We start from the raw sequence: 230,686 nt of genomic DNA on the forward strand, positions 1-230,686 counted from the left end.
TCGATCCAGACATTGACCGACAACGTACAGGCCACCTCGACGCTGGTGCAAAACCTTGCCAATCAGTCGCAGGACATCGGCAAAGTGCTGGACGTGATCCGCTCGATTGCCGAGCAGACCAACCTGCTGGCACTCAACGCAGCCATCGAAGCGGCACGTGCAGGCGAGTCGGGCCGTGGTTTCGCGGTGGTGGCGGACGAAGTCCGGGCATTGGCGCATCGCACCCAGCAGTCGACCCTGGAAATCGATTCGATGGTCAGTGCCATGCGCAGTGGTTCGGCGCAGGCGCTTGACTCGATGAACACCAGCCGCGATCGGGCCGACTCGACGTTGGCACTGGCCAAGGGCGCGGGCGAGTCCTTGAGCGAAATCACCTCGTCGATCAACCAGATCTCTGAGCGCAATCTGGTGATTGCCAGCGCGGCGGAAGAGCAGGCGCAAGTGTCGCGTGAAGTCGACCGCAACATCGTCAACATTCGCGATCTGTCCATGCAGTCGACTCAGGGCGCCAACCAGATCAGTGCGTCTAGCCATGAATTGTCGCGCCTGGCGGCCGATCTGAATCAGGTGGTCTCACGCTTCAAGGTGTAAACCCCTGCATTGAGACAGGTTGTGCCTGCTTGCCGACGATCGACCGGACGCGCATTATGCCCTCGGTCGAAATGACCTCCGGTACAGTCTGTGCACAACCTTATCGAAGGGGGCGGCATCGCTTCATGAATAACAACAATCAAACCTTCAGCAGTTGGCTGCGCTCGCCAGCCCATCACCAGTGGCTGGCACTGGAAGGCAATCGTCTGTTGACCTTCGCCAAGGCCTCCAGACTGGACAACGGCTTTGGCAGTCTTGATGACTACGGTCGCCTGATGGTCGGGGCCACCGCAGAAACCATGAACACGGCGCGCATGACCCACTGCTTTGCCATGGCCCATGCGCAGGGCATTCCCGGTTGTGCTGCGCTGGTCGATCATGGTGTCGCCGCATTGCGCGGGCCGTTGCACGATGCCGAACACGGCGGCTGGTTCAGCGCTGCGCTCGAAGACCGCGGCAAGACTGACAAACAGGCTTATCTGCACGCGTTCGTTGCACTGGCGGCCAGTTCCGCCGTGGTGGCGGGGCGGCCTGGCGCGCAGGCGCTGCTGTCGGACGCCATCCAGATTATCCAGACTCATTTCTGGAGCGAGCAGGAAGGTGCCATGCGTGAGTCGTTCGCGCGCGACTGGAGCAACGAGGAGTCGTATCGCGGTGCCAACAGCAACATGCACAGCACCGAAGCCTTTCTCGCGCTCGCCGATGTGACCGGCGACGCGCAGTGGCTAGACCGGGCGCTGAGCATCGTCGAACGCGTGATCCACGAGCATGCCGGTGCCAACAACTTTCAGGTCATCGAGCACTTCACCCAGGACTGGCAGCCGCTGCCCGATTACAACCGGGAAAACCCGGCAGACGGCTTCCGGCCCTTCGGCACCACGCCGGGACATGCCTTCGAATGGGCGCGGCTGGTGTTGCATCTGGAGGCTGCGCGCCGTCAGGCCGGACGCGCCAACCCCGAATGGTTGCTGAACGACGCCCGCCAACTGTTTGCCAATGCCTGCCAGTACGGCTGGGATGTCGACGGTGCCCCGGGTATTGTCTACACCCTCGACTGGCAGAACCAGCCGGTGGTCCGTCATCGCCTGCACTGGACTCACTGCGAGGCGGCCGCTGCTGCTGCCGCATTGCTGCAACGTACCGGCGAGCAGCAGTATGAGGACTGGTATCGCTGTTTCTGGGAGTTCAACGAGACCCTGTTCATCGATCACGAGCATGGCAGCTGGCGCCATGAGCTGAACCAGCGCAACGAGCCCAGCGCAGACATATGGCCCGGCAAGCCGGACCTTTATCACGCTTATCAGGCCACGCTACTGCCGGTGTTGCCCCTGGCGCCAAGCCTGGCCAGCGCCCTGGCGGGGCTGGAGTGAACGGCTAGCGTCGGTCAGCCTGATATCGGCAACTCAAAGCGCAGGGATGCGTTTGTCGGTCAGGCGGATAATCTGACGGGCCAGGAAGCTGCCGGTCAGGATCACGCCGAACAGGCGCAGGGTCTGCATGGCCAGTACGAAACCGACGTCGGCATGCGTATCGATGGCAATGATGGCCATGGTGTCGAGGCCGCCCGGGCTGGTTGCCAGGTACACCGAGAGGTAATCCTTGCCCAGCATCACGGCAATCAGCCAGGCCGACACTGCGCAGAGCACGATCAACAGCAATGAGGCCAGAATCATCATCGGCAGCCGACGCCAGACGTACTGCACCGTCGGCCGATCGAAGCGCAGCCCGACGTAGCAGCCTATCGCACCGTACGCGATGGGCAGCAACCAGGTCGGAACGGTGATCTGCATCACGCCACTCAGTTGCAGCGCACCGCCCAGCATCAGCGGCACCAGCAGGGCACCTGCCGGGAGACGCGAGCCGAGTGTCACGCCTGCGGCAATGACTGCCAGGCTCAGCGCAAGATCGACAAGGTTCAGGGCGGGCAATGCCGCTGTAGTGCTGTGCAGGGTCGCACCGGAATCCGGTGCGCCGATGAAATGGCTGACCAGCGCGCCGATGGTGACCACGCAGACCACACGCACATATTGCATGGTGGCGACGATGCGCGAGTCGGCACCGTAATCCTCGGACATCGCGACCATTGCCGAGGCCGCGCCCGGCGACGTGCCCCAGGCTGCGGTGTTGCTCGGGATACCGGCAAAGCGCACCAGCACCAGCCCAACCGCCGCGCTCAGCACAACCGTGAGGATCGTCGCCAGCAGCATGACGTGCCATGAATGAAGGGCGGTGAGCAGCACGCTGACCGACATGGCATGCGCGATCAGCACGCCAACCGTGCCCTGACCAAGTTGGAATGCCCGCTTTGGCATGCGAATGCTAGCACCTGAAACGCCAAAGCCGATAGCGACCAGCATGGGGCCGAGGAACATCGCAGCAGGCATATCGAACAGTTTGAGCAGTTGACCGGCAATGCCGGCCATCAGGATCAGACCCGCCCATTGAGTCAGCGGGGAAAGAGAGGAAAGCGAAAAGCGTGAAGCGTTTGACAAGGACGTTCTCCTTGAGAGGGGTAAATCACATGCAAACAGTATCGACTTCGCAACCCATCAAGTCTATTTTCTAATAATCATGAATTGATAACTTTGGTTGATAGATATGGACCTGCGTGATCTCACTTATTTCGAAACCATTGCCGAGCTCGGTCACCTTGGACGAGCTGCAGAGAAGCTCAATCGCAGCCAGCCAGCGCTGACCAAAAGCATTCAGCGCCTCGAAGAATCATTCGGAACGCGACTGTTTCAACGTGACGGCCGACGCATCAAACTGACGCCCGTGGGCGAGCTGCTACAGGCGCGCGGCAAGGAGTTGCAGCAAAGCATCGCCCAGACCCAGCGCGAGATCCGGGATTTCGCCAGTGGCATGGTGGGCAATATTCGGGTCGGCTGCGCCGCGACGATGGCGGAGTACCTGATGCCGAAACTGACTTCGGCCTTGTTGCAGCGTACTCCTGACGTCACCTTGAAGCTGGTGATCGGCCAGGATGACTTGCTGCGCGAATCGTTGCGCTCCGGTCAGCTGGACATGATCATTTGCGCGCTGGCGCCCGACAGTGAAGACGTCACCAGCTTCGCCATACTGCAGGACGAGGCTGTGGTGGTGGCCAGCAAGAATCATCCGATCTTCAAGCCATCGTTGAAAATGAGTGACCTGTGCGCGTATCGCTGGGTACTGCCGCCCGTCAGCGTTTCGTCACGCAAATGGCTGGACGCGACCTTCGCCGCTCATGGCCTGCCACTGCCGACGGTGCAAATCGAAGCAAACTCGATCTCCCTGTTGCCGGGGCTGATTTCCCGCAGCAACCTGTTGAGCTTCATTGCCCGCGAGTCGCTGGAGTTCGGCAAGACCATGCAGCACCTGCGTGAGGTGCCGCTCGAGCAGACCACCCATAAACGCACCATCGGTGTCACGCTGCGCAAGGGCGGTTACCTGTCGCCCGCGGCAGAAGGCATGTTGCAGATGCTGCGCGACAACGGCGGGGACTTTCTGGGTTGGGCGTGACGGTGTGCGTTCAGCCGCTCGCCGGCAGGACCTGAAAGCCACTCAGGTACTTTGCCAGCGCTTCTGCACCCAGCTCCACGGTCGAGCTGGTACCCGCCCAACTGCAGGCGAGCATCAGGTTGCGCGGCAAGTCGAAGTCTTCAACCATAAAACCGTTGGTGTCGAGACCGTTTTCATCGTGGGGAACCAGCTCGCGTAGCGATGCCACCGGTTCAAAGTACGCCCACACCGGCTTGTTCAGTGCGACTGCCATACCGACTTCGAATGCCGTGCCCGAATCCGGTTCCAGGCCGCGGAACACGTTCAGGTTGACCAGCATGGCAGAGCAGCGGTGGATCATCGCGACATTCATCGAGTAAATCTGCTGCGCGGTTTCATGCGCTGTCCGTCCGTGTGTGACCTCATTGTCAAACGGGTACAAACCCTCAAGCCCGTGTGCCGCGCACAATGCCTTGAGATAGCGTCCATGTTCCACGGCGTCGGTCCTGAACACGTCGAAGCCTGCGAGATAAACCAGTGGCGCGTGCATATTCGTCTCTCGGGTGCAGATATTATCCCGCCGATTCTAAGGCTGACCGCGTGCCGGCGATACATGCCATTGATCGGCAGAAACACGATCAGCAGGCGTTTACGCTGGAATCTGTACGGATAACCAGTATCCTTGGTCGGTCTGCTCATTTGTCATGTGAACGCTGGCCTTGAATATTTCGCCCCTCGACAATCCGTTTTATTACCTGGAAAACTTCCGTCAGGTCCTTGACTGGATTGCCCGGCGCTACGATGACCTGCTCGATGCAACCGAGCGCCATTTCATCAGCGAGTTTGCCGAGCTGCCGGTGCCCGCCCAGGGTTTGCTGGTGCGCATGGTGATGCGCAAGGGTGTGTTGTTCCGGGCCAGCAAACTCGGTTATGTCGAGATTGGCGACCCTCATGACGCCGTGTTGCCGCTGCTGGCGCGGGAGTGGGTCGATACCGCTCCGCCATTGGGCTTGAGCGAGCTGTTCCAGTTGCTGCGTCGGGATGAGTTGAGCCATTGCTTCAAAGACCACGCAGTCAAGGGGCCCGAGCGCAAGCAGGATTGGTTCGAGCGCCTGCAGCCGATGTACCCTGCGCCACAGCCCCTGGAACAGTGGCACCCGACGTTGTCCGACGCCGTGTTCGGCTTGAAGATCATGCCGCTGTGTGACCGCCTGCGTTTGTTGTACTTCGGCAATCTGTACCAGGAATGGTCTGAATTCGTGCTGGCCGACCTGGGTATCTACCGCTACGAAAAAGTCGAATTCTCGCTGGAGTCGCGCGGCATCAACGAGCGTGCCGACATCGACGTGTGCCTGCAACTGCATGCCTGCCGGGAAGCACTGGAAGCCTGCCTGGAACTGCACACGCTGGCCGAGCGTGTCATTGCCATCGAGTGCGGCAATCCGTGGTTGCTCATGCGTCGCGGCAAACTGCTGTTTCGTATCGGGCAACAGGCCGAGCGCGTACAGGACTGGCCTCTGGCGATGGCGGTGTATCGTCAGTCCAGTTACCCCGGTGCGCGTTCAAGGCAAATCCGCGTGCTGGAGCGTAACGCCGAATACGCAGCGGCGCTGACGCTGGCGGAACAGGCCCGTCTTGCACCGGAAAGTGATGCAGAGGTCCAGCATCTTTCACGCGTCATGCCACGACTGCAACGCAAGCTCGGCCTGACGGCCGCGCGCAAGCGTACTGTGCGGGCCATTGCGCGGCTGGACGTACAGGTCACGCCGGTGTCGGGGATGAGTGTCGAGCGTCTGATACGCCTGCACCTTGAAGACCAGCAGGGCGGGGAGGTGCATTACGTCGAGAATGCGCTGATCAATTCACTGTTCGGGCTGCTGTGCTGGCGGGCCATTTTCGCTCCATTGCCGGGCGCATTCTTTCACCCGTTCCACAGTGCGCCGAGTGACCTTTACAGCCCTGACTTCTACCAGCGCAGAGCATCGTTGTTCGATGCCTGTCTGATGCAACTGGAGTCTGCTGAATACCTGGCGACCATTCGCGAGCATTTTGAAAGCAAGTACGGCCTGCAATCACCGTTTGTATTCTGGGGTGCGCTGACGCCGGAGCTACTGGAGCAGGCACTCTATTGCCTGCCGGCCGAACACTTGCTTCGCTGGTTTCGTCGACTATTGCAGGATATAAAAGCCAACCGGACCGGAATGCCTGACCTGATCCAGTTCTTTCCGGAACAGCGTCGTTATCGAATGATCGAGGTCAAGGGGCCGGGTGACCGCCTCCAGGACAACCAACTGCGCTGGCTGGACTTCTGCGCCGAGCATGGCATGCCGGTGGAGGTGTGTTACGTGCAGTGGGCGACTGACGACAGTGTCTGCGTCAGTAGCGACCTGTCAGATCATCAAGGAGCCTTGTGCCCGTCCTGACTGTCCTTGTGGTCTGCATCGTGGGGCTGTTTCGAATCATGAGATTTGTCATCCGCACTGCCGTTCTTTCCAGGCAACGGGTCCATGCCTTTGGTGCCGGGGCTTGTGCCTGGCGCGCCGGGGCTGGTGCCGTCGACATTCTTTTCGTTTCCAGTGCCGGGCACTTTTGGGCTGTCGCTGACCGGGTTGGTCGGGCCGGTCGAACCGGCAAACGCGCTGGTGCCGGACAGCACCAAAAATGCCGCGAGGCTTATTGCCCCCAATCTATTCCTGATCATGATGCAAACTCCGTAAGTACAGTGACTGAAACGGTGCCGCGAAAAGGGTGGACCCGCGGGCAGGGCTTGGCCCTGCCCACGTAAGACGCCTGATTACTGAGTCTTGGTCTTTTCAGTAGTGGTGCTCTTGTCGTGTGTGCCGTGTGTAGTCTTGTCGTGCTTCATCGAGCGTTCTGCTGCCGCTTCCTTGCTTTCATCCTGCGCGCCTGGGGTCTCGGACGAGGTGCGGTCCGTCGGCTGGGTGTTGGTGCCCGGCAGCTTGGTCGCATTCTTGTTGATCGGGGTTTCAGGGGTAGTGGTCGATTCGGCAAAGGCAGCGCCTGAAGCTACAGCCATCAGGCCAGCAAGAGTCAGGGCAGTCAGTTTGGTTTTGATCATGGTGCTTACTCCGTTGTTTTAAAGTACTCACGTTGGTCATTGGCCAGTGGCCATAGGTGCCGTCGAACCCGACGAACGGTAGATATCTTCGATGCATCAAGGCTTACGCCGTTGCTATCCACGTTGAGGGCGATCGCGCGCGCTTTTCGGTCATTCATGCACCCCTGAGCACCGTCGGCCGCGAATTTTTAAGTTGATTTAGCTATAACGTGACCGCTCGGTCATTTACAACGATTCTTAAAATCACACTTTCTTACATTTTTATAACGTGGCTGGCATTCCGCTATCTGATGAGTGGTGGCAGAACGCTATTTGGTCTGGCGCGACGCGAATGCCCCGTAAACATTGGGTTTTAAAGGGTTTTTCATTGTCAGTGACGTAGGAAATCACTTACAAAAAAGTTCCTCTCCCGACACGATTCGCTGGATTGTCATTAAACAGCAACATTTGAGGTTTTAAATCCGCCTCGGGCCTCCTTAAGTGGACCACCACACAATCTCCTGGACTGAGGTATTACCGTGATTCTGCTGACTAAAAAACGCTTGTCGCTTCTGATCGCATCGCTGTGCCTTAGCGGTGTGGCTCACGCGACTGATGTAACAGGCGCTGGTTCGAGTTTCGTCTACCCGGTTATTTCGGCGTGGTCCCAGGACTACAGCAAGAGCAAGGATAACCGTATCAACTATCAGTCCATCGGTTCGGGTGGTGGTATTGCCCAGATCAAGGCGGCGACCGTTGACTTCGGTGCATCCGACGCCCCGATGTCCGCAGAAGATCTGCAGGCCGGCGGCCTGGGTCAGTTCCCGAGCGTGATTGGCGGTATCGTGCCGATCGTCAACGTCGAAGGCGTTGAAAGCGGCGCACTGAAGCTGGACGGTCCAACCATCGCCAAGATCTTCATGGGCGACATCAAGAAGTGGAACGACCCTGCAATCGTCGCGCTGAACCCTGACTTGAAAGATCACCTGAAAGATGTGGCGATCACCGTCGTTCACCGTTCGGACGGTTCGGGTACCACTTACAACTTCACCAACTACCTGAGCAAAGTCAGCCCGGAGTGGAACGAGAAGCTGAAGTTCGGTTCGACCGTGCAGTGGCCAGCAGGTGTGGGCGGCAAGGGTAACGAAGGTGTTTCGGCCTACGTGAAGCAGATCAAGGGCTCGATCGGCTACGTCGAGTACTCCTACGCAACGACCAACAAACTGTCCTACACCCAGCTGAAAAACGCTGCCGGCAAATTCATCAAGCCTGATGCCAAGGCATTTGCTGCTGCCGCTGACACTGCCGACTGGGCAAGCGCCAAAGACTTCAACCTGATCATGACCAACGCGCCGGGTGAAACTGCATGGCCGATCACCGCGACCACCTGGATCATCATGTACAAGAAAGCCAAGAACGAAGAGAAAAGCACGGCTGCTTTCGACTTCTTCAAATGGTCCCTGGAAAACGGCCAGAAGCAGGCCGAGAAACTGGAATACGTAGCATTGCCGAAATCGCTGGTTGATCGCGTGGAAAGCTACTGGAAAACGGAATTCACCAAGTAAGTGATTCAACCCGTACCACCCCTGTCATCAGCCGCGATATCGGCTCGGTGACAGGGGCTTTTCCTTGCGAGTGGCCTCAACATGACTGAAAACACCCAATACCTGTCCGCTAACGTCTCCGCTGGTGAGTCCGAGGGCGAGAAGCGCGCCAAGCGGGATCATCGTCATGACCTTTGGTTCAAGCGTTCATTGCAGGCTGCAGCGATGCTGGTGCTTGCTTTGCTGGGTTGTATTGCCTTGTCGACCCTGTGGGGCGGCAGTCTGGCATTCCAGACTTTCGGGTTTGGCTTTCTGACCAGCACCGAGTGGGACGTGAACGCCGGCAAGTTCGGTGCTCTGGTTCCGATCTATGGCACCCTGGTTACCTCTTTTCTGGCTTTGCTGATCGCCGTACCGGTGAGTTTCGGCATTGCAATCTTTCTGACCGAAGTAGCGCCGCCCTGGTTGCGCATGCCGATCGCCTCGGCCATCGAGCTGTTGGCCGGTATCCCTTCGATCATCTACGGCATGTGGGGGCTGTTTGTCTTCGGCCCGTTCATGGCTGAACACCTGTCGCCGTGGATCACCGAAAACCTTGGCGCGCTGCCGCTGATCGGTCCGATGTTTCAGGGGCCGCCGCTGGGTATCGGCATGCTGACCGCCGGTATCGTGCTGGCGATCATGATCACGCCATTCATTACCTCGGTGATGCAGGAAGTCTTCCGTACCGTGCCCGTGGCTCTCAAGGAGTCGGCCTACGCACTGGGCGGCACCACTTGGGAAGTGGTCTGGGACATCGTGCTGCCTTACACCCGTTCGGCCGTGGTCGGTGGTGTGTTCCTGGGGCTGGGGCGCGCACTCGGCGAAACCATGGCGGTGACCTTCGTTCTGGGCAACGCTCACCAATTCTCTGCGTCGCTGATGATGCCAAGCAGCTCGATTGCCTCGGTGATCGCCAACGAGTTCAACGAGGCTTACACCGACTTGCACCGTTCCGCACTGATCGCCCTTGGCTTCCTGTTGTTCGTCGTCACCTTCATCGTGCTGGCCCTTGCACGCATGATGCTGTCGCGCCTTTCGCGTAAGGAGGGGTTATGAGTAAGGATGTGACCGGCAGCGAGCACCTGTATCGGGTTCGCAGCATCAAGAACAAGATTGCGATGGTGCTCAGCTGTGGTGCCACTGCCTTTGGCCTGCTGTGGCTGGTGTGGATTCTGCTGACCACCATCATCAAGGGTATCGACGCGCTCAACCTGCAGCTGTTCACCGGCATGACGCCGCCGCCCGGTACCGAGGGTGGCCTGGCCAACGCGTTCTACGGCAGCGTGCTGATGTCCGGCATCGGCCTGCTGATCGGCACGCCGATCGGTCTGATGGCGGGCATCTGGCTGGCCGAGTTTGCTCGCTATACCAAACTGGGCAACACGGTTCGCTTCATCAACGACATCCTGCTGTCGGCACCTTCGATCGTGCTCGGTCTGTTCGTTTACACCGTCGTGGTACTGCCCCTCAACGCGGTGACAGGCCATCAGGTGGGCTTTTCGGCGATTGCCGGTGCGCTGGCTCTGGCATTGCTGGTGATCCCGGTGGTGGTGCGTACCACGGACGAAATGATGCAACTGCAACCCTCGACCATGCGTGAAGCTGCGCTGGCGCTGGGTGTGCCGCAATGGAAGCTGACCCTGCAAATCGTCCTTCGCGCAGCCAAGGCTGGTGTGGTAACCGGCGTGTTGCTCGCATTGGCACGCATCACCGGCGAAACCGCGCCGCTGCTGTTCACCGCTTTCGGCAATCAGTTCTGGAGCAGCGATCTGCTCAAACCAATCGCCAGTGTTCCGGTGGTGGTTTTCCAGTACGCCATGAGCCCGTTCGATGATTGGCACTCCCTGGCATGGGCCGGTGCACTGGTCATGACCTTGTTCGTACTGATACTGAGTCTGCTGTCTCGCTTAATTCTTCTGCGCAATAGGGCGTCCTGATGAACAACCTTTCCCTGGCCAACGAAAAAACCAAGATCCAAGTACGCGGTCTGGAGTTTTTCTACAACAACCAGAAGTCGTTGAAGTCCATCGACATGACCATCCCCGAGAAGCGCATCACTGCGATCATCGGCCCGTCGGGTTGCGGTAAATCGACCCTGCTGCGCGTCTTCAACCGCATCTACGCGATGTACCCGAAGCAGGAAGCGCGCGGCGAAGTGCTGCTCAATGGCGAGAACATCCTGGCGCCAGGCTATTCGATGAACCGCCTGCGCAGTCATGTGGGCATGGTGTTTCAGAAGCCTGTGCCGTTCCCGATGTCGATCTACGACAACATTTCCTACGCCATCAAGCACCACGAAAAACTCTCGCGTCGTGAAATGGAAGATCGCGTCGAGCAGGCGCTGCGCGGTGCAGCGTTGTGGGATGAGGTCAAGGACAAGCTCAAGCAGAGTGCGACCGGTCTGTCCGGTGGTCAGCAGCAGCGTCTGTGCATCGCCCGTACCATCGCGTTGCGTCCTCAGGTATTGCTGCTCGACGAGCCGACTTCGGCTCTCGACCCGATTTCCACAGGACGTATCGAACAGCTGATCACCGAGCTTAAAGAGCAGTTCACCGTGATCATCGTGACCCACAACATGCAGCAAGCGGCGCGTTGCTCCGACTACACGGCCTTCATGTTCATGGGTGAACTGATCGAGCACGGCGACACCGACACCATCTTCACCAAGCCCTCCAAGACCCAGACCGAAGATTACATCACCGGTCGTTTCGGCTGATCATCCGGCCAGGGCGGGCGCTTCCTGGCGCTCGCCCATGAATGCCTCGATCCTGCTGCGCAGCCAACGCTCGGCAGGGTCGCTGTCCATCACACTCAGCCACGTCATCGACAGGTCCAGCCCCGGCGTGGGGAAGGGCAGTGGCTCGTCATACAGCAAACCCAATGCACTCATGGCCTTTGCCGCGTAGTCGGACAGCCCCGAAATCATGTCGGTGCCGGCCATCAATGCGGGCAGGGTGGCGAACTGCGGCACCGACAACACTACCTGACGCTTGCGCCCCAGCGCGGTCAGCCACTCATCGGCGAAACTGCTGACACTCGCGACGTGCGACACCACCACGTGCGGGCGCGAGCAGTATTCGTCCAGGCTCATGGGGCTGACAGGTTTGTCGGCGCGCACCAGCCTCGGCTGCACATTACGCAGGGTCTTGCGCTTGGCGTTGGCCGGCAATTCACGGGTCAGGCAGACGCCGACGGTAATGTCGCCGGACATCAGTACCTCGGAAATATTCAGGTAGCCGACGTGCTTGACCACAATCACCACGCCGGGCGCCTCCTCGCGGATAGCCTTGAGCATTGCCGGCAGCAGGCCGAATTCGACGTCGTCGGTCAGGCCTATGCGAAAAGTCATTTTGCTGACCGACGGGTCGAAGTCGGTGGTCAGGCTGAGCGCCGTGGACATGGCGTCCAGCGCGGGCGTCAGGTGCTTGAGGATCTCGTGGGCGCGAGCGGTGGGTTCCATGCGATGGCCGACGCGGATGAACAGCGGATCGTTGAGCAGACTGCGCAGGCGATTCAGGGCGGCGCTTATCGTGGGCTGGCCGAGAAACAGTTTTTCCGCTGCGCGGGTGACGTTACGCTCCTGCATCAATGTTTCGAAGACCACCATCAGGTTGATGTCGGCCTTGCGCAGTTCATTTCGATTCATTGCTGTTCCTTGGCATCAGACCCGGCTGGCCACGACGGCCGGTAGCGGATGGCCAAGTCTAGGCAGGCACTGCAGGAGGCGTCCAGCATTTTGCCGTTGCCCGAATACTGCATGACGAAACGTCTGCTAACGGTTCTGTTGGCAGGAAAAGTGCGAATCTGTTGTGGGAACAGGGTCTACTTGCAGGTCGGCCGCTTACGGTTAAGGCGGTTGAAGAATTTGATTCCATTTACAGGAGGTGCCCCTATGCGGGCTGCAAAGATTGCCGGTGTGTTGATGTCTTTGGCGCTATCAGGCACGGCTCTGGCTGAAACACCCGGCTATGGTCAGCAACTGGAAGGTTTCGCTTATCCTCACCCGCTGCTGAAATTTCCGTTCGATTCGCAGGGCCAATCCCTGGAAATGGGCTATATGGATGTCAAACCCACGGGCAAGGCCAATGGCCGCACCGCAGTGCTGCTGCATGGCAAGAATTTTTGCGCTGCGACCTGGGAAGACACCATCAAGGGCCTGAGTGCTGCGGGCTATCGCGTTGTCGCACCTGATCAGATCGGTTTCTGTACTTCGACCAAGCCGGAACACTACCAGTACAGCTTCCAGCAGTTGTCGATGAATACTCATGCGTTGCTGGAAAAACTGGGTATCGACAAGGTGTCGGTGGTCGGCCACTCCACTGGCGGAATGCTGGCCACGCGTTATGCGTTGATGTACCCGAAGCAGACCGAGAAGCTGGTGATGGTCAACCCGATCGGTCTGGAAGACTGGAAAGCCCTGGGCGTGCCTTACCGTAGCGTCGATCAGTGGTATGAGCGCGAGCTGAAGACCACCGCCGAAGGCATTCGCGCCTACGAGCAGAAGACCTACTACGATGGCCGCTGGAAGCCTGAATATGACAAGTGGGTCGACATGCTGGCCGGCCTGAACAAAGGGCCGGGTCACAAGATCGTGGCCTGGAACTCGGCACTGATCTACGACATGATTTTCACCCAGCCGGTGTTCTACGAGTTTCCCAGACTGCAGGTGCCGACGGTGCTGATGATTGGCGATGCCGATACCACTGCCATCGGCAGCGACATCGCACCGCCTGAGGTCAAGGCGAAGATCGGCAATTACAAGGTGCTGGGCAAGCAGGTGGCACAGATGATTCCTGGCGCCAGGCTGGTTGAGTTCAAGGGCAAGGGGCACGCCCCGCAGATGGAAGACCCGCAGGGTTTCAATAAGGCGCTGGTCTCCGAGCTTCAATAAGCCGCAAGTCATGCCACGTAGCAACCTGGTCTGCCCGCGACCAGGTTGCCTGCTCCCGGCATCGCCGATTAAACGGCGATCTCTACCTGATCGCCTTTGAATCTTACCGGCCAGATATCGAGTCGCTGTTCCGGGTATTCGATGCAACTGCCGTCGTGCAGGCGAAAGTGCTGCTTGTATAGCGGCGAAGCGATGACCAGCTCGCCAGCGATCTGACCGATCAGACCACGCCCGATCACGTTTGCCCCCGATTTGGGATCGCGGTTGTCGATGGCAAAGAGCTGTTCGCCCTCTGCAGTTTCGGGCAGGTAGAACAGCGCGACCTGTGCGCCGTCCAGCCACGCCACGACGCCTGAATTGGCGACCAGATCTTCGCGTCCGCACAGGGTTTGCCAGTGCAGGTGCGGTGCCTCGGGAGCATTGTCGCCGGCGAGTATTGTCTGAGACACATTCATCACACCACCTCCTTGAATAACGGAATAAGCGCCAGCTCTTCGGGTTTTGCCGGACGACGCTGGGCGCGTTCCTTGACGAACTGCACGTCGGGGTCAGCCCGCCCGTCGTTGACGAAGGTGCGGAAACGCTTGAGTTTTTCCGGGTCCTTGAGGGCGTTGGCCCATTCGCATTCGTAGCGGTCGACCACCAGTTGCATCTGCGACTCCAGCTCTGTCGCCAGGCCCAGGCTGTCGTCGATGATCACCGCCTTGAGATAGTCGAGGCCGCCTTCCAGCGATTCACGCCAGACCGAAGTGCGCTGCAGTTTGTCGGCGGTGCGGATGTAGAGCATCAGGAAGCGGTCGATGTAACGAATCAGGGTTTCGTCATCCAGGTCGGTGGCGAACAGCTCGGCGTGACGCGGACGCATGCCGCCGTTGCCGCACAGGTAAAGGTTCCAGCCGTTCTCGGTGGCAATCACGCCGACGTCCTTGCTCTGCGCTTCGGCGCATTCGCGGGTGCAGCCGGATACGGCGAACTTGAGCTTGTGCGGCGAGCGCAGGCCCTTGTAACGGTCCTCGATGCGCAGCGCCATGGCGACGCTGTCCTGCACGCCGTAGCGGCACCAGGTGCTGCCTACGCAGGATTTAACCGTACGGGTCGACTTGCCGTAGGCATGGCCGGTCTCGAAGCCTGCCTCGATCAGCTCGCTCCAGATATCCGGCAACTCGTGCAGTTGCGCGCCGAACAGGTCGATGCGCTGGCCGCCAGTGATCTTGGTGTACAAGTCGTATTTTTTCGCCACCGCGCCAATCGCAATCAGGCCGTCCGGGGTGATTTCGCCACCCGGAATACGTGGCACCACCGAGTAGGTGCCGTTTTTCTGCATGTTCGCCATGAAGGTGTCGTTGGTGTCCTGCAGTGGCACCAGCGAAGGTTCGGTGATGGGACGGTTCCAGCACGACGCGAGGATCGAGCCGACTGCGGGCTTGCAGATGTCGCAGCCATGCGCGCCCTTGCCATGGCGAGTCAGGAGTTCGTCAAAGGTCTCGATGCCTTCCACGCGGACCATCGAGTACAACTCCTGACGGGTGTAGGCGAAGTGTTCGCACAGGCTTTTGTCGACCGCCACACCGCGGGCCATCAACTCATGTTCGAAAACCTGTTTGAGCAGCGCGGTGCAGCCGCCACAGCCGGTGGCTGCCTTGGTGCAGGACTTGATTCCGGCCAGATCGGTGCACCCATTGTCGATGGCCGAGCAGACGGCGCCTTTGCTGACGTTATGGCAGGAGCAGATGGTCGCTGTGGCGGGCAGGGCGTCGGCGCCCAGCGTCGGTGCGCCTTCGCCACGCGGCAGAATCAGGCTCGATGGATCGGCCGGCAGGGGGATGCCGTTCTGCGCATATTGCAGCAGCGTGTCGTAATAGCTGTTATCGCCGACCAGTACAGCGCCGAGCACCTGTTTGCCATCGGCCGACACCACCAGGCGACGGTAGCTGGCGGTGGCTTCGTCAATGAAGCGATAACTGACGGCGCCGGCCAGCGCACCGTGCGCATCACCGATGGAGCCGACATCCACGCCCAGCAGCTTGAGTTTGGTCGACATGTCGGCGCCGAAGAAGGCGTCAGTATCCTGTTCGCACAACTGCGCTGCCACGCCACGGGCCATTTGATAACCGGGTGCGACCAGGCCGAACACGCTGCCGTTCCAGGCTGCGCATTCGCCGATTGCATAGATATCGGCGTCGCTGGTACGGCAGTGCTCGTCGATGGCGATGCCACCGCGCGGGCCAAGCGCCAGTTCACACTGACGTGCCAGGGCGTCTTGCGGGCGAATACCGGCGGAGAACACGATCAGGTCGGTTTCCAGAAACTCGTCATTGGCGAAGTTCATCCGATAGCGGTACTGCTTGCCGTCGCTGATCGACTGCGTGGCACGGGATAAATGCACGCCGACGCCCAGCGCTTCGATACGCGCCTTCAATGCAGCGCCACCGTGGTCGTCCAGTTGCACCGGCATGAGACGCGGCGCGAACTCGACGACATGGGCTTCCAGCCCCAGCGATTTAAGCGCATTGGCCGCTTCCAGCCCCAGCAGACCACCGCCGACTACTACGCCACGGCGGGCTTTCGACGCGGCATAGCGAATGGCGTCCAAGTCCTCCAGCGTGCGATAGACCAGCCGGGAATTGCCTCGCGCGCCCTCGATAGGCGGTACGAACGGGTATGAGCCGGTGGCCAGAATCAGCTTGTCGTAACCGAAGCAACCTTCGGCGGTAATGATTTCGTGACGATCACGATCAATCTCAAGCACCGGTACGCCGAGGTGCAGCGTCAGGCCAGGGTGCTCGTAGACGGACATCTCACTCATGGCCAGCGATTCGGCGTCGCGGCCGGTGAAGTATTCGGACAAGTGCACGCGGTCGTAGGCGCGCTGTGTTTCCTCGCCGAAGACATGGATGCGATAACGCTCGAGTGCGCCGCCTGCGATCAACTGCTCGACGCAATGATGCCCGACCATGCCATTACCGACGACGATCAGGTTTTTTACATCGTTGAGGGGGAAGACTGTGGTGTTCATAGCGAGTCCCGGCCGAGGCCAATCAGGTTTTTCAAAGCAAAAAAAAAGCGCCCGGAACCGTTCGGTTCCAGGCGCCTTTGCCTGTTGTCTTATTGGGTGTTCGGGGGTGCCATCGAGCCACGTTGCCGGAAGCACCCGAGTAGCCCTCTGATCTCTGCGAGACTGGCGATCCACGTCGATCAGCCGGGGCAGCCCGACCACATTCATGGTGGGGTTGTCGAGGAATATGCAGGGGCTGTGCCAGCTTGCGCCGACAGCGGTACAAACGCGCATTGGCAATGCCCGCGCGGCCGAGCAGCGTTTTCAGCCGCATCCGGCGCAGGATTTTTCCTGCCTTGCATTGGTGCGCATCGAAGGGTTTGCGCTGTAAAGCTGTGCGCGGCATTACCTGCTCGCTCCCACATAGAGGGCGATAGCCTGAACGTATCGTTCCTCACGCTCTGCGTGGGAATGCCTGTCGTAACGCTCCGCGTCACAAATCTGCGTCGCACCGCTTGCTCTATAGCCAAGCAGTGCGTCCAAAAGCCCAAGTCTGGCGTAACATTTGTATCACCCTGCAACTCCCCATAAAGTCAGTGCTCATGAACATCACCATCACTGAAGTACACCCCTCCGAGATCTCGCACACTGTTGATTTCGTCATGCGTGCCCGCGCCGGGATTTTCCCCCTGCTCGATACTGTCACCGTTCCGCCCGATCTGGCCGGCTTCGAGCAGGTGTATCTGGACGGTGAGGACGGCAAGTTTCTGATTGCCCGCTGTGAAGGGCAGATCATCGCGGCCGTGGGCTATCTGCCTTACGATCATCGTTTCCCGCAGTTCGATTACCGCGGGCGCAGAACCGTCGAGATAGTGCGTCTGTTTGTTACGCCGCAGTTTCGCGGCGACGGGCTGGCCAGCCGCTTGTGTCAGGCGCTCTGGGCGCATGCCGAGGCGGGTGGCGTAGAGGTTCTGTACCTGCACACCCATCCATTTCTGCCCGGCGCGATCCGTTTCTGGGAGAAACAGGGCTTTGCCGTGACCGATGTGGAAAGCGATCCGGTGTGGAACACCACCCATATGGAGCGTGTTTTTTAAGAGGACTTTGTCAGAAGACGGAAGGGGGCCGGCAGGACGCCAACCCCTTGTACCGATCAGTGCGGAGAACGCTGACGCACAGTCTTGAGCAGGTCTTCCGGAGTGATGTGCCCGACCACCGATTTGGCCGCCGCGCTGCCGGGTAGCGGCAAGTCGAGAATGTGACCTTTCATCTTGCCGATCACGTGCATTTCGCAAGGCTTGCAATCGAACTTGAGGGTCAGCACTTCATCGCCGTGCACCAGTTGCATCGGCGCGACCTTGGTGCGTACGCCCGTTACACCTTTGGCCTGTTTCGGGCACAGGTTGAACGAGAAGCGCAGGCAATGCTTGGTGATCATCACCGGCACTTCGCCGGTTTCTTCGTGGGCCTCATAGGCCGCGTCGATCAGCTGTACGCCGTGGCGATGATAGAAGTCGCGAGCCTTCTGGTTGTAGACGTTGGCCAGAAAAGACAAATGCGACTCCGGGTACACCGGTGGCGGAGTCGTCTCGGCCTTGCGACCACCACGCGGATGAGCCTTGATGCGCGCTTCGGTCAGTGCCTCGATGGCGTCGCGGCGCAGGGTTTTGAGCTGCGAGTTGGGCACGAAGAACGCCTGTGGCGCGTCAAGCCTGACGTCCTGGGCATGATAGATCGTGGTGCCCAGTTGAGTGAGCAGGTCACGCAACTGATCCAGCGCCTGCTCGGGTTTGTTGGCCGTGCCGAATGGCCCATCAAGGCCGACAGTGACGCTTACGCCTTCTTCGCTGGTGGCTTTCAGGCTCAAGCGATCTTCGCGCAGCGTGACCTGCCATTGAACACCGATACGACGCTCGGCCGAGGTCTTGAGCAGTGCCTGTTGCCAGTTGTGGTCCAGATTGCGGTTCAGCGGATGATTGGGGCGCAGGCCAGAAAGGGCCGCGGGCATCTCGTTGGGCTCTACGCGATAGCGCCAGCGCTTCTGGCCGTCCTCTTCGAACTCGCCCTTGAGCTCGGCGATGTTGGCACGGAAGCCGACCACTTCACGCTTGATCTGCACATTGAGGCCATCGCCGTTGGACAGCGGCTCATGTGTCACGGCGATCAGGTCGCGCTTGCCGAGCTTTTCAACAGTGCCCACCGCCAGGCCGGTGAAGGTCGGCGTATCGAACGCGCCGATGTCGATCTTGCGGTCGCTGACGAAATAATCGGTGCTGCCGCGATGAAAGGTCTTTTCCGGGTCCGGCACGAAAAAGTGCGCGGTACGGCCGCTTGAAGCACGTGCAAGGTCAGGGCGGTCCTCAAGAATCTCGTCCAGACGCTGGCGATAATAAGCGGTGATGTTTTTTACGTAGCCCGCATCCTTGTAGCGCCCTTCGATCTTGAACGAGCGCACGCCGGCGTCCACCAGAGCACGCAGGTTGGCGCTCTGGTTGTTGTCTTTCATCGACAACAGGTGCTTTTCGAAAGCCACAACGCGACCCTGATCATCCTTGAGGGTGTACGGCAGGCGGCAGGCCTGCGAGCAGTCGCCACGATTGGCGCTGCGGCCGTTTTGCGCGTGGGAAATATTGCACTGCCCGGAGAACGCCACACACAGCGCGCCGTGGATGAAGAATTCGATGGCCGCATCGGTTTCGTCGGCGATTGCACGGATTTCCTGCAGATTCAGCTCCCGGGCCAGCACCAGTTGCGAGAAACCGGCCTGATCGAGAAACTTCGCCCGGCTCAGGGTGCGGATATCGGTTTGCGTACTGGCGTGCAGTTCGATGGGCGGAATGTCCATCTCCATCACCCCGAGGTCCTGCACGATCAACGCGTCCACGCCGGCGTCGTAGAGCTGGTGAATCAGCTTGCGCGCGGGCTCCAGCTCGTCGTCATGGAGGATGGTGTTGATCGTGGTGAAGATTCGCGCGTGATAGCGGTGCGCGAATTTGACCAGCTCGGCAATGTCACTGACCTCGTTGCAGGCGTTGTGCCGCGCACCAAAGCTCGGCCCGCCAATATACACCGCATCGGCACCATGCAGGATGGCTTCACGGGCGATGGTCACATCCCGTGCAGGGCTGAGCAATTCCAGGTGGTGCTTGGGTAACGACATGGCAACGGGATCCGGCTGCGGGCAAAGCGCGCATTGTAGTGCCACAGACCGCGCGGTGCACCTGTTGCAGATTGCGGCAGGTGCCGGACTGACCATCGGCGTGGTTTCAGCGCGAGCGCAGGCGCAGAATCTTCGCCCCGTCACTGGGGTCGGTCAGCCAGTGCGCCACGACGCCGAAGGTGCTCAGCAAGCGTTCCGGGGTCAGCACCTCGAGCGGCGCACCCAGCGCGACCAGCCGACCCTTTTCCATGACGGCCACACGGTCGCAGTCCAGTGCCTGATTCAGATCATGCAGGGCAATCACGGTGGTCACCGGCAAGGCTCTGACCAGGCCGAGGATGGTCAGTTGGTGCTGGATGTCCAGATGATTGGTCGGTTCGTCCAACAGAAGGATCTGCGGCCGTTGCGCCAGCGCCCGGGCGATGTGAACGCGCTGCCGCTCGCCACCGGACAAGGTGTGCCAGGCGCGTTTTTGCATATGCAGCATGTCCACATCCTGCAACGCCTGGCGAACGATTGCATCGTCCTCTGCACTCCACGGCTCGAGTGCCGACAGCCAGGGCGTGCGGCCCAGTTCGACGGCGTCCAGTACGGTCACGGCGTCGCTGGTTTCAGCCTGCTGTTCGACCACCGCCAGCAGGCGCGCCACGTCCCTGCGACTCAACGCCTCAAGCGCTTGCCCGCCCAGGCTGACCGCGCCGCTGACCGGCTTCTGAATACCGGCCAGTAGCTTGAGCAGGGTGGATTTGCCCGAACCGTTGGGGCCGACCACGGCCAGGGTTTCACCCATGGCGATGCTCAGGTCGACATCGCGCAGCAGCGCCGCGCCACGTACCGAATAGCCCAGACCGGAACATCCGAGTACCGGTGCGCTGAGCTGATGGGGTAAGGCGTTCATCGCGTGCTGTTGCCCCGGATAAGAATCAAAGCGAAGACCGGTGCGCCGATCAGTGCGGTAATCACGCCGATCGGCAGCGCCTGCCCCTTGATCAGAGTGCGCGAGAGGATGTCGGCAGCGATCAGAAAAAGTGCGCCGCTCAAGGCACTCAGCGGCACCAGCCGGGCATGGCGGACACCGACCAGCATACGCACCGCATGGGGGATCACCAGCCCGACAAAACCGATGGAGCCGACAATCGAGACCATCACTGCGGTGACCAGCGCAGCACTGGCGATCAGGATGATCTGCACGCGCCGTACCGCGATTCCCAGTGACGCCGCCGAGTCGCTGCCGAAGGTGAATGCGTCCAGCGCTCGCCGGTGCCAGAGGCACACCAGCAGACCGAGCAGCACCGTCGGCACTGCCAGCCAGACCGAGTGCCAGCGCACGCCGCTGAGGTTGCCCAGCAGCCAGAACATGATGCCGCGTGCCTGCTCGGAGCTCGCGGATTTGGTGATCAGAAAAGAGGTCAGGGCATTGAACAGTTGCGAACCGGCGATCCCGGCCAGAATGATCTGCCCGGCTGCCGTGGTGCCGCGTGAAGAGTGCGCCAGCAGGGCAACCAGCGAAAACGCTGCCACAGCACCGGCAAAGGCGCCCGCAGACATCGAGATCGCGCCTGCACCGAAGCCCAGAATCGCGACCAGTACCGCGCCGGTCGAGGCCCCTGCGGAAATCCCCAGCAGATACGGGTCTGCCAGCGGGTTGCGCAATAACGATTGCAACACCACACCACAGATCGCCAGCCCGGCCCCGCAGGCGGCTGCGACAATGGCGCGGGTCAACCGGTAGTTCCAGACGATGCCTTCATCTATAGGGTCGAGCACATAGCCGGCGGCCCAGATTTTATTGGCCAGCACCTGAAAGACCACGCTCAGGCTGATCGAGGTTTCGCCGATCGCTGCGCCGATCATGATCGCCAGCACCAGCACTGCCGAGACCCAGAGCACATGAACCAACGCTATCGGCAATCTCATTTGGCAGCGTTGAAACGGTTGGCGGCGTCAGCCAGTTCCTCGAACCCGGTGAACAGACGCAGGCCAGCCTGCATGCCCTCGGCGTCGATGATCACGATCCGGTCATGCTTGACCGCATCCATGTTGCGGGTCACCGGATCGGACTTGAGGAATTCTATTTTTTTCAGGTAGTCGTCGGCCGGAAAGCGGCGGCGATCCATGCGGGCGATGACCAGAATGCTCGGGTTGGCCTTGGCGATGGTTTCCCAGCCCACGGTTGGCCACTCCTCGTCGGACTTAACGATATTGCGCATGCCCAGGCTGTTGAGCATGAAGTCCGGGATGCCTTTGCGGCCTGCCACGAAAGGGTCGCTGGCGAGGTCGGAACTGGAAAACCAGAACAGCGCCGAGACGTCGTTCGCCTTGTTCTGCCTGACGTTGGCAATCGCCGCGCTCAGGCGGGCCTTGAGGTCTGTGACCAGCGCGTCGCCGCGATCCTGCACATCGAAAATCTGCGCCAGTTGTTCGATGCTCTTGTAGATGGTCTCGATGCGGAACGGCTCCAGGCGTGTGCCATCGGCACCGACCAGATTGTCCTTGCCTTCGCAATCGGAAGGCAGGATGTAAGTAGGTATCTTCAGGTCATGGAACTGCTCGCGGGTGCCGACCACGCCCTGTTTACCGACCATCCATTCCAGTTGCACGGCCACCAGTTCCGGTCGCTTGCCAATCACCGCTTCGAAACTGGGGTCGTTGTCGGCCAGGCGTTCGACCTTGTCGTTCTGCGCCTTGAAGCGTGGCAACACGTTGTTGAACCACAGCGAGGTGCCGACCAGCCTGTCGCCCAGGCCCAGTTCATAAAGCATTTCGGTGCCGGCCTGGCCAATGGTCACAGCCCTGGCTGGCGCATGCGTGAAGGTCAGGGGCGTGCCACAGTTTTCGATGGTCAGCGGATACTGGGTGGGTGCGGCGAGGGCCAGGGTGGACAACGTAAGGCTGACAGCGAGTGCGGCGAGGCGGGGCAGCGACATGGAATGCGGTCTCCGTTGGAGCAGGTGCCAGGGCGCAATGCATATCAGGAAACACATCCCCGGATAATGTCCGGGCACGACAGGTAATGCCGACGCGTGCGGATGTCCTTCCCGGACACCCCGCCGGTTAGTTGGTTGAATCGGGTCGGCAGGTCTCCTGACTGGCATGTCATCGCCTTGCTCCGGCCTTCCCGGATCACGATCCAGTGGCAGTCATGGAGCAGGCTCGGTGCCTACAGTTGCGGGGGCAGTTTCGTTTTCGCCTGGTGGAAGAAGGCGTGCGAATTCCCTGTTAGTTCCTCTCGGAAACCGACGCGCGGCATGGTAAACGATAAGCGTTTTAGTGGCTAATCCTTTGCGCGCCGCAGCTGCAGCAGACGCATAGGTCAGGCCCAGACCGTCCCGATGGGCACGGTGCTTTCGGGGAAAACGCTTAAATTATCTTCATGTTCGCGTCCGGAAAATCGCAAACCCTCATTCCAGAGCGCTCGCGCGAAAAACATGGCGCTCGGCCACAACACGTTTTTCACATCTTCTTCACTGAGTCGGGACGATGCTGAACCTATCTTGCCTGCATGGGAGCGGCGAAGGCCTCGGGCACCGAGCGGGTCAACGCCACACATAGGTTCATGGCAGGAGTGGTCCCTTGACCGACACGATAATCAACAAAAATGTACTTCCCGGTTCGAGCATTCGCCAGCGCTACAAATTGCATCGGAACATCGTATCGATGTCCGTTGCCGTCGTGCTGACGGCTATCTGCGCTTGGTTCTACTCGGCGTTCTCGGGCGTGCATGTGGTGGACCTGGGGGTCGGCAGCAACCTGAGCGTTTCCGGTCTTCGCGAGCACTGGCGACAAGGCAATGTGGTCGTGATGATTCGCCACGCCGAGCGCTGTGATCGTTCAAGCAACCCGTGCATGAGTGACGCCGACGGCATCACCTTCAACGGCCGCGATGCCGCGCTGGCGGTAGGTGCCGGGTTGCAGAAAATGGGCATGGACCACGCGCGCATGATCGCCAGCCCCAAGACCCGCACGCAACAGACTGCGCAACTGCTGGCAGGGCACGCGGTGGCCGGCCAGGACTGGATCAACGACTGTGACAGCGGCTTCATGAAGGCTGTGCAGGCCCACAAGGTCAGTGGCGAGAACATGGTGCTGGTGACGCACAGTGGCTGCATCGACCAGTTCGAACGTAAGGTCGGCGTACCTGGCGGCGAGCGCTCCAGTGAGTACGCCCAGGCGTTTTTCGTGCAAATAGACGGCACCCACCAGCCGAAAATTCTTGGCGCCCTGAATGCCGGGCAATGGGCAAACCTCAACAGCGAGCAATTCAATTGACGACATCTTCCAGCGCCAGGCTGCGGTTTTACGGCATAAACCTGGGTGTGCCTGTGTTTTTCGCTCTACTGGTCTTCGTCACCTTCGACCTGACCACGATCGACCGGCAACTGAGTAACCTGTTTTTTGATTCGACGGCTGGGGTGTTTCCCATCGGCCAGAGCCATCTGTTCGAAAACATCACGCACAGATGGGCGCGAATCATCCCGAACTGGACCGGTGAGCTGGCAATCATTGGTGCGATGCTGTCCTTTGTCTGGCCATTGCTGGAAAAACATGATGATTCGCGCCTCGCGAGGCGGCTGACGGGCTCTCGGTTGGGCACCTTTCTGCGCTTTGCACGCAGGCACCGGCTGGATTTCTTCTTTGTCGTCGTTGCCTTTGCGCTGAGCACCGGCATGATCCATTACCTGAAAAGTCATACCAGCGTTTACTGCCCCGTCGAGACCACCTTGTACGGTGGCAGCCAGGCGCACATCGAGTGGTTCAGGAACTTCAACCTGCTGCACGAGGCAGGCGCCGGGCGATGCTGGCCGGGCGGTCATGCGTCAAGCGCATTCAGTTTGCTGGCCCTGTACTTCGTAGCTCGTCGTTACTGCTGGCGGCATTCGAACATTCTGCTGGCGGCCATTCTCCTGCTCGGGATGATTTACGGCACCACGCGGGTGCTGCAAGGCTGGCACTTCATGTCGCACACCTTCTGGGCGGGTATTGTGGTGTGGCTGAGCACGCTGCTGGTTGCCTTGTGCTTCTACGGTCGATCCAGGTTGCAACAGCCGATTCGCCAGGCAGTGTCCGTCGACAGGCAGGACGCATTCGTCACTGGGCCTGCAGACGCATTGGCAACAGGGTCCCGATCGGCCGGGTAGAAAAATGACAAGGCGCGCAATGAACATTCTGGTTATTGAAGACCACCGTGATATCCACGATAACCTTCTGGAATTCTTCGAGCTCAGGGGGCATGCGGTAGAAGGGGCGCTGGATGGCCTGAGCGGGCTGCATCTGGCCGCCTCGAAACGCTTCGATGCGATCATTCTCGACATCATGCTGCCAGGCATCGACGGCAATCAGATCTGTCACAGCCTGCGCCAGTACTCGAAGTCAGACGTCGCGATTGTGATGCTCAGCGCGCGCGATGAACTGGATGATCGGCTCACCGGTTTCAAGGTGGGGGCCGACGACTACATCACCAAGCCGTTTGCAATGTCCGAAGTGCTCGCCAGGGTAGACGCGATAGTCAGCCGGCGGCAGCGCAAGGACAACCGGATGATGGTGGTTGCCGACCTGCAGTTCGATCTGGACACCCTTGAGGTCACCCGCAAAGGCGTGCCTTTGAAGCTCAACCCGACCAACATGAAACTGCTGGAACTGTTGATGCGCAAAAGCCCGCATATCGTCAAGCGAGGCGAGCTGGAAGAGGCGCTGTGGGGCCGTGATACCCCGAACAGCAGCAGCTTGCGCAGCAACATTCATGTCCTCAGGCGGGTACTCGACGGTGGGCACGATACGCCGTTGCTGCATACGGCCCATGGCCTGGGCTACAAGCTGTGCGTGCAGCGCTGAGGCGTGCTTATTCGAAGTTGAACAGGCGCTGGATCAGGGTAGGCGTACTGCCAGTCCAGCGTTTGAACGAACGGCGGAAATTGGCCGGATCGCTGAAGTTCAGGTAGTCCGCCACGGCTTCGTTACTCATGCCCTTGATCTGATACAGGTGCAGCGCGACGTGCTTGCGCGCCAGATCGTGCTGCGCCTGAAAATGGGTACCGTGCTTGTGCAACTTGCGCTTCAGCGTGGCCGGGCTCATGGCAAAGGCGTGAGCGACCTGTTCCAGGCTGGTGGCCTGCCGCACATGGTCACGCAGGTGCTGGTGCAAGCGGTCCAGCAGGCTGAACGACATGCCCAGCACTGCGAGTTGCCCATCGGCTTCCTGTTGCGCAACCTGCACGGCGGTGGGGGAGGCGCCCGGCCAGGCATGGGTGAGGTAATGCCTGGGCAGGCGCATCATGTCCAACGGGCGGCCAAATGCCGTATTTTCGCCCAGATGAACCCAGTACTGTTCGATGTAGCGTGGCTCTTGGTGACAGAAACTGCACTCCCACGGCAAACGCTCACCGCTCAGCAACTGACTCATCGCGACCAGTGCGGTCATGCCGGCTTCGAGCAGGAAGCGTTGCTGTTCACCTGCGCCACAACTGTCCAGCCAGTAGAGGTAGGCGAACTGTTCGTCCAGCTCCAGACGCGGTATCAGCAGCGGGCTGAGCAGCGCTTGTTGGCGGATCAGTATCTCCAGCGCCTGATGCAGGTTTTGCGCATGACGCAGCGCGTGACTGGACGCGCCGTAGTGGCCGGGAAACAGTCGCTGGCCGAACAGGAAGCTGGTGTCGTCGGCTTCCATCTGACGTTGCGCGTTACCGATCAGGACGAAGAATTGCTGCGGACTGAGACGCGTCTTGCCCGCAACGATGTCCTCGTAGAACAGGCCGGTGCCTTTGAGCAGGCGATGGCTGTCAATGCCACGCGACAAGGCCAGGTCAATCAGCGTAGCCGGCTGGTAGTGGCCGGGGATGAAGCGGCTGTCGACTTCGTACCAGTCACTTTTAAGCGTCATGGCCGGCGCTCAGGCAGTGCAGGTCAGAGGGCGTCGGGCGCGGGCCAACGACAGATTGAGGCGGCGTAGCAGATTGTCCGGCGTTTCATTGAGTGCCATGACGACTGCCACACTGGCCGACAGATGAATGCGTTCGCCCTGTTGCCGGGTCTTGTGCGCCAGACTGGCAACCGCCTGCTGCAACTCCAGCGCCAGCAGCTTCGCCTGGCTTTCTCCGGTGTTGGGCAACAACACCACAAAGCGGTCGCCGGCCAGACGGCAGAGCAGGTCCTGGCGGCGCAGATTGAGCACCAGCAAGTGGCTGAGCGCTGATAGCACCTCATCGCCCTCGGCATGCCCGAAGGCATTGTTGATTGCGCTGAAACCATCCACGTCCAGTGCCAGCAGCGACAGCGGCTGCTGTTGGCAGACGCTCTGTTCCAGGCTGGCCACTAGTTGGCGCTTCAGGTAGTCGGCGCTGCCCAGCGGGGTGAGTTTGTCGTACAGCCGATGCTCGCGGAAGCCGCGCTCGCGCTTTTCCATTTGCGCACTGATTGCCAGTTGCTCGCGATGCCAGTGGTAGATGCCCAGGGTCAACAGGATCAGACCGACCGGCATAGGGCCGGATTCCAGCCAGTGATCCCATTCGATCTCGGCGGGCAGGCGGATGAATTCGTCGAGCGCGTCGATCCACCACGAAAAGAACACGCAGCTCAGGCCGATCGACAGGTAATTGGTCACCCGGCCGGCCGGTCTGCTCTTGAACACCAGAAACAGCCAGACCAGCGACAGCAGGGCAGAGCCACCTTCACCGACGATGTCCAGCCACTGCCATTCGCTGACATGTTTGACGGTGCCGAATGCCAGAAACGCCAGCAGGCCGAGATTGGAGGCGACCATCAGCACGGCGAGTTTCCAGCGATGAGGTTGGATGATCCTGAACATGAGCAGACGGCTTCCGAGGTGCTGATTATCGGCCAGCAGAACAGATGCACATGACACTTCGGTGACGGGTAACGCGGACCGCGAAAGGTCGAATCAGCTCACGTATGTTGCAGGTTTTTTCTACTCGACTGGCTTGTACGCCACCCCCGGATCAGTGACAGGGCGAAGGAATCCGACGAAGTCGGGCCGGAAACAGGAGCGGGGACTTTGCTCACTTTGGTCCTTCAAAGTGAGTCGCCGAGGGGCGAAAAGGTGACCTGAGTCGAACCCGAATCCACCTTATGTCGCAGAGCCGCTGTGTGACGCGTAGCGTCACGAACTGCATTCCCAAGCGGAGCGTGGGGACGAGATTCACATACGCATACCTAGACGTCGGCTTTTCATACGCCGCCTGAAAGTCAAATCAGCTCATTTATCTGCCCGGTACCCCCTGAACCTGCTGTTTTCACCCCCTACGCCCGTTACCTGTCACAGAACCGTCACTGCACGACTCTAGCTTGCGCCTCCAGTTGCCGGGCCATTTGCCTGGCCTGTCGGGATTATGGGGGAGGACTTACATGCACAGGCGTCGCAGCAGGGCCCAACTGGTCGGTTTCACACTCAGCGCGCTGGCGTTTGCCATCAGCAGCGAACGCTTGCAGGCCGCCGAAGCCGATACCACCGAGCACGTGCAAGTGGTCGGGCAGGCCGCGAGCATCGACAACGCGCTCAAGGAGCAACGCAGCTCCGACAGCATCAAGAGCGTGGTGCATGCCGACGGCGTTGCGCAGTTACCGGACCAGAACGTCGCCGAAGCGGTGCAGCGCCTGCCGGGTGTCAGCGTCGAGCGCGATCAGGGCGAGGGGCGCTTTGTCACCGTTCGTGGCCTGGCCCCCGACCTGAACAGCGTGACCATCAACGGCACGATGGTGCCCGCCCCGGAAAGTGATCGACGCGCCGTGGCACTGGATGTGCTGCCCGCCGAACTGGTGCAATCCCTGTCAGTGATCAAGACCCTGACCCCGGACATGGACGCCAATTCACTGGGGGGCACCATCGATGTCGAGAGCCTCTCGGCCTTCGACCACAAGGGCCTGTTCTACACCGGCAGCAGCGAAGCCAGCTACGACAAGAACACCCGTCAGACCAGCCCCAAGTTTTCCGGCGCGGCGAGCAACCGTTTCAGCCTCGGCGACGGCATCGACAACTTCGGTGTGGCGGCAGCGCTGAGCTGGCAAAAGCGTGACTTCGGCTCCGACAACGTCGAAACCGGCGGTGACTGGGATGGCGCGCGGCTGCAATCATTCGAACAGCGCGACTACGACATCAGCCGCGAGCGCGCCGGTGGCGGCCTGAACTTCGATTACCGGCCCGATGACGTCAGCAAGTATTACCTGCGCACCCTGTACAGCCGCTTCAAGGACGACGAAGTCCGTACCACCAACGGTTTCGAGTTCGCCGATGCGCAGAGCGCAGGGCAGACCGGCGATGCCGAGGGCACGCGCAAGCTCAAGGCGCGTACTGAAACCCAGGAAATCCAGTCCTACGTGTTCGGTGGCGAGCGCATGGTCGGCCTTTGGACCCTCAGCGGCCAGGCCGGTTACAGCCAATCCAGCGAAGACAGCCCAAGCCACATCGCAGGCGCCACGTTCGTCGGCAACGATGATTTTGCCGACAGCGGTTTCTATGACCGCGACAAGCCGCGGCCGATTGTCGGCTCCGCGTTCTACGACAACTCGAACTTCACCCTGGACAAGGTCGACCGGGAAAAACAGTACACCCAGGACACCGAGAAGAACCTGCGCCTCGACCTGGCCCGCGATTACGATTTCAAGGGCTATGCCTCGCAGTTCAAGTTTGGCGGCAAGGTCAGCCGCCGCGACAAGAGCAACGACCTGGACGTCTGGAAATACGAGGATTTCGATGACCTGGGTTTCAGCGACCAGCAACTGAACCTGACGCAGTTCCAGAAAGGCAACATCGACTATCGGCTGGGCAATTTCGGCAGCGGCATCAGCCCCGGTGCGATCAAGGGGCTGATCGGTGGCGTGAACGCTGCTGACGCCTACGACGAGGCCGAAAGCCGCGCCAATGACTTCAAGATCAACGAAGACATCAACGCCGGTTACTTCATGAATACCCTGGATGTCGACAAGTGGCGCTTCATTGCCGGCCTGCGCTACGAAGGCACGGAAATGGACGCCAAGGGCACCGGTGTGCGTGATGGCGCGTTCGAGTCCAATACCACCAACCGTCGCTATCACCACTGGCTGCCGGGCCTGCATGCCCGTTATCAGATCGACAAGAGTACCCAACTGCGCGCTGCGTGGACCAAAACCGTGGTACGTCCCACGTTCGGGCAACTGGCACCGGGTTTTGTGATCGACGATGACGAAGCGTCTTTCGGTAACCCGAATCTCAAACCGCTGGAGTCGAGCAACCTCGACCTGGGCATCGAACACTTCATGGGCCGCGCCGGCACGGTGTCGGCGTTCGTGTTCTACAAGGACATTCAGAATTTCGTCTACAACACTGACCTGGCGGGCACCGGACAGTGGGCGAACTTCTCCGAAGCCAACACCTTTGCCAATGGCGACAAGGCCAAGCTGTATGGCCTGGAGCTGGCCTACTCGCAGAAGCTCGACTGGCTGCCGTCACCGTGGAACGGTTTGCTGCTGGGCGCCAACGCCACGCTGAGCCGCTCCGACGCGAGCATCAACGGTTTCGACCAGAGCACCGGCACCCATCGCACGCGCGATATCGACCTGCCCAGCCAGTCGAAAACCGTCGGCAACGTCATGCTCGGCTGGGAGAACGACAAGCTCAGTCTGCGTCTGTCCGCCAACTACAAGTCGGCCTACCTCTACGAGCTGGCGGCGATCGGCGACAAGGACCATGACCAGTACGTGGACGCGCAGACCTTCGTGGATTTCAGCGCGCGCTATTCACTGACGAAGAACCTCAAGGTCAGCTTCGAGGCGCAGAACCTCACCGATCAGCCGTACTTCGTCTACAGCGGCCACCGTGCCTACAACGGCCAGTACGAAGAGTACGGCCCGACTTACAAGGTCGGGCTGACCTTCACCCATTTCTGATCGAACTGAAGCGCTCATTCAAAGGATTCAACCGTTCATGATGATTTCGTTATCACCCAAGCCAGTGTGCCTGGCGCTCTTGCTGTGCCTGGCGGCCGGGGCTGCGCAGGCTTCGTCGCCGATGGACCTGAACCTGACGCGCTGGGCCGAAAATGCCTCGTTCAAGGCTCAGTCCGTCGCCTTCGTGCCGGGCAGCGACGGCAGTCGTCGTCTGGCCGCGAGCGTCAAGACAGGGCTGTTGCTGCTGGATGAACAGGGCCGCGAACTGGCAAAAATGCCGGGTTCATTTCAAGGGCTCGACAGCCGCTCGACGGGCGACAGCGTTCTGGTCGCGACGCTGGACAACGCGCGTCAACAGGCACTGCTGACCCAGCTCGATCCGGCGACGAGGCAGTGGTCGAAGCCGGTCTACCTGCCAGCACGCGACTACTCAGTGGCCGGTCTGTGTCTGTACCGCGATGACGCCAGCAACCTGTTTGTGTTTCTGGTGGGCGAAGAGGGCAAGGGCGAGCAATGGCTGATTGGTGCGAACAACCGGCTCAATGGCGAGCCGCGCCTGGTGCGCAATCTGCCGCTGCCTCCCAACGCCGAGTTTTGTCAGGTCGACGATGCCGCGCACAGGTTGTTCGTCAATGAAGCGAACATTGGCTGGTGGGCCTACCCGGCGCATCCCGAGGCCGACGTCGCCCGGCAGCCGGTGGCATTGCGCGAGCCGTTTGGCGAGCTGAAACAGGCCGCCGGAGCAATGGCCGTCGTGCCTGGCGGTCTGCTGGCGCTGGACCCGAAAGGCAAGGCGTTGCATCTCTATCAGCAGGAGGGTGATGAGCAGCAGGCAGCCTGGACGCCGGTGGCCGATCTGTCATTGATGAACCTGAAAAAGCCCGAAGGTCTCTCGGTGCATGAGGACAAGGGCGGTTTGCAGGTGTTGGTCAACGACAAGGACGGCGAGCGCCTGTATCAGGGGGCGCTGAACTGGACGCCCAAACCGGTCGCCGTTGCTGCGCCGCTGCCGAGTGTCATGCCCGCCAGCCAGAGCCAGCCGGTCGGGCGTCAGGGTGACGCTGCCGACGACCCGGCGATCTGGGTCAACCCGAAAAACCCGGCACTCAGCCGGGTGCTGGGCACCAACAAGAAGCAGGGTCTGCTGGCTTACGACCTGAGCGGCAAGCAGTTGCAGGCGCTGCCGGTCGGGCGTTTGAACAATGTCGATGTACGCCCCGGCTTCATGCTGGGCAACAAGAACGTCGACCTGGCGGTGGCGAGTAATCGCGATCGCAACAGCCTCAGTCTGTTCAGCATCGACCGGACCAGCGGCACGCTTCGTGAGGCGGGGGAAATTGCCACGCCTTTGGCGGAAATCTACGGCGTCTGCCTGTTCAAGCCAGCCAGTGGCGAGCTGTATGCCTTCGCCAACGGCAAGGACGGCAGCTTTCTCCAGTACCGGCTCAGCGCGCCGGACGGCAAGGCGAAAGGCGAGCTGGTACGCCGCTTCAAGGTCGACACCCAGCCGGAAGGCTGCGTGGCCGATGACCAGCGTCAGCGCCTGTTTCTCGGCGAAGAAGACGTCGGCGTCTGGGAAGTCGATGCGCGGGCGGATCAGCCTGCGACGCTGTCCAGCGTGATCAAGGTGGGTGAAGTGGTGCACGCCGATGTCGAGGGGCTGGCGCTGTACCAGAGTGATGGTCACGACTATCTGCTGATCTCCAGTCAGGGCAACGACAGCTATGTGGTGGTGGATGCCGAGCCGCCCTATGCACTGCGCGGTGCTTTTCGGGTCGGCCTAAACGCGAAGGCGGGGATCGATGGCACCTCGGAAACCGACGGCATCGAAGTGACCGCCATGAACCTCGGCGGCCCCTGGAGCAAAGGCATGCTGGTGGTTCAGGACGGACGCAAGCGCATGCCCGAACAGGCACAGAATTTCAAGTTCGTGCCGTGGGCCGAGGTCATGAAGACCTTGAAGCTGCCGTAAGTCGTTTGTCATCAAACGGTGCTAATCATTCGTTCCATTACAGAGGACTACCCCGATGCACGCCACTCTCGAACACATGACCATCTGGGGTCTGATCAGCGATGCCAGCCTGCTGGTCAAGGCCGTGATGCTGATTTTGCTGCTCGCCTCGCTGGTCAGCTGGTTCCTGATCATCCAGCGCAGTCTCGCCCTGCGTCATTACGAGCGCTCAATGGATGCCTTTCAGCAACGCTTTCGCAGCGCCGCCGAGCTGGCGCCGCTGCAGGCCCAGGCATCCTCTGCGCAGCGCGACGCTGGCGGAATCGGAGAGGTCTTCGCGGCGGGTTACGCCGAATACCTGCAGCTCAAGCAGCAGCCGGGCATCGAGCCTGACGTGGTGCTTTCCGGCGTCGAACGCTCGCTGCAGGTCGCCATCAGTGAGCAAGAGCTGCAATTGGAAAAAGGCCTGCAGTTTCTCGCCACGGTAGGCTCGGTCAGTCCGTATATCGGCCTGTTCGGCACCGTCTGGGGGATCATGAACTCGTTCATCGGCCTGTCGCAGGTGCAGCAGGCCACGCTGTCGACGGTCGCGCCGGGGATTGCCGAAGCGCTGATCGCCACCGCCATCGGCCTGTTCGCGGCCATTCCGGCAGTAATCGCCTACAACCGCTTTGCCGCGCGTGGCCAGACCCTCACGGCGCGTTACTACAGCTTTGGCAACGAACTGCAGGTGCGCCTGAATCGCACCCTGCAGGGCCTGACACGCAACATGGCCGCTGCGGCCTGAGGACTTGTCATGCTGGTCAAACCGCAACGCAAACATGGCCCGAAGGCCGAAATGAATGTCGTGCCTTACATCGACGTGATGCTGGTGCTGCTGGTGATTTTCATGGTGACGGCGCCGATGCTCACCCAGGGCGTGAAAATCGAGTTGCCGAAAGTCGCCAGCGAAGCGCTCGTCACCGACACCCGGCAACGCATAGTGACCCTGTCCGTCAAGGCGCAGGGCGGCTACTACTGGAACCTGGGCGATACCGTCGACACTCAGGCGCAGACCGATCAGGCCGCGAGCCTGGAAGACATGCAGGCGCGCATTGCCCGACTGGTGGCCGAGCGCAACGACACGCAAGTGTTCATCCGCGCGGATGACAAGGCCGATTATGGTCGGGTGGTCGCGGCCATGGCGGCGCTGCAACGCGGTGGTGTGACGCAATTGGGGCTGGTGACCGAGGCGCCGCAATGAACACCCTGACCCTCGACTATGACCCGCCGCGCCGCGAATGGATGAACGGGCCCTGGCTGCGCAGCAATGGCCTCGCGGCAGCGGTCGCGCTGGCTTTGCATGGCGCGCTGTTGAGCGGTCTGATGCTCGGCTGGAGCGCCAGGGAAAAGCCGCCCGAACAGATCAGAACCCTGACCACCCAATTACTGATCCTGCCGCCAGCACCAGCACCCGCGCCTGAGCCGGTTCCAGTAGCGGCGGCACCGGTAACCGAGCCTGTTCAGATGCCGTCACCGCCACCTGCACAGGCATCGTTGCCGGTCAGCAAACCGGTTGAAGTCGCGCAACCGCAGGCAGCGCCGCAGCGTCAACCCGAACAGGTTGCATTGGCCCGCAAGCGCGTCGAAGAACAAAAGCGTGAGCGCGAGCAACTGCAGAATGCCCAACGCCTGCGCGAGGCCGAGCAGCGCAAGCAACAGGAACAGCAATTGGCCGAACAGCAACGTCAGCAGATCGAGCAGCAGCGTCAGGCTGAACAGGCGCGCCAGTCCGCCGAGCGTGCCCGCCTTGCGCAACAGTCAGCACAGCAACAGGCTGCCGCCGCCGACAGCAGTCAGTATCAGCCGTTAAGCAAGGAGGCCCCGGACTATCCCGAACGGGCACTGGACAAGGGCATCGAGGGTGATTGCACGGTGGTCTACGATGTGTCGCCGCAAGGCACAGTGGTCAACCCGCAAGTGCAGGGCGCCTGCCACCCGTTGTTCATGCGCCCGTCACTGGCCGCAGCGCAGACCTTTCGTTATCAGCCAAGGATTGTCGAGGGCAGGGCAGTGACAGTGTCCGGGGTGAAGAACACCTTTCACTACCGGATCAAGTAGGCAACCTTGTGTTGCAGGCAGTCTTCCGAACTGTGCCCTGCCTGGCCGGAAATGGTATACGGATGAACGAGCAGGATTTTTTTTCGCTCTGCTTGACTTCCTTTTCCGAATCAGTAACATAGCGCTCATTCCGCGATAGCTCAGTTGGTAGAGCAAGTGACTGTTAATCACTGGGTCCCTGGTTCGAGTCCAGGTCGTGGAGCCAGACGATACTTCAAAGGCGATGTGCAAGGCCTTTGAACAAGAAAAAACCCGCCTTATGGCGGGTTTTTTCGTTTTGGCGGTAAGGCGACGCGGGTTCAGCCTTCCTGGCTCGCGACACCTCAATACGGGGAAATAGTCCCCAGCAAGCCGACCGCGATTGCCAGCAATAAAAAACCTATCAAAGAAAGTCCGAGCTTGCCCATGAGCGTCTCCTGCTGATCAATCTGTCTGTAACGAGCCGCAGGGTTCGCTTCTGGCGGGTGACCTGCGCGTTTGAATACGCCGCCATTATCGTGCTCGAACAGATTCTGGTACAGATTCAGAAACGGCTTAAAAATACGGATCAGTTGCTGTTGTGCGAGGCATGAAAATGCTTAGAACGACGCGAGGATACGCCCCAGCATCGCCATGGCCTGCTCACTGCGTTCATCCCAGGGCGTGCCGTAGTTCAGGCGCGCGCAATTCTTGAAGCGCCGCGACGCGGAAAAGATCGGGCCGGGTGCCAGGCTGATGCCCTGTGCGAGCGCGAGTTGAAAGAGCTGCAGCGAATCAACCTGCTCGGGGAATTCGAACCACAGAAAGTAGCCGCCGACGGGGCGCGTGACGCGTGTCGCCGCCGGGAAATAGCGGGCAGCGGCGGCGAGCATCGCGCCTTGTTGCAGTTCGAGGGTGTCGCGCAGTTTACGCAGATGGCGGTCATAGCCGCCGTGCTTCAGGTAGTCGGCGAGCGCCGCCTGGGCAGGGACTGAAGGGGAGAGGGTGGTCATGAGCTTGAGGCGGTCAATCTGCTCGGTGTAACGCCCTCCTGCCACCCAGCCGACCCGATAGCCGGGCGCGAGGGTCTTGGAAAAAGAGCTGCAGTGCATCACAAGCCCGCCGCGGTCCAGGCTTTTCACCGGATGAGGCGCCTTGGCACCGTAATACAGTTCGGCGTACACATCGTCCTCGATCAACGGGATTTGGTGCTGCTCCAGCAGGTCGTAGAGCCTGGTCCTGTTCTCCTGAGTCATGCTCGCGCCCAGTGGGTTCTGGAAGCTGCTCATGAACCAGCAAGCCTTGATCGGCAGGCGCGTCAGGCTGTCCTGCAGCGAATCCAGATCCACCCCGTCACGCGGATGCACGGGAATTTCGACGGCTTTGAGCTTCAGGCGCTCCAGCACCTGAAGGCAGGCATAGAACGCCGGGGCCTCGATGGCGACCAGGTCGCCGGGCTCGGTGACGCACTGCAGGCACAGGTTCAGGGCTTCCATCGCGCCATTGGTAATGACCAGTTCGTCAGCCGGCAAGCGCACGCCACTGATCATGTAGCGCAGGGCGATCTGTCGGCGCAGTTCGGGGTTTCCGGTGGTCATGTCGCTGACGATGCCCGCGGGCGTCAGCGCACGCACAGCTGAAGCCATCGACTTCGCCAGGCTCGCCAGCGGATACAGATGCGGGCTGGGAAACGCCGAGCCAAACGGCACAGTGTCCGGGTCCTTGAGCGAGCCGAGTACTGAAAAGATCAGGTCGCTGACGCCCAGTTCGGTGCCTTCGCTGCTGTGTCTGATCAGTTCCGGTTCGGTCAGTGCATTGGCGGCATGCTCGCGCACGTAATACCCGGAGCGTGCGCGGGCCTGAATCAGCCCTTTGTCTTCCAGCAGGTAATAGGCCTTGAAGACCGTCGCAGGGCTGACTGACCAGGTGCGACTCGCGACCCTTACGGACGGGACTTTTTCCCCGGCGGGCAGGACGCCGCTGCGAATCATTTCCGAGATGTCGGCGGCGAATTTTTCGTAGCGTTTCATAAGCGGCATCGAATGAACAAGGCCTGCATCATGAGCGAAATCAGTGATGACGAACAGAGACAAGACAGCTGTAAAAAACAGTATCAGATCCTTTTTCAGATGTTTCGAAGTGTTGCGCCATCCGTCACTCAGGCCGTTCGGGGCGATGGCGTGCGCTTGAATCACTCAAACGGATAGGTCTATGATGCCAGCGCCTTGCGACCCATCGAAGGAAACAGACGTGTCCCGTTCCAACTGGCTGCCTACGCCGCCTTAGCGCTACGCCCCCCTCGCAACACCTGACTGCCATCTTGCTGCAGTCGCCCGTTGCTGCGCCCGTTTTTTGGTCGCCGCCACTCCCACTCTGACTCATTAATCTAAAACCGATGCTCCTGCTCGTCCGGCAATCGCTGCCGTGCGTCTTGCTGCGTCTGTCACAGGTATTCCCATGCTCGAAAAAATCAAAGCTACGTGGTTTTCCAACGTCCGTGCCGATGTACTGGCCGGGCTGGTTGTTGCATTGGCCCTGATTCCAGAGGCCATCGCGTTCTCCATCATCACCGGGGTAGACCCGAAAGTCGGGCTTTACGCGTCGTTCTGTATCTGCGTGGTCATCGCTTTCGTGGGCGGACGTCCGGCGATGATTTCTGCGGCCACAGGTGCGATGGCCCTGCTGATGGTGAATCTGGTCAAAGAGCACGGACTTCAGTATCTGCTGGCTGCCACCTTGCTCTGCGGCGTGTTGCAGATCATCGCCGGCTATCTGCGCCTGGGTGAGCTGATGCGCTTCGTTTCACGCTCGGTGGTTACCGGATTCGTGAATGCACTGGCGATTCTGATCTTCATGGCCCAGTTGCCGGAATTGACCCATGTGACCTGGCCGGTGTACGCCATGACCGCCGCGGGCCTGGCAATCATCTACCTGTTCCCGCGCGTGCCGGTGCTGGGCAAGCTGCTGCCGTCGCCGCTGGTGTGCATTCTGGTGCTCACCGCAATCTCCATTTACATGGGGCTTGATGTACGAACCGTGGGTGACATGGGCGCAATGCCCGACAGTCTGCCGACCTTCATGTGGCCGGATGTCGCGCTCAACCTCGACACGCTGTTGATCATTCTGCCGTATTCCGCTGCACTGGCCGTGGTGGGCCTGCTGGAGTCGATGATGACCGCCACCATCGTCGATGATCTGACCGATACCTCCAGTGACAGAAACCGTGAGTGCAAAGGGCAGGGCATTGCCAATATCGCCACGGGGCTGATCGGTGGCATGGCCGGTTGCGCCATGATCGGCCAGTCGATGATCAACGTGAAGTCTGGCGGCAGAACACGCCTCTCAACCCTCAGCGCGGGTTTGCTGCTGTTGATAATGATGCTGTTTCTGGGCGAATGGCTGGCGCGTATCCCCATGGCGGCGCTGGTGGCGGTGATGATCATGGTGTCGATCAGCACCTTCAGTTGGGGATCGATCCGCAACCTCAAGGAATACCCGCTCTCTACCAACATCGTGATGGTGGTCACCGTGGTGGTGGTCGTGGCTACCCACAACCTTGCCTATGGTGTGCTGGTCGGTTCTCTGCTGGCCTCGATGTTCTTTGCCAGCAAGATCGCTCACTTCCTTGACGTCACGTCGCATCGTGATCCCTTCCACAGCCATCGCACCTACTACGTGACCGGCCAGGTATTCTTCGCCTCCGCTGACCGTTTCATGGCCTCATTCGACCTGCGCGAAAGCCTCGAGACACTGGTCATCGATCTGCGCGAGGCGCATTTCTGGGACATCACCGCTGTTGCCGCACTGGACAAGGTGGTGTTGAAACTGAGAAAGGCGGGCATCAGCGTGGACGTTATCGGTATGAACCGGGCCACCGCCACACTGGTGGACCGGTTTGGTGTGCATGACAAGCCGGACGGCATCGATTCGTTGATGGGGCACTGATCTGCCGGGCCGGGCAGGCAGGCTCAGCCCGGAATCTCCAGGCGGATGACGGATCCTCCGCCTGGCCTGTTGCGTACCTCGATAGTGCCGTCATGCTCGAGGCAAATGGCTCTGGCGATGGACAGGCCCAGGCCGCTGCCTCCCGAATAGCGCGCCCGCGAACGTTCGGCACGCCAGAAACGGTCGAACACCTGTTCGAGGTTCTCCGGGCCGAAGCCGGGCCCGCGGTCCGAGACGGTCAGTTCCATGCGCCCTGCGCTGGCCCTGCCGACTATCAGCAGCTCACCACCCGTTGCCGAATAACGCAGTGCGTTATCGACGAGAATATTCACCACCTGGCCGATCCGGTCACGGTCGGCGTTGACGGTCAGTTTCCGCGGGATATCGATCGTCACGACGACACCGGCCTCATCGAGCGGCGTGGCAAACCAGCCCAGACGTTCGACCACCAGCTTCTCAAGGGAAAACTCCGTCTTGTCCAGGGTCAACTGACCTGCGCTGGCGAGCGAGAGCAGATGCAGATCACTTACCAGTTTGTTCAACTGGCCGAGCTGACGGTGGACCATTTCCAGTTGTGCCAGATCACGCGGGAACACTTCGTCGATCATGCCCTGTATGCGTCCCATCGCGGCGTTCAGTGGCGTGCGCAGCTCATGAGCGATCATTGCGCTGGATTCGCTGACTTCCAGTTCGTAGCGACCGAGCTGGGTGGTCATGGTGTTGAAGTCGCTGACCAGCGCCTGTAATTCGTCCGGGTCTTTGGCGCTCATTGGCAGGCGCGTCTTGAAGTCACCCTGGGCGACCTGACGTGCGCCTCTGGCAATCGAGGAGAACTGGCTGGAAAGCGGACGGGAAAACAGAAAGCCGAAGAATATGATGATCGGGATCGCGATCAACACCAGCGCTGCCAGCACCCACCATTCCTTGTTAGCAATGCCCGGCAGCAGGTTTTCGATCGGGTAATACGCGAAGAACAGTTCGCGCAGCTTGACCATGTCCAGGTTGGGTTCGGCCTGCAGTCGCAGGAACTCCATGCGCACCTCGGCCGGCATTGCCTGCAGGGTGAGCCAGTCAGATACCGTGACGTGCAGCCACATGCAAAACGCGATGACGATGACCGCACCGACGGCGAGCATGCTCATGCGCATGCCGACCCAGTGCCACAACGGTTTTTGTCTGTGCCTGAAAATATGTCGCATGGGGATCACCTGAATCGATAGCCGACCGAACGCACGGTGACCAGCACGTTTTCCACGCCATGGATCTCCAGTTTGCGCCGCAGGTTATGCACATGCGCATCGACAACCCTGGCCAGCGCCTCGCTGTCGGGAAGGCAGATTTCCAGCAGCTCTTCGCGAGTGAAAGCCTTGGACGGCGTTTTCAGCAGGGTTGAAAGGATCTTGAACTCGGTAGGTGTCAGGTCGAGCACGGTCTCTGCGCCATCCTCACCTTCAATGATCGCGGTGACTGCATCCAGATCCACCAGCAGGTTCTGGTAGCGCAGATGGCGCTCGTTGGTGCCGTTCTGCTGGGAGCGCCGCAGAACCGCATGCACGCGGGCCACCACTTCCCGCGGATTGTAGGGTTTGACCACATAGTCGTCGGCCCCATAGCGCAAGGCACCGAGTTTTTCCGGTTCGTCGCCCATGGCGGTGACCATGATCACCGGCGTGTCGCTGCAGCGCCGGACTGCCGAGAGCACGTCCGTGCCACTGACAAGCGGCAGCATGACGTCCAGCAGAATCAGGTCGGGTTTCCATTGGCGAAGCATATCGATACCGCGCTGACCGTTTTCGGCCAGCCCGACATTGAAACCGTCACGACGCAGGTAAGCCTCAAGAATGCTGGCACTGTCGGCATCGTCTTCAACGATAAGAATGCGTTTTCCTGACACGAGAGCGCCTCTTGATCAAATCTTGATAATTCACGAACGGTTTGTTGAAAGTCGACGTTCAGGATGGTGTCCAGAGCCCACTGTCGCGGACAGATCCTATGCCGATGAGTACACCGCTGTCCAAGCGTATCCGCAACCGCCGCTGGCGTTGCCTGGCCATGCTGGCCAGCCTGATTGTTTCGGGCTGCTCGTTGATACCGGCCTACCAGCGTCCAGTGTTGCCGGTCCCGGTCGATCAGGCGTCTGCTGTGGTCCCGGCCTCGAATACCTCCACCGCCCTGGTGCTCAGCGCCGACGAAGAAGCGCTGGCTGGCGAGTTGTCGCCAAAGGGCGAGCTGCGCCGGTTGCTGCAATCGGCCCTGGCGTTCAATCGCGACTTTCGTGTGGCGGTGCTGCGTGTGGAGGAGGCCAGGGCAATGCGCGGCATCACCCGTGCCGATCGCTTTCCGACCCTTGCTGCAGGTGTCGAGCGCGACCGTCAGCACTTCGATAATGCGGCGGCCGACGAGCGTTATGGTCAGGACATTTCCATAGCATCGGTGGGTGTCTCTGACTTTGAACTGGATTTCTTCGGACGCGTGCGCAGCCTGTCAGAAACAGCGCGGCACGATTATCTGGCCAGCACCTTCGGCCAGCAGGCGGCACGCAGTGCGCTGATTGCGGAAGTCGCCCGCGCCTGGCTGGCCGAGCGTCTGGCCGCTGCCGTGCAGCAGGACGCGCAGGCAGTTCACGAGGCCCGGCTGATGCTGGTCAAGGCGGCCGAAGAGCAGCAGCGTCAAGGTGCAATTTCGCAGGACGATCTGCTGGTTCAGCGCCTGGACACCCTGACTGCGCAACAGCAGGTACAGGATGCGGCAAGCGATCACGCCAACGCGTCGCAGGCCTTGTTGTTGCTCACCGGCTATTCGACAGCATTGCCCGCTACTACGCCAGAAGCTGCTACGCCGGACATGCCTGCGCTGACCGCCGCGCTGGTCGAGACGCCGGCCTGGCTGTCGAATCTGCCGTCTCGGCGTTTGCTGGAACGCTTTGACATCCGGCAGCGCGAAGAAGCCCTCAAGGCCAGTAATGCCAACATCGGTGCTGCCCGTGCGGCGTTCTTTCCGTCGATAAAACTCAGTACCGGCGTGGGCTTGCAGAGCGACAGCCTGCGCACTTTGTTCAGCAACGGCAGCGGTGCCTGGCTGTTCACCCCGCAATTGAATCTGCCGCTGTTCGACGGCGGGCGTAATCAGGCCAACCTGGATCTTGCCAAGGTGCGCCAGCAGATCGCGGTCGCCGAGTATGAAAAGGCTGTGCAGAACGCCTTCCGTGAAATGTCCGCTGTGCTGACCCGCCGTGAGCAGGCCCTGAACCATGTCCGCAACGAGGTCGAGCGGGTTGCGCTGGTCCAGGAAAAAGTGCGGCGCCTGTCCTTTGAGCTTAATGCGGGCGCCGCCGAGCGCACTGCACTGCTGGTTTCCACTGTCCGTATCGCCGAAGCCGACGCAGCCGCTCGCAAGTCCCTCGATGCGCTGCAGCAAAACCGCATCGATCTGTTTCGAGTACTGCGCGGAGCAGAACCGACAACCCCACCGCAATCCTGAATGAAACCGGAGTATTCCCATGAGCCCTGCAATCTCTCGTCCTCACCTTCGGTCCGCACTGCTTAAACCCGTGCTGACCGTTTTGATCACCTCTGCGGCCATGACCCTGGTCGGTCAGGCCTTTGCCCAGGACAGCACTGCTGCAAGCCAGTCGGTTCTGGGTGACAGGTTCAACGTCAATTTCGGGCTCGGCATGGCCGTGCTGCCGCGCTACATGGGGGCCGATGAATACCGCAGCCAGGTGGTGCCCATGCTGACGGTCCAGCGGGGCATCTTCTTCGCCGACACTACGCGCGGTCTGGGGCTGCAATGGCAGTCGGATTCCGGGTTCGGTGCCAGCGCTGCACTCAATTACGATTTCGGTCGGACCGAGAAAAACAGCACGAATCGGCTTGGGTCCAATGAGCTGAGAGGGATGGGGACGATCAAGGGCGCGACCGTTGGCGACTTCGTGGTTTCTCAGCAGCTCATGCCGTGGCTGTCCGTCAGTGCCGAGGCCGAACTGCGGGTGGCTGGCGAACAACGTGGCAATCGCTACCGGTTGGGTTTCGAGGGCATCGCTTACCACAGCCAGACCGATACGGTGACCCTCGACATCGATGCGCACGCCGGTGACGGTCGTTACAACCAGACCTATTTCGGCGTCAGCCCGATCCAGAGTCAGCGCACCGGCTTTTCCAGGTTCACCGCAGACAGCGGCATTTACGCGTACTCGGCGGCACTCGCCTGGCAGCATACCTTCGACGCCCACTGGTCGACCGTCGCAAGCGTCGGGGTGACGCACTACACCGACCAGACCCGTGGCAGCCCGCTGGTCGAGACTGATGCCGAAGGCAGTGGCCTGATTGCCTTGAGTTACGCTTTCTGAAGGGTTGAAGCCTGCCATGCGATTGAATCCTGATGCGTTTCCTGCTCTACGGCGGTATGTGTCACGCGCTTGCAGCGTCGTGCTGATCACTCTGATGATCGGTGGCTGCGGCGAAAAACAGACAGTCAGTGTTCCGCCTGTCCGGGCGGTCAAGGTTGAGGCAGTACGGGCAGGAGAGGGCGCTGCGTTGCGCTTCATCGGCACTGTTCGAGAGGAGGAGCGCGCCAGTCTGGCGTTTGAATCGGCAGGCACGCTGACAGAGTTGCGGGTCGACATTGGCGATAGCATCAAGCAGGGCCAGGTGCTCGCCCGTCTTGATCCGCAGCCTGCCCAACTGCGCCTGCAGGAAGCGCAGGCCGCTTTGCGTCTGGCCCGGGCTCAGGCGCTGGAGCGCCAGCGTAACGTCCAGCGTCAGCAAAACCTGCTCGCCGCGGGCAGTGTCGCCCAGAGCGTGGTCGAGTCGGCCCGGTCGTCCAGTGAACAAGCCAGCGCCGAGCTGATCCGCACGCAAGCCGAGTTGGACCTGGCCCGTCGTGAACTGGATCGCACCCGGTTGATCGCCCCCTTTGCCGGGCGCGTGGTGGCGCGTCATGCACAACCGCAGAGCCTGTTGCCTGCCGGGCAGGTGGTGCTGGATGTCGAATCCGCTGCAGAGCAACAAGTGGTGGCAGCTGTTCCACTGGCACTTGCCGAGTCGCTTCAGCCTGGCAACCTCGCCAGGGCCTCGAGTACCGCAGACGGAACGGCAGGGTTTGATCTCGCGCTGGAGGGCATTTCGCCCCGAGCCGATGACGGGCTGGTCAGAACGGCTGTGTTTCGAGTGCTGCGGCCTGCTGGCAGGCTGCCCAGTGGCGTCACGCTGATTGTCCAGATGCGTCCAGAGGCCGACGCACAGCCGCTATCGGTTCCGGTTCAAGCACTATGGATGGGGACCAGCAGTCACGTTGCCGACGTCTTCGTTTACCAGCCGGGAGGAACAGTCGCCGTCCGCTCCGTCACGCTGGGTCCGGTCAGGGAGGGCCGGGCACTGGTCGTCAGCGGGCTGGTCGCCGGTGAGCAGGTGGTCACTGCCGGCGCCGCCTTTCTGCAGGACGGTCAGCCCGTCAAATTGTTCCATTCGGACACTCGCCTGACCGGTGGCGCGCAATGAGCCTTACCTCCCGCGCCATGGGCGCAAGCCGTTTGACCCTGTTTGCCGCCTTGCTGATTTTGCTGGCCGGTGTCGCGACCTTTCTGAGCTTTCCTTCTCAGGAAGAGCCGTCGGTGACCGTTCGCGACGCACTGGTCAGTGTGTCTCTGGACGGGCTGTCCGCAGAGCGCACCGAGGAGCTGCTGGCCAGGCCGCTCGAAGAGCGTATCCGTGAACTGGCCGAGATCAAGAACGTGCTCACCACGGTCCAGCCTGGCCGAGTGATCGTGCAGGTCACGGCGTATGACAACGTCAAGGATCTTGGGCTGCTGTGGCAACGGCTCCGCGCGAAGGTGAACGAAACGAGCGGTGGTTTTCCGCCCGGCACCCAAGGGCCTTTTGTCGATGATGATTTCGGTCGTGTGGCCGTGGCTTCGGTCGCGCTGACCGCACCGGGGTTCACCATGGGCGAGATGCGCGGGCCGATCAAGCGCTTGCGCAATCAGCTCTATGCGCTCAAGGGGGTCGATCAGGTCCAGTTGTATGGCCTGCAGGATGAACGCATCTACCTTGACTTCGAGCACCAGACGCTGGCCGCAGCCGGGCTTTCCCCGCAACAGCTGCTTCAGCAACTGCAAGCCCGCAACCTGATCGCGACGGGAGGCAATCCGGTCATCGGACAGCAGAGCACCACGCTTTCGATCAGTGGCGAGGTGCTTTCGCTGGAGCAGCTTCGTCAGTTCCCGGTGCAGTTGCCCGATGGTCGGAAGGTCGCGCTGCAGGACCTGGCCAAGGTATCGGTGAGCCCTGCCGACCCTCCGCAAACCGAAGCGATCTACCAGGGACAGGATGCTGTGGTACTGGCCGTTTCGATGCAGCCAGGCCTCAATGTGCAAACCTTCGGTGCCGCCCTGCGCCAACGGCTCGGCGAGCTGGAACAGCAACTTCCGACGGGCTTTACCTTGCACGTTGTGACCTTCCAGTCCAGCGTGGTCGAGCACGAGATGAGCAAGATGTATCACGTCATGGCCGAGACGGTGGTGATCGTGATGTGCGTGGTCATGCTGTTTCTGGGCTGGCGCACTGGCCTGGTGGTCGGGGTGATTGTGCCCTTGACCATCCTCAGTACGCTGCTGGTCATGCGCGCGCTGGGAATCGAGCTGCAGACGGTGTCGATTGCCGCGATCATCCTCGCCCTGGGGTTACTGGTGGACAACGGCATTGTCATCGCCGAAGACATCGAGCGCCGCCTGCATGCCGGGGAGGATCGGCGGCGCGCCTGTGAGGAGGCAGGGCGCACCTTGATGATCCCGCTGCTGACCTCTTCACTGGTAATCGTGCTGGCGTTTTCGCCCTTCTTTCTGGGGCAGACCAGCACCAACGAATACCTGCGTTCGCTGGCGGTTGTGCTCGCCACAACGCTGATCAGCTCCTGGCTGCTCAGCGTCACGGTGACGCCGCTGTTGTGCTTTTACTTCGCCAGGGTGCCGGCCGTTACAGCGTCAGCGAATGATGCCGATGAGTATGCCTCGGTGTTCTACCGTGGCTACCGCAAGGTCATCGAGGGGTTGCTGAACCACTCGCTGATCTTCATTGCCTGCATGATGGGGTTGCTGGCGTTGGCGGTCGTAGTGCTGACCCGGGTGCCGTACGATTTTTTGCCGAAGTCGGACCGCATGCAGTTCCAGATCCCGCTGGTGCTGGAGCCCGGCAGCAGCTCGCGTGACACGTCGCGGGCGGTGCGCGATATCAGCCAGTGGCTGAGCAGCGATCAGGATGTAGAACACAGCATTGGTTATGTCGCCAGTGGCGGGCCGAGGATTGTGCTTGGCCTCAATCCGCCGTTGCCCGCGCCGAATATCGCGTACTTCACTGTCAGTGTCCGCGAAGGCGCGAATCTCGATGCGGTGATTGAGCGCGCACGGCAGTTTATTCTTACGCAGCACCCCGAAATCGAAGCGCAGCCCAAACGATTCTCGATGGGCACCACTGAGGCGGGAATTGCGGTCTACCGGATCATCGGTCCCGACGAGAACGTGCTGCGCGGTATTGCCCGGCAGATCGAGCAGGCTTTGTCGGCGTTGCCCGGAACCCTGGATGTCCACGATGACTGGCGCACCCGATTGCTGCGTTACGACGTTGTTGTCGATCCTTACAAGGCCCTGCAGGCCGGTGTTGCCACTCAGGACATTGCCCAGGCTCTGCAACTGCGAAACAGCGGGTTATCCGTGTCGTCGCTGCAGGATGGCGATACTGCTGTCGCGATTGTGGCTCGCGAGCAGAGTACGCTGAGCAAGCCGGGCAGTGATCTGGACAGCACTTTGATTTACCCGGCCTCCGGGGGCGCGCCGTTGATGTTGTCGGCCATTGCCACTGTCGAACCCAGGGCCGAGGCATCGACGCTGCAGCGGCGTAATCTGCAACGTGCGATTACGGTGGTTGGACACAATCCGTCAATGACGGCGACCTCAATCGTCGAGCAGTTGGCGCCGCAGATAGCGGCAATCAGCCTGCCGGCGGGTTACCACATCGAACCGGGTGGCGAAATAGAAGACTCGGCCGAAGCCAATCAGGCGCTTCTGCAGTACATGCCGCACGCACTGGTCGCGATGCTGTTGCTGTTCGTCTGGCAGTTCAATTCGTTCCGCAAGCTGCTGATCGTCGTCTCCAGCGTGCCCTTCGTGCTGATCGGCGTGGCGCTGGCATTGGTGCTGACGGGCTATCCGTTCGGCTTCATGGCCACCTTCGGGCTGCTGTCGCTGGCCGGCATCATCGTCAACAATGCCGTGCTGCTGCTCGAACGTATCGAGGTTGAACGCGAGCAAGGCCTGGTGGTGCGAGACGCCGTTGTCAATGCAGCGATCAAGCGCTTGCGGCCGATTGTGATGACCAAGCTGACCTGCATCATCGGGCTGGTGCCGCTGATGCTGTTTGCCGGTCCGCTCTGGGAGGGCATGGCGATCACCATCATGGGTGGTCTGGCGTTGGGTACGCTGGTGACCCTGGGCCTGATTCCGATCCTCTACGCGCTGCTGTTCGACCGCATCGAGCGCTGGCGCAAGGCGAGCTGAGCCATGACGGCCGGTACGTGTGTAAGGTATGGTCCTGAAAAACCTCGATGATCGAACACAAGGATGAAACACATGCGCTCATTTACCCGCTCGCCACTGGCTGCTCGTCTCGCCCTGGCGCTTGCGTTGACAGCCCTGGCTCCAGTGGCCATGGCCGAACCGCACAAGGCTATCCAGGCGGATGCCGAGCAATACAAGGACGACGCCTTGAAGCTGCTGGAGCGTCTGGTGAATATCGACTCGGGTTCCGGGTATGTCCCGGGCCTGACCAAGGTCAGCGACATCGCGATTGAAGAACTGAAAAAGCTCGGCGCCACCATCGAGCTCGTCCCGAATACGCCAGAAGCCAGCAACCATGTCCTCGCCACCCTGAAAGGCACCGGCAAGGCGAAGATTCTGCTGATGGCGCACATGGACACCGTGTTCAAGGAAGGCTCTGCGGCCGAGCGTCCGTTTCACATCAAGGACGGGCGTGCCTACGGCCCAGGCGTGATGGATGACAAGGGCGGCATCGTTGCGGCTATCTATGCGCTGAAGGTTTTGCACAACCTGAAGTTCACCGACTACGCGCAGATCACGGTATTGCTCGACGCCAGCGAGGAGACCGGCTCGGGCGTTGCTACCGAGCTGATCAAGAAAACCGCGAAGGAGCATGACGTCACGCTCAACCTGGAGCCGGGGCGTCCGGCCGACGGTCTGGTGGTATGGCGCAAAGGCTCGGCAACCGCGCTGGTCGAAGTCAAGGGCAAGGCCTCGCACGCAGGCGTTGCGCCTGAACTGGGACGTAACGCCGCTACCGAAGTTGCCCATCAGATTCTGCAACTCGGCAAGCTGGGTGACGAGGAGAAGAAAACCACCATCAACTTCACTGTGCTCAAGGCGGGGGATCGCACCAACGTGATTCCTGATCAGGCCAGTGCCAAGGCCGATGTGCGTGCTGCTGTACCGGAGGAGTTCGACCGCGTCGAGCAGGACTTGGCCAGAGTGTCGGCCAACAAGCTGGTGCCTGATACCGAGGTCAAGACCCGTCTGGTCCGTGGCCTGCCACCGATGCCGCAAACCGCGCAGTCCGATGCACTGGTCGCGATGGCGCAAGGCATCTACGGTGAACTGGGCCGCACCCTGACCATCGAGGGCAGTGGCGGGGCGGCTGATTCAAGCCTGTCTGCCAGTGTGGGCACACCGACGCTGGACGGCTTCGGGATTGTCGGCGGCAACATCCACACGCCCGAAGAGTATGCCGAAGTGGGCAGTGTGGCTCCGCGGATCTACTTGTTGTCGCGAATGATCATGAAGTTGTCCGGACAGCAGTAATTCGCCAAGCCTCCCGCGTAGAGTAACGAGAAGCGTTCTCCCTGAAGCTTCTCGTTCCTCACGCGGAGCATTGGCGCGATAAGCCAATAGCGGTTAATTGTCGGGGTACTACCGGCAATTAGTTGTTATCACCCCTGAATGGGGTGGTATCCAGGCACCAAAGGGCCTGGCAGGTTGAATCGATATCGCGTGATCTGACTGATAATCTGCCGCCTCTTTTTTACCCCTTCCGAGTACCGAGAGACGAGCGGGCAAGCGCCACCGTCGCGGCCCTTGCGAGCCCCTGGCCAAAGGGCCTGCCGGATTCTTGAGCCTTGCAGAAATGACCGTCGTTGCAGCTCCAGAACCTGACGTGCCAGCGCAGGCCTTCGCTTATTTCCTTTAAATCACAGTCATTTTATTAGTGTTTCCGCAGCCTTGATGCGAGTCCGTTTTCACGTACTGGCCGACTGGTGTTTCTGCATATATTTAATGACGACCTTAATACAATGTCGCAAAGGTCGGCGACCCCCTATCAATACTAAGCACATGATCCTTTGGTGCGGGCTAAAGGTCAGCGCTTGCACATTTAACTCCAAAAAAAGTTCAACAAATCGGATACAAGGTCGATACAAATAATTGACGCCGCCATGATGGCGTTCTAGTATCGCCCACCTTTTTGATATCAATATGCTACCGCAAGGACGCGCCGTGTATCTCCGTGCTCACAAACTGGCTTTGCTGCTCCTGCTCGCCATCGCGCCAGCTACTTCGCTTGCAGCCACTGCTCCCGCCAGCTTGCCAGGTGACCAGGATCTTATTCGTGACCGTCAGGATCGCCTGCTCGAAGAGCAGCGCCGCCGTCTTGAGGAGCTCAAGGACCTGCCGGGCAAACAAGCCGCACCTGCTGCCCCGAGTTCCCCGGCCGATACGCGCTGTTTCACCATCAATCGCATTGAACTCAAAGGCGCCGACTCGCTGTCGTCCGCCGAGCGCGATGCGCTGATCAAACCCTATATTGGCCAGTGTCTTGGTGTCGCCCAGCTCAATGAGCTGCTCAAAGTCATCACCGATCACTACCTCGAAAAAGGCCTGGTGACGACTCGCGCCTACCTGCCGCAACAGGACCTGTCCACCGGCGACCTGCAAGTGCTGGTCATCGAAGGCAAGCTGGAGCATCTGCGTGGCGATGCTGCCAGCGGTCTGTCGGCACGTGAGCTGGCCATGACGTTTCCCGGCAGGGAAGGCCAGATGGTCAACCTGCGCGAAATCGAGCAGATGGTCGATCAGCTCAATCGTCTGCCATCCAATCAGGCACAGATGGAACTGACCCCCGGCCAGGTCGTCGGCGGCAGTGATGTAGTGGTCAAGAACACCCCGCAGAAACCATGGCGAGCCAACCTGTCACGTACCAACGAAGGTCAGCGCAGCACCGGTGAGCAACAATGGAACGCCGGCCTCGAGTGGGATAATCCGTTGGGGCTGGCCGACCAGTTCAGCCTGCGCGGCGGCCACGATGCGATCAGCGACCGGCAGAAGGCCTCCCGCAATGCCTCGCTTGCCTACAGCCTGCCGTGGGGCTGGTGGACGTTCAGCTATCTGTACAACACCAGCGAATACCGTTCGGTGGCGCAGGCCTCGAACATCAACTTCAAGCAGGACGGCGACAGCCAGAACCACCAGTTCAGGGCCGAGCGGGTGGTGTATCGCGACGCGCTGAGCAAGACCTCGCTCAATGCCGGTCTGTCCTACCTGCGCACCAACAACTACGTCGAAGACAGCAGGCTGGCGGTCAGCAGCAATCGTATCACCGAGGCGCAGTTCGGTATCAACCACGGGCGGCGAGTCGGCTCGGCGTTCGTCAACATCGATCTGGGCATGCAGCAAGGCATCGGTGCACTGGACGCGCAGGGCAACCACGATCCTCGCCCGGGTGAGGCCGATGCGCGGTATCGCAAATACACCGGCACCCTCAGCTACCTGCACCCCTTTCAACTGTGGGGCGAAAACCTGAGCTTCACCAGTCTGGCCACCGGGCAGCGCAGTGAGGATGTGTTGTTCAGTTCGCAACGCACCAGCCTGGGCGGATCGGCATCGGTGCGTGGTTACAAGGATGAGTTTCTGTCCGGCGACAGTGGCGGCTACTGGCGTAACGAGTTGCGCCTGACCCGTCCGGTGACGCTGGACTGGCTGCGCCCGGTGTTCGCCGAGTATGGCGCGGCTGCCGGTTACGACCAGGGTGTTATCCGCAACGATCGTTACAACGGCGATCAGCATGGGCGTTTGTCCAGTAACTCGTTCGAGTTGTTTACCCGAGGCCAGCACGTTGCTGCCTCAGTGACCTTCGCTCATTCCCTGGAACGTCCCGATGTGATCGAGCGCGAAGCGCCGATCTATTTCCGTATGGACTTTTTCCTCTAATCACACCGTATTCAACCTACCTGTTTCGAGGTCACTCACATGGACGTTCACCAACTGGCTCTGCTCGCTCGTCAGCCTTCTGCTGTGCTGGTCGAGCGCCGGTCTTTCTGGGGAATGTCCAAGCGCGGCCTTGCGCTGATTCTCGCCAATGCGATGTTCTGGCAGCCGCTGCTGGTTCAAGCCGAAGGCATCGTGGTCAGCGGCACGAATACCAGCCTGAACCAGGCCGGCAATGGCGTGCCTATCGTCAATATTGCCGCGCCCAATGCCAGCGGCCTGTCACACAACCAGTATCAGCAGTTCAACGTCGACAGCCAGGGCGTCATCCTCAACAACTCCACCAACCAGACCCAGAGCACCCAGCTGGGCGGCATCATCGTCGGCAACTCCAACCTGCGCGGCACAGCGGCCAGCACCATCCTCAACGAAGTGGTCGGGGCCAACGCCAGTCAGCTCAGGGGCTACACGGAAGTGGCCGGGCAGGCGGCGCGTGTCATCGTCGCCAACCCCTACGGCATCAGTTGTAACGGCTGCGGTTTCATCAATACCCCGCAGGTCACCCTGACCACCGGCAAACCCGTGCTGGATGCCAATGGTCAATTGCAGCGTTTCAATGTGCAGGGCGGCAGCATATCCATCGACGGCGTGGGGCTGAACGCAGACAACGTCGACCAGTTCGACATCATCACTCGCAGCGCGAAGATCAATGCCGAGCTGCACGCCAGGCGCCTCAACATCATTGCCGGTCGCAACGATGTCGACGCGCAGACGCTGAATCCCACGGCCCTGCCTGACGACGGCAGTGCCAAACCGGAACTGGCCGTCGACAGCTCGGCGCTGGGCGGCATGTATGCCGGTGCGATCCGTCTGGTGGGCACCGAGGCGGGTGTCGGCGTCAGGCTGGCCGGCGATCTGGCGGCCAGTGGTGGTGACATTCAGATTGATGCCAACGGCCACTTGAGCATGATGCAGACCGCCGCCAGTGGTGCTGTGGCGGTCAAGGCCAACAGTGCCGAGGTCAACGGGCCGGTTTATGCAGGGTCGTCACTGGGCATGACCACGGCAGGTGATCTCATCACCCGGCAGAACGTTGCCGCACGCGATGCACTGAGCCTTGCCGCTGGCGGTCAGCTCAATAACACGGCGGTGATTGAGGCGGGCGTCAATGCCGACAACAGCCGCAATGCATCGGGCGATGTGACGCTGTCTGCCAGCGGGCTGAACAACAGCGGCAGCATCACCGCCAGTCGCGCCCTGCAGGCCACCATTACCCAGACCCTGAATAATCAGGGGGCTACATTGAATGGGCAGTCCAGCACCCGCATCGTGGCCACTACGGTCGACAATCGCCAGTCAGGCCGGATTCTGAGCCAGGGCGGCACTGTCGATATCAATGCTTCTCAGGTACTCAACAGCCAGAGCGGGCTGATCAGCAGCAGCGGTAACCTGACCATCACTGCGGGTTCTCTGGACAACAGCCAGCAAGGCAAGCTGTCCAGCAGCAGCGGTTTATCGGCGCGTATTTCCGGGCAGTTGCTCAACCAGCTGGGGCTTGTCAGCGCCAACGGCGATCTGCTGCTCAACGCGGCAAGCGTGGACAACCGCAGCGCGGAAATCTCCAGTCTCGGCAGCCTGACCTCGACCGTCAGCCAGTTCGACAACCGCGAAAAAGGCCGTCTGCTGGCCAGCGGCGCGCTGCAACTGACCTCTGACCACCTGAACAACCAGAACGGTTCGGTCGCCGGGCAACAGGCTGTACAGCTGAACCTGGGGCAACTGACCAATATCGGCAACGGCAGTGTCTACGGCAAAAACGCGCTTGACCTGACCCTGAGCGGCGCGCTGAACAACGATCAGGGCGTGCTGCGCAGCGACGGCACACTGGCCGTGCGTGCGGCCTCTCTGAGCAACAATACCGGCAGCGTGACCAGTGCCGGCACGGCAACGGTCAGCACAACGGGCGCAGTCGCCAACCGCGGCGGGCAGATCATCAGCGATGCGGGTCTGACGCTTTCCAGCGCCAGCCTGGACAACAGCCAGAGCGGTCGCATTGCGGGCAATGGCGTGGTGCTCACCACCGGCGCTTTCGACAACCATCAGGACGGCCGCCTGACCAGTACCGGCGCGCTTCAACTAAACGCCGGGCAGGTCAACAACAGCGACGCCGGTCGTATCGCCAGCGCAATGGCCCTCAGCGCAGTAGTCACCGGTCTGAATCAGACCAACGACGGCCGGCTGTACAGCAACAGCGATCTCAGCCTGGACCTGAGCAACGGCGTGCTGACCAACCAGGGCGGCCTGATCAATGCCCCTGGCCAGTTGCTGCTGAAAAATCTGAACGTCGTCAACAACCAGAGCGGCGAAATATCCAGTGCCAATGGCTTCTCGCTGGCGGCCAACTCGCTGGATAACACCGACGGTTCGCTGCTCAGCGATAAAGCGCTTGTTGTGCGTATCAATCAGTTGCTGAACAACCTGCGCGGCAAGATTTCCGCCAATGGCCTCAACCTGGCTGCTGCAACGCTGGACAACCGCAGTGCGGAAGTTTCCAGCCTGAGCACCCTGACTGCCACCATCGGCCAGTTCGACAACAGCACGAAAGGACGTCTGCTGGCCAACGGCACGATGCTGCTGAGCGCCGATAACCTGAATAACCAGAACGGCGTGGTCTCCGGACAGCAGGGCGTCCAGTTGAATCTGGGACAACTGACCAACTCCGGCGCTGGCAGCATTTATGCAAAAAACACACTGGGTCTGACGCTGACCGGTGCCTTGAATAACAATCAAGGCGTACTGCGCAGTGACGGCACGCTGGACCTGAAAGCCGCTTCTCTGGCCAACACCGGCGGTCGGGTCACCAGTGCCGGTGCTGCCACGCTGAAAGTCGATGCTGCGGTCGTCAACCAGGGTGGGCAGATCATCAGCGATGCGGGCCTGACGCTTTCCAGCGCCAGCCTGGACAACAGCCAGAGCGGTCGCATTGCGGGCAATGGCGTGGTGCTCACCACCGGCGCTTTCGATAACCATCAGGACGGCCGCCTGACCAGTACCGGCGCACTCGCGCTGAATGCCGGGCTGGTCAACAACAGCGACGCCGGTCGTATCGCCAGCGCCATGGCCCTTAGCGCAGTAGTCACCGGGCTGAATCAGACCAATGATGGTCGTCTGTACAGCAACAGCGATGTCAGCCTGGACCTGAGCAACGGCGTGCTGACCAACCAGGGCGGTCTGATCAATGCACCTGGCCAGTTGCTGCTGAAAAACCTCACGGCGGTCAACAACCAGGACGGCGAAATCTCCAGTGCCAACGGTTTCTCGCTGGTGGCCACTTCGCTGGATAACACCGACGGTTCGGTCATCAGCGACAAGGCCTTGATCGTGCGCATCGACCGGTTGCTGACCAACCTGCGCGGTCTGATTTCCGCGACCGGTATCCAGTTGAGTGCCGCGACCCTGGACAACCGTAATGCGGAGCTCTCCAGCCTTGGAGAGCTGACCGCAACCGTCGGCCAGTTCGATAACAGTGGCAAGGGTCGTTTGCTGGCCAATGGTGCGTTGCTGCTCAACGCCGACAGCCTGAACAACCAAAGCGCAGGTGCCGTCTCCGGCCAGCAGAGTGTGCAGTTGAACGTCGGCCAACTGGTCAACACCGGCAGTGGCAGCGTCTACGCCAAAAACAGTCTGGGTCTGAACGTCACGGGCGCTCTGAACAACGATCAAGGGACATTGCGCAGCGATGGCACGTTGTCGTTGAGCGCTGCTTCTCTGGGCAATACTGCCGGTAGCGTCACCAGCTCCGGCGCCTCGTCCCTGACGGCCGATGGCTCGGTCGTGAACCACGGCGGGCAGATTCTCGGCGATTCAACCTTGATGCTCACCAGCGGCAGTCTCGACAACAGTCAGAACGGTCGTATTGCCGGCAAAGGGGTGAAACTCGTCACGGGCACCTTTGACAACCAGCAAGGCGGTCGCCTGACCAGTACCGCAACCCTCCAGCTCGATGCAGCGCTGGTGAACAACAGTGACGCCGGCCGTATCGCCAGCGCCATGGCCCTGACCGCAGTGGTCACCGGTCTTAATCAGACCAACGATGGCCGTCTGTACAGCAACAGCGATGTCAGCCTGGACCTGAGCAACGGTCGCCTGAACAACGACGGCGGTCTGATTACCGCGCCCGGTCAGTTGCTGCTGAAAAATCTCAATGCAGTCAGCAACCGCAACGGTGAAATTTCCAGCAGCAACGGCTTCACGCTGGCCGCTGCATCGCTGGACAACACCGGCGGCTCGGTACTCAGCGATAAAGCGCTGATCGTGCGTGTCGAGCAGTTGCTGACCAACCTGCGTGGCCTGGTCTCCGGCAACGGTATCGATCTGGCGGCTGGCGAACTGAATAACAACAGCGGCAGCCTGAGCAGCGATGCCGACCTGCTGGTAAACGTCACTGGCCAGCTTTCGAGCCGCAGCGGCGAGCTGACCAGCGCGGGTAACACGACCCTCAATGCGCTGAGTCTCGATAATGCCGCTGGCCAGGTCATGGCCGATCAGTTTCTGAAACTGGTGATCACCGAATCCATCGACAATCAGGCGGGAACCCTGGGTGCAGGGCAGGGCATCGACCTTCGTGCTGCGAGTCTGGACAACCGCCAGGCGGGTTCGCTGGTCACGGATGGCCAGCTGACTCTGAAGCTGAGCGGCGCGCTGGACAATCGCACCGCTGGCAGTCTGCAGGCCAAGGGCGTGATGGACGTGTCGAGCCTGACGCTGGATAACCGTGGCGGCCGTATTGCGGCACAGAATCTGCTGATCGTTCATAGCGACAGCGTGGACAACCGTGGCGGTTCGATTCGTGCCGAGAAAGGCCTGCAGCTGTTCGTCGATGCCCTCGACAATAGCCAGACAGGCCTGAGCGCCACGCAAAAAGGCCTGATCAACAGCAATGCCGATCTTGAACTGGTCGGCACGCGTCTGGACAACCAGAACGGTCTGCTCAACGCCGCTGGCCTGATGCAGTTGCAGGTCGACAGTGTTCTCAACGGCAACGGCCGTATTGCCAGTCAGGCTGACATGATTGCCAATATCGGCAGTCTGACCCAGCAGGGCGGCGAGCTGGTTGCGCAGGGCAATCTGACCCTGACCGGCAAAACCCTCGACAATCAGGCGGGCGGCCTGGTGGGCTCCACAAAAGCGCTGAAAATCGAGGTTGCCGACATCGACAACAAGGCCGGTGAACTGTCCAGTCAGGTCGGCGTGGACATCATTGGTCAGACGCTCGACAACAGCAACGGCGGCAAGGTCCTGGCCGGTACGGCGCTGGGGTTGAAAGTGGCGCGCGTGATCAACCTCAACAAGGGCCTGTTGTTCGGCAACACTCTGCGGCTCGACGGTACACGTCTGGATAACGCCGGCGGTACGCTGGCCAGCCAGCAGGACATGAATATTGATGTGTCCGGTGCGCTGGACAACAGCGCTGGTCTGCTCAGCAGTGAAGCGGCCTTGACGGTCAATGCCGCGTCGCTACAAAACGCAGCGGGCAGCTTGTCCAGTGCCGATGCCTTGAACGTCACCACCACGGGCGCTGTTGAGAACCAGGGTGGCTCCGTGACTACCGACGCCACGCTGACGCTGATCAGTGCAAGCCTGGACAACAGCAAGGCGGGCAAGCTGTCCGGCAAGGGTGCCACGCAGGTTAATACCGGCACCTTCGACAACAGTCAGGGCGGTCGCCTGACCAGCAGCGACACCCTGCAGTTGACGGCCGGCAAAGTCATCAACCAGAACGCCGGACGCATTGCCAGTGCGCTGGCGCTGACGGCCAGCGTCACCAGCCTCGACCAGCAGGCTGGTGAGCTGTTCAGCAACACCTCGCTGAGCCTTGATCTCAACAACGGCCAATTGAACAACCAGGGCGGTCTGATCAACGCGCCCGGCGTGTTGCTGCTGAAGAATCTCAACGGCGTGGCCAACCAGAACGGTGAAATCTCCAGCGCACAGGCCTTCACTCTGAACGTCGACAGCCTCGATAACAGTGGCGGCAAACTGCTCAGCAGTCAGGCCCTGACGCTGATCGTCAACAAGGCCCTGAGCAACATCAAAGGTACGATTTCCGCTGCCGCGCTGAACACCCGCAGCGAAAGCCTGGACAACACCGATGGTTTGATCAGCAGCCGCGCAGCTCTGGACCTGACGGTCAATACCGCCCTGACCAACGTCAAGGGCACGTTGATCGGCGACGCTGACATGACGCTGAATGCTGCGACCGTGGACAACCGCCTCGGCCAGATCGCCAGCAAACAGAACCTCAACGCACGGATCGGCAGCCTTCAGCAGCAGGGCGGTCAGATGCTTGCCCAGGGTGCATTGACCTTGCGCGGCGACGCGCTGGACAACCGCCAGAGCGGCTTCATCGGCGCTACCAAAGCCCTGGATATCAATGTCACCAGCATCGATAACCGTGGTGGCGAACTGTCCAGTCAGGATGAGATGACCCTGACCGGCCAGCAACTGAACAATAGCGACAACGGTCAGGTTCTGGCACAGAAAGCGCTGGCGCTGAACGTTGCACAGATCATCAACCGAGCGAACGGCCTGCTCTCCAGTCAAGGCGGCTTGACCCTGGTCGGTAGCACTCTGGACAACACCGGTGGTGCGCTCAGCGCTCTCAGAGCCCTGGGTATCGACCTGTCTGCGACGCTCGACAACACACAGGGCCTGATCAGCAACGAAGATGTCCTGACGGTGAAGACCAGCAGTCTGACCAATACCGCAGGCAGCATTTCCAGTGCCGCAACCCTGACCCTCGACAGCACCGGTGCAATCGGCAACCGTGGCGGCAAGCTGGTGACTGACGGCGCACTGGACCTGAAAAGTGCCAGCCTTGATAACAGCCAGAAAGGCACCATCAGCGGTAAAGGGCTGCTGACCCTGAGGACCGGGGATTTCGACAACAGCCAGAACGGTCGCGTCAGCAGCAGCAATCGCCTGGACCTGACGACCGCACGACTGACCAACAGCACTGGTGGCAGCATCGGCAGCAGCCAGGCGCTGACCGCCAGCGTCAGCCGTCTGGATCAGCAGGGCGGCAGCCTGTTCAGCAATACCTCCTTGAGCCTGGACCTGAACAACGGCCAGTTGAACAACCAGAACGGCCTGATCAACGCACCGGGCGCATTGCTGCTGAAAAACGTCAACGAGGTACTGAACCAGAACGGTGAAATCTCCAGCGCTCAGGCATTTACCGTCAACGCCCAGCAACTGGATAACAGCGGCGGCAAACTGCTCAGCAATCAACTGCTGACCCTGCGTATTGCTCGTGCGCTAACCAACGTCAAAGGCATGATCGCCGCAGCCGGTATCGACGCCACTGCCAATACCCTCGACAACAGCGGCGGTACGCTGACCAGCCGCAACAACCTTGACCTCACCGTGACAGGTGCGCTGACCAACCGCGACAAAGGCCTGATCAATGCTGCTCAGGCGCTCAAGGTGGGCGCGGCCAGCGTCGATAATCAGAGCGGTCAGCTGTTGGGCGGCACCAGCCTGAACCTCAATACAACATCGATCAACAACACCGCGAAGGGCCTGATCAACAGCACCGGCACCCTGAACCTGACTGCCGGGAGTCTTGATTCCGGCAACGGCGGCGAAGTGTCGGCTGCCCGCGACATGACCCTGGTCCTCAGCGCACTGTCGCTCAACGGCGGACGCGTGATGAGTGACGCCGGGCTGTCCATCGACATGCAAGGCAATGACCTTAACAACGTCGGCGGCCTGATTACCGCTGATGGGGCTTTGACCCTTAATCGTCTGCGCGACCTGAATAACCAGTCTGGCGAGGTCTCCAGCGCACAGAGTTTCAGAGTCGACGGCCGCACCCTCGACAACAGCAGCGGCAAGCTGATCAGCAGCAACGTACTGACCGTCAGTGCGACCAGCCTGCTCAATCAGAACGGCCTGATCTCCGGCTGGCAGGGCCTGAACGTCTCCGGTAACCGTCTCGACAACCGCAACAACGGCACCTTGTCCAGCCGCAGCGGCAACCTCGTCGCAACCCTGAGCGGTGAATTGCTTAACGGCGGCAACGGTGCGTTGGTCAGCCAGAACACACTGAACGTGACCGCTGACAGTCTCGACAACAGCGGCGGCATCCTCTCCAGCGGAACGGGCCATACCCTGACCGTAGCCGGCCTGCTGAACAACAGCCAGAACGGTCTGATCGACAGCGGTGCTGGCTTGACCATCAAAGCCAATGCCTTGAGCAATGCCGCCGGTAACCTGACGGCCCAGCAGGATTTCAGCTTCGAAGGCCGCAGCCTGGACAACAGCGCCGGCAGCCTGAGCAGCAAGGGCACAATGACACTTGACTTGCTCGACAGCCTGACCAACACCAGCGGCAAGCTGGCCAGCGGCGGTAACTTGCTGTTGCGGCGCAGCACGGCGATCAACAACCAGGCCGGGCAACTGATCAGTCAGAGCCTGATGACCCTCAACACGTCCGGCCAACTGGATAACCGCAATCGCGGCACAATCGCCGCCAACAACACGCTGACAGTCACCGCCAGCGGCAGTGTTCTCAACGACGCCGATGGCCTGATCTACAGCCAGAACGCCAATGCACAAGTACAGGCAGCGAGCCTGTCCAACGTGCGTGGCACAGTACAAAGCGCAGGCGTATTGCGCGTCGATGTCGCGGGTACCGTAGATAACCAGAACGGGCGGATCATCGCCCAGAACGGCGATCTGAACCTCAGCGCTGCCAACCTCTACAGTCAGGGCGGGGTGCTGTCCAGCCTGCAAGGTCTGTTCACCTCGAATGTGAGCGGCGTGCTGAAGAACGGCTATGACGCCAACCGCCAGGGCGGCGTCATTCAGGCGCAACGTCTCAACCTGACCGCGCTGGGCGGCTTCGACAACTACGGCGGGCGAGTCTCGGCGCGCGGCGGCGAAGCACTGATCAACACCCCGAACTTCGACAACCGCAACGGCGGCCTGTACGCCAAAGGACTGGTACGGGTCACCGGCGGCAACTTCGACAACAGCGGCGACAACGACGGCCAGATCGCCGGCGGCCAGGTCGAACTGAACCTGAGCGGCGCGCTGAACAACCGCTTCGGCATCATCGAAAGTGACAGCACCCTGGCCGTGACCGCTGCCAGTCTGGACAACCAGACCGGGCAACTGCGTGCGCTGGGCGGTGGCGGCGCGACAAACTTCCAGATTGGCAACCTGTTCGACAACCGCAACGGCACCCTGGAAAGCGCCAACAGCGACCTGATCCTCAATGCTGGCAGCTTTCTCAATGGCGGCGGGTCGCTGTTGCATACCGGTAATGGCACGTTTGATATTTCTACGGCCAATCTGACCAACGCTGGCGGCAGCATCGTCACCCGTGGTGGTTTGACACTGAGTGCTGATAGCTGGACCAACAGTAACGTCATCCAGGCTGGGCGCCTCACTGTCAACGTCAATAACTTCAGCCAGACCGCCAGTGGCCAGTTGCTGGCATCGACCAGCCTCGTCGGTAACGGTGGCAATTGGAATAACGATGGACTGATCGCCAGTGACGGCTCGCTAAGCCTCAATCTCGGCGGTACATACGGCGGCAATGGCCGTCTCAGCAGCCTAGGGACGCTCGGACTGAGTGCGGCGCAAGTTAACCTGAACGCCGCTTCGACCATATCCGGCGGTGGTGACACCTCGGTGACCATGGGGGGGCAACTGAGCAATGCCGGTCGGCTGACCTCGGCGACTAACCTGACCATCAACGCGGGGAGTATCAACAACCAAGGCACGCTGGGCAGCGGTCAAGCGCTGACCGTGAATACTGGCTCACTGGTCAATGATCGCGGGCTTATCTTCAGCGGGGGCGACATGAGCCTGCGGGTCAGTTCGCTGAACAACAGCTACGCCAACATCTACAGCCTGGGCAACCTCACGATTGACCGTAACGGGCAAGGTGCCCTTGCGGACAGTATCGTCAACAGTTCGGCGTCGATACAAAGCGACGGCAGCATGAGCCTGGCGGCGAGCACGATACAGAACATCCGTGCGATTCTGACTACCAGCAACGGCGGTATTTATAGCGCCAAGATTGTAGAAGGGGCGTGCAACCGTAAGTTCTACAACAATGATTGCAAAACTAGCACGCAAACACATACCTGGGACCTTACTCAGCGTGAAAAACTGGAAGTAACCGCGGCCAGTGCAGCGTCAAGCATCACCGCTGGCGGTAATCTGGGCATCAACGGCGGCGATCTGATTAACCAGAGCAGCACCATTGCCACCAGCGGCAATCTCACCGCTACGCTTAACAACCTGACCAATACTGGCGTAGAGACCAGCGATACAGAAACGGTGACTGTGTACCGCAGCATGCGCACCGACAACGCCAGCATGTGGACCAAAGCCGCTCGGGATTTCACTGATAAGTACTGGCTTGGCAGCAGTGGTTATGACGCCAGCCTTACGGGTCTTCAGGCAGCAGTGGCCGACTTCGTTCGCATCGTCGAAACCGACATGCCCGAGCTTTACACGGTCACACGGCTAAGCGGCGGTGATCAGAGCTACGCAGCCATTATCCAGGCTGCCGGTGCGGTCAACGTCAATGCTCAGAACAACATCAATAACAGCGTCGTACGGGCGGGTTACACCTACGTGAGCGGCGGTTCGCGCACTGACACCAGCGCTCCTGGCAGCCAATTCTCCACGCGCATTACCGTCAATCAGCAATTGCCGCCAGACCTGGCCCAACAACAAGTCAACCCGTTAAGCCTGCCAGGCTTCAGCCTGCCCACCGGCCAGAACGGACTGTTCCGGCTGAGTGGCCAGACCGGCACCGCAGCTACTGTCGCTCAACCAGTCGGCCTGCCGCAGAGCTGGACCATGGGCAGCGCAGCGGTATCCGTCGCGCAACGCGAGCACACCGTTTCGGACGCGCAGGCAAGCACCATCCAGATTGGCTCGGTCGGACAGATATCCAACGCCACCCGCCAGCTGGCTTCGGTGACACGACAAGGTGCCGGCGTTAGCGCCAATGCATCCTCCTTCGACGCCAGCGCGCCAGGTGCCGCATCCATAGGCGGATTTGTACTACCCGGTCATACCTCTGATTCCGCAGGTGTCACCAGCGTCGACAGTGTCACCGGTATCGCGACGGGCAATCAGGGAAGTGGTGCCTTGCTGCCTGTGCAAAATGCAGGTTCGACAGGCCTGCCGGTTATCACCGCCACAGGATCCGGCAGTTCTGCGGCCCAGAATATCGGGATGGTGCAGGGCACGCGGATCAACAGTGCCGGCCAGGTTGTAACCGACGCTCAGGGTCGTCCGGTAACTACAACGGTTAGTAGCCCGGTCGCTGCCGCAGCAGCACAGACCGTTACCCGAGTGGAAGGCCTGCCCAGCAGCAACTTCGTTTCCAAACCGCAAAAATACCTGATCGAAACCAACCCGGTCCTCACCGAACTCAAGCAGTTCATGAGTTCGGATTACCTGCTTGCAGGCCTGGGCTACGACCCGGAAGTCAGCGCCAAGCGCCTGGGCGATGGCTTGTATGAGCAACGCCTCGTCCAGCAAGCAGTCGTGGCCCGCACCGGTCAGGCGTTCATCGATGGACAAACCTCCAACGAGGCCCAGTTCAAGTACCTGATGAACAACGCCATCGCCAGCAAACAGCAGCTGAACCTGGCTGTGGGCGTTTCGCTCAGTTCACAACAAGTCGCAGCGCTGACCCACGACATCGTCTGGCTCGAAGAGCACGAAGTGAATGGCGAGAAAGTGCTGGTGCCGGTGCTTTACCTGGCACAAGCCGACAATCGCCTTGGCCCGACCGGGGCATTGATTGCGGGTAACGACGTCTCACTGATCGCGGGGCAAAACCTCGACAACGTCGGCACCTTGCGAGCGGCCAATAACCTGTCGGCTGCTGCTGGAAATGATCTGGTCAACTCCGGCCTGATAGAAGCTGGCAACCGACTGGACCTGCTGGCGGGTAATGACCTGGTCAACAAGTCCGGGGGCATTATCGCCGGGCGTGATGTGACATTGACCGCCCTGCGCGGCGATGTCATCAACGAACGCACGGTGACCAGCCATCAGAGCGCTGCGGATGATGCGACCTGGCGTAAGGACTTTGCTGACAGCGCGGCACGTATCGAAGCGGCTAACGACATGTCCCTGCAAGCGGGTCGTGACGTGAAAAACACCGGCAGCGTCTTGCAGGCCGGTCGTGACTTGAGCATCTCTGCGGGCCGCGATGTCGCTATCGACTCGGCCCAGACCGAGAAAGGCCAGACACGCGGTGCGAACTCCAGCAACTCGAGCATCACGCAACTGAGCTCCACGGTCAGCGCCGGCCGCGACCTGACGGCCCAGGCAGGCCGCGACATCAACGTCATCGCCAGCAGCATCGACGCCAAACGCGACATCGCCATGGCCGCAACCGAAAACCTGACCCTGTCCTCGGCGGCTGACGAGCAGCATTCCTACGGTAAGAGCAAGAAGGTGACCGAGCAGGAAGATCATGTCAGCCAGGTGTCTGCGGACCTGAAGGCGGGCGGCAGTGTGGCTTTGCAGGCTGGGCAGAATCTCGACGTCATCGCCAGCCGCATCAATGCAGGCAGCAACATTGCGCTTGATGCAGCGCAAGATTTGACCATTGCATCAGCTCAGGACGAAAGCTCGTACTTCTATGCCAAAAAGAGCAAAGGTTCCTTCGGGCGCAGCAGCAGCAAACAGCAGGAAAGCTACGACAGCACCAACGTTGCGTCGGTAATCAATGCAGGGCAAGACCTCACGATCAATGCCAGTAAAGCTGCCGATGGCAGTGTCAGCATCAACGGTGGGCATGATGTCAGTGTTATTGGCAGCCGGCTGTCGGCAGGCAATGACCTGATTCTCGGCGCCACCAATGACGTCACTGTGCTTTCGGGTGTCGATGAGCAGGGTTCTTACAGCAAGAAAAGCAAATCCGGCTCTTTTGGCCTGTCCAAAAGCGGAAAAAGCGAGCTGAAGACCAGCTCTACTCAAGTCGCCAGTGAAATGAGTGCTGGCAACGATGTGGTAGTGGCTTCAGGCAAGGACATCACGCTGCGGGCCAGCAACATCAATGCAGGCAATGATGTGGACCTCAGAGCCGGGCTGGTGGATAAAACCGGCGACATCAATCTGCTCTCGGCCAACGACCAAGCCTCCAACCAGAGCGATGAGTACAAGAAGAAAACCGGTCTCTCAGCTTCTGGCGGATTTCTGTCCATTTCGTCGGCTAGAGAAGCCGGCGGCCAAGCGCAGAGCAGCACCAGCGTAGGCAGCCAGATCAACGCTGTCGGCAATGTAAGCCTGCAGACCGAGCGCGACATCAATATTGTCGGCAGCGGCGTCAGCGCCGGTGCAAACGTCAGTCTGAACGCGGGTCAGGACGTCAACATTCTGGCCGCCCAGAACACCCAGTCCAATCAGGACTGGGAGAAGAACAGGCAGTCGGGTATCGGCGTGTCCTCTAACGCCAATGGCGTGACCTTCTTTGCAGGCGTTGATCGAACCAAGGAGAAGAACCGCCTTGAGCAACAGAGCGCTGCCGCCAGCCAGGTACGCGCAGGGGAAGATCTTACAGTCAATGCCAAGCGCGACATCAATCAGGTAGGTTCTGACCTTCAGGCGCTTAATAACATCAATCTGGCTGCCGGGCGCAACATCAAGATTGATGCCGAGCGTGAATCCCAGACCGTCGAGCAACAGCGCGAAAACTCGCGTAATGGTCTGAGTGCGAGCATCGATCACAACTATGGCAGCACCAAGGATGCCATTAGCGGTACAGGAAAGGGTGAGGACGCCACGAGCAAGGGATCGAGCGTGCTCAAGACGGTGGACAGCACCTCGCAGTTCCTGTCCGGCCCGACGGGCGATGGAAAGTTCGGCAACAGCAAACAGGGCACCAGCCAGCAAGTGGTCGAAACGACCAACCGCGCTTCGACACTGAACGCAGGCAATGACCTGAACATCTCTGCGAGCAATGATGTTCAGATCAGTGGCGGCCAGTTGCAGGCCGGCCGCGATATCAACATCAAAGGCCGGGACGTCACGCTTGATGCCGCCAAAGGAAGTTACAGCCAGGAAACCAGCGAACAGAAAAGCTGGAGTGGCATTCATGGCAGCAGCAGTGGCGGGTTCAAACTGGGCGTGGGCGGCAGTAGCGGTGTCGCCAACGGCGATCAGAGCCAGGAGTCTTCGACCGTTACAGGATTGCAGGCAGGCCGTGACGTCAACCTTAAGGCCAGCAATGACCTGAACCTGATCGGCACGCAGGCCCAGGCAGAGCGGAACATCAATCTGAATGCCGGCAACACCCTCAACATCAAAGCGGCCCAGAACGACAGCTCCACCGAGAACACCCGTAAAAATGGCGGCGGGGAAGCCGGTATCGCCATCGGTCCGGGAGGCATCGGTGTTTACGCCAGCGTCAACATCGGCAAAGGCGACTTGGAGCGCGAAGGCAAACAGCAGCAGGAAGCGTACCTGTACGCCGGTAATCACCTCGGTTTCACCAGCGGCCAGGACACCAACATTGCCGGTGCAACACTGCGCGGCAACGACGTGGTCGGACGCGTAGGCCGTGACCTCAATGTCACCTCCCTGCCCGATACCGGCAAGGTACAAGGTAAGGAATTCGATCTCAGCGCGACTGTTGTGGTCGGTTTTGGCGGCAGTGTCAGTGGCTCTGTCGGGTACGGTCAGACCAACGGCTCCAAGAACTGGATCGAGGAACAGACCCGCATCACGGCCAAAGACAAGGTCGACATCCGCACCGAGAACCACACCCAGCTCGACGGCGCATTGATCGCTTCCGATAGCGGCAACCTCAAGCTGGACACCAACACGCTGGGCTACAGCGACATCGCGGGCAAGGACAAGGAGCACGGTTACTACCTGAACGTCGGGGGTTCGTACGGCACTGGCAGCACCACCACGCAGGACTCAAGTCAGGTAGGCAAGGGCGACAACCAGAAAAACGGCTGGAGCGTCGAGGGCTGGAACTACAACAAGGATCGTGAGCAGATCGTCCGGGGCACGGTCGGTGCGGGCGATGTGGTGGTGCGCAGCGATACGGCGGGTAAGGACTCAACAGCGGGCTTGAATCGTGATGTCGACAAGGCTTACGAGATCACGCGTGATGACGAGCACCGGACTGATTTGTATGTGACGAAGAGTTCGGTGGAGGCGATTGCGGATCCTTCTGGGACTGTAAATGCCTGGAAAACTGCTATACAAAGTTATCCCGACAGAACTGTGGACTTATTAAATGCTGCGAGCACTCTCCTGGCTGGGACAGTGTCTTCCGCTGAGCAGGTCTGGAAAAATATCCAGGCGCAGAGCGTTTCTATAACCGACGTACCAGACTCCGTAAGGGAGCAGCTCGGAGACGAATTGGCGCTTAACCTGACCAAAGCTTTCGTGCAAAAAGGCAGGAACGTTGACGATATTAAAAAACTGTCACAGGACGACATTGCAGTCATACAAAGTTTTGGCAGCCGTTTTTCCGAGTTTAATGTTCAGCAGGCAGCTTGCAATTCTGCTGGCGCGTGCGGTAGTGGCTTTGACGCTCGGACGGACTCTGTCGATTACATCCATTACAAAGATAAGGATGGCGTTAATAGGATGGCAGGGCTGCAAGATGTAAATGCCGATACTCCAGGAGGGAAGTTGTTGGAGCAGGCCGAGCGTCTTCAGCGTTATCTGGATAAATTGCCTGCTGAGCAAGCCGAACTTCTTGGGTTAGGCGTTCAGGCGGTAATGGGGCCTGCAAAAATGGCAGTGGGGATGGCCGGCAGTATCGTCCTGAATAAGCTGTTTGGTGACAAGATTGCTGCTGCCAAAGACGCAATGGCGAAAACAGTGGCAAGCGATTTGAGTGGGAAAGATCGAGATGAGCTCGTAAGCAGTGATAACAAGCTCAAAGAGCTTTATGACGTTGATGCGAATGCTCAGAAAGGAGATGTTTACGTACGCGGTGCGACCACGCTGATTAATATTGCATTGGGCACTGCTGTTGCGTCTGCGGGTATCGCAGGCGCCGCAATAATCAAAGGCGTGGGAACGGGATCAAGCGTTGCTGCAAGCAGGCCAATTGATCCTGTGAAAGTGACCATTGATCCAAACTGGAACAAGGCATCCAAGCCAATCAAAACGCCCGACGCAGCACCGCAGGCAGTGGCAGGGACAATGAAGGCGGCAGACCAGACAGCACTTCCCTCGTACTACCGTGAGGACAGCTCGGCCGGTGCATCTTTCAACAAAACGGGTGGATTACCAGAAGGCTACCGTCGAGTGGTTAACTCCCGCACTGGGAACGTCGAGGTTGTTGGTCCTGATGGCTCGCTCTATTTTGAGGTAGCGGGGGGTGGACTCAAGCCCAAGGCAGGGGGTAATCTTGCCGCTTTGGTGAAGGCTGAGCGGGACATTGATGGTGCAAAAGGAATACTTACGCCTAAAGACTTTCCAGAGGTTTCCGCTCAAATTAGTCGCCAGAAGCAGCTAAGACATCTAGAGGGAACACCTCAGTTGGCGGAGCGAGGTAAAGGGGGGTATTTGAACGATATCTCTGATGCGCAGAAGGTTCTGGACGCATATCGTTCTGGTAATGCGGTTGTTCTAGGTAAGAATGCTCAAGGGTTTCCTATCGTTCGAGTTGATGGGGTCACTGGAACTAACGTAAATATTGGTGCGGGGATAAACAGTCAGCCAACGAACGTTTTCATTATTAAGGGAACGAAAAGTCCAAGTGTTGTCCCTACTAGTCCTACCCCCAAGCTGGTGGATTGATATGAATTTAATAGTTAGGAATAAAATAATTATTGCATTGATGCAGGCTTTGTTGGGGGCGATTTCCCCAAATTTCAGAGCCGTACTGATTGATTTTTCTCAAGGGGTGGATGTTAGGTTTTTCTTGGTGGAGGATTTGGCTGAGGATAGAGAGGAAATCGATGATGTGATTACTGAGTTTGACTCATTAGTTATGGGGGTTGAGTCAGTATCAATAACATATGGTGTTGCTGTGGGTGAAGCCTGGATAGATTTTTCTGGTGATAGTGTGGTTCCGGTTTATATTAGGCGCGAATAGTTGGTGCAAAAGGGGCTGGAGACACTCTGGCTACGCTGAGTCAAGGCCAAAAAAGAGCTGTCGGAAAAATTGACAATATTCTTAATAATTTCAAGGATAGTGATATTACGGGTACCTTAAAGGATATGGCTGGTAATCCTGTTCCGAAGCCTGGCGGTGGTTATTGGGATCACCTAAAAGAGATGAACGACACTCTTCGAGGTTTACGGAACCATGCGGACACCTTGAAGGGGGTGAATGAACCGTCAGCGCAAGCTGCACGTCAGCGAGCGGTCGATACTATCAATCGTATTGAGTCAGCTTTAAATGGTGCCGGGATATGACGTTTCGTGAATTGGAAAGACTTACTCAAATCAGTTGGTTACCAGAAGACAGCCCGTCGTCTTTGAGCGAATGGTATCTTTTGGTATGCGATACTCCACTAGATCACTTAAGTATAGGAGATGTATGCCGCGCAATTAGGCAAGATCTTTTTGTTAATGAGCTATTACCCTTTGCTGTGATATTACTACATGATGATGTGTTGGCAGGAGAGAGATACGACGGCGAGCTGCTTGCAGCTCTTGCAAGTGTGAGTGCAGAGTGTTGGCAGAGAAATACAAGTGCGGCGCAAAAGGCCGTTTGCGCTTTGGTCGAAGTGAAGAATTTAAGCCAAGATCCCGAACTGTTAAAGGATGCTTCGACTTTGTTGAGAGCGCTTGGCGTTTAAGTGGTTTGTAAGTTGGTGCAAAAGCAACAGTCAGCTCTCCGCTAAAACTTGGCGAAACCAAGGCAATCGACGATGTCAGCATGACTCGTGTAGGAAGGTGGATGTCTCCTGATGAGCTGGCGCAGATGCAAAATACAAATAAAGTGGTGCAAGGCGGTGGAGGACAAACCTTTATTTCGACTAATGGCATCGCTGACTTTAAAGGGGCTGCACCCAAAGGCTCTGTCTATGTTGAGTTTGATGTTCCAGCTAACAGCTTGCTGCAAGGCGGAAAAGATGGCTGGTTTAAAATGATTGGCCCTGATGCAGGTAAGTCTCAGCAGTTCTTGCTTAATAAGCAGGGTGGCGAGCATCTTCCGGCGATCAAGAACATTGAAATTCTAGATAAGAAGTGAGAAGTCTTATGGATGGATCTTGGTTTGATGAAAGTGTAAAGCCACTTTTGAAGGGGTTTTCTCTAGAGTACTCATCATTTGCTGATGGGGATTTTGGTGACCTTGAAAGGATAGAGTTGGAAGGTTTTAACAAGCTAGGTACTGTTGAATTCTGGTCTAAAGGTTGGGTGGGTATAGATATATATGACTGTGCCCTTGATGATCAGGTTATGAATGTGTTGCTCTCTCCAGAAGAGGGAGAATCTGTTTCTCAGGAGTTTGATAGGTTTATAAAGATATTGACGCAGGATAGTTGATGGTGCAAAAGCAAATGTGGGGTCCATTAGTCACATCTCTGGAGTGAATCTTCCTAAAAGTCAGTCTAAGATGATTGCTGATTTTGAAGCAGCAGGGTACCCAACAAAACCAGTAGTTTCCCCGACCAGCGGAAACGTGGTCGGAACTCAATACATCTTGCCTGATGGTTCGCGAGTTCGGGTGATGCAGGCGGATGGTCGAAGTCCCCAGCGCGCATCATTCGAGAACGCTAATGGCGGACCTGTTGATCCGACTACTGGAAAGCCGCCGCAGCCCCCGCAAGGTTTATCGAAGGCTGAACGGAAGCAGTGGATTAGAGAGCGTACGCATATTGAACAGGTGGACTAAATGATGAATACACTCTTGCAGGCTGTGGCTCTTTTGTTGCCTATGAAAATTGAAAGAGTATTTTGGGATGGCGATACTTTGATGCTTTTTTCGGCGGGTTGGAGCTTTCGGACTGAGAGTGCGTGGCGTGTGTCTAAGGGGGGGGAGCTGCTGTTCGCTTGTTGGGATGACGATGCCCTTGACCATGTTTCTGAGCTTTTAGGCTTATCCATTGTCGAGGTAGGTTGGCTTATTGATGCTCAGCCAATTGATCCATTTTTTAAATTATCTGACGGCCGCGTCTTGAATGCATTTTGTTCGTCATCAACTGAGCCTTGGCTTATGGAGTTCTCGGACGGGGTCGTTTATTTAGGTAACACTTAATTTCATAAGTTTTTCTTGGTGCAAAAGGCAAAACCGCATTAAATGAACCAAACTCTTGGCCTGTTGCGGAAAATAGCCGTGCGCCGTCAACACAAACTGAAACTTATTTCAGGGTTGAATCAGGTGGTTCAGGATTCCAGACTAGTCAAAATCGAATTGCGGTGAAATCTGATGGGACGGTATCGATTGATTCTGGATGCAGTGGTCAGTTATGTGTCAGTACAAATGGCCCCAGCCATGCTGCTTATTATCTGTCTAATAAAAGGCCTGAAGGTAACGTGGTTGTTTTTGAGGTTGATCAATCGTTGCACCAGAAAATTATGTCCGAAGCTATTGATCAACGACCTTTGCCCGGTCAGATAAGGAACCCTAACGCCCCCAAGATTGTGGATCCAAATCAAGGGAAGCCAAGTGTTTCACTAGAACTCCCGAAAGTATGGGATTCCTTGCTTGAGAAACACTCATCAAATGCACGAGTATTGACGCAGGAGGAGTTTTTTCATGAGTTCGGACGCTAAGCTTAGCTCATTAGAACGTGAGCTTTTTGAAGGGCGCAAATCAATTGCCCTGTTTGTTTTGAAAGAGCAGCATTATTACGTTGTGGATGATAAGTTCAATTACTGTATCGATGTTCGGCCGGATTATTTGTCGTATATTGAAACAGGCCGGCTAAAGCAGGAAGATTATGAAAAAGCTCTTGGGCTCTTTCGGGGTGGGATCTCAGTTCTAGGAGCTCATAATTTTTATCAGTACATCGATAGTGCCGAAACAGAAGTGATAAGTTTTACGATGATGCGCGATTTCTTTTTCAAAGGCTTAACTTTGGAAAGTGCCAAGAGTTTTTATAAGGATGTAGAGCGGTTCTTGTCTTATGGAGGAGAAATGGATTTGCGAAAATGGAATTTTTTGCGTATGAAATTGCCGAGCTTTTACGTAAATTTCGACCGTGGGATTTACCGACATACCGACTATGGTCGGTTGCATGAGGAATTGGCGTTGCCAAAAACACAGTGGAATGCTCGTTGTAGTAGCGATTTTGGATTGCTCATCCCTGACGATGTTCAATACTGGATCCTAGATAGAATGAATTTTTTTAAGCTTTATGGCGGTTGAAATATTGAAGTGGAAAGGGTTCGGTGTTATTTAATTAAGGTGTTTGCGTTCTAAATAAATCTGTCTCGCTTTCTCATTGGTTTTGAGGTTGATTTGATAGAGCAATTTCGGTAGGTGGTGCAAAAGCGACTGTCTCTAAAAATCCCAATGCAACTAGTGCGCTGACTGACTCAGAGGCAGGCACGCTGGTTGAAAGGAATGTTTTGGAGACGAGTCCCAAAGTAATAAATCAAGCCGAACCAGAAGTTCTTGCAAAGGTTAATAACGGACGCAGCACATATTCTGAGTTAAACGGTGCAATTGGGGAGGCTCGTGGCTGGAGTCAGGCTATTGAATCGGGGCAAACGCCAATTTCCGGACCTGGGAAAGCGTCACTCCCAGGTGCAGATTACATTAAGTATGATCCATCATCGCGATCTGTGATCGTCTGGGACGCCAAGTATCGCGCTCCTGGCGGAAGCTATCCGACTTCCTTGCCAGATTCAAAGTTACAGGCCTGGCAGTCAGAGATCATAAATTCCGTTAAAAATATGCCTGAGGGATCGGCCAAAGCAGCTGCAGAGAGTGCGCTTATGCCGGCCGCCGCCTGAATTGCTTCCAGTTGGGGCGGGGGGGACCTATAGTCAGATAAAAAACGCTCTTAGCTCTCTTGGTTCTGACAAGTTTATGGAGTACGCCTCTTATCGTGTCATGTCTGATGGTGCGTTTGTTCATAAGGGCTTAGAATGCTCAATGGCTGTTTATTATTTTCGCTTGCATTATATTGTTGATGATGAGCTGCCTTACGCGATACTGTGGAAGCTTTCTAGTGTGTGACTTAATGAGAAACAACGTCATGTAGCCGGGTTGAAACGGTGCAAAAGCGGCAGGGGTTGCGGACGAAACTGCCGGTTCAATAAAGAACGTCAATCCAGGTTATCCAGACGCTGGGCGAACTCATAACTGCGTTAATTGTTCAATTGCTACTGATACAACACTGGCAGGTAATCCAGTATCTGCATTGCCGATAAACTCCAGCAAGGGTGTTCCGTTGACCGTGCTGGAGAGGCAATATGGAGCTAAGTTTAGCGGTGTGTCTTCACCCGAAACCATCACCCAGCACATAAGTGGTGTGGGGACGGCGCACGTGGGATTGTGTTTGGCTCCTATGGTCCAGGTCAGCCAGGCCATGTATTCAACGTGGTTAATCAGAATGGGGCTATTCGTTATCTCGATGGGCAGACTGGAAAGCCGGCAAATATGAGGAATTTTAAGACATTGCAGTTACTGATAACTAACTAATGATTACCTACGAATACGCTTTGGAAAGAGCTGAAGAATATTTGAAAGATTCTGAGATTCCTTTGCAGCTAACGCATGAGGGCACGTTCTCTGAGGGATGGTTTTTTTTGCTATCAATCTAAAGAGTATTTGGAGACAGGGAGCCTGTCGGCCCTAACTGGCTGGAAACGGACCATTCCTGATTGATAAGGAAACTGGAGAGCTTCATGTTTTAGGGACCGCCAAGCCGCTGAAAGAATATCTTGATCACTATGTAATCAGTAAGTCAAAAAAATAAGATTGGTTTTTCGGTGCGAAAGGTGGCGGTTCTAGTGGTTTCAGTGGCGGTAAACCAATTATCGCTGATTATCCATACAGCCCGAATGCTGTTACTAAAAGGTCTAGCGTAAATAGAGATTATTATGTCGGGAAAATGCTGCCGATGAGTTTTCTGCTGGTCTTCCAGACTATGCAACTCATTCAACAGCAAAGAGCTATCAGTCAACGGCGCCAAGAGATCTGAACGAGCAGACTTTGTGGAACAGAGTGACAGAAAATCCCTCTTCGGGTCGTGATACAAAACTAGCGGGCGATAAAGACTTCCCGCGGAGTGAGGGATGGAGAGAAATGGAAGTAAGTCACCGTCTACCTAGCGGAGAAAATATAACCATCCACTACCAGTACAACTCCGTAACCGATAAAGCATACGATATGGAAATGACTACGCCGCAACGGCTGCCCCCTGTGCTGCAGCCCGGTAGAACTATTGAGTGATGTGGATATGATTATTCGAGAAATTGGGCGAGAAGAGCCTGTACAGGTGTTTGGGATTTACTGGATAGAGAACGAGCGTTTTTACTGGGTCATTCCTTATGATGGCTACGGTGGCCTGATGGCACTCAGCGATAGAGAAGTCAATGTTGTTGACTCTTCTTTGTCAAGTGATCTCATCCTCTGTAAGGATGGGGGGGGAGGGGACATGATTCTGCATTGGGCAGCGGAAGATTTGATTGAAGAACTTGTGGAGCGTGATCCACTAGCAATGGTCGAGTTCTTAGAGCGCATAAAAGGCTGATGGTCCAAAAGCGATAGACGACTCTGCGTCTTACGCTAAATGTTGGGATGATCTAGCACAGCCCAAAAACGTAACTGATAGAGAAGCTAGGGTTTGGTATTTATCTAAAGAATCAGAAATTCCAGCTCGAATTAACAGTAGCGCCTCCTTGGAAGAGCAAGCGAAGCAGGCTTTTGATATGAGAAATGATTTGAGGTCAACGGCGCGAGATTTAATGTCTAACAGGACATTGGCTGACTCCTTGAATAAGACTGACCCAAATAGAACTTGGAGTGAAATTGTGAATAAATATTCTGGGCAAGGTCTATCAGGAGATGAATTATGGTCGAAGATCATAGAAAAGTCCCAGTCTTCTCGAGCATCTGTTAATGATGGGTTGGGGATGTAGTCTTATGTTTCGATTCTCTGAGTCAAGTTCTGAGACCAATAATTTCATATTTTTTTATGACTATGAGGAGGAAAGGTTCGAAGAGTTTGTGAGTGTCGTGTTGAAAACTTTGAGTGTCAAAGAAGAAGCCCGTAAATTTGGCCCGTATTCAGTATTGGTTTCAGCTTGTTATGAGGGCAATACCTTAATTTTGACTAGTGGATCTTTTGAGGGGTGTTTTATTTCCATGGGGAAAAGTGCAAGCGCTTTACCTGGGAAAATAATCCGAAAATTCAATCTCGTAGATTGATTTGGTGCGAAAGCGACAGGTGGTGCAGTAGAGCTAACGTTTGACAAGGCAAAAGGGTATGTCATCTCGGGAGTGACGGCGGGTCTGACGGCTGCGTACTTTGATGGTTTGACGGGTACTCATAGTGATCCTAACACCGGCAAGATTGTTGGAGCCAAACTCTCTACTTGGGAAGGCGTGGGTCAGTTTGCTGGTAATCAGGTTCTGCAGAACGGGACGTCAGCGCTGCTGAGTAGTGCTCTTGGCAAGGGCGGCAGTGGCAGTGATGCACTCAAGACTGCGTTGTTCAATACCTTGGCGGCGGCGAGTTTCAATGCAGTGGGTGACTATACCTACGGCAATTTTGCGGAAGGTACACCTCCCAAGGTCATCATTCACGCGATGGTGGGAGGTCTGCTATCAAAGGCCACTGGCGGAGATTTCAGAACGGGAGCGTTGGCTGCAGGAGCTAACGAAGCTTTGGTTGGACACCTGAATAGTCTGGTCAACGGTAATAAAAACCTTCTGACCATGAGTTCTCAGATAGTCGGCGCTCTGGCTGCGGCCACTCAGAAAGACGCTGATGCCAGCTCGATTGAGAAGGGGAGTTGGGTAGCCAGGAACGCTACGCAATACAACAAGGGGTTACATGAACCGGCTGCGATGGAGCTTGAAAAAGCGCGTAATGAAAATCCGGATCGTGCTGAAAGGTTAGATGCCGCCGCGTGCGCCTTGGTCCATTGCAGCGCCTCTGTACCTACTTCGGATAAAAACTACGAAGGACTGAAAGCTCTGGAAGCCAAGGGAGCTGGCTATACCCGTGAGCTGGCTGATCTCAAGGCAACAGGTCAGTTTGACTACGGCTACATTGACAGCGCTGACGACTTTATCACTCGGCATGATGAGGCGGTTACGCGAACCGGTGCAGTCATTGATACCAGCGTGAACACCTACATTGGAGGGACTTCGGCGGTGGGAGCCGTCATAACCCTGCCAGGATGTGCTTCTATCATCGGCTGTCTGGCTCCTGCGGCCCTTGGCGGTCTTGCATCCTTGTCGTTTAACAACGCAGCAGAGTCTGCTGGCGCTATCACTCAGCCTTATGTTTCAACCGAGGGACAACGGGTACTCAGCTCGTTCAACCCGGCGAGCAAAACGCCAGATGAAAGTGCGTTGGCGGCGATGGGTATAAGCGCTGCTGCTTCGGTCGCAGAGGCGATTATTTTGCGAGGAGCTGGTAAACTTGTTCTGGATGCTTTCGGGGCAGGTGCAAAAGGTATAAGTGGCTCTGGGCAGAAAATGCCGTCTGCATTTCCGGATAATTTAACTGGATATGCTAATCCAAAAGATATTCGATTCACGCAGGATAGTGTTAAGAATAGCTTTTCGGATGGTAAGGTTCTTCAAACAACGATTGATGATTTGAAATCTGGAAAGATTTCTCCAGCTGACTTGCCAGCTGTTCGAGTATTTGAAAAGGATGGGCTAGTCTATAGTTTAGATAATCGTCGAGTTCTAGCTGCATCTGCAGCCGGCGTGCCCATCAAAATCGTTCCCGCCACCGAGGCCGAAATAGCCAAGGAAATTGGAAGGAAGATGACTACAGCAAACAACGGCTCTATAATTTGTGTTCGTGGGGTTTGTAAATAGGTGACTTATGGATTTAGATAAGATGATTGAGAGTATTAAAACAAGAGAGGAGTTTGCAGATTTTATTTGTGGGCTTAAGGAAGATTTGGAGCTGAATTCAGGCGAGTGGGAAAACCCTACGCTGGAAAGGTTTTTGGATGCAATGGAAGCTTGGGTTCGAGCAATGAATTTCTATGCAATGAACTCTGGAGATGAGGAAGCCCTCGTCCCTAGTTGGCAGACATTTGCAAAAATATTGTTTGCATCTAAGATTTACGAATAGTATTAGCGTTTTAATTGGTTCGTTGGTGCAAAAGAAGTAGCAGGTACAGCTGCGACGAGCGGGACGAAAGTTGCTGCAACGGAAGGAACGTTTCCAGACGAGGTATTTACCGGGAAGAAACCGCACCAGACGACTCCTGGAATAGGGAGTGTGACACAGGAGAGGTACAACCCCGCGACTGGAAAACTGGAAGAATCTGTGATCGAGTACGACCAGTATGGCCGGCAGGTTAAAAGAACGGATTACACTAGTCACGGATATGGAAACCAAGAAAAGCCTGCGGAATATCATTCCGACCCCCACACGCATAACTATGAATATGGTCCAGGCTATGGCTCCAATGGGAAAGAGACGAGGATCACTAATGATTAGTCTTCCAGAATTGAATGAATTGCTTGTTGCTCACAACTGCCTGCATGCGATTAGTATTCAGCTGAATGTTGACGGGATGGCTTATGATTTATCCTTATCGATCTCGGCCTCTGAAAAGGTAGGGGCTGATGTGGTGAGTATCAGGTTCATTGATATTAGCCAATTTACGTCCCGTGATTTTGGCGGCGGATTAACTCAGCTGATGCACATGAACGTTAATAAGCTGGATTCTGGCTTCGATAGGATGCGTTATCAACTGAGTGATCTTGAGGATAAAAAGTTGTCGTTTTACTTCTCATCATTCTCGCTTGATTAGCTGGTGCAAAAGTAACTCCACCAACGCCCCATGCATCAATCGGCGCTACTGCAGATAATGAATTCGGAGGGGTTTCTTACTGCGATCAGCTTAAGAAAGCTGATGGTAGTTGGGATTGGCCGGAAAACTGGGGTTTCTCTGGCGATCCTATTAAGAATACATTGCCAGTGGGTACTAAGTTGGACCGTTATGGTGGACCTCAAGGATCAAGAGTGCGAGGCCTCATGGTTTTTATACGAAGACATTGGGGTTAGGGCCTTTTTCGACTATGGGACTTATATGGAAAGTCTAGGGATGCTCCGATCAACTTGCTGCGCAGCGGCGGCGAGTCGCAATTTGCCCGGCACCCAGCGCTATTTGCTGAAAATGGCCTGATGCAGCGCGCGTTGAGGGCGTTTCCGCCCGGTTTTCCGTGTTAAACGCGCAACTCACCCATACCCATCAGCTGTTTTCGAGCCATCCACAGATTCGACAGGGCGAACAGCGTGGTCAGCTGAGCTGTGTTTTTCATCAGCCCACGAAAGCGCACTTTCACGTAGCCAAACTGACGCTTGATTACGCGAAACGGATGCTCGACCTTGGCCCGTGTCTGAGCTTTGCAGTACTCGATCTTGCGCTTGGCCTTGTAGAGCACGCTGCGTTTATTGAGCCTGGAATACGTGCTGCGCCGCGCAGCGATTTGCCAGATGACCTCACGATTTTCATGCTCTTCACGCTTCTCGACACCGGTGTATCCCGCGTCTGCATACACCGCGTTTTCTTCGCCGTGGAGCAGTTCGGCGACCTGCGTGACATCGGCCACATTGGCCGCAGTGCCATGAACATGATGAACCAGGCCCGACTCCGCATCGGCGCCGATATGCGCCTTCATCCCGAAGAAGTATTGGTTACCTTTCTTCGTCTGATGCATCTCGGGATCACGCTTTCCTTCCTCGTTCTTGGTCGAGCAAGGGGCATGAATGATGGTGGCATCGACGATGGTGCCCTGGCGCAGGGACAGGCCTTTCTCTTGCAGATAACCGTTGATGACCGCGAGGATCGCAGGGGCCAGTTGATGCTTTTCCAGCAGGTGCCGGAAGTTCATGATCGTGGTGTCTTCAGGTATCGGGGCGCTCAAGGTCAGGCGTGCAAACTGGCGCATGGGCGTGATTTCGTAGAGCGCTTCTTCCATGGCCGGGTCGCTCAGGGAGAACCAGTTCTGCAGCAGATGAATGCGCAGCATGGTTTCCAGAGGATAAGGTTTTCTGCCTCCGCCGGCCTTGGGGTAGAACGGTTCGATCAGGCCCAGTAGACCTGTCCAGGGCACGACCTGATCCATCTCGGCGAGGAAGCGTTCGCGGCGTGTCTGCTTGCGCTTACCGGCATATTCGAAATCGGAAAAGCTCATCTGGCTCATGGGCGGCTCGGATCAGGTGGTCAGGCGTATTTCAGCACATTTGAAGACTTGTTCGGAGATTCCCTAGGACTGAAACCACTATGGAGTGAGTTGAAAATTATTCCTGAGTAGGTGCAATAGGGCCAGGCCAGATCGTTATGCGCAGCTATAACGATTTCAGCGCAACGGTCAACGGAAACGGCAAACCCACGTTTGTAAAAAGCGTTGCAGGTATGGATAGAAAAAATGGTAGCGTACTGATTACCCGGTTGGAATAAAAATGGAAAAAAAGCACTCAGAAAAAGCTAAGATTCGACTGGATCACATTAGATGCCATCTGAATGAAGGATATGATGTTGATCAGATAGTTGGTTTAATAAAACCTGGTTCAGGTGATGTTCGCGCGTGCGTAAATGGTTTGTCATCACACGCTTTTGCAAGTGCAATGTGGTCATGGTTCGAAAATCGGGATATACAGAATTTTAAAAAATGGCTTTCCATTTCAGGGCAGCTCAGAAAATATTCATATGGCATTAAGACTGATTCTTTGGGAGCGCTTGGTAAAAAAGTACAATTAATGGCACCTCTGTTGTCCGATGACTACAGCTTGGTAAAATGGTTTTCTGAGAAGAATGATAGCGCTTTTAATCTTCGTAGGGCTGAAAGTCCGAAGCATATAGACTTTGTTGCCTATCAGTGATTTTAGCGATCAGAGGTGAGTGGGATATATTAAAAGAAAGATGTGAAATTTTTTTGAGCTCTCCGCCTGTTTCATTAAGAAAGTATGTGCCTGATTTGTAATTTTACTCTGCCCTTGCATCAGGGGAGGCAGATAAAATGTCAAAGGCAATTGAGGTAATAGTTTCTCCTAAGTTTCTCTCCTCGCGAGCTGGTAGCGAGAACGGTTGCACAGACGGACTGATTTCAACGCTTGCAGTCATTTATTCTAAAATCGCTTGGATGCATGGTTTTCAAGTAAATATCAAGTCGCCTTATGTTCCCGAGGAATGGCTGCCAGTTATTCCTTTGGAGAGCTATGACTCATATTATGGTTTTTTAAATGAATAAATTTTCTATGAGGTTTTAAGTGTGTGTATAGTGATCTCAAAGGCTAAGTGCGAAAGATAGAGTGCTCTTCGGAATGATGCTGAAGATGCTATAGCCCTCGGTAAAAGTTGCCTCCCAGTGTTGCATTGATGCAATGGTCAAAATCCCGCCCCGTAACTTGCCTGGATCAGGGATGCCGAGAAACGAGGGGCATCGACTGGTGTCAGGTCAAGGAAATCCACGAAAGCTTTAAATATGACAACTCGGGTCTGGGTCCTGCTGCGTAGATTGCCGTTGCCATATTGATGGCGAGTTTTGTACCTACCATCAATCCGGCGGCGCTGAGTCTTGACCTCGCTAGCATACAGTCGCTAATAAGGTGATCACTGAGGCATTGGTCAAAACCGAAATAATGGGCGGGAGCTTCAAGGATAACCTTGGTTCCTCAGCAGTGAGCACTGGCATCACTATCGGCGGTGCCTACGTCGGAGGCAAGATCGTCGACTTCACGTTATTCGATGGAGGCAAGCTCACCAAAGTCGGCATGCATACCGTGCTTGGCGGTTTGCTGTCCGAGGCCATGGGCGGCGATTTCCGAACGGGTGCCCTGGCTGCTTGTGCTAACGAAATGGTTGTCGATTATCTGGCTGAAAGGCTTTTGCCCTCGGATGTTGACAGAAACTCGCAAGCCCGGCTCCGTGATATTTCACAGTGCTGATGGCTCCAGGGAGTTCCGTATTGACTCAGGATCTATATCAGGAGCACACTCTCCGGGAGTTTTGCATCTACATCTCGGAGTTAAAGACCCTCTGACTGGAAAATATATTTCTAACAATCATATTCTCTATGCAGTCTAGAATATCAATATGTCTATGGTTCGGAAGGGTATTGTTGTCACTGGCGAATATTCTGGCTGGGAGATTGTTGTTGCGAACGACCGTGATGGCGATACTGGCGGGTATTATCTTTACTTGAAGAAAAGTGATGTTGAAGGGTTTGACTACTGGTTCGAGCATGATGCAGGGCTTCAGGCTCAGCTAGCTGATTTTGAGGTGGAGTGGATAGTTTAGTAAGTTAATTAGCATGGCCGTTATTTTGCCGTTGGTGCCAAAGCTACTGGTGCAGCTGAAGTGCCGGCTACTTCTGCAACTGCGCGTGCTGGGCTGAGAGACGATCTGACCGCTGAAGCAAGCGAGCGATTCAAAACGATGGCGGGCCATCCAACGGAACTGTCTACAGAGCAGATAATCAAGGTAATATCACAAGCTATGCCGTATATGATTCAGAGGGGCTGATCGTTAAGCGAGTAGATATAACTGGAGCAGCCCATGCAAATGTTCCTACTCCGCATGTAATAGAATACGGAAGAAATACATTGCCCAATGGAACTGTTAGAGTTCAGTCGCCCTCGACTAAATCCGCACCACGTCCCGCCAATTTGGATGAGATACCATGATAAAAGTTAATACACTTTCTCCTTTTGTTGGGCTGGCGCGATATGAGGCTTGGAAGGATGGATGGGTTGATAAAGATAAGATTGACGAGTCCTCATACATAAGCAATGTATGCAATCCTGAAGATTTATTATTGTCATGCAAGCTTCTATTCCCTGATTTTGTTGTTGTTGAAGAAGGGGTTTTCTTGGAGGGGAAATATAGTGCTGATATTTTTGCTTCTTGGTTGAAGCATTTTAATGGTGATCGTCAAGCAGTAGAGAGAATGTTAAACCATACTCATTTATACGATGTGTTCGATTCATGTTCAGATGACATTGATGATCGTATATTTGAACAATTGGCAAGCGTGCTTGCACTGTCTTGGAGGCTTGTCCTGAAAGATAAGTTTCCAGAAAGAGAATTTTCTGTAGATATTTCAAATACGGACCAAGATTATGGACCGATAGTTACTTTTTATCAATTATCTTGAATTTGATAATTATGCATCAGGTGTAGTCGGCGAGAGCCTGATAAGGTTTGCAAGGCAGCCCAGAACGACAGCTCCACCGAGAACACCCGTAAAAATGGCGGAGGGGAAGCCGGTATCGCCATCGGTCCGGGAGGCATCGCCGTTTACGCCAGCGTCAACATCGGCAAAGGCGACCTGGAACGCGAAGGCAAACAACAGCAGGAAGCGTACCTGTACGCCGGTAATCACCTCGGTTTCACCAGCGGCCAGGACACCAACATTGCCGGTGCAACACTGCGCGGCAACGACGTGGTCGGACGCGTAGGCCGCGACCTCAATGTCACCTCCCTGCCCGATATCGGCAAGGTACAAGGTAAGGAATTCGATCTCAGCGCGACTGTTGTGGTCGGTTTTGGCGGCAGTGTCAGCGGCTCGGTCGGGTACGGTCAGACCAACGGCTCCAAGAACTGGATCGAGGAGCAGACCCGCATCACGGCCAAAGACAAGGTCGACATCCGCACCGAGAACCACACCCAGCTCGACGGCGCATTGATCGCTTCCGACAGCGGTAATCTCAAGCTGGATACCAACACGCTGGGCTACAGCGACATCGCGGGCAAGGACAAGGAGCACGGTTACTACCTGAACGTCGGGGGTTCGTACGGCACTGGCAGCAGCACTACGCAGGACTCAAGTCAGGTAGGCAAGGGCGACAACCAGAAAAACGGCTGGAGCGTCGAGGGCTGGAACTACAACAAGGATCGTGAGCAGATCGTCCGGGGAACGGTCGGTGCGGGCGATGTAGTGGTGCGCAGTGATACGGGTGGCAAGGACTCTGCCGCTGGGTTGAATCGTGATGTCGACAAGGCTTACGAGATCACGCGTGATGACGAGCACCGGACTGATTTGTATGTGACGAAGAGTTCGTTGGAGGCAGTTGCCAGTCCGAAAGAAACACTCGATCAGTGGCAAAAGAGCGCTGCGCTTTACGGTGAAAACAGCCGTAACACACTGGATAAACTGGCCGACATGCTTGTGGTAACGGCGCTGTTGCCGTTAGGGGCTGCTATCGGCGCGGGGACAGAGCTCGCGCAATATCAAGTCAAGCGCACCGAGTTTTTGCAGCAACTCAACAGCCAGGATGAAAGCAAAAGATCGACAGCCGTCAGGGCGTTTTTAACTGGAGCCGCCAAAAAGGATCTGGGCTCAGATGCGGAAGCGCTCGTTACACGCATCACTGAGCTGGGGGTAGATCATCCAGACCAGGCGCTGCGAGCGATGGTCTTACTGGACAAGCTGACTAAGACCAGTGACGCATCGAATTTTGTTCCAGTCGTAGCGCTGGGTGCTGGCGCAATTGTGGCCCTGAGTGCTGCGTTGTCTACCACAGCAGCGACGCCGGAGGGTCAGGACAGGCTAAGGGAGGCTGCCAATGCGGTCGCGCGCTCTGTAGCTCAATCAGGCCAGTCAGCCGAACAGCAGGTCAGCGCCTCCATAGACATATGGAAATTCCTATTCAGCACCACATTCCCGATTCATCTGTTGGACGGTGAGAATACCAAGCTGGTGAACCCTATCGTTCAGGCCCAGGGTGCGAATCCGTCCAGTGGCGGGTATGCTGCTGGAGCAACGCCTGCCGGGATAGGTTCTACGGGTGGTAGTCAGATTGCTGATCAGACGCCTGTTGATTACTCGAGGCCTGTGGTTGAGCTTCCTGCGCCGGGGGTGATGAATCAGGGTGTAGAGGATCGTGAAAAAGATATAAGTAGCGTCGCCGATAAAATACTGTCTGCCAATCGTATAGGCAGCGGTTTAAAGGATGATATGTCACACATTGCAGCTAGCTATCTTACAAAGAAGCAGCTTGCTGCAGGTACAGTATTCACGCTAACAGGTAATGACGGGGTCAAGAGAACCTTATTGCAAACTTCGGGTGGTCTTAATGAGAAGTCAGGTATATATGAATACATTCTTGATCCTACAGGTAATGTGACTCATCAGAGATTTATTGAAAATGGGTTGATAAATGGTATTCCAAATCAACGTCCGCCTAAGGTGAAGTAATATGTATTTTCCTGCGGTTCCGAACGCTTTTATCTACAATTGCATTTGTTTAAATTGGCTGGATGCGCTCTGGGGTTATGAGCGAAAGCTAGTGGGCTGGAGCTTCGCCGTTGAGCTAGCAAATTTTAAAGTGTCTAATGGATCGGATAAGCCGTTGGAGTTGGATCTGGTTTTTCTGGGTGAATTTGATATTCAAGAAATTGAAAAAAACATGTACCTTCTCGCCGGGCAGGAAAATGAGTTGCTTGGTTTGAATTCGCAAAAAAAATGGTTGTTCATTGCTCTTAAATGGCTGTTCGAAAATAAGGATAGCATTGCCGATCCTCTTGGTGTGGTTGAGTTAATTTACGAAGATTTTGATTTCCCTTTTGAGATAGAGGGCTTTGTTCGCTATATGCCCTCTAGCGTTGGGTATAAGCCTGAAGAACACACTGATCAGCAGAACTTAGAAAGGATTTTTTCCAATTGGCAACGCTATTTAGAAAGTATGGGTGGCATTTAAAATTAAAGTCATGAAGGTGCAAAAGAGGGCTGGAACTACAACAAGGACCTTGAACAGATTGTCCGGGGAACGGTCGGTGCGGGCGATGTGGTGGTGCGCAGTGATACGGGTGGCAAGGACTCTGCCGCTGGGTTGAATCGTGATGTCGACAAGGCATACGAGATCACGCGTGATGACGAGCACCGTACTGATGTGTATGTGACGAAGAGTTCGTTGGAGGCGGTTAGTCAGCCGGTAGACACTGCCAAGCAGTGGGTAAACCAATTCCTTGCTTATAACGAAACCGCCAGACAGAACTATGAAGAGGCTTCCCGAGGTCTGACCCGCGCCGTCAACAAGATCGAGAGCACCCTCGGCCGCAAGATGGATGCGGGTACTGCCAGTCTGATGGGGGCTGATTTTGCTGAGAACACCCTGGACTCGTTGCTTCAAGGTGGGATGACGCGTAGTCAGGCGATGAAGACAATGGCCGACCCTGATTTTCAGGAAACGGTCGTGGCCGAAATTGCGCGTCTTGCCGGGATCGACCTTAACCCGGTTGAAGGCCTCGACAAGACGCTTCAGACGGACAACAAGCCTAATAGCCCAGGAGCTCTGGAGTTAGCATCAACGTCCGTCACTGCGAGCAATGCAGAAAAGCTTACTGTTGCTCAAGACACTCTACGATCGATGGCTTCGATCGAGCAATACATCCAGGAACATCCGGAACAGCAGGAGGCTGTGAGTGTGTTGGTGGCAGTGGCGCAGGGGCCTAAAGGTCTGGTGCAACTGGCGGTTTACAACGCGGTTTCCGAGACGCCGTTGGGTGAGGCGCTGAACCAGAAGATTGCGGAGTACAGCGGAGCGCTGGGCAAGCAGGTAGCGGATAGCATCGAAGGTATAGCTCTCAACGAAAAGGATAGCTTTGAAGGTTCGTTGATAGGCGGCGGACAATTTATGGCGGCCATCTTGACAGGGGTGGTTCAAGGCCGTAAATCTAAAGCTGATCGTAACTCTGTGTCGGTAAAGCAAAGTGAAAGCAGTTCCGGGCGCAATGAAAAGCCGTCGAAGGTTGAGGAGGGTGAGGTAGGTACTTATGGGGAAAACGCCCCAAGAAGCGTTGGAGACGGTTTGACTCCAGACCATATTCCGTCCTTTGCTGCGGTTAAAGATGCATTGCGCAGGCAGGGTGTAGAACTAAGCGATTCAGAGTTAAAAGCGCTTTGAAATAACAATAATTGTGTAGTTGTTAAGACTTGCAGTCACATTGCTGAATCTCGCACATTTGGTGATAGGAATAGCAAAGAAAAAATTGCTACCGATGGCTCTGATCTTTATAAAGCAGCTGAAGCGGATCTAGATACATGGATGCCTGGTTGGAAAAGAGAAGGGTGGTCTCAAGCGAAAATCGACGAGACTCGTAGTGGTGTTCATGATTTTAATAAGAAGTTATTTGATGGTATGGGAATAAAGTATGAACCCTGATATGCAATTGAATCGAAAAATCGAAGAGGTTTTTCTTGAGTTTAAGAGTATTTTTCCGATTGTGGAGTATTCAAAATTTGAAGGTGATCAATTTTTGAAAATTCCTGAAAGTGGAATATACTTTCAATCGTCTGATGATGGTTTTATAGAGGCTTATCGTGTTTACTGCGTGCAGTTTGATGGCTATTTTCCGGCTGATCCTGAGTTAAAAGGTAGGTACTTTAATATTAACTCAGGTGCGGATGCTCTTCGTGAGTTGGGTGAGCCTTTAAGGAATATACCCTCTATACGAATACCTGGAATAGCACCTACATCTCCAGGGTATCAGTTTATTGCTGATGTGGGTTTTGTTAGTTTTTATTATGATCCTGATACGGATATTATAAGATTTTTTCACGTGAGGATTGGTGGGTAGGTCGGTATAGATGGCTTGATTTCTCGGTTACTATTCGAAGTAATAGAAGGGCTCTCCTCCCAGCAAAGCTATAGGTTTTTCACTGACATTAATGTCAGGTGAGCAAAGTCGATAACGACACAAACGGCTGGAGCGTCCTTACCGAACTCAAGCAGTTCATGAGTTCGGATTACCTGCTCGCAGGCTTGGGCTACGACCCGGAAGTCAGCGCCAAGCGTCTGGGCGATGGTCTGTATGAGCAACGCCTCGTTCAGCAAGCCGTTGTGGCCAGAACCGGTCAGGCGTTCATCGACGGGCAGACCTCCAATGAGGCCCAGTTCAAGTACCTGATGAACAACGCCATCGCCAGCAAACAGCAGCTGAACCTGGCTGTGGGCGTTTCGCTCAGTTCACAACAAGTCGCAGCGCTGACCCACGACATCGTCTGGCTCGAAGAGCACGAAGTGAATGGCGAGAAAGTGCTGGTGCCGGTGCTTTACCTGGCACAAGCCGACAATCGCCTTGGCCCGACCGGGGCATTGATTGCGGGTAACGACGTATCACCGATCGCCGGCCAGAACCTCGACAACGTCGGTACCTTGCACGCCGCCAACAACCTCTCGGCAGTCGCAGGCAACAACCTGATCAACACCGGCCTGATAGAAGCCGGCAACCGACTAGATCTGCTGGCGGGCAATGATCTGATCAACACCGCTGGCGGCATCATCAAAGGTCGCGATGTTTCACTGACCGCGATCAACGGCGACGTGATCAACGAACGCAGCATCACCTCGATGGACAACAGTGCACGCGGTCAGCGCCATAACGAGTTCGCCGACAGTGCCGCGCGCATCGAAGCCGCCAACGACATGAGCATTTCGGCCGGTCGCGACTTCATCAACAAGGGCAGCGTGCTGGAAAGCGGTCGTGACATGACCATCCAGGCCGGACGCGATGTCACCATCGCCCCGACCGAAGTCACCAACAGCCTGTTCTTGGACAGCAAACACAACAGCAGCGACATCACCCAACTGGGCTCCACCGCCAGTTCCGGGCGCGACCTGACCGTTCAGGCCGGACGCGACATCTCCGTCATCGCCAGCCAGATCGACGCCAAACGCGACATCGCCATGGCCGCGACCGAAAACCTCACCATCGGCTCTGCGGCGGACGAAGAGCACTCCCTGTCCAAAAGCAAGAAACTGACCCGTCAGGAAGATCACGTCAGCCAGGTTTCCTCCGATCTTGATGCCGGAGGCAGCGTTGCCTTGCAGGCCGGGCAGAACCTCGCCGTGATCTCCAGCCGCATTACAGCGGGTAAAGAGGCCTATCTGGTTGCCGGTGAAAACCTCGACATTCTGGCTGCGCAGGACAGTGATTATTCGCTGTATGACAAAAAGAAGAAGGGGAGTTTTGGGACGAAAAACTTTAAGCGCGACGAAGTTACCGACACACGCAACATAAGCAGTGAGATCACCACCGGCGGTAACCTGACGCTGGCAAGTGGCGGCGACCAGCGTTATCAGGTTGCAAAACTGAACAGTGGCAACGACCTGTTGATCAACAGTGGCGGCGCAATCGATTTCGAGGGCGTGAAAGACCTGCACGACGAAAGCCACACCAAGAACAAAAGCAGTGCAGCGTGGTTCTCGACAAAAGGCAAAGGAACGACTGACGAGACCTTTCGCCAGAGCGAACTGGTGGCCAAAGGCGAAGTTGCCATTCAGGCCGTTAACGGTCTGCGCATTGATGTGAAACAGGTCAATCAGCAAAGCGTAAGCCAGAGCATCGACGCAATGGTCAAGGCAGATCCGCAACTGGCCTGGATCAAGGATGCCGAGAAACGAGGGGACATCGACTGGCGTCAGGTCAAGGAAATCCACGAAAGCTTCAAGTACGACAAATCGGGCCTTGGGCCTGCCGCGCAGATTGTTGTCGCCATTCTGATGGCTGCGGTGATGGGCCCAGCAGGCTTTGGTTTAAGCGCTGGCATCGGCGGCGCTGTAGCAACCAGCGTTGCGACGACGGCGGTGACGAGCACGATTAACAACAAGGGTGATCTTGGCGCTGTTTTCAAAGACGTGACGTCTTCCAATGCCATCAAGGGGTACGCCATGGCGGGTGTCATGGCGGGCTTCGTGCCCACCATTGACCCGACAAAACTGGGTTTTGACCTGGCGAGTGTTCAGATCGTAGCGGATAAGGTGATCACCGAATCTGTGATCAAGACCGCGATCATGGGCGGGAGCTTCAAGGATAACCTTGGCTCTTCCATCGTCAGTACGGGAATCGCTACGGGTGGCGCCATTGCCGCAGGCAAGATCGGCGATTTCACGCTGTTCGATGAGGGCAAGCTCACCAAAGTCGGCATGCATGCCGTGCTTGGCGGGTTGATGTCAGAAGCTATGGGCGGCGATTTCCGAACGGGTGCCCTGGCCGCTGGCGCGAATGAAATGGTTGTCGATTATCTGGCTGATAGGCTGCTGCCAAAAGGTGTTGACAGAGATTCCCAAGCTTATCAGGCAGGTGTCAGCAAGCTGATGACCGCCTCGCAGTTGATCGGTGCGCTGACTGCTGCTGCAACGGGCGGGGAAGCATCGGCAGCAGCGGCGGTGACGGCTAATAGTACGCAGTACAACTATCTTGCACATAACCAGTTGAAAGAGGCAGCCGAAAAGTTAAGGAAATGTGCCCCTGCCGAGTGCGATTCGATTGTGGCCGCTTATAAAAAAGTAAGCGAAGACCAAACGATTGAAGCGATCATCAATTGCAGGTTCGACGTTTCTCTGTGTAAACCGTCCTCAAGGGATGTTGCTAACACGGTAGCTGACCTTTCGAGTGTCTACGATGCTTTGGGTGATGGTTCTAAGTACGCCAAGGACTCGCTGCAGATCCTGATCAATGAGAACCTGGAATTTCAGGAGACCTTGGCAGTTGCGACGACCGGTGCTAGCGCGCAGGCCGTGGCAGAAACACTCCAGGCCACGCTCAAGCTCACGCCTGAAGAAACTGTTGCGTTGGCGGAGGCCATTGGGGGAGGATTAGCAGCCGCTGCTGGGGGGGCGGTCGCATTCCGCAAGGTGCTTGCGGCGGCGTCAAAGCGGCTTGAGAAAGATGGTGGCGCATGGGTAAGCAAGCCGATTGATGCTGATCCAAGAGCGCTAAATGATAATGTCGTCGTGCGAAGCGATAATGATTTTTCTTCGCCGATAGGCGGCAACGGTAAGCCCAAAGCACATATCGATGAAAATGGTGATTTAATACCTCCAAACCCAGAAGGTACTGGCAGCATTCAGACACATGTGCGGGGGGGGGGGAGCTCTGAAAACTCTCCATATATCTCTGTGACTGACCCGCGTGCTGCATCCAGTCCCAAAGACTACGGTTCAAATAAAATCGAAATCGACACGGATAGGTTGCAGAAGGACATTGACTCTGGTTTATTGCCTGACACGAGGTTCTTGACTAACCGTGAGGTCGTAGCCGAATTACAAGCGAGAGTAAATGCAGCACGTGATAGATATATTAATAATCCCTCTACTAAAAATCAGACTTCACTGGCTAGAGCAGAGTCTGACATGGGAAACACCGTTCGAGATGGTGAGTGCCTGATCAAAGGCTGTGTGCCCGCAACTTATATAAAATTTATTGATGATTAGGTGTTTTTATGGATCGAAAAACGAGCATGCTGCTTAATGATATTCCGGAAGGTGCTGATTATGCTGCTGAAGCAGGTGATTTGGATTCGGAGGATATTCCACAGGAAAGAATGGAATCAGTGATCGGATTGCTTAACACGTCAGATGACAAGGTCGTGCGATTCTTGGCGGCAAAGCTATTAACTAGTTGGGGTGTTTCTGAAGGATTAAAGGCGTTAGAAAAAATTATCGAAAAAGAGATTGGTACAATAGAAAGGGTTTATGTTCATAGGCTCCACGGGTATGATGATACTTTTCGTCATGTTGGTATGGCCATCACTATGTACTACGCTAATATGGCAGATAGGGGCGAAAGGGATGTGGCGAGAAGACAGATTTACTCTGTCTTGTCGAAAATAATAAGTCTAGCAGCCAGCGAGCCGTTTGAAATAGTTGATATTTTTAGCTTTGTTAGGCGTGAAGGTTTTTTTGAGTACTTGCCCCTCATTGAGAATTGTGTTTTGTTAATGATCGATTATCCTGAAATTCACCGTTGGAAAATATTTGACACGCTTGAATTTCTTATGGAGTTTGATTCTGGGTTCGTAGCTTCACTTTTGAGGGAGAGAAATAAGACTTTGTGTGATTTTAAATGCACAGCTCCGATTGAGCTCGGTTGAGCGAAAGATAAGGAGGCGTATAAAGGCGATAGATTGGGTTTTTAGTTCTTAGGGTTTTGTAACTAAGTGAGGAGTTTTGAGCTGATTTTGGTGGGGCTATGATGCGAGAGCGACTCCAATAAATGTGGATTAAGCTTTGAGGGATTATTTTTTTGGTTCACCTACTCTCCTATTTGTATGATCTTGATGAGATTTATTTGAATTGTATTCTTATAGACTTTTGTTGTGTTGGCACTGTTATGGCTTTATTGATGTGCGTTGTGCTTTTTTATGCAGCATCTAGTTGGTTTGATTTGGTTTCATGCTATAGATATACTGTATGCATGCTAAATAAATTTTGTGTTTTTATTATATAATTTTGCCAGTTTTACCCTCTGGGGCATGAGGCAATGAAGTTTTTAGTTTTAAATTCCACACTGATGCGGCTAGCTTTATCGCAAAAAATAATTCTTTCCATAAATAAGATTTTATTGTTTGGTTAGCCTCTAGCTAAGACTTGTAGCAGCTATCGTCAGCAATTAATAGCTGAATCGCTGAGTTCACAGCAAGTCGCAGCACTTACCCGCGACATCGCCAGGCTTCATGCAAACGCTGGTGAAAAATTCCTTAGCTCTAATTTAGGCTTTGGACAGACAGCATAAATAAGAATAGGAGGTAAGCTGTTGAGTCAAGAGGGTTTTCTATATAGAAAACCCTCTAGTTCAACACATGTGCCGGTGGATTTCTAGATATGAAAAATTTTACTTACTACTCTGCGCTGCCAGAGGGTATGGCTAATAATGAACTTGATTCTGAATTTCGAGAGTTGTTAGGCGGCCTTGAGTCTGGCAATGTGGAAAGGTCTGATTTTGTGAGGTCTTTATTAGAGCTGAGTGATAGGCAATGGCATACTTATAGTGTTATGAATGTTGGCTTCAAGGAGCGAATTGAGCAATGCTTAATATCGTTATGGGATGGGCATGATCTAGATATGACTGAAAATATGATTAATATTATGGTGAGATTAGGGCTCGAGGAAGTAAGTAGGTTTCTTGGCTCGCTGTCACCGAAAGAGGTGTCGTTAAAGGTTTTCAATGAGATCTCACTTGCCCTGTCTGAACTAGGAAGCTCGGTTTCAGATCCATACAGTGGCATGCGTTAGAGGGTTTGTGAGCGACAAGGAAAGCTGCTGCTAGCGTTGACTAAGTCCAGCCAAGTTTGAGCATTGCCACTGCTTTTATTCAAATGCCAATGCGAAGAAGTGAATGCCCTTGCTAAGGGGTTGGTTGGGGGGGCATTGCGAGTTCTGATCCACTGGCCCCGTGGAGGGGGGCAAGATAAATATCAGGGCTTGAACGATGCCATCAGCTGGATCAGCCTCCTTCGACGTTAATAACCCGTTCAGAAAACCCAATTTCTGTTCTGGCTGGGAGGACCCGCATTACTTCGTGATGTTTTCAACGGTCAGTTCCCTGAGTGATGCGGCAATGATGCTGGGAGTGGAGCACGCGACTGTTTCACGCCGTATCGCTTCGCTGGAAAGTCTCTGAATGTAAAGCTTGTCGACCGTCGCAAGCGTCTCCACAACTCACTGATGATGCGCGGCATCTGGCGGCGATCTCGCGACAGATCGAGGAGAAGACTCCGGCTGTTGGCCGGCTTGCGGTGGCGGCTCGGGTGGTGCAGGGTGTGAAGGTGACCATCAGAGCGCCGTGTCGGTGGCGGTCGAGAAGTTGGTGCCGTAATTAGGGCATTTCGGGCGATGCATCCCGGCATTGTGATGTTGCGCGGGCCGGGTTGGAAATTACCTGCCTGCCGGACTTCATGATTTCATAGACCATTCGCAACGGCGAGCTGATAGCTGTGCTAACTGATTACACGGCGCATACCGAAACGTTCAGATTGCTCTGCCGTCCAGCAAGCACCTTTTGCGTTGTTTGCGAGTCTTTATTGATTTCATGCACGCCCATCTGTTTGCGCCTCCGTCAGTTTGAATGCACGGGGCGAGTCTGAAGCAACTGGCAAGGAGCACCGGTATGTACACGCTTTTCGGCACGGAAGGTTCGGGTTCAGCGGCTATCGAGATCGCGCTTCAGCGCTGCTCTGTGCCGTTTACGCTGTGCGGAGCCAGCAGTTGGGAGGAGGGGCCTGGAAAGGAGGCGTTGAGGCGGGTTAACCCGTTGATGCAAGTCCCCACGCTGGTGCTGGCCGATGGCACTGTCCTCACTGAAAGTGCTGCAATCCTGATTCATCTGGGCCTGGAGCACCCCGAGTCCGGGCTGCTGCCTGATAAGTCCGCCCCGCGTGCTCAAGCGCTTCGTGCGCTGGTTTATATCGCCGCCAACTGCTACGCCGCCATCGGGATCATTGATTACCCGCAGCGCTGGCTGGCGAGTGCCGACGATGGTCTGGAGAGGCTGCTCGAAGCAGGTGCCCGGACGCGTTTGCATGAAAACTGGGAGACATTTGCCGACCTGTTTGGTGGTGCCGGGAGTTGGCGTTGCGATGCCCCCGGCGCAGTGGAGATTCTGGCTTCTGTGGTGACGCGATGGAGTGGCACGCGGGAGCACCTGCGTAGTACCCGGCCGGATTTTCATGCGCGGTTGTTGGAGGTTGACGCTGAGCCAGTGGTCAACGCGGTCATAAGACGCCATTGGCCTTGAGACACCCGGCTGCAGGATGACGCAGGCCATAAAATAAAAGGGCCGAACATAACGTGTTCGGCCCTTTTAATTTGAGGGCTGCCTGAAGCCACCACGCCTCGGCGGTGAGGCGCTGTTGTTAGTGTTCGGTTATGTGGGCTTGCGCATTCGTTGCACTGATCGGCCCCAATATTCTCAAGTAGAGGTGCACGGTAGTGCCACTTCCCGGTGCTGTTTCGACGCGTGCGCCTCCGCCGGCGTTTACCGCAAACTCCTGCACCTGAACAAGGCCAAGCCCGGCACCCGGGTCGGAACTTCTGGTTGTGAAGAACGGTTCGAAGATCTGCTCCTTGAGCTCGGCAGTCATGCCAGGGCCGTCATCCTTCACGCTGAGTACCAGATAATCGCCTTCCGGCAATTTCGGATCTTCCTTGACGGACTCCAGCCGCGTCGAGATATGCACCTTGCCGGGGCCTGAAATTGCATCACGCGCATTGCTCAGGAGATTCAACAAGGTGGTATGCAATTGTGCTTCGGCGCACAACACGCCCCAGCCTCGAGCGGATAGGTCGAATGACAGTTCCAGCGTGTCGCCCGCCGAACGCAACAGAAGATCACGCGCGGCATCGATCCGTTCGCTGACATCGATGCAGATCAGTTCGGGACCGTCCTGGCGAACGCTGTGGAGCAGGCGAGTCACCAGTTGACGACCGTGATCCACGGCTCGCAGTCCGGTATCGCTGAGCGTCTCGACGTCGGTCGGGCGGCGTGAGCGCATGCGGATCAGTTGCAGGCTGGCGCTCAGTGCCTGAAGCAGGTTGTTAAAGTCATGAGCGATGCTTGCCGTGAGCATGCCCAGCGATGATACCCGTTGTGACTGGCGCAAATTGCGCTCCAGCGCCAGGCTTTGACTCTGTGCGCTCTCGAGCCCCAGCGCCAGCTCGGCGGCGTGTTGATCACGCTGCTCCGAAACCAGGCGGTATTGCATCAGGGCTGCGGTTTGCCGCGCCAGTGCCAGTAGGGCACGACGTTGCTGTTCGCTAAGTACCCGCGGCCATATATCGATCACGCAGACGGTGCCCAGCGCATGACCGGACTCGGTACGAATTGGCGCACCTGCATAAAAGCGGATGTAAGGAGGCCCGAGCACCAGCGGGCTCTCTCTGAAGCGAGGATCGGTGGTCGCGTCTTCAACCACCAGCACATCTGAAGGCTCCAGGATGGCATGGGCGCAGAAGGCCAGATCGCGATGCGTTTCCTGCACGTCCAGGCCGATACAGGCCTTGAACCACTGGCGTTCTCGGTCGACCAGCGAGACCAGCGCGATGGGTGCGTCGCACAATGTGGTGGCGAGCAGCACAATGTCGTCGAAGTCTTGCTCGGGAGCACTGTCCAGTATCTTGAGATGCTCAAGGGACAGGACTCGTTCTTCCTCGCTGGCAGGGAGTGGCGCAGGGTGGTGGGTCATGGGGCGCACCGCGATCGGATGAAATTGGGTCTTATGATGCCTATGATCCATAGAGCGCAGCAAGGTATAAGCCGCATAAATCAGCTCGGCGTGCGTAGGTTTGCGCAATGTCCCCCTTACTCGGGCTACCCGCTCTACACGCAGCGAAGCAATCGTGCGCAGTTCGCAGGGTGTCATGATCGGGTTCGGACACCTTCGGGCCTATCACTCCAATATCGTCACCGGCTCTTGGAGATCTATATAAGACGCACTATTAAATTAAGTTTGTCATATTAATTGAAGTTCGATCGTCATAAGAAGTTGATAGGTGTCGAGAGTAATGGAGTGTCCTTTCTGGAAACTATATTTGTAACTTATTGTGTCCATATTATGCGTGCCGTGTAATAAACTGTCTTTCGCTTTTTGCCTTGGCAAAGATCGTAAGCCAATTAATAACGTCCGTATTCTTCAGGAGCAACGCCGATGCCCGGCCCAAATGAATCAAGCCCTGCCGAACTTCTGCCCGACGGGGCTACCGACGACCGAGTCACGAGTCTGTTATGGGGACCATTCTGGCTTGGGGATTCGTCCGGCACCCATCTGACTTACAGCTTCCATAGGTCCGACTCCGTCTACGCCACCGATTACAGTCGCTCTCAGGAGCCCGGCGATGCCTATTCGCTGACCGACGCCCAGGCGGCAGCCGCAAAAAGCGCACTGGATGCCTGGAGTGCGGTGGCGGATATCAAGTTTACCGAGGTTCAGGACACCGCCGATAACGTCGGAGACATACGTTTCGGCGGCTTCAAGGGGCTGCAAGGCACCGAGTTTGGCCAGGCTTATGCACCGGGTACGCTGGGCCGCTCTGGCGACGTCTGGATCGGGCCGAAAGTCAACGCGGCCGATCCTGCCAAAGGCACGGATGATTACCTGACGTTCATGCATGAAACCGGTCATGCACTGGGCTTGAAGCATTCGTTCGAAGCCTCGCAGTACAACGACGTGCTGCTCGATGCCAAATTCGAAGATGCGCGCTACACGATCATGAGCTACACCAACAATTACAGCTTCAAGCCGACCACGCCGATGCTGCTGGATGTCGCGGCCATGCAATTCATATACGGTGCCAACACCCACTATCACACCGGCGACGATGTCTATAAATGGGCACCTGGGCAGTCGGTATTCGAGACCATCTGGGACGCTGGCGGCAAAGACACCATCGACGCCAGCAATCAGCTTGCATCGGTGAAAATCAACCTCAACGAGGGTGAGTTCAGCACCATAGGCAAGGCGTTTCTCGATTACAACGCGAACCCTGACGCCCCCACGCTGATGAATTCCGGGTTGGCGATCGCCTACGGCGCGCACATCGAAAACGCCATAGGTTCTGCCTTCAATGACACACTGATCGGCAATGACCTGGATAACGTGCTCAATGGTCGCGGCGGTGTGGATACCATGATCGGCGGGCTGGGCAACGACACCTACGTCATCGATCAGGCAGGCGAACTGGATCTGGTTCAGGAAAAGGCCGATCAGGGCACCGATACGCTGAAGATCACCTACGACAATACCTCGCCTATCGCACAGGTCATCAACCTCAATGCCGGGACGTTGGTGAACTTCGAGAATGTCCATCTCAAGGGCGAGGGCGCGTTCACCTTGCTGGGCAATGATCGCAACAACACCTTGACCGGCAATGATGCAGACAATGTTCTGTTCGGCGGTGCCGGCAATGACAAACTGGTGGGCGGTCAGGGCGCCGATATCATGACTGGCGGTAGCGGCGCTGACCGTTTCGTGTTCAACGATCTGTCGGAAATGGGTAAAGGTCACAACAGCGACGTGATCACCGACTTCAATAGTCAGCAAGGCGACAAACTGAGCTTCCTGAAGATGGACGCCAACGTCGACACCAAGGCCCTTGATGCTTTCAGCTTCATCGGCAGCGGCGAGTTCACAGGCGCTGGTCAGTTGCGTTTCGCCGATCATGTGCTGTCCGGCAACGTCAACGGCGACCTGCACGCGGACTTTGAAATCCAGCTGGTTGGCGTCAACCAGTTCAATGCCCACGATCTGGCGGTCTGATCACTGATGTGAAAGACCGGTCTCAATGCCAGGACTGCGCCGCTGATAGGCGCAGTCTTGTCTGACCATCTCTCTTCCCCCCTCTTTACTCTTTTCTGGTTTTAAGCGCGCACCGTAATTGGGCGAGGCGGCGTTTTGCGCGTTTTTTGGCACCGTGACGGTGCTGTTACAAAATTTAAAACCACAAATTCAATATATCCAACAAAACCCACTTGACTCATCAGGGCCTGCTGAATGTAATGCCCCGACAGCCGTTGGTGCCGTGCATTGCGCATAAGTGTCCAAGAGGAATCAGCTTTGATTGAGTCCAAGCCATCTTCCATGCCTACCGTGATTGAAGCTGCCACGCTTGTCCGTGAAGGGGAGCTGACGCCGATACACTTGACCGAATTGTGCCTGGCAGCGATCGAAACCCACAATTCCACACTGAATGCATTCGGTGACGTTTATGCCGAGGCCGCGCTTGAACAGGCCGCAGGCATGACCGCCGAACTGCAGCGCGGTCAGGTACGCGGGCCGCTGCACGGCATCCCCTTTGGCATCAAGGATCTTTTTTCCACCGCAGGGTTGCGCACCACACGAGGGTCGTTGACCGCCCTGGAGTCGGTGCCAGTCCAGGATGCGCCCATCATTCGTCGCCTGAAGAACGCTGGCGCGATTATTCTCGGCAAGACAGCGACGACCGAATTCGGCTGGACGGGCGCCAGTACGTCACGGGTGTTCGGCAATGGGCGCAATCCCTGGGACCCGAGCCTCACCAGCGGCGGCTCCAGCTCCGGTTCGGCGATTGCCGTGGCGGCGCGTATGGTCCCTGCGGCACTGGGTTCCGATGGCGGTGGCTCGGTACGCATTCCGGGCTCGTTCTGTGGCGCATTTGCCCTCAAGGGCACGCTGGGGCGTATTCCCACCTGGCCCTGGTCGGCCACCGAAATGCTCAGCCACGCCGGGCCGATCACCCGAACCGTACGCGACAGCGCGTTGTTGTTCGACATTCTGTCGGGCCCCGATCCTCTGGATCATCAGGCGCTGCCAGCCCCTGACGAGTCCTTTCTGGCCCGTTGCGACCAGCCGCTGAAACCCTTGCGCATCGGTTTCTGCCCGACGCTGTTCGACACGCCGATCGATCCGCAGGTTGCCGCAGCGGTTGATGCCGCCGTGGGCAATATCGCCAGATCGCTGCCTGTCACGGTCAGCACACTCAAGCCGGATTGGCAGGACCCGCTGGCGACCTTCGAAACCCTGTGGGTCGCCGGGCGCGGTATTGCCTATGGCAAGGCGCTTGCGCAGAAGCTGGACCAGCTCGATCCGGGCTTTGCCGAGCTGATCAAGCGGTCTGCCCAATACAGCCTGAGTGATTATCTGCAGGCTCTGCAACAGCGTGCGGCGTTCGCCAATCAGGTGCACGCGCTGTTTGATGATTACGATCTGCTGCTCATGCCCACGCTGCCAATCCTGCCGTTTGCCGCAGACGATGTCGCCCCCGTGCGCTATGCCGGGCAGGACGGCGCTGTGCCGTGGGCGCGCTGGACGCCGTTCACTTACCCTTTCAACATCACCGGCAATCCGGCCGCCAATCTGCCCTGCGGGCGGAGCAGCGCAGGACTGCCGATCGGTCTGCAGGTCGTCGGTCCGCGCTTCGCCGACGCCCAGGTGCTGCAGTTCTGTGCTGCGGTAGAGGCCATTGCGCCCTGGGATCAGTACTTGCCACCGGTTTCGGGGCAATAGACATGTCGCTCACGCACGAGGATAAGCGGCCCAAGGGCCCGGACACTGGAGCCATCACTTTGCAACGGAATGTCACCCCCATGCTCAATCAGCCGCGTCTGGACGAAATCATGCGCCTGCTCGCTCAACAGCAGCGGGTCAAGGCGTCGGACCTTGCACAATTACTGTTCGTTTCCGAAGAGACCATCCGCCGTGACTTCAAGCATCTGGAGGAAGAGGGCAGGTTAAGGCGAATTCACGGCGGCGCCATTCTGCCCAGGTCCAGCGAAGAATTGCCGCTGCAGGAGCGCAGCAGGCTCAAGCCTCGCGCCAAGGCCGGAATCGCCGTGCGCGCTGCGCAACTGGTCAGCGAAGGCATGGCGATCTTCCTCGACACCGGCACCTCGACGCTGGCGCTGGCCCAGCAACTGACCCGGTTCAGTCAGTTGAAGATCATCACCAATTCGCTGGACATCGCTCAGTTGATATCGCACCAGAGCGACAATCAGGTTCTGGTTGCGCCCGGCGATGTGCGGCGCACCGACAACGCCTTGATCGGCCCCCATACGCTAGAGTTCGCCCGGCAGTTCCACTACGACATTGCTTTCATGGGCATCGGCGGTATTGATCCGGACTTCGGCCTGATGGACTACCAGGAGCCTGAAGCCATGTTGCGCAGGACGTTGGTCAGGCATTGCACGCGCAGCGTTGTGCTGGCCGACGATGGCAAGTTCGGTCATCGCACCTTCATCAACACCCTGCCATTTGCCGCGATCACCACCCTGGTCACCAATCGCGCGCTATCCGACGAGTTTGCGACACGCCTGGAGAAAGATAATGTCGATACCCTCTACTCCTGAACTGATAGAGCCGAGCGCAACGGATCTGGCAGCGTTCGAAGCATTGTTTCGGCAAAGCTCGGCCATCGGTGCAACACCGGCCGGTGGCCTGCACCGGTTGGCGGCATCGGCTGAAGACGGTCAGGTACGCGACCTGTTTCGGGACTGGCTCGAAGCGCACGGCTTCGAGGTCCGCATCGATGCGGTGGGCAACCTGTTCGGCCTCATGACCTTTGATCCCGACGCGCCTTATCTGCTCTGCGGTTCACACCTGGACAGCCAGCCGAGTGCCGGGCGTTTCGATGGCGTGTACGGCGTGCTGGCCGGTGCCGTGGCGGTGTCCAGCCTGGTGCGGCAATTGCTTGAGCGTGGCGAAGTTCCGCGCTGCAATCTGGCGGTCGTCAACTGGACCAACGAGGAGGGGGCGCGCTTTCAGCCGAGCCTGATCGGCAGCGGCGTGTTCACCGGTGCCCTGAGGCTGGACAGCGCCTGGGAAAGCTGCGATGGCGACGGTATCCGTCTCAAGGACGCCCTGCAGGCCATCGGTTATCTGGGCAACGATCACGTTGATTTGAACATTGCCGGGTATGTCGAAATTCATGTCGAGCAGGGCGCTGGGCTGGAAAGCAGCCAGACAGCCATCGGCGTAGTGCGCGAGACCTGGGCCGCGCTGAAAAGACGGGTGCGTTTCGATGGCGAGCAGAACCATACCGGCCCCACGCCCATGGCTGCCCGGCGGGATGCGTTGCTGGCCGCTGCGCACACCATCACTGCGGTGCATGACGAAGCGTTGCAGCACGGCGTGCAGATGCACAGTTCGGTAGGGCGTATCGAGGTCTACCCCAATTCGCCCAACGTGGTGCCTTCGCGGGTGTCGCTGCTGATCGAGTACCGCTCTCGCGACGTCGATCTGCTGAGCGCTGCCTCGGAACGCCTCGATGCAACACTGCACGCGATCGCCGACAAGACCATGACATCGTTTGAAGTGGAAAGCAGCGTGTTGCGCTCGCCAGCCAGGCTGCATGACGGGTTCGCTGCATTGGCGCACGGCGTAGGCGCCGAGCTGGGTTTGTCGACCACCGACAGCATGACCGTGGCCGGTCACGATGCGATCAGTCTGAACAGGCACTACCCCGTGTGCCTGCTGTTCATCCCCAGTAGCAACGGCGTTTCTCATAACGAGGCCGAATACACCAGCGATCAGGACATGCACAACGGTCTGCGCATGCTGACCGGTCTGTTGCATCGGGCTTGTACCTCGTCCGCGTCACTTGGTTGAGGGGCTGACCATGCCATATGCCGACGATTTGATCACACGCCTGCGCAGCGCATTGCCACCTTGCGGGTTCGTTGCAGACGCCGGGATCGAGAGCGTTACGCAGGGCGTGGCCTCGCCCTCGAGACTGTCGACCGAGTGGGCCGGCTTTCGGGTCAGCAGTGCGCAGGGCGGTTGCTACGCCAAGGTTCTGCATGCCGACATGGCGCAACTGATCGACTTCGACAAGGTAGCCCAGGCCAGCGAATGTGGCGGCCGTAGCGCGGCGGCACCGCGTCTGCTTGGCGCAGACCCGGCCAATGGCGTGCTGATCTTCGAGGACCTCGGTGTGGACTGGCGAGCGGCGCGGCTCGACGATCTGCTTGCACCCGGTCGGCTTGCGACGCTGTGGGCACTCAAACGGCAGGTGCATGCCGGACCTGTGCCTGATGCCGTGCGCTCACCGATGGCGGACATCGAGCGCCTTCGCACAGTGTGTAACCGCGATAACGTTGCGCTGCCTGCCGAGCATCAATGGATCGACCGTTGCGTCGACATGGCCTGGCAGGCGCTACAGAGCCGCGTCGTGCAAGCGGTTCCGCTGCACGGCGACGGTGTGTCCAGCAACGTCATGGTGTCCAGCGAAGGCCAGTTGCGTCTGGTGGATTTTGACTACGGTGGCTGCATGGACCCGTGGTACGACGTGGCGATTACCCTCAATGAGCTTTATTCGTTCGAGCGCCAGTGGCGCGAAGGGATCAGCGCGTGGGCCGGACAATGTCTGGAAGTCGACTACGCCGTATGCCGTCTGTATGCGCTGATCAACGACTGGTACTGGACGTTGTGGGGATTTTGGGCCGGTACCACGTCCGCGCGGCCACTGGAGTTTTCCAAGGTCGGGCAATGGACGCTGCTGCGCTGTCGGCAGTGCGTTCAGGACCCGCGGCTGGAAGGCTGGATGCGTCAGGTTCAGGAGGGTAAGGCATGAAAACGTTAGGGCAGTCGGTCAGTACCCAGGAACGACAACTGGAAGCCGCCGTGCGCAGCATCGACAGCTGGCAGGGGCGCCGCATTGACTACGAGCCTGTCAGTGGCGGTATCTCCAACACCAACTGGCGGGTCGAAGTCGAGGGCGCCGACACGGCGTACTTCTTCAAGGTGCCAGGCGTCGGTACAGAGATGTTCATCGACCGTCACACTGCCCACGAGGCCAGTGTGAAGGCGGCGCAAACCGGTTATGGCGCACCGGTTTTCGCTTTCCTCGAAGCCTTCGGTGTCGAGGTGTTCGAGTTCATGGAGGGCTGGCGGGCGTCGTCCAACCATGACTTCCTGCAACGCGACATACGCCACAGTGCCCTGCACGGGCTCAAGGCGTTCAACGATCAGCCGCTGCTGCAGCAGACCAAGACCGTGTTTGACATGATCGCCGAGCACCAGAGCCAGGTGGCCGAACTCAAGGGCATCAAGCCTCAGGATGACGACTGGCTGTGCCTGCAATACCAGCGCGCAAAAGCTGCGCTGCAAGCTTCCGGGATCGATCTGGCTCCGTGCATGAACGACACGCTGGCAGGCAACTTCATGCTCAACGCGGATCGCCAGATTCGTCTGGTGGATTTCGAGTACGCCTCCAACAACGACCGCCATTACGAATTGGCGCTGTGGTTCGGCGAGATGTTTTTCAGCGACGACATGGAGCTGGCGCTGATCGAGGACTACTTCGGCCAGGTCAGCGCGCAAACCGTCGCGCGGATCAAGCTCAACAAGGCCTTGGCCGACATCAAATGGTCGACCTGGGCGATGGTGCAGCACGCGGTGTCACAACTGGACTTCGACTTCTACAAGTACGGCACCTGGAAGCACATGCGGGCGCGCAGCATCATCAATGATTCGCAATGGGAAACCTGGCTGCGGCAGGTCTGAGTCGACCTCGTCCGGCGAGCCTTTGAACACGTAAGACAAGTACTTCAATAATAAAAAAGTAGCGGGCAACCGCGTGTTTCTTTCACTGCTTGAGTTTTATCCGATCACTTATCCATAGCCAGATCCTGAAATTCAAGGAGCACTCCATGAGTAACGTTCCGTCCCTTTCTACCCCCGGCCGCCTGAAGAATCTGGTGTTTGGCCTGTACTTCTTCGCGCTGTTGATGATGGCGCTGTTTCCGCCGTTTTACCTCAAGGTCAGCGGCAGTACCTTGCTGGTGCTGGGTATTCCGCTGCCGATCTTCTACTGGATTCTGATCGCGGTGCTCATGGGGCTGGGCCTGTGGATGCTCTACGTGGTCGAGTCGCTGCTGGGTGAAATTCCACAAGAGGGGGACGGGCAATGATCAGTACGACTACGGTTGCGGATCTTTACATCACCTTCGGCCTGATCGGTGTATTTCTGGCGGGCATGATTGCGGTGCTGTACGCGACGAACCGCAAGAGCGAGAGTTTTTCCGATTACGCGGTGGGCGGTCGCTCCTACGGGCCGTGGTTCATCGCCATGTGTTACACCAACTCCTGGTGGCCGGGCGCGACGTTCACGGCGTTTTTCGCCTTGTCGGTCGGTGGCGCGCTGGGCTTTTACGGCATGGTCTACGCCACGCTGGGCGTGACCGCCATGTACCTGATGGCCAATCGTGCCTGGACCTGGGGCAAGCGCTTCAACCTGACCACCCAGCCGGATTTGCTGGGCATGCGCTTCAACAGTCCTGTGGTCAAACGCATTGCTTCGATCATCGGCATCATTTCAGTGTTCCCCTGGGTGGTGATGGGAATTCAGGCCCTCGCGACGCTTTTTCAGTTCGCCAGCTTCGGTCGTTGGGGTGTGACCACCTGCCTGTTGGTGGGCGTGGTGGTGATCCTTATTCGTCAGTACTGGACGGTGAGCATGGGCATGCGCGGCCTGATCATGACCGACATGTATCAGGGCCTGATTGCCTATGTGCTGTGCGCCGCGCTGTGCATCTTCCTGCTGTTCGGCGCGCAGGCCTCGTTCAGCAATCTGTCGCAGTTGCCCGCCAGCATGCTGGTGATTCCTGGCGGAACTGGCAGTACCTACGGGCCGATGTACATGTTCAGCCTGATCTTTACCGGCGTGATCGGCTCGATGTGCTGGCCGATGAGCTTTCAGCGCATTTACACCGCCAGCGGCGTGCGCTCGGTGAAGAAGGGCACGCTGCTGACCATCCTGCTGGTCGGTGGCTTCTACGGCATTCTGATGCTCTTTGCGGCAGCAATCAGCCAGGACCCGAACGTCGCGGCTCATCCGCAACACGGCTGGTTCCTGTCGTTGTTCGACATCGGCGGGCCTTGGCTGCTCGGCGTGGCAATCATGATCGTGCTGGCGGCGAGCATTGGCCATGTCGACGGCTGCGTGCAGGTGTGCGGTACGCAGTTCGCCAATGACCTGGCGACCTGGAGCAAGCCGCGCAGCGATCGCGAGAAGACCATTCTCGCCAAGGTCGGCATGGTGGTGTTCATTGCGGCGGCCTCATTGCTGGCTTACCTGACCTTCGACTATGCCCGCCTGCAATTGCTGGCGCAGATTTCCTATCAGGGCATTATCCAGTTGGCCGTGCCGCTGTTTTTCGGCGTGTTCAGTCGTCATGGCAACAAGCAGGGCGCGATTGCCGGCATGCTGGTGGGGATTGTGATCGCCATCGTGCTGACCACGATCTACCCGGATGACATTCCGGCACTGGGTTCGTTGACCAGCGGCATCGTCGGTCTGATCTTCAATGCGGGGATCTTTGTTGCCTGCGCCGTTGCCATCAAACCGAGTGCGGATGAAATCAGACGCGTCGATGAGTTGTTCGCCATGGCGGCGCCAGCGCGTCGTGGCGTGGGTCCGGTTGTGGCGATGAGCTGATGCCGCCTGCGGCTCAGCGTGCATTGATAAAGTCAATGAAAGCCCTCAGCGGTGAGGGCAGGTAACGGCGCCCCGGGTAGTACAGATACGGCCCGGTGAAGCGCTGCCACCAGGGCTCGAGTATCGGTTCCAGTGCGCCGCTGTCCAGGTGAGGGCGTAGCCAGTCCTCGAACAGATGAACAACGCCCAGCCCGTCGATGGCGGCCTGCACAGTCAGATCGAACGCACCGCCTATCCTTACGGTGAGAGGGCCTGTCGGGTCAACCTTGACGGTTTCGCCGTCCCGCTCGTATTCCCACAGCGGTATGACCCCGCTGGGGAATTTTCCTCGCAGACAGGCATGCGCGAGCAGATCTCGCGGGTGCTCGGGGCGCCCTCTGGCCTGCAGATAGGCCGGTGACGCAGCCGTTGCAAAACGCTGGAACCTCGGGCCGATGGGCACCGCGATCATGTCCTGCTCGAGGCGCTCGTCGTAGCGAATGCCGGCATCGCACCCGGCGGCAAGCATGTCGACAAAGCTTTCTTCGGTAACCACCTCCAGACGGATGTCGGGGTAGGTCTGCAGGAACGGCGTGATGATCGACGGCAGCACCAGCCGGGCGGCGCTGACCGGAACGTTCAGCCTGAGAGTGCCCGAGGGGCGATCGCGAAAGTCATTGACCACATCCAGGGCAGCCTCCACTTCGCCCAGCGCAGGCACGATACGCTCCATAAGCTTGGCGCCAGCCTCTGTCGGAGCCACGCTGCGCGTGGTGCGGTTCAGCAGCCGTCCCCCAAGTCGCGATTCCATACGGCGAATGGCGTCGCTGAGGCTGGAGGCGGATTTGCCGCTGAGCCGCGCGGCCTCGCGAAAGCCTCTGGCGTTGACCACGGCGACGAAGGCCAGCAGGTCCTGAATATCGGTAGTCATTAGTGTGGCCCCGTTGTTCTGCTCAGTGTTCGCTCAGGCGTACAGGTTGTGCCGATTACGCCTGATTATCAATACAGTGCTCAATGCCTATAGTGAGGAACACACATCGGATCAAGGGGCACGAAATGAGTCATGCAAACAAGGCGGGTACATTCCTGTTGGGCAGCCATCGCGTCAACCGCATGGGCTATGGCGCGATGCAGTTGGCCGGGCCTGGGGTGTTCGGTCCTGCTAAAGATCCGCAGGGTGCCCGGGCCGTGTTGCGCGAAGCCCTCGCGCTGGGGGTCAACCATATCGATACCGCAGACTTTTACGGCCCGCATGTCACCAATGCGCTGATTCGCGAAGCGCTGCACCCTTACGCGGATGACCTGCTGATCGTCACCAAGGTCGGCGCAGTGCGCGGCGCGGATGCTTCATGGAATCCTGCGTCCAGCCCGGCACAGTTGACCGCGGCGGTTCACGACAATCTGAAGAACCTCGGGCTGGAGGTGCTCGATGTGGTCAACTTCCGGGCATGGGGTGAGCAGCATTCGCCTGCAGAAGGCTCCATCGAGGAGCCGTTGACGGTACTGGCCGAGTTGCAGCGCCAGGGTTTGATCCGTCATCTCGGGGTCAGTAACGTCACGGCCCGGCAAGTCAGGCAGGCGCAGGGAATTGCCGAGATTGTCTGCGTGCAGAATCATTACAACCTTTCCCACCGCCATGACGAGCCGTTGATTGCAGAGCTGGGCGAGCAGGGCATTGCGTATGTCCCGTTCTTCCCCATGGGCGGATTTTCACCCCTGCAATCGGAAACCCTGACTCGAGTGGCCGCTGGCCTGAATGCCTCGCCGCTGTGTGTCGCCCTGGCCTGGCTACTGCAACGTGCGCCCAATATTCTGCTGATTCCGGGCACGTCCTCCATCGCTCATTTGCGTGAAAATCTTGCCGCCAGCGAGTTGGTTATTGCACCGGAGCTGCTGGCCGAGCTTGATAGTGTTGCTTAGGGGAATATCTGTTGAGCAACCCACCTGATGTTTTCGGGTGGGTTTGTTTACAGGCTGCTGGTCAATCAGAGCCTGCCTTCCTCGCGCAACAGTGCGCCGATGCGTTCTATCTCCAGCTCACCCTGAATGAGTGCGGCTTTGCTGGTGTGTACCGAGTAGTAACCTGTGACCAGGTCGTGCGGATGCTTGACTGCCGATCCCAGCACGAAGTGGGTATCACCCTTGGCGACGATGTCGATGGGGCGATCCGAGTCCTCGAAAATAACCAGTTCACCCGCGTCGACCGGACCGCTTGCGTCGAGCTGTCCGGTGTTGACTGCCAGCCAGCCCACGGTGTGACCAGCGGGCGGTGTGTAGCGCCAGTGCTCGCCATCTTTGAGATGTACGGCCAGATAATTCATGTCTTCCGGCGCTGGCAGGCTGCTTTGTGAGTTGCCGTAGCGTCCCAGCAGCACTTTTGCCGGGCCTTGTTGCGCAACCTGCGCTGCCGACAGGTAAACGCTTTGCGCAGGGCCGTTCTCCCGCGCGGCGGGCAGCGCGACCCATAGCTGAAAGCCCCTGACAGCCGAACCGCTTATTGGCTGGGCATCATGCCAGACGCCATTGCCGGCGCTCATCCATTCCACACCGCCGCTGGGCAGTACTCCGGATTTGCCGGTGGTGTCTTCATAGGCCAGTTCGCCTTCGATCATGTAGGTCAGCGTAGCGATACCCGAATGCGGGTGCATGCCGAATCCCGTTTTCCCCGGCTCGGACGTGAAGCCGATTCGATCGAGAAACACGAAAGGCTTCAGTAATTGACCCAGATCGCCCGGGCTCACCAGTCGCGTGATCGGCCCGCGGGTTCTGCCGGTCGTGCGATGGACGATGGCGCGTGGCCGAATGCTGACGATGCTGTTCATGGCGTTCTCCTCTGGGTCTTGATGCCTGAGCGCAAAGAATAAGCGTCAATCGATTGCTTGATTAGCCGGTATAGTTGGCTTGGACTGATCCATAAATACGAGGAATACGGGCGTGACCTTCGATCTCAACGATGTTGCGCTGTTCGTGCAGGTAGTGCGCAGCGGCAGTTTTGCCCAGGCAGCAAGGCACTTGGGCATGCCGTCCAATACGATCAGCCGCAGGGTTCAGCAACTGGAAATGCAACTGGACACTCGCTTGTTGCAGCGCTCAACGCGCAAGCTGGTGCTCACTCAGGCCGGAGAGGATTTCTACGGCCGCTGCGTGGGTGCCGTCGACGGGGTGATGGAAGCCGCAGAACAACTTGCTTCAGGGCGTGATGAGCCGGGCGGCCTGGTGCGTATCGCAGCGATGGCTGATTTCTTCGACTTTTTCTCGATGGACTGGGTGGCCGGTTTTCTCGCCCGTTACCCGCGTGTTCAACTGGAGTTCGTGCTCAGTGATGATCACGCTGACCTGATCGCTGACCGGCTGGACATCGCCTTTCGGGGTGGCCCCTTGCAGGACTCTGGGTACGTAGGGCGGCAACTGATCGATGAAGCCCATGACACGATGGTCGCCAGTCCGGCTTATATTGCCGCTTATGGCATGCCTGATTCCTTGCAGAGCCTGCACAGTCATTACTGTGTCAGCGCCGCGCATCGCGGTGGCGTCACTGCCTGGCGGTTGCTCGGGCCGGACGCGAAGATGCATGAGGTGCACATTGCCAGCCGGTTCAATGCCAACACCGCGCAGGCGTTGCGCAAGGCGACCCTTGCCGGGCTCGGTATCGCGTTGTTGCCCGCGACGCTGATCCGCTCGGATCTGCAGGATGGCCGACTGGTACCGGTACTGACGCAGTACCAGCGCACCAGCCATGGTCTGCATGTGCTTTACCCCAGCCGACAGCATCTGCCGCCCGCGGTGTCGGCATTCATTGCGCTGGTGATGGACAAACTCAGGGACAAGGCGTTTCCGGCGTAATGAGCCGCCTTGGCGGCACGCGATACGTGCGAGTTACTTGATTCGCGACGTCATGTAGATCAGCCGGACGGTGGCGACGGTGATCGCTTCGGCGTCGTTCTTGATGTTTTCCAGCTGATTGCTGTCCACTTGGCCAGCGCCTGCGTTCGATTCGATCAGGCGGGTGAAGTGGTACAGGTTCTGGGTCACATCGTGCAGGTTGCCGTGCAAGCGTTCGACGACGCGGTTGAGCGGGGCGCTGCGCTGACTGTCCGTTGTTATGACAGCGGGGACAATGCGCGTAGCACTGAGGCCGGTGACCACATAGGCAACATCCACTCCGGCATCGAAAATGCTGGACAGATAATCCGCACGGGGAGAGCGGACGCCATTTTCGTAGTTGCCCTGAGCGTTGGTTTCCACGCCACCTATCGCGCCCAGCGCACTTTGCGAAAGTTTGAGGCGCAAACGTTCCTTTTTAAGCCGCGGTCCGATCCCTGTCATCCGTTTGTCCTCGATAAACTGTGCACCGCTACAGTCGGGGTTAACAAGCGTGTCTGGCGTCGACTGATCAGACATCCCGACGAAGGCGAGAGGTTGCGTGTTCAGTTCGATCAGGTACTAACGTGCCAGACAGATGGCAGAGTGTACGTAGGAATCCGGCAGGGTGATACATTTTGTACCGAATTGAACGCTTTGAGCAACGACGTCCAAGTGGCTGGCACAACGGTTTCAGGCTGAAGGCGTTGAAAACGGGAGGTCTTTTGCGCAGACCTCCCGACAGGCTTATAGGCAGCGCGAGGAGCGCTGTGCGGTCCAGCTCGCGGCCGTGGCGGCGATCTTGTCGGCCAACTGGGCCACCGCTTTCTGATGGGCAATGATGAGATTTTCCATGCCATCACCGGCCTGCTCGCGGATCACGCTGCTGCAGGTCAGGCTCTGCCGTTTGCTACCCGCCGTGGCACCGGCATCGCGAAGCCCGAGTGTCCACACCACATCAATGAGCGCGTAGTTGCCGGGCATCGACTCGAAGCGCCTTACGTCCGTACGGATCGACAGCGTTGGCTGATCGCTGTTCTTTGGCAAACCGGCCATGTCGCGGCTGCCGAAGCGACGCTCCAGCTGCGGGGTCAGCGCATCGTGAAACTCGTCGCCCAGGGGGGAACCCCAGCGTTCGGTGTCCAGAATCGCCAGGCTGCCGTTACCCTGACGAACCACCAGCGGTGGCTGGTCGACCTGCACCGGCATGATCACCGGCAGCATTTCGAACTGGAACGGCATGGGTTTGCTGGCGGCAGTGCTGGTCGCGCCCATCGGTGCGATCAGCGTGTAGTAGTGGGTCTGCGTCGATGTGCAGGCACCCAGGCCCAGTGCTGCGGCAAGTACCATCAGTTTCAGGCGCAAGGTCATTGTTTTGGCTCCGGATCAATGGCTCGGGACGAGGACGGGGCGTTGAACGAACGTGGCGCTGCGTCGCCCGTGCGGCCGCGAATCAGCGATTCCGGGTGGCGGCTGAGGAAGTCGGTCAGGACCCGTACCGAACGTGCGGTACGTTGCACTTCATCCATGGCCTGGCCCAGTTGCTGACGCGCGGGTGAATCTTCGGCGAACGAGTCGTTTGCAGTCCCCAGGGTTTTCTCGGCCTGCTGCAAGGTGCCACGCATCTGCGGCAACACGCTGCTGTTGACTTGCTTGAGGGTTTTCTGCAACTCGCTGAGGGTGCCGTTGAGGTTGCCCGCCAGCTGGTCGATCGGCAGGTTGCTGAGTTTCTCGACGAAGGCCTGCAATTGCTCCTGCAGCTTGTCGAAGCTGCCCGGCACCGTCGGAATTTCCAGCGGTCGGGCCTTGGCGTTGAACGCTACCTTCGGTGCCTTTGGATCGAACTCCATGGCAATGTACAACTGACCGGTCAGCAGGTTGCCGTTACGCACCTGGGCACGAAGACCATTGGCCACGAAGGCGCCCAATACCCGGGCAGACTGTTCTTCTTCATCACCCGAGCCGCCGAGTTCCTTGAGCTTGGACTCGGCCGCGCCCAGGCGCTTGGGATAGATCACTGCGCCAACGATACCGGGGAAGGTCTTGGTGGCCGGGTCGTAATCCAGGTCGACCGATACCACTTTGCCGATGTTGACGCCGAGGAAGTCTACCGCCGCATTGACCGTCAGACCGCGAAGCGATTGATTGAAACGCATGCGGATGTAGCGTGGCTCGCCGTCGGGAGGTGCCATCGCCGTGGTCTGGTCATCGAATATCTTGAATTCTGCGTTCTCGTCCGCCGGCTTCGAGTCCGGGCTCCAGTTCGGCTCGCGAAAGGCGATACCACCGGAAATGATCGAGGTCAGGGACTGCGTATTGACCTTGACCCCTGAGGCGCCGACGGTGATGTCGACACCGCTGGCGTTCCAGAAGCGTGTGTCAGTGGTGATGTACTGATCGTTCGGAGCATTGATGAAAATCTGGATGTCGACGCCGCGGCCGTCCTTGGACAGGTCATAGGCCACTACCTGACCGACCTGAATGCGGCGGAAGTAGATCGGTGAGCCGATGTCCAGCGAGCCCAGATCGTCAGTGTGCAGCGTGAAGCGCTTGCCTTTTTCGCCGAAGGTCACCGGCGGCGGCGTTTCCAGGCCGGTGAAGCTGGTCTTGGTTTCCTCGGAACTGCCCGCATCGGCGCCGATGAAGGCACCCGAAAGCAGCGTATCCACACCCGATACCCCATGTGCGCCGATGCGTGGGCGCACCACCCAGAACTGGCTGTCGACCCGCGTAAACGGTGCGGCACTGGTGTTCAGCTCGATGTTGGCCAGCACATGCGTGCGGTCGTCACTGAGGCTGATATCCGTGACCATGCCGATGACCACGTTCTTGTATTTGACCTGGGTCTTGTTGGCTTCCAGACCCTCGGCTGTCAGGAAGCTGACAGTGATTCTGGGGCCGATGTTCATCCAGTCATGCAAGGCCATGGATATGCCAATGATCGCGGCAACGATCGGCACCAGCCAGATCAGCGAGACACGCAGGCGACGACGTTTGACTTCAGGGCGTGGCACTGAAGCAGGCGGGGGGAGGGTACTGTCAGACATCTTCAACCTCTGCGTCCCAGATAAGCCGGGGATCGAAACTCATGGCGGCGAACATCGTCATCACCACTACCAAGCCAAAAAACAGAATACCGATTCGCGGCTCGATGGTGCTGAGCTCACGAAACTGAACAAGAGACGCCACAAGGGCCACAACCAGCACATCGAGCATCGACCAGTAACCGATCAGTTCGATGAAGCGGTACAGGCGCGCGCGCTCGCGCATGGCCCAGGTGCTGCGACGCTGGCAGGTGATCAGCAGCATGCCCAGCACCAGAAACTTGATGCATGGCACCAGAACACTGGCGACGAAAATCAGGATGGCGATGTCCCAGGAGCCGCTTTCGAAAAACTCGATGACGCCGCTCATGATTGTGCTTTCGCTGCGGTTGCCCAGCAGGTTGGTGTACATCACCGGCAGTACGTTGGCCGGGATATAGAAAATCAGCGCGGCAATCAGATAGGCCCAGGTGCGACTGATGCTGTTGGGCTTGCGCCTGTGTACCGGAGAGTCACAGCGCGGACAGCGCGTAGCGTCCTCCTGGCAGGCGTAACCGCAGGTGTGGCACAGGCACAGCTTGTGTTCATGGGCGAAGGGGATGCCGTTCATTGCGGCTGCACTCCCAGTTCATCCCACAGCCGGCGGATATCCTTGTTGGCGATCAGCAGGATCAGCACCATCAGCATGGCCATGGCCCAGAGTCCGACGCCGGGGTGTACGTCGAGCATCCCGGACAGTTTGATGATCGCTACCAGAATGCCGAGCATGCACACTTCGAGCATGCTCCACGGGCGCAAGTGCTCCAGGGCGCGCATGCAGGTTCTGAAGCCGGGTGCGACGATGCCCTTGTGCGCATGTACCAGCACCCAGAACAGCAGGAGGATCTGCAACAGCGGGGCAAAAATGATCGACAGGCCGGCCACCAGGGCAATGATCGTGATCCGCCCTTGAGCGAGGGCTTCGACCGACTGCCAGAGTGTGACCTCGTTGGACAGGCCCTTCATATTGATGCTGATGACCGGGAACAGATTGGCGAATACGAAAAGCATGGCTGCGGCGATGGTCAACGCGAGCAGCTGTTCTATCGTGACTCGATGGCCACGACCGAGCAGTGCCTCGCAGCGAAGGCAGAATGCTGCCTCCCCGGGCTGCAGAGGATGGGCTTCGTAGAGCGAGTCGCAGTGCTCACAGATGATCAGGCCTGAAGAGTGTTCGATAGGATGCACAGTGCTCATCGACGCCATTGATGCAGAGGTAAGGAGGTAAGAACGCGCGGCACGAAAAGATACCTCGTTAATGGCAGCGTGAAGCGTTTTTTTTTGTACGGTCAGCGCTAGCGGATCGGTACAAATCATTGACCGCCAGGGTTCCGGGTGGTTCACATGTCACTGCGCCATTATTCCATGCGCGGAGGATGGTGGCGAATCCGGTAGCAGCGATACCCTCCATCTGTCGACGAAAGGGCATCGCTGCTGCCAGAGTCCTTTGGCAAAAGCCTGTCTCAGAGCTTGCCGGGTTTGACGCGTTGCTTGAGAAAGCCGAGCAACTGGCGGGCAGATGCAGGCACGTTGTGTTCGTCGAACGTCAGGCAGATTTCCCTGGCGTCATCCTCGATGGTGATTTCGTACTGATTCAGGTCCCGCGCTTCATCATTGAAAGCACTGCTGGACTGGTTCAGGCCGCTATCGCTCACCAGCCTCTGCAACTGCTCGGCTTCGGGCTGTTCAAGGGTGGCTGTATCGACTTCACAGCGTTTGACTGCACCTGCAAAACCGCCGGATTGCACTAGACAGACCTTCATTTCAAGCACCTTTGTGGTGGTTATGCGACGGTTATGCCTCGCCTATACCTTTACACCGACCTCTTTCCAGGCCGCCTGCACGGCTTTCTTGGCTTTGGGGCCGAAGCGCGGGTCCGAGGCTATTTTTATGCTGGCCTTGGCACAATCGACGAATTGACTGTCGGAGGCCAGCGCCAGCATCGTTTCATACCAGATTCTGCCCGCCACTTCCCAGGCATTTCCGCCCAGCGCCTTGGCCACCAGCACGAATGCCCGGTTGGGAATGCCCGAGTTGATGTGGACACCGCCGCGATCCTTGGCACCGGTATACAGGTCGGCCATCGTCGCGGGTTGCGGATCATCACCCAGATCCGGATCGTTGGAATACGCAGTGCCGGGTTTTTCCATATCGCGAATGCCTCGTCGCGTCGGGGCGGGCACCAGTAACTCCTTGCCCACCACCCAGTCCGACTCGGCGGCGCTGGTGCCTTGTTTCCACTGGCGCACCAGCATGCCGAATACATCGGCGAAGTGCTCGTTCAAGGCCCCGGACTGCCCGCGGTAGTCCAGGTTCGAGGTGAAACTCTGCACGCCGTGGGTCAGCTCGTGGCCGATCACTTCAAGGCTGCCTGTAAAGCGCTTGAAGACCAGATCATCACCATCGCCGTAAGCCATCTGGCTGCCATTCCAATAGGCATTGCTCAGCGGTACATGCTCGCCGTTGAAATCCACTTCGGCGACGTGCACGGTCGAGACCAGCGACATGCCACTGTCGTCCAGCGAATTGCGTTCGAACAGCTGCGCATAGAAATCATAGACATCGCCCGAGCCATCGTAGGCTTCATCGGTTGCCTTGTCGCCCGTCGCTGCCTGGCCTTCCTTGCGCACCACCACGCCGGGGAGATCGTCAGTGCCCTTGGCGTCATGAATCACGCGGTGCTTTCGCCCGTCAGGCGATTTGATCGCGTGCATCGACGGCATGGTTCGGGCGGTCAGGCGAGAGGCGAGAAACGCCGAGCTGCTCGTCAGGTTGGCAATCGCCCTGGCGCTGACCAGAGACTTGGGGGACTGCGCCATACGCTCGAGCATGTAAGGCGGAATGAAACAATGCAGGGGATTTCGGTCGTCGCACATGATGAACTCCTGTACTAATGCACCGATGGCGGCAAGCCACCGATCAACATGGTCGCAGTCGTGTGACACTTCCTGTGGCGTTTATATGCAACGAAATATCTGATTACATGATCGGCGGTTGCCGCCAAACCGGCCCGATGTGGTGATACCCCCGTATCGCCGGTACTTCACGTCATTCCAGAGGGCGTGCGACACCTCGACACAGGTGATCAACGGGCCGCGCCGCGATGTTAGACTCGCGCCACTTCAGACGAGGAGCAAACCTACGTGCGCAAGACGGTAATGATGATAGTGGTACTGGCTCTGGCCGGATGCGATGCAGGCGGTTCGCGTGCGCCCGCCAGGGAGAAAGTACAGGAGGCTGCAGCGACTGCCCCGGTCTCTACGCCGCAGTGGTTCATTCAGATGAACTCGCGCGAGGCGGTCAGCGATACCAGTGCCTGGTTGCTCGAGCGCAGTTATGCCCCGGTCATCGTGGACGTGGACGGTAAACAGCAGGTATTGATAGGGCCTTATGAAAGCCAGGCCAAGGCCGAGGAAGAGCGCGTGGCGTTACAGGCGAAGGTGACCAAGTCGCACCGTTTTGCCGAGCCTTCGGTGGTACAGCACACCCGATAAGGGCGCTCGCCGGATTTACACCTTATTCATCACGCTTTACTGCATCGGCATCGCGGGCCGGCAACCTGGCCCGCGATGCCGTTCATCAGTCGATCAACGACGACCCAGCAGCAGGCCGACTACCAGGCCAAAGCCGGCAGAAATAGCCACGGTCTGCCATGGGTGACCACCGATGTAGGTTTCGGTCGCTTCAACAACCGGCTTGGTGCGGTCGCGAACGCTGGCCATCGAGTCCAGTGCCTGCTTGAGCTTGACGCTCAACTGCGCGCGCAATGTCTCTGCTTCTTCACCAACCAGAGCAGCACTTTCCTTGAGCAGTTTGTCGGATTCTTCGATCAGTGCCTGCAGGTCACTGAATGCCTGATCCTTGATTTGATCGGCAGCTTGCTGAGCAGGGGTCTTACGAGCCATGGGTGTATTCCTTTCAAGTGGTTGCAACAGTGTTCAATGGAGTCTCGCGCATCCTGAAAAGTTGCAATTGCTTGAATGACCCGACGCAAGACTCTGCAAGCAATGCCCCTTACGGGTGTAAGATGCAGCCGTTTTTAGCCGTAGGTGACTGTGATGAGTTTCAATCTGGCCAATCGGCCGCTCCCCGAACGTACCGCTCTGGAAGACGAAAAATCCCGACTGTTCGAACTGTGGCAGAGCAATCTGGGCAAGGCCAAGGGCGAGGCGGCACGCTTGATGGGCGAGCGCGCCAAGCGCAAGGGCAAGTGGTCTGAGTGGGTTCGGTCCGAGCTGGACACCATGAGTCCGCCGGAATACGCCAACATGGTTCGCAGTGAAGTGAATCGCTTGATGGCGGCGAGCAGGTAGCAGCACCGGCCGACAGCGACCCGACAATCCGGCGCTGATCGTTCTTCACGTTTTAGCGTGAGGGTATCTTGGTAAGGGAGTCTTGCCTTCCTGGCCCGTCAGGCCTTTTGAGAATATTGATGGCCGAAGCCAGTGCAAGATTTACCCAGGGCAGCGTAGCGCGCCATATCGTCGTCACCGCCAGTGCCAGTGCCTTGAGTCTGTTCGCCGTCTTTCTGGTCGACATTCTCACGCTGGTCTACGTATCGATGCTGCATGACCCCGTGCTCTTGGCGGCGGTCGGCATTGCCAAGGTCCTGATGTTTTTCAACGGCGCGCTGGCAACCGGCCTGATCATCGCCGCAGCCTCGGTGCTTTCCGCGCGCGTCGGCCATCGGGCGGCCAGATCGATACCCAGGCTCACCGGCAGCCTGATGCTCATGGTGATCGTAGTCAGCGGTCTGGCCGCCGCCGCGCAGCTGACGTTTATCGTGCCTATCACGCGATGGCTGGGCGCCGAGGCGGCCACTTACGAGGCGGCGCGCAGTTTTATCTGGCTGACCCTGCCTTTTACGGCGTTGCAGGCAGTGATGCAGATGTCGGCGCAGATGCTCAGAACCATTGGTGACAACCGTCGGGCGATGGGCGTCGTGCTGTCCGCTGCCGCCACGCTGGCAGTGGCAGACCCGTTTTTCATCTTCGGGCTCGGCCTGGGGCTCGACGGTGCAGGCATCGCGTTCGCCGTATCGGCGGCCGTTTCCGCGTCCATCGGGCTGTATTGGGTGCGCAGCCGGATAGGCATGGTGTTCACGCGCCATCTGAAACTGTTGCGCCTGCATGCACGGCATACCTTCAGGCTGGCGCTCCCGGCGATGGCGGCAAATCTGGCGACACCCGTCGGTTTGGCTTATCTTGTCGCCTCGCTGTCGGCATTCGGCACCCCGGCCCTGGCCGCGATGACGGTGCTGGATCGGGTCATACAGTTTTCGTACTGCGCTTTTTTTGCCCTGCCTGGGGCGCTTGCTCCGGTGCTGGGTCAGAACATTGGTGCGAGCCGGGATGATCGTGTGCGTTCTGCGGTCATTTTCACCCGGCGGCTGGTGGTCTGTTACGGGCTGGCTGTGTGGCTGGTGCTGGTGCTCTGTGGTGGCATGATTGCCGACCTCTACCAACTGGGGGACGAAGCCCGCGCCGTGTTCATGACCTTTTGCCTGTGGGGCGGCGGTCTTTGGGTTCTGATTGGTCTGGATTTCGTCGCCATCGCCGTGTTCATGACTATGAACAGGTCGTGGTGGGTCGCGGTATTTGCCTGGCTCAGGGCAACGGCGGGTACAGTGCCGTTCGTCTTCGCCGGAACTCACTGGTTCGGCAGCAGTGGTGCCTTGCCCGGCATGTTTACCGGCAATGCGATCATTGCGCTGGTCTCCATCACCACGGCGTCGCTGACGGCGAAACGGTTTTTTACCAGCAGGGCCCCGGTCATGAGCATCGGGGCACATTGAATCAAGGCGTTATCAGGTTTTTATGGTTATCGAAGAATCAGGGAATGAATCCGCAGAAACGCCCCCACCCAAGCGTCGCCGCGCACCCAAGGGAGACATGCGCAGAAAGGCCTTGCTGGACGCCGCTACCGTTGTTTTTGCCAGAGACGGCTATTCGAGTGCGTCGATGCGCGAGGTTGCACTGCTTGCCGGTATTACCACGGTCGGGCTGCTGCACCACTTCCCCAACAAGGAAGCATTGCTCGCGGCCTTGCTGGAACGCAGGGACCAGCGTGTCACGTCGCGCTTTCAGGATCTGGTCACCGAGCCGACGCTTGAAGGGTTTCTGAAGTTTCTCAAACTGAGCATGAGTTTCAGTATCGAAAATGCCGAGGAGTGTCAGGCAGCGCTGCTGATGAATACCGAGAGCCTGTCGAAGGCGCACCCGGCATGGGCCTGGCACCTTGAACGATTCCAGCTGACCCACGAACACGCGCGCGGTCATTTGCAGGCGTTGATCGAGGCGGGGGAAGTGCGCGGCGATATCAATGTCAAAGCCTTGGCCCAGGAGATCTTCTCGGTCATGGACGGCTTGCAGATTCAGTGGCTGCGAAGCCCCCAGGACGTGGATGTCATGGCGGTTTTCGATATCTACGTGCAGCGATTGGGAAGGGATATCAAGGCTCATCCATGAGCCTTGACGGGGTGCATCAGTAGGTCTGTGCCGCGCTGACCTGGACTGCCTTGCGCAGTGGCAAGGGCAGCGGGTTGCTGTCACGAGTGGTCAGTTTTTCCGGGTACAGGGTAATCAGCGTCCTGTTGAGCGTGAGGTTCTCCGAATCCGCGCCGACGAGAATCTTGAACTTGCCGGCATCGACGTCCCAGCTTGCCGTCTTGTCGACGTAGTAAGCCAGGGAGCGCGAGTCTATCGGTACGCTGACGGTCTTGCTCTCGCCCGGCTGCAGGTACACCTTGGTGAAGCCCTTGAGCTCTTTCTCCGGACGGTCCACAGCAGGTTTGACCGGCTGCACATACAGCTGCGCCACCTCGAAGCCTGCCTTGTCGCCGGTGTTGGTCACCGTGAATTTCACGTCGATCGTCGAGCCTGGCGTCAGCACGTTGGTCGACAGTTTCAGGTCGCTGTAGCTGAACGTGGTGTAGGACATGCCGTAACCGAACGGATAAAGCGGCTTGGCGTGTTTCTTGTCATACCCGCGATAACCCATGTACAGGCCTTCGCTGTAGGTCATTTCGGTCAGCGGGTTGCTGCCGCGATAGGCCGCTGGATCCGGATAGGAGGCATAGCTCGGGTTATCCTCGATCTTCTTGTCGATCGTGACCGGCAACTTGCCGGACGGGTTGACCTTGCCGTAGAGAATCTCGGCCAGTGCCTGACCGCCTTGCTGGCCCGGGAACCAGGCTTGCAGCGTGGCGCCGACCTTGTTCGCCCATGGCTGCATGTTGGCCACGCCACCGCCGTGCATGACGACGATGGTGTTGGGATTGGCCTTGGCGACGAAGCTGATCAGTTCAGCCTGTTGGTCTGGCAGGTCGAAGCCGTGGTCGGAACCTTCGCCTTCGTTTTCAGACGTGGTACCGGTCGCCACCACCACCGCATCGTATTTCGACAGGTCCTTTGGCGGACGCAACGCAGCCCAGCTCATCTGTACGCCTGTCAGGCCGCCCAGTGCAGGGATGAAATTGCCCTGTACGCGCTGGTATTCCAGTTTCACGGTATAGGTCTTGCCGGCCGACAACGCCGCAGTTTTCCCCGACGTGGTCAGCGCATTCACCACATCGCCCGAGTAAGGCACGCCGTCGCTCTGCACGATGAGTTCATCGTTGACCCAGAGTTTGTAAGGGCCATCCGCACGCACCTTGAATGCCTGAGCGCCCGAGATGGTGGGCTTGATGGTGGTAGTAAAGCGCGCCGAGAAAGCCCCGGCTGTCGGGCTGAAGCCAGACACCGCCGTGCTGCCTGCGTTGGTCACGTTGCTGCCGGTGGTCCAGTTCAGGTTCACACCGGGCTCGACACGCGTCAGCACCGGGTCACCGGAAAAGCTGGTGTTGGAGAAGTATTCGGCTTTTACCCCGGCATTGCTGATCCCGTTGTCACCGGTTGCTGGCTGATACCACACCGAGCTCGCGGGGTTCAGGCTCATCTCTGACAGATAAGTGACATCGCTGCTGCTGGATGCCAGTTGCTGCAAACCGCTCAGCTCGGTCACGTAGCTGTTGGGTGGTGAGTTAGCGGTGCCGAAAGGCGATGCCGGTACGTCGTGCGCCCAGTTGCCGATCACGGCGATTTTCGCTGAACGCTCCAGCGGCAGCAGCGGTTTGCCGGCAGCGGTGTTCTCGTTGCGCAGCAACACGATGGATTCGCGCGCGGTATTCAGTGCGGCGCGCATGCCGTATTCCGGATGCTCCAGGGTCTTGGCAGTGTTGAGGTTGTCCTGGAAGTCGTAGCTGACGATGCCGCGAAGGTTGCGTTTGACCTTGTCGTCAATCACGTTCTGGGTCAGTTGCCCGCTCCACAGGTAGGGCAGGAGATTGGCTTCGGTAAATTGCAGGCCGGAGGGCATGTCGATGTCCGTACCGGCCCACGCGCCCTTGAAGGCATCATGAATGGCGTTGAAGTCACTGATGACCATGCCCTGATAGCCCCATTCGCCCTTGAGCACTTCAGTGATCAGGTGGTGGTTTTCACAGGCGTAGTCGCCGTTGACCTTGTTGAAGCCGCACATGATCGAGGCGACATTGGCGTTCTTCACCATCGACTCGAAGCCTGGCAGATAAAGCTCGCGCAGGGTGCGCTCGTCGACCTTGACGTCGACCGCCTGACGATTGGCTTCCTGCTCGTTGGCCAAGTAGTGCTTGCCGCTGGCCTGGATACCCTGAGCCTGGATGCCGTTGACGATAGCCGGTGCCAGCACGGCGCCGAGAAACGGGTCCTCACCGCTGACGTATTCTGCCGAACGGCCGTTGTAGGGCGTCCGGTAAAGGTTCACGCCTGGCGAGAGCATCTGCTGACCGCCGGAAATTCGTGTCTCATAAGCGATGGCCAGGCCGAATTCCTTGGCTCGGTTGATGCTCCAGGTCGCTGCCAGCGCAGACTGCGAAGGGTATTGAGCGCCGAACGTGGCGTTGTTGACGTGCACGCCCATGGACGAGTCATACGCCACGGTGCCCTTGATGCCCCACTTGAGCAGCGACGGGATCATGTGACCGTCGTTGACGCGGGTGAAGTTGATCTTTTCCGACTGGTTCATGTTGTCGAGAATCGAGCTGACGCGCGCTTCGACTTCGTTGCCGGTCGCCGGGGTTACGGCGGCGAGTGCAAGGTTGGCCTGCAGGACGCTGAACGTCAGCAGACTCAGGCCCAGCGTCTGTTTGAAGGCTGACAAGACAAGTGTCCTTCCGGTCGATGTGATCGGTTGATTGAGGTTGTTCATGGTCGTTGTGCCTGGGCAGGGGCGTCGTTGGTGTCCACCGGGGCATCGAGCAGGGACGACGAACTCTGTTGTCGGGCCGGGTTGATCTTGTCGGCGCCTGACAGCTGGTCGCGTTTGGCTTCCACCTGGGTCCTGATCTGTTGATCGGACCCAGTGGTATTTGTGCTGGAAGTTGAGTCTGCGGCGAACGTTAAGGCACTTTGCGCGCACAGAAGTACTGCACTGAAAACAGACAGCATTGATCTAGTCATCGATTGACTCTCGATTGATGGTTTGCAGGATAAAAACGGACGGCTGTTGCAATGGCGCAGGGCTCGGCTGAACACTCAGTCTAGCGCGACAGTAAACAGTTCACAGGTCGCTAAAGTATGGGGAATGGAGATTTTAATAAATGATGACATATGGCCATCATATGGTTTTTCCAGATGAGGTCGGAGGATTTAGGCATTATTTAACGAATAAAATCGGTAAATTTGCCGTTTTTAAGACATTAAAAGCCAAAAAACTCCATTATTTTAGGTTTTTATTGTTTTTTAATAAACCTAATTGTCGTTAGGTTTAGTGAGCTGGTAAGCTTCGCATCCTCGTGGTTCGTGCCCGTTTTAAAGGCTGACTCTTTAAGAGAAAGTATCGGGATGTCCACATGAATTAATGAACGCTTAAAGGGGTTTTCACCGCTTGGAGTGAACATTAATCAACGACGCCCTTAATATGTATTCCATTAAAACTGGACGTGAAATTGTGCATTACCGATCAACCTTTGCCATGTACAGATGGCACAAGGGCGATAGGAATAATCAGCCTATGGTGCGTCATTTTTATTTCGTTAAAGGCAATAGTGGTGAGTGACGGAAAACAGCGGGTGGACCTCGCGGTGTTGAGCATCGTCGGTCGCCTGTGCTTCAGCAAACCGCAAAAACTGACATTCGGTCAGATCTACAGGGAGCTGGTGCGCGCTTATTCAAGCGCTCCGGCAATCCATGCCTGTGTGGAAACCGTCGACACGCTGGTCAGGGAAGGGCTGTTGATCTCGACAAGAGTCCTGGAGCCCGATCAGTCATTTCCCTACACCCAGCACATCATCAGCGGTCTGACCGAGATCGGAGCAGCCTCGCTAAGAGGCTGCGAAGAGCCGCGAGTGGTTACTCATTGTATGGCAGCGACAGGTAATACTGGCCCAGTTCAGTCAGCTTGCCCTCAGCGTCCAGCAAGCTGGAAAAGTGCGGGTCGGGGTTCATCCGGCCCGTGAACCAGGCGTATCTGAATACGTCCTGGCGCTGCTCGAGGGTGGCGACCATTTCCGCCATCTGCCGCTTCTGCTTGTCGACTGAATCAATCTGCGCTCCGTCATCCAGGGCGTGCCAATTGGCGAACTCGGTGACCCAGAAGGGTTTTCCGTACTTCGACAGTCGGTCGAGCATCCCTGGCAAGCCATAGTCGTACCAGTGAAAAGCGAGGTAATCGATCCGCGGGTCGCGGTTCTGATTCATGGACCGATAGGCCGCGTAAAAGGCATCGAGCCACACGACCGGGTCGCCGTAGCCCGGCATGGTTCCCCAGTTCATGCCTGGCCCCACCAGTTTTACGCCGGTCTGAGCGGCGATCTGTTCCAGCCTGGGCCAGAAGCTGGCCACCGCTTCGGGCGTCATATTGGCCTGGTCGAGCAGATTGGGCTCATTGATCACCAGCAAATAGCGGATGGCTGAGTGAGCCAGCAGGTATTGCTTCAACTGCCCGTCGTCGACATTGCCGTTCCACACCATCGGGATGAAATCCATGCCGTACATCGAGGCGTAATCGTACGACGCCAGACGGTCATGGGGCCTGGGGCTCCAGTTGTACCACCAGCTCACGCCCGAAGATAACGCACTCAGGTCGGCGGGCAGGGCGATGTCATAGGCGATGCCGCGCTTGGCGCTTTTTTCTGCAGCCCATGCCGGTGCTATGCACAGGCTGAGCATCAGCGTCACAAGGGCCAGAAAGATCGGGAAAAAACGTGCTGACGGGTTCTGTGGGGTCATTGGCAAATCTTCCTTGAGAGTGAGAAGGCGCAGAGCATGCGCTGCAGTCAGCCAGCAGAAAGCATGCCACCTGTATCGCCCTGTTTACCCTGCCAGACCCGGACAGGCATGACCACCCGCCATGGCGCGTTACCAGGGATCTCCTTCTGCCTGGCGCAAATCCAGCGTGCCGCTGTCACTGAAGCGCAGCGTACCAAACAGACCGCCGGCCAGTTTGCCGCGAAGCGTATAGGGCAGGTTGTCCAGGCGCTGGCTCTGACTCAGCCCCAGTGCCTGGCGCAAGGCAGCGAATGCCGACACGCTGACCGGCACCACCAGCATCGCCTCGGAGAAGCGTCCTACAGTGCCTTTCTGGTTGCTCACCCCGGAGGCCAGCAGCCTGTCGTTCACGTCGAGGTCGAGCGCGACGCCGTTGTAGTTGATCTCGGTTTCGTTTGGATTCTGCACCCGCAACGTGACCGCCATGCGCAGTTCCAGGCCCTGGCCGGGGATGGGTTCGATACCCACGACGCTGATCGCCAGCGGGTCTCGATGGGGAATCAGCGCACAGGCGCTCAAGCCGAGGATGAGCAGCCCCGAGAGCAGGGCGCGGATCAGGCGTAGCGACATTCGTGTGCTCCAGCGTCAGGTTCAGTGATCTTCAGACCTCGCCGGTGGTGAGAGATTCGTCGCGTCGGGCACGATGCCGGGATAGCGGCTAATCTGCCTGCCTCAACCATTGCGTCAGCAAGGCAGCAGGTTGATGATTCCACCGTACCTATAAAAACAAGACTGGAGATAGCCATGTCCATCGAAAGGACACCCCCTCATCAAGACCCCGTGGTCATTGTCAGTGCCGTGCGCACGCCCATGGGCGGTTTTCAGGGCGACCTGCAGAGCCTCAGCGCCACCGCCCTGGGTTCGATCGCCATCCGCGCCGCTGTCGAGCGCGCAGGCATCGAGCCTGCAGATGTGGAGCACGTGCTGTTTGGTTGTGTTCTGCCGGCAGGTCTTGGTCAGGCACCTGCTCGACAGGCGGCACTGGGTGCCGGGCTGAGCCATGCGACGCTGTGCAGCACGGTCAACAAAATGTGCGGTTCCGGCATGCAGACCGCAATCATGGCCCATGACCTGTTGCTGGCAGACAGCACTGCAGTGGTGGTGGCTGGCGGCATGGAGAGCATGTCCAATGCGCCTTACCTGCTGGACCGCGCGCGCAGCGGTTATCGCATGGGGCACGGCAAGGTGCTCGATCACATGTTTCTCGACGGACTGGAGGATGCTTATGAGCCGGGCCGGCTGATGGGCACCTTTGCCGAGGACTGCGCCGGGCTAAACGGTTTCAGTCGCGAGGCGCAGGATGCGTTTGCCCTGGCCTCACTGGCTCGTGCGCAACGGGCCATTGCCGGAGGTCATTTCGACGCCGAGATCGTGCCGGTGCAAGTCACCGTGGGCAAAGAGTCGAGGCAAATCACCCACGATGAGCAGCCGCCCAAGGCGCGTCCGGACAAGATTCCCACGCTCAAACCCGCTTTTCGCGAGGGCGGTACGGTCACCGCAGCCAACGCCAGTTCTATCTCCGACGGCGCAGCCGCGCTGCTGTTGATGCGTCAGTCCGAGGCTCGGCGGCGCGGCTTGCGGCCTCTGGCGGTGTTTCATGCGCATGCTGCGTTTGCCGACCAGCCGGGGCTGTTTCCAACGGCGCCGATAGGCGCCATTCAACGCCTTTTGGGCAAGACAGGCTGGAGCCTGGACGACGTCGATCTGTTCGAGATCAATGAGGCGTTTGCCGTAGTGCCGCTGGTGGCGATGAAAGAGCTGGGCCTTGAGCACGAGAGGGTCAATGTCAACGGCGGTGCCTGCGCGCTCGGACATCCGATCGGCGCCTCGGGGGCGCGGATCATCGTGACGCTGCTGGCAGCGTTGCAGCATCGACAGCTCAAGCGTGGCATGGCAGCGATCTGCATAGGCGGCGGCGAGGCGACCGCAATAGCGGTTGAAATTCTGGATTAATCTTATTAATCAACTTCTTATCCTGATAAATGAATGTTGATTATGATAAAGGCCGCTGAAATTTTTATTTAAATAAAAAGGATATTTATCAATGCCTTACGAGACACTTCTCATTGAGGTTATAGATAGCGTGGGCCTGATCAGGCTCAACCGGCCCAAGGCTTTGAACGCTTTGAATGCGCGTCTGATCAACGAATTGAACCATGCACTCGACCAGTTCGAGGCGGACAGCGCGATCGGCTGCATCGTGCTGACCGGTTCTGAAAAAGCCTTCGCCGCCGGTGCGGACATCAAGGAAATGGTCGACCTGTCCTACCCGCAGATCTACCTCGATGACCTGTTTCGTGAAAGCGACCGGGTCGCCGCCCGGCGCAAACCCCTGGTGGCGGCTGTGGCCGGTTTTGCCTTGGGTGGCGGCTGTGAGTTGGCATTGATGTGCGATTTCATTCTGGCTGCCGAAAACGCCAGGTTTGGCCAGCCCGAGATCAATCTCGGCGTGTTGCCGGGCATGGGCGGCACGCAGCGTCTGACCCGCGCGGTGGGCAAAGCCAAGGCCATGGAAATGTGCCTGACCGGCCGGTTGATCGATGCTCACGAGGCCGAGCGCGCCGGTCTGGTGGCCCGCGTGCTGCCGCTTGATCAGTTGCTGCCGGAAGCGCTGGCGGTGGCAGCGGTGATCGCCAGTAAATCCCTGCCAGTGGCGATGATGGTCAAGGAGAGCGTCAACCGTGCATTCGAGGTCAGCCTGGCCGAAGGCATCCGCTTCGAACGCCGGGTCTTTCACGCTGCCTTCGCCAGTCAGGATCAGAAGGAGGGCATGCGCGCGTTTATCGACAAGCGCCAGCCCGATTTCAAGGACTGCTGATCTCCATGGCCCACGATCAGAATACGCTGCGCGTCGACGTGCAGCGCCGCGGCTTGCCCGCGCACAAGCAATCCGTCGTGGGCGCTGATGTGCAGATGCTGACCGCTCGCCAGTCGAATACCGTTGGCCGGGTGTGCAGTCATGCCGTCCAGCCCATGACTCGGTGACAGTACTGCGCAAATCACAGGCCGTTCGGGATGATTGTCGAGAAAGCGGACCAGTACACGTGTGCCTGGCGGTAGCCGATGAATCTCCGGGCAGGCAACCTCGGCCACCGGCCAACGTTGTGCGGGATCGTCTTCCAGACCTTGCACGTGCCAGTCGAAGCGGATGGAACGGTATCCGGGTGGGTCCGGCCGGATGTCGTTGCGCTGCAAGGTGGCGAAATGCTCACCGGTGACCGGGGGTCGAGGGTGGTTGATCGAAGGGCGAAATGGCGTCGCCCACGGTATTACCCTGAAGCTGTTGCAGTAACCGTTGCCTTGCAGCTGTTCAGACTCGGGTGACGAACGTTGCGCTTCGACGAGGATGCGCAGAATTGCCAGAGCATCATGCGCGGCAGCGCCTCTCAGCACCTGTAGCTGCCTGCCCGCGTGCATCACTTCGGTCAGCAGCCACTGATCGTTAAGCAATGGCTCCGGGTGATCGAGCACCTGGATGACTTCACCACACTGCAAGGCAGTGTCGGTGCCTTGTCCTCTGACATCGCGCCGTTCGCAACGCAGGCGCTCCAGCCTGCGACTGCCACGCTGCCGACTCAGCGCCTCCTGATGACTGATTGCTCCACGAAAGCCAGGCGGTTGAAATGCATGATTGGCCGCTATCGTCAGAGGGTGTTCATCGTGTAACGACGAGGCTGCGTGCGCAGGTTGCGGGTGCTCGACGGGCAGTCTTGAAACGTACGGAAACGCCAGTCGTTCGGCCAGGTGCAAGAGCGTCTCTCGCGATGCGCCTGATGCTTCCGGGCGCTTGAAGCGGACCGGCAATGGCTGCGCCGGAAAGCTCGCAGGGTCGTCCGAGAACACCAGCCTGTGGCCGCTCTGGCGATGCTCGAAACGGAAATGCATGCCTTCTTCCTCGCACAAGCGCTGCAACAGGTGCAGATCGCTTTCTCCGTACTGGATATGCAGCGGTCTGGCAGGGTAGAGACCGTTCACGTGCTCGAATCGGTAGGCGTTCGCTCCTATGCCGTGCGCTTCAAGCAACTGCACGATCAGTTGAGGGATCGCAAGGTCCTGATAGGTGCGGTGTTGTTGATGCTGCGCCAGCCGTTGCAGATCGGGCACAAGGGTCAGATGGTAAAGGCTTAGGCGAGCCCCGTTGTGGAGCCGGACCGCATGCTCGATACGGCCATGCCGGCCGCTGCCAGGTTTGCCGAAGCTTAAAAACGCTTCGCGATGCAGCAGGCTGCCGACATCCAGATGCGGATTGCTGCCGATCATCCAGATGTCGAAGCGATACGTTTCGTTGAGGGCTTCATGGCCAGCGAAGCTGATGACATGCAGATCCGGCTGGCAGTCGGTGATCGCCAGCATGATGGGCACTTGCAGGTCCTTGCGCATCTGCGGGGCTCTCCAGCTTCAAAAACGGGGCCGCGCAGGTTACGGAATAAGGGGGCACAAAAGCATTGCTGCAAGATTTTTCGGAAAGAGCCTACAAGCGTTGACGGAAAGACGATGATTGCCGTTGGCCGGATTGGCAGTCATCTTGGCGAGTTCGTCAGGCCAATCTGTCTGTCGGGGGTTTCATCTGCCGTGATCGCGTATAAAATGCGCCGCGCCGGACAGGGTATTTGCCGGTGACCCTTTTTCAGCGCCTTGCCAGCGCCGCGTTCTGTCAGTCATGCAGGCGCAGGCGGCGAGGTGCCTAGCGAATCAAGAGAGCAGACATGGGCGCACAGTGGAAGGTCAAGCATAAAGAAGCGGCAGCCAATGCCAAGGGACGTACGTTTGGCAAGCTGTCCAAGGAGATCATGATCGCGGCTCGCGCTGGTGCAGACCCGGACATGAACTCGCGTCTGCGGCTGGTGGTCGAGCAGGCCAAGAAGGCTTCGATGCCGCGCGAGACCCTGGAGCGTGCCATCAAGAAAGGCGCAGGCCTGCTGGGTGAGAGCGTCAACTTCGAGCGTCTGACCTACGAAGGTTTTGCGCCGCACCGCGTGCCGGTGATCGTCGAGTGCCTGACCGACAACATCAACCGGACGGTCTCGGAAATTCGCGTGCTGTTCCGCAAGGGCCAGCTGGGCGCTGCGGGCTCCGTATCTTGGGACTTTTTGTATCAGGGCATGATCGAGGCTGTTCCTGCATCACCGGATGCCGATCCGGAGCTGGCGGCAATCGAGGCCGGCGCCCAGGATTTCGAGCCAGGTGAAGAGGGCGCGACGCTGTTCCTCACCGAATCCACAGACATGGACGCGGTCTGCAAGGCGCTCCCTGAATTCGGTTTCACCGTCCAGTCCGCGCAACTGGGCTACCGCCCGAAAAGCACCGTGGACGGGCTGACCGATGAGCAGATGGCCGAAGTCGAAGCGTTTCTCGAAGCCATCGACAATCACGATGACGTGCAGAACGTGTACGTGGGCCTGGCAGGCTGATCACTGTGCAATGGAGCGCTTTACGCGCTCCATGCTTTTATCTGTAGAAGAATCTCTGCCAGCGACGGTCGTTGCTGGCAATCAGGCTGCACGCAGCTCGCCTGCAGGGCCTGTAGGCCCGCCATGACGTTCTGGTCCTGCGTATCTGCCTCGCAACGCTCCAGCAATTCCCCCAGCAAGATACCGAATGCGCGTGTTTCGATGCGCTCCAGCGCCTTCCCCTGCACGGCTGACGGGTGAAAGGACGCCGCACCGAAGTCGCTCAGCAGACAATGACCATCCTCCTGCACAAGAATGTTGTGGCCATAGAGGTCGCCATGCGTGATCCCGCATGTATGCAGATGCGCGGTGACCGATGCGATGCCTTCAGCGAGGCGCAGCAGCACCGGCAGGGAAAAGCGCGTGTCGCTGGCATAGACATCGCGGCTACAGGACTCCAGGCTCGGCGGGCCGGCAAGATTGCCGAAAGCGGGGGCGATCAGCGCCATGACCAGACCGCGTTGCTGCTCGGGATGCCCGCTGATCTGTCCTAGAACCTCGATCAGCTGTGCGTGCCGGCCTGCGGCGATGCAGGCGGCCATTTCATTGAGGGGCGAGCCATCGCTGGTGACTGTGCCCTTGTACAGCTTGACCGCTGCCATGCGCTCAGCGCCGGCGTCATGCCAGACCGCCTGCTGAATGATCCCCGACGCACCTTCGCCCAGGCGTTGATGAAGGCTGAGGTGTTGCCAAGGGATTTCCCGGATCGGCACAGAGGGGCGTTCGGCGCACAACGGATTGTCGGCGAAGGCGAGCCATGCCAGGGCGGGCAGGCTCAGCAGCCAGTCCGGCAACTCGGTCAGGCAATTGGCTGCAATGCGGATCAGCTCCAGCTTGTGACACTGCGCAAGGGTCGTGGGCAGGGTGCGTAAGCGGTTGCCGGCGAGCATCAGTTTTTGCAGGTCCGGGCGGCGGCCCAGTTCGTCGGGCAGCGACTCAATATGGTTATCGGTGAGGATCAGCCAGCGCAGGCGAGGTGGCAGTGCAGCGGCGCTGACCTGTTCTATGCGGTTGGCCTTGAGGCCGACGATCTGCAACTGCTGGCATTGGCCAATGCTTTCCGGCAGGTGCGTAAAGGCATTTTCTGATGCGAAGAGCACGCGCAGGCGTGTCAGGCGACACAGGTCGTCAGGCAGCGAGGTCAGCCTGTTGCCGCTGAGATTCAAGACTTCAAGCGTGTCGGCCAGGTCGAAGATTTCGACCGGGAATTCGCTCAGGCCACAGGAGAGGTCAAGGCGTTTGATGCCTGCCAGCTTGCCGGCGCGTAGATCTGCGAGGGTGTGCATGAATAGGTTCGGTCATTGATGTCGGACGAGGCGCGCATGATAACGGGAGTTGCGGCTGCTGACTCCCTGCAAAGCGGCTCAGCTCAGGCAGCGGTCGACCCATTGGCGCACGCGTTCGGGCGTAGGTGCCGATTCGGCATACAGAATCCGGTAAATCATCGGCGCAACGACGGCATCGATCATATCGTCGGCACTGGGGGAAACTTCCCCGCGGGCGATGGCGCGATCGATCATGACCTGCAACTGCTCGCGAACCATTGCCGCGCACTTGCCGACACAGCCGGACGTGCTCGCGACGACGTCGCGCATCAATGCCCGGCCAGGCGCCGAGGCCATTTCGTCCAGATACATTTCACTCCAGGTCAGCAGGTCCTGATGCAGGCTACCCTGATCGATCGGCGCGTCAGGGCGCAGACGCTCCAGGGCAGCGTCCGCTAGCAGTGTGGTCAGATCACCCCAGCGGCGATAAATAGTCGACGGCGTAACACCTGCCCGGGTCGCGATCATCGGCACGCTGAGTGCTGACCGATCGTGCTCCAGCAACAAATCGCGCACGGCGCGGTGAATGGATTCCTGCACGCGGGCGCTGCGGCCTCCGGTGCGAACTGCTTCTTTGATAGCCATGCCGCGGACCTTAACACAAAGTATTTGCTTTAAGCGCTATCACGTCGCACACTCCGCAAAAGCTAATTTATGGCTTTAACAGGTTGCATTGGCGGAGAGCGTATCCATGTCCCTTTCTTCAAACGATTCGACGTCGCCAGACGTGAAGGCTGACGGCCGGGCACGAAACCATCTCGGGTTTCTGGCGTTTACCACGTTATGCTTTTTTGCCGCGTCCAGCACGCCCACGCCGCTATATCACCTGTACCAGGAAGCATGGGGATTCTCTGCGGGCGTGCTTACCCTGATTTTTGCAGTGTATGCATTCAGCCTGCTGGCCGCCTTGCTGATGGGCGGTTCGTTGTCTGACTATTTGGGACGGCGTCCGGTGATTTTCGGCGCCTTGCTGCTGCAAAGCGCCTCGATGCTGCTGTTCATTCTGGCCAGTGATGTCAGCTGGCTGGTGGCCGCGCGCCTGCTGCAGGGTTTTGCAACGGGGCTGGCGGCCAGCGCGCTGGGCGCAGCCTTGCTGGACAATGATTCGGTCAAAGGGCCGTTGATCAACAGTATTTCGCCGATGCTCGGCATGGCCGTTGGTGCATTGGGGACGGCACTGCTGGCGGAGTTCGCACCGTTTCCGCTGATGCTGGGTTACGGCTTGCTGCTGGCCGCATTCATGAGCCAGGCGCTGTACTTGGGACGCGTCGAGGAAACCGTCAGCCGCCAGCCTGGTGTCTGGCAATCCCTCAAGCCATCGTTGCATGTACCGCTGCAGGCACGGCGCATGCTTTTGCTGGTCTTGCCGGTGGACATCGCCGCGTGGGCACTGGGTGGCTTCTTTCTGTCGTTGAGCCCGTCCTTGCTGGTGGCGGCGACCGGCTCCACCTCACCGCTCAATGGCGGCCTGGCGGTTGCGGCGCTGACCCTTAGCGGCGCAGCGGCGATTCTGACTTTGCGTCAGCGCGAGCCGGTGCTTGGCTTGTGGGTAGGCGCGAGCTTTCTGTCGCTGGGTGTTGCGGTGATACTGCTATCGATCAACCTGGGTTTGCTATGGCTGTTTTTTGTCGGCGCAGTGGTCGCAGGTATCGGTTTCGGATCGAGCTTTCTCGGAGCGCTGCGCATGCTCATGCCCCTGGCGCATGCCCACGAGCGGGGCGGGCTGATGTCGGCTTTTCTGGTGCTCAGTTATCTGGCCTTCTGCATACCGGCACTGGTCGCCGGATTCTTTGCCCGCTCGGCGGGGCTGGTGATGACCAGCAATGTCTACGGGGCAGTGGTGATCACGCTGGCGCTGATCGCGCTGGCCAGTCTGATCGTGCGCCGTGCAGCCAACGCAAACAAAAATGCCCACGCGTAGGTGGGCATTCCGGTTTGCCTGAAGTCAGGAGAGCCCTCAGCGCAGCTCTTTTACCATCTCGGACAGCACGGTCAGTACATCGCCGGCCAGTTGCGCGGAGCGCTTGCCTGACCAGCCGGTGACCGGGTCCGGCGCGTTGTCGTGATCCTTGAATGGCATTTCCAGGGTCAGTGACAGGCACTTGTAGCGCTCGCCCACGGCATTTGCGGCCAGGTTCATGTTGGCCTGACCGGGCGCGCTGCGTGGGTAGCCATGCGCCGTCTGGAAGTTGTCACTGACCTCGCACAGGCGGCTGCGAAAGCGCTCTTCAAGCTGGCGTTGCTGTGCGGTATATCCCGGATTGCCTTCGCAGGCGGCGGTGAATACGTAGGGTATTTCCTCGTCACCGTGCACGTCGAGGAACATGTCCACGCCGTATTGTTCCATCTGCTGCCTGATGAAGGACACCTCCGGGCTTAGCGCTTCGGTACTGTCCTGCCACGCACGATTAAGGTCCTTGCCGTTGGCGTTGGTGCGCAAGTGGCCATGGAAGGCCCCGTCCGGGTTGACGTTCGGCACCAGGTACAGGTCCGACTCGGTCAGCAATTGCTGCAGCACGGCGTCATCTTTTCGCTGGAGACGTTCGATTACGCCTTCCATGAACCATTCGGCCATGTGTTCGCCAGGGTGCTGCTGAGCAATCATCCAGATCTTGCGTTTACCCTCGGCACCGTCACCCTTGCGCAGCAGTTGAATATCCCGGCCCTCGACGCTTTTGCCGACAGCCAGCAACTGTGCACCGGCTTTTTCCTGCGCTTGCTCGATCAGCCAGTCATGGCGTTCACGGCTGTAGGGTTCGAAATACGCAAACCAGACCTGCGGCTGGTCCGCGGCCAGGCTGAAATTCAGTGCCTTGCCGTCAAAATCCGACGGTATCCGAAACCAGTTCTGATGGTCGTAGGACGCTACGGCGTTGTAGCCGGTCCAGGCACGGTTGAAGGTGGATTCGCTGGCATTGGTCAGGCTGAAGCCATAGGTCTGACCGACGTTCAGGCCGTCTGCCTTGAAATGAAACCACTGGAAATGCGCGCTTTGCGTGTCCGGCCGGATCGCCAGCCTGATATGTGCCGGGTCGCCTGCGTCGAGAACCTGAATGTTGCCGCTGTCGAAATCTGAACCGATAGTGAGAGTCAAGATAGGTGCCTGCTTGCGTAGATGCCTTTTCAGGCCACTACTGTACACCGATCGACATCGCGCCCTGCGACGTAAAATTCACTGCAGCGGTCATCTGCGCGTCAGGACATGGCCTCGGCGGTGACCATCAGGCTGCAGATGAAGGCAGTCAGCAGGCACCAGGCCAGATACACACGGCGCTTGCGTCGATGCCAGCCGGATGCGCCGAGCAACGAAGCAGGTGCCTGCAACTGACGCCACAGACGCTCGCTGTTCTGGAAGGCCGAAAGGTGCGCGGCATCGGCGTCCAGCCAGTGGCGAAACTCGATGCGTTCACTGGCGGTTGCCGCAGGGCTCTGCAGGTGCACATACCAGCGGCTGGCGCGATCCTGAATGGCAGCGCTTGTGGTGTCTGCGGCATCAGGTATATAGGCCTTGCCCAACGCGCGAAGCATCGCTCTTTCTACCCGGCCGATATCAACGTTCATGAAGCTTGCGATGTCGGCATAGGCCAGGCCGTCGAGTCGGCTGAGCAGGAATATCTGCCGGGTCCGGCGCGAGAGCTTGCCCAGTCGGTGACCGAGTTCGATGGCCTGCAGCGTGGGTTGCGGCTCGGGCAGGCGGGCGGGGAGGTGCAGTAGAGACGAGAGCTGATTACTCATGATGTATCGCTCGCTGATCGTCCATGGGAGTCTTCCTTGCGGTGTCGGGTAGCGTCCGTGACAAGCGTAGACTAGTGAATACGAGAATCATTCTCAAGTGAAAAGTCGCAGCATTTACTTTTTATCTGCCGCATCCAGGCGTTTTTGCCTTAAAAGCATGGCCTTGATCGAAGAGCCTTTGCTATGATCCGCGCCATTGCAACACACCGCGCAACACCCAGACTTCATTAGCCTGAAGCAGCGAAACCATAAAGAAAGAACCAAAAAAAGACCCGGCAAAAAGCCGGGTCAAAAACCGTGATTAGCCTGATGAGGAGATAATCAGGAAGCCGACCTAAGACTTCCGGGTTATCCAGCGAGCCTCGCGACCCGCTGATGCAATAATAATCATTATCATTTGCAAGTCAAATGTTTTTATTGCCCTCATTGATACCGATAATCCGCCGGCGCTCGCCTGGCGGATTTTCTTCCCGCGCTTTCCCCCCGACTCTTCTAGTCCAGCGGCAGTTCCGTGGTGCGCTTGACCGTGCTCATGGCGATGTTCGAATGCGCCTCGTGGACGTGGGGCAATTGCAGCAAATGATCGCGCAGAAAGCGTTCGTAGCTGGCGATGTCCTGAGCGACCACCTTGAGCATGAAATCCATCCCGCCGGCCATGGTGTAGCACTCCAGCACCTCGGGGTGGCCAATGATTGCCTCCTCGAACTCGGCCAGATAGCGGCGGCCATGGCCTGACAGCTTGACCTCGACGAACACCGTCATGCTCAGCCCCAGCTTCTGGGTACTGAGCAGGGCGACCGTGCGCTCAATCACCCCGTCCTCCTGAAGCCGGTGAATACGCCTCCAGCACGGCGATTGCGACAGCTCGACGCGTTCGGCGATTTCCGCGGCCGACAAGCTGGCGTCATGTTGCAGCAGGCGAAGAATCTTGCGATCGATGGGGCTCAATTTTGGCTGCATGAATTGACCTTGTTTTTTGTTCTGGTCGAAAAAAGCATGCTCAATATCAGCAGATTTGCGCACATTTAGAAAGAAAAAGCCTCTTTGCTGCTGGCAGTCTAGTTGCAAGGCTGCCGGGCAGGACCGTCCCGGCGCAAAAGACCTGACCCTATAAGAACAAGAGAGGTATCCGCATGTCCCTGGCTGATATTCGTCTGGATGATAAATACCGCCTTGCCACCGGCAATCTGTACCTGACCGGCACACAGGCCCTGACCCGCCTGCCGATGCTGCAAAAGCAGCGTGACGAGGCGCAGGGCCTGAACACCGCCGGTTTCATTTCCGGTTACCGCGGTTCGCCGCTGGGCAATCTGGACAAGAGCCTTTGGGACGCCAAGGACTACCTGCAGCAAAACGCCATCCATTTTCAGCCCGGGATCAACGAAGAGCTGGCCGCCACCGCCGTCTGGGGCAGTCAACAGGTCAACCTGTTCCCGCATGGCAAGTACGATGGCGTGTTCGCCCTCTGGTATGGCAAGGGGCCGGGTGTAGACCGTTGCGGCGATGTCTTCAAGCATGGCAACTCAGCCGGTGTTGCGGCCAATGGCGGTGTGCTGATCCTGGCGGGCGACGACCATGGCTGCAAATCATCGACCATCGCCCATCAGAGCGAGCACGCGTTTATCGCTTCGATGATTCCGGTGCTCAACCCCAGCAACGTCCAGGAGATTCTCGACTACGGCATCATCGGCTGGGAACTGTCGCGCTACAGCGGTTGCTGGGTGGCGATGAAGACCATTGCCGAGAACGTCGACTCTTCTGCGGTGGTCGAGGTCGATCCGTTGCGGATCAAAACCCGTATTCCCGACGATTTCGACATACCCGAAGGCGGTTTGCATATCCGCTGGCCGGACCCGCCGCTGGCCCAGGAGGCGCGCCTCAATACCTACAAGATCTACGCAGCCAGGGCCTTTGCCCGCGCCAACCAGCTCAACAAGGTGGTGATTGATTCTGCGCAACCCCGGCTGGGCATCATCACCACCGGCAAGTCCTATCTGGACGTGCGTCAGGCCCTCGAAGAGCTGGGCATCGATCAGGAACTGTGCGAGAGGGTCGGCATTCGTGTGCTCAAGGTCGGCATGAGCTGGCCGCTGGAACCGGTGTCGGTGCACGACTTTGCCGAAGGGCTGGACGAGATTCTGGTGGTCGAGGAAAAACGCAGTGTCATTGAAGACCAGTTGACCGGTCAGCTCTACAACTGGCCTGTGGACCGTCGGCCGGTAGTGGTCGGCGAGTTCGACGAGCAGGGCCGCTCACTGCTGCCGAACCTCAGCGAGCTGACCCCGGCGATGATTGCCAGAGTGATCGCCAAGCGTCTCGCGCCGTTCTACAGCAGCCCGCAGATCGAAGCGCGCCTGCAGTTTCTCAGCGACAAGGAGAAAGCGCTGCAGGCGCCGCTGTTCACCACTCAGCGCACCCCGCATTTCTGCTCCGGCTGCCCGCATAACACCTCGACACGGGTGCCGGAGGGCAGTCGCGCCCTGGCCGGTATCGGCTGCCATTACATGACCATCTGGATGGACCGCGAAACCGATACGTTTACCCAGATGGGCGGCGAGGGCGTGACCTGGATCGGTCAGGCACCGTTTACCGAAACCCCGCACGTTTTCCAGAACCTGGGCGACGGCACCTATTTTCACTCGGGGCACCTGGCGCTGCGTGCGGCGGTGGCCTCGAAGGTCAACATTACTTACAAGATTCTCTACAACGACGCGGTGGCCATGACCGGTGGCCAGCCGATCGACGGCGTGCTGCGCGTCGATCAACTGAGCCGTCAGGTGTTCAACGAGGGCGTGCAGCGCATCGCGCTGGTTTCGGACGAGCCGGACAAGTACCCGAGTCGCGAGGACTTCGCGCCGATTACCAGCTTTCATCATCGGCGCGATCTGGACAGCGTGCAGCGCGAGTTACGCGAGTTCAAAGGGGTATCGGTCATCATCTACGACCAGACCTGCGCCACTGAAAAGCGCCGCCGTCGCAAACGCGGCACGATGCCCGATCTGGAAAAGCGTGCGTTGATCAACCCGGCGGTGTGCGAAGGGTGCGGCGATTGCGGGGTCAAGTCCGGGTGCCTGTCTGTGCTGCCCAAGGAAACCGCGCAGGGGCGCAAGCGCGAAATCGATCAGAGCGCGTGCAACAAGGATTTCAGTTGCGTCGAGGGTTTCTGCCCAAGCTTCGTCACGGTGCACGGCGGCAAGCTGCGCAAGCCTGCGTTGCCCAAGCAGGTCGAAGCGTTCGCACGTCTGCCGGAACCGGAGCTGCCGTCGCTCGACAGGCCGTTCAATATTCTCCTGCCGGGTGTCGGCGGGACAGGGGTGACCACCGTCGGCGCGATGCTGGGCTATGCGGCGAATCTGGAAGGCAAGGGCTGCAGCGTGCTCGATCAGGCCGGTCTGGCACAGAAATTCGGCCCGGTGGTCAGCCATATCCGCATTGCTGCGCGTCAAGAGGATCTGTTCGCTGTGCGTATCGCCGCCGGTGAAGCACACCTGCTGCTCGGCTGTGACTTGCTGGTGGCTGCCGGTCCGGATGCGATCGCCAAGCTCGACAGCAAGATTTCCCATGCCGTGGTCAACAGCCAGCAAACACCAACCGCCGAGTTCACGCGCAATCCGGATGCCGTGTTTCCGGCCGAGGCCATGAAGCAGACCATCATCGAGGCGGTCGGCGCGGCGAAGACCCACTTTGTCGAAGCCACATCGCTGGCCACCCGACTGATGGGTGACAGCATTGCCAGCAACCTGTTCATGCTCGGCTATGCCTTCCAGCTGGGCCTGATTCCATTGACCTCGGCAGCCATCGAGAAGGCCATCGAACTCAACGGCGTTGCGGTCAACCTGAATCAGCAGGCGTTTCTCTGGGGACGTCGTACTGCACACGATCCTGCCGCCGTGGAGGCCTTCGTCAACCCGCAAAACAAGGTCAGCGAGCCGCAGCCAATGGACCTTGATCAGCGCATCCAGAGCAATGTCGATACCTTGAAGCAGTATCAGAACGCCGCCTACGCCAAGCGCTATCTGGCATTGGTGCAACGCGTACGCGACAGCGAATCGCGGGCGTTTCCCGGTCAGCAGCCGACGCTGACCGAGGCCGTGGCATTCAATTACTTCAAATTGCTGGCCTATAAAGACGAATACGAAGTGGCGCGGCTTTACAGCAACGGCGAGTTTACCCGCCAGCTGCAAGCGCAGTTCGAGGGTGACTATCGGCTGGAGTTTCACCTGGCTCCGTCGTGGCTGGCCAAGCGCGACCCGCACAATGGCTTGCCGCGCAAACGCAGCTTTGGGCCATGGATGTTGCGTGCTTTCGATGTGCTGGCGACATTCAAATTCCTCCGCGGCACTGCGCTCGATCCGTTCGGCCGCAGTCTCGAACGTCAGCAGGAGAGGTCGCTGATTGACCGCTATGTCAGCGATGTCGAACTGATTCTGCAGCACCTTCAGGCGCAGAATCGCCACACCGCCTTGAGCCTGGCACGTCTGCCGGAACGCATTCGCGGCTATGGCTACATCAAGGAAAGCGCCATGAAAGCGGCTGCCGTGCAGGCCGATATCCTGCGCAAGAGCCTGGAAAGCGGCGAAGTGGCTGCGCCGAAGCTGTATGAGGCGGCTGCCTGAGGAGGGCACTGCCGATCAGCGTGCCAACCCGGCGTTGGCACGCTTTTCATCACGCCACGCGTCACTGCTTGGCACCGCGATCATCGTGCGGCGTGGAGGGAATGACTACTGCGGCCTGAACAAATGAGCATGCCCGGCGCGGTACAGCGAGGACTCGCTGAAGGTGTCGTCGGCAAGCACACGTCCGACCAGAATCAGTGCCGTACGGCGAAAGCCCTTGGCCTGCACCTTTTCCTGAATATCCGCCAGCGTGCCAATGGCCCAGTCCTGATCCGGCCAGCTGGCGCGGTGCACCACGGCAATCGGGCAGTCGGTGCCGTAATGTGGCACGAGCTCTTCAACGATCCGCTGCAGGTTGTTAACCCCCAGATGAATCGCCATGGTTGCCCGATGGCTGGCCAGACTGGCCAGTTCCTCGCCGCTGGGCATTGAGGTCTTGTCGGCATAGCGGGTCAGAATCACGCTCTGCGAAACGTCCGGCAGGGTCAGCTCTACGCCCAACAGTGCAGCGCAGGCAGCGCTTGCGGTCACCCCCGGAATGATTTCGAACGGAATGTCCAGTTCGCGCAGATGGCGGATCTGCTCGCCGATAGCGCCATACAGGCTTGGGTCTCCGGAATGCACGCGCGCCACATCCTGGCCGTGTGCGTGGGCGTCCTTGATCAGATCGATGATCTGCTCCAGATGCAGCTCGGCGCTGTTGGTTACCTGCACGGCCTGATGACCTTCCAGCACGGCGCGGGGCACCAGCGAGCCTGCGTAGATAATGATCGGGCAGCTGCGGATCAGGCGTTGGCCCTTGACGGTGATCAGCTCGGGATCGCCAGGGCCGGCGCCGATGAAATAGACAGTCAATGAATTCTCCGGAGTGAATGAGCGCGGAGGAGATTATCCGCTGTGCGCAGGGCTGATTGCCAAGGCAAATGTGGCCTGCGCGCTTTTCTGCCGTTCGATCAGCAGGGTCGCCGTACCGTCTCCCAGTTGCGCCGCCAGGGCCAGGGCCGAACCCTCGGCGACGCCATGACAGCCAGTGTTCTGGAAGACCTGCGCAGAACGGTGGGTGAGGTGCAGTTCCCACGCTACCAGTTGCGCGGCGTTGAAGCACACCAGTGGCACTGCCAGTTGCCCGGCCAGCTCAAGCAGGCCGGGCTCGGTTTCTTTCAGGTCGATGGACGCGAGTGCGGTCACCTGGCCAATTTCCAGACCAAGTGCCTGCAGGCTCTGCTCGAGCAGGTCGCGCAACAGCGCAGCCGAACAGCCGCGCCGACAGCCCAGCCCGGCCACCAGTGCTGCGCCGGGTTGAGGCGTCGCTGGATCAGGCCTGATGCAGGTCGACATTGTCGTTGTGCACATCGTTTCTGCGGAACAGCCAGGCACTGATCAATCCAAGCGCGACCCAGAACAGCGCGTTGGTGAGCAGCGAGGCAATCATGAACTGCGCTTCCAGCGCCTCGGGGGCCAGGCTTTCGTGGACCAGCGGCTGTGGCGCGCCGAGCACATGCGGGACGAGCAGAATGGCCACACCCAGTGCTTTGAGCAGCCAGTTCTGACCGAACACCAGCAAGGCCAGCCCGGCGGCAGTCGATGCGGCGGCGCCGAGCCACCACAACTGACGCTGACTCAGCTCGGCGGCGGCTGTGCCCGGGAGTTCGGGTGGCAGGCCAAAGGTCGGGGCCAGTACAAACACCGCAAAACCGGCCAGCCCCCACCATGCGCCGTGCACGGTGCGACCTGGCGCGCGCAGGGTGTAGAGCCCGGCAAGCATCAGGGCGAAGCCCACCGCGACCACCAGGTTACCGCCGGTGGTGGACAGCACACGCTGCCAGCCGTTTTCAGGTTCCCAGGCCGCTTCGTCATGGGCATGACTGTGTTCGGCCATCGCGCCGTCCGCGTGCTGATGCAGTTGCTCGGCAGGTGCGTTTTCGTAGGTCTCGGCCTGCTGGATCAGCGGCACCACCCACAGGCTTTGCAGCAGGGTCAGCAGCAGGGCGGCGAGCAGGCCGGTGAAACCTGCGGTGTAGGCGATTCGCTTGAACATTGTGTCGCCCTCAATGGCAAGGAAAGGCAGCGCTGTGACGGGTGTCGTGTGCCGCATTGTGCACGGCCGCAATGTGCGAGAAACCGGCGAAGTACACCAGGCAGGCGCCGAGAAGCGCAGCGCTGATGGCGGCTGTCAGGCGTTGAGTGCGTGTGGAGCTGGGCGCGGCGGCGTGGCTGCTGATGGTCGACATGGCGTTCCCTCTTGATGATTGGCAAGCGGGCCACGCGCAAGAGAACCTGCCGGCAGACGCCGGAGGTTTCAACTGCGCCCGCCCACCGCGGGTTTGTCATTGCAAGCATATCGGGCCGGTCTCCGGGCTCGCGAGGGGCCGCGACGTCAGTGCGTCAAAGCCTGCAAGGTCACCTTCCCATGCCAGCGGCACAGTGGATCAGACCTACTCTCGCTTACCGTTGCGGGGGCAGCACCGGACTTGCTCGACAACACGAGCGCACCGGTTTCCCGTTTCACCCCGTGAGGGGCACCCGAAACAAGGCGCACAGGAGAGCATGGGCGGCGGGGCAGCGTCAATCTGAACGATTGACCTGTCTGCAGTCACTGCGTAGCCTTGCTAGTTCGAGGTTCTCCCTGGGTAAAACATCACCCAGTGGAGCTAAGACGGGAATGCGGTACATGCCGCAGCTGCCCCCGCAACTGTAAACGGTCATGTTCATTGCACAGCCACTGCTGCGGCGGGAAGGCGCAATGAATGCGTGTCGGCACGTTGTTCATTGCCTGCCGCACGCCGCCGTGAGCCAGGAGACCTGCCTCGAACGGGCCACGCATGCCGCGGCCTCCGAGAATTCTCACTACAACCGGGCGGGGTGATCCGGTGGCGATCCGATCCGCGTGTCATGCATGCGGTTCTCGTCCTGTTTGCCCGCCGCATTGCCAAAGGGCACCTGATGAAAACACTGGCCAAGCTTCCCGTCACCATCGTTACCGGCTTCCTCGGCTCGGGCAAGACCACCCTGTTGCGGCACATGCTCGACAACGCCGAAGGGCGGCGCATCGCGGTCATCGTCAATGAGTTCGGCGAGCTGGGCATCGATGGAGAAATCCTCAAGCAGTGCACGATCGGCTGCACCGAAGAAGAAGCCAACGGCCGGGTGTACGAGTTGGCCAACGGCTGCCTGTGCTGCACCGTGCAGGAAGAGTTCTTTCCGGTCATGCGCGAACTGGTCGCGCGCCGTGGTGACCTGGACCATATCCTGATCGAAACCTCGGGGCTGGCACTGCCCAAGCCGCTGGTCCAGGCTTTTCAGTGGCCGGAAATCCGCAACGCCTGCACAGTCGATGCGGTGATCACGGTGGTCGACAGCCCGGCGGTACTGGCCGGTACCTTTGCCGCCTTCCCGGATCAGGTCGATGCGCAGCGCAAGCTCGATCCCAACCTGGACCACGAGTCGCCGCTGCACGAACTGTTTGCCGATCAACTGGCCAGCGCCGATCTGGTGATCCTCAACAAGGCCGACATGATCGACGCCGAAGGTCTGGCGACAGTGCGTGCCGAAGTTGCCGAGGAGCTGCCGCCTGCGGTCAAGGTGATCGAAGCCAGCAGTGGTCGCCTGCCGATCAGCGTGCTGCTGGGTGTCGGTGCCGAGTCCGAGCTGCATATCGATGCTCGCAAGACCCACCATGATCACCACGACGATGACGATCATGATGACCACGATCACGACGCGTTCGATTCGATTTCCCTGAAACTACCGCAAGCCGATGAAAAAGTCCTGCTCGATGCACTGAATCAACTGGTGGTGCAGCACGGCATTCTGCGTGTGAAAGGCTTCGCGGCCATTCCCGGCAAGCCGATGCGCCTGCTGATTCAAGGTGTAGGGACTCGCTTCGACAAGCATTTCGACCGCGCCTGGCGTGCCGATGAAGAGCGCGCCACGCACTTGGTGCTGATCGGTCAGGAGCTGGATGCCGTGGCCCTGCAAGCGCAACTCAATGCTGCGATTGTCGGCTAACCCATGCATTTACTGAGAACCCAGCCCGGCGGTTTCGTACCTGACGACAATATTGCCGATCTGGGCCAGACCCCGGCCGAGCTGGTGATTCTCTGCAGTGGCGACTCCAGCCTGGCACTGCTGGCCGAAGCTGCCCGGCAGCTCCCCGAAGACTACCCGAGCCTGCGTCTGGCCAACCCGATGCAGGTCCAGAATCACGCCTCTGTCGACCTCTACGTTGATGAAGTGCTGCGTCACGCAAAGGTCATTCTGATTTCTCTGCACGGCGGTATTGGCTACTGGCGCTACGGCGTCGAGCGGCTCATGGAACTCGCGGCACGCGGCGTTCAGGTCATTCTGGTGCCCGGTGATGACCGTCCTGATCCGGAACTGAGTGATCTGAGCACCGTGCCTGCCGTAGAGCGCGACCGACTCTGGCAGTTTCTGCGTCAGGGCGGCCTGCAAAACGCGCTGCAACTGTACAACTGCATGGCCAGCCGCTGGCTGGACCGCGATTATTCCTGGGCCGAGCCTGCGCCGTTGCCGCGCACGGCGATCTACCATCCTCGCCTGGCAAGTGCGCAGCTTGCCGATTGGCGGGCAGACTGGCTTGCCGAGCAGCCGGTGGTGGCGCTGCTGTTCTATCGCTCGCACCTGCAGGCCGCCAATACCGGTTTCATCGACGAGTTCTGTGTGCGCTTGCAGGCGCAAGGCATCAACCCGCTGCCCATCGCCGTGGCCAGCCTCAAGGAGCCAGGCTGTTTCACTCAGGTGGAGGACTGGCTGGATGAGGCTGAAACCGAGCTGATCCTCAATACCACCGGCTTTGCCCAGTCGAGCCCGGAAGCGCCGCATCTGCGTCCGTTTCGACGCAACGTGCCGGTCATTCAGGCCATCTGCGCGCAGGACAACGAGCCAGCCTGGCAGGCCAGCGAACAGGGGCTTGGCGCTCGTGATCTGGCGATGCACATTGCCTTGCCTGAGCTCGACGGACGCATCATCAGTCGGCCGATCAGTTTCAAGGACCTGGCCTGGCACAGCGAGCGCAGTCAGTCGGACGTGGTCTGCTACCGCGCCCAGCCCGACCGGATGGATTTCGTCGCGCAACTGGCGCGGCGCTGGATCGAGCTTGCGCGCCTGCCCAATGGCGAAAAGCGCGTGGCGCTGATCCTCGCCAACTACCCGACTCGCGATGGGCGGATCGGTAACGGTGTGGGGCTCGATACGCCTGCTGCGGCGCTGAATATCCTGTGCGCCATGCAGGCCGAGGGCTATCCGCTGGCGCCGTTGCCGGACAGCGGCACCGAACTGATCCAGCAATTGCTGGGCGGCGTGACCAATGATCTGGACAGTATCGACCAGCGCCCGTGTCAGCAAAGCATGGCGCTGGAGGAGTACCTGGCGGCGTTCAATGAGCTGCCGCAGGAAAATCGCGATGCAGTGAATGCCCGCTGGGGCACGCCGGACACCGATCCGATGTTTCGCAGTGGCCGGATGATGATCGCCGGACTGCGCTTTGGCCTCACGTTCATCGGCATTCAACCGGCACGGGGTTATCAGGTCGATCCGAGCGCGGTGTATCACGACCCGGATCTGGTTCCACCCCATGGCTATCTGGCGTTCTACTTCTGGCTGCGCAAGGCCTACGGCGCGCATGCGGTGGTGCATGTCGGCAAGCACGGCAACCTCGAATGGCTGCCGGGCAAGGGCGTGGGCTTGTCGCGAACCTGCTGGCCGGACGCGGTGCTGGGCGCCATGCCGAACATCTATCCGTTCATCGTCAACGATCCGGGCGAGGGCGCACAGGCCAAGCGGCGTACCCAGGCGGTGATCATCGATCACCTGATGCCGCCGCTGACCCGCGCGGAGACCTACGGCCCGTTGCGTAATCTGGAACTGCTCGCCGACGAATTCTACGAAGCGCAATTGCTCGATCCGCGCCGTGCGCGCGAGCTGCAGCGTGACATTCTCGAACTGGTCCGTGAAACCCATATCGATCGCGAGCTGGCGCTGGGCGAGAACCTCGACAGCGACGCCGACGCGGCGCTCTGGCTGCCACGTCTGGATACCTACCTGTGTGATCTGAAGGAATCGCAGATTCGCGATGGCCTGCATATCTTCGGTCAGTCGCCGCAAGGGCGCCTGCGCATCGACACCTTGCTGGCGCTGCTGCGTATTCCGCGTGGTGACGGGCGTGGCGCGCAGTCCAGTCTGTTGCGTGCCTTGAGCAAGGCGTTCGAGCTGGACTTCGACCCGTTGAGCTGCGAGCTGGCCGAACCCTGGACCGGCCCGCGCCCCGCTGTGTTGCACGACCTGAGCAGCGACCCCTGGCGCAGTGCGGGCGATGCTCGTGAGCGGCTGGAGCTTTACGCCGCTACCCTCATCGAACGTGTCACGCAGGGCGAAGCGTTGACCGACTTGCCGGCTCACGATGATCTGGCCCAGATCCTCGACAGCCTGCGTGACGTCGTCGCGCCGCGTCTGGACGCCTGCGGCCCCGGTGAAATGCAGGGCATGCTTGACGCCCTGAGTGGCCGTTTCGTACCGGCAGGCCCCAGCGGTGCACCGAGCCGGGGGCGCCTCGATGTGCTGCCTACCGGCCGCAACTTCTTTACCGTGGATGTGCGCAACCTGCCGACTACCACGGCCTGGCGAATCGGCTTTCAGTCCGCCAGCCTGTTGCTGGAACGACACCTCCAGGACCATGGCGATCATCTGCGCCAGCTGGGCTTGTCGGTGTGGGGCACAGCGACCATGCGCACCGGCGGTGACGACATCGCCCAGGCCATGGCGCTGATGGGCGTGCGTCCGGTGTGGGCGACGGGCAGTCAGCGGGTCGATGACTTCGAGATTCTGCCGATCAGCCTGCTGGACCGCCCACGGGTGGACGTGACGCTGCGGGTTTCCGGCTTCTTCCGCGACGCCTTCGCCAACCTCATCAAACTGTTCGACGCCGCGGTGCAGGCCGTCGCAGCGCTTGACGAGCCCGACGACATGAACCCGCTGGCGGCCAGGGTCCGTGAAGAACGGCAAGGCTTCATCGCAGAAGGCCTGAATGAAGACGAGGCGGCGCGTCAGGCCGGCTGGCGGATCTTTGGTGCCAAACCCGGTGCCTATGGCGCTGGCGTGCAGGGTGCTATCGATGGCCGCCTGTGGCAGAGCCGCGACGACCTTGCCGAGGTTTACCTGAACTGGGGCGGCTACGCCTATGGCGCTGCTGATGAAGGTACGCCCGCGCGTCAGCGCTTTGCCCAGCGGCTTTCTCAGGTGCAGGCGGTGCTGCAGAATCAGGACAATCGCGAGCACGATCTGCTCGACTCAAATGACTACTACCAGTTTCAGGGCGGCATGCTCGCCGCTTCTGAAAGCCTCAGCGGGCAGAAGACCGCCAGTTACCATGGCGATCACAGCCAGCCAGACCTGCCGAAAATCCGCACCCTCAAGGAAGAACTGAACCGGGTGATACGCTCGCGCGCAGCGAATCCGAAATGGATCGAAGGGGCCAAGCGCCATGGTTACAAGGGTGCATTCGAGATGGCCGCGACCGTGGATTTCCTGTTCGCGTTCGATGCGACCACCGAACTGATCGATGATCACCAGTACGCGCTGCTCGCCGACGCCTATCTGCTGGACCCGGCGACTCGCGACTTCATCGCTCAGCACAACCCCGATGCCTTGCGCGACATGACCGAGCGCATGCTCGAAGCCCAGCAGCGTGGCCTCTGGCAGGAGCCTGGCGAGTATCAGCAGGCGCTGGAAGACCTGCTCCTGGATATAGAAGAGAACTGATGACCGTGTCTGATTCAACGATGAGCGAAACTCCGCATTTTCCACTGGCCGCTGTGGTCGGTGCCGACGACCTGAAACTGGCGTTGTGCCTGACTGCCATCGATCCGCGCATCGGCGGCGTGTTGATCGAAGGGCCGCGGGGCATGGCCAAATCGACACTGGCCCGCGGGCTGGCCGATGTGCTGGCCAGCGGTCAGTTCGTCACCTTGCCGCTGGGTGCCACCGAAGAGCGTCTGGTCGGCACGCTGGATCTTGACGCCGCGCTGAGCGAAGGCCGAGCACGCTTCTCTCCGGGCGTGCTGGCCAAGGCCGACGGTGGCGTGCTGTATGTCGATGAGGTCAACCTGCTTGCCGACCACCTGGTCGACCTGCTGCTGGACGTCGCGGCCAGCGGCGTCAACCTGGTCGAGCGCGACGGTATCTCCCATCGTCACGCTGCGCGTTTCGTGCTGATCGGCACCATGAACCCCGAAGAAGGTGAATTGCGCCCGCAGTTGCTGGACCGCTTTGGCCTCAATGTGGCGCTGAGCGGCCATACGCTGCCCGCCGAGCGCAGTCAGATCATCCGTCGCCGTCTGGATTTCGACACCGATCCGCAGGGCTTCTGCCAGCAGTGGCAAGCGCAGCAGGATGCCTTGAAGCTGCGTTGTGAACAGGCACGTCAGTTGTTGTCAGGCATCGAGCTGGATGACCAGTCCCTGGCAATGATCACCGAGCGCTGCTTTGCCGCAGGTGTCGACGGCATGCGCGCCGATCTGGTCTGGCTGCGGGCTGCGCGCGCTCATGCAGCGTGGCGGGGTGCCGGGCACATTGAGGAGCAGGACATCGAGGCGGTTGCCGAATTTGCCTTGCGTCACCGGCGCCGCGAGTCCTCACCCCCTCCGCAGAATTCCGAGACACCGCCACCGCCACCAGGATCGTCCAGCAAACAGACCGAGCCTGATAGCGGGCAGGGCAGTTGGGGTGAGTTGCCCGCCCAGGCAGTCACGACCGGATCACGCCGCGAAGTGCCGAGCTGGCCAAAAAAGCCCTAGGCATCCGTCCCCGCGCTATACAGGGGGCGGATGCCATTCCCCGTCCCGGTCGACTGGCCTGTGGCAGGCAGGGCGCTGTGCGTGTCGGAGCTGATGGCCCGGTGCAATGGTTGCCGACCTTTCTGCGCGGTCAGCCGAAGAGCCGCAAGGATCTGGTCCGTCAGCCGCGCAGCAGCCGACCCAGCGAATTATTGCTGGTGATTGTCGATGCGTCGGCGTCTACCCGCCGCCATCAGGCATTGAGTCAGGCCAAGGGCCTGCTGTCGCAGATGTTCGACGATGCTTATCGACGCCGGGCGCGGCTGGCCTTGCTGACCGCCAGCGGTACTGCGCCGCGCTGGCAACATCAGGGTCTGAAAGCCTCATCGGCGTTGACACCCTGGCTGGATGCATTGGGGGCTGGCGGTGGTACGCCGCTACCGCAAGCGCTGCAACAGGCGGCTGAATGGCTGGCTCAACGGCAAAAACGCTATCCGGCCGAACAGCAGCGGGTTCTGGTGCTGACCGATGGCCGGATCAAGTCGTTACCGGCACTGCCTGCATTTGACTGCGCCAGTTTGCTGATCGATATCGAGAAAGGCCCGATCCGCCTGGGAAGGGCGCGGGAACTGGCATCGAGTCTGGGGGCTGATTACCGGCACATCGATGAGTTGAAACTGGTCTGAGGGGAAAACCCCGCCAGGCCCGGCTCTCTTGCCGATGCTCTGCGGGGTTGGCATGCGCAGAGCATGGCACTGAGAACAAATCCCTGCAGGCGCTGCTAGGGTGGCGATCCCACAGGGTTTCCATTACGCCAAGCGGGAAGCCCGCTCAGTCAGCCATCAAGCCGGCATGGTCCACGGTTCGAGGTCGTAGCCTTCGTTGCTGATTTCTGCACGGGCCTGCTCCAGAGCGCTGGCCAGTTGGCGCTTGTCGGAATAGGTGCTGCTCGGGATCTGCTTGCGACCGATACGGTTGCTGGTGCGGTCGATCACCGTCAGGCTCAGTTCGCCGTTACCGTCCTGCGGTGCCCAGGCAACACACTGGAAGGGTTCAAAAGCGTGTCCAGCGATCAGAAGTGCATCGTTGAAGCGCAGTGGGGCGTTCATTGTCGTTTCCTCAAGTGCCCGTATCAATTCAGTCACGGCGGCGGGCTGACCGTCCGGCTGGTTACTTGTGTTGATGAACGACAAGGGGGCATGAGTCACACCGTTCAGTGAAAATATTTGCGAATTATTTTCGATGGCGTGCGTGCAGGGCTGACTCTGGCCGGAAGGTTGGACAGCTGGCGCGTTAATGACAGCAGGTTATGAGCGTTAGATCCAAACGGTACAACGCCGCGTCAAATATTTGCTAGGGTGATGGTTGGGCTCGCCAACAGACTGTTTATAAAAAGCTTTTAAAAATCCCTCCATACGCCGGGCGCCAAGGAATCTTCATGCATGGATCGGCCCCAACACGACGTCTGTTAATGCTCGACGGCGGTGACGACTGTCATCCATTGGTCCCTGTTCTGATAGAAGCCGGCTGGACGGTGCAGGAAAGCCCATCGGCTTCGGCAATCATTTCTGATTGTGATGTAGGCCTGATTCACCTGACGTCCGATCATTTTGAACACTTGCCCAGGCTCCAGGCGCTTTTCGTCAACAGCCCCGTACGCTGGATTGCAGTGCTGTCGGCCAGTGATCTGCGGCGCGAGAAAATCGGCGATTTCGTCTGCCGCTGGTTTTTCGATTTTCACACGTTGCCTTTCGATGCCGGCCGGCTGTACGCCTCGCTGGACAGGGCGTTTACGGCCGGGCACCCGCAAGAGCAGGGCGCGCCGTCGCAATTCAACGCGGAACCCGAGCTGCTCGGCGACAGTCGGCCTGTCCGTGAACTGCGCCGGCTGCTGAGCAAACTGGCGCCCACCGATTCGCCGGTATTGATCAGGGGCGAGCGGGGCACAGGCAAGGAACTGATCGCCCGCAGTCTGCATGCTCAGTCCTTGCGACGCGACAAACCCTTTATTGTGGTTGATTGCGCAGCGCCTGACGGGCAGTCGATCCACACCGTGCTGTTCGGTCATGAGGACGGCGGGTTTGATGATGCTCAAGAGCGCAGGGGCGGGTTGCTTGAAGCCGCAGACGGCGGCACGTTGTTGCTCGACGAGGTCGGTGAGCTGCCTCTGGATACCCAGGCGAGCCTGCTGCGCTTTCTCGAAGACCGGCAGATCGAGCGCGCGGACGGCGGCGAACCGATTGCAGTGGATGTGCGGGTGCTGGCCGCTACCCGCGAGGATCTTGAAACGGCTGTACGCAAAAAGCGCTTTCGCGAGGACCTGTATTACCAGCTCAATGTGCTGCAGGTCGGTGTAGCGCCGCTGCGCGAGCGCCATGGCGATCTGGCGTTGCTGGCTAACCATTTCGCTCATTTGTACAGTCAGGAAACGGGCAGGCGGGCGCGCAGTTTCAGTCAGGATGCGCTGGTGGCGCTGGGCAAGCACGATTGGCCGGGCAATGTCCGCGAGCTGGCCGGTCGCGTTCGGCGCGGGCTGGTGCTGGCCGAAGGCAGGCAGATAGAAGCGGCAAATCTGGGCCTGCTGGGTGAGGAGGACAGTGTCGGCAGCATGGGGACGCTGGAGGATTACAAGTCCCGCGCCGAGCGTCAGGCGTTGTGCGATGTGTTGACGCGCCACAGTGACAATCTGAGTGTGGCGGCCAGAGTGCTGGGTATTTCGCGACCGACGTTTTATCGGCTGTTACACAAGCACCAGATCCGTTGAATCACCCAACAGCTGCGATACAGCAGTCAGCGCCTGTTCGCGGCGCTGCTCCCAGTTGCCGCCCAGTACCCGATAAGCCCGTCGGTGATGTTCCAGCCATTCCCGGCTGGCGTCGAAAAAGGCCTGGCGTTCACCCAACTGCGGCTGGCAACGCTGGCCGTCGCTGATCCAGTCGACGCCTTCGGGCGACAGCAGCAGGTGCAGGTCATAGTTGCGGCTCAGCAGTTGCTGTTCGATCCACGCAGGGCAGTCGCCGAACAGGGTGCGGCTCCAGAGCATGTTGCTCAACAGGTGCGTGTCGAGTATCAGCAAGTTCGGCTCAGCGCCGCGCGCAGCGTCCTCCCAGGCCAGTTGGCCCTGGGCAATGGCCGGAATATCGACGTAATTGGTATCGCGGCCCTGCTGATCGATGAAATGCCGGACATATTCGCCGACCAGCAGGCCGCCGAAGCGGTGCTGTATTTCCGCCGACAGCCAGCTTTTGCCGCTGGACTCGGGGCCGGTGAGCACCAGGACCTTCATCGCGCCAGCGCCAGATCGTTGCGCCACTCGCGCCAGCCCTGCACCGCCAGCAGGGTGAACAAGCCATACAGCGCAGCCGTCAGGTACAGCGCTTTGTAGATGAACAGGCCGACGAAAATCACATCGAGCAGGATCCACAGCGGCCAGCACTGCACGCGTTTTTGCGCCATCCATACCTGCGCCACCAGACTGAACCCGGTCAGCGCGGCGTCCAGCCAGGGCTGTGCCGCATCGGTGAAATGCGCCATGCCGGCACCCAGTGCGACGCTGATGAGGGCGCCGACCGCCAGCCCTTTGAGCACCGAACTGTTCTGCAACGTGCTCACGGCTTTGACGGGCAGGCCGTCACCGTGCCGGGTCCATTGCAGCCAGCCATAGACCTGCAGGCCTGCGTAGATGACCTGCAGAAGCATGTCCGAATACAGCTTCACGTCGAAGAATATCCAGATGTAGATCACCACCATGACCAGGCCAATTGGCCAGCACCAGGGATTCTGCTTCACTGTCAGCCAGACTGCGATAACGCCGATGGCGGCAGCGAAGAGTTCAAGCCCGGACATGGCGGCTCCTTGGTGAGGGTAGTGGGAGGCGGGGCCGGCGATTGTATGCGCTTCTGCGCGCGGCGTGCAGCCTGTGTTGCGCCAGAGCTTACGTCAGCAGGCTTTGTGCGTGCAGGTCTGCTAGCATTCCGCGCCTTGCATTTGCGCGAGTTTCTTCAAGCTTCGTTCAGGCATGTGGCTGCATAGTGGCAAGCATTTTTTACACGACAACATTAAACAGCGAGCCTGCGGCATCGCTTCATGGGGGAATGATGGATCTTTGGACCGCTGCTCAGGCGTTGATATTGGGTGTTGTAGAAGGGCTGACGGAGTTCTTGCCGATCTCCAGTACCGGACATCAGATCATCGTCGCCGACCTGATCGATTTTGGCGGCGAGCGCGCTATGGCCTTCAACATCATCATTCAGTTGGGGGCGATTCTGGCAGTAGTCTGGGAGTTTCGGCGCAAGATCCTTGACGTGGTCGTGGGGTTGCCCAAACAGCAACAAGCGCAGCGTTTCACCCTCAACCTGTTGATCGCCTTCATGCCTGCCGTGGTGCTGGGCGTGATTTTCGCCGATACCATTCACCACTACCTATTCAATGCCATTACCGTGGCCACGGCGCTGGTCATCGGTGGGGTGATCATGCTTTGGGCCGAGCGCCGCGAGCACACCGTGCGCACCGAAACCGTCGATGATATGAGCTGGAGCGATGCGCTCAAAATAGGCTTGGTACAGTGCCTGGCGATGATCCCCGGCACCTCGCGTTCCGGTTCGACGATTATTGGCGGCCTGCTGTTCGGCCTGTCCCGCAAGGCGGCTACCGAATTCTCGTTCTTCCTGGCCATGCCGACCATGGTCGGTGCCGCCGTTTATTCGGGCTACAAGTACCGTGACATGTTTCGCCCGGACGACTTCGCGGTGTTTGCCATCGGCTTCGTCACTTCGTTCATCTTCGCGATGATTGCAGTGCGCGGTTTGCTCAAGTTCATCGCCACTCACAGCTATGCGGTATTCGCTTGGTATCGCATCGCCTTCGGCCTGCTGATTCTGGCGACCTGGCAGTTTGGCTGGATCGACTGGGCATCGGCCAAGGCATGACAGCGAACCGTGAGTCGCCACGGCCAGCCAGCCGTGGCAGGCCCCCGGTCCGGCAACTGCGCTTGAAGATCCTGGTGTCGTTGCTGCTGTGTGCGCTACCGGTCTACGGCACGACATCGCTGTGGCTGAGGCAGGTCACGCCGATTCCTGCGCTGGTCCTGATCGTCATGAGCCTGCTGGCGTTCGTGCTTTACCGGCATGACAAGCGACAGGCTGGCAACGCGGGCCAGCGCACACCGGAAAACGTCCTGCATGGCGTCGAGCTGCTCGGCGGCTGGCCCGGCGCGCTGTTGGCGCAGCAGGTGTTCCGGCACAAGACCCGCAAGGTGTCTTTTCAGATTGTGTTCTGGCTGATCGTGGTGGTGCATCAGGCGTTGTGGATTGACTGGCTGTTTTTGGGCAAGCGGCTCGGGCAGCTGTTGCCGTTATAGCTTCAGGCCGATCTGTTGCCGTTTCGGCAGCCTGCCGACCACCAACTGGTGCGAGCGGGTCAGCAGATCGCGCAATTCATCGGCGCTCAGCGTCTGCAGGTCTGTCACGCTGATCCAGTGCGCACGCGCCAGGTAGGGCGCAGGTCGTATGCCGGGGCGATCCACGTAACCCAGAAACAATTCCGCGTGGACCTTGAACGCCAGGTCCTCGCCGACCAGGTCCATGACCGCGAACATTTTCTTTTCGGCGACGGAAAAAACCCGCACGCCGCCCCATTTGTAGTCCTCACGCGCGCCTGGCAGTTCGAGGCAGAAGCTGGCGATGTCTTCCCTGTGCAGGGTCTTTTGCGGGCTCTTTGGCATGGGGGCTCCCTGGGTTCTGGCGGCGCACGGTAAGCTGTTCGATAGCCGCACGGATCTTCGATCAGCGGATTGTATGCTGCTGCGACACTCATTAGTGTGCAGCTTTGTCTTTCTCCGGAGTCTCGAATGTCTGCCGTGCAACTCGCTGATGGTCAACTGAACTACCTGCTCGAAGGCCCGGCGGGCGCGCCGGTGCTGGTGTTGTCCAATTCCCTGGGCACTGATCTGCACATGTGGGACAACCAGGTGCCTGCATTCACTCGCCACTTTCAGGTATTGCGTTACGACACGCGCGGCCATGGCAAATCGCTGGTCAGCGAGGGCAGTTACAGCATCGAGCAAAACGGCCGCGATGTGTTGGCGCTGCTCGATGCGCTGGACATCGACAAGGCTTTTTTCTGCGGTCTGTCCATGGGTGGCCTGATCGGTCAATGGCTGGCAATCAATGCGCCGCAGCGCCTGCACAAGGTCGTGCTGTGCAACACAGCAGCCAAAATCGGCAATCCCGATGTCTGGAATCCTCGCATCGAAACCGTTCTGCGTGACGGCCAGTCAGCCATGGTCGCGTTGCGCGATGCCTCGATCGCCCGCTGGTTCACGCCTTCCTTCGCCGACGCCGAGCCCGCTGCGGTCGACACGGTTGTCGGCATGCTGGCACGCACCTCGCCACAGGGTTACGCGGCCAATTGCGCGGCTGTGCGCGATGCGGATTTCCGGGAGCAGATCGCATCCATCAAGCTGCCGGTGCTGGTGGTCTGTGGCACGCAGGATGCTGTAACGACCCCGGCGGACGGACGTCTCATGGTCGAACGGATTCAGGGTTCGCAGCTCATCGAGCTGCACGCGGCCCACCTGTCCAGTGTCGAGGCGGGTGAGGCATTCACTGTGCCGGTGCTGGCATTTCTGACTGCGGAATAACCCGGCGCGATCCTCAGCCCCGGTCTTGAGGCACGGGTCACGGCGCTGCATACTCCCGGCTCTGAAAACGAGGTGGCCGGGTGTTTGATCTCAACGATCTGTTTTATTTCGTCCAGGTGGTCGAGTGCCTTGGCTTCGCGCCGGCAAGTCGCAAGCTGGGGATCCCCAAGTCCAAGCTTAGCCGCCGTATTGCCGGGCTCGAGGAGCGCTTGGGTGTGCGCCTGATTCACCGCTCGACCCGCACTTTCGCGGTGACCGAAAGCGGGCGTGACTATTACGCTCATTGCGTGGCCATGCTGGTCGAGGCCGAAGCTGCCGAAGAGGCCATCCTGCGTTCCAAATCCGAACCGCAGGGCAGGGTGGTGATCAGCTGTCCTCCGGCTTTGGCAGCGATGGGCTTCAACGAGACCATCGCCCGTTTCGCGGCCGAGCACCCCAAGGTTCAGATCCAGGTCGAAAGTACCAACCGACGCGTCGATCCGCTGACCGAGAACATCGACATTGCGCTGCGTGTGCGCTTTCCGCCTCTGGAAGACGACGGGCTGGTGGTCAAGAAGCTCGGGCACAGCGCCCAGCGTCTGGTGGCACGCGCGGATCTGGCGGCGCGGCTGTCGGCAACGCCTTCTCTCGACGCGCTGTCGACACTGCCCAGCCTGGACATGCCCTCTTCGAATCACGAGCACCGCTGGTTGCTGGAGACGCAGCCCGGCCACTATGCCGAAATACGCCACACGCCCCGGCTCATCAGCTCGGACCTGGACATGATGCTGCAGGCTGCCTTGCAGGGTGTCGGTGTGGCACAGCTTCCCGAGCTGATTGTCAGGGAAGCCTTGCAGGACGGACGCTTGGTAGAGCTGTTCAGCGAGCACCGACCCAAGTGCGGCATCGTGCATGCCGTGTTCGCCTCGCGCCGTGGCCTGCTTCCGGCCGTCAGGGGCCTGCTGGATGTGTTCGAGACTTCGTTCAAAGAATTGAGCCTCAGTCCTGACTCGCTTTATTGTTCTCTTAATAGAACGAACAGTCGCATTCAAGACCACTAATCATCTATTGCGATCAAGGATAGGATGCTCGCCACTTCATCGCCCAGTGGCGATTTTCTTATGGGAGCTACGTTTATGAATCTATTGCACCTCGACTCCAGCATCCTCGGCGATCATTCTGCTTCGCGTCAGCTGACCCATGAGGTTGTCCAGGCCTACCTGAATGCGCACGCCGACAGCCAGGTCACCTACCGCGATCTGGCCAGCGACGCGCTTGGGCATTTTTCTGCCGCCAGCCTCGCCGCAGCGGGCACGCCGGTAGAAGTCCGTGACGCCGCCCAGCAGCAGGAAGTGGCAGGCAATGAAGCCACCTTGCAGCAGTTTCTCGATTCGGATGTGCTGGTCATCGGCGCACCCATGTACAACTTCACCATTCCGACCCAGTTGAAAGCCTGGTTTGACCGGATTCTCATTGCAGGCCGTACGTTCCGTTATTCCGAAGCGGGCCCTGAAGGCCTGTGTGGCGGCAAGCAAGTCATTATCGTTTCCACCTCGGGTGGTCTGCACGCCGGGCAACCTACTGGCACCGGTCACGAAGAGCTGCTCAAGACGCTGTTCGCCTTCATCGGTATCACCGACCTGCAGTTCGTCCGTGCCCACGGCCTGGCGTATGGCGAAGAGCCGCGTGCCAACGCCATGAGCGCTGCTCAGCACTACATTCAGAACGAGCTGTTCGCGGCCTGATCAACAGCGGTCTGCACGAAACTCTACAACCTGCGCGGGGGTTCCCGCCGGGTTGTGGAGTTTTTTTGTTTCTGCTGCATGGCGACAGGTTGCAGTGAACTGCTCGTTGACGGGAGACAACCTTGACAGCTTTCTTACAGGTAGCGGGGCGGTTCCGGGATTAGACTAGGGTTTTCGCGCACTGCCTTGTCAGGATGGCGGAAACATTCGCCCTCGCGAAAAAACAACGGGCAGTTTATGGCCCGGCTTGTGCACTATTTCTGTTTTCAACACTCATATCTGGGTGGGAACGGCGCGCTGGAGCATGAGGCTCGACACAAGCGCTTGATGGATTGTCCGGACGAGGTTCCGGATTTGCAAAGGTTGGGCCTTGCCATGGTACGTCTTTGTGCAGTGATGCTGGTTTTCCTGCTCGATAGCCTTGTTTCGGTGCACGCTCAGGCGGATGAGTCCTGGAGCGCGGGCTATCATCAGTTGAGTTTCCCTGACCCGCTGGATTCCCAGCCGGTCGAGGCCATCGCCTTTTACCCGTCGACCGCCGCTGAGCAGGTGAGCACCCTTCATGGCTACCGCGTCGAGGCCGGTGAAGAGGCACCTATCGCAATGGGCCGGTTCCCGTTGCTGTTGCTGTCGCACGGCAACACCGGCACTCCGCTGGCGCTGCATGACCTGGCCACTTCGCTGGCGCGTCAGGGGTTTGTGGTGGTTGCCGTGGTCCATCCAGGCGACAATGATCGTGATCACAGCCGCCTCGGCAGCCTGAGTAACCTGTATGGCCGCCCGCTGCAGATTTCCGAAGCGATCAGCACGGCCTTGCTTGACCCCTTGCTGGCCCCCTATCTCAATGCCCGGCAAGTGGGCGTGATCGGTTATTCGGCCGGGGGCGAAACCGCGCTGATTCTTGCCGGCGCGCAACCTGATCTGCAGCGTCTGCGTCAGTACTGCGTCGAACGCCCGACAGACCGCGACGCCTGCAAGACGCAGGGTGAACTGGTCGCAGACCGTGATGACCTTCACGCTCAGGCTGATCCGCGGGTTGGCGCACTGATGTTGATGGCCCCGTTGAGCCTGATGTTCGGCCGTCACACGCTGGGTGATGTGCATGTGCCGGTGCTGATGTACGCGGGGGACGATGATCAGTTGCTGGCCATCGACAGAAACGCAGAAGCACTGGCGCGCAAGCTGCCGCAGCCGCCCGACTACAAGTTACTGGCCGGGGCAGGGCATTTCGTATTCATGGCACCGTGCAGTGATGAACAACGTGCGAGTGCGCCGTTGCTGTGTAACGACCCTGACGGAGTCGACCGTGAGGATATTCACCGCAACCTGAGCGCCGAAGCGGTGCGATTCTTCAGTACAGCGCTCAATTCGGCCGACGATGACCGTTCAGGCATGCAGACAGCGCATCATCAGTAGACACGCCGTTCAGGCATTCAGCGAACTCAGAAAATCACCAAACCCGCCCCTGGCTTTAGAGTCGAGGCGGGTGCTGGTCGTGACCCTGGGGCGGCAGCTCCAGGCGATCCGTGCGCCGATCAATTCCAGTTGCCGAACCAGGTGCACGTCTTCGTGGCAGGACAGTGCCGGAAATCCACCGGCGCTGATGTAGGCAATCGAGCTGACGCCCAGATTGGCACCATGAATATGGCGGTGACCGTCACGGTGCTGGTAATGCTGCAGGTAAGCAGCCTGCGCGGCAGCCGAAATGTCATTGCTCCAGTCGCCGGGCGTTACCGTTCCGCACACGGCGTCGGCATCCAGCGCCAACTGCTCGGCAAGCCAGTCGCTGGCCACGGTACTGTCGCCATCGGTACACGCCAGCCAGCGTGCACCCCGGTCGAGAAGAAACTCCGCGCCCTGTGCTCGAGCCTGGCCCACATTGCGCGCCGACACTTCGAGAACCATCACGCCATGGGCCCGTGCGATCTCCGCCGAGCGATCAGTGCAGCTGTCGAGAACCACCAGCACTTCCACGCATTCGCCCTTGAGGTCGGGGTGTGCAGCCGCCTGCTTTATCGTTTCGAGACACAAGTCGAGTAACTGCTCTTCATTGTGCACCGGGATCAGTATGCCGATCATCGGGGAATTCCTGTTCTGCTACGGAGGTTCCATCACGACTCCACAGGTCCAGCAGGAAGTCCCGTTCGTGATGACTGAAAAGTCGGTGCATGGATAAGCGTGCGGCGAGGATGTCGTGGACCGCCTGGGCGTTCAGCGGGCAGCCTTCGATATCCGGCCGCCAGTGACAGGCGAGCAACTGGCCGTCCGGTGAAAGGGCCGACAGCGCGCGGTCGATCAGGCCGTGCAGGTCGTCGGCGTCCAGGTAATAACCCATCTCGCTGAAGACGATCAGATCGAATTCGCCCTGCGGCCATTGCTGCGGCAACCGCGCCTGCAACACTCGTGCATGGGGCAGGTCGGCCAGACGCTTGCGTGCCAGGTCCACAGCCAGGCTCGAGGTGTCACAGCACACCAGTGCGTCGCAACGCCCGGCAAGATCGGCACTGAGTTCGCCGTTGGCGCAGCCGGGCTCGAATATCGAGCGGTAGCGTTCGCGGGGCAGGGCAGCCAGCGTCAGGGCGCGCTTGCGCCGTTCGTACCAGCGTTGCTTGAATGCCCACGGGTCGTCACTGTTGAGAAACAGCTCATTGAAATAGCTGTCCTCGACGCTCATGTGAACACCACTTCAAAGGGCTGCAGCAGTCTTTCCAGCACGGCGTCCGGCAAAACCGGGGAAAGACCGATTGCCGGATCACCCTGCAACTGGCTGGTGAACGCCTGAGCGGCATTGCGTTTATGCGCAAGCGTCACCGGATCGAGCAGCAGCTTGCGTGCTCTGTCCCATGGCAAACGTTGGTCTTCAGGATCAGCCCAGTGCCAGGCCCAGATCGGTACTTCGTGAAGCTGTGCCCCAGTCGTCGCGCAGGCTCTGGCACTGGCCCGGCCAACCGCTTCATGGTCGCTATGGCCATCTTCTGCCCACGTGGCGAACACCACGTCGGCAGGGCCCAGATGCTGTTCGAGAAAGGCCGCCAACTGATCTTCCGCTTCGGCCACTGCGCCGTCCTGAAAGCCGCAACGCAACCACTCCAGGCGCTCCACAGGTATGCCGAGGCGATTCAAGGCTTCGGCGCTTTCCTCTGGCCGGGCTTTGCACAGACGATCGACAGGCCATAGCGTGGAGCCCGGATGGCTGGCCGTACCATCGGTCACCGAGATCAGTAACAGGTTACGTTCCAGCTGTGCCAGCTGGCTCATCAGGCCGCCACAGGCCAGGACTTCATCATCCGGGTGCGGGGCGATGATCACGGCTCGGCAATTGGTCGGCACCAGCAAGTCGGCGGTGATCGCAGGCAGGCCGCGCAGCTTGTTCGAAGCATTCCAGACGGCGAGGGAAGTACCCTGGCCGGACTCGTCATCACTCACCACGAACCCTTCACTCATGCTCTATACGCTCTCATAGTGACCACGTCCGTGCCGCAGGCAACGCCTTGCCGGCCAACTGACCCAATGCCGCCAGATCCTGCTCGGCGTGGCTCTGACGCAGGAAAACCGGCAGGTCGGTGATCAGCCGGGCAAAGTGCGGGTCCTTGCAATAAGGACCCGCGCCGACGGCACGGCCCACATGCTGAATCACCAGATCGGCGGCTTGTTCGACATAAGCACGGCAACGTCTGGCAAGTATTTCGGCGTTGTCGGTCGGGGCCTGATCCAGGTGCACGGCAGCTGCGCGCAATACATCGATTGCAGCATGCAGCGCTACGTCCGCGGCGCCAAGGTGCGCGAGGGCGTGCGGCTCTTCGCGCTTGCCGACATGGGCCAGCAGGCGCTGCGCGATGGCGCGTGATGCGCCGTACCAGCAGGCCGCTATGCCGATGCCGCCCTGCCAGAAGCCAGGCCTGTCGAGGTAGCCGCCCGGCGCACCGATCGCTTGACCGATGGCGTTGTCGAAAACCACATCGATGCTGCCGGTAGCGCCCATGCCCACCGCGCGCCAACCGTCACTGGTCATGTGCACGCCAGGCTGGTCAAGGCGCACTGCAACCAGTTGCTGACGATGTTCGGCGTCCCATGCAGTGATCAACGCATGGCTCAGCGCCGCAGCGCCCGAGCACCATGCCTTGCGGCCGTGCAGGCGAAGTGCATCGCCTGCGCCGCTGATATTCACCCGTGCCTGCGGCGGCTCTGCCGCCCACATGCCCCAGGTGCTGAATTGTTCGGGGGGCGGGGCACCCAGTTCTGCCATGATCGCCAAGGCGTCTGTGTGCCCCTCGTACAACTTGCACAACCCCAGGTCGTGGCCTGCAACGCAGGCCAGCGCCCGCCAGCGCTCAAGTGTCTGACCGCGGGCAGGCAGGGGAAGCTGATCCAGACCTTCGTTGACCAATGCCTGCAAGCACTCGCCCAGCGCACGCGTATCGGCATAACCGTGCTTGCGCCAGTCGAGAAACTCACTCAAGGCATCAATCATTGCTGGTCTTCACGCTTCAGTTCGAACAGCAGCAGCGAACGCGGCGTCACGGTGTATTGCGAACCGAAGGCAAAGTGCTCCTTGCTGCGTGCATCATCCTGATTGGTGTCGATCAGGCACTCGTAATGGGTACCTTCAGGCACTTCCGGCAGGGTGAAGTTGACGCCGTCGTGGTGCGCGTTGACCACCAGCAACAGCGTGGCGTCGGCACCCGCGCGACGGATACCGGTTTCCTGTGCGCGACCATCCATCAGCATGCCCAAGCAACGGCCATTGGCATCGTGCCATTGCTCGACGCTCATCTCGTTGCCATCCGGAGCGAGCCAGGTCACGTCCTTGACGCCGATCTCTTCGTTGTAATCGCCTACCAGGAAGCGGCTGCGACGCAGGATCGGGTAGGTCTGACGCAGCTTGATCACGCGGGTGACGAACTTGAGCAGCGCTTCGCCATCTTCGTCCAGATCCCAATTGATCCAGCCAATCTCGCTGTCCTGGCAGTAGGCATTGTTGTTGCCGTGCTGAGTACGCGCGAATTCATCGCCCGCAACAATCATCGGCGTGCCTTGTGCCAGCAGCAGGGTGGCGAATAAGTTGCGCATCTGGCGCAGACGCAGGGTATTGATTTCCGGATCTTCGGTCGGACCTTCGACGCCATGGTTCCAGGACAGGTTGTTGTTGCTGCCGTCCTGATTGTTTTCGTCGTTGGCTTCGTTGTGCTTGTCGTTGTACGACACCAGGTCATGCAGCGTGAAACCATCGTGCGCGGTGATGAAGTTCACGGACGCCTGAGGGCGACGACCGCGCTGGTTGAACATGTTGCCGGACGCGGTCATGCGCGCAGCGAAGTCGGCCAACTGAGCTTCGTCGCCTTTCCAGAAGGCACGAACGGTGTCGCGGAACTTGTCGTTCCATTCCATCCAGCCTGGTGGGAAACCGCCCACTTGGTAGCCGCCCGGACCGCAGTCCCATGGCTCGGCGACCAGTTTGACCTGACGCAGCACCGGATCCTGACGGCAGGCGACCAGGAAGCTGTGGCGTTCGTCGAAACCGTCATGGTAGCGGCCCAGAATGGTCGCCAGGTCGAAGCGGAAGCCGTCGACGTGCATTTCCGAAGCCCAGTAACGCAGGGAGTCGGTGACCATTTGCAATACGCAAGGGTGGCTCAGGTCGAGGGTGTTGCCGGTGCCCGAGTCGTTGATGTAGTAGCGCTTGTCGTCCGGCATCAACCGGTAGTACGAGGCGTTGTCGATACCGCGCATCGACAGGGTAGGGCCCAGCTCGTTGCCTTCGGCGGTGTGGTTGTAGACCACATCGAGGATGACCTCAAGACCGGCATGGTGCAAGTGCGCAACCATTTCCTTGAACTCGGCAATCTTGCCGCTTGCCAGATAACGCGGGTCCGGGGCGAAGAACGCGATGCTGTTGTAGCCCCAGTAGTTGGTCATGCCCTTCTGCAGCAAATGCTGGTCGTTGACGAAGGCATGGATTGGCAGCAGTTCGACGGAGGTCACACCTAGCTTGCGAATGTGCTCGACGACCGGGGCTGATCCCAGACCGGCAAACGTGCCGCGCAGCTCTTCGGCCACCTCTGGGTGACGCATGGTGATGCCGCGTACGTGGGTTTCGTAGAAAATCGTCTTGTCCCAAGGCGTACCGACGCGCTGATCACGGCCCCAGGTATAGGCTTCGTCGATCACCTTGCTTTTCGGTACGAAATGGGCGCTGTCGCGTTCGTCGAAGCTCAGGTCGCCGTCAGGATGGCCGATGGTGTAACCGAACAGCGCTTCCGACCACTTCAGTTCGCCAACCAATTGTTTGGCGTACGGGTCGATCAGCAGCTTGTTATGGTTGAAACGATGGCCATTCTTCGGATCGTACGGACCGTACACACGATAGCCGTAGATCTGGCCCGGGTGCGCGTCCGGCAGGTAGCCGTGGTAAATCTCGTCGGTGTATTCCGGAAGTTCGATGCGTTCCAGTTCGATTTCGCCGGTGGAGTCGAACAGGCACAGCTCTACCTTGGTGGCGTTTGCCGAGAACAGGGCGAAGTTGACGCCCAGGCCATCCCAGCTTGCACCGAGAGGAAAGGGAAGTCCTTCACGAATGCGAGACGGGGTACTGCCAGGGTTGTCTAGCGGGGCCGAATTATCTTCTGCCGGTGTAGTGGACTTCGTATTCATGATGACTTCCTGACGTCGAATGATTTTCTGAGCGGCCAAGACCGCTATCGGAGCCGCAGGCTCCGATACTGACGATAATGCAAGGGGGTGTAGCAGGCCTCATCTCTGGTCAGAGCGAGACCTGCATTAATTGACCGGTGCGCGGCCAGAAGAGTTTCAAGAATTCGACGGCTTGCGCGGCTTCTTGGGAGCGGGTTTGGCAGGGGCATCGGTTGTAGCGGCTGCAGCGGGCTTGGCCTTGGGTGCAGGTTTGGCGGCCGCCTTGGGAGCAGGTTTGGGCTTGGCTTCACCAGCAGGCTTTGGCGCAGGCGCCGATTTCGCTGCGGGCTTGGCTGCACCCTTGGCCGGCGCCTTGGCGCTGTCTACTTCAGGCAGCTTGGGCTTGGTCGATTTGCGCACACTGGACTTGTTCGGCGCCAGTGCTTCGGCTTCGGCCAGCTTGCGCGCCATTTCCCAATGACGTTCGTCATGACCGGACGGTTTGCCCTCCGATTCCCAGATTTGGTAAGCAAAGTCGCGAATTCTTTTTTCGTCGGCACTCATCTTGAGACTCCCAGCTATTACATAGTTTGAATAAGCAAATTGACGGAAAATCTTTCAAGCGCTGCACTGAGCGGTACTTCCCGATCACTCGTCACGACAACGTCAGAAAAGAGTCCCTTCCAGTCAGAACCGGAGTCGGCAAACGGCAACATGATCCGCGTGTCGCCCCAATTGGCAGCATTAATCAATGGAGTTTGCGCAGTACCCAATAGTTCACTGCATGTGCGTGGTACTACGATGATAGCGCGCACTCCTTGCGTCTCCCGGGCAAAAGCCATCACATGCTCGGCGTGGCTGCCCTTTATTTCCAGAGGTTGATAACTGCCCTCGCTGAACAGTCCCGGATGTTCGGCCCGCAGGTTCAAGACCTTCGCGATCAGAGCCTGCTTGATGCGTCCGTCCTTCCAGTCAGTCAGCAGGTCGGCAACGCTTGTCTCTTCCGCCAGGGCCTGTTTACGTGCAGCGTAGTCGACCGGGCGGCGGTTATCCGGATCCACCAGGCTGAAATCCCAGAACTCGGTACCCTGATACAAATCGGGAACGCCGGGTACGCTCAAGCGTAGCAAGGTTTGCGCCAGACTGTTGAGCGCGCCGGCGGTGGCAATACGGTTGGCTGTCGCACTGAGGGATTGGCGCAACGCCAGTGCTTCCGGAGCCAGCAGCAAACGCTCCAGAAATTCGCGGCAAGCGGTTTCGTAGGGCTGATTCGGTGCACTCCAGCTGCTTTGCAGCTTGGCTTCGCGCAGGGCTTTCTCTTGCCACTGGACCATGCGCTTCGCGTATTCCTGGTGAGCTTCTTCGCCCTCCAGGCTCAGCGGCCAGCTGCCAAGCAGGGCTTGGTAAAGCATCAGTTCGTCGCCGGCGCTGATAGTCGGCTCGTCACCCTTGAGCGGTATCGCCAGCTGTCTCCAGCGTTCTACCTGTTCGGCGTACCACGGGGCGCATTCACTCAGGACCGTAAGACGTGTGCGCGTATCTTCGCCACGCTTGTGGTCGTGCGTTGCGGTGGTCAGCAGATTGGCTGGAAACTTCTCCAGACGCTGTAGGCAGACCTGATGGAAGTCTTCTACCGGCGCACTGAAGTGCTGCGGATGGAAACCCACATCATTGCGCGAGAGCAACACGGCAGAGCGATAGAACGAGGTGTCTTCGACCGACTTGGCGGCAACCGGGGAGGTCAGTTGCTGGAAGCGTACGCAGGCATTCTTGTAGAGCTTGCGCAGCCTGCCGCGTGGCAGTTTGCGCCAGGGTTCGCCGCCCAGCCAGCGTGCCAGGTAATCCAGCACCGGCCAGTCACCTTCGTTCAACGTCTCGCGCGCGCCTTCCATTGCCTGCTGGAAGTACTTGTCGTCTTGCGCCGAGCGGCCGCACACCGAGATATAGGTGCGATAAATCGGGAAATTAACGATCAGCGCGAGCAGTGCGCGGCGAATCGCACCCAGGGTCAGGTCGCGACTCATCAGGTCGCTGCGTGCAACCTGCAGCAACGACTGGGCAACGTTCTCGAAATCACCCGCCAGTGTGCCGTGCAGGACCAGATCCCGGGCTACCAGTACTTCCTGATCGAAGTCGGCGGTACGTTCTGTCAGGCGGCTCCACAGCTCGCCCAGAGGCTCTTCGCCCTTGGGGTCGTGTTGCAGCAGTGACACCTGATTCATGAACTCGTAACCCGTTGTGCCGTCAACGCTCCAGTCTTCACGCAACGGCTCGTCGGGGCCGAGGATTTTCTCGACGAAGATCGGCAGATGCTCGATCTGTGCGTGCTCGGGGCGCAGCTTGAGCAGGCCCTTGACCCGACGATGCAGCTTGCGACCGTAGCCGCGCGGGTCGGCCAGCCCATCGATATGATCGATACGCAGCCCGTCGACCAGGCCCTCGGCGATCAGCTGGAATATCTTCCCGTGGGTGGCCTCGAACACCTGTGGCCGCTCGACACGCAGGCCGCCCAGCTCGTTGATGTCGAAGAAGCGCCGCCAGTTGATGTCATCGCCGGCGGTGCGCCAGCTGGCCAGGCGGTAGTGCTGACGCTCCAGCAACTGGTGCAGACGCTGAAAGCCTTCCGGCTTGCTGGAATCGAAATGCGCGAGAACCTGCTCGATACCCTTGAGCACCTGCGGGTCCTTGGCCAATTCGGCCAACTCGGCCCTGGCCTGGCGTGCGCGCTCATAAGCTTGCGGAAACTGCGCCAGTGCAGTGAAGCGCTGGGCCATTTCCTTCAGTTGCGGGTGATCCACGGCCTGCAACAGCGAGTCGTAGGTCAACGGGCAGATCGGAAAGTGATGCTGATAGTGCTCGATGTAGAACGAGCCCTGCTCGGCATTGAAGCGCAACGGGATTTCGCCGGCCTGCAATACCGTGCCGTAGTCGCTGCTCAGGAATGGCAGCAACAGCTGACCTTCCAGCAGCGGGTCCGGAGAATTCCACTGAATGTCGAAGAACTCTGCATAAGGGCTGCGACGGCCCCATTCCAGCAGGTCCAGCCACCACGGGTTGTCGGCACCGCCGACCGCCATATGGTTGGACACGATGTCGAGAATCAGCCCCATGCCGTGTTCGCGCAAGGTCTCGACCAGGCGCAGCAGGGCAGGTTCGCCGCCCAGTTCCGGGTTGATGACCGTCGGGTCGACCACGTCATAGCCGTGCATCGAGCCGGCACGGGCCTTGAGCAGCGGCGACGCGTAGAGGTGGCTGATACCCAGACTGGCGAAGTAGGGCACCAGCGGTACGGCGTCGTCGAGGGTGAAGTCCTTGTGAAATTGCAGGCGCTGGGTGGCGCGCAAAGGCTGTAATGGACGGGTCATTGATCACGCTCCGTAGCCTGCAGCCGGGATCGGGAAAGCAATTCCAGTCGTCGAGCAGCATTCGGGTTATCAAGCAGAGAGGCCGCATCGCCGGGAAGACGTCTGCGCCAGTTGGGGTGGCTGTCAATGGTGCCGGGCAGGTTGGCCTGCTCCTCGACACCCAGCGCGTCTTCTATCGGCAGCAGTACCAGTGGCGCACGTGTATGACCCAGGTAGCTGATGCTCGCGTCGATAATCTGCGCCGGGTCTTCAGTATCGGACGGCAGACTGTCGATGTTCTGGCTCAAGGCACGCCGCAGGCTTTCATATTCCCGGGTGCGCTCTTCGCGCCATTGCGATTCATGCTGCTCGTCGATGTGCCCGAGGCGCGCATTCCATTCGATATCCAGTTCGCTGAGCCAGCCCGCGAGGGTAGGCAGGTCGTGGGTACTGGTGGTTGCCAGTGCCTGATCCGACCAATCGAGAATCGGCTTGAACTGACCATTGTTCTGTTCGAACAGCAGGACGCGCATGCCGAGAATCGCCCGGGCACTGAGTTTTTCGCTCAGACCTTCGGGCACTGTACCGAGGTCTTCACCCAGCACGATCGCCTTGTGCCGCCAGGATTCCAGGCTCAGCAGGCGGAGCATGTCGTCCAGCGGGAAATTCAGGTACGCGCCTTCGCTTGGAGGCGCTCCCTGCGGGATGACCCATAGCCGCTGCAGGCCCATGACATGGTCGATACGCAGACCGCCTGCATGAGCAAAGTTGGCCCGCAGCATCTCGATGAACGCACGAAAGCCGTTACGCTTGAGGCCGTCCGGTGAAAACGCGGAAATACCCCAGCTCTGGCCAGCGCGGTTGAGGATGTCGGGTGGTGCGCCTACAGTCAGGGCCGACAGCAGCTCGTCCTGACGGCTCCAGGCCTGGCTTCCGGCGCCATCAGCACCCACTGCTAGATCGGCAATCAGGCCGACGCGCATGCCGCTGCTGCGTGCTGCAACCTGCGCGCGCTCCAGGCCACGGGCTATGAGCCATTGGGCGAACGCGTGAAAGCTGATTTGCTCGCTATGGCTTTTGGCGAATTCTGCTACTGCGTCACCGCGAGGGTCTTTGAACTGCTCCGGCCATTCATGCCAATTGCTGCCAATGTTCAGCGTTTCGGACTCGGCACACAGCGCCTCGAAGCGGCAGTGATTTTCCAGCGCTTCACCACCGCTGTGGCGGAAGCTGTTGAAGTCTTCATGCAGTGGGTGATCACCTGCACTGAAGCCTTCATAGAGCGCGTGAAGCGCTTTCCATTTGGCGTTGGCAGCGGCTGGCCAGTCGATCAGCGTCTGTGTTTCAAGGCGCTTCATCTCGTCGCCGACACGCGCGTCTTCGATTGCCTGACGCCACGCACTTTCACCGAGAATCGCACCAGGCGACGCATACAGGCTGTTGAGGAACAGCCTGCTGGAAGGTGAATAAGGGCTGTAACGGTGAGGGTCGTTGGCAAACATGGCGTGGATCGGGCTGATGCCCAGTGCGTCGGCACCTCGCTCACCAGCAGAGCGCAAGACTTTCTCCAGTGCCTCAGTGTCACCAAAACCGCCATCACCTTCGCGGCGCAAGCTGTAGAGCTGAGCGGTCAACCCCCAGCCGTGCGGTTTTGAAGTGTCGGTGGCCATTGCCATGCTGAAGCAGGTTTTCGGCGCGACCGCGATGGTCAGGTGCTGGCCGGCAATTTCCAGCTGCTGGTAGCCTGGCGGGGCCAATGCCGGAAGCTCTGCATTCGAGGTTAGCCTGGCATCCAGTGAGGAGCCGTCTTCGAGGTGTAGCGTGAACGGCGTTTGTGGAGCAAACCACTGGGACAGGTCCAGATTGCTTTCCACATCGACCGTCAGCAGTGGCGGGGCACTGGTGCCATGACTGGCTTTTTGCAGGCGCAGCAGGCTGGCATCGATAGCCTCGCCGTTTTCAGCAGGATAGCCCAGCGCTTCCAGAACCTTGCGCAGCACATCAGGGCTGACGGTCTGCGGCCGAGCGTTGGCATCGACCCAGTGCACCGACAATCCTGCCTCGGTCGCAAGCCTCTCCAATTGCTCATTGTTCATCCTGTTCCTCCAGAACATCACTTGCTTTCAGGCTGACAATGGCCGTGTAAGCATTGAGGATGCCGCGTGGGGAAAGTTCGGACGATTTTTCGGCGCTGGAGAATATCTCGCGGGCCCCGGTTTGTTGCGGCGCGTCCACCGCGTGCTCACTGAGATTGAGGTCAATACGCAGTTCGCTGCCATCGCCGAGCGTCCAGCGTGCACTGACCGCCTTGTCGCCGAGAATATCGGTACTCAGAAAGCGTGCGCCCTGCAGGCGCGGCATGATTTCCTTGTGCCGCAAGGCCAGCAACTGCGTGTAGAACTCCAGCCAGCTGCGGTGATCGAGGCCTATGTCGGTGTCGAGATCGACCGCTGAAAACGCCGGGCGTGAGGCTTCGAACGTCTTGATGTCGTTGGGATCAGGAATGTGCTCGCGCTTTTCCGGGTCGGCGAACGCTGCGAAATCAGCGAACTCCTTGCGACGTCCCTCGCGTACCGCATCGGCCAGTTCGCCATGGTGGCTGGTGAAGAACAGAAACGGTTCGCTGGCCGCCCACTCATCGCCCATGAACATCAGCGGAATCATCGGTGAAAGCAGCAGCAGGGCAGTGGCGGCTTTCAATGCAGCAGGCGAGCAGAGTTGCGGCAAGCGTTCACCGAGTGCGCGGTTGCCGATCTGATCGTGGTTCTGCAGGAACAGCACAAAGGCTGATGGCGGCAGGTGCGCGCTGGGCTCACCGCGCGTGTGCCCATGACGCGTTGGTTCGCCTTGGTAGACAAACCCCTCGCTGAGCAGCCGCGCGAGCTTTTGCGTAGGCTCTTTGGCGAAGTCGGAATAGTAGGCGTCCGTTTCACCGGTCAGCAGCACATGGAGGGTGTTGTGCCCGTCGTCGTCCCACTGTGCATCGAAGCCTTTTTCCAGAAGACTGGCCTGGTTGAACTCGTTCTCGAGGTTCAGCCACACGTGTCTGCCCGGTTCAATGCGGCCACGTACCCGCTCGGCGAATTCCGGTAGGAAGGTCTTGTCGCGAATGGCGTGCACAGCGTCCATGCGCAGGCCGTCGAAGCGATACTCGAGCAGCCACATCAGGGCGTTGTCGACGAAAAAGTCGCGCACCTGCGGGCGTCTGAAATCGATCGCATCGCCCCATGGGGTGTGCAGGTCGCTGCGGAAAAACTCCTTGGCGTAACTGCCCAGGTAGTTGCCGTCCGGGCCGAAGTGGTTGTAGACCACGTCCAGAATCACCATCAGGCCAAGACCGTGAGCGGTGTCGATCAGGTGCTTGAGCTGCTCGGGCGTGCCGTAGGAGGATTGCGGGGCGTAATGCAGAACGCCGTCGTAGCCCCAGTTGCGGTCACCGGGGAACTGTGCAATCGGCATCAGTTCGATTGCGGTAACGCCCAGTTTGGCAAGTCGCGGCAGGTGCTTTTCCACGCCAGCGTAGCCACCCATGGCGCCCACGTGCAGTTCATAGATCACCGCTTCATGCCACGGACGACCGTTCCATGCGCTGTTTTGCCATGAGTAAGCGTGAGGGTCGACGACGAGGCTTTCAGAGTGAACGTCATCGACCTGCGCCCGGGATGCGGGGTCAGGAACGTCCAGTTCATGGTCGATCCTGAAGCGGTAGCGAGTACCCGCCTTGCAGCGGGCCTCAAGGACGAACCAGCCGTCGGACTGAGGCAGCATGGCCAGTGACTGGCCATCCTGCAGTTCGACATTTACGAAGGAGGCATCCGGTGCCCAGAGGGCAAACCGGGTGTGTTCAGGGTCCAACAAAACGGCGCCGTGGCGCCAGTTATCGTCTGTACGCAGGGGCATCCATTAAATCCTTAACCTAGTAGTTGCTGGAAATGCTCACGTTTTTCTTCAACAGGTCGCGATAGAGATCTGCGTAGGGCTCTACTGCCTGATGCCAGTTGAAGGGAGCCGCCATGGCACGGCAGCGCATGGCGTTGAGCAGCTCAGGATGGGCGAAGACCTGGAAGGTGCGATTCAGGGCCTCGGTATAGCTTTCAACTGTCGATTCGTTGAACAGGAAGCCGGTGACGCCGTCTTCGATCGTATCTGCCAGGCCACCAGTGTTGCGTGCGACAGGCAGAGAGCCAAAACGTTGCGCGTACATCTGGCTCAGACCGCAAGGCTCATAGCGGGACGGCATCAACAGGAAATCGCTGCCGGCGAACATGCGTCGTGCGTCGGTTTCGTTGAAGCCGATGCGCACGCCGATACGGCCGGGGAAGCGTTCCGCCAACTCGCGCATGGCCTGTTCTTCCTCGGGCTCGCCGCGGCCGATGATTGCGATCTGTCCGCCGTTATTGACGATGTGTTCGGCGACGCCGATCGTCAGGTCCAGGCCTTTCTGATACACAAGGCGCGACACCACTGCGAACAGCGGCCCGGTCGATGCATCCAGCTCGAACAGCTCACGTACGTAATCAGCGTTGATTTCCTTGCGCGTCCACTCGTTGGGTGCAAAGTGGCAGATCAGGTGTTCGTCGGTGGCCGCATCCCAGCTTTCGTCGATACCGTTGGGGATGCCGCTGAGCTGACCCTTGTTGGCCTTGCTTTGCAGGAAGCCTTCCAGGCCGCAACCGAACTCCGGGGTCGTGATTTCCCGAGCGTAGGTGGCGCTGACGGTGGTGATGTGGCTGGCAAAGGCCATGCCCGCCTTGATGAACGACAGCTGACCGTAGAACTCCATGCCTTCGGGGGTAATGGCGGAGTCCGGGATGCCCAGCTCACGACTCGAGGCAGTGCTTACCGTGCCTTGATAGGCGAGGTTGTGAACAGTGAAGATGCTTGGTGTGGACTGCCCGCGCCAGCGCATGTACGCAGGCGCCAGGCCGGCCGGCCAGTCGTGGGCATGAACCAGCTCGGGGCACCACTGGCTCTTGACTTCGCCAGCGGCGAACTCGGCAGCTGCCAGGCCTAGACGGGCGAAGCGAATATGGTTATCGGACCAGTCGCGACCGGTGCTGTCGGCGTAAGGGGTGCCTTCGCGCTCGTAAAGCTCAGGGCAGATCAGTACGTAGATCACCAGACCGTCTTTCATGTCCATGCGACCCACCTTGCAAGGCGGCAGCGCTGCATAGCCACCCAGCTGGCTGATGATATGGATCGGATTACCGCTGTTGATGACCTGCGGATAACCTGGAATCAGTACTCGAACGTCATGCAGGTGGCGCATGGCTCGCGGCAGTGCGGCAGACACATCGCCCAGCCCACCGGTTTTCACCAGATCGGCCAGCTCGGAGGTCACGAACAACACTTTGCGTCTGTTGACCTGGGACATGGTCGGCTGAGGCTGAACAGTCGACGTAGGCATTTGCAACACAGGAACGCTCTTGGTAGAGAACACCGGAAGATGAGTCAGCTCGCCGACAGGCTGGTTAAAACTCTCTCCCTTCTGGGTTTTCACAGCGGCGCTAATCATCAGTTTTTCCCCTTAAAACAGTCTTGGTGCATCACTTGATTTTTATTGGCCATTTCCTATGGCCGGGTACACATACGTGCACTACGCAAGATCGATACCCGTTTGGACCATGCATAGTGACAAAGCGGTGTGATGTCGCCATTACCGGATGTCAGCCAATAGCATAGATGCTCTAATCACCTGACCCGGCCGTTTTGGAGAAGTTTCGACTTTTTTATTTGCGAATGTCTGGGACAGGCTTCAACGCCGCAGGTGGTGGCACGCTGCAGGTGGCAGCCCGGCGGTCGCTGCGCTTTTTTACCGGTGTTTTTTGCGTCCGTAAGGGCCATTACCGGTCGTCGGATCGTTGGACAATTCGGTCCAGACGCTTGGTTTTCATCACTAAATAGCATGGGCAGCAGGGCGTGACGAGCAGCAACGGTGCACAACGCCTTTTCCGAGTGCGTACAGCGGTCAATCTTCGGGCGCGACGAGAAAATCCTTACATCTACGCTGGAACATTTTGCAGCAGGGCAGGATAGAATCGGGCCACAAGCCCCGGCCTTGACGCTGGCCTGAGGCATTACCCTTTGACTGATTTCACTGAATCACTCTGATTGAATTGACGAGGATGGAAATGGAAGCCCCCGAGGTACTGGTACTGCAAGCGAGTTACACAAATCCTGTGCACGCGGATGCGATCGGATTCGTTCTGAACGAGTATTCGATGGATGCCATGGGCACAGGGCGGCCCCTGTCGAGCGATACCCGTCAGCAGTTGGCAATTGAGCTCGCCAAGCGTCCTTACGCGTTCAGCGTGCTGGCATTCATCTCGGGAGAGCCGGTAGGGCTGGTCAACTGTTTCGAGGGGTTTTCAACTTTTGCCTGTCGTCCGTTGGTGAACATTCATGACGTAGCGGTCATCTCGCAATACCGTGGCATGGGTATCAGTCAGAAAATGTTGCTCAAGGTCGAAGAGATTGCGCGCCAGCGTGGCTGCTGCAAGCTGACGCTTGAAGTTCTGGAGGGCAACGAGGCTGCACAGGGGGCCTACAGGAAGCTCGGTTTTGACAATTATCAGTTGAGCCCTGAAATGGGGCGTGCCATGTTCTGGCAGAAGGCGCTTTAGGAAGGTGTTTCAGAGACCTGCTCGCCAGGCGTCGTTTTCTGGTCGTGCAGGTGCAGACCACGCGGAGCGGCAGACGAAGCATATGGCGGGGGAAGCAGGAGGGCAGGTCAGGTGGGCAAGCCGGATTATCGGGCTTGCCCTGGGGCGTTTTGAAGAATGATACAGTTGCGGTCAGGCCTGAAGCATCTTGCCGGGGGCGGATAACTGCGATTGCTGCAGCATCGAGCTCAAATGAGCCACTTTTTTCTGCAACTGCTCGCGCTCTTCTTTTAATGTGCGCAGTTCGTCACGACGGATAGTGACATACAGGGTTTGTGGTGCAAGTGCTGGTAGTACAGTGCCCATTGCTCACCTCGCAAATGGCGGATTCAACCTCAGAGAGGTCCGTGGCAATGACTTTCAATCCCTGACCGCCGCTGCTTACCCTCTCTATCGGCACCGATTTTGATTTCTTTTGCATGATTTTGGAACTTTTTTATTTTTAATTGTCGCGAATGTTTATTAATCGCGACAAAATGCACCACAGGAGGGCGCTCGCGTCTTCATCTTCTCGCAAGGGAACCGACGTTCCGCCTCGCTTGACTAATCAGCATGCTCGCAACCTGTCGATGCGCTGGACGGCAAGCGAGGCACCTTTTTACGATTTAAGGAGCACCTTCATGCAACTTGGGATTATTGGACTGGGCCGCATGGGCGGCAATATCGCACGCCGTCTGATGCTGAATGGTCACACGACTGTGGTGTACGACCGTGATGAAGCATCGCGCAACGCCCTGGCCAATGACGGTTCGACTGCGGTCGCAGATCTGAAGGAACTGGTCGGTGCGCTCGCCAAGCCCCGTGCCGTCTGGGTAATGCTCCCGGCAGGCGCACCAACCGAAGACACCATTCAGACCCTCAGCGAGTTGCTTGATGCCGATGACGTGATCATCGACGGCGGTAATACCTTCTATAAGGACGATATCCGACGCGCTCAGGAACTGACTGAGAAGGGCCTGCATTACGTCGATGTCGGCACATCGGGCGGCGTCTGGGGGCTGGAGCGCGGCTACTGCATGATGATCGGCGGCGAGTCGGCCATTGTCGAACGCCTTGATCCACTGTTCGCTACGCTGGCGCCGGGCCTTGGCTCGATCGAGCGCACTCGTGACCGCACCTCGACCGATGATCGTGCCGAGCGCGGTTATATCCACTCAGGCCCTGCGGGTTCCGGGCATTTCGTGAAGATGATCCACAACGGCATCGAGTACGGAATGATGCAGGCCTTCGCTGAAGGCTTCGATCTTCTCAAGCAGAAAAACTCCGAACACCTGCCGCCCGAGCAGCGTTTCGACCTGAACACCGCCGACATTGCCGAGGTCTGGCGTCGTGGCAGCGTGGTGTCGTCCTGGCTGCTGGACCTGACCGCCGATGCCCTGGCCACCGACCCGCACCTGGATGCATTCTCCGGTTCGGTCGCCGACAGCGGCGAAGGTCGCTGGACCATCGAGGCGGCCATCGAGCAGGCGGTTCCGGTCCCTGTGCTGTCCAGTGCTCTGTTTGCGCGTTTCCGTTCCCGCCAGACAAGCTCGTACGCAGACAAGATGCTGTCCGCCATGCGCTTTGGATTTGGTGGCCACAAGGAACCCAAGTAATGGGCCTGTCGCGTGGCAGTGCCGAGCAAAAGACCGAGGTAGCCCCACCCACGACCCTGTTTCTGTTCGGTGCCCATGGAGACCTGGTCAAGCGCCTGTTGATGCCGGCGCTTTACAACCTGTCGCGCGACGGTCTGGTGGATGAAGGGCTGCATATCGTCGGCGTCGATCACAATGCGATCAGCGATGCCGACTTTGCGAAAAAGCTCGAGAACTTCATTCGCGATGAAGCCGCCGGCAAGGTTGCCGGGGATGGCAAGGATCCGCTCGATCCTGCGCTGTGGAGCAAGCTGGCCGAACGCATCAGTTATGTGCAGGGCGACTTCCTCGACGATTCCACCTACCAGGACATCGCCAGCAAGATCGAGAGCACCGGCACCGCCAACGCGGTGTTCTACCTGGCCACCGCGCCGCGGTTTTTCAGTGAGGTCGCCCAGCGCCTGGGCTCCTCAGGTCTGCTGCAGGAAGCCGAAGGCGGGTTTCGTCGTGTCGTGATCGAAAAGCCCTTCGGCTCCGATCTGGCCAGTGCGGTCGAGCTCAATGGTTGTCTGCTCAAGGTCATGAGCGAGAAGCAGATTTACCGGATCGATCACTACCTGGGCAAGGAGACGGTGCAGAACATTCTGGTCAGCCGTTTCTCCAACGGCCTGTTCGAGTCGTTCTGGAACAATCACTACATCGATCACGTACAGATCACGGCGGCGGAAACCGTAGGCGTGGAAACCCGTGGCAGCTTTTACGAGCATACCGGTGCCTTGCGCGACATGGTCCCCAACCACCTGTTCCAGTTGCTGGCGATGGTTGCGATGGAGCCACCTGCCGCTTTCGGTGCCGATGCCGTTCGCGGTGAAAAGGCCAAGGTGGTCGGCGCGATCCGGCCCTGGAGCCAGGAGGAAGCCCTGGCCAATTCGGTGCGTGGCCAGTACGCCAAGGGCGTGATGGGCGACAAGGAAGTCGTCGGTTATCGTCAGGAAGATCGTGTGGAGCCTGACAGCAGCACCGAGACCTACGTTGCGCTGAAGGTCATGGTCGACAACTGGCGCTGGGTGGGTGTGCCTTTCTACCTGCGCACCGGCAAGCGCATGAGTGCTCGCAGCACGGAAATCGCCATCTGCTTCAAGCCTGCTCCTTATGCGCAGTTCCGCGATACCGAAGTCGACCGGCTCAAGCCCAACTACCTGCGGATCCAGATTCAGCCCAATGAAGGCATGTGGTTCGACCTGTTTGCCAAGCGTCCGGGCCCGGAACTGAAAATGGAAGATATCGCGTTGGGCTTCGCCTACAAGGACTTCTTCGAGATGCAGCCCTCCACCGGGTACGAAACCCTTATCTATGACTGCCTGACCGGTGACCAGACGCTCTTCCAGCGGGCCGACAACATCGAGAACGGCTGGCGTGCAGTGCAGCCGTTCCTCGACGCCTGGGGCGCGCAGCCGGAAGTACAGCTTTATGAAGCTGGCAAGGATGGCCCGCAAGCGGGTGAAGAGTTGCTGAGTCGTGATGGTCGGGAATGGAGAGAATTGAATGTCTGAACTGCCTGTACAGTTCCTGTTGTCCGACATCGACGGCACGTTACTGCGCCGTGATCACAGCCTGAGCCAAGCCAATATCGACGCCATCAAGCGCCTGCGTAACGCCGGCGTTCACTTCACGCTGGCCAGCAGTCGGCCGCCGAGGGCCATGCGCCAGGTGATTGAAGCGCTGGATGTGGACCTGCCCACCGTGGCATTCAATGGCGGCACCATCACTCATCCCGATGGCAGCCTGCTTGTGGCTCATCGCATTGATCCGCGCGCGGTCCGCATCTGTCTGGAGTTGTTTGCCGGGCAGGACGTTGCCATCTGGGTCTTTGCCGATGATCAATGGCTGCTGCTCGATCCCGACGCCGATTATGTCGATCATGAGCTCGATGCACTGGGCTATGGCTATGTTCAGGTCGAGAGTTTCGAACCGTATCTGGATCGCGTCGACAAGATCGTCGCGGCCAGCGCCGATTTCGAGTTGCTCAAAACGCTTGAGGCGCAGCTCAACCCGCAGATCGAAGGGCTCGCGCTGGCGGCCCGTTCGCAAAAATACTACCTGGATGTGACTGCGCTGGAGGCCAACAAGGGTTCTGCTCTGGTTGCGCTGGCGGACTATCTGGGCGTCGACCTGTCGCGCACGGCGGCGATTGGCGACGGCGGCAACGACGTGGCGATGTTCCACAAGGCAGGCTTGTCGATTGCCATGGGGCAGGGCGAGCAGACAGTCAAGGGACAGGCTGATCATGTTACTGATAGCAATGAGCAGGACGGAGTGGCCAACGCCATCGAGCGTTACATTCTGAGCGCCTGATCAGCTGTATACCCACGTTAACGAATCATCACGACGGGCATTTTCTGAATGGCTGCACTGATCGAAGACTACGCATTGCTGGGCAACTGCGAGACGGCGGCGCTGGTCGCCCGTGATGGTTCGCTGGACTGGTTGTGTTTCCCCCGCTTCGACTCGACGGCCTGCTTCGCCGCGCTGCTGGGCAGTGAAGAGCACGGCCGCTGGAAGATCGCGCCGACTGCTGAGGTCATTGCCGTCGAGCGGCGTTATCGCGATGGCACCCTGATTCTCGAAACCGTTTTCGAAACCCGTGACGGTCGCGCCATGCTGATCGATTTCATGCCCATGAACACCTCCGGCCACGTGGTGCGCATGGTGGTCGGGCTGTCCGGCCGGGTCGAGTTCGCTGTGGATCTCGCCATCCGTTTCGATTACGGCAGCAGCGTGCCCTGGGTCGAGCGGAAGGATGCTCATACACTGACGGCAGTGGCCGGACCGGAAATGCTGGTGCTGCGCAGCCCTGTGGCCCTGCATCCGCAGGATCATCACACCGCCAGCCGTTTTCACGTTGGTGAAGGCCAGCGCAAGGTCTTCACGCTGGCCTATCAGGCGTCCTTTGCGCCCGTGCTCGATCAGATCGATGCCGACCAGGCACTGGAGAGCACCGCTGCCTATTGGCGTGAGTTCTCTGATCGCTGCCCTGACGTCGGGCCGTGGACGGCGCAGGTAAAGCGCTCGCTGATTACGCTGAAAGCCATGACCTATGCGCCCACCGGCGGCATCGTTGCCGCAGTGACCACCTCATTGCCCGAGCAGTTGGGTGGCGAACGCAACTGGGATTACCGCTATTGCTGGCTGCGCGACGCCACCATGACCCTTCTGGCCTTCATGAACCTGGGCTATTTCGAGGAGGCCCAGGCTTGGCGGGACTGGCTGTTGCGCTCGGTTGCCGGTAATCCTGAGCAGATCCAGATCATGTACGGCGTAGGCGGCGAGCGTCGTTTGCAGGAATACGAACTGCCCTGGCTGGGTGGCTATGAGAACTCACTGCCGGTGCGTGTCGGCAATGGTGCGGCGACGCAGGTTCAGCTGGACGTCTACGGCGAAGTAGCCGATGCGATGATCCAGGCGCTGCGAGGCGGTATGGCGCAGCATCCTCGCAGCGTGGCGATTTCCAAAGTGGTCATGCCTTATCTGGAGAAGATCTGGCACCTGCCGGATGCGGGCATCTGGGAGATACGTTCCGAGCCGCGCCACTTTACACATTCGAAAGTCATGGCCTGGGTGGCCTTTGACCGTAACGCCACGCAGATCGCCCAGGCTGCCGAGAACGATGAGGATCGTGCGCTGGCAACGCATTACCGGAAAGTGGCAGACGAAATCCATGCCGATGTCTGTCGCCACGGGTTCGATGACGAGCTTGGCAGCTTCGTGCAGACCTATGGTTCGAAAGAGGTGGATGCCAGTCTGTTGCAGATTGTGCTGACCGGTTTTCTTGCGCCGGAAGATCCTCGCGTTATCGGTACCGTTGCGCAGATCGAGCGCACGCTGATGCAGGATGGTCTGCTGCTGCGCTATGACAACGAGCGCAGTGTCGATGGCGTTGCCGGTCGTGAAGGGACGTTTCTGGTCTGTTCGTTCTGGCTGGCCGATGCCTATGTATTGCTGGGCCGGGCTGATGATGCCGCGCGGCTGTTCGAGCGGTTGGTTGGTCTGTGCAATGATGTTGGCCTGCTGGCCGAGCAGTACGATCCAAAGGGCGGGCGCATGCTGGGCAATTTCCCTCAGGCGTTCAGTCACATCGGCATCATCAATACTGCACTGAACCTGCACCGGGCGGTATGTCCGGCGCTGGCCCGGACTTCCGGCGTGCTTGAAGAGGCTTGATCAGCTGTCGCGGCCGGCCTTGCGAAAGGTCAGGTTGATCCGTTGCTCACCCAGTTGCGGATGTTCTGCCTGTTTGATTGGCAGAATGCCGTGGAAGCGCAATCTGTCCTCGCCACCCCAGACCACGACGTCGCCATGAAACAGGGAGATGCGTTGGGTCTTGTCGCTGCGCAGCAGGCCGCCGAACTGAAAGATGGCCGGTATGCCCAGTGATACGGATACCACTGGCCAGCGATGGTCGTACTCGTTCCGGTCCTGATGCAGGGACATCTTGGCGCCCGGTATGTAGCGATTGATCAGGCAGGCGTCAGGCACGAACCCGTCATAACCGGCTGCGAGCGCGGCGTCCTGCGCCAGCTGCATGAAGGCGTCCGGCATTGCTGGCCAGGCCTGTCCAGTTTGCGGGTCGGTTGCGGTATACCGGTAACCGTGGCGGTCGCTTATCCAGCCCAGTTGCCCGCAACTGCTCAGCGCTGCAGACATGCTCAGGCCGCTGGGGGTCTGCATGTGCCGGAACGGGGAGAGGCCCAGTGTCTGTTCAAGGGCGGACAGCAGTTGCGGCATGGCGGTCAGCGCAAATCCTCTGAACAGCCATGACCCGGGCCCGATACGCTCATTGCTTTCAGGCTGGGCCGTCTGGTCTGCGAACAGGTCCATAGTTGCGGGCGTGTCACCTTTGCGTTGCATGATCGGATCGAGCTCCGGTGAGTATCAGAGAGCCTTGCTGACCTTGACGTCGGTAATAAGGTCGTCGCTCTCGCCGTGCATTTTTTTCAAAGCGGCCTCGGCTTCCTCGGTGGATGCCGATTGCAATTGGGCGAATTCGAAGCGGCGTTCGCCATTGAGCTTGTAGCTGACAGCAAATTTGGTCGTGCGCGGGGCTGGATTGTTCACGGTGACTCCTTGCATCATCCCAGGCGAGAGGTCGAGCGCCGGACGATCTTGATCTTGTGAGTGAAAGGCAGTTTGCGTCCGGCGTTGGTATCTGCCTTACGGCCTGCGGTATCGATGGTGATGTTCCAGAAACCGGTGCTTGGCGCGGCGATCTTGGCCGGAAACCTGTCAAACGCACCGCCATGATAGGTGTGCCGACCACCATTTTTGAAGCTGCGAAAATTCGCATCGTTCATCAGGCGAATATTGCAGGTCTGAGAGCATTCGATGACGACAAGGTCGTCCTCGTTGAGATGCTCACGCTGGTGTACGAATTTCATGACGGGCTCCGAAATGGCGGTTTTTCTGAAAAATCAAAACGATAGCATGCGACGCCCGCAATTTGACGTCGGTGGGCATTAATTTGCCGTGTTTCCGGGAAAAAATGCCTCGGCCGGGATTTAATTGCGCCGGGGCTTGTCGTAGGACCTTTATTTGGAGGCTTTGTATGAAACTGGCTGTAGTAGTCCTGGCTCTGGCAATGACTGGCTGTGCCACAGTAAACGACATTGAGCATACACCCCCCACCATGAATGTGATGTCGGGCAAGAATCCTCAGGAATACGCCGAGTGCTTCGCAGGCAAGATCAGCAGCAGTCGCAAGCCGCCTTTGATCGAACCTCGCCATGACGGTCTGCGGGTCATTGTCGCGCAGAAACTCAGCAAGTCACCGGCGGCACTGGTCGACATCGAGAGCCGCTCGGGCGGCAGTACAATCAAGGTCTACGAACGACTTTCCAATGTGCCCATTCGTTTCAGGGACGTTCAGAACGCTGCCGAAGCGTGCATTTCAGGCTGATCGGTCAGGCTGGGTCAGCTGGCCCTGTCCGCAATGGACAGGGCGGCAGACCTGATTATTTGCAGACCACCAATACGCTTCGACTTTTGTAGTTGCCAACGTCCACGCCCAGCGTCTTGTCGCTTTCGGCAGGCTGTGGGGTGCCATCTGTGCCGACGATTTCATACCCTGTGCCTGCGCAGGACGCATCCGCTTTTTCGTAGCAGCTTGCCCAGGACATTGCCTCGCCGGAGCAATCGATGCTCAAGCCCTGTTTGCCGTTTTTCAGGTAGGTATTGGAGGCGGTTGCGCAGCCGGTGAGGCCCAGCACAGCAATAATGGACAAAATTCTGATCATGTTTTTCGCTTCGAGATAAGGCCAGTGAATTAACAAATGCGAGCGTTGGACTGGTAATAAGTGCCATCGTTCCGCCATGTTTTGCATCATAAACTGCCTGCTTCCCACTTGTCGCCGCCTTGCCGTTCGCGAAGTGTCATGTCACTGCTGCAGCCGTCTGGAAATGGCATTCCGGGTAGCTGTTGCTGGCCCCGATGGTAGTTTGAGGGTGTTCTGCGCTGCATTTTCGTACAGGCAATATCCAGAAACTGCGGAACTATCTGTACGAGTATTCCTCTATCATGGCATCGGACGGCCAAAAGGCGGGGCATTGTAAGGTGACCGCCGCCTGATTAGACTGCGCCGTTAACACCAACAGCCCTTACCAAGGACTTTTATGATCAAGAAATGCTTGTTCCCAGCAGCCGGTTACGGTACTCGCTTCCTGCCAGCGACCAAGGCCATGCCCAAGGAAATGCTGCCGGTGGTCAACAAGCCACTGATCCAATACGGTGTTGAGGAAGCCCTCGCTGCAGGCCTGACCGAAATTTCCATCGTGACCGGTCGTGGCAAGCGCGCTCTTGAAGACCATTTCGACATCAGCTACGAGCTTGAGCACCAGATCAAGGGCACTGACAAGGAAAAGTACCTGGTCGGTATCCGCAAGCTGATCGACGAGTGCAGCTTCTCGTACACCCGTCAGACCGAAATGAAAGGTCTGGGCCACGCTATCCTCAGCGGTCGCCCGCTGATCGGCAACGAAGCCTTCGCCGTGGTTCTGGCGGATGACCTGTGCGTCAATCCCGAGGGTGATGGCGTGCTGGCGCAGATGGTCAAGCTGCACAAGCATTATGGCTGCTCGATCATCGCCATTCAGGAAGTCGATCCGCAGGAAACCAACAAGTACGGTGTGATCGCGGGTGAAGAGATCAAACCTGGCCTGTTCCGCGTGACCAACATGGTTGAAAAGCCAAAGCCAGAAGATGCGCCGTCGAACCTGGCGATCATCGGCCGCTACATCCTGACTCCGGACATTTTCGAAAAAATCGAACAAACCGAGCCGGGCAAGGGCGGTGAGATTCAGATCACCGACGCCTTGATGAAGCAGGCTGCCGAAGGCAACGTACTCGCCTACAAGTTCAAGGGCGAGCGTTTTGACTGCGGTGGTGCGGAAGGTTACATCCAGGCCACCAACTTCTGCTTCGAGCATTTCTACAAAACCGGCAAAGCGCATTGATTTCTGATTGATGACGCTCGGGACAAAGCCACCTTCGGGTGGCTTTGTCATTTCTGACTGGCCGCCAAGCGGCTATGCTGTGCCTCTGCCAAGGAGATATCGATGGCCTTTGATTTTGATCTGTTTGTAATTGGCGCCGGCTCGGGCGGCGTCAGGGCGGCGCGTTTTGCTGCCGGTTTCGGCGCAAAGGTCGCTGTGGCCGAGAGCCGCTATCTGGGTGGGACCTGCGTCAACGTGGGGTGCGTGCCCAAAAAACTGTTGGTGTACGGGGCGCATTTCTCCGAGGATTTCGACCATGCCAAAGGCTTTGGCTGGTCATTGAGCGAGGCCAGTTTTGACTGGTCCACGCTGATTGCCAACAAGGACAGTGAGATCAGCCGCCTCAACGGTATCTATCGCAAATTGCTGGTCGACAGCGGCGTTACCTTGCTCGAAGGCCACGCGAAGATCGTCGGGCCGCAGCAGGTCGAAATCAACGGTCAGACCTACAGTGCCGAGCGCATTTTGATCGCCACCGGTGGCTGGCCGCAGGTGCCTGATGTGCCGGGACGCGAGCACGCGATCACCTCCAACGAGGCGTTCTACCTCAAAACGTTGCCCAAGCGTGTCGTCGTTGTGGGGGGCGGCTACATCGCCGTGGAGTTCGCATCGATTTTCAACGGACTGGGTGCCGATACCACGCTGGTTTATCGTCGCGAGCTGTTCTTGCGTGGCTTTGATGGCGGTGTTCGTACCCATCTTCACGAAGAGCTGCTCAAGCGCCACATGACGATTCGCTTCAACAGCGATATCGAGCGCATCGACAAGCAGGCCGACGGCAGTCTGCTGCTGTCCATGAAAGGCGGTGGCACACTCGAGACCGATTGCGTGTTCTACGCAACAGGGCGTCGGCCGATGCTCGACAACCTCGGTCTGGACAGTGTCGACGTCAAGCTGGACGAGCACGGTTACATCAAGGTCGATGAGCATTACCAGAGCAGCGAGCCTTCCATCCTGGCCATCGGCGATGTCATCGGGGGTGTGCAACTGACCCCGGTTGCGCTGGCTGAAGGCATGGCCGTCGCGCGTCGGCTGTTCAAGCCCGAGCAGTATCGCCCGGTGGACTACAATCACATCCCGACTGCGGTTTTCAGTCTGCCGAACATCGGTACGGTAGGTTTGACCGAAGAAGATGCGATCAAGGCCGGTCACGATGTGCAGATTTTCGAGAGCCGTTTCAGGCCGATGAAGCTGACCCTGACGGACGATCAGGAGCGCACATTGATGAAGCTGGTCGTCGATGCGAAGACCGACCGCGTATTGGGCTGCCACATGGTGGGACCGGATGCTGGCGAAATCGTCCAGAGCCTGGCCATTGCCATCAAGGCTGGCGCGACCAAGCAGGTATTCGACGATACTATTGGGGTGCACCCGACCGCGGCAGAAGAGTTCGTCACCATGCGTACGCCTGTCAAACGTTAAGTCACGCAGCGCCCGGAGTTCAGGAAGAGCTCCGGGGTAAAGGCTTGAAGAGGATGGATCCCGACGTGAATAGAGAAAAACCACCGGCCAGAATGCCATTGCATTCGTCTGAGCAGGATCGCGAAGTCGCGCTGTACATTGATGCCTTGCGTGAAAGCGAGCGTCAGTTCAGGACATTGGCTGACAACATGAGTCAACTGGCCTGGACTGCCAGCCCCCGAGGGCAGGTCCACTGGTACAACGAGCGTTGGTATGCGTACACCGGTGCCTCGCTCGAGGCCATGACTGCGCTGGGTTGGCGCTCGGTTCTGCACCCCGGGCATCGCGAGCGCGTTATGGCGCGTTTGCAATACTGCTTTTCCACCGGCTCCATCTGGGAAGATACATTCCCGATACGCGGCAAGGGCGGCGCTTTCAACTGGTTCCTGTCGCGTGCGCTGCCCCTGCGCGACGCTCGGGGCCACATCACCCACTGGCTGGGTACTCACACCGATATCACCGCTCAGGTCAATGCAGAAGAGGCATTGCGCGAACTCAACGAGAGTCTTGAGTTACGCGTCGCCGAGCGCACGCGCGAGCTGGAAACCACCAATAAGTTATTGCAGGCCGAAATCGCCGAGCGGGCGATGGCTGAGGAAGTCTTGCGCCATGCGCAAAAGATGGATGCGATCGGTCAGTTGACCGGCGGCATCGCCCATGACTTCAACAACGTACTTTTCGGCGTGATCGGCGCACTGGACATGATCAGGCTGCGTGTGGCGGCCGGGCGGATCAGTGAAGTCGATCGCTATCTGGATGCTGCGGCGAGCTCGGCAAACCGTGCTGCTGCGCTGACCCGCAGGCTGCTGACATTTGCTCGCCGGCAGTCGCTCAACGTCACCGTGGTGGATGTCAATTGCATGGTCCGCTCGATGGAGGAACTGTTGCGAGGTACGGTCGGCGCTCATGCGCATCTGGAGTTCGAACTGGAGGAAGGGCTAAGCGCGGTGCGCACCGATGAGCACCAGTTGGAAAATGCCTTGTTGAATCTGGTTATCAATGCTCGCGATGCTGTACCTGTTGGAGGGAGGCTGTGCGTGCGTAGTCGCTCGTTAACGCTGGTGACGCAAAAAGAGGGGCTGCTGCCTGGGGACTACGTACAACTCAGCGTCGAAGATAACGGCTGTGGCATTGCTCAGGATGTTATCGACCAGGTGTTCGATCCGTTCTTCACCACCAAACCGGTAGGCCAGGGAACCGGACTGGGTTTGTCGATGGTCTACGGCTTTACCCGACAGACTGGCGGGCACGTGCAGATAGACAGCACTGAAGGTCAGGGGACCCGGGTTCATCTGCATCTGCCATGCGGCGAGGCTACGGTTGCCTGAGGCTTCTGGTCACGTCTTGTCTGATGGCTTCTTTCTGCTGGCTTTGGGCTTGTCCGGCGGATCGAGCCTGATCTGCAGGTTCTCCAGTGCCGCTTCCTTCTTGGTCAGCAACAGTTCCAGCATCCGATTCTGTTGCTGCGCATCGGTCATGCCTTGTGTGAGCGCGGTGCTTTCGTCCTGCGCGCTGCGTAATCTTTCTTCCAGTAGTGCACATTGTGTGCGGGCGTGATGTTGTTGCTCTGCAAGGGCGGCACTCTGTGTGTTGGCCTGCTTCAGCAAGTCGGTCTGGCTGTGCAGTTCGCGCAGGGTGTTGCGATTTTCAGCCAGCAATCTTTCGTTGTCTCGATTGAGCTGTGTGATGTTTTCCTGGTGCATGGCAAGGAATTGCTGTGCCTGTCGCAATTCCATTTGCAGTTGCTGAACCTGACTTTCGTGACGTCGCTGCTCCTGCTCGCGTTGTTCTCTTATCGAGTTGCGATAGTGCTCCAGCGCCTCGCGGGCATGCTGGTGCTTTTCTTCCAGAGAGTGGATCTGCCCGTCCTTGTCGTGCAGGCGGGCCTCCAGATCCTGATTAGCCTGAAGCAGTCGGGCGTGCTCTGTCTGTACGTCCTGCAGTGTGCGTTGCGTGTGGAGCAGGGCGGCAGCCTGCTGCTCCAGTGCCTCATCACGCTGCTGTGCGTGTTTTTCCAGCTGGCTGATCTGCTCCTGAGTGGCAGCAAGTTGCTGCTGGAGGGCGTCGCGCTCGGCCTGGTATTGATCGTGCGCCTGATCGATACGCTCTTGTGCCTGTTCCTGAAGTCTCTGGGCGAGATGAGCCACCAGGTCACTCAGCTCCTCATTGATATCCGGCACTGAGACCTGAGTGGATTCAAGCTCCTTCAGATAACGGTGGATGGTGGTTTTCGAGCCCGTATTGCCCATTTCGATACGTACCGCATCGATGCTGGGGTTTTCGCCTCTGGACAGCAGGGACGCCCTTGCTTTCTGCACTAAAGCCTTGTTTACACCGCCGCGGGCCATGCTGTCTCCTACGATTTCGTACTGTGGTATGTACTCTGTAATTACATACTATATGTTTTGAAATAATTAGCTATTATTTGAATTAATTAACACGGGATATTGGCGTATTATCCCGTGTCAGGCGCTGTCAGCTACCTTTGCGGCGCGTTTACCGGTACACCGAGCAGGTTTGAGCCATGAATGACGTTGATCGCTATATCGAGGCGGCGACCCGCGACAACACGCGCCGCAGCTATCGGGCTGCCATCGAGCATTTCGAGGTGACATGGGGCGGGTTTCTGCCGGCGACCAGCGAAAGCGTGGCGCGCTACCTGGCCAGCCATGCCGGAACGCTGTCGGTGAATACCCTGAAGCTGCGCTTGTCAGCGCTGGCCCAGTGGCATATCAGCCAGGGCTTTGTCGATCCCACCAAGGCACCGATGGTGCGCAAGGTCATCAAGGGCATTCGTGCGCTGCACCCGGCGCAGGAAAAGCAGGCTGAGCCTTTGCAATTGCAGGATCTGGAGAAAGTCATCGCCTGGCTGGAGGTCGAAATAAGCGAGGCGAGCGCGCAGCACGATCAGCCGCGTCTGTTGCGCAGCCGGCGTGATTCGGCGCTGATCCTGCTGGGGTTCTGGCGCGGGTTTCGCAGCGACGAGCTTTGCCGTCTGCAAGTACAGGACGTCAAGGCCATCGCCAACTCGGGAATCAGCCTTTACCTGCCGCGCAGCAAAGGCGATCGCGACAATCTTGGCAGGACCTATCAGACCCCCGCCTTGCAGCGGCTGTGCCCGGTGCAGGCCTATATAGAGTGGATCAACTGTGCAGCGCTGGTACGCGGTCCGGTGTTTCGGGCAGTGGACCGCTGGGGTAACCTTAAAGAGGGGGGGCTGCACGCCAACAGCGTCATTCCGTTGCTGCGTCAGGCGCTCCAGGGTGCAGGCATCGCTGCCGAGCACTACACCAGCCACTCGCTGCGCCGTGGCTTCGCCAGTTGGGCGCATGGCAACGGCTGGGACCTCAAGTCACTGATGTCCTATGTAGGCTGGAGGGACATCAAGTCGGCGATGCGCTACATTGATGCCGCTCCGTTCCTGAGCAATCCGGAGGAGGGCAGCGGCCCGAAGGTTTCTTCTATCGATAAGCTGCCTTCATAGTGAAAAGCAATCAGTGACATCAGGTTTGCCAATGAGCGATTGTCATCGATCATGCGTAAGCTTCACTCCATCGAATTCACAACCCATCTAACCCATCAGGAGATATACCGATGCCTATCATCAACAGCCAAGTAAAACCGTTCAAGGCTACAGCATTCAAGAACGGCGCTTTCGTTGACGTCTCGGACGCTGACTTCAAAGGCAAGTGGTCTGTCGTATTCTTCTACCCGGCGGACTTCACCTTCGTATGCCCGACCGAGTTGGAAGACCTGGCTGACAACTACGAAGAGTTCAAGAAGCTGGGCGTTGAAATCTACAGTGTTTCGACTGACACCCACTTCGCTCACGCGGCATGGCACAACACCTCGCCAGCGATCGGCAAGATCCAGTACACCATGATCGGTGACCCGACCCTGACCATCTCCCGCAACTTCGACGTACTGATCGAAGAAGCCGGTCTGGCGGATCGCGGTACTTTCGTGATCAACCCTGAAGGTCAGATCAAAATCGTCGAGCTGAACGACGGCGGCGTTGGCCGTGACGCTTCCGAGCTGCTGCGCAAGATCAAGGCTGCTCAGTACGTTGCCGCTCACCCGGGCGAAGTCTGCCCAGCCAAGTGGAAAGAAGGCGAAGCTACTCTGGCTCCGTCGCTGGACCTGGTTGGCAAGATCTGAGTCGCATGAATCGGCTGGGGGCGTTGAGCTCTTGAGCAAGTAAACCGCATCGCCCCAAAAAACGCCCGGGCGGTAATCGCCTGGGCGTTGTTATTTCTACCCTTTGTAAACAGGAAGCCGCCACATGTTGGACGCCAATCTTAAAGCCCAGTTGAAATCCTATCTGGAGCGGGTTACTCGCCCCATCGAGATCGTCGCGTCCCTTGATGACGGCGCGAAGTCTCAGGAAATGCTCGCACTGCTCAATGATGTGATCAGCGTTTCCAAGGACGTCACCCTGAATGACAGCGGCACCGACGCACGTACTCCGTCGTTCTCGCTGAGCAGCCCTGGCCACGATATCAGCCTGCGTTTTGCCGGTATCCCCATGGGTCACGAATTCACCTCGCTGGTCCTGGCGCTGCTGCAAGTCGGCGGCTACCCACCCAAGGTCAGTGCGGAAACCATCGAACAGGTTCGCGCACTTCAGGGCGAATTCCATTTCGAAACCTATTTCTCGCAGTCTTGCCAGAACTGCCCGGACGTTGTCCAGGCCCTTAATCTGATGGCAGTGCTGAACCCTGGTATCAAACACGTCGCTATCGACGGTGCGCTGTTCCAGGACGAAGTCACCGATCGCAAGATCATGTCGGTGCCGAGCATCTATCTGAACGGTGAGTTGTTCGGTCAGGGCCGCATGGGGCTGGAAGAGATTCTGGCCAAGATCGACACCGGCGCCGGTGCGCGTCAGGCGAAAAAGCTCAACTCGAAGCAGGCTTTCGATGTGCTCGTCGTGGGCGGTGGCCCCGCTGGCTCTGCGGCAGCCGTCTACGCGGCCCGCAAAGGCATTCGCACCGGTGTTGCAGCCGAACGTTTCGGCGGTCAGGTGCTCGACACCATGGCTATCGAGAACTTCATCTCGGTACAGCATACCGAGGGGCCGAAGCTGGCCGTCGCGCTTGAAGAACACGTCAAGCAGTACGAAGTCGACATCATGAACCTGCAACGCGCCGACAAGCTGATTCCTGGCGCAGCCGGCGAGTTGCACGAAGTGAAGTTTGCCAGCGGTGCGAGCCTCAAGGCCAAGACGCTGATCCTTGCCACCGGCGCACGCTGGAGGGAAATGAATGTGCCGGGTGAACAGCAGTACCGTAACAAAGGTGTCGCTTATTGCCCGCACTGCGACGGTCCGTTGTTCAAAGGCAAGCGCGTCGCTGTCATCGGTGGCGGTAACTCGGGTGTCGAGGCTGCAATCGACCTGGCAGGTATCGTGTCTCACGTGACACTGCTCGAGTTCGACGTGCAATTGCGTGCCGACGCGGTGCTGCAGCGCAAGCTGCACAGCCTGCCGAACGTGACCGTGATCACCAGTGCGCAGACCACTGAAGTGACAGGTGATGAGCAGAAGGTCAACGGCCTGCGCTACAAGAACCGCACCACAGGCGAAGAGATCACTGTGCCGCTCGAAGGTATCTTCGTGCAGATCGGTCTGCTGCCTAACAGCGAATGGCTGAAAGGCGCTATCGAGCTGTCGCCGCGTGGCGAGATCGTGGTCGATTCTCGTGGAGAAACTTCGGTGCCGGGTATCTTTGCTGCCGGTGACGTGACGGTTGCGCCGTACAAACAGATCATCATCGCCCTGGGCGAAGGTGCCAAGGCCTCCCTGAGCGCCTTTGACCACCTGATCCGTACCTCCGCACCGGCCTGATCGGACAGCGGTAAACAAAAAGCCCCGCGAGCGATCACGGGGCTTTTTGCTTTCTACGTTGATCGCTTTTTGCTGGAGCGATCACGGCAGTCTCAGAGCGGCGTTGGCTGGATGATTTCTACCCAGTAGCCATCCGGGTCCTTGATAAAGGCCAGGCTGTTCATGCGGCCATCGGACAAGCGCTTCTGAAAGTCGACGCCCAGGCTTTCAAATCGCTCGCAGGCGACTTTCACGTCAGGCACCGACACGCAGATATGACCAAAGCCGCGCGGGTCGCGGTTACCGTTGTGGTACGACGCTGTGGCATCGCTTTCGGTACCGTGGTTATGCGTCAGCTCCAGAATGCCGGGGATCGACTTCATCCATTCGTTGCGGGCGGCGTCGTCTTCCGGGATCTGTGCCTTGTCGACCAGCGCCAGGAAGTACAGGCTGAATTCGGCTTCCGGGAAATCACGTTTCTCGACCAGGCTGAAGCCCAGCACACGGGTGTAGAAATCCAGCGACTTGGTGATGTCCTTGACGCGCAGCATGGTGTGGTTGAACACAAACTGCCGGGTGGCCGCTTCAGGATTGGCTGTGACGCCCGGTAGTGTGTTGAGTTCGTGCAAGCTCATCAATGTGTCTCCAACAGAATGTACAAATAATGCCAAATGATACGGGGCAGGGCGCGCAGTGCCAAACCCGGCTCGGATAACGTCGCGTCGGCCTTGCTCGATGCCGGCAACAGGCTCAGAATTTCCGGTCAACCGTTCTGGCGACCCGATCATGATCCTTTCGCACTACCGACGCTCCTTGCCAAGCCTGTGCCTGTTCCTGCTGCTGGGCGCTGCACAGGTCCATGCCACCGATGCAATGATCGTCTGGCCCGCAGGCTGGGAGGTCGAGTCGTTACCGACCGAGTCGGGCGAGCCCGTTCAACCTTCCGTGCAGGTCAGACAGCGCGCGGTGAAAAACGATCAAAGTGGAAATCCGCTGATGGTCATGGAGCTCACTCAGACGCGCCTTGCACCAGGGCATGAAGTCAATGTCCAGGGCGTTCTGCTGGAAATGCGCAAGTCGGTTCAGGTCAATTTTGCCCGCAGTGGATTGCAGAGCGTCTGCACGCATGTCCGCGAAAGCCGGCTCAGCGTGGTGCCCGCGCTCGAAACCACCTGCACCATTACCCAGAATGGTGTGCACGTGCTGACCCAGACACTGGTCGCGGCGGCCAACAAGCAGCTGGCCTGGTCTTTGTCCTACGCGGGATCGGCAGACGGCTATGCGAGCAACAAGGATGAGGCACTGCGTATTCGCGAGAGTCTGCGTCTGGACGTTACGCAGTGACATCTGCCTTTTTGCAGACAAAAAGAAGCCCGCCGAGGCGGGCATGGGGCGCTATTCCTTTAGCGGTCTTCATCATCCGAGAGTGCATGTGAAAAAAGTGTGAAGCTCCGCTGTGCTGGGCATTCGGTGCTTTTCAGCGCGCCGAATCATTGGGAAACAAATAGTGATGCATCTCATCTCACTGTCAAACTGAATAATTACTCTACACACTTCAGCAACTGTTCAGGTTTGTAACTGTGTGCTGAATCGCTTATCCGGATTTATTGGCGTCATTATTCTCGCGGCATTTACACTGTGCATTGAAGTATACGAACCGGGCAGTCCACGTAATCATGTATATGAATTCCTGCTGCGGATCGACAGGCAATGTGTGATGACGCCTGAGCACAGTGCTGCAGTACGCAGGTGACGATCTGCAGCGACGAAGATAAAAAAGCCCTGCAAGTGCAGGGCTTCAAGTGACAACTTTCAATCAGGCACGCAGCCATGAATCAACCGTGTCTACACCGTATTGCTCTTTCCATGCCTTGAGGCCGCGATGGTTGCCGCCCTTGGTTTCAATCAGCTCGCCGGTATGTGGGTTCTGGTAAACCTTGACCACGCGTGCACGGCGACGCTTTGGCCCCGCGGGTGCGACCAGCGAGGCAGCACTTGAAGGGTCAAGGATTGCGATGATGTCACGCAGGCTTTTGCCGTAGGTGCCCATCAGGTCCTGGAGCTTTTGCTCGAATTCGATCTCCTTCTTCAATCCGGCGTCATTCTTCAACGATTCCAGCTGTGCAAGCTGTTCCTGAAGGGCTTTCTCTGCTGCTCGAAACTCGGCAAGTCTGGACAATTAATATACTCCAACAATGTAATGGCTGTTGTCAGCCCTATAAAGCGATGAGACAAAACTGATGGGCCGATTCGCTCAATCGAGGGTGCCCGATACCTGCGGTTTCTATGCTGAAACTTGGCCTTCGCGGCGTGTCGTTGCGCAGATAGAGCGTATTTATAACTCAGTCGCCAGCAAATGATGCACTTTTTTTTTCAGTTAGAAAATAGCCCTTCTCAAATTCGTTAAATGGCGTGGGGAGGCGATGTTGGATATAGGGGATGATGTCCGTGTTGTAGGCCGAGGGGCGTTGTAAGTTATTTCCGATATTAGCCATGGATGGAAAACGTGCCATGAGAGAGTGGATGGCTTAGAAAAAGAAATATCCGACAGGCAAAAGGAATGTCAGGTGAGGAAATGGCAGAAATGTCTGAAGGCCACGTGTTGCAAGGCGCGTGGACCCTTCAAAGATGGCCTTTGGCCTGTCGCTAAGTTGCGTTTGTGACCCTACAGTCCCTGTTGCAGCACAGGGTCATCAGGGTTCTGCTGCTCGAGCTCGGCCAGAAGAATCTGCACGTTCTGCAACTGACCGTTCTCTTTCCAGTACTGGATCAGCACGACTCTGGCCTTGCGATTGGCGGGCTGATTCTGAACGATCTGGGTCAACTGCCGCTGTGCCGCTTCGAGCTCGTTCAAAGAGTGCAGGGCGACCGCCAGGTCATAGCGATAGTCGTTGTTGTCAGGTGACAGTTCCGTGGCCTTGGCCAGGCTGAGCACGGCGAATTCCGCCTGGCCGTGGTTAAGCAGCCACATGCCCAGCGCGTGCTGGAGCATAGACGAGTCAGGGTTGTGCTCCAGCAACTGCGCGAAGAGGCTGCGCGCCTGCTCGGCCTGACCCTTGCGGTCCAGCAATTCAATGTGCGCCAGCGCCGCTTCTATATTGCCCGGGTCCAGCGCGGTAGCCCGCTGTAGCGCCGCGAGCGCGGGTTCCAGGTCGCCGGTCTGCAGATACAGCCTGGCCAGTTGCAGCTGGTTTTGTGCGCTTTGCGGCTGGCTTTTGAGTGATTCCTGAAACGCCTCGGCACTTTGCTGCAGAACGGCGAAGTACAGGCCCAGCTCATCAGGTGACAGGCCGAGCAGGGCGCTGGTGGCGCGAAACCTGACGGATTGTTCGGCATCATCCAGCAGGGGGCCGAGCAGCAGGCTGCGCTGGCTGTTGGAGACCAGCCTGACGCTGACATCGATGGCCGCTTCGCGCACTTGAGCGGACGGGTTGCTCAAGGCAGCGTCGAGCAACTTGAGGGCCTGGGGGCTGGGGTAGTTGCTCAGTTCGGCAAGCAGGCTGATGCGTTGTGCGTCAGACAGGTCAGTGCGTGCCAGTTGTTGATACAGCACGCGCGCGGCACCCGGTTTGCCGTCATGCGCCTGTTCCAGCGCTTGGGCATAGGTATGACTGAGCTTGGCCGGCGCGGTCTGGACGGGCATGCGCCACCACCAGAAAACCAGCGAAAGCGCCAGCAGCACTGCAGCCGCTACGCCGATCAGCCAGCGACGTCGAGAAGTGGTTTGAGGCGATAACCCCGTGGTAGAAAGTCTGGGCATATCGATTTCCAATGCTTGACGGGTTGCAGCTTCGGGGAGTGGCTGGCAGCTGTCAAACGGCAATCATGAAGCAGCCGGATTTCAGCCAAAAAAAGCCCCGCGGCCTGATCGGGCGCGGGGCGGATTTACCGGCTTTAAGGTTCAGGCCTGAGGCTGCCAGCCGCCACCCAGTGCCTTGTAGATGGCCACAATGCCATGGTACAGCTCGATTTCTGCCTGCGCCTGTGCGTCCTCGGCTGCCAGACGTTCGCGCTCGGCGTCCAGCAGGACCAGGAAGTCCGCCGTGCCTTCGCGATACTGCACCGAGGCCAGTCTGGCCGCCGAGCGACTCGCATCGCTCTGGCGCATCAGCGAGACCAGCCGCTGCTGGCGTTTGTCGTAATCGCTGAACGCGTTCTCCGACTCTTCCAGCGCGAGCAGCACCTGCTGCTCATAGTTGGCCAGTGCGCCCTCGGCGTCGGCGTCGGCACTGCGAATCTGCGCCCGGACACTGCCCAGATCGAAAGCTGCCCAGGTGATGCTTGGGCCTAACGACCAGGCTCTGGCCGCTGACGACCCGATCTGCGATCCGCGTCCGGCGGTAAAGCCCAGAAAACCGCTCAGGCTGACCCTTGGGAACAGGTCGGCAGTCGCGACGCCGATACGTGCAGTCGAGGCGGCGAGTTGTCGCTCTGCTGCACGGATGTCGGGCCGATTGCGCAATACTTGCGTCGGGTCGCCAATCGGCAAGGCCTTGGCAATCGCCGGCAGTTTGCTCGGGCTCAAGTCGACGCTGAGGTTTTCCGGACGCTCACCCAGTAACGTGGCGATACGGTTGCGCTGGCGAGCCTGCTCGGCCTGCAACTGCGGAACGGTCGCCTCGACGGCGGCCAGTCGTGCCTCGGCACGCACCACGTCCAACTCGTTGCCCACACCCGCATCGCGTAACTGAGTGGTCACGTCCTGAGAACTCTGCTGGTTTTTCAGGTTGTCGCGGGCAATGGCTTCACGCAGTTGTGCGCCACGCAGTTGACCGTAGGCGTCGACCACCTCGGCAATCAGCGTGACCTGAAGCTGATAGAGGTTGGCCTCTGCAGCTTCCTGATCGGCATCGCTGGCCTCCAGTTGGCGCTGGATACGTCCGAACAGGTCCACTTCCCACGCCATGTCCAGACCCAGGTCGTAGCGCTCGCTATTGACCCGGCGCTCGGTGATGCCGGGTTGCTGACCCTTGCCGATGTCGCTGCTGGCACGGCTGGTCACTACCGGCATTACATCGTTGGCGACGTCATCGCGAATGGCTCGCGCCGACTTGAGCCTGGCGAAGGCGACGCGCAGGTCGCGGTTGCCGTCCAGTGAGCGGGCTACCAGCTTATTGAGGGTCGGGTCCTCGAACTGCTGCCACCACACCCGATCCACTTTGCTGCGGTCATAGTTGCCCTGTGCGGCGGACGCCAGTTTCGCTGGCGCCGTGACCGGCGCCTGGTAGTCCGGGCCCACGGCGCAGGCCGCCAATGCCATGACCAGCAGGCTCGGGATGAAGACTTTGTACGCGCTCATCAATGCATCTCCGCAGGCAGGTTTTGCTGGCTGTTTATCCTGGCGGCCTTGCGGGCCTCCTGGCGTTCGACGTAATTACGGATAAGCACGTAGAACACCGGCGTCAGCAGCAGGCCGAAGAAGGTGACGCCCAGCATCCCGGAGAACACGGCGACACCCATCGCATGGCGCATCTCGGCACCCGCGCCGCTGGACAGCACCAGGGGCACGACCCCCATGATGAAGGCGAACGAGGTCATCAGGATCGGCCGCAGACGCAGGCGGCATGCTTCCAGTACCGCATCCAGCGGGCTCATCCCTTCCGCCTGTTTGTCCTTGGCGAACTCGACGATCAGAATCGCGTTCTTGCACGCCAGGCCGACCAGTACGATCAGGCCTATCTGAGTGAAGATGTTGTTGTCGCTGCCGGCGATCATCACCCCGGCAATCGCCGAGAGCAGGGTCATCGGTACGATCAGGATCACCGCCAGCGGCAGGCTCCAGCTTTCGTATTGCGCCGCCAGGACCAGGAACGCCAGCAATACACAGAGCGGGAACACGAACAGTGCGGTATTGCCCGAAAGGATCTGCTGATAGGTCAGGTCAGTCCATTCGTAGATCATGCCGGTGGGCAGTTCCTCACGAAGCAATTTCTCGACCGCCGCCTGAGCCTGGCCAGAGCTGTAGCCCGGTGCTGCCGCGCCATTGATTTCAGCAGTGATGAAGCCGTTGTAGTGCATGACGCGGTCGGGGCCTGCGGTGTCGCTGACCTTGACGAAGGTCGCCAGCGGGATCATCTCGCCCAGGTTATTGCGCACCTTGAGCTGACCGATCTGGTCGGCATCCTGACGGAACTGCTGCTCAGCCTGAACGTTGACCTGGTAGGTGCGGCCGAACCGGTTGAAGTCGTTGGCATACAGCGAACCCAGATACACCTGCAGGGTGTCGAAAATATCGCTGACTGCCACGCCGTGGGTCTTGGCCTTCTCGCGGTCAATCGCGGCATCGACCTGCGGTACGTTCACCGTGTAGCTGGTAAACAGCCCGGCCAGTTCCGGCACGCTGCGGCTTTTGGCGATGATGTTCTGGGTTTCCTTGTACAGCTCGTCATAGCCGAGGTTGCCACGGTCCTCGATCTGCAGGCGGAAGCCGCCGATGGTGCCCAGGCCTTGTACCGGTGGTGGCGGGAAGATCGCCATGTAGGCTTCCTGAATCGAGGCGAACTGACCGTTCAGCGCGCCGGCAATCGCATTGGCCGAGAGGCTCGGGTCCTTGCGCTCGTCGAACGGCTTGAGGGTCACGAACACCACACCGTTATTCGGGCTGTTGGTGAAGCCGTTGATCGACAGCCCCGGGAAGGCAATGGCGTCCTGCACGCCAGGTTGCTTGAGGGCCAGCTCCGACATGCGCTTGATGACATCTTCGGTGCGGTCCAGGCTCGCGGCGTCCGGCAGTTGGGCAAATGCAACCAGGTATTGCTTGTCCTGGCTCGGGACGAAACCGGTCGGTGTGCTGGCAAAACCCATCCAGGTCAAAACCATCAGGCCCGCGTAGACCAGCAAGGCAATGCCGCTGCTGCGAATGACCCTGGCGACCGTGCCGACATAGCCGTGGCTGGCTTTCTCGAAGAAACGGTTGAACGGGCGGAACAGCCAGCTGCCGAGCATTTTGTCGAGGAAGCGCGAGAAGCGATCCTTGGGCGCGTCATGCCCTTTGAGCAATACCGCCGCCAGTGCAGGCGACAGGGTCAGCGAGTTGAAAGCAGAAATGACCGTCGAGATGGCGATGGTCAGCGCGAACTGCTTATAGAACTGCCCGCTGAGCCCGGAAATGAAAGCCGCAGGCACGAATACGGCGCACAGCACCAGCGCCGTCGCGATGATCGGTCCCGTCACTTCGGCCATGGCCTTGTGTGTGGCGGCGACCGGTTCCAGGCCCAGCTCGATGTTCCGTTCGACGTTCTCCACCACCACGATGGCATCGTCGACCACGATACCGATTGCCAGTACCAGGCCGAACAAGGACAGCGCGTTCAGCGAGAAACCGAACATATGCATGACCGCAAAGGTGCCGATCAACGAGACCGGTACGGCCACCAACGGGATGATCGATGCGCGCCAGGTCTGCAGGAACAGGATCACCACCAGCACCACCAGAATCAGTGCTTCGAACAGCGTGTGAATCACCGCCTCGATGGAGCCCCGGACGAAGATCGTCGGGTCATAGACGATGCTGTAGTCCATGCCTTCCGGGAAGCTTTGCTTGAGCTCGGCCATCCGTGCCCGTACATCGTTGGAGATGTCGATGGCGTTGGAGCCGGGGCGCTGGAAGATCGGGATCGCTACCGCGGGCTGATTATTGAGCAACGAGCGCAGCGCGTACTGGCTGGAGCCCAGTTCGATGCGGGCAATGTCCTTGAGGCGAGTGATTTCACCGTCGGCGCCAGCTCGCACCACTACGTTTTCGAACTCTTCCTCACTGACCAGACGGCCCTGAGTGTTGATCGACATCTGAAAACTGGTGGCATTCGGGGAGGGCGGTGAGCCCAGCTGGCCTGCCGCTACCTGACGGTTCTGCTCGCGAATCGCATTGACCACATCAGTGGCGGTCAGGTTGCGTGAGGCGGTCTTGTTCGGATCGAGCCAGACCCGCAGCGAATAGTCGCCCATGCCGAACAATTGCACGTCACCGACGCCGCCCAGTCGCGCCAGCTCATCCTTGATGTTGAGCACGGCGTAGTTGGACAGGTACAGCATGTCGTAGCGTTTGTCCGGTGAGGTCAAGTGCACAACCATGGTCAGGTCGGGGGAGGCCTTGTCCACGGTAATGCCGATGCGTGTCACTTCTTCAGGCAGCTTCGGTTCGCTGCGGGTCACGCGGTTCTGCACCTGCACCTGCGCGTTGTCCAGGTCAGTGCCCAGTGCGAAGGTGATGGTGAGGGTCAGCTTGCCATCGGCGGTGGCCTGCGAGGACATGTAGAGCATGCCTTCGACACCGGTAATCGCCTGTTCCAGTGGCGAGGCCACGGTTTCGCCGATCACCTTGGGGTTGGCGCCGGGGAAGTTGGCGCGTACCACCACGGTTGGCGGCACGACTTCCGGGTATTCACTGATTGGTAGCTGGAACAGCGAGATGGCACCGGCGATCAGGATCAGCAGCGACAGCACTGCGGCAAAGATCGGCCGTGAAATAAAGAATTTGGAGAAGTTCATCGGACGAGTCCCTTAGCCGCGCGGCGCGGCAGCGCTGGCGATTTTGACGGCCGCTTTGGGCGCCACTTGTGGCAGGTTGCTGGCTTCGAGGGCCTGGCGTTGTTTGAGCAGTGCGGCGAGGGTGTCGGCGCTGGCCATCGGGGTGACTTCAGGGTCCACAGGCTGGCCCGGACGGACGCGCTGCAAGCCTTTGACGACGATGGTGTCATCCTTGGCCAGCCCAGTGCGCACAATGCGCAGGCCTTCGATTTTCGGCCCCAGTTCGACAGCGCGGTAGGCGGGCTTGTTGTCCTTGTCCATGACCAGCACAAACTTCTTGCCCAGGTCGGTGCCCACTGCTTCGTCATTGATCAGCACGGCCGAGTAAGTGCCGCTGCCCACCAGTTTCAGGCGCGCATACAGGCCGGGAGTAAACGCACCGTCGGCGTTATCGAACACGGCGCGGCCACGAATGGTGCCGGTCCTCGGGTTGACCTGGTTGTCGACAAAGTTCATCTGGCCCAGGTGCGGGTTGCCGGGTTCGTTGGACAGTCCCAGATAGACTGGCGTGGTCTGACCGCGCTGGCCTTTGCGGGCCAGCTCGGTGTACTTGAGGAACACGCGCTCGTCTGCGTCGAAGTAGGCGTAGACCTTGTCGGTGGAGACCACGCTGGTCAGCGCGGTGACATCGGCGGTGACAATGTTGCCAGCGGTGATTTCGGCGCGGCTCACGCGGCCTGAAATCGGTGCGGTGACACGGGTGAAGCTGAGATTCAGTCGAGCCAGGTCCAGTTGCGCCTGAATGGCCGCGACACCGGCCTTGGCTTCCTGTGCCGAAGTGGTACGCGATTCGGCCAGCTCGGCGGAAATCGCATTGTTGCTGCGCAGACGCTCGCCGCGCTGCGCTTCGCTGTCACTGCGCGAAGCGACTGCGCGGGCCTGTTGCAACTGCGCTTCGAGGCGGCGTACTTCCGACTGGAAAGGGCGAGGGTCGATCTGGAACAGCAGGTCGCCTTTCTTGACCAGCGAGCCGTCGGTGAAGGCTACCTGATCGATCTGACCGGAGACCCTTGGGCGCACTTCGACCGTTTCAGGTGCTTCGAGACGACCGGTGAATTCATCCCACTCGTTGACTGGCTGCTCCAGTACCTTGGCCACACTGACCTTGGCCGCGCCAGGCGCACTGGTGGCTTCCGGCGCACGGCCGCAGGCACTGATGACGATCAAGGCGAGGGCGGTGAGAGGGTAGCGCAGATGGCTGATTGTCTGGTGCATGGGAAGTTCCGCCAATAGTGAAGAATGGGGCGGATTCTGTTGTGCACGGGGTGTTATTAACGAATCGAATAAACCGAAGGTTACTATCACCGGCAATGATGAGTGCCTATAGGCCGGTCAAAACCCTTGGCAGGTGACCCGAAGGCGGGACGACGGCCAGGTATTCTGGGCCAAAAACACTGTCCTGACGGAGCGCCAAAAAAGCTCATGTCATATTGCTATCTCCGCGATCAATCTTTGCAATCGCCGCGTCTATAAAGTTGTCCAGCGAACAGTCGATCCTTGGTTATCACGATAAATACCGAGGAAATATTTGATGAAGTCGACATGGCTGGACAATTTGAAGGTCAGCAAAAAGCTGAGCGTAGGCTTCGGTCTGATACTGCTGGGCGTGCTCACGGTTACCGCGATCGGTTACCTCAGTACTAACCTGCTGATCGAGCGGCTGGGCAAGGCAGCCAAGGTTTCTGAGGTAAAGGCCGATGCGCTGAGCCTGAGGATCGCTGCACAGACCTATACCGCCAAGCCTGACGCGAGCAATTCGCAGGGCTACACGTCTGCTCTGGACAACCTGGGCAAGACCATCGAGGACGGTCTGAAGATTCTGACCGTTCCGGTCAATGCCGATATCCTCAGAGGTATTCGCGACCAGGCGGGTGGCTTGAAGCAAACGTTCAGCCAATTGGTCGATAACAATCGGCAAATTGATCAGGCCATGCAGCCGCTGATTACCATCTCCGAACAGGTCAGTGGAAGCTTCGAGACACTCCTGCAGAAGACCTTCGATGACGTTTCCCGCTCGCTGGACCAGAGCGGTATCGATCAGGTGAAGATTGCCGGCGACCTGCGCAATGGCATGACTAACTTTCGCCTGGTGTTTCGCCGTTATATCAGCATCCCGACTGCTGAAAACAGGCAGATTACCTTCGACGCTGCCGATTCGCTGATCGCTCAGGTGGGTAGCGCACGCAATCAACTGCCGAACAAGGCGGGTCCGGCGGTGGATGAGGCGCTTGCTGCGCTACAACAGTACAAGTCGTTGATGGTCTCCATCTCGCAACTGATGCAACAGAACGATCAGATTCGCGACAGCCTTCGCCAGCAGTCAATGGACATCGTCACCAGTGCTGAAAAGCTGATGGCGGGTCAGGTGGTCAGTGCCAACAAGGAAAAAGACAGCGCGGTAACCCAGTTGCTCACCGTGGCGGTGATCGTATTGCTGCTGGGCATCTTCGCGGCGATCCTGATTACCCGTCAGATCACCCGTCCGCTCGATTCGACTGTGATCGCGGCGCGTCGGATTGCCGACGGCGATCTGACCAACGACCTCAGCACCACTCGCCAGGATGAGCTGGGCCTGCTGCAGAACACCATGCAACACATGACCGTATCGCTGCGGACCCTGATCGGCGGTATCAGCAATGGCGTGACACAAATTGCCACGGCGGCCGAGGAGCTTTCAGCCGTCAGCGAGCAGACCAGCGCGGGTGTCACTCAGCAGAAGCTGGAAGTCGACCAGGTGGCAACAGCCATGAACCAGATGGCGTCCACCGTTCAGGAAGTGGCGCAGAACACTGAAGATGCATCGCAGGCCGCCAGACAGGCCAGTGATCGTGCAGCCCATGGCAGCAGCGTGGTGCAACACGCCACGCGTGAAATCAGCCAGCTCGCCGGTGAAGTGGGGCAGCTGGGCGAGGCCATGCAGCGCCTGATTCAGGACAGTGACAAGATTGGCGGCGTTATCGATGTGATCAAGGCGGTGGCAGAACAAACCAACCTGTTGGCCCTCAATGCGGCGATCGAAGCTGCACGTGCAGGTGAGCAGGGCCGTGGCTTTGCTGTGGTGGCCGATGAGGTGCGCTCGCTGGCGCAGCGGACACAGTCATCCACGACTGAAATCGAGGCGTTGATAAAGTCCTTGCAGGATGGCACCGGCGCGGCATCGGAGCTGATGAATGCCAGCCGTCAACGCACTGAAGGCACCGTGGCCCTGGCGCGGCAGGCCGAAGAATCGCTGCTTGAAATCACTCATTCGATCGTGACCATCGAACAGATGAGCCAACAGATTTCTGCTGCCGCTGAAGAGCAGAGCGCCGTGACCGACGAAATCAATCGCAGTGTCATCAGCGTACGCGACATCGCTGACCAGTCGGCCACGGCCACCGAGCAGAGCGCGGCTTCTACCGTGGAGCTGGCGCGCCTGGGCAGCAACCTGCAGGACATGGTTGCGCGCTTCCGGATCTGATGGCCGCCCCTTTCAAAAAGTCGCAAATTTCAAAAGTCTTACCCTGCAAAAAGAGCGGCGCTGGCAATCAGCGCTGCTCCACCATTTGCAGAAACCTCCGGGTTCTCTCGTTTTGCGGATTCAGCAGCATTTCGCTCGGGGTGCCGTCCGCCACTATGCGGCCTCCCTCCATGAACAGCACCCGGTCGGCGATGTCCTGAGCGAATTTCATCTCGTGGGTCACCAATAGCATGGTCATCTGAAATTCGTGGGCAATCGAACGAATCACCGCCAGTACCTCGCCGACCAGCTCGGGGTCGAGCGCCGACGTGACCTCATCGAACAACATGACCTGCGGACGCATGGCCAGCGCTCTGGCAATCGCGACGCGTTGTTGCTGACCACCGGAAAGCTGGCTCGGATAGGCATCGGCCTTGTGGGCAAGCCCGACCAGCCCGAGGTATTGATGCGCGCGCTCAAGGGCCTCTTCGCGAGTCAGCCTGAGTACCCGTAGCGGCGCTTCGGTGACATTTTCCTGCACGGTGAGGTGCGGAAACAGGTTGAATTGCTGGAACACCATGCCTACCCGATGCTGCGCCGGAGCCTTGCGTGCGCCAGGCCAGCGCCATCCGGATTTGCGCGCGGGCACTGATTCGCCTGCGACTTCTATGCTGCCTTGCTGGTAGTTTTCCAGGCCCTTGATAAGGCGCAATACCGTTGATTTGCCCGAGCCACTGGGGCCGATAAGGGCGACTTTCTGACCTTGAGGAATGCTCAGGTCCAGATGGTCGATGATCCGGTTGCGGCCGAAGTCCTTGACCACGTGTTTCAGCTGTATCTGCGCAGTGGTGACGGGTGGGATTGCGGTGTGTGCAAGATCAGACATGGCTGCGCCTTTCCAGGTATTTGAACAGCAACGAGGTCGGCACACTGATTGCCAGGAACATCAGCGCCATCACCGTGTACGGTTCGTTATAACGATAGGTCATGCCGGCGATCTGCTTGGCTGCCTGAAACAGTTCAGGGATGGTGATCACCGCCAGGAGCGGCGTTTCCTTGAACATGCCGATCAGGTAATTGCCGAGCACCGGGAGCATGGGTTTCAACGCCTGCGGCAGGATGATGCGCCGCCAGGTGTCGCGACGATTGAAGTCCAGTGCACGTGCGGCTTCCCATTGTCCGGCCGGGATGTCGTCAATGGCTCCGCGATACGCTTCGGCAATGTAGGCCGCGTAATAGCAGCCAAGGCCGATCACGCCGGTGGTGATCGCCGGGAAAGTGATGCCCGCCAGCGGGAGCGCGAAGAACAGCACATACAACTGGACCATCAGTGGCGTATTGCGGAAAAAGCTCAGGTAGCCTTTGCTCAGGCGATGTACGACGGCTATCTGCGAGCGCAGTGTCAGGGCCAGGATCAGGCCAAGCAAAACCGCAAGCAGGAATCCCAGCACCACGACCTGCATGGTCACCAGCAAGCCCTGAAAAAGCTCTGGCAGAATCGACCAGGCGAATGCGATATCAAACTCCATCATTCATCCCCTGGCCGTGCGCCACGCGGTGGCGTGCTGCTCATAACGCCTGACCAGCCAGCTCAGTGGCCATGCCATCACGAAATAGCACACCAGCACGATGCTCCAGATCAGCGTTTGCTGGCCCAGCGTGGTGATCAATTGACTGCCGGTAAAGGTCAGGTCGGTCAGGGTGATCAGCGAAACCAGCGACGTGGTTTTCAGCAGTTCGACCAATTGGTTGCCCATCGGCGGGATCATGAACGGCAGGGCCTGCGGCAGAATGATTCGCCGAAACGCGCTTATCGGCCCGAAGTCCAGCGCACGCACCGCATCACGTTGCCCCTGGCTGACGTTGATCAATGCCGAGCGAATGATTTCCGCGCCATATGCCGAAAACGTCAGGCCCAACCCCAGCACGCCCGTGGTCATGGGTGACAGGCGAATGCCGAACAGCGGCAGGATGAAGAACAGGTAAAACAGCAGCACCAATGCCGAGATGCCACGCAGCACCTCGACATACACGGTGGCAAACCAGCGTAATGCCCTTAACGGCGACAGGCGCATCAGAGCGATTACAAACGAGAGCACCAGCACCAGCAGTTCGGCCAGCACGGTGATCTGCAGGGTGATCCAGGCGCCGTGGGCCAGTTGTCTGGCAATGAAACCTGCGGTTTCCAGTGTTGCAGCATCAACAGGCATGGCCGTACTCGTGTGGGTCAGGGCCTTTTACTGCGCGCCCTTGCGGGGCGGGGCAGGTCATGGGTTGCAGCGTTGGGCGGCGGTGATGGCCGGGTCAGCCAGTTCGTTTTCGGTGTAGCCGTACTTCTGCAGAATTTTCAGCAGCTCGCCCGATGCGCGGAGTTTGGCCAGTTGTTCGTTGAAAGCCTGTTCAAAAGCCGGATCGTTTTTTGGCAGGCCGTAGGCGTGGTAATTCCAGCCCGGTTTGCCACTGGCGTCAGGGATCTGTTCGAAAGGCAAGGCTCGCTCGATGTCCGGACTATTGGCTTTCTTGATCAGACTGATGACTTCGGCGTCCGGGAAATACACCACGTCCACGCGACCCGCCTGCAAGGCAGCCAATGCCTCGGTGTCCTTGTCGAACAACACCACATTGCTGTTGGCGATACCGCTGTCTTTGGCTTCCTGAACCTGATTGCTGCCAGGTTGCGTGGCCAGGCGCACCTTGGCGTTGCTGGCGACGTCCTTGAGGCTGTGCAGGTTCAGCGGGTTGCCGGTTTTGACAATGAACGCGCCCCCGGAGCGTGTCACCGGGTTGGAGAACGCAATGACTTTGCAGCGATTAGGGTTGATGAACAGGCCTGCACCTATCAAGTCGAAACGACCTGCTGCAAGGCCGGGCACCAGCGAACCGAAGTCAGTGATAGGCGTCTCGATCTGCTTGATGCCCAGCGGTTCGAGGATCGCCCGCAGTATCTCGACGTTGGCCCCGGTGGCTTTGCCATCGGTGCCGATGTAGGCATAGGGCTGTTCATTGGCGATGCCGGCGGTCAGGCCGTCAGTGCGACCTTTTTCCAGCAGTCCGGCCAGGGCAGGGAATGACAGGGCGGCGTTCAACAGTAACGCCGAACCGAACAGGGCTGAAAACGACAGGGGTTTGCTACGTATCATTGCGTGCGCTCGAAGTAGAGGGAAAGGGGCGTTTTGCTGAGGAGGCCAGATCATGTCGATCAGGTGCTCACGCGCGCTTCGTCTTGCCTGCTTCCTGCGTGGGCAATGCGTTTTTGAATAGGGTGCGACTCTATAGCTATTAAAAAATAAATTTAAATATCAATAAGGAATATGCATATGCACGGGTGCTTTTCCGGGGCTTTCAAGTCATATGCCTTGAGCGGGTAACAGCTATTTTCTATTGTCAGGCTGATACTTGACGTTCAAGACGACGGCCAGGAATCGCAGCAATCAGTTCCTGGGTGTAAGCAGCTTCAGGCCGCTCGAAAACGTCGCTGGCCGGGCCTTGTTCAAGGGTTTTGCCATGCTTGAGCACCAGCACCTGATGAGAAACGCTGGCGACCACTGCAAGGTCGTGGGACACCAGCACGTAGGCGATGCCCGATTCGGCTTGCAGTTCGACCAGCAGGTCGAGGATCTGCGCCTGTACTGATACATCCAATGCCGAGACCGGCTCATCGAGCAGCAGCAGGTCGGGCTGCAGGGCCAGCGCTCTGGCGATGGCAACCCGCTGACGCTGGCCACCGGAAAGCTCGCGGGGCAGGCGATCCAGATAGGCCACTGGCAAGTTAACCCGTTCGATCAACTGGCGCGCAGCCTGTTCCAGTTCGCGACCCTTGAGCAGGCCGAACGATACCAGGGGTTCGACGATGCTTTCGAACAGCGTGAAACGCGGGTCAAGGGCTGCGAACGGATTCTGCTGCACCAGCTGGATACGCCGTCGCAGCGGTCTGAATTCGCGCCAGCCCAGGTCGGTGACATCCTGATCGTCCAGTAAGACTCGTCCGCGAGTGGGCTTTTCCAGACCCAGCGCGATGCGCAGCGCAGTACTTTTACCCGAGCCGGACTCGCCGACGATGGCCAGGGTCTGGCCGGCATACACCTTGAAGTTGATGTCCTGTAGCGCCTGAAAGTCTGCGTCTTCGCCTTTTACGTAGGGCAGTCGATAAGTCTTGCCGATGTTGCTCAAGGTCAGCAGTGGCCTGGCATCGCTCGATACCGGGCGCGGTGTTGCCGGGCTCCTGCGTTGCCCGAATGCCGGAGCTGCTGCGATCAGCGCGCGCGTATAGGCATGGCGAGGCGCGATGAGTATCTGTTGCGGAGGGCCTTGTTCGACCAGCTCGCCCTTGTTCATCACCAGCACTCGATCGGCACGGTCGGCGGCCACGCCCAGGTCATGGGTGATGATCAGCAGGGAAATACCACGCTCGGCCACCAGACGTTGCAGATGATCGAGGATCTTGCGTTGTACCGTCACGTCCAGAGCGCTGGTGGGTTCGTCGGCGATGATCAGGCGAGGATTGCCGGCCAGGGCGATGGCGATCAACACGCGCTGGCGCATGCCGCCGGACAGTTCGTGCGGGTACTGACGAGCGCGCAACACCGGCTTGTCCAGGCCGACCTGCTGCAGTAATTCCAGCACGTCGGCATCCACTGCCGGGTAACGCCGGCCGTGGGCCTGAATCAGTGCTTCGGCGATTTGGCGGCCGATGCGCAGGGTAGGGTTGAGGCTGACCATCGGGTCCTGCGGCACCAGGCCAATGATGGTGCCGCGAATTCGCCGTTTCTCGCGTTCGCCGGCATGCCCAAGATCGTGTCCATCGACGTACAGCTCGCCGCCGGTGATGGCGGCATTGTCCGGCAACAGGCCGAGTATGGCGTTGGCCATCGTCGACTTGCCGGACCCGGATTCGCCGACAATCGCCACGGTTTCACCTCTGGCGACCTGAAAGGATACGTCGCGCACGGCGTGGTTGATCTGGCCGTCGAAGCGATAGGTGACACTCAGATGACGAATGTCGATCAGTTGAGCGATGTCGGTCATCGTTGAGTCTCCTCCAGCGTGCGGGCGATATGGTTGAAGCTGAACACCACGCCGACCACGAACAGCCCCGGCAACAGCGACACCCAGGGTGCAGTCATCAGAAAATGACGACCGTTGGCAATCAGCGTGCCCCACTCGGCAGCCGGTGGTTCGGCACCGAAACCAAGGAAACTCAGCCCGGCAGTCGCCAGAATCGCCGCGCCAAAGTCCAGCGTGGCCAGTACTGCCACCGGCCCCCAGGCGTTTGGCAGGATGTGGCGCAGCAGGGTTCGCGTCCAGCTTGCACCGCCCAGACGTGCGGCTTCGACGTAAGGCAGGGTCTTGACGCGCAACACTTCGGCGCGGGTGGTGCGCGCGAAGCCGGGGATGATCCCCACACCGACCGCAATGGCCACCGGAAGCGTGCCGAAACCGATAGCGGTGACAATCGCCAGGGCCAGTAAAAGGCCGGGCAGAGCCAGCAATACATCAATCAGGCGCATGATCACCGCATCGATGCGCCCGCCTGCGAAACCGGAAATCACCCCCAGGCTCAGGCCGCCGGCCATGGCGATGCCGACAGCCAGCAGTGCGGCCTGTACCGAGAGGCTGGAGCCATGCACCACGCGGGTATAGAGATCACGGCCCAGCTCGTCGGTGCCGAACCAGTGCGCGGCATTGGGGGCGGTGAGCTTGACGTCAGGCGAGGTGGCATAAGGTGCGTAGCTGCTCAGCAGGTTCGGTGCCAGCGCGGCCAGCAGCGCAAAGGCGACCATGGCCACGGCCAGCAGGAAACCCGGACGCCGCAACAACGGCGCGGCGGCCTGCATGGCCCGACTCAGGCTGCTGCGTCGTCTCCACAGCGCTGCAGGTGCGGGGTTACCGGGATTGGTTTCACTGGAAGCAACCAGGCGAGCCAGGCGCGCAAGGCGGTTGTCAAAGATAGTCATGGCTTCAGGAGACCTTTGGCGTATGGGCGATGCGCGGATCCAGCGCGGGGTACAGCAGGTCAACGATGAGATTGACCAAGACGAATGCAGCTGCCGAGACCGCAACGATGGCCAGTACCACCGGGATGTCCTGGCGCAGTACGGCTTCCTGGGCAAGTCGACCGACCCCGGAGCGGGCGAAAATGGTTTCCACCAGCACCGCGCCGGACACCGTGTTGCCCACCTGCAGGCCGATCAGGGTCAACAGCGGCAACGCTGCGTTCTTGAACGCATGGCGGGCCTGAACCTGCGCGCGGGTCAGGCCCTTGGCGTAGGCGGTGATGATGTAGGGCTCTTTCCAGACCCCCTGGAAGCCACGTTGCAAGACCTGGGCGTACACCGCAGCGCTGGGGATTGCCAGCGTGACGGCGGGCAATATCAGGCTGGAAAACCCCTGATTGCCGGTCGCCGGGAACCAGCCAAGAGTGAACGCGAACAGCTGAATGAACAGCAGGCCCATCCAAAAGACCGGCACCGAGAAACCCAGCGACGGCAACCGTGACAGGGCGACTTTCAAGGGTTGCCAGCGCACGTAGGCAGTGAGATACGCCAGACCGACCCCGCCGATCAGTGACAGAACAATGGCCAGCCCCGCAAGGCTCAGGGTTTGTGGCAGACGTTCGATCAGCAGCTCCGACACCGGGCGATTGAGCGTCAGCGAGTTGCCGAAATCACCGTGTAGCGCTCCCCACAGCAAATCGATGTATTGCTCGAAGAGGCCGCGGTCCAGCCCGTAATAAAGCTTGGCCTGAGCGAGGTCCTGCGCGGACAGTGAGTCGATTTCTACACCCGAGGCGCTGAGCATGATCGACAGGGTGTCACCGGGCAGCAGGTAAAGAATGAAATAGGTGACGCTGTAGGCACCCCAAAGTACCAGCAGCGCTTGCGCGATCCGACTGAGGATATAGCGGCTCATGGCGTTGCCAGCTCAATGTCGCTGAACAGCGCAAAGCCTTCCGCCGTCCAGTGGAAATTACGTACGTTTTTCGCCGTGGCGGCTTGCCAGACCCGCTCGTAGACGGGGAATGCCGAGCCTTCGTCGACCAGCAGGTCCTGCAACTCGCCATAGGCTCTGGCGCGCTGTTCGCTTTGCGTGGCGGTCAGTCCGGCGTCGAACAACTCAAGGGCTTTGGGCAGGGTTTGCGGCGCGTAAAGGTTGGTCGCCAGTGTCGAGCTGTTGGCGCTGCGCGGATCGATGATGGTCTGCAGAATGATCGGGTCGGCGCGGGTCATGTAGGTGGACGTCAGGTCATAGTTGCCTGCCGCATTGGCCGCAGCCCATTCGGCAGTGGTCACCACGTTGAGCTTGAGTTCAATGCCCACTTTGCGCAGTTGATCCTGAATCAGCACATCGCCAGCGGATTCGGCGGGTGAAAGGTTGTAGGCCAGCTTCAGCCTTTTGCCATTCTTGTAGCGATAGCCGTCGGCATTTTTCTGCCAGCCAGCCTCGTCGAGCAGGCGCTCGGCACCTTGTGGGTCATAGGCCAGCTTGTCTGCCTGGCTTTTGTAATACGGTGTAGTCACGTCGTAGAGGCCGGAGACCACCGGGAACTGCGGGTTATAAACGGTCGCAGCATAAGTCTTGCGGTCGATTGCCTTTTGCAAGGCCAGACGCACGTTTCGATCGGCCAGAATGCGATCGCCACGTGTATTGGGGTACATGTTCAAGGCCGGCCCTGGTAGCGAACGGCTCTGGATGGTCGCGCCTCTGGACTTGAACAGATTGAGGTCCACCTCGGAGAACGGATTGCGCGGCCAGAGGATATCGACCTGGCCCTGAACGAACTGCCCATTACGCACGCTTTCTTCCGGCACGTAGCTGACCTCGACTGCATCCAGGTGCGCCTCGCCCTTGTTCTGCGCGTTGGCCGACGGCCACGCATAGCCCTTGCGTTTGGTCAGGCGCAAACCGCTTTCAGGGGTGTAGTGCTCCAGCACAAATGGCCCGGTGCCGATGATCGCTCCCAGCGAGCGCTGCTTGACGCTGAGCGCGTAGGACTCTGGAGCCAGGATGGCGAGATTGGTGGTGGAGGTGGCTTGCAGAAAGCCCGCATTGGGTCGGGCCAGCACCAGTTTGACGGTGAAGTCGTCCAGTACTTCTGCGTGGTCGTAACCTTTGAGGTAAGTGGCGCCGAAGGTCGCCGGCAATTGCGCGGCAAACGACTTGTCGGCGTCGTACGCGGTTTTCACCGCCTGTGCGTCAAAACGCGTGCCGTTGCTGAAGGTCACGTCCTTGCGCAAGTGAAAGGTATATTCCAGCGCGTTGTCGCTGACTTCCCAGCGTTCCGCCAGCCAGGGAATGATCTTGCCGGTCTGCGGGTCCTGATCGGTCAGGGATTCGGCAATATTGCGCAGCACCACCCGATGTTCCAGCCAGTACACCTGAAACGGGTCAAGGCTGACCAGCGTGGTGTTGTCTCTGAAGAACGTCACTTTAAGGGTTTTGGCTGCCTGGCTGTCCTGGCCGGAAGGTGAGCAGCCGAGCAGGGTAATGGCTGTGACGGCGGCGAACAGCAGGCGCGAGAGGAAAGGGCGCCCAGTCATCGCATTGTGCTCCGGGTCACGAATCCATCTGAGAAAGTCGAAGCTGGTGTACGGCGCATGGAAGGTCCTCTTCAAGTCGAGCACAGCGCTTCAGCACTGATTTCTTAAGACCGTATTCTTATGAACATGCGCTGTAAAAGTCTTTTTTCTTCTAAGCTAATATAGGTTTTTATGATTAATTTGCGATTTTATTATGTCCTATTTGTATTTCCGATAAAGCTTTATGTCCCTGGCGCAGAGTGCTTTGTCAAAAAACCGAAAAGCTTTGCTCTGACACCTTGCTTCAAACCGCATTCTTCTTGAGCTCTGCTTCAAGGCGGTCAACGAACAGGCGTACCCGGTTGGGTACGCGCTGGCGGGTTGGTAATACGGCCGTGACAGACAGTTGCTCGGGGATGACGTCCTCGAAGTGTATCTGCAGGAGGCTGCCTTCACGGATTTCCTGCTGAACGTCCCAATAGGTCAGCATGGCCAGCCCCAGGCCCTGCTTGCACGCCGTGCGCACCGCTTCGACGCTGTTGGCCGAGAACGCCCCCTGAGCGCGAATGGCCACCGGCTCGCCGTCTCTGATGAACGGCCAGTAAGGCATTGCATGCAAGGTTATGCACGGGTGTTGACGGAGTTCGTCCAGCAACGATGGCTGGCCGCGTCGCGTCAGGTAGTCGGGGCTTGCACACACAACCCGGGGGTTAGGCGCCAGCGATCTGGCCACCAGGGCGGAGTCACGTATCGTGGCGATCCGAATGGCGACATCGATGCCCAGCCCGGCGATGTCCACGATGCTGTCCGACAGCGTCAGGTCGATACTCAGTGCCGGGTTTTCCTGCATCAAGGCAGGCAGCAGCGGCATGATGACGGTCTGCCCAAACACGCTGGGCGCTGTGACCCGCAATACGCCACTGGCCGTACCCGCATCGGCTCTCAGCGTTGCGCGCGCGGTTTCGCTGACGTGCAGCATGGTTTTGGCGTGCGGCAGAAAAACTTCGCCCTCCGGCGTCAGTGACACCGAGCGGGTTGTGCGGTGAACCAGCCTGACGCCCAGGTCGTTTTCCAGCGCAGCCAGACGTCTGGAGATTGCCATCGGCGACAATCCGAGTCGACGCGCCGCTTCCGACAGGCTCCGGCTGGAAGCAATGGCGGCGAACACCTCTATATCAGACATTTGCACGGATTCTATCCATTTTCGTTAAAGCGCCTTATCTGCACGGCCGGGTTCCAATGGGCTGCACCAGCCCTTACCGTTGCTGCAGGTTCTGTCAATGACTGCGAGCCATTCGCAGCCGGTCTTCACAGCGAGGATTTGAAGTATGAGCGAGACAAACAAGCACGTTACAGCCCCGTTCGACATAGGTCATCTGAAACTGAAGAACAGGTTGGCGGTGGCGCCCATGACACGCGTGAGCGCGGACGAGCAGGGCAGTGCAACGCAGGCCATGACGCGCTATTACGAGCGGTTCGCCAAGGGTGGTTTCGGCCTGATCATCACCGAGGGCAACTACACCGATCGCAGTTTTTCCCAGGGCTACCGCTTCCAGCCGGGGCTCACCGATGAAGAGCAGGCCCAGGCCTGGCGTGCCACGACCGATGCTGTGCACCGCCATGGCAGTGTCATGATTGCGCAGATCATGCACGCAGGCGCACTCAGCCAGGCCAATCGCTTCATCAGCGAGTCGGCAGGCCCCTCGGCCATCCGTCCCAAGGGCGAACAGATGGCGTTCTATTACGGCGCGGGCAGCTACCGGATTCCGCGGGCGATGAGTGACAAGGACATTGCCGAGGCCATTGAAGGGTTCGCCCACGCTGCGCAACTGGCTATCGGCACTGCAGGCTTTGACGGTGTCGAGATACATGGTGCGAACGGCTACCTGCTGGATCAGTTCCTGACCGACTACAGCAATCAGCGCACCGATCAATGGGGCGGTGAGGTCGGACAACGTCTGCGACTGACGCTCGAGGTCATCGCCGCAGTGAAAAAGGTCGCCGGGCAGGCACCGGTTGGCGTGCGTCTTTCACAAGGCAAGGTCAACGACTTTCAGCACAAATGGGCGGGGGGCGAGCGCGATGCCGAAATCATTTTCGCTGCGCTGGCTGATGCCGGAGTAGATTACATCCATGTGACCGAACACGAAGCATGGCAGCCGGCTTTTGCCCAGGGTGAAGCCAGCCTGGTCGAACTGGCCCGTCGCTACGCGCCGGATATTGCGCTGATCGCCAATGGCGGCCTGCACGACCCGGAAAAAGCCGACCAGGTGCTTCGCCAGGGTGCGGACATCATTGCGGTGGGTAAGGGAGCGCTGGCCAATCCGGACCTGCCAGAGTTGCTGCGTCAGGGCGCGGCACTCCGCGACTTCGATCCAGCCATTCTCGGGCCGATTGCCAATATCAAGGACAGCGAGCTGGTCTAGTCGTTGCTGACGAGTATCAGCGCAGGCTGAGCGTGCGTAACGCCACGTCGACAGGCGTTGCGCCCTCGGTCAGTTCGATGATCTGCCGGGATATCCCGGTTCGATCGACCAGTGCAGCCAGGACAGCGGCTACGTCATCGCGCGGTATTTCGCCATATGCGATAGCCGGACCTGCGCTGACCTCACCGGTGCCCGCGCTGTCGACCAGGGTGCCCGGCCTGAGAATCACCCAGTCCAGTGCGGAAGAGGCCAGATACACATCGGCCTGTTTTTTCACCCGCATGTAATTCTCGAATCCAGCGGAGGTTTCTGTACCGCGTGCAGCTTCAGGAAATGCCGACACCAGCAGGAAGCGACTGACCCCGGCAAGCACGGCGGCCTCAACGGCGGCCTCCAGGCCCTTGCCATCAATGGCGTTGGTCAGCTCAATGCCTGCGCCGCCAGCCCCGGCGGTGAAAACCACGACATCGCTGCCTGTCATCGCAGCGGCCAATCGAGAAGCATCCAGCTCGGTGAGGTTGCCGAGCAATGGTATGGCGCCAGTCGCTTTGATTGCCGCCGACTGTTCTTCTTTTCGGTGCAGTGCGATCACTTCATGAGCGCCGCCGCCAAGGTTTTTCAGAAGGCGCTGGCCGACCTTTCCGGCTGCGCCGATGACAAAAACTTTTGACATGAAATCTTCCTCTGGTTGGTCGTGCGCCGACGCTTAGCAATATCGACGCATCAGCCGCGTTAACCTTCGAATTGATGGTAGACCTTGGCAATCACTTTCCAGCTGTCGTCGATTTTGATCAGCGTCAGGTAGTCGTTGTAGTCCGCACCAATAGCATCCTTTTCCATATCGACCCGGACCACTGCCGTGGTGGGCGTAATGGCAAGGACATCCAGACGCGTTGTGATGTCTGGAGCGGTACCATGGGTTTCGACGAAGGTGTACAGATTACTGATCGGTCCACCCAGCAGCTGACCATTGGTGAAACCATACATCACCGCATCTTTGTGGAACGCTTCCTCGATAGTGGCAACGCTGCCTGTACGCAAGCCTTCCACGTACCGGCTGGCCGTTGCGATAACTGCGTTGTAGTCGTTGGTCGGGACGGCTTTGATGTTCTTGCTCATGGGGTGTTACTCCTGGATTAGGAACTGTTTGCCTTGCGGGTGAATCAGGATTTTCTCTCCGGTTACCAGTCCTGACGGGTTGGCGAAATGATCAGATCGTTCACGGTTACGTTGGCTGGCTGATTGAGGGCGTAGATCACCGCGCGGCTGATATCCTCAGGCGCAATGGCGATCTCATTAAGCGCTTTTGCTGCCTTGCGGCCTTCGGGATCAGTGACCTTGTCGGCCCAGCCGGTGTTGATCACCCCGGGGCTGACAGTACTGACGCGGATACCGTGCTGCACGCCCAGTTCCTTGCGCATCGATTCGGTCATCGCCTGGACAAAGAACTTGGTAGCGCTGTAAACGCCCGCTGCCGAACCGACCTGATGACCTGCGACCGAATCCATGTTCAGGATCTGACCTGCCTTCTGTTCGATCATGAACGGCAGGACTGCCGCTATGGCGTTCAGGTAGCCCTTGATATTGACGTCGACCATCGCGTGCCAGTCCCGGGTCGCGAGATCGACCCAGTTGGAGAACAGCATCAGGCCTGCGTTGTTGACCAGAATGTCCACAGAGCCATAGGTGTCATTGGCGAACTGTGCCATCCGTTGTGTTTCGTCAGTGCTGGTTACGTCAGTTACGCAGCTTACTGCCTTGTAACCGGAACTCTGTAGTTCACTGACCAGAACGACCAGACCTTCTTCGTCGCGTGCGGCAGCCACGACATTGGCACCATATGCCGCTAGCGCTCTGGCTGTTGCTGCGCCGATCCCCGACGAGGCGCCGGTGACGATTACTGTTTTCTTGTCGAGATAATTCATGTCGTGTTTTTCCGTTGTCGCGGTATTTCCGGCATCTTGGGAATTGCCGAAGGGGAGGAGCCGGCTCTGGCTTAGTAGTTACCCATTGGCCAGTCGATATAGCCTTTGGCCCCACCGCCGTAGTACGACTCACGCGGTGCAATGGTCAGCTCGGCGCCATGACGCAGGCGCGCAACCAGGTCGGGGTTGGAGATAAACAGGCGGCCGAAAGCCACCGCGTCGATCTTGCCCTGCGCCCGACGCTCGATCGCCATCTCCAGGTCATAGTTGTTATTGCCAATGAACGGACCGTTGAACCGGGCGCTCAGTGCATCCATGTCGATACCTTCCGGTACCTCGCGGGAGGTGGCAGTGGCGCCTTCGACAAAGTGCAGATAGGCCAGATTGAATGTGTTCAGTTGCTGGATCAGGTAGCCATGAAGGCCCATGACGTTGCTGTCGGGCGGGGTATTACCGGCATCGGGCGTTACCGGAGACAAGCGAATACCCACGCGGTCACTGCCCCAGATATCCACGATGGCCTGGGTGACTTCCAGCGTCAGGCGAGCGCGGTTTTCTATCGAGCCGCCATACTGGTCGGTGCGCTGATTGGTGGAGTCGCGCAGAAACTGGTCCAGCAGGTAGCTGTTGGCCGAATGAACTTCAACGCCATCAAAACCGGCCCTTTTGGCGTTCTCCGCGGCGTGTTTGTATTGCTCGATGATGCCGGGAATTTCGCGGGTTTCCAGTGCGCGGGGCATGGAGACAGGTACAAAACCGTCGGCGGTGTAGGTATTGCCTTCAGCCTTGATGGCGGAGGGGGCTACCGGTGCCTCGCCGTTAGGTTGCAGGTCGACACTGGAAAATCGCCCCACGTGCCATAGCTGGCTGACAATCTTGCCTCCTGCTGCATGCACAGCGTCGGTCACTGACCGCCAGCCTGCGACTTGTTGGTCACTCCAGATTCCCGGGGTCGCGGCATAGCCTCGACCCTGCGCGGAAATGTTTGTCGCCTCGGCGACGATCAGCCCTGCCGTAGCGCGTTGCGCGTAGTAAGTGGCGTGCAGTTCATTGGGAACACCATCCTCGCCATAGCGGCTGCGTGTTACCGGTGCCATCACAATACGGTTCGCCAGCGCCATGGAGCCCATGGTGACGGGTGAGAACAGGTCGGTGGTTTTGCGAGTGTCATTCATCAAATACTCCAGATAGTAGACCAGTCGTCTACTTTAGAGGCCAAAAAAAAGACACCTGCTACCGCAGCAGGCGCTTGGTCATGGTCAGTGCTTTATCAAAAGATTCGGTGGACTTGTTAACCTTTGCCAGAAGGGAGGCACCAAGCCAGAGCTGATAGAGGGACTCTGCGAATCCTTCATGATCGCCCTCGGGATGAATACTGCCATCGGCGACGCCCATGTCTACACAGGCAGTCAGGCGCTTAATGATTTTTGCTGTGCCGACCTCGAGCACGCCACGCATGTCTTCAGACAGATCGCAGACTTCCGCCCCCAGCTTGACGACCAGACACTTGCCTTCGGGAAGGTCGGTACATTGGGTTTCTATCCAATAGTTGAAGTAGGCCAGTAACCGCTCTGCGCCGCTTCCGGGGCGCGCCATGAGGGCGTCGACTCGGCCCAGGTACTCGGAAAAATACTCTTCCAGCAGAGCCTGACCGAATTCTTCCTTCGATTTGAAGTAGTAATAGAACGAACCTTTGGGTACGCCAGCCGTGCTTAACACTTCTGCGAGGCCAACAGCTGTATAGCCTTTGTTCGTCATGAGCGACCGGGCCACATCAATGATGTGCTGTCGCATGTCCTGGGCTGGTTTCTTCATAATGCCGAGCATCCTAAACGTAAACCGACCAGTCGTCTAGTAAGTTCTATCGGGATTTGCTCACACAAAAACAGCCTCCGCAGATGTCTCGTTCAAAACCGGTTGACCGAGAAAAGCTCAAGTCAGTCAGGCATTTTCCCGGCGAAGCACTGCGTAACCAGTTCGCCGGTCGCGCCGTCCTGATTATCTGTGTCGGGACGAATGTAGGGATCAACGGCTGGATCGTTCTGCACTCGTGAGATGGCCGGGTGTTTGAGATTGGCAGCTATCACAAAAATAATTTGTGCATCTTGAAAATATATATTGATTTTTATTGGTGTCGCCTGGCTTTAGCATGAGTGGACGTTGAAGAAGTCGCCGGGCAGTGATCACACCGCTTGGCTCCATACGCCACCAAGAGCCGCAATCGGAGTCCTGATGAGTCTTTCTCCTTTCCACCTTGCAATCCCGGTTTATGACCTGGCCGCGACACGTGCCTTCTACGGTGAGGTATTCGGTCTTTCCGAAGGGCGTTCCAGTGACCAGTGGGTCGATTTCGATTTCTACGGGCACCAGTTGGTGATCCATGAACACCCGAAAACCGCCTCTCAAGAGAGTGTGCACAGCAACCCGGTAGACGGTCACGACGTGCCGGTTCCGCACTTCGGGATCATTCTGGAATGGGCCCAATGGGAGGCCCTGGCCGAGCGCCTGAAATCCTTCGGCACCGAGTTCGTCATCGAACCCTACATCCGCTTCAAGGGGCAGGTGGGTGAACAGGCCACCATGTTCCTTTTCGATCCCTGTGGTAATGCGCTTGAGTTCAAGGCCTTCAAGGACATGAGTCAGCTGTTCGCAAAATAGTAAAAAGCCTGGCGCACGTCATGGTGCGCCAGGCTAACGTGTCAGCGCGTGTTCGTTGATCAGTTGCACCAGCGCGCTCACCGGTTCGGTCAGGCTGCGGCGAGCGCGATGTACCAGTCCGATATCGCGATGGAACGTATGCGCTTTCAAGTCGATCGAGCGCACACCGGCGTGCCATGTCTGCAGGGTTGCAGTTTCCGGAACCAGTGCGACGCCGACGCCGTTGGCGACCAGTTTGATGATCGCATCCAGTTCATCGAGCTCGCAGACTTCACGTAGCTGCACGTGGGTCTGGCGCAGGAACCGGTCAACCTGTCGCCCCCCAAACGACGATCGATCGTAACGAATGAACGGCTGAGCCGAAACCAGCTCGGCCCAGTCATCTCCCGGCATGCCGGCAGGCACGATAAGGCGATAGGGCTCACGGACCAGCGTCGTCCAGCGCAAGTCGCTTTGCAGTGAGAAGGGCGGGCGGATGATCGCCGCCATGTCGATCTCGCCAGCGTCTACCTGATTGACCAGGTCCATGGAAAGACCGGGAATGACACGTGTCCTGCACGAAGAGAGTTGCTGATGAAACCGGGCGAGCGCTTCCGGCAGAAAGGAGCGTTGCACAGAGGCGATGGCGCCGATGGTCACCAGCACGCTGGCGGGTAACCCCACCGTAGTAGTGCCCAGGCTGCTGAACTGGCGCACCAGATCCTGACCTTGCAGCAACACCTGCTGACCCATGCGGTTGAGCTGGGCTGAGCGTCCTTTTCGGTCGAACAGTTCGACGCCCAGTTCGGCTTCAAGGCGCTGCATCTGCGCACTGACAGCGGCCTGGGTGAGCCCGATCTTGCTGCCCGCCGCAGCGAACGTGCCTTCTCTCGCCACGGCAATAAACGTTTTCAGTTCTTTGATCATGGGCAAAGAATAATTGTATTTTTACTGAAAATGCATTTGTTTATTTTGTTGTTGCTGGGCTGTCGCGTCGGTGGGCGACGACGCGGCAGCATTATGTCGGGTGACGAAACGTCGCATTTCAGGCGTTAACTGCCTGTTGAAACTCCCGACACTGTGACGAGCCAATTTTTAACGCCTGCATGCCTATAGCATATCCTCGGCCACACCCTGATCTTCACCGAGAAACCCTCCGCTCTGGTGCTGCCACAGCCGCGCATAGGTACCGTTTTTGCCGAGCAGTTCGGCGTGTGTGCCTTGTTCGATGATGCGGCCGTCATCCATGACAATCAGCCGGTCCATGGCGGCAATCGTGGACAGGCGGTGGGCGATGGCAATCACCGTCTTGCCCTGCATCATTTCATCGAGGCTTTCCTGGATCGCCACTTCGACTTCCGAGTCCAGCGCGCTGGTGGCTTCGTCGAGCAGCAGGATCGGGGCGTTCTTGAGCATCACCCGTGCGATGGCGACGCGTTGCCGCTGGCCGCCCGACAGCTTGATACCGCGCTCACCCACCAATGTGTCGTAGCCACTGTGGCCTTGCTTGTCACTCAGTTGGCTGATGAACCCATCGGCCTGGGCACTGGCCGCGGCGCTGCGGATTTGTTCATCGGTCGCGTCGGGGCGACCGTAGGCGATGTTGTCGCGAATGGAGCGGTGCAGCAGCGAGGTGTCCTGCGTGACCATGCCGATGGCACTGCGCAAGCTGTCTTGAGTGACGTGCGCAATGTCTTGCCCATCAATGCTGATCGACCCCTTGTCCACGTCATAGAAGCGCAGTAACAGGTTGATGAGCGTGGATTTACCGGCACCGGAGCGACCCACCAGGCCGATTTTTTCACCAGGACGAATGGTCAGGCTCAGGGCATCGAGCACCTGACGTTCGCCGTTGTAATTGAAGCTCACGTTATCGAAGGTGACCGCGCCGCCTTTAGTGACCAATGCCTTCGCGTCCGGTGCATCCTCAACCTTGGGACCGCGGGTCAAGGTTTCCATGCCATCCTGAACGGTGCCGATGTTCTCGAATAACGAGGTCATCTGCCACATGATCCAGTGCGACATGCCATTGATACGCAACGCCATGGCGGTGATCGCCGCGACCGCACCGGTGCCGACCTGGCCCTGGTGCCACAGCCACAGGGCGTAACCGCCTGCACCCATGATCAGCGCGACCACCAGTGCCTGATTGACGATCTCGAACTGGCTGACCAGACGCATCTGGGCCAGGCCGGTGAGTTTGAAATCCTCCATCGCCGCGCGCGCGAAATGCGCTTCCCGCTTGGAGTGGGAGAACAGCTTTACCGTGGTGATATTGGTGTACGCGTCCGAGACACGTCCGGTCATCGATGAGCGCGCATTGGCCTGCTCCTGGCCGACCTTGCCCAGACGTGGCACGAAGTACAGCATGGCCAGGCCGAACAGCATCAGCCAGCCAAGGAAAGGCAGCATCAGTTTCAGATCGAAGCCGCCGGCCAGGGCAATGATCGCGATGAAATAGACGCCGATACCGAGGACTATTTCGACGATGGTGAACAGCACCTCGCGCACCGACAGCGCTGTCTGCATCACCTTGGTGGTGACGCGGCCGGAGAACTCATCGGAGAAGAAAGACAGGCTTTGCCGCAACATCAAGCGATGGAAGTCCCAACGCAGCCGCAGGGGCAGGTTGATCGCCAATACCTGGTGCTGCACCATCGTGCGCAATGCCACCAGCACGATGCTGCTCAGCAATACCAGGCCAATGCCCCACAGCACGCTACTTTCCTGCGCGGCCGTATCGCCGCCAGCCTTCCAAGTGGACAGCAGATCCACGACCTGCCCGAGGAAGGAAAACAGCCAGGCTTCGTAAATCGACACACCGGCACACAGCAGCGCAAACGCGAGGATGTAACCGCGTGCCCCTCGCGTGCAGGCCCAGAGAAACCGTGCCAGACCGTCAGGTGGCGGCGGTACTTCGTCAGGCGGGAAGGGGTCAAGCCATTTTTCAAACGCGCGAAGCATGGTGTTCTCCAAAAAAATCAGTGCAAAGAGTCTGGCGTCCTTGACGCCTCCCGAACCTCTTCCAGATTGAGCTTCAGGGTCAATATTTGTCGGCAACATCGCCCAGGCTGTCCCACAGCCTCATCACCTGGGTCACTGCGGCGTCCAGTGTGGCATGTGGGACACCATCGCGCGCCAGTGTAGACAAGCCCAGAAGAAAACTGTCAAACACGGCCCCGAGCGTTTCCGGTACTACCGTTGCAGGCAACTCACCTGCCGCAACGGCGCGCTGGATACAGGCTACGATACCTGTACGGTTCAGATCCCTCGCCCGCGCAAGAGGTGCGGAAATGGTCTTGCTCTCGTCCGAGCAGGCGCTCATCAGCCCTAGCGCCACCAGACACCCTGTGGGATGCCCAGGCTCGCATTGCATTTTTGCTGAGCGGCGAAGGGTGAGTTCAATCGCGTCTCGGGGCGGCAGGGTCGTATCGAACAGGCTGTCGGTGACCCGTCCGTAAGTGTCGAGATAGCGCTCCATCACTTCATTGAACAGGGCCTGTTTCGAGCCAAACGCTGCATAGAAGCTCGGCGCCGTGATGCCACCACCTATGTTCGCCTTGAGCTGGCTGAGGGAGGTTGCATCGTAGCCGTGCTCCCAAAACAGATGCAGCGCCTGAGTGATCGCTACATCACGGTCAAATGTACGCGGACGCCCCAGCTGTGCCATGTCGAGTCTCCTGCCGAATTATTTAAATACTAATCGATACATAAGTCGTTGACCACCTGCCTTCATGTGCCTATATTTGTACCGATCAGTATATTAGTGGGAGCATTTCAATGACTACAGAAGATAGGCAGGGCGATACACTCCCGCTTGGGGCCTTGTTGGCGCTGGCAATGACGGGGTTCATCTGCATCGTCACCGAAACCTTGCCGGCGGGTTTGTTGCCGCAGATCGCCGACGGGTTGGAAGTGTCCGCATCGTTTGCAGGGCAGATGGTGACGGTTTATGCATTGGGTTCATTGCTGGCCGCCATTCCGCTGACAATCGCCACGCAAAGCTGGCGGCGCAGAACGGTATTGCTGGTGACGATTATCGGCTTTCTGGTTTTCAACAGCGTCACTGCGCTTTCTTCCAGTTACGGACTGACCCTGATCGCAAGGTTTTTCGCAGGCGTCTCGGCGGGTCTGGCCTGGAGCCTTATTGCCGGTTACGCGCGGCGCATGGTGGTCCCGCAACTGCAGGGCCGTGCACTGGCCGTGGCGATGGTCGGCACGCCCATCGCCTTATCGCTGGGGGTGCCTCTGGGAACCTGGCTTGGCGGGTTCATGGGCTGGCGCATGGCGTTTGGCTTGATGTCCGGGATGACCGTGCTGTTGATCATCTGGGTGCTGGTCAAGGTGCCGGACTACCCCGGCAAGTCCTCCTCACAGCGCATGGCGTTGCGTCAGGTCTTTTTCACACCCGGCGTACGCTCGGTGCTGGGTGTGGTCTTCACCTGGATGCTGGCTCACAACCTGCTTTACACCTACGTCGCTCCCTTCGTTTCCGCGGCGGGGTTGGCGAATGATGTTGACCTGGTATTGCTGGCATTCGGTGTCGCTGCACTGGCAGGCATCTGGGTAACGGGACGGCTGGTTGATCGCCATCTGCGCAAGACAGTGCTTGCCAGCCTGGCAACCTTCGCAGCGGTGTCTGTGTTCTTCGGCGTATTTTCCGGCTCTGCAACGGCCATTTACATCGGCGCTTTTATCTGGGGACTGACCTTCGGAGGTGCCGCCACGCTGCTGCAAACCGCGCTCGCCGATTCGGCAGGTGAGGGCGCAGATGTGGCGCTCTCAATGAACGTCGTGGTCTGGAACAGCGCTATCGCAGGCGGTGGGTTGCTGGGTGGCGTGTTGCTTGGCCAATGGGGAGCGGGCTCCTTTCCCTGGGTCTTGTTGATGCTGTTGCTGCTGAGTCTGATGATCGCATTGCGCGCAGGTGCTCATGGTTTTGCACGGGGCAGCCGGCTGGACCGGGAGTGTGGTCTGGCAGGTTGAGCACAGCGAGCTCAAGCCAGATTAGACATCGGCCCCCACCAGCGCATCTACCTCCTCACGGCCAGGCGCCGTCGCCGGCCCCCGGCGTGTGACCGCAATCGCTGCTGCCGCATTGGCGCGCAGTGCCGCACGGTCGACACTGCTGCCCCTGGCCAACTCGGCCAGCAGCACACCTGCATGAGCGTCGCCGGCACCATTGGTGTCGAGTGCCGTGACGGCAAAGCCGGGTATCTGCCGCGTCTGGCCAGCATGGTGCAGCCAGCAACCTGCGGGGCCGTCACGAATCACTATGAGAGCATCTTCGCGCAGAATGGAGGCCAGGTTGTGGATTGCGTCGGCGGGCGTCTGGGTTTGTGTGAAACGTTGGGCCTCTTCGCGATTGCTGGACCAAAAGCTGATCAGGGGAAGTATGGCGCGTATCTCCACGCCATGAAGTGCATCAACCAATGGGCCAGGGTCGAATACCACGGCAGTGCCGCTGGGCAATTCGCCCAGCCAGGCGAGCAGGGCTGTGACCTTGTTCTTGTGGGCCAGGCTATAGCCGCTGACAAATACGTAATCTTCGGCGCTGACCCGCACTCCATTCAGGTCATCGGCAGACAAACCACCTTCAGCGCCCACATAGGAGATGAACGAGCGCTCGGCTGAAGCTTCTACCAAGGCAACAGCCAGGCCGGTGTCCTCACCGGGAACGGGCATCGTGGAGATCTCCACACCTTCATCGCGCATGGCTTGGCGAGCAATATCGCCGAAGCGGCCCTGGCCATGGCGACCCAGATAAACGGTGCGCAAGCCATTGCGGCAGGCAGCGGCCATGACATTGAAGCCGCCCCCGGCCTCGAACGTGGCGCTGGTGGCCAGCACATCTCCGCCGGACGGCGGCAGGCGGTCGATAGCCATGACCAGGTCAACCACGACCTGGCCGGTGTAGAACAATTTAGCGGGCATGGGCAGCCTCTCTGGTAACGACACGGCGATCACGCGCCCCGCCGAGCAGCGCATACAGGCCACCGGCGACAATGAAGGTCACGATCCACCCCAGGCCGTTATGACCCAGCCAGGAATCAGCGAGAAAGCCTTTGAACAGTATATGCTCCGGGGTGGTGGCCACGGTGGTGAAGCTGAAGCCGAGCACAATGGCCAATGCCCACGAGCCCAACGCACGCCATTCGACGCCGCCGCGATACCAGTAGGCGCTGCGTGGAGTCTGGTCCAGCAGATCTTGTGGGGAGTAGATATGGCGGTGCAGCAGGTCGACCACAAAGATACCGACCCACGCGGTAATAGGCACTGCCAACATCGAGATGAACGTAATGAAGGGGCCGTAGAAGCTGTCGGCGATCAGCATGAAATAGATCGAACCGGCAAAGATCGCGATGATGTCGACGATGACTGCGTGTACTCGCTTGACCTTCAGGCCGAGGGTCAAGGTAGTCAGGCCGGCCGAGTAGACCGACAGGTTGTTGGATAACAGCAGGCCGCCGAACGCAGTGATCAGATAAGGCACCGCCATCCAGGTGGGCAACATCTCGCGAATGGCGATGATCGGGTCGGTGGCTGAAGCCAGGTGATCGTTGCCCACCGACAGCAAGCCGCCGAGGGTGATCAGCAAAACCAGGGGGATCCCTGCGCCAAAAGCCGCCGAGGCCACCAGTCGAGTGGCCTTCACGCTGGCGTGCTGGTAGCGCGACATGTCGGCGCCCGCGTTGGCCCAGCCGATACCGGTGCCTGCGGCCATGGTGCCGACACCGATGATCATGGCACTCAGGGGCGCTGCCGGCGCGTCGAACACCAGGCTCCAGTCGATGTGGGTGAGTAGAAAACCACCGACCACCAGGTTCAGAGCACCAAACAGGTAAGTCGCCCATTTCTGGATGACCAGCAAGGTGGCATGGCCCAGGCCCGAGACGGTCAGGGTCAGCAGCACGAACAGGGCGATGAACACCAGGGTCAGGCCAGGCGAGTTTTTCGCCTCCACGGGGGTGCCGAAAAGGATTGCGAACAGTGACAGCAGAACGAACGCGGCAGTGGTGGTGTTGACCGTTTCCCAGCCCAGCCGCGACATCAGCGAAACCAGCGTCGGCCCGATATTGCCACGCACCCCGAAGATGGCCCGGGACAGCGTAAGGCTCGGTGCCCGCCCACGGCGCCCGGCAATGGAGATAACGCCCACCACGGCGAACGAGCCGGCTGCGCCGAGGATGGCGACGATAATTGCCTGCCAGATGGCCAGCCCCTGGAACGCTACCAGGGTGGCACCGAGCGGCAAGCCCAGGATGCTGATATTGGCGGCGAACCAGACCCAGAACAGTTGCAGCGGATGGCCGTTGCACTCGTTTTCAGGAACCGGCTCGATGCCGCGGGTTTCCAGCTGACCCGCACCTTGAGAGGGGGACGATGTAGTCATTTGCGTTGCTCCTATTGCCTTTATTGTGGTTGTGGCAGTACGTCAGCAGGTGCAATCCAGTGCAAATTGGCTTTTCCAAACCGGGTAAGCCTGATCGCCGCTCGGAAGGCTGAGGGCGAGGGTGATCTCGTTTACAGTGGGCGAGCAGAGCCCCGCCCATCAACCGGTGCGCAGGACCAGCAGTTGTTCGACCAAAGGCGCCAGGTCGAGCGCGTTAACCTCATCAATTTGTTCGATCAACGCAGCCGGCCAGGCTTGCATGCCGTTGCAGGCACCCAGCATGGCGCCGAGAATGGCGGCAATCGTGTCGGTGTCACCGCCCAGGCTGGCCGCCATGCACACCGCATCGAACGGACTGAGCTGGCTGCTCGCCACGCGGTGGGCGAGGGTGAAGGCAGCGACCACTGATTCCTGTGAGGCGACCGAGGTGCCAATCACATCGTGCACCCGGTCGGCCAGTTGTTCATCTGTGCAGTCGGCGCACAGTGCCTTGGCCCAGTGGATGCGCGCGGCGATACGCCCACCCGCAACCCAATGGCCATGGTGCTCGGCACTCAGGGCCACCTCGGCACCTATCTCCAGAGCCTCGGCCAAGGGCGCGCCATTGATCCCGGCGGATACTACGGCCGCGACCGCCGCCGCGCTGGAGATGCCCAGCGTGGTGTTATGGGTGACCTGACAGGCTTGCACCACCAGCGCCATGAAGGCTTCGCGGTTGCTCACGTCGGCCGCGATGCCTATCGGGGTGATACGCATTGCCGCGCCATTGGTGGTGCCGAAGCGGCCGGCCTCTTCAGGGCTGTGGCCGTCAAGGATCATTTCAATCGCGCGCTTGGTCGAAGGCCCCAGCAGGTCGTAGGAGTCCTTGGCTTTCATCGCGGCTTCCCACTCGATCAGGCTGTGGGCCAGGGCTGTCGGGTCGATGCTGCCGCCGCCGGCCACCAGTAACTGTGCCACCAGGATGGCCTGCTCGGTGTCATCGGTGATAGCGCCGGCCGGCATATCGGGTGCGATCGGCTGGTCGGCATCGGCGCCGATCAGCGTACTGATACGGCCATAGCGTTGCAGGATCAACGCACGCGGCAGCGATTGCGTCGGCATACCCAAAGCGTCACCCAAGGCCAGGCCATAAAAGGCGCCCAGGCCTCGGTCTTGCAGAAATGTTGCGCTCATGTGGACGATCCGAAGGCGAGATGAAGACGAAAATGCACGGGGTCCAACAGGCTCTCTACGTGCTCCATAAAACGTTCACGGCGGTCAAAGGTGGTGCGCACGGCTTTGAGAAACACCGTCCCGGGCTCGCGTGCCAGCAGCGCGGCGTCATCACGGTTCAGAGGCCCTGCGCCGATCCACTGGTCGCCCTTGTCGCCAATGAAGCCGTGTGCAGCCATGGTCACCGTCAGTGACCCTTCCAGCAGACCGTTTTGCGGCAGGTTTTCCAAACCATCGACCGCGGGGATCAAGGCGCGCTCCAAGGAAACGATACTGCCATCGGCGGCGATACGCCGGCGGTCCAGCGCCACCAGGCTGGAAGTGCCCAGGCGCACCTCCATGTCGGGCCGTTCCACGGCTACCAGACGCAGGATTTCCGTACGCACGCCAGCACCCGTGTCGGCCAGTGCCTGAGCCCAGCCGGCACGCTGGTCCAGGCTGAAGCCGTCATAGGTGACGATCGAGCCCACACCGGTCTGGGTGGCAATGAAGTTACGCCGCTTGAGCTCGGACAACGCCTCACGGAGCGTGCCGCGGCTGACGTTGAATTCCTGGGCCAGGAGATTTTCCCCGGGAAGCAGGGCACCGGAGCTCATCTGGCCGCTTTCGATGCGGCGGATCAGCTCATTGATCACCTGGGTTTTCTTGTCGAATCGAACCTGTCTAGTCATGTACATTTTATAGGGTCAAGTTGGATCGGAATGCAAGTTGTTTTTGCGTAGCAAACTGTGATGTAGCGCACCAATGTTTAATGGGTTGCGCAAATGATGCGCGCAGTTCGACAAGTAACCTTGCAGGTCACGCCTGAAAGGTTTTTGAAGAGAGCCGTTTGTCACACACCCTTTAGTGCCAGCCAAGGCAGTCCGATGTGTATCAAGGTTTTGGCAGTAAGGGGGCTCTTTCGATTATTTTCCAGCGTGCAACCCAATCACCCGGCCGAGGAGCTTGGGCCTCGGCAGCTCTGACTGCCCAGCGCTTATAGCGTCAAGTCTTTCCTTCGTTGCCTCGGTAAACATCGTTGCATGCGGGCCTGCCAGGTCTACGTGCAACAGCATCTGCTCATTGCCAGCCAGTTCCATCTCATCGCCTGCCAAATGCAAGCTGTGATAGAGATGTAGGCGCTTGGCGTCGTGGGCGATCAGTTGGGTATGCACCTCAACCTCGGCGCCGAGTTTCACTTCGTGCAGGTAATTGAGGTGCAGTTCCAGAGTGAACAGCGAGTGGCCGCTGGCTTCGCGGTTATCGCTATCCAGCCCCAGGGCTTCCATTAGCCCGTCAGTGGCATAGCTGAAGATCAGCAGGTAGAACGCGTCACGAAGGTGGCCGTTGTAGTCGACCCAGTCGGGTTGGACTCGGGTGGTGTAGGTGGTCAGTGCAGGCATGTCGGGGGATTCCGGATCGGTACTGATCGAATTAGGGAGCGGGAATGCTGTGCAGGGCGATGGAAGATTCACAGCACCCAGCAAAGGCAAGCCTGTTTCCCGAGGGTCATTCCGCAAAGCTCATGCCATGCCTGGCCTTGGTAGTCTTTACCGCCTCCATCACGGCGAGCAAGCAATCGTCACGGTAGCGCTCCAACGCCGAAATACTGTGTTTACCCAGCTGATCAGTGGTGCCGTCGACCACATCGTCGATCAGTTTGCCGGTCAGTTCCGGTGCCGGCAGGTAGGTCCACGGCAACTGCAACGCCGGGCCGAACTGAGTCATGAAGTGGCGCATGCCCGCATCGCCACCCGCCAATGTGTAGGTGAGAAAGGTGCCCATGAACGACCAGCGCAACCCGGCGCCGAAGCGGATCGCATCATCGATTTCGCCGGTGCTCGCCACACCGTCATTGACCAGGTGCAGCGCCTCGCGCCATAGCGCTTCGAGTAAGCGGTCAGCGATAAAGCCGGGCACTTCCTTGCGCACATGCAGCGGGCGCATACCGAGGGATTCATAGACCTTGATCGCCGCCTGAATGGCCTCCGGAGCAGTATTTTTGCCGCCCACCACTTCCACCAACGGCAGCAGGTACACCGGATTGAACGGGTGACCGACCACGCAGCGCTCGGGGTGCGCGGAGCTTTCGTAGAAGTCACTTGGCAACAGGCCTGACGTACTCGAGCCAATTAACACATTCGGCCTGGCCGCCTCGCTGATCCTGCTGTGCAGATCCAGTTTCAGTTCCAGGCGTTCCGGGGCGCTTTCCTGAATGAAGTCGGCGTCTCTGACACATTCTTCGATGGTGGCCACAAAGCGCAGGCGAGTTTGGGATGCGCCGGGTACCAGGCCCTGTTGCTCCAGGGCGCCCCAGGCATTGGCGACACGTTTACGCAACGCTGCTTCGGCGCCGGGCGCGGGGTCCCAGGCGACCACATCCAGGCCATGGGCGAGGGCGCGGGATACCCAGCCACTGCCGATGACGCCGCTGCCAAGAGCGGCGAAGGTTTTGATTTCAGTGATAAAGCTCATGGCGACGTTCCTGAAGAGTGCGGTGATTCAATCACAGGGTTTTATGCCTTGAAGGCACTAGCCGCGCTTGTTAAGACCCATCTTGATGCGACCTTCTGCCGGGGTCATGACGCGCGCGCCCAGGCGGCTGAGAATTTCGCTGGCGCGTTCCACCAGTTGGCCGTTGGTGGCGAGTACGCCCTTGTCCAGCCACAAGTTGTCTTCCAGACCGACCCGGACATTGCCGCCCAGCAACACTGCTTGCGCGGCCATCGGCATCTGCATGCGGCCGATACCAAAGCCAGCCCACACCGCATTGGCGGGCAGGTTATCGACCATGGCTTTCATGGTTGTGGTGTCGGCTGGTGCGCCCCATGGAATACCCAGGCACAGCTGGAACAGCGGGTTATCGAGCAGCCCTTCCTTGATCATCTGTTTGGCGAACCACAGGTGGCCGGTGTCGAAAATTTCCAGTTCGGCCTTTACGCCCAGCGCCTGGATACGTCTGGCGCCGGCGCGCAGTTGCGACGGGGTGGACACATAAATAGTGTCGCCATCGCCAAAGTTCAGGGTGCCGCAGTCGAGGGTGCATATTTCCGGCAGCAGTTCCTCGACGTGGGCCAGACGAGTCAGCGGGCCGACCAGATCGGTATTGGGACCAAACTCCATCGGGCGCTCACCGTCGCCAATCTCCAGATCGCCACCCATCCCAGCGGTGAGATTGACGATGATGTCGATGTCGGCCTCCCGAATACGCTCCATCACTTCGCGGTACAGCGCCACGTCGCGGCTGAATTTGCCGGTGTGCGGGTCGCGCACATGACAGTGCACCACGGTGGCACCGGCTTTGGCGGCCTCAACCGCAGCAGCCGCGATTTGCTTGGGCGTGACCGGTACGTGAGGGCTTCGGGCGGTCGTGTCGCCAGCACCGGTGAGTGCGCAGGTGATGATGACGTCGTGGTTCATGGAGGGCTCCTTACAGGCGTGATGATGCCGTTCGCGACCCTGGGTGATCGCGAAACGGCCGTTCAAAATCAGGTTATTTGCTGCTCGATTGAAGGTTTTCCGCAGCCGGTTTGCCGTCGAAAGTGGTGACGCCCTCCAGCCAGCGCGCCTGGTCTTGCGGATGGTCTTTGAGCCATTGTCTGGCCGACTCGAGAGCGTCCTTGTGATCCAGTAGCGGCTGCATCATCCGGCTCTCGTCGGCGGCGGTGAACGTCAGGTTAGTCAGCAATTTGTGCACGTTGGGGCACTGTTGGGCATAAGTCGGCGAAGTGACCGTCCACACCGTAGCCATGCCCTCGTTCGGGCCCAGGGCGTCGTCGCTGCCATTGAGGTAAGTCATCGCCACGTTGACGTTCATCGGGTGCGGCGTCCAGCCGAAAAACACCACGGCTTCCTGGCGGCGCACGGCGCGGTCCACGGCGGCGAGCATGCCGGCTTCGCTGGACTCCACCAGCTGGAACTTGCCCAGGCTAAACTGGTTTTTGGCGATCATCGCCTTGATCTGGGTATTGGCGCCTGAACCAGGCTCAATGCCGTAGATTTTGCCGCCCAGTTCCTTCTCGAACCTGGCGATGTCGGCAAAGGTCTTCAGGCCCTTGTCCGCCATGTAGGTCGGGACGGCGAGGGTGGCGCGAGCGTCTTCCAGGTTCGGCTTGTCGAGCACTTTGACTTTCCGGGCCTCGACAAACGGCGTGATTGTCTGGGTCATCAGCGGGTTCCAGTAGCCCAGAAAGAGGTCCAGGCGCTGGTCGCGGATGCCGGCAAAAATGATCTGCTGGGAAGCGCTGGTCTGTTTGGTCTTGTAACCGAGGCCGTCGAGCAACACTTGGGTCATGGCGCTGGTTGCGATCACGTCAGTCCAGTTCACCACACCCATGCGCACGTTCTGGCACGAAGCGGCATCAGCTGCCATTACATTGCTGCTCAACAGAGCGCTGGCGCTGAGTGCAAGCACGCTGCAGCTAATCAGTCGGTTCATGGTGGGGCCCTCGGCAGATTGTTATTGTGGTGTGTCGGCGTCTTTGTGCACCGTGGAAACAAATTACCCTGCCTGGAGGGCGGCGAAGCGCACTGCAGCGACCCGCTTTTGCACTGCGGCGACCTGCCCCTTGAATGCGCTCATGAACGGGAGTATCAACGTGCCACGCTGCAGGTCCGACGAGAGCGCTGACATGGCCCAGGATTTTTATTTTTTGCTGATGCCGGGGTTCTCGGCCATCGGCTTTATCTCCGCGCTGGAGCCCTTGCGGGTGGCCAATCGCTTTGGCGGCGAGCTATACCGCTGGCACGTCCTGAGCGCCGACGGCGGCGCAGTACAGGCAAGCAATGGCATGTCGGTCAACGCCGACGCGGCGCTGGAGCCGCTGAAAAAGGGCACGACCCTGCTGGTGGTGGCCGGCTTTGAGCCGCTGCAGTTCGCCACCCCGGCCCTGCAGCACTGGCTGCGTCGTCTTGATCATGACGGCGTGACCCTGGGCGCCATCGACACAGGCGCCTGCGTGCTCGCCGAAACCGGCTTACTCGACGGCTATCGCCTGACCCTGCACTGGGAAGCCATCGACGCGTTCAAGGAGTCCTACCCACAGCTCACCGTGACCCAGGAACTGTTCGAGATCGACCGCCGCCGCATCACCTGCGCAGGCGGCACCGCCTCCATCGATCTGATGCTCGACCTGATTGCCCAGGCCCACGGCCCCGAGTTGGCGATTCAGGTGTCCGAACAATTCGTACTGGGCCGCATCCGCACACGCAAGGACCACCAACGCATGCAGATCGCTACGCGCTACGGCATCGCCAACAAGAAATTGGTGCACGTGATCGGAGAGATGGAGCAGCAGACCGAACGCCCCCTCAGCACGCTGGCCCTGGCCGAAGCGATCAACGTCACCCGGCGCCAGTTGGAGCGCTTGTTTCGCCTGCATCTGAACGACACGCCGAGCAACTTCTATCTGGGCCTGCGCCTGGAGAAAGCCCGGCAACTGCTGCGGCAAAGCGGTCTGAGTGTGCTGGAAGTGAGCATCGCCTGCGGGTTCGAATCGCCGTCGTATTTCACCCGCAGCTATCGAGCACGGTTTACGAAATGCCCTAGGGAGGATCGGCGGCGGGAGGGGATTTGAGCCTTGTTTTCAGGGGGGGGCGGGATTGGGTTTTGCGTAGGCGGGTTTTGGTGTTGGTTATAGCTGTACTCTTCGGCTGGTGTTGGTAGCAGTAGAAGCAGGAGCGCCGATATGAGTGATTATGTTTGCGCGTTTAGCCGGGGGCTGTAGATGTGTAGGCGATGGGGTGAGAATTCGCTTAGAGGCTATGCGGATTTCCCAAAACATTTTGACTGGGCTTTAGGACAGTAGTTACAGACTGAAAAAATAGAATTGTGCCCCCAGTTTTGCCCCCATTCGCACCGGGTGTACAAGCGATCGCGAACGGCGATTTCCAACGGCCTCAAGTCTGGCAGTGCGTGGATCAGTGTATTTCGTCTGGGCTTCGGTGTGGGCTTGAGGTTTCTTCGCGTAAATAAGTCTATGGTTGTTTGAGATTAAGGTTTGATAGGCCACTTCCATAGCGGCCAGCGGTGCGGCGGCGCCCAATGCCCGTGATCGAGCATAAAATCGGGCATCACGCCAATCCGCAAGATGCGCAACCACTGTATGCCGATGGGGCTTGGGGGACAGCTGGGCTTTCAACAATGACGCCAGCATGAGCGGTGATGTGCACCAAGCCTAATCGGAGCAGGTCGGTTTCGGCCCCTATGTGATAACTGCGTGCGACGCACAGGAGTTTGGCAACCTGGGCTGCGCCTTGGCCCCGTGCATATCTGCCTACCCCATGTATAGGATGCTAGGGGGGGCGAGTGTTCGAATCACTCCGTCCCCACCATATAACTCAAAGGGTTGCGAGATTTTATCTCGCGACCTTTTTATGTCTGGTGGTTTCTCCTCTGCAAAAGGCTGGTCCAGGATCTAGTCCATGACACTGCGCCGTTATACGACTCCTCCCTGGATGCCACTGGTTCTACAACATCCGGTGCAAGACGCGCCGCCGTTGGCTTTCCCCTGATTTCTTATAAAACCTGAAGATCAGACCCACGACAGCCACTTGCTTATGCAGGGCTGTCGGCCGTCATCGGTGGATGAGCCGGTAGCAACTCCATAACCTCACAGAAAAGCTTGCGTTGCGCCCAGTCATTGCGATCTCCAATGACGTACAAGCGGCGCTTGGCGCGGGTGACAGCGACGTTGAGCAGATTAGGCTTGGAAACGGCCCATTCGCGGGCGCCACCATTTTCACTGCTTCCGCCTAGGACCAGGATGATCACTGCTGCTTCCTTTCCTTGCATGGTGTGAATCGTGCCGCGTACGATATTGGCGTGTAATCGATCCTTAAGTTGGTTACGCACGTCCTGAAAGGGTGTGATAACGGCGATGCTATCCAGCGGCACACCGTCGCCATCAAGCATGGCCAACAGCCGTTCGAGAACCTTGCCTTCACTATCGACCCAATTGCCAGAAGAGCGGCCACTCGCGTGCACCCAGCCGGTGGGTAGGCGGGCCGGCGTTTCCTTGACGGGCGAAGGTGCGAGGGTGCCATAGACCATGGCTCCGTCGTAGGCGATGCGATTAGCAAGGTCGAACATCGGTTTGTCACAGCGACGGTGCACCACCAATGGCAGGCCGACCCAGCATTTCTTGTCTTTAGGACCCGCCATACGACCCCAAGGAGTGGCTTGGTCGGCCAAGGTCTGAGCAGACTGGCGATTGGGCAACCAGTGAGCGTCGACTTGATAGCGGTTGCGCATGTGTTCGAGTACGGCATCGGATACGGTAACGATCGGCTCCAATTGTAGCGGATCACCAACCAGCACAGCCCTGTGAGCACGCCACAAGGCACCCACAGCAGCCTGTGGGGTAGCTTGACCAGCTTCATCCACCAACAGCCAGCCAATTTCCCCGCAGCCAAGGCTGCCGAAAGAGCGGGCGAACGAGGCGAAGGTAC

At 58.8% G+C, this 230,686-nt stretch carries 190 protein-coding genes, 2 tRNA genes, 4 pseudogenes and 3 riboswitches (2 of these 199 running past the window's edge); of the genes and pseudogenes, 102 read left to right on the top strand and 94 right to left on the bottom strand.

Features of this window, described 5'->3' with window-relative positions:
- On the top strand, positions 1 to 591 hold the 3' end of the coding sequence (locus JOE33_RS24155) for a methyl-accepting chemotaxis protein (RefSeq protein WP_122529569.1). The gene continues 1,035 nt to the left of window position 1, outside the view; 591 of the gene's 1,626 nt are visible here — the last part of the coding sequence; the start codon falls outside the window, past its left edge; it ends in the stop codon at positions 589 to 591.
- 125 nt (positions 592 to 716) lie between these two features.
- On the top strand, positions 717 to 1,961 hold the full coding sequence (locus JOE33_RS24160; RefSeq protein ID WP_122694294.1) for an AGE family epimerase/isomerase: 1,245 nt from the start codon (positions 717 to 719) through the stop codon (positions 1,959 to 1,961).
- Positions 1,962 to 1,994: 33 nt separating this feature from the next.
- Here the strand turns inward: JOE33_RS24160 and JOE33_RS24165 are convergent, their stop codons facing one another.
- On the bottom strand, positions 1,995 to 3,083 hold the full coding sequence (locus JOE33_RS24165; protein ID WP_187626201.1) for an AbrB family transcriptional regulator: 1,089 nt from the start codon (positions 3,081 to 3,083) through the stop codon (positions 1,995 to 1,997).
- Between the two features lie 106 nt (positions 3,084 to 3,189).
- Between JOE33_RS24165 and JOE33_RS24170 the strand changes: the two genes are divergently transcribed.
- The gene (locus tag JOE33_RS24170) at positions 3,190 to 4,092 is read left to right on the top strand and encodes a LysR family transcriptional regulator (protein WP_032612576.1); all 903 of its coding nucleotides are present in this window, start codon (positions 3,190 to 3,192) and stop codon (positions 4,090 to 4,092) included.
- 10 nt (positions 4,093 to 4,102) lie between these two features.
- On the opposite strand, the gene JOE33_RS24175 is transcribed toward JOE33_RS24170, so the two are convergent.
- Positions 4,103 to 4,621, bottom strand: a complete 519-nt coding sequence (locus tag JOE33_RS24175; RefSeq protein WP_032612578.1) for a nucleoside 2-deoxyribosyltransferase — start codon at positions 4,619 to 4,621, stop codon at positions 4,103 to 4,105.
- A gap of 169 nt (positions 4,622 to 4,790) precedes the next feature.
- Here JOE33_RS24175 and JOE33_RS24180 point away from each other — a divergent pair, with 169 nt between their 5' ends.
- Positions 4,791 to 6,494: a VRR-NUC domain-containing protein gene (locus JOE33_RS24180; RefSeq protein ID WP_187626200.1), complete on the top strand. Its 1,704-nt coding sequence runs from the start codon at positions 4,791 to 4,793 to the stop codon at positions 6,492 to 6,494.
- Here the strand turns inward: JOE33_RS24180 and JOE33_RS24185 are convergent.
- Together JOE33_RS24185 and JOE33_RS24190 are read right to left on the bottom strand one after the other, a co-directional pair.
- Positions 6,470 to 6,772, bottom strand: coding sequence for a hypothetical protein (locus JOE33_RS24185; protein WP_187626199.1), 303 nt, complete (start codon positions 6,770 to 6,772; stop codon positions 6,470 to 6,472). The genes JOE33_RS24180 and JOE33_RS24185 overlap by 25 nt on opposite strands.
- Positions 6,773 to 6,865: 93 nt before the next feature.
- Positions 6,866 to 7,150 carry a hypothetical protein gene (locus JOE33_RS24190; RefSeq protein ID WP_032612582.1) on the bottom strand — a complete coding sequence of 95 codons (285 nt, stop codon included), beginning with the start codon at positions 7,148 to 7,150 and terminating at the stop codon, positions 6,866 to 6,868.
- A 518-nt stretch (positions 7,151 to 7,668) separates the two neighbouring features.
- On the opposite strand from JOE33_RS24190, the gene pstS reads away from it, so the two are divergent.
- The 4 genes from pstS to pstB all read left to right on the top strand — a co-directional run bounded on the left by pstS (position 7,669) and on the right by pstB (position 11,431).
- Complete coding sequence (gene pstS, locus JOE33_RS24195) at positions 7,669 to 8,694, top strand: phosphate ABC transporter substrate-binding protein PstS (protein WP_010431906.1); 1,026 nt, start codon at positions 7,669 to 7,671, stop codon at positions 8,692 to 8,694.
- An 81-nt stretch (positions 8,695 to 8,775) separates the two neighbouring features.
- Complete coding sequence (pstC, locus tag JOE33_RS24200) at positions 8,776 to 9,771, top strand: phosphate ABC transporter permease subunit PstC (protein WP_054993814.1); 996 nt, start codon at positions 8,776 to 8,778, stop codon at positions 9,769 to 9,771.
- On the top strand, positions 9,768 to 10,652 hold the full coding sequence (pstA, locus tag JOE33_RS24205; RefSeq protein ID WP_003407464.1) for a phosphate ABC transporter permease PstA: 885 nt from the start codon (positions 9,768 to 9,770) through the stop codon (positions 10,650 to 10,652). The genes pstC and pstA overlap by 4 nt, the downstream gene beginning before the upstream one ends.
- Entirely contained in the window at positions 10,652 to 11,431 is a 780-nt protein-coding gene (gene pstB / locus JOE33_RS24210) for a phosphate ABC transporter ATP-binding protein PstB (protein WP_002553918.1), read from the top strand. Before pstA ends, pstB begins: the two co-directional genes overlap by 1 nt.
- Here pstB and JOE33_RS24215 read toward each other — a convergent pair whose 3' ends face one another.
- Positions 11,432 to 12,361, bottom strand: coding sequence for a LysR family transcriptional regulator (locus JOE33_RS24215; RefSeq protein WP_187626220.1), 930 nt, complete (start codon positions 12,359 to 12,361; stop codon positions 11,432 to 11,434). It abuts the gene before it with no gap.
- A gap of 246 nt (positions 12,362 to 12,607) precedes the next feature.
- On the opposite strand from JOE33_RS24215, the gene JOE33_RS24220 reads away from it, so the two are divergent.
- Positions 12,608 to 13,606 (top strand): alpha/beta hydrolase, encoded by a 999-nt coding sequence (locus JOE33_RS24220; protein ID WP_010431902.1) that lies wholly within the window; start codon positions 12,608 to 12,610, stop codon positions 13,604 to 13,606.
- Positions 13,607 to 13,674: 68 nt separating this feature from the next.
- Here the strand turns inward: JOE33_RS24220 and nirD are convergent, their stop codons facing one another.
- Together nirD and nirB are read right to left on the bottom strand one after the other, a co-directional pair.
- Entirely contained in the window at positions 13,675 to 14,061 is a 387-nt protein-coding gene (gene nirD / locus JOE33_RS24225; protein WP_122694289.1) for a nitrite reductase small subunit NirD, read from the bottom strand.
- Positions 14,061 to 16,622, bottom strand: a complete 2,562-nt coding sequence (gene nirB, locus JOE33_RS24230; protein WP_122694288.1) for a nitrite reductase large subunit NirB — start codon at positions 16,620 to 16,622, stop codon at positions 14,061 to 14,063. Before nirB ends, nirD begins: the two co-directional genes overlap by 1 nt.
- A gap of 581 nt (positions 16,623 to 17,203) precedes the next feature.
- Here nirB and JOE33_RS24235 point away from each other — a divergent pair.
- A complete protein-coding gene (locus JOE33_RS24235) occupies positions 17,204 to 17,698 on the top strand; it encodes a GNAT family N-acetyltransferase (protein WP_096125748.1) in 495 nt (164 codons plus the stop codon).
- Positions 17,699 to 17,754: 56 nt separating this feature from the next.
- Here JOE33_RS24235 and JOE33_RS24240 read toward each other — a convergent pair whose 3' ends face one another.
- The 4 genes from JOE33_RS24240 to JOE33_RS24255 form a co-directional block, all read right to left on the bottom strand.
- Positions 17,755 to 19,761 carry a U32 family peptidase gene (locus JOE33_RS24240; protein ID WP_096101696.1) on the bottom strand — a complete coding sequence of 669 codons (2,007 nt, stop codon included), beginning with the start codon at positions 19,759 to 19,761 and terminating at the stop codon, positions 17,755 to 17,757.
- Positions 19,762 to 19,867: 106 nt separating this feature from the next.
- Positions 19,868 to 20,659, bottom strand: a complete 792-nt coding sequence (locus tag JOE33_RS24245) for an ABC transporter ATP-binding protein (RefSeq protein WP_032612595.1) — start codon at positions 20,657 to 20,659, stop codon at positions 19,868 to 19,870.
- On the bottom strand, positions 20,656 to 21,678 hold the full coding sequence (locus JOE33_RS24250; RefSeq protein ID WP_187626219.1) for an iron chelate uptake ABC transporter family permease subunit: 1,023 nt from the start codon (positions 21,676 to 21,678) through the stop codon (positions 20,656 to 20,658). The genes JOE33_RS24245 and JOE33_RS24250 overlap by 4 nt, the downstream gene beginning before the upstream one ends.
- A complete protein-coding gene (locus JOE33_RS24255; protein WP_010431890.1) occupies positions 21,675 to 22,688 on the bottom strand; it encodes an ABC transporter substrate-binding protein in 1,014 nt (337 codons plus the stop codon). The genes JOE33_RS24250 and JOE33_RS24255 overlap by 4 nt, the downstream gene beginning before the upstream one ends.
- A gap of 129 nt (positions 22,689 to 22,817) precedes the next feature.
- A riboswitch (cobalamin riboswitch) is annotated at positions 22,818 to 23,017 on the bottom strand.
- Between the two features lie 317 nt (positions 23,018 to 23,334).
- On the opposite strand from JOE33_RS24255, the gene JOE33_RS24260 reads away from it, so the two are divergent.
- Genes JOE33_RS24260 through JOE33_RS24270 form a run of 3 tightly spaced genes read left to right on the top strand, consistent with a single transcriptional unit; the run spans position 23,335 to position 25,593 of the window.
- Positions 23,335 to 24,030: a histidine phosphatase family protein gene (locus JOE33_RS24260; protein ID WP_096101694.1), complete on the top strand. Its 696-nt coding sequence runs from the start codon at positions 23,335 to 23,337 to the stop codon at positions 24,028 to 24,030.
- Positions 23,997 to 24,899 carry a phosphatase PAP2 family protein gene (locus JOE33_RS24265; protein ID WP_054993823.1) on the top strand — a complete coding sequence of 301 codons (903 nt, stop codon included), beginning with the start codon at positions 23,997 to 23,999 and terminating at the stop codon, positions 24,897 to 24,899. Before JOE33_RS24260 ends, JOE33_RS24265 begins: the two co-directional genes overlap by 34 nt.
- A 19-nt stretch (positions 24,900 to 24,918) precedes the next feature.
- Entirely contained in the window at positions 24,919 to 25,593 is a 675-nt protein-coding gene (locus JOE33_RS24270) for a response regulator transcription factor (RefSeq protein ID WP_096130392.1), read from the top strand.
- A gap of 7 nt (positions 25,594 to 25,600) precedes the next feature.
- On the opposite strand, the gene JOE33_RS24275 is transcribed toward JOE33_RS24270, so the two are convergent.
- Positions 25,601 to 26,638 carry an AraC family transcriptional regulator gene (locus JOE33_RS24275; protein ID WP_187626218.1) on the bottom strand — a complete coding sequence of 346 codons (1,038 nt, stop codon included), beginning with the start codon at positions 26,636 to 26,638 and terminating at the stop codon, positions 25,601 to 25,603.
- Positions 26,639 to 26,647: 9 nt separating this feature from the next.
- On the bottom strand, positions 26,648 to 27,562 hold the full coding sequence (locus tag JOE33_RS24280) for a GGDEF domain-containing protein (protein ID WP_187626217.1): 915 nt from the start codon (positions 27,560 to 27,562) through the stop codon (positions 26,648 to 26,650).
- Positions 27,563 to 28,119: 557 nt separating this feature from the next.
- On the opposite strand from JOE33_RS24280, the gene JOE33_RS24285 reads away from it, so the two are divergent.
- The 6 genes from JOE33_RS24285 (at position 28,120) to JOE33_RS24310 (ending at position 34,892) form a co-directional block, all read left to right on the top strand.
- Positions 28,120 to 30,636: a TonB-dependent receptor gene (locus JOE33_RS24285; protein ID WP_187626166.1), complete on the top strand. Its 2,517-nt coding sequence runs from the start codon at positions 28,120 to 28,122 to the stop codon at positions 30,634 to 30,636.
- 37 nt (positions 30,637 to 30,673) lie between these two features.
- Entirely contained in the window at positions 30,674 to 32,608 is a 1,935-nt protein-coding gene (locus tag JOE33_RS24290) for a phytase (protein WP_187626165.1), read from the top strand.
- A 55-nt stretch (positions 32,609 to 32,663) separates the two neighbouring features.
- Positions 32,664 to 33,374 carry a protein TolQ gene (gene tolQ, locus JOE33_RS24295; RefSeq protein ID WP_096126035.1) on the top strand — a complete coding sequence of 237 codons (711 nt, stop codon included), beginning with the start codon at positions 32,664 to 32,666 and terminating at the stop codon, positions 33,372 to 33,374.
- A gap of 9 nt (positions 33,375 to 33,383) precedes the next feature.
- Positions 33,384 to 33,830, top strand: coding sequence for a protein TolR (gene tolR, locus JOE33_RS24300; RefSeq protein ID WP_032612613.1), 447 nt, complete (start codon positions 33,384 to 33,386; stop codon positions 33,828 to 33,830).
- Positions 33,827 to 34,687: an energy transducer TonB gene (locus JOE33_RS24305; RefSeq protein ID WP_032612615.1), complete on the top strand. Its 861-nt coding sequence runs from the start codon at positions 33,827 to 33,829 to the stop codon at positions 34,685 to 34,687. Before tolR ends, JOE33_RS24305 begins: the two co-directional genes overlap by 4 nt.
- A 129-nt stretch (positions 34,688 to 34,816) precedes the next feature.
- Positions 34,817 to 34,892 (top strand) — tRNA-Asn (locus tag JOE33_RS24310).
- 373 nt (positions 34,893 to 35,265) lie between these two features.
- Here the strand turns inward: JOE33_RS24310 and mapR are convergent.
- Complete coding sequence (gene mapR, locus JOE33_RS24315; RefSeq protein WP_187626164.1) at positions 35,266 to 36,675, bottom strand: GntR family transcriptional regulator MpaR; 1,410 nt, start codon at positions 36,673 to 36,675, stop codon at positions 35,266 to 35,268.
- 427 nt (positions 36,676 to 37,102) lie between these two features.
- On the opposite strand from mapR, the gene JOE33_RS24320 reads away from it, so the two are divergent.
- Complete coding sequence (locus tag JOE33_RS24320; RefSeq protein WP_096140439.1) at positions 37,103 to 38,590, top strand: SulP family inorganic anion transporter; 1,488 nt, start codon at positions 37,103 to 37,105, stop codon at positions 38,588 to 38,590.
- Between the two features lie 23 nt (positions 38,591 to 38,613).
- On the opposite strand, the gene JOE33_RS24325 is transcribed toward JOE33_RS24320, so the two are convergent.
- Entirely contained in the window at positions 38,614 to 39,789 is a 1,176-nt protein-coding gene (locus JOE33_RS24325) for an ATP-binding protein (protein WP_096126037.1), read from the bottom strand.
- A gap of 5 nt (positions 39,790 to 39,794) precedes the next feature.
- Entirely contained in the window at positions 39,795 to 40,484 is a 690-nt protein-coding gene (locus JOE33_RS24330; RefSeq protein ID WP_187626163.1) for a response regulator, read from the bottom strand.
- Between the two features lie 98 nt (positions 40,485 to 40,582).
- Between JOE33_RS24330 and JOE33_RS24335 the strand changes: the two genes are divergently transcribed.
- From JOE33_RS24335 to JOE33_RS24425, 17 genes and pseudogenes are all read left to right on the top strand, one after another.
- Positions 40,583 to 42,070: an efflux transporter outer membrane subunit gene (locus tag JOE33_RS24335; protein ID WP_187626162.1), complete on the top strand. Its 1,488-nt coding sequence runs from the start codon at positions 40,583 to 40,585 to the stop codon at positions 42,068 to 42,070.
- Positions 42,071 to 42,089: 19 nt separating this feature from the next.
- Positions 42,090 to 42,938, top strand: coding sequence for a MipA/OmpV family protein (locus JOE33_RS24340; protein WP_187626161.1), 849 nt, complete (start codon positions 42,090 to 42,092; stop codon positions 42,936 to 42,938).
- A 16-nt stretch (positions 42,939 to 42,954) separates the two neighbouring features.
- Complete coding sequence (locus JOE33_RS24345; RefSeq protein WP_187626160.1) at positions 42,955 to 44,088, top strand: efflux RND transporter periplasmic adaptor subunit; 1,134 nt, start codon at positions 42,955 to 42,957, stop codon at positions 44,086 to 44,088.
- Positions 44,085 to 47,138: an efflux RND transporter permease subunit gene (locus JOE33_RS24350; protein ID WP_187626159.1), complete on the top strand. Its 3,054-nt coding sequence runs from the start codon at positions 44,085 to 44,087 to the stop codon at positions 47,136 to 47,138. Before JOE33_RS24345 ends, JOE33_RS24350 begins: the two co-directional genes overlap by 4 nt.
- 72 nt (positions 47,139 to 47,210) lie before the next feature.
- Positions 47,211 to 48,452 carry a M20/M25/M40 family metallo-hydrolase gene (locus JOE33_RS24355; protein WP_187626158.1) on the top strand — a complete coding sequence of 414 codons (1,242 nt, stop codon included), beginning with the start codon at positions 47,211 to 47,213 and terminating at the stop codon, positions 48,450 to 48,452.
- A gap of 690 nt (positions 48,453 to 49,142) precedes the next feature.
- Complete coding sequence (locus JOE33_RS24360; protein WP_096103365.1) at positions 49,143 to 50,852, top strand: ShlB/FhaC/HecB family hemolysin secretion/activation protein; 1,710 nt, start codon at positions 49,143 to 49,145, stop codon at positions 50,850 to 50,852.
- A gap of 39 nt (positions 50,853 to 50,891) precedes the next feature.
- Positions 50,892 to 67,661: a hemagglutinin repeat-containing protein gene (locus JOE33_RS24365; RefSeq protein ID WP_245227924.1), complete on the top strand. Its 16,770-nt coding sequence runs from the start codon at positions 50,892 to 50,894 to the stop codon at positions 67,659 to 67,661.
- A 1-nt stretch (position 67,662) separates the two neighbouring features.
- Positions 67,663 to 67,959 (top strand): hypothetical protein, encoded by a 297-nt coding sequence (locus JOE33_RS24370; protein ID WP_237150398.1) that lies wholly within the window; start codon positions 67,663 to 67,665, stop codon positions 67,957 to 67,959.
- Positions 67,960 to 68,278: 319 nt separating this feature from the next.
- The gene (locus JOE33_RS24380) at positions 68,279 to 68,668 is read left to right on the top strand and encodes a contact-dependent growth inhibition system immunity protein (RefSeq protein ID WP_074454403.1); all 390 of its coding nucleotides are present in this window, start codon (positions 68,279 to 68,281) and stop codon (positions 68,666 to 68,668) included.
- 101 nt (positions 68,669 to 68,769) lie between these two features.
- The gene (locus tag JOE33_RS24385; RefSeq protein ID WP_024672728.1) at positions 68,770 to 69,063 is read left to right on the top strand and encodes a hypothetical protein; all 294 of its coding nucleotides are present in this window, start codon (positions 68,770 to 68,772) and stop codon (positions 69,061 to 69,063) included.
- A gap of 8 nt (positions 69,064 to 69,071) precedes the next feature.
- Positions 69,072 to 69,359, top strand: a complete 288-nt coding sequence (locus JOE33_RS24390) for a hypothetical protein (RefSeq protein WP_096131192.1) — start codon at positions 69,072 to 69,074, stop codon at positions 69,357 to 69,359.
- A 349-nt stretch (positions 69,360 to 69,708) separates the two neighbouring features.
- Positions 69,709 to 70,071, top strand: a complete 363-nt coding sequence (locus JOE33_RS24395) for a hypothetical protein (RefSeq protein ID WP_096131191.1) — start codon at positions 69,709 to 69,711, stop codon at positions 70,069 to 70,071.
- A gap of 501 nt (positions 70,072 to 70,572) precedes the next feature.
- Complete coding sequence (locus tag JOE33_RS24400) at positions 70,573 to 71,184, top strand: hypothetical protein (protein ID WP_096131190.1); 612 nt, start codon at positions 70,573 to 70,575, stop codon at positions 71,182 to 71,184.
- Between the two features lie 2,041 nt (positions 71,185 to 73,225).
- A complete protein-coding gene (locus JOE33_RS24410; RefSeq protein ID WP_024651179.1) occupies positions 73,226 to 73,519 on the top strand; it encodes a hypothetical protein in 294 nt (97 codons plus the stop codon).
- A gap of 731 nt (positions 73,520 to 74,250) precedes the next feature.
- Positions 74,251 to 75,825 (top strand): annotated as a pseudogene (locus JOE33_RS24415) (DUF637 domain-containing protein); the annotation flags it as partial.
- 22 nt (positions 75,826 to 75,847) lie between these two features.
- Complete coding sequence (locus JOE33_RS24420; protein ID WP_209924140.1) at positions 75,848 to 76,087, top strand: hypothetical protein; 240 nt, start codon at positions 75,848 to 75,850, stop codon at positions 76,085 to 76,087.
- A 364-nt stretch (positions 76,088 to 76,451) separates the two neighbouring features.
- The gene (locus JOE33_RS24425; RefSeq protein ID WP_032613015.1) at positions 76,452 to 76,775 is read left to right on the top strand and encodes a hypothetical protein; all 324 of its coding nucleotides are present in this window, start codon (positions 76,452 to 76,454) and stop codon (positions 76,773 to 76,775) included.
- Positions 76,776 to 77,190: 415 nt separating this feature from the next.
- On the opposite strand, the gene JOE33_RS24430 is transcribed toward JOE33_RS24425, so the two are convergent.
- A complete protein-coding gene (locus tag JOE33_RS24430; RefSeq protein WP_105223850.1) occupies positions 77,191 to 78,171 on the bottom strand; it encodes an IS5 family transposase in 981 nt (326 codons plus the stop codon).
- 259 nt (positions 78,172 to 78,430) lie between these two features.
- Between JOE33_RS24430 and JOE33_RS24435 the strand changes: the two genes are divergently transcribed.
- From JOE33_RS24435 to JOE33_RS24505, 14 genes and pseudogenes are all read left to right on the top strand, one after another.
- Positions 78,431 to 78,850, top strand: a complete 420-nt coding sequence (locus tag JOE33_RS24435) for a hypothetical protein (protein ID WP_144243740.1) — start codon at positions 78,431 to 78,433, stop codon at positions 78,848 to 78,850.
- Positions 78,851 to 78,963: 113 nt separating this feature from the next.
- A pseudogene (locus JOE33_RS24440) lies at positions 78,964 to 79,218 on the top strand (Imm49 family immunity protein); the annotation flags it as partial.
- Positions 79,219 to 79,576: 358 nt separating this feature from the next.
- Positions 79,577 to 79,915 carry a DUF637 domain-containing protein gene (locus JOE33_RS24445; protein WP_260676591.1) on the top strand — a complete coding sequence of 113 codons (339 nt, stop codon included), beginning with the start codon at positions 79,577 to 79,579 and terminating at the stop codon, positions 79,913 to 79,915.
- A gap of 148 nt (positions 79,916 to 80,063) precedes the next feature.
- On the top strand, positions 80,064 to 80,267 hold the full coding sequence (locus JOE33_RS24450; protein ID WP_204940110.1) for a hypothetical protein: 204 nt from the start codon (positions 80,064 to 80,066) through the stop codon (positions 80,265 to 80,267).
- A 382-nt stretch (positions 80,268 to 80,649) separates the two neighbouring features.
- Positions 80,650 to 81,123 (top strand): hypothetical protein, encoded by a 474-nt coding sequence (locus tag JOE33_RS24460; RefSeq protein ID WP_122590329.1) that lies wholly within the window; start codon positions 80,650 to 80,652, stop codon positions 81,121 to 81,123.
- Between the two features lie 15 nt (positions 81,124 to 81,138).
- Positions 81,139 to 83,166, top strand: a complete 2,028-nt coding sequence (locus JOE33_RS25930; RefSeq protein WP_348635085.1) for a hemagglutinin repeat-containing protein — start codon at positions 81,139 to 81,141, stop codon at positions 83,164 to 83,166.
- Position 83,167: 1 nt separating this feature from the next.
- Positions 83,168 to 83,668, top strand: a complete 501-nt coding sequence (locus tag JOE33_RS24470; protein WP_096131311.1) for a DUF2247 family protein — start codon at positions 83,168 to 83,170, stop codon at positions 83,666 to 83,668.
- A 93-nt stretch (positions 83,669 to 83,761) separates the two neighbouring features.
- Positions 83,762 to 84,874, top strand: a complete 1,113-nt coding sequence (locus JOE33_RS25935; RefSeq protein ID WP_245227927.1) for a hypothetical protein — start codon at positions 83,762 to 83,764, stop codon at positions 84,872 to 84,874.
- A 247-nt stretch (positions 84,875 to 85,121) separates the two neighbouring features.
- Positions 85,122 to 85,547, top strand: a complete 426-nt coding sequence (locus JOE33_RS24480) for a hypothetical protein (RefSeq protein WP_096139110.1) — start codon at positions 85,122 to 85,124, stop codon at positions 85,545 to 85,547.
- A 98-nt stretch (positions 85,548 to 85,645) separates the two neighbouring features.
- Complete coding sequence (locus JOE33_RS24485; RefSeq protein WP_348635083.1) at positions 85,646 to 89,185, top strand: DUF637 domain-containing protein; 3,540 nt, start codon at positions 85,646 to 85,648, stop codon at positions 89,183 to 89,185.
- 8 nt (positions 89,186 to 89,193) lie between these two features.
- Entirely contained in the window at positions 89,194 to 89,844 is a 651-nt protein-coding gene (locus tag JOE33_RS24490; RefSeq protein WP_122529748.1) for a hypothetical protein, read from the top strand.
- 730 nt (positions 89,845 to 90,574) lie between these two features.
- Positions 90,575 to 90,985: a hypothetical protein gene (locus tag JOE33_RS24495; protein ID WP_122529747.1), complete on the top strand. Its 411-nt coding sequence runs from the start codon at positions 90,575 to 90,577 to the stop codon at positions 90,983 to 90,985.
- Positions 90,986 to 91,602: 617 nt separating this feature from the next.
- A pseudogene (locus JOE33_RS24500) lies at positions 91,603 to 91,817 on the top strand (LysR substrate-binding domain-containing protein); the annotation flags it as partial.
- 42 nt (positions 91,818 to 91,859) lie between these two features.
- On the top strand, positions 91,860 to 92,486 hold the full coding sequence (locus tag JOE33_RS24505; protein WP_010428191.1) for a glutathione S-transferase: 627 nt from the start codon (positions 91,860 to 91,862) through the stop codon (positions 92,484 to 92,486).
- Between the two features lie 118 nt (positions 92,487 to 92,604).
- Here the strand turns inward: JOE33_RS24505 and JOE33_RS24510 are convergent, their stop codons facing one another.
- On the bottom strand, positions 92,605 to 93,933 hold the full coding sequence (locus JOE33_RS24510) for an ATP-binding protein (RefSeq protein WP_187625491.1): 1,329 nt from the start codon (positions 93,931 to 93,933) through the stop codon (positions 92,605 to 92,607).
- Between the two features lie 462 nt (positions 93,934 to 94,395).
- On the opposite strand from JOE33_RS24510, the gene JOE33_RS24515 reads away from it, so the two are divergent.
- The 8 genes from JOE33_RS24515 (at position 94,396) to JOE33_RS24550 (ending at position 103,654) form a co-directional block, all read left to right on the top strand.
- Positions 94,396 to 96,003: a M10 family metallopeptidase gene (locus tag JOE33_RS24515; RefSeq protein WP_032612646.1), complete on the top strand. Its 1,608-nt coding sequence runs from the start codon at positions 94,396 to 94,398 to the stop codon at positions 96,001 to 96,003.
- Between the two features lie 321 nt (positions 96,004 to 96,324).
- Positions 96,325 to 97,728, top strand: coding sequence for an amidase family protein (locus tag JOE33_RS24520; protein ID WP_187625490.1), 1,404 nt, complete (start codon positions 96,325 to 96,327; stop codon positions 97,726 to 97,728).
- An 80-nt stretch (positions 97,729 to 97,808) separates the two neighbouring features.
- Complete coding sequence (locus JOE33_RS24525) at positions 97,809 to 98,567, top strand: DeoR/GlpR family DNA-binding transcription regulator (protein WP_010428197.1); 759 nt, start codon at positions 97,809 to 97,811, stop codon at positions 98,565 to 98,567.
- Complete coding sequence (locus JOE33_RS24530; RefSeq protein WP_032612649.1) at positions 98,545 to 99,825, top strand: M20 family metallo-hydrolase; 1,281 nt, start codon at positions 98,545 to 98,547, stop codon at positions 99,823 to 99,825. Before JOE33_RS24525 ends, JOE33_RS24530 begins: the two co-directional genes overlap by 23 nt.
- 10 nt (positions 99,826 to 99,835) lie before the next feature.
- Entirely contained in the window at positions 99,836 to 100,789 is a 954-nt protein-coding gene (locus JOE33_RS24535) for an aminoglycoside phosphotransferase family protein (RefSeq protein WP_187625489.1), read from the top strand.
- Positions 100,786 to 101,721 carry a choline kinase family protein gene (locus tag JOE33_RS24540; protein ID WP_010428210.1) on the top strand — a complete coding sequence of 312 codons (936 nt, stop codon included), beginning with the start codon at positions 100,786 to 100,788 and terminating at the stop codon, positions 101,719 to 101,721. Before JOE33_RS24535 ends, JOE33_RS24540 begins: the two co-directional genes overlap by 4 nt.
- 146 nt (positions 101,722 to 101,867) lie before the next feature.
- Complete coding sequence (locus tag JOE33_RS24545; protein WP_032612653.1) at positions 101,868 to 102,128, top strand: hypothetical protein; 261 nt, start codon at positions 101,868 to 101,870, stop codon at positions 102,126 to 102,128.
- Positions 102,125 to 103,654, top strand: coding sequence for a sodium:solute symporter family protein (locus tag JOE33_RS24550; RefSeq protein ID WP_010428216.1), 1,530 nt, complete (start codon positions 102,125 to 102,127; stop codon positions 103,652 to 103,654). The genes JOE33_RS24545 and JOE33_RS24550 overlap by 4 nt, the downstream gene beginning before the upstream one ends.
- A 13-nt stretch (positions 103,655 to 103,667) precedes the next feature.
- Here JOE33_RS24550 and JOE33_RS24555 read toward each other — a convergent pair whose 3' ends face one another.
- Positions 103,668 to 104,564 carry a LysR family transcriptional regulator gene (locus JOE33_RS24555; protein ID WP_187625488.1) on the bottom strand — a complete coding sequence of 299 codons (897 nt, stop codon included), beginning with the start codon at positions 104,562 to 104,564 and terminating at the stop codon, positions 103,668 to 103,670.
- Positions 104,565 to 104,689: 125 nt separating this feature from the next.
- On the opposite strand from JOE33_RS24555, the gene JOE33_RS24560 reads away from it, so the two are divergent.
- Positions 104,690 to 105,553 carry an aldo/keto reductase family oxidoreductase gene (locus JOE33_RS24560; RefSeq protein WP_010428220.1) on the top strand — a complete coding sequence of 288 codons (864 nt, stop codon included), beginning with the start codon at positions 104,690 to 104,692 and terminating at the stop codon, positions 105,551 to 105,553.
- Positions 105,554 to 105,618: 65 nt separating this feature from the next.
- Here the strand turns inward: JOE33_RS24560 and JOE33_RS24565 are convergent, their stop codons facing one another.
- Positions 105,619 to 106,455: a pirin family protein gene (locus JOE33_RS24565; protein WP_010428222.1), complete on the bottom strand. Its 837-nt coding sequence runs from the start codon at positions 106,453 to 106,455 to the stop codon at positions 105,619 to 105,621.
- A 112-nt stretch (positions 106,456 to 106,567) separates the two neighbouring features.
- Here JOE33_RS24565 and JOE33_RS24570 point away from each other — a divergent pair, with 112 nt between their 5' ends.
- Positions 106,568 to 107,476 (top strand): LysR family transcriptional regulator, encoded by a 909-nt coding sequence (locus tag JOE33_RS24570; protein ID WP_187625487.1) that lies wholly within the window; start codon positions 106,568 to 106,570, stop codon positions 107,474 to 107,476.
- A gap of 33 nt (positions 107,477 to 107,509) precedes the next feature.
- Here the strand turns inward: JOE33_RS24570 and JOE33_RS24575 are convergent, their stop codons facing one another.
- The 7 genes from JOE33_RS24575 to JOE33_RS24605 all read right to left on the bottom strand — a co-directional run bounded on the left by JOE33_RS24575 (position 107,510) and on the right by JOE33_RS24605 (position 113,453).
- Positions 107,510 to 107,959, bottom strand: a complete 450-nt coding sequence (locus tag JOE33_RS24575) for a helix-turn-helix transcriptional regulator (protein ID WP_032612664.1) — start codon at positions 107,957 to 107,959, stop codon at positions 107,510 to 107,512.
- A gap of 282 nt (positions 107,960 to 108,241) precedes the next feature.
- Positions 108,242 to 108,865 carry a PqiC family protein gene (locus JOE33_RS24580; protein WP_096124830.1) on the bottom strand — a complete coding sequence of 208 codons (624 nt, stop codon included), beginning with the start codon at positions 108,863 to 108,865 and terminating at the stop codon, positions 108,242 to 108,244.
- Positions 108,862 to 110,541, bottom strand: a complete 1,680-nt coding sequence (locus tag JOE33_RS24585; protein ID WP_032613025.1) for an MlaD family protein — start codon at positions 110,539 to 110,541, stop codon at positions 108,862 to 108,864. Before JOE33_RS24585 ends, JOE33_RS24580 begins: the two co-directional genes overlap by 4 nt.
- Entirely contained in the window at positions 110,534 to 111,148 is a 615-nt protein-coding gene (locus JOE33_RS24590) for a paraquat-inducible protein A (protein ID WP_032612668.1), read from the bottom strand. The genes JOE33_RS24585 and JOE33_RS24590 overlap by 8 nt, the downstream gene beginning before the upstream one ends.
- The gene (locus JOE33_RS24595; RefSeq protein ID WP_187625486.1) at positions 111,145 to 111,774 is read right to left on the bottom strand and encodes a paraquat-inducible protein A; all 630 of its coding nucleotides are present in this window, start codon (positions 111,772 to 111,774) and stop codon (positions 111,145 to 111,147) included. The genes JOE33_RS24590 and JOE33_RS24595 overlap by 4 nt, the downstream gene beginning before the upstream one ends.
- A gap of 266 nt (positions 111,775 to 112,040) precedes the next feature.
- Positions 112,041 to 112,340 carry a protealysin inhibitor emfourin gene (locus tag JOE33_RS24600; protein WP_032612670.1) on the bottom strand — a complete coding sequence of 100 codons (300 nt, stop codon included), beginning with the start codon at positions 112,338 to 112,340 and terminating at the stop codon, positions 112,041 to 112,043.
- A gap of 42 nt (positions 112,341 to 112,382) precedes the next feature.
- The gene (locus JOE33_RS24605; RefSeq protein WP_032612671.1) at positions 112,383 to 113,453 is read right to left on the bottom strand and encodes a M4 family metallopeptidase; all 1,071 of its coding nucleotides are present in this window, start codon (positions 113,451 to 113,453) and stop codon (positions 112,383 to 112,385) included.
- 267 nt (positions 113,454 to 113,720) lie between these two features.
- On the opposite strand from JOE33_RS24605, the gene JOE33_RS24610 reads away from it, so the two are divergent.
- Entirely contained in the window at positions 113,721 to 114,071 is a 351-nt protein-coding gene (locus tag JOE33_RS24610; RefSeq protein ID WP_096126246.1) for a hypothetical protein, read from the top strand.
- 93 nt (positions 114,072 to 114,164) lie between these two features.
- On the opposite strand, the gene JOE33_RS24615 is transcribed toward JOE33_RS24610, so the two are convergent.
- Positions 114,165 to 114,482: a DUF883 family protein gene (locus JOE33_RS24615; protein WP_003400563.1), complete on the bottom strand. Its 318-nt coding sequence runs from the start codon at positions 114,480 to 114,482 to the stop codon at positions 114,165 to 114,167.
- A 153-nt stretch (positions 114,483 to 114,635) separates the two neighbouring features.
- Here JOE33_RS24615 and JOE33_RS24620 point away from each other — a divergent pair, with 153 nt between their 5' ends.
- The 3 genes from JOE33_RS24620 (at position 114,636) to JOE33_RS24630 (ending at position 117,044) form a co-directional block, all read left to right on the top strand.
- The gene (locus JOE33_RS24620) at positions 114,636 to 114,890 is read left to right on the top strand and encodes a hypothetical protein (protein WP_003315380.1); all 255 of its coding nucleotides are present in this window, start codon (positions 114,636 to 114,638) and stop codon (positions 114,888 to 114,890) included.
- A gap of 119 nt (positions 114,891 to 115,009) precedes the next feature.
- Complete coding sequence (locus JOE33_RS24625; protein WP_096126245.1) at positions 115,010 to 116,371, top strand: MATE family efflux transporter; 1,362 nt, start codon at positions 115,010 to 115,012, stop codon at positions 116,369 to 116,371.
- Positions 116,372 to 116,393: 22 nt separating this feature from the next.
- On the top strand, positions 116,394 to 117,044 hold the full coding sequence (locus JOE33_RS24630; protein WP_025990839.1) for a TetR/AcrR family transcriptional regulator: 651 nt from the start codon (positions 116,394 to 116,396) through the stop codon (positions 117,042 to 117,044).
- Between the two features lie 16 nt (positions 117,045 to 117,060).
- Here JOE33_RS24630 and JOE33_RS24635 read toward each other — a convergent pair whose 3' ends face one another.
- A complete protein-coding gene (locus tag JOE33_RS24635) occupies positions 117,061 to 119,802 on the bottom strand; it encodes a glycoside hydrolase family 3 C-terminal domain-containing protein (RefSeq protein WP_187625485.1) in 2,742 nt (913 codons plus the stop codon).
- A complete protein-coding gene (locus tag JOE33_RS24640; protein WP_025990840.1) occupies positions 119,799 to 120,041 on the bottom strand; it encodes a hypothetical protein in 243 nt (80 codons plus the stop codon). The genes JOE33_RS24635 and JOE33_RS24640 overlap by 4 nt, the downstream gene beginning before the upstream one ends.
- Positions 120,042 to 120,595: 554 nt before the next feature.
- Here JOE33_RS24640 and JOE33_RS26075 point away from each other — a divergent pair.
- Positions 120,596 to 120,919 (top strand): annotated as a pseudogene (locus tag JOE33_RS26075) (hypothetical protein); the annotation flags it as partial.
- A gap of 25 nt (positions 120,920 to 120,944) precedes the next feature.
- Here the strand turns inward: JOE33_RS26075 and JOE33_RS24650 are convergent.
- Positions 120,945 to 121,823: a glycoside hydrolase family protein gene (locus JOE33_RS24650; protein WP_187625484.1), complete on the bottom strand. Its 879-nt coding sequence runs from the start codon at positions 121,821 to 121,823 to the stop codon at positions 120,945 to 120,947.
- A gap of 129 nt (positions 121,824 to 121,952) precedes the next feature.
- The gene (locus JOE33_RS24655) at positions 121,953 to 122,432 is read right to left on the bottom strand and encodes an LEA type 2 family protein (protein ID WP_010431666.1); all 480 of its coding nucleotides are present in this window, start codon (positions 122,430 to 122,432) and stop codon (positions 121,953 to 121,955) included.
- A gap of 174 nt (positions 122,433 to 122,606) precedes the next feature.
- On the opposite strand from JOE33_RS24655, the gene JOE33_RS24660 reads away from it, so the two are divergent.
- Positions 122,607 to 123,815 (top strand): acetyl-CoA C-acyltransferase, encoded by a 1,209-nt coding sequence (locus JOE33_RS24660; protein ID WP_010431663.1) that lies wholly within the window; start codon positions 122,607 to 122,609, stop codon positions 123,813 to 123,815.
- A gap of 91 nt (positions 123,816 to 123,906) precedes the next feature.
- A complete protein-coding gene (locus JOE33_RS24665) occupies positions 123,907 to 124,680 on the top strand; it encodes an enoyl-CoA hydratase (RefSeq protein ID WP_187625483.1) in 774 nt (257 codons plus the stop codon).
- Here the strand turns inward: JOE33_RS24665 and tssI are convergent.
- Complete coding sequence (tssI, locus tag JOE33_RS24670; protein WP_010431658.1) at positions 124,620 to 126,242, bottom strand: type VI secretion system tip protein TssI/VgrG; 1,623 nt, start codon at positions 126,240 to 126,242, stop codon at positions 124,620 to 124,622. The genes JOE33_RS24665 and tssI overlap by 61 nt on opposite strands.
- Before the next feature lie 326 nt (positions 126,243 to 126,568).
- Between tssI and JOE33_RS24675 the strand changes: the two genes are divergently transcribed.
- Positions 126,569 to 127,273, top strand: a complete 705-nt coding sequence (locus JOE33_RS24675; RefSeq protein WP_010431655.1) for a YebC/PmpR family DNA-binding transcriptional regulator — start codon at positions 126,569 to 126,571, stop codon at positions 127,271 to 127,273.
- A gap of 20 nt (positions 127,274 to 127,293) precedes the next feature.
- On the opposite strand, the gene JOE33_RS24680 is transcribed toward JOE33_RS24675, so the two are convergent.
- Both JOE33_RS24680 and JOE33_RS24685 read right to left on the bottom strand, forming a co-directional pair.
- Positions 127,294 to 128,598, bottom strand: a complete 1,305-nt coding sequence (locus JOE33_RS24680) for a leucine-rich repeat-containing protein kinase family protein (RefSeq protein ID WP_187625482.1) — start codon at positions 128,596 to 128,598, stop codon at positions 127,294 to 127,296.
- A gap of 78 nt (positions 128,599 to 128,676) precedes the next feature.
- Positions 128,677 to 129,222 (bottom strand): TetR/AcrR family transcriptional regulator, encoded by a 546-nt coding sequence (locus JOE33_RS24685; protein ID WP_122694239.1) that lies wholly within the window; start codon positions 129,220 to 129,222, stop codon positions 128,677 to 128,679.
- A gap of 106 nt (positions 129,223 to 129,328) precedes the next feature.
- Here JOE33_RS24685 and JOE33_RS24690 point away from each other — a divergent pair, with 106 nt between their 5' ends.
- The gene (locus JOE33_RS24690; RefSeq protein WP_025990956.1) at positions 129,329 to 130,558 is read left to right on the top strand and encodes an MFS transporter; all 1,230 of its coding nucleotides are present in this window, start codon (positions 129,329 to 129,331) and stop codon (positions 130,556 to 130,558) included.
- 36 nt (positions 130,559 to 130,594) lie between these two features.
- Here the strand turns inward: JOE33_RS24690 and JOE33_RS24695 are convergent, their stop codons facing one another.
- The 3 genes from JOE33_RS24695 to JOE33_RS24705 all read right to left on the bottom strand — a co-directional run bounded on the left by JOE33_RS24695 (position 130,595) and on the right by JOE33_RS24705 (position 133,332).
- The gene (locus tag JOE33_RS24695) at positions 130,595 to 131,731 is read right to left on the bottom strand and encodes a M14-type cytosolic carboxypeptidase (RefSeq protein WP_010431644.1); all 1,137 of its coding nucleotides are present in this window, start codon (positions 131,729 to 131,731) and stop codon (positions 130,595 to 130,597) included.
- Positions 131,732 to 131,832: 101 nt separating this feature from the next.
- The gene (locus tag JOE33_RS24700; RefSeq protein WP_010431641.1) at positions 131,833 to 132,372 is read right to left on the bottom strand and encodes a sigma-70 region 4 domain-containing protein; all 540 of its coding nucleotides are present in this window, start codon (positions 132,370 to 132,372) and stop codon (positions 131,833 to 131,835) included.
- 492 nt (positions 132,373 to 132,864) lie between these two features.
- Complete coding sequence (locus JOE33_RS24705; RefSeq protein WP_002553253.1) at positions 132,865 to 133,332, bottom strand: Lrp/AsnC family transcriptional regulator; 468 nt, start codon at positions 133,330 to 133,332, stop codon at positions 132,865 to 132,867.
- Positions 133,333 to 133,505: 173 nt separating this feature from the next.
- Between JOE33_RS24705 and JOE33_RS24710 the strand changes: the two genes are divergently transcribed.
- Positions 133,506 to 136,988 carry an indolepyruvate ferredoxin oxidoreductase family protein gene (locus tag JOE33_RS24710; protein ID WP_187625480.1) on the top strand — a complete coding sequence of 1,161 codons (3,483 nt, stop codon included), beginning with the start codon at positions 133,506 to 133,508 and terminating at the stop codon, positions 136,986 to 136,988.
- Positions 136,989 to 137,093: 105 nt separating this feature from the next.
- Here the strand turns inward: JOE33_RS24710 and cobM are convergent, their stop codons facing one another.
- The 4 genes from cobM to JOE33_RS24730 are packed head-to-tail and all read right to left on the bottom strand — an operon-like array spanning position 137,094 to position 139,219.
- On the bottom strand, positions 137,094 to 137,843 hold the full coding sequence (gene cobM / locus JOE33_RS24715) for a precorrin-4 C(11)-methyltransferase (protein ID WP_187625479.1): 750 nt from the start codon (positions 137,841 to 137,843) through the stop codon (positions 137,094 to 137,096).
- A gap of 33 nt (positions 137,844 to 137,876) precedes the next feature.
- A complete protein-coding gene (locus JOE33_RS24720; protein WP_032612701.1) occupies positions 137,877 to 138,326 on the bottom strand; it encodes a cobalamin biosynthesis protein in 450 nt (149 codons plus the stop codon).
- On the bottom strand, positions 138,304 to 139,026 hold the full coding sequence (locus JOE33_RS24725; protein ID WP_032612704.1) for a CbtA family protein: 723 nt from the start codon (positions 139,024 to 139,026) through the stop codon (positions 138,304 to 138,306). The genes JOE33_RS24720 and JOE33_RS24725 overlap by 23 nt, the downstream gene beginning before the upstream one ends.
- Positions 139,027 to 139,036: 10 nt before the next feature.
- Positions 139,037 to 139,219 carry a CbtB domain-containing protein gene (locus JOE33_RS24730; protein ID WP_003342053.1) on the bottom strand — a complete coding sequence of 61 codons (183 nt, stop codon included), beginning with the start codon at positions 139,217 to 139,219 and terminating at the stop codon, positions 139,037 to 139,039.
- A 95-nt stretch (positions 139,220 to 139,314) separates the two neighbouring features.
- Positions 139,315 to 139,530, bottom strand: a riboswitch (cobalamin riboswitch).
- A 58-nt stretch (positions 139,531 to 139,588) separates the two neighbouring features.
- A riboswitch (cobalamin riboswitch) is annotated at positions 139,589 to 139,813 on the top strand.
- Between the two features lie 118 nt (positions 139,814 to 139,931).
- Between JOE33_RS24730 and cobW the strand changes: the two genes are divergently transcribed.
- From cobW to JOE33_RS24750, 4 genes are read left to right on the top strand one after another with little or no spacing between them, the layout of a single operon-like run.
- Positions 139,932 to 140,996, top strand: coding sequence for a cobalamin biosynthesis protein CobW (gene cobW / locus JOE33_RS24735; RefSeq protein ID WP_010431114.1), 1,065 nt, complete (start codon positions 139,932 to 139,934; stop codon positions 140,994 to 140,996).
- A gap of 3 nt (positions 140,997 to 140,999) precedes the next feature.
- The gene (gene cobN / locus JOE33_RS24740) at positions 141,000 to 144,764 is read left to right on the top strand and encodes a cobaltochelatase subunit CobN (RefSeq protein ID WP_187625478.1); all 3,765 of its coding nucleotides are present in this window, start codon (positions 141,000 to 141,002) and stop codon (positions 144,762 to 144,764) included.
- Complete coding sequence (locus tag JOE33_RS24745) at positions 144,764 to 145,798, top strand: AAA family ATPase (RefSeq protein ID WP_187625477.1); 1,035 nt, start codon at positions 144,764 to 144,766, stop codon at positions 145,796 to 145,798. Before cobN ends, JOE33_RS24745 begins: the two co-directional genes overlap by 1 nt.
- A 53-nt stretch (positions 145,799 to 145,851) precedes the next feature.
- Positions 145,852 to 146,463, top strand: coding sequence for a VWA domain-containing protein (locus tag JOE33_RS24750; protein ID WP_187625497.1), 612 nt, complete (start codon positions 145,852 to 145,854; stop codon positions 146,461 to 146,463).
- Positions 146,464 to 146,619: 156 nt separating this feature from the next.
- Here JOE33_RS24750 and JOE33_RS24755 read toward each other — a convergent pair whose 3' ends face one another.
- Complete coding sequence (locus tag JOE33_RS24755) at positions 146,620 to 146,886, bottom strand: hypothetical protein (RefSeq protein ID WP_003315350.1); 267 nt, start codon at positions 146,884 to 146,886, stop codon at positions 146,620 to 146,622.
- A 329-nt stretch (positions 146,887 to 147,215) separates the two neighbouring features.
- On the opposite strand from JOE33_RS24755, the gene JOE33_RS24760 reads away from it, so the two are divergent.
- Entirely contained in the window at positions 147,216 to 148,541 is a 1,326-nt protein-coding gene (locus JOE33_RS24760; RefSeq protein WP_096139092.1) for a sigma-54 dependent transcriptional regulator, read from the top strand.
- On the opposite strand, the gene JOE33_RS24765 is transcribed toward JOE33_RS24760, so the two are convergent.
- Both JOE33_RS24765 and pnuC read right to left on the bottom strand, forming a co-directional pair.
- A complete protein-coding gene (locus tag JOE33_RS24765) occupies positions 148,518 to 149,063 on the bottom strand; it encodes an AAA family ATPase (protein ID WP_187625496.1) in 546 nt (181 codons plus the stop codon). The genes JOE33_RS24760 and JOE33_RS24765 overlap by 24 nt on opposite strands.
- The gene (pnuC, locus tag JOE33_RS24770; RefSeq protein WP_032612709.1) at positions 149,060 to 149,623 is read right to left on the bottom strand and encodes a nicotinamide riboside transporter PnuC; all 564 of its coding nucleotides are present in this window, start codon (positions 149,621 to 149,623) and stop codon (positions 149,060 to 149,062) included. The genes JOE33_RS24765 and pnuC overlap by 4 nt, the downstream gene beginning before the upstream one ends.
- Positions 149,624 to 149,874: 251 nt before the next feature.
- Between pnuC and JOE33_RS24775 the strand changes: the two genes are divergently transcribed.
- Both JOE33_RS24775 and JOE33_RS24780 read left to right on the top strand, forming a co-directional pair.
- Positions 149,875 to 150,705, top strand: coding sequence for an undecaprenyl-diphosphate phosphatase (locus JOE33_RS24775; protein ID WP_003400617.1), 831 nt, complete (start codon positions 149,875 to 149,877; stop codon positions 150,703 to 150,705).
- Positions 150,702 to 151,136: a DUF1294 domain-containing protein gene (locus JOE33_RS24780; protein ID WP_187625476.1), complete on the top strand. Its 435-nt coding sequence runs from the start codon at positions 150,702 to 150,704 to the stop codon at positions 151,134 to 151,136. Before JOE33_RS24775 ends, JOE33_RS24780 begins: the two co-directional genes overlap by 4 nt.
- Here the strand turns inward: JOE33_RS24780 and JOE33_RS24785 are convergent.
- Positions 151,131 to 151,499: an MmcQ/YjbR family DNA-binding protein gene (locus JOE33_RS24785; RefSeq protein ID WP_010431097.1), complete on the bottom strand. Its 369-nt coding sequence runs from the start codon at positions 151,497 to 151,499 to the stop codon at positions 151,131 to 151,133. The genes JOE33_RS24780 and JOE33_RS24785 overlap by 6 nt on opposite strands.
- A gap of 126 nt (positions 151,500 to 151,625) precedes the next feature.
- Between JOE33_RS24785 and pcaD the strand changes: the two genes are divergently transcribed.
- The 4 genes from pcaD to JOE33_RS24805 all read left to right on the top strand — a co-directional run bounded on the left by pcaD (position 151,626) and on the right by JOE33_RS24805 (position 155,557).
- A complete protein-coding gene (gene pcaD / locus JOE33_RS24790) occupies positions 151,626 to 152,417 on the top strand; it encodes a 3-oxoadipate enol-lactonase (protein ID WP_187625475.1) in 792 nt (263 codons plus the stop codon).
- Between the two features lie 80 nt (positions 152,418 to 152,497).
- Positions 152,498 to 153,457, top strand: coding sequence for a LysR family transcriptional regulator (locus tag JOE33_RS24795; protein ID WP_058821904.1), 960 nt, complete (start codon positions 152,498 to 152,500; stop codon positions 153,455 to 153,457).
- A 75-nt stretch (positions 153,458 to 153,532) separates the two neighbouring features.
- A complete protein-coding gene (locus JOE33_RS24800) occupies positions 153,533 to 154,141 on the top strand; it encodes an FMN-dependent NADH-azoreductase (protein WP_010431089.1) in 609 nt (202 codons plus the stop codon).
- Between the two features lie 375 nt (positions 154,142 to 154,516).
- On the top strand, positions 154,517 to 155,557 hold the full coding sequence (locus JOE33_RS24805; RefSeq protein WP_187625474.1) for a dienelactone hydrolase: 1,041 nt from the start codon (positions 154,517 to 154,519) through the stop codon (positions 155,555 to 155,557).
- A 9-nt stretch (positions 155,558 to 155,566) separates the two neighbouring features.
- Here JOE33_RS24805 and JOE33_RS24810 read toward each other — a convergent pair whose 3' ends face one another.
- From JOE33_RS24810 to glgA, 10 genes are all read right to left on the bottom strand, one after another.
- Positions 155,567 to 156,220 (bottom strand): glycosyltransferase family A protein, encoded by a 654-nt coding sequence (locus tag JOE33_RS24810; protein WP_187625473.1) that lies wholly within the window; start codon positions 156,218 to 156,220, stop codon positions 155,567 to 155,569.
- Entirely contained in the window at positions 156,189 to 156,815 is a 627-nt protein-coding gene (locus tag JOE33_RS24815) for an SAM-dependent methyltransferase (RefSeq protein WP_187625472.1), read from the bottom strand. Before JOE33_RS24815 ends, JOE33_RS24810 begins: the two co-directional genes overlap by 32 nt.
- Positions 156,812 to 157,585, bottom strand: a complete 774-nt coding sequence (locus JOE33_RS24820) for a PIG-L family deacetylase (RefSeq protein ID WP_187625471.1) — start codon at positions 157,583 to 157,585, stop codon at positions 156,812 to 156,814. Before JOE33_RS24820 ends, JOE33_RS24815 begins: the two co-directional genes overlap by 4 nt.
- A gap of 13 nt (positions 157,586 to 157,598) precedes the next feature.
- Positions 157,599 to 158,612, bottom strand: coding sequence for an acyl-CoA dehydrogenase family protein (locus tag JOE33_RS24825; protein WP_054993866.1), 1,014 nt, complete (start codon positions 158,610 to 158,612; stop codon positions 157,599 to 157,601).
- Entirely contained in the window at positions 158,609 to 160,792 is a 2,184-nt protein-coding gene (gene glgX / locus JOE33_RS24830) for a glycogen debranching protein GlgX (RefSeq protein WP_222943657.1), read from the bottom strand. The genes JOE33_RS24825 and glgX overlap by 4 nt, the downstream gene beginning before the upstream one ends.
- 156 nt (positions 160,793 to 160,948) lie before the next feature.
- Positions 160,949 to 161,335 carry a DUF2934 domain-containing protein gene (locus JOE33_RS24835; protein ID WP_010431068.1) on the bottom strand — a complete coding sequence of 129 codons (387 nt, stop codon included), beginning with the start codon at positions 161,333 to 161,335 and terminating at the stop codon, positions 160,949 to 160,951.
- A 17-nt stretch (positions 161,336 to 161,352) separates the two neighbouring features.
- Positions 161,353 to 164,136, bottom strand: a complete 2,784-nt coding sequence (locus JOE33_RS24840; protein ID WP_187625470.1) for a malto-oligosyltrehalose synthase — start codon at positions 164,134 to 164,136, stop codon at positions 161,353 to 161,355.
- Positions 164,133 to 166,211, bottom strand: a complete 2,079-nt coding sequence (gene malQ, locus JOE33_RS24845; RefSeq protein ID WP_032612720.1) for a 4-alpha-glucanotransferase — start codon at positions 166,209 to 166,211, stop codon at positions 164,133 to 164,135. The genes JOE33_RS24840 and malQ overlap by 4 nt, the downstream gene beginning before the upstream one ends.
- A complete protein-coding gene (gene treZ, locus JOE33_RS24850; protein WP_054993868.1) occupies positions 166,201 to 168,015 on the bottom strand; it encodes a malto-oligosyltrehalose trehalohydrolase in 1,815 nt (604 codons plus the stop codon). The genes malQ and treZ overlap by 11 nt, the downstream gene beginning before the upstream one ends.
- 16 nt (positions 168,016 to 168,031) lie before the next feature.
- Entirely contained in the window at positions 168,032 to 169,630 is a 1,599-nt protein-coding gene (gene glgA / locus JOE33_RS24855) for a glycogen synthase GlgA (protein WP_010431057.1), read from the bottom strand.
- A 616-nt stretch (positions 169,631 to 170,246) separates the two neighbouring features.
- Here glgA and JOE33_RS24860 point away from each other — a divergent pair.
- On the top strand, positions 170,247 to 170,738 hold the full coding sequence (locus JOE33_RS24860; RefSeq protein ID WP_187625469.1) for a GNAT family N-acetyltransferase: 492 nt from the start codon (positions 170,247 to 170,249) through the stop codon (positions 170,736 to 170,738).
- A 171-nt stretch (positions 170,739 to 170,909) separates the two neighbouring features.
- On the opposite strand, the gene JOE33_RS24865 is transcribed toward JOE33_RS24860, so the two are convergent.
- Positions 170,910 to 171,083 carry a DUF6026 family protein gene (locus JOE33_RS24865; RefSeq protein ID WP_003400675.1) on the bottom strand — a complete coding sequence of 58 codons (174 nt, stop codon included), beginning with the start codon at positions 171,081 to 171,083 and terminating at the stop codon, positions 170,910 to 170,912.
- A 263-nt stretch (positions 171,084 to 171,346) separates the two neighbouring features.
- On the opposite strand from JOE33_RS24865, the gene gnd reads away from it, so the two are divergent.
- From gnd to JOE33_RS24885, 4 genes are read left to right on the top strand one after another with little or no spacing between them, the layout of a single operon-like run.
- Positions 171,347 to 172,372 (top strand): phosphogluconate dehydrogenase (NAD(+)-dependent, decarboxylating), encoded by a 1,026-nt coding sequence (gnd, locus tag JOE33_RS24870; protein WP_122529721.1) that lies wholly within the window; start codon positions 171,347 to 171,349, stop codon positions 172,370 to 172,372.
- On the top strand, positions 172,372 to 173,904 hold the full coding sequence (gene zwf, locus JOE33_RS24875) for a glucose-6-phosphate dehydrogenase (protein ID WP_187625468.1): 1,533 nt from the start codon (positions 172,372 to 172,374) through the stop codon (positions 173,902 to 173,904). The genes gnd and zwf overlap by 1 nt, the downstream gene beginning before the upstream one ends.
- Positions 173,897 to 174,706 carry an HAD family hydrolase gene (locus tag JOE33_RS24880; protein WP_096130076.1) on the top strand — a complete coding sequence of 270 codons (810 nt, stop codon included), beginning with the start codon at positions 173,897 to 173,899 and terminating at the stop codon, positions 174,704 to 174,706. Before zwf ends, JOE33_RS24880 begins: the two co-directional genes overlap by 8 nt.
- A gap of 48 nt (positions 174,707 to 174,754) precedes the next feature.
- Positions 174,755 to 176,572, top strand: coding sequence for a glycoside hydrolase family 15 protein (locus JOE33_RS24885; protein ID WP_187625467.1), 1,818 nt, complete (start codon positions 174,755 to 174,757; stop codon positions 176,570 to 176,572).
- Here JOE33_RS24885 and alkB read toward each other — a convergent pair whose 3' ends face one another.
- The 3 genes from alkB to JOE33_RS24900 are packed head-to-tail and all read right to left on the bottom strand — an operon-like array spanning position 176,573 to position 177,786.
- Entirely contained in the window at positions 176,573 to 177,259 is a 687-nt protein-coding gene (gene alkB / locus JOE33_RS24890; RefSeq protein ID WP_187625466.1) for a DNA oxidative demethylase AlkB, read from the bottom strand.
- Between the two features lie 24 nt (positions 177,260 to 177,283).
- Positions 177,284 to 177,466 (bottom strand): hypothetical protein, encoded by a 183-nt coding sequence (locus JOE33_RS24895; RefSeq protein WP_003364465.1) that lies wholly within the window; start codon positions 177,464 to 177,466, stop codon positions 177,284 to 177,286.
- 14 nt (positions 177,467 to 177,480) lie between these two features.
- The gene (locus JOE33_RS24900; RefSeq protein ID WP_003364463.1) at positions 177,481 to 177,786 is read right to left on the bottom strand and encodes a DUF1883 domain-containing protein; all 306 of its coding nucleotides are present in this window, start codon (positions 177,784 to 177,786) and stop codon (positions 177,481 to 177,483) included.
- A 167-nt stretch (positions 177,787 to 177,953) separates the two neighbouring features.
- Between JOE33_RS24900 and JOE33_RS24905 the strand changes: the two genes are divergently transcribed.
- A complete protein-coding gene (locus JOE33_RS24905) occupies positions 177,954 to 178,304 on the top strand; it encodes a hypothetical protein (RefSeq protein ID WP_010431029.1) in 351 nt (116 codons plus the stop codon).
- Positions 178,305 to 178,359: 55 nt separating this feature from the next.
- Here the strand turns inward: JOE33_RS24905 and JOE33_RS24910 are convergent, their stop codons facing one another.
- The gene (locus JOE33_RS24910) at positions 178,360 to 178,641 is read right to left on the bottom strand and encodes a hypothetical protein (protein ID WP_003400694.1); all 282 of its coding nucleotides are present in this window, start codon (positions 178,639 to 178,641) and stop codon (positions 178,360 to 178,362) included.
- A gap of 376 nt (positions 178,642 to 179,017) precedes the next feature.
- On the opposite strand from JOE33_RS24910, the gene galU reads away from it, so the two are divergent.
- The 3 genes from galU to JOE33_RS24925 all read left to right on the top strand — a co-directional run bounded on the left by galU (position 179,018) and on the right by JOE33_RS24925 (position 182,685).
- The gene (galU, locus tag JOE33_RS24915; RefSeq protein ID WP_003364457.1) at positions 179,018 to 179,857 is read left to right on the top strand and encodes a UTP--glucose-1-phosphate uridylyltransferase GalU; all 840 of its coding nucleotides are present in this window, start codon (positions 179,018 to 179,020) and stop codon (positions 179,855 to 179,857) included.
- Between the two features lie 102 nt (positions 179,858 to 179,959).
- Positions 179,960 to 181,318: a glutathione-disulfide reductase gene (gorA, locus tag JOE33_RS24920; RefSeq protein ID WP_187625465.1), complete on the top strand. Its 1,359-nt coding sequence runs from the start codon at positions 179,960 to 179,962 to the stop codon at positions 181,316 to 181,318.
- A 92-nt stretch (positions 181,319 to 181,410) separates the two neighbouring features.
- Positions 181,411 to 182,685: a PAS domain-containing hybrid sensor histidine kinase/response regulator gene (locus JOE33_RS24925; RefSeq protein WP_187625494.1), complete on the top strand. Its 1,275-nt coding sequence runs from the start codon at positions 181,411 to 181,413 to the stop codon at positions 182,683 to 182,685.
- 9 nt (positions 182,686 to 182,694) lie between these two features.
- Here the strand turns inward: JOE33_RS24925 and JOE33_RS24930 are convergent, their stop codons facing one another.
- Complete coding sequence (locus JOE33_RS24930) at positions 182,695 to 183,705, bottom strand: DNA-binding protein (protein WP_187625464.1); 1,011 nt, start codon at positions 183,703 to 183,705, stop codon at positions 182,695 to 182,697.
- 176 nt (positions 183,706 to 183,881) lie between these two features.
- Between JOE33_RS24930 and JOE33_RS24935 the strand changes: the two genes are divergently transcribed.
- The 3 genes from JOE33_RS24935 (at position 183,882) to ahpF (ending at position 187,202) form a co-directional block, all read left to right on the top strand.
- Positions 183,882 to 184,841, top strand: a complete 960-nt coding sequence (locus JOE33_RS24935; RefSeq protein WP_187625463.1) for a site-specific integrase — start codon at positions 183,882 to 183,884, stop codon at positions 184,839 to 184,841.
- A 110-nt stretch (positions 184,842 to 184,951) separates the two neighbouring features.
- Positions 184,952 to 185,515 carry an alkyl hydroperoxide reductase subunit C gene (gene ahpC / locus JOE33_RS24940; RefSeq protein WP_002553298.1) on the top strand — a complete coding sequence of 188 codons (564 nt, stop codon included), beginning with the start codon at positions 184,952 to 184,954 and terminating at the stop codon, positions 185,513 to 185,515.
- Between the two features lie 124 nt (positions 185,516 to 185,639).
- Positions 185,640 to 187,202 (top strand): alkyl hydroperoxide reductase subunit F, encoded by a 1,563-nt coding sequence (gene ahpF, locus JOE33_RS24945; RefSeq protein ID WP_187625462.1) that lies wholly within the window; start codon positions 185,640 to 185,642, stop codon positions 187,200 to 187,202.
- A 92-nt stretch (positions 187,203 to 187,294) separates the two neighbouring features.
- On the opposite strand, the gene gloA is transcribed toward ahpF, so the two are convergent.
- Positions 187,295 to 187,816 carry a lactoylglutathione lyase gene (gloA, locus tag JOE33_RS24950; RefSeq protein ID WP_187625461.1) on the bottom strand — a complete coding sequence of 174 codons (522 nt, stop codon included), beginning with the start codon at positions 187,814 to 187,816 and terminating at the stop codon, positions 187,295 to 187,297.
- A 100-nt stretch (positions 187,817 to 187,916) separates the two neighbouring features.
- Between gloA and JOE33_RS24955 the strand changes: the two genes are divergently transcribed.
- The gene (locus JOE33_RS24955; protein ID WP_032612734.1) at positions 187,917 to 188,525 is read left to right on the top strand and encodes a DUF4946 domain-containing protein; all 609 of its coding nucleotides are present in this window, start codon (positions 187,917 to 187,919) and stop codon (positions 188,523 to 188,525) included.
- A gap of 472 nt (positions 188,526 to 188,997) precedes the next feature.
- Here JOE33_RS24955 and JOE33_RS24960 read toward each other — a convergent pair whose 3' ends face one another.
- From JOE33_RS24960 to mexE, 5 genes are all read right to left on the bottom strand, one after another.
- A complete protein-coding gene (locus JOE33_RS24960; RefSeq protein WP_010431003.1) occupies positions 188,998 to 189,360 on the bottom strand; it encodes a histone-like nucleoid-structuring protein, MvaT/MvaU family in 363 nt (120 codons plus the stop codon).
- A 486-nt stretch (positions 189,361 to 189,846) separates the two neighbouring features.
- Positions 189,847 to 190,941: a tetratricopeptide repeat protein gene (locus tag JOE33_RS24965; protein WP_025990940.1), complete on the bottom strand. Its 1,095-nt coding sequence runs from the start codon at positions 190,939 to 190,941 to the stop codon at positions 189,847 to 189,849.
- A gap of 141 nt (positions 190,942 to 191,082) precedes the next feature.
- The gene (locus JOE33_RS24970; protein ID WP_032612736.1) at positions 191,083 to 192,480 is read right to left on the bottom strand and encodes a TolC family protein; all 1,398 of its coding nucleotides are present in this window, start codon (positions 192,478 to 192,480) and stop codon (positions 191,083 to 191,085) included.
- Positions 192,480 to 195,671, bottom strand: coding sequence for an efflux RND transporter permease subunit (locus JOE33_RS24975; protein ID WP_032612738.1), 3,192 nt, complete (start codon positions 195,669 to 195,671; stop codon positions 192,480 to 192,482). The genes JOE33_RS24970 and JOE33_RS24975 overlap by 1 nt, the downstream gene beginning before the upstream one ends.
- A gap of 12 nt (positions 195,672 to 195,683) precedes the next feature.
- A complete protein-coding gene (gene mexE, locus JOE33_RS24980) occupies positions 195,684 to 196,925 on the bottom strand; it encodes a multidrug efflux RND transporter periplasmic adaptor subunit MexE (protein ID WP_096130067.1) in 1,242 nt (413 codons plus the stop codon).
- A 316-nt stretch (positions 196,926 to 197,241) separates the two neighbouring features.
- Here mexE and JOE33_RS24985 point away from each other — a divergent pair, with 316 nt between their 5' ends.
- On the top strand, positions 197,242 to 199,170 hold the full coding sequence (locus tag JOE33_RS24985) for a methyl-accepting chemotaxis protein (RefSeq protein WP_187625460.1): 1,929 nt from the start codon (positions 197,242 to 197,244) through the stop codon (positions 199,168 to 199,170).
- 67 nt (positions 199,171 to 199,237) lie between these two features.
- On the opposite strand, the gene JOE33_RS24990 is transcribed toward JOE33_RS24985, so the two are convergent.
- The 9 genes from JOE33_RS24990 to JOE33_RS25030 all read right to left on the bottom strand — a co-directional run bounded on the left by JOE33_RS24990 (position 199,238) and on the right by JOE33_RS25030 (position 208,854).
- Complete coding sequence (locus JOE33_RS24990) at positions 199,238 to 200,035, bottom strand: amino acid ABC transporter ATP-binding protein (protein ID WP_187625459.1); 798 nt, start codon at positions 200,033 to 200,035, stop codon at positions 199,238 to 199,240.
- Positions 200,028 to 200,681, bottom strand: a complete 654-nt coding sequence (gene ehuD / locus JOE33_RS24995; protein ID WP_162235668.1) for an ectoine/hydroxyectoine ABC transporter permease subunit EhuD — start codon at positions 200,679 to 200,681, stop codon at positions 200,028 to 200,030. The genes JOE33_RS24990 and ehuD overlap by 8 nt, the downstream gene beginning before the upstream one ends.
- A complete protein-coding gene (ehuC, locus tag JOE33_RS25000; protein WP_050549125.1) occupies positions 200,682 to 201,359 on the bottom strand; it encodes an ectoine/hydroxyectoine ABC transporter permease subunit EhuC in 678 nt (225 codons plus the stop codon).
- 57 nt (positions 201,360 to 201,416) lie between these two features.
- Positions 201,417 to 202,289, bottom strand: coding sequence for an ectoine/hydroxyectoine ABC transporter substrate-binding protein EhuB (gene ehuB, locus JOE33_RS25005; protein WP_122578135.1), 873 nt, complete (start codon positions 202,287 to 202,289; stop codon positions 201,417 to 201,419).
- 244 nt (positions 202,290 to 202,533) lie between these two features.
- Positions 202,534 to 204,174: an ABC transporter ATP-binding protein gene (locus tag JOE33_RS25010; RefSeq protein WP_187625458.1), complete on the bottom strand. Its 1,641-nt coding sequence runs from the start codon at positions 204,172 to 204,174 to the stop codon at positions 202,534 to 202,536.
- The gene (locus JOE33_RS25015) at positions 204,171 to 205,103 is read right to left on the bottom strand and encodes an ABC transporter permease (protein WP_054993883.1); all 933 of its coding nucleotides are present in this window, start codon (positions 205,101 to 205,103) and stop codon (positions 204,171 to 204,173) included. The genes JOE33_RS25010 and JOE33_RS25015 overlap by 4 nt, the downstream gene beginning before the upstream one ends.
- A gap of 4 nt (positions 205,104 to 205,107) precedes the next feature.
- On the bottom strand, positions 205,108 to 206,058 hold the full coding sequence (locus JOE33_RS25020) for an ABC transporter permease (RefSeq protein ID WP_054993884.1): 951 nt from the start codon (positions 206,056 to 206,058) through the stop codon (positions 205,108 to 205,110).
- Complete coding sequence (locus tag JOE33_RS25025) at positions 206,055 to 207,686, bottom strand: ABC transporter substrate-binding protein (protein ID WP_032612750.1); 1,632 nt, start codon at positions 207,684 to 207,686, stop codon at positions 206,055 to 206,057. The genes JOE33_RS25020 and JOE33_RS25025 overlap by 4 nt, the downstream gene beginning before the upstream one ends.
- A gap of 283 nt (positions 207,687 to 207,969) precedes the next feature.
- A complete protein-coding gene (locus JOE33_RS25030) occupies positions 207,970 to 208,854 on the bottom strand; it encodes a LysR family transcriptional regulator (protein ID WP_187625457.1) in 885 nt (294 codons plus the stop codon).
- 139 nt (positions 208,855 to 208,993) lie between these two features.
- Between JOE33_RS25030 and JOE33_RS25035 the strand changes: the two genes are divergently transcribed.
- A complete protein-coding gene (locus tag JOE33_RS25035; RefSeq protein WP_187625456.1) occupies positions 208,994 to 210,091 on the top strand; it encodes an NADH:flavin oxidoreductase in 1,098 nt (365 codons plus the stop codon).
- 16 nt (positions 210,092 to 210,107) lie between these two features.
- Here the strand turns inward: JOE33_RS25035 and JOE33_RS25040 are convergent, their stop codons facing one another.
- The 5 genes from JOE33_RS25040 to JOE33_RS25060 form a co-directional block, all read right to left on the bottom strand.
- Complete coding sequence (locus tag JOE33_RS25040) at positions 210,108 to 210,764, bottom strand: NAD(P)H-binding protein (RefSeq protein WP_187625455.1); 657 nt, start codon at positions 210,762 to 210,764, stop codon at positions 210,108 to 210,110.
- 59 nt (positions 210,765 to 210,823) lie between these two features.
- On the bottom strand, positions 210,824 to 211,210 hold the full coding sequence (locus JOE33_RS25045) for a nuclear transport factor 2 family protein (RefSeq protein WP_010430958.1): 387 nt from the start codon (positions 211,208 to 211,210) through the stop codon (positions 210,824 to 210,826).
- A 62-nt stretch (positions 211,211 to 211,272) separates the two neighbouring features.
- Positions 211,273 to 212,016, bottom strand: a complete 744-nt coding sequence (locus JOE33_RS25050) for an SDR family oxidoreductase (protein WP_122578139.1) — start codon at positions 212,014 to 212,016, stop codon at positions 211,273 to 211,275.
- A gap of 71 nt (positions 212,017 to 212,087) precedes the next feature.
- The gene (locus JOE33_RS25055; protein ID WP_122578140.1) at positions 212,088 to 213,191 is read right to left on the bottom strand and encodes an alkene reductase; all 1,104 of its coding nucleotides are present in this window, start codon (positions 213,189 to 213,191) and stop codon (positions 212,088 to 212,090) included.
- Between the two features lie 58 nt (positions 213,192 to 213,249).
- On the bottom strand, positions 213,250 to 213,831 hold the full coding sequence (locus JOE33_RS25060) for a TetR/AcrR family transcriptional regulator (protein WP_032613039.1): 582 nt from the start codon (positions 213,829 to 213,831) through the stop codon (positions 213,250 to 213,252).
- 83 nt (positions 213,832 to 213,914) lie between these two features.
- Here JOE33_RS25060 and JOE33_RS25065 point away from each other — a divergent pair, with 83 nt between their 5' ends.
- On the top strand, positions 213,915 to 214,070 hold the full coding sequence (locus tag JOE33_RS25065; protein WP_187625454.1) for a hypothetical protein: 156 nt from the start codon (positions 213,915 to 213,917) through the stop codon (positions 214,068 to 214,070).
- A gap of 178 nt (positions 214,071 to 214,248) precedes the next feature.
- Positions 214,249 to 214,674, top strand: coding sequence for a VOC family protein (locus tag JOE33_RS25070; RefSeq protein WP_003364399.1), 426 nt, complete (start codon positions 214,249 to 214,251; stop codon positions 214,672 to 214,674).
- Between the two features lie 33 nt (positions 214,675 to 214,707).
- On the opposite strand, the gene JOE33_RS25075 is transcribed toward JOE33_RS25070, so the two are convergent.
- From JOE33_RS25075 to JOE33_RS25085, 3 genes are all read right to left on the bottom strand, one after another.
- The gene (locus JOE33_RS25075; RefSeq protein ID WP_187625453.1) at positions 214,708 to 215,580 is read right to left on the bottom strand and encodes a LysR family transcriptional regulator; all 873 of its coding nucleotides are present in this window, start codon (positions 215,578 to 215,580) and stop codon (positions 214,708 to 214,710) included.
- A 183-nt stretch (positions 215,581 to 215,763) separates the two neighbouring features.
- Positions 215,764 to 217,617 (bottom strand): ABC transporter ATP-binding protein, encoded by a 1,854-nt coding sequence (locus tag JOE33_RS25080; RefSeq protein ID WP_122529707.1) that lies wholly within the window; start codon positions 217,615 to 217,617, stop codon positions 215,764 to 215,766.
- A gap of 79 nt (positions 217,618 to 217,696) precedes the next feature.
- The gene (locus JOE33_RS25085; RefSeq protein ID WP_187625452.1) at positions 217,697 to 218,323 is read right to left on the bottom strand and encodes a TetR/AcrR family transcriptional regulator; all 627 of its coding nucleotides are present in this window, start codon (positions 218,321 to 218,323) and stop codon (positions 217,697 to 217,699) included.
- A gap of 110 nt (positions 218,324 to 218,433) precedes the next feature.
- Between JOE33_RS25085 and JOE33_RS25090 the strand changes: the two genes are divergently transcribed.
- The gene (locus JOE33_RS25090; protein ID WP_187625451.1) at positions 218,434 to 219,639 is read left to right on the top strand and encodes an MFS transporter; all 1,206 of its coding nucleotides are present in this window, start codon (positions 218,434 to 218,436) and stop codon (positions 219,637 to 219,639) included.
- 21 nt (positions 219,640 to 219,660) lie between these two features.
- Here JOE33_RS25090 and JOE33_RS25095 read toward each other — a convergent pair whose 3' ends face one another.
- From JOE33_RS25095 to JOE33_RS25130, 8 genes are all read right to left on the bottom strand, one after another.
- Complete coding sequence (locus tag JOE33_RS25095) at positions 219,661 to 220,587, bottom strand: PfkB family carbohydrate kinase (RefSeq protein ID WP_122529706.1); 927 nt, start codon at positions 220,585 to 220,587, stop codon at positions 219,661 to 219,663.
- Entirely contained in the window at positions 220,577 to 222,046 is a 1,470-nt protein-coding gene (locus JOE33_RS25100; RefSeq protein WP_187625450.1) for a cytosine permease, read from the bottom strand. Before JOE33_RS25100 ends, JOE33_RS25095 begins: the two co-directional genes overlap by 11 nt.
- 159 nt (positions 222,047 to 222,205) lie before the next feature.
- Entirely contained in the window at positions 222,206 to 223,219 is a 1,014-nt protein-coding gene (locus JOE33_RS25105) for an ADP-ribosylglycohydrolase family protein (protein ID WP_187625449.1), read from the bottom strand.
- A complete protein-coding gene (locus tag JOE33_RS25110) occupies positions 223,216 to 223,935 on the bottom strand; it encodes a GntR family transcriptional regulator (protein WP_025991173.1) in 720 nt (239 codons plus the stop codon). The genes JOE33_RS25105 and JOE33_RS25110 overlap by 4 nt, the downstream gene beginning before the upstream one ends.
- A gap of 228 nt (positions 223,936 to 224,163) precedes the next feature.
- Positions 224,164 to 224,640: a thioesterase family protein gene (locus JOE33_RS25115; protein WP_032612772.1), complete on the bottom strand. Its 477-nt coding sequence runs from the start codon at positions 224,638 to 224,640 to the stop codon at positions 224,164 to 224,166.
- Positions 224,641 to 224,746: 106 nt separating this feature from the next.
- Positions 224,747 to 225,712 (bottom strand): L-carnitine dehydrogenase, encoded by a 966-nt coding sequence (locus tag JOE33_RS25120; RefSeq protein WP_187625448.1) that lies wholly within the window; start codon positions 225,710 to 225,712, stop codon positions 224,747 to 224,749.
- A gap of 57 nt (positions 225,713 to 225,769) precedes the next feature.
- Entirely contained in the window at positions 225,770 to 226,657 is an 888-nt protein-coding gene (locus JOE33_RS25125; RefSeq protein ID WP_096102254.1) for a 3-keto-5-aminohexanoate cleavage protein, read from the bottom strand.
- Between the two features lie 73 nt (positions 226,658 to 226,730).
- Entirely contained in the window at positions 226,731 to 227,675 is a 945-nt protein-coding gene (locus JOE33_RS25130; protein WP_187625447.1) for a choline ABC transporter substrate-binding protein, read from the bottom strand.
- A 193-nt stretch (positions 227,676 to 227,868) separates the two neighbouring features.
- On the opposite strand from JOE33_RS25130, the gene JOE33_RS25135 reads away from it, so the two are divergent.
- Complete coding sequence (locus JOE33_RS25135; protein ID WP_032613041.1) at positions 227,869 to 228,813, top strand: GlxA family transcriptional regulator; 945 nt, start codon at positions 227,869 to 227,871, stop codon at positions 228,811 to 228,813.
- A gap of 642 nt (positions 228,814 to 229,455) precedes the next feature.
- Positions 229,456 to 229,570, top strand: a tRNA-OTHER gene (locus tag JOE33_RS25140).
- 223 nt (positions 229,571 to 229,793) lie between these two features.
- Here the strand turns inward: JOE33_RS25140 and JOE33_RS25145 are convergent.
- Positions 229,794 to 230,686: the 3' end of an ATP-binding protein gene (locus JOE33_RS25145; RefSeq protein WP_032612780.1), read on the bottom strand. 2,347 nt of this gene lie beyond the right edge of the window; 893 of the gene's 3,240 nt are visible here — the last part of the coding sequence; the start codon falls outside the window, past its right edge; it ends in the stop codon at positions 229,794 to 229,796.

Origin of the sequence: Pseudomonas sp. PvP027 (assembly GCF_017833005.1) — a bacterium.
Taxonomy (GTDB): Bacteria; Pseudomonadota; Gammaproteobacteria; order Pseudomonadales; family Pseudomonadaceae; genus Aquipseudomonas; species Aquipseudomonas congelans.

Coding starts and splice junctions, on each gene's coding strand:
- JOE33_RS24160 (WP_122694294.1), top strand. CDS start 717: ATGAATAACAACAATCAAACCTTCAGCAGTTGGCTGCGCTCGCCAGCC.
- JOE33_RS24170 (WP_032612576.1), top strand. CDS start 3,190: ATGGACCTGCGTGATCTCACTTATTTCGAAACCATTGCCGAGCTCGGT.
- JOE33_RS24175 (WP_032612578.1), bottom strand. CDS start 4,621: ATGCACGCGCCACTGGTTTATCTCGCAGGCTTCGACGTGTTCAGGACC.
- JOE33_RS24185 (WP_187626199.1), bottom strand. CDS start 6,772: ATGATCAGGAATAGATTGGGGGCAATAAGCCTCGCGGCATTTTTGGTG.
- JOE33_RS24190 (WP_032612582.1), bottom strand. CDS start 7,150: ATGATCAAAACCAAACTGACTGCCCTGACTCTTGCTGGCCTGATGGCT.
- pstC (WP_054993814.1), top strand. CDS start 8,776: ATGACTGAAAACACCCAATACCTGTCCGCTAACGTCTCCGCTGGTGAG.
- pstA (WP_003407464.1), top strand. CDS start 9,768: ATGAGTAAGGATGTGACCGGCAGCGAGCACCTGTATCGGGTTCGCAGC.
- pstB (WP_002553918.1), top strand. CDS start 10,652: ATGAACAACCTTTCCCTGGCCAACGAAAAAACCAAGATCCAAGTACGC.
- JOE33_RS24215 (WP_187626220.1), bottom strand. CDS start 12,361: ATGAATCGAAATGAACTGCGCAAGGCCGACATCAACCTGATGGTGGTC.
- JOE33_RS24220 (WP_010431902.1), top strand. CDS start 12,608: ATGCGGGCTGCAAAGATTGCCGGTGTGTTGATGTCTTTGGCGCTATCA.
- nirD (WP_122694289.1), bottom strand. CDS start 14,061: ATGAATGTGTCTCAGACAATACTCGCCGGCGACAATGCTCCCGAGGCA.
- nirB (WP_122694288.1), bottom strand. CDS start 16,622: ATGAACACCACAGTCTTCCCCCTCAACGATGTAAAAAACCTGATCGTC.
- JOE33_RS24235 (WP_096125748.1), top strand. CDS start 17,204: ATGAACATCACCATCACTGAAGTACACCCCTCCGAGATCTCGCACACT.
- JOE33_RS24240 (WP_096101696.1), bottom strand. CDS start 19,761: ATGTCGTTACCCAAGCACCACCTGGAATTGCTCAGCCCTGCACGGGAT.
- JOE33_RS24245 (WP_032612595.1), bottom strand. CDS start 20,659: ATGAACGCCTTACCCCATCAGCTCAGCGCACCGGTACTCGGATGTTCC.
- JOE33_RS24250 (WP_187626219.1), bottom strand. CDS start 21,678: ATGAGATTGCCGATAGCGTTGGTTCATGTGCTCTGGGTCTCGGCAGTG.
- JOE33_RS24255 (WP_010431890.1), bottom strand. CDS start 22,688: ATGTCGCTGCCCCGCCTCGCCGCACTCGCTGTCAGCCTTACGTTGTCC.
- JOE33_RS24265 (WP_054993823.1), top strand. CDS start 23,997: ATGGGCAAACCTCAACAGCGAGCAATTCAATTGACGACATCTTCCAGC.
- JOE33_RS24270 (WP_096130392.1), top strand. CDS start 24,919: ATGAACATTCTGGTTATTGAAGACCACCGTGATATCCACGATAACCTT.
- JOE33_RS24275 (WP_187626218.1), bottom strand. CDS start 26,638: ATGACGCTTAAAAGTGACTGGTACGAAGTCGACAGCCGCTTCATCCCC.
- JOE33_RS24280 (WP_187626217.1), bottom strand. CDS start 27,562: ATGTTCAGGATCATCCAACCTCATCGCTGGAAACTCGCCGTGCTGATG.
- JOE33_RS24285 (WP_187626166.1), top strand. CDS start 28,120: ATGCACAGGCGTCGCAGCAGGGCCCAACTGGTCGGTTTCACACTCAGC.
- JOE33_RS24290 (WP_187626165.1), top strand. CDS start 30,674: ATGATGATTTCGTTATCACCCAAGCCAGTGTGCCTGGCGCTCTTGCTG.
- tolQ (WP_096126035.1), top strand. CDS start 32,664: ATGCACGCCACTCTCGAACACATGACCATCTGGGGTCTGATCAGCGAT.
- tolR (WP_032612613.1), top strand. CDS start 33,384: ATGCTGGTCAAACCGCAACGCAAACATGGCCCGAAGGCCGAAATGAAT.
- JOE33_RS24305 (WP_032612615.1), top strand. CDS start 33,827: ATGAACACCCTGACCCTCGACTATGACCCGCCGCGCCGCGAATGGATG.
- mapR (WP_187626164.1), bottom strand. CDS start 36,675: ATGAAACGCTACGAAAAATTCGCCGCCGACATCTCGGAAATGATTCGC.
- JOE33_RS24320 (WP_096140439.1), top strand. CDS start 37,103: ATGCTCGAAAAAATCAAAGCTACGTGGTTTTCCAACGTCCGTGCCGAT.
- JOE33_RS24325 (WP_096126037.1), bottom strand. CDS start 39,789: ATGCGACATATTTTCAGGCACAGACAAAAACCGTTGTGGCACTGGGTC.
- JOE33_RS24335 (WP_187626162.1), top strand. CDS start 40,583: ATGCCGATGAGTACACCGCTGTCCAAGCGTATCCGCAACCGCCGCTGG.
- JOE33_RS24340 (WP_187626161.1), top strand. CDS start 42,090: ATGAGCCCTGCAATCTCTCGTCCTCACCTTCGGTCCGCACTGCTTAAA.
- JOE33_RS24345 (WP_187626160.1), top strand. CDS start 42,955: ATGCGATTGAATCCTGATGCGTTTCCTGCTCTACGGCGGTATGTGTCA.
- JOE33_RS24350 (WP_187626159.1), top strand. CDS start 44,085: ATGAGCCTTACCTCCCGCGCCATGGGCGCAAGCCGTTTGACCCTGTTT.
- JOE33_RS24355 (WP_187626158.1), top strand. CDS start 47,211: ATGCGCTCATTTACCCGCTCGCCACTGGCTGCTCGTCTCGCCCTGGCG.
- JOE33_RS24365 (WP_245227924.1), top strand. CDS start 50,892: ATGGACGTTCACCAACTGGCTCTGCTCGCTCGTCAGCCTTCTGCTGTG.
- JOE33_RS24370 (WP_237150398.1), top strand. CDS start 67,663: ATGAATTTAATAGTTAGGAATAAAATAATTATTGCATTGATGCAGGCT.
- JOE33_RS24380 (WP_074454403.1), top strand. CDS start 68,279: ATGACGTTTCGTGAATTGGAAAGACTTACTCAAATCAGTTGGTTACCA.
- JOE33_RS24385 (WP_024672728.1), top strand. CDS start 68,770: ATGTCTCCTGATGAGCTGGCGCAGATGCAAAATACAAATAAAGTGGTG.
- JOE33_RS24390 (WP_096131192.1), top strand. CDS start 69,072: ATGGATGGATCTTGGTTTGATGAAAGTGTAAAGCCACTTTTGAAGGGG.
- JOE33_RS24395 (WP_096131191.1), top strand. CDS start 69,709: ATGATGAATACACTCTTGCAGGCTGTGGCTCTTTTGTTGCCTATGAAA.
- JOE33_RS24400 (WP_096131190.1), top strand. CDS start 70,573: ATGAGTTCGGACGCTAAGCTTAGCTCATTAGAACGTGAGCTTTTTGAA.
- JOE33_RS24410 (WP_024651179.1), top strand. CDS start 73,226: ATGATTATTCGAGAAATTGGGCGAGAAGAGCCTGTACAGGTGTTTGGG.
- JOE33_RS24420 (WP_209924140.1), top strand. CDS start 75,848: ATGATTGAGAGTATTAAAACAAGAGAGGAGTTTGCAGATTTTATTTGT.
- JOE33_RS24425 (WP_032613015.1), top strand. CDS start 76,452: ATGATTAGTCTTCCAGAATTGAATGAATTGCTTGTTGCTCACAACTGC.
- JOE33_RS24430 (WP_105223850.1), bottom strand. CDS start 78,171: ATGAGCCAGATGAGCTTTTCCGATTTCGAATATGCCGGTAAGCGCAAG.
- JOE33_RS24435 (WP_144243740.1), top strand. CDS start 78,431: ATGGAAAAAAAGCACTCAGAAAAAGCTAAGATTCGACTGGATCACATT.
- JOE33_RS24450 (WP_204940110.1), top strand. CDS start 80,064: ATGTCTATGGTTCGGAAGGGTATTGTTGTCACTGGCGAATATTCTGGC.
- JOE33_RS24460 (WP_122590329.1), top strand. CDS start 80,650: ATGATAAAAGTTAATACACTTTCTCCTTTTGTTGGGCTGGCGCGATAT.
- JOE33_RS24470 (WP_096131311.1), top strand. CDS start 83,168: ATGTATTTTCCTGCGGTTCCGAACGCTTTTATCTACAATTGCATTTGT.
- JOE33_RS24480 (WP_096139110.1), top strand. CDS start 85,122: ATGAACCCTGATATGCAATTGAATCGAAAAATCGAAGAGGTTTTTCTT.
- JOE33_RS24490 (WP_122529748.1), top strand. CDS start 89,194: ATGGATCGAAAAACGAGCATGCTGCTTAATGATATTCCGGAAGGTGCT.
- JOE33_RS24495 (WP_122529747.1), top strand. CDS start 90,575: ATGAAAAATTTTACTTACTACTCTGCGCTGCCAGAGGGTATGGCTAAT.
- JOE33_RS24505 (WP_010428191.1), top strand. CDS start 91,860: ATGTACACGCTTTTCGGCACGGAAGGTTCGGGTTCAGCGGCTATCGAG.
- JOE33_RS24510 (WP_187625491.1), bottom strand. CDS start 93,933: ATGACCCACCACCCTGCGCCACTCCCTGCCAGCGAGGAAGAACGAGTC.
- JOE33_RS24515 (WP_032612646.1), top strand. CDS start 94,396: ATGCCCGGCCCAAATGAATCAAGCCCTGCCGAACTTCTGCCCGACGGG.
- JOE33_RS24520 (WP_187625490.1), top strand. CDS start 96,325: ATGCCTACCGTGATTGAAGCTGCCACGCTTGTCCGTGAAGGGGAGCTG.
- JOE33_RS24525 (WP_010428197.1), top strand. CDS start 97,809: ATGCTCAATCAGCCGCGTCTGGACGAAATCATGCGCCTGCTCGCTCAA.
- JOE33_RS24530 (WP_032612649.1), top strand. CDS start 98,545: ATGTCGATACCCTCTACTCCTGAACTGATAGAGCCGAGCGCAACGGAT.
- JOE33_RS24535 (WP_187625489.1), top strand. CDS start 99,836: ATGCCATATGCCGACGATTTGATCACACGCCTGCGCAGCGCATTGCCA.
- JOE33_RS24540 (WP_010428210.1), top strand. CDS start 100,786: ATGAAAACGTTAGGGCAGTCGGTCAGTACCCAGGAACGACAACTGGAA.
- JOE33_RS24545 (WP_032612653.1), top strand. CDS start 101,868: ATGAGTAACGTTCCGTCCCTTTCTACCCCCGGCCGCCTGAAGAATCTG.
- JOE33_RS24550 (WP_010428216.1), top strand. CDS start 102,125: ATGATCAGTACGACTACGGTTGCGGATCTTTACATCACCTTCGGCCTG.
- JOE33_RS24555 (WP_187625488.1), bottom strand. CDS start 104,564: ATGACTACCGATATTCAGGACCTGCTGGCCTTCGTCGCCGTGGTCAAC.
- JOE33_RS24560 (WP_010428220.1), top strand. CDS start 104,690: ATGAGTCATGCAAACAAGGCGGGTACATTCCTGTTGGGCAGCCATCGC.
- JOE33_RS24565 (WP_010428222.1), bottom strand. CDS start 106,455: ATGAACAGCATCGTCAGCATTCGGCCACGCGCCATCGTCCATCGCACG.
- JOE33_RS24575 (WP_032612664.1), bottom strand. CDS start 107,959: ATGACAGGGATCGGACCGCGGCTTAAAAAGGAACGTTTGCGCCTCAAA.
- JOE33_RS24580 (WP_096124830.1), bottom strand. CDS start 108,865: ATGACCTTGCGCCTGAAACTGATGGTACTTGCCGCAGCACTGGGCCTG.
- JOE33_RS24585 (WP_032613025.1), bottom strand. CDS start 110,541: ATGTCTGACAGTACCCTCCCCCCGCCTGCTTCAGTGCCACGCCCTGAA.
- JOE33_RS24590 (WP_032612668.1), bottom strand. CDS start 111,148: ATGAACGGCATCCCCTTCGCCCATGAACACAAGCTGTGCCTGTGCCAC.
- JOE33_RS24595 (WP_187625486.1), bottom strand. CDS start 111,774: ATGAGCACTGTGCATCCTATCGAACACTCTTCAGGCCTGATCATCTGT.
- JOE33_RS24600 (WP_032612670.1), bottom strand. CDS start 112,340: ATGAAGGTCTGTCTAGTGCAATCCGGCGGTTTTGCAGGTGCAGTCAAA.
- JOE33_RS24605 (WP_032612671.1), bottom strand. CDS start 113,453: ATGTGCGACGACCGAAATCCCCTGCATTGTTTCATTCCGCCTTACATG.
- JOE33_RS24615 (WP_003400563.1), bottom strand. CDS start 114,482: ATGGCTCGTAAGACCCCTGCTCAGCAAGCTGCCGATCAAATCAAGGAT.
- JOE33_RS24620 (WP_003315380.1), top strand. CDS start 114,636: ATGAGTTTCAATCTGGCCAATCGGCCGCTCCCCGAACGTACCGCTCTG.
- JOE33_RS24625 (WP_096126245.1), top strand. CDS start 115,010: ATGGCCGAAGCCAGTGCAAGATTTACCCAGGGCAGCGTAGCGCGCCAT.
- JOE33_RS24630 (WP_025990839.1), top strand. CDS start 116,394: ATGGTTATCGAAGAATCAGGGAATGAATCCGCAGAAACGCCCCCACCC.
- JOE33_RS24635 (WP_187625485.1), bottom strand. CDS start 119,802: ATGAACAACCTCAATCAACCGATCACATCGACCGGAAGGACACTTGTC.
- JOE33_RS24640 (WP_025990840.1), bottom strand. CDS start 120,041: ATGCTGTCTGTTTTCAGTGCAGTACTTCTGTGCGCGCAAAGTGCCTTA.
- JOE33_RS24650 (WP_187625484.1), bottom strand. CDS start 121,823: ATGACCCCACAGAACCCGTCAGCACGTTTTTTCCCGATCTTTCTGGCC.
- JOE33_RS24655 (WP_010431666.1), bottom strand. CDS start 122,432: ATGTCGCTACGCCTGATCCGCGCCCTGCTCTCGGGGCTGCTCATCCTC.
- JOE33_RS24660 (WP_010431663.1), top strand. CDS start 122,607: ATGTCCATCGAAAGGACACCCCCTCATCAAGACCCCGTGGTCATTGTC.
- JOE33_RS24665 (WP_187625483.1), top strand. CDS start 123,907: ATGCCTTACGAGACACTTCTCATTGAGGTTATAGATAGCGTGGGCCTG.
- tssI (WP_010431658.1), bottom strand. CDS start 126,242: ATGCGCAAGGACCTGCAAGTGCCCATCATGCTGGCGATCACCGACTGC.
- JOE33_RS24675 (WP_010431655.1), top strand. CDS start 126,569: ATGGGCGCACAGTGGAAGGTCAAGCATAAAGAAGCGGCAGCCAATGCC.
- JOE33_RS24680 (WP_187625482.1), bottom strand. CDS start 128,598: ATGCACACCCTCGCAGATCTACGCGCCGGCAAGCTGGCAGGCATCAAA.
- JOE33_RS24685 (WP_122694239.1), bottom strand. CDS start 129,222: ATGGCTATCAAAGAAGCAGTTCGCACCGGAGGCCGCAGCGCCCGCGTG.
- JOE33_RS24690 (WP_025990956.1), top strand. CDS start 129,329: ATGTCCCTTTCTTCAAACGATTCGACGTCGCCAGACGTGAAGGCTGAC.
- JOE33_RS24700 (WP_010431641.1), bottom strand. CDS start 132,372: ATGAGTAATCAGCTCTCGTCTCTACTGCACCTCCCCGCCCGCCTGCCC.
- JOE33_RS24705 (WP_002553253.1), bottom strand. CDS start 133,332: ATGCAGCCAAAATTGAGCCCCATCGATCGCAAGATTCTTCGCCTGCTG.
- JOE33_RS24710 (WP_187625480.1), top strand. CDS start 133,506: ATGTCCCTGGCTGATATTCGTCTGGATGATAAATACCGCCTTGCCACC.
- JOE33_RS24720 (WP_032612701.1), bottom strand. CDS start 138,326: ATGTCGACCTGCATCAGGCCTGATCCAGCGACGCCTCAACCCGGCGCA.
- JOE33_RS24725 (WP_032612704.1), bottom strand. CDS start 139,026: ATGTTCAAGCGAATCGCCTACACCGCAGGTTTCACCGGCCTGCTCGCC.
- JOE33_RS24730 (WP_003342053.1), bottom strand. CDS start 139,219: ATGTCGACCATCAGCAGCCACGCCGCCGCGCCCAGCTCCACACGCACT.
- cobW (WP_010431114.1), top strand. CDS start 139,932: ATGAAAACACTGGCCAAGCTTCCCGTCACCATCGTTACCGGCTTCCTC.
- cobN (WP_187625478.1), top strand. CDS start 141,000: ATGCATTTACTGAGAACCCAGCCCGGCGGTTTCGTACCTGACGACAAT.
- JOE33_RS24745 (WP_187625477.1), top strand. CDS start 144,764: ATGACCGTGTCTGATTCAACGATGAGCGAAACTCCGCATTTTCCACTG.
- JOE33_RS24755 (WP_003315350.1), bottom strand. CDS start 146,886: ATGAACGCCCCACTGCGCTTCAACGATGCACTTCTGATCGCTGGACAC.
- JOE33_RS24760 (WP_096139092.1), top strand. CDS start 147,216: ATGCATGGATCGGCCCCAACACGACGTCTGTTAATGCTCGACGGCGGT.
- JOE33_RS24765 (WP_187625496.1), bottom strand. CDS start 149,063: ATGAAGGTCCTGGTGCTCACCGGCCCCGAGTCCAGCGGCAAAAGCTGG.
- pnuC (WP_032612709.1), bottom strand. CDS start 149,623: ATGTCCGGGCTTGAACTCTTCGCTGCCGCCATCGGCGTTATCGCAGTC.
- JOE33_RS24775 (WP_003400617.1), top strand. CDS start 149,875: ATGGATCTTTGGACCGCTGCTCAGGCGTTGATATTGGGTGTTGTAGAA.
- JOE33_RS24780 (WP_187625476.1), top strand. CDS start 150,702: ATGACAGCGAACCGTGAGTCGCCACGGCCAGCCAGCCGTGGCAGGCCC.
- JOE33_RS24785 (WP_010431097.1), bottom strand. CDS start 151,499: ATGCCAAAGAGCCCGCAAAAGACCCTGCACAGGGAAGACATCGCCAGC.
- pcaD (WP_187625475.1), top strand. CDS start 151,626: ATGTCTGCCGTGCAACTCGCTGATGGTCAACTGAACTACCTGCTCGAA.
- JOE33_RS24800 (WP_010431089.1), top strand. CDS start 153,533: ATGAATCTATTGCACCTCGACTCCAGCATCCTCGGCGATCATTCTGCT.
- JOE33_RS24805 (WP_187625474.1), top strand. CDS start 154,517: ATGGTACGTCTTTGTGCAGTGATGCTGGTTTTCCTGCTCGATAGCCTT.
- JOE33_RS24810 (WP_187625473.1), bottom strand. CDS start 156,220: ATGATCGGCATACTGATCCCGGTGCACAATGAAGAGCAGTTACTCGAC.
- JOE33_RS24815 (WP_187625472.1), bottom strand. CDS start 156,815: ATGAGCGTCGAGGACAGCTATTTCAATGAGCTGTTTCTCAACAGTGAC.
- JOE33_RS24820 (WP_187625471.1), bottom strand. CDS start 157,585: ATGAGTGAAGGGTTCGTGGTGAGTGATGACGAGTCCGGCCAGGGTACT.
- JOE33_RS24825 (WP_054993866.1), bottom strand. CDS start 158,612: ATGATTGATGCCTTGAGTGAGTTTCTCGACTGGCGCAAGCACGGTTAT.
- glgX (WP_222943657.1), bottom strand. CDS start 160,792: ATGAATACGAAGTCCACTACACCGGCAGAAGATAATTCGGCCCCGCTA.
- JOE33_RS24835 (WP_010431068.1), bottom strand. CDS start 161,335: ATGAGTGCCGACGAAAAAAGAATTCGCGACTTTGCTTACCAAATCTGG.
- JOE33_RS24840 (WP_187625470.1), bottom strand. CDS start 164,136: ATGACCCGTCCATTACAGCCTTTGCGCGCCACCCAGCGCCTGCAATTT.
- malQ (WP_032612720.1), bottom strand. CDS start 166,211: ATGAACAATGAGCAATTGGAGAGGCTTGCGACCGAGGCAGGATTGTCG.
- treZ (WP_054993868.1), bottom strand. CDS start 168,015: ATGCCCCTGCGTACAGACGATAACTGGCGCCACGGCGCCGTTTTGTTG.
- glgA (WP_010431057.1), bottom strand. CDS start 169,630: ATGATTAGCGCCGCTGTGAAAACCCAGAAGGGAGAGAGTTTTAACCAG.
- JOE33_RS24860 (WP_187625469.1), top strand. CDS start 170,247: ATGGAAGCCCCCGAGGTACTGGTACTGCAAGCGAGTTACACAAATCCT.
- JOE33_RS24865 (WP_003400675.1), bottom strand. CDS start 171,083: ATGGGCACTGTACTACCAGCACTTGCACCACAAACCCTGTATGTCACT.
- gnd (WP_122529721.1), top strand. CDS start 171,347: ATGCGCTGGACGGCAAGCGAGGCACCTTTTTACGATTTAAGGAGCACC.
- zwf (WP_187625468.1), top strand. CDS start 172,372: ATGGGCCTGTCGCGTGGCAGTGCCGAGCAAAAGACCGAGGTAGCCCCA.
- JOE33_RS24880 (WP_096130076.1), top strand. CDS start 173,897: ATGTCTGAACTGCCTGTACAGTTCCTGTTGTCCGACATCGACGGCACG.
- JOE33_RS24885 (WP_187625467.1), top strand. CDS start 174,755: ATGGCTGCACTGATCGAAGACTACGCATTGCTGGGCAACTGCGAGACG.
- alkB (WP_187625466.1), bottom strand. CDS start 177,259: ATGCAACGCAAAGGTGACACGCCCGCAACTATGGACCTGTTCGCAGAC.
- JOE33_RS24900 (WP_003364463.1), bottom strand. CDS start 177,786: ATGAAATTCGTACACCAGCGTGAGCATCTCAACGAGGACGACCTTGTC.
- JOE33_RS24905 (WP_010431029.1), top strand. CDS start 177,954: ATGAAACTGGCTGTAGTAGTCCTGGCTCTGGCAATGACTGGCTGTGCC.
- JOE33_RS24910 (WP_003400694.1), bottom strand. CDS start 178,641: ATGATCAGAATTTTGTCCATTATTGCTGTGCTGGGCCTCACCGGCTGC.
- galU (WP_003364457.1), top strand. CDS start 179,018: ATGATCAAGAAATGCTTGTTCCCAGCAGCCGGTTACGGTACTCGCTTC.
- gorA (WP_187625465.1), top strand. CDS start 179,960: ATGGCCTTTGATTTTGATCTGTTTGTAATTGGCGCCGGCTCGGGCGGC.
- JOE33_RS24925 (WP_187625494.1), top strand. CDS start 181,411: ATGCCATTGCATTCGTCTGAGCAGGATCGCGAAGTCGCGCTGTACATT.
- JOE33_RS24930 (WP_187625464.1), bottom strand. CDS start 183,705: ATGGCCCGCGGCGGTGTAAACAAGGCTTTAGTGCAGAAAGCAAGGGCG.
- JOE33_RS24935 (WP_187625463.1), top strand. CDS start 183,882: ATGAATGACGTTGATCGCTATATCGAGGCGGCGACCCGCGACAACACG.
- ahpC (WP_002553298.1), top strand. CDS start 184,952: ATGCCTATCATCAACAGCCAAGTAAAACCGTTCAAGGCTACAGCATTC.
- ahpF (WP_187625462.1), top strand. CDS start 185,640: ATGTTGGACGCCAATCTTAAAGCCCAGTTGAAATCCTATCTGGAGCGG.
- gloA (WP_187625461.1), bottom strand. CDS start 187,816: ATGAGCTTGCACGAACTCAACACACTACCGGGCGTCACAGCCAATCCT.
- JOE33_RS24955 (WP_032612734.1), top strand. CDS start 187,917: ATGCCGGCAACAGGCTCAGAATTTCCGGTCAACCGTTCTGGCGACCCG.
- JOE33_RS24965 (WP_025990940.1), bottom strand. CDS start 190,941: ATGCCCAGACTTTCTACCACGGGGTTATCGCCTCAAACCACTTCTCGA.
- JOE33_RS24970 (WP_032612736.1), bottom strand. CDS start 192,480: ATGAGCGCGTACAAAGTCTTCATCCCGAGCCTGCTGGTCATGGCATTG.
- JOE33_RS24975 (WP_032612738.1), bottom strand. CDS start 195,671: ATGAACTTCTCCAAATTCTTTATTTCACGGCCGATCTTTGCCGCAGTG.
- mexE (WP_096130067.1), bottom strand. CDS start 196,925: ATGCACCAGACAATCAGCCATCTGCGCTACCCTCTCACCGCCCTCGCC.
- JOE33_RS24985 (WP_187625460.1), top strand. CDS start 197,242: ATGAAGTCGACATGGCTGGACAATTTGAAGGTCAGCAAAAAGCTGAGC.
- JOE33_RS24990 (WP_187625459.1), bottom strand. CDS start 200,035: ATGTCTGATCTTGCACACACCGCAATCCCACCCGTCACCACTGCGCAG.
- ehuD (WP_162235668.1), bottom strand. CDS start 200,681: ATGATGGAGTTTGATATCGCATTCGCCTGGTCGATTCTGCCAGAGCTT.
- ehuC (WP_050549125.1), bottom strand. CDS start 201,359: ATGCCTGTTGATGCTGCAACACTGGAAACCGCAGGTTTCATTGCCAGA.
- ehuB (WP_122578135.1), bottom strand. CDS start 202,289: ATGATACGTAGCAAACCCCTGTCGTTTTCAGCCCTGTTCGGTTCGGCG.
- JOE33_RS25010 (WP_187625458.1), bottom strand. CDS start 204,174: ATGACCGACATCGCTCAACTGATCGACATTCGTCATCTGAGTGTCACC.
- JOE33_RS25015 (WP_054993883.1), bottom strand. CDS start 205,103: ATGACTATCTTTGACAACCGCCTTGCGCGCCTGGCTCGCCTGGTTGCT.
- JOE33_RS25020 (WP_054993884.1), bottom strand. CDS start 206,058: ATGAGCCGCTATATCCTCAGTCGGATCGCGCAAGCGCTGCTGGTACTT.
- JOE33_RS25025 (WP_032612750.1), bottom strand. CDS start 207,686: ATGACTGGGCGCCCTTTCCTCTCGCGCCTGCTGTTCGCCGCCGTCACA.
- JOE33_RS25035 (WP_187625456.1), top strand. CDS start 208,994: ATGAGCGAGACAAACAAGCACGTTACAGCCCCGTTCGACATAGGTCAT.
- JOE33_RS25040 (WP_187625455.1), bottom strand. CDS start 210,764: ATGTCAAAAGTTTTTGTCATCGGCGCAGCCGGAAAGGTCGGCCAGCGC.
- JOE33_RS25045 (WP_010430958.1), bottom strand. CDS start 211,210: ATGAGCAAGAACATCAAAGCCGTCCCGACCAACGACTACAACGCAGTT.
- JOE33_RS25050 (WP_122578139.1), bottom strand. CDS start 212,016: ATGAATTATCTCGACAAGAAAACAGTAATCGTCACCGGCGCCTCGTCG.
- JOE33_RS25055 (WP_122578140.1), bottom strand. CDS start 213,191: ATGAATGACACTCGCAAAACCACCGACCTGTTCTCACCCGTCACCATG.
- JOE33_RS25060 (WP_032613039.1), bottom strand. CDS start 213,831: ATGAAGAAACCAGCCCAGGACATGCGACAGCACATCATTGATGTGGCC.
- JOE33_RS25065 (WP_187625454.1), top strand. CDS start 213,915: ATGTCTCGTTCAAAACCGGTTGACCGAGAAAAGCTCAAGTCAGTCAGG.
- JOE33_RS25070 (WP_003364399.1), top strand. CDS start 214,249: ATGAGTCTTTCTCCTTTCCACCTTGCAATCCCGGTTTATGACCTGGCC.
- JOE33_RS25075 (WP_187625453.1), bottom strand. CDS start 215,580: ATGATCAAAGAACTGAAAACGTTTATTGCCGTGGCGAGAGAAGGCACG.
- JOE33_RS25080 (WP_122529707.1), bottom strand. CDS start 217,617: ATGCTTCGCGCGTTTGAAAAATGGCTTGACCCCTTCCCGCCTGACGAA.
- JOE33_RS25085 (WP_187625452.1), bottom strand. CDS start 218,323: ATGGCACAGCTGGGGCGTCCGCGTACATTTGACCGTGATGTAGCGATC.
- JOE33_RS25090 (WP_187625451.1), top strand. CDS start 218,434: ATGACTACAGAAGATAGGCAGGGCGATACACTCCCGCTTGGGGCCTTG.
- JOE33_RS25095 (WP_122529706.1), bottom strand. CDS start 220,587: ATGCCCGCTAAATTGTTCTACACCGGCCAGGTCGTGGTTGACCTGGTC.
- JOE33_RS25100 (WP_187625450.1), bottom strand. CDS start 222,046: ATGACTACATCGTCCCCCTCTCAAGGTGCGGGTCAGCTGGAAACCCGC.
- JOE33_RS25105 (WP_187625449.1), bottom strand. CDS start 223,219: ATGAGCGCAACATTTCTGCAAGACCGAGGCCTGGGCGCCTTTTATGGC.
- JOE33_RS25110 (WP_025991173.1), bottom strand. CDS start 223,935: ATGTACATGACTAGACAGGTTCGATTCGACAAGAAAACCCAGGTGATC.
- JOE33_RS25115 (WP_032612772.1), bottom strand. CDS start 224,640: ATGCCTGCACTGACCACCTACACCACCCGAGTCCAACCCGACTGGGTC.
- JOE33_RS25120 (WP_187625448.1), bottom strand. CDS start 225,712: ATGAGCTTTATCACTGAAATCAAAACCTTCGCCGCTCTTGGCAGCGGC.
- JOE33_RS25125 (WP_096102254.1), bottom strand. CDS start 226,657: ATGAACCACGACGTCATCATCACCTGCGCACTCACCGGTGCTGGCGAC.
- JOE33_RS25130 (WP_187625447.1), bottom strand. CDS start 227,675: ATGAACCGACTGATTAGCTGCAGCGTGCTTGCACTCAGCGCCAGCGCT.
- JOE33_RS25135 (WP_032613041.1), top strand. CDS start 227,869: ATGGCCCAGGATTTTTATTTTTTGCTGATGCCGGGGTTCTCGGCCATC.